Here is a 222627-nt window from a genome sequence, read left to right as displayed (position 1 = left end):
GGCATAGGCGACGGTGCTGTCGCCCGATACGCGTCCGGCCAATTGAGCGGCGCGCTCGATCGGTGCGCCTCGCATGAGCCCTTCTATCCCCTTGTGGGTATATCCAAGCCGTTGCTCCAGCCGGATCACGGTTTCCCCGCTGGCGGAAAAGCGGAAATGTCCGGGCTCAATGATGCCTGCATGCACGGGCCCGACTGCAATCTGATGCACGCCATCGCCTTCCACCGGCAGGAAACGGTAGGGCGCGGTGATCGATAGCGCGTCGATGCGATCTCCAAGCGGGAACCGTATGCCCCAATGGTTGTGATCGAGCCAGCCGCGGGGATCGGGCAAGTGTTCTGCAGACAATCCGAATAGATCGTTGGCGGTACGCTCCAATCGAAGCGCCGGCGGGTGGTGCTTGCTGACCGAGGGATAAACGCGATTGGGGCAATCGATGCTGACGACCGCGATTTCCGTTGTGTCGCGGTCGATGATCGCCATGTGTGCCGTCGAAGGCTCACCCCAGAGGCCGAGAAGGCTCCAGCGCCCCTGTGCCAACTCGTTGGCGGCAAACGCCCAAACGGAAGCATCGACCACGGAGCGTGGCCAAGGCATGTGCTGCCGGCTCGTGCGGCCTTCCAGCACCAGATCGATCAGCGACGGCATATCCCGTTCATCCCTCAATTATCCAAGAAGACGAGCCACGTGCTGGAACCAGACGACGAGCGGTGCGGGAAGATAGGTTCCTGCACACAGAACCAATGCGAGATGCGCGAGCATCGGTACGTAGGAGGCTTCCGCAGACGCCTTGCTGCCGCGAGGTTCGCCGAATGCGACGCTCGTCAGACGCAACGTCAACGCGCCAAAGGCAAGTAGAAGCCCGAACACCAGCGCGACCGCGAGCAGTGGCTGCCGTGCGAAGGTCGAACTCACGATGAGGAATTCGCTCATGAAGATGCCGAGCGGTGGCAATCCGGCGATTGCGACAACGCCCACCACGAAACCCCAGCCAAGCGCCGGATGGGTCACCGTCAAGCCCCGGATCCGGTTAATCCTCTGCGTGCCCTTGATCTGCGAGATATGGCCGACGGCGTAGAAGATCGCCGACTTGGTCAGGCTGTGCATTACCATGTGCAACAGCCCGGCAAAATTGGCAAGCGGGCCGCCCATTCCGAACGCAAAGACGATGATGCCCATGTGCTCGATCGAGGAGTAGGCGAACAGTCGTTTGATGTCCCGCCGGCGGTACAGCATGAATGCTGCGAAGATCAACGAGACGAGACCCATGGTCACCATCAATGGGCCCGGAGCAATCGCGTGCGGATTGACGGCAAGCAATATCTTGAAGCGCAGCAGCGCATAAAGCGCGACGTTCAGGAGCAGGCCCGACAGCACGGCCGATATCGGGGTTGGACCCTCGGCGTGGGCGTCCGGCAACCACGCGTGCAGCGGTGCGAGGCCGACTTTGGTTCCGTAGCCGAGAAACAGGAAAATGAAAGCGACATTGAGAAGGGCCGGATCGAACGCCGCTGCATTCTGGATCAACAGCGTCCATATCATGCCGTCCTGGCCCTCGCCTACGATCGGACGCGCCGCCATGTAGACGAGGATCGTGCCAAACAGCGCGAACGCAATTCCGACGCTGCCGAGGATGAAATACTTCCACGCCGCTTCCAGGGCCGCGTGCGTGCGATAGATCCCGACCATCAGCACCGTGGTGAGCGTCGCGATTTCCACCGCGACCCACATCAGGCCGATATTGTTCGACACGAAAGCCAGGTTCATGCCGAACATCATGGTCTGGTACATGGCGTGGTAGAAGCGCAGGTACACCGGGGTTAACCGGCCGGCTTCGAGTTCGTGGGCGATGTAGCTCGCGCTGAAGATGCTGGTCGTGAAGCCGACGAAAGTGTTGAGCACGATGAAGACGATATTGAGATCGTCGACCAGCACGTATGGTCCTGGCTGGGGGCGTTCGATAACGAACAGCGAGAGCGCCGAAACAAAGGTCAACATGCTGGCGACAACGTTCAACCGCGCTGTCAGTCGGTAGCCGGGCAGCACGGCAAGCAGCGCAGCCGAAAGGATCGGGACCAGCAGGACCGCCGCCACGGGATCTAGGGAAGCCATGGTCATCTGCGCTCGCCCCGGTAATCGTCGAGGGCGGAGACGTCAACGGAATCGAAGCGCTCGCGGATCCGGAATAGGAAGATGCCGATGACGATGAAAGCGATCAGGATCGAGAAGGCGACGCTGATTTCGACGACCAGCGGCATCCCTTTGGCGCCGGTCGCCGCCAGCACCAGACCGTTCTCAAGCGACATGAATCCGACGACCTGACTGACGGCATTGCGTCGCGTCACCATGACCAGTAGTCCGAGAAGCACGACCGACAATGCGAATGCGAGATCTTCGCGGGCCAATGGATCGGCGTCGGCGGTTACTCGCAGCATCAGGACCATGGAGAGGGCGACCAATGCCATCCCGGCCAGCATGGTCAGGCCGATGCTCACGGCTGACTCGATGTCGCGATGAATGCCGAGCTGCTTGACAATACGGTGCAATGCCACCGGAATGACGATTGCCTTGAAGACGAGGGCGATGACCGCCGTGATGTAGAGATGAGGCGCGTCCTGGATGTAGGCCTGCCAGGCGACGGAAAGTGCAAGTACCACGGCGTGGAGTGCAAAGACGTTGAGCAGCGAATAAAGTCTATCCTGGTACAGCATCATGAAGCTGATCAGGACAAGGCCGCCGGCAAGCGTATGCGAGATGTCGAAGGCGAGGCTGTGCATCTGCATCAGAAACTCTTCGACACGAATAGGAGGAGCGTACCGAGCAAGCCCAGCATGAGCGCGGCCCCAAGAAATTGCGGAATACGGAAGACCCTCATTTTGGCGGTGGCGGTCTCGAACAGCGCAAGGAAAAAGCCGGCGGCCGCCAGTTTGACGACGTAGGCGCCGGCACCGGCGGCGTAGGCCAACGGGCCAGTGCCGAACAGGGCGATCTTCCAGGGCAAGAACACGCAAGCGATCAGTGAGATGTAGAGCAAGAGCTTGAGAAACGCGCCGAATTCGATCATGGCGAGATGGCGGCCCGAATATTCGAGCACCATTGCCTCATGCACCATGGTGAGCTCCAGATGAGTGGTAGGATTGTCGACCGGGATGCGCGCGTTTTCGGCCAGCGCCACCATGATGAGTGCGATGACCGCCATTCCAAGTGAGACCCGCAGTCCGACGTAGGACGAGGCCATGAAATTGGCGACGGTCGAAAGTTGGGTCGAGCCGGCAACCAGCGCAATGCAAAAGAAAACCAGCAGCATCGCGGGCTCGGCGAGGGCAGCGATCATCACTTCGCGGCTGGAGCCGATGCCGCCAAAGCTGGTGCCTACGTCCATTCCGGCAAGAGCCAGAAAGAAGCGCGCGCTTCCGAGCAGCGCAACGATGGCGATCAGGTCGGCCGTCCAATTGAACAACAGGCCGGTCGCAAAGGTCGGCACCAAAGCGGCGGCAACCCAGATCGCGGCAAAGGTCACATAGGGTGTCACGCGGAACAGCCACGAGGTGTTCTCAGCCAGCACCACCTCCTTGCGAAGCAGGCGTAGCAGATCGCGATAGGGCTGAAAGACCGAGGCACCCTGGCGGCGCACCAGCCTTGCCTTGATCTTGCGCACGAAGCCGGTAAGGAGCGGCGCAAGCAGCAGCACCAGCAACATCTGCACACCCTGCACGATGATGTCCGAGATCACGACCATATCGCAAGCACCAGAAGCAGGGTGACGAGGGTTGCAAAGACGAGACTGAGATATCGCCGGATGGTCAGGAATTGCAGGCGGTTGAGCCGGTCGGAAGAAAAGCCGACCGCCCCCACGATCGGTAGATAAACCCCCTCCCAGACCAGATCGTGCAATTCGATCCTGAGCCGTGCCGGCCTGACATCTCCGGGTGCGGGCATATCGACATGGTCGCGGGCGCGGAACACGAGTGTGCCGAAAACGCGGCGGATCGGCTGCGCGAAGCTTTCAGCCGAATACTGGGCTGCAGGAGTGGGATCGGAAAAACCGCAACCCCAGGCGGGCCCCCGCCGGAGCGCATGCGAGGCGAAGCGATGGATCACGAAGACGGAAAGGGAAGCGGATACCGTGATGAATATCATCACCAGCAATCCGTTGTATGAACTGCGGCTCTCTGCAATCGGTGCGATTGAAAGCCAGGGTTCATCGGCCTGGATCGGCATGCGGCCACCCAGGATGTCGATCGTGATCGGCGCAAGCGCATCGATCACCAGCCCCGGCAGGACGCCGGCGAGCAGGCAAAGTGCGGCAAGGATAAACATAGCTGACAACGAGTAGCGATCGACCTCGTGGGCGGCTTCTGCTGCCGTACTGCGCGGCCGCCCGAGAAATGTCACGCCGAACGCCTTGACGAAGCATGCCGCGGCCAACGCAGCCGCCAGGGCCAATAGCGCGCCGACCGCCGGCACCATGATCTTTAGTGCCCATTGCGGCAACTCCGGGCTTTGCAGCACGGCCTGGAACATCAACCATTCCGAAACGAAACCGTTGAAAGGCGGCAGAGCCGAGATCGCGACGCAGCCAACGAGAACGACGAAGCTGGTGAATGGCATGCGATGGATGAGACCACCGAGCTTGTCCATATCCCGCTCGCCAGTCGCAGTCAGGACGGCGCCGGCTCCAAAAAACAGCAGGCTCTTGAAGAAGGAGTGGTTGAGCACGTGAAACAGCGCGGCGGTGAAGGCCAGCGCTGCTGCCAGCTTCTGCCCATTGGCCTGAAAGGCCAGGGCAAGGCCGAGGCCCGCAAAAATGACGCCAATATTCTCAATTGTGCTATAGGCCAACAGGCGCTTCAGATCCTTTTCCATCAAGGCGTAGAGAATCCCCATGACGGCGGTGGTGCCGCCGAGGAAAAGCACGACGACGCTTGCCGGCCAGATTGGCTGCCCCAGCAGATCGAATGTGACGCGAATGAAGCCGTAGATCGCCACCTTGGTCATGACGCCGCTCATCAGCGCTGAAACGTGACTTGGCGCTGCGGGATGTGCGAGCGGCAGCCACACGTGCAACGGTACAAGGCCAGCCTTTGAGCCTGCTCCGAGCAACATCAGGATCAATACCAGCGCGGCCACGTAAGGCGTGTGGCGGGCCGCGCGAATGGCCGCAAATCCATAGTCTCCAGTCGGTCCTGCCAACAGACCGAAGGCCAATAGCAACGCCAGCGTACCGAAGCTCGCCATGACCAGATAGACGTAACTTGCCTTCGCATTGTCTGGCTCGCGGTGATGCGCCATGACCAGCGCCCATGACGCCAGCGACATAAACTCCCAACAGAGCAGATAGGAAAACGCATCGTCCGCCAGCACCACAAGATTCATGCCGGCCAGAAAGGCAGGAAAGAAAGGCAGCACGCGATGCGGCGCTGGATCATGGTGGCCATAGCCCAGACCATAAAGGCTTGCTGACGCCCCACCCAGATTGACCACAACGAGAAAGAACGACGCCAGCGCATCCAGGCGGAAATGGGCGCCAAGCCACGGGAGCCCGACCGGCAAGACCAGGCCGGAGGCATTCGGGGCCTCGCCGACCAGAAAGCGGATCGATCCGAACAATGCGACAAGGGAAACTGCCGTGGTGGCGCAGTATATGATTGTCGTGGAGGTCTTTGCGCGACTGAGCACGATCGCGAGCACGGCGATCCCCAACAATCCCGCGACGCATGACATTTGCAGAACGAGGGAAGACATCAGGCAGAGCCCCTCGTTCCGTTCGATGATTCTTGTTCGGACTGATTGTGCGGGTAGGTTTTTGCCGAACCCGAATTCATCTTCAGTCGCACTCCGCGTCCTTGAGAGTCGCTGACGGCGCCTTCGTCGATTATCTCGATCCCGGCTTCGTCGAATGCGGCGATCAGCTTGACCAGCGAGCCGACATTGCCTCGAACTATCGTTTCGCTCGCTTCCATTCGCTGGATTGTTGGGACCGACAGTCCGGAGAGTTCGGCAAGTCGGCGCTGATCGATGCCGAGAAGCAGCCTGGCAGCCCGCAATTGAGCTGCCGTGATCATCGATATCTGCTTCACCGTCGGGATTCCAGCCAATATTAAATCATTTTTGTATCCTAACTAATGAGGTAATTTTGTCAAGAAATGATATCTAGGATATCTATTCTAAGGGATCCGTTTTGGGCGCTGGTATACGCGCTTGCAGGGGGCCAGGCATAACGATTACCGCGCAGCAGCGCTCCAAATCTGACGTCGCAGTTTTTGTGGAACGGCGCCTCAGCGGTACTGCTGGTCCAATCCTCATTCGCAAATTTCGCGGCGCGCCACCGAGTCGACGGAGGTGCGAACTCCGACCGCACCGCGCTGAAAGCGGGAAGCCAACCCTTCCGCAGGAACCTTCGCGGCAAGCACGAGTTAGGCGGATCGGGGTGAAATGTCACGAGGCCAACCGTGCAAGAAGCTGTGCGCCTGCGCTCCACCGCGCAAATCGCCGGCCGTCCAATTCATCCGATGCTGGTGCCGGTTCCGATCGCGTGCTTCGTCGGCGCGTTGCTGACCGACATTGCCTATGTCGTCTCCGCCGAGATCATGTGGGCGGATTTTTCGGCCTGGCTTTTACTCGTCGGCGTGATCTTCGGCGTGCTGGCGGCCGTTGCAGGGCTGACCGATTTTCTCGGCAACCGGCTGGTGCGGGCGCAGACGCCGGCGTGGCCGCATCTGATCGGAAACGGGCTGGCGCTGATCCTGGCGATCGTCAATGCGTTGATCCACACGCGCGACGCCTGGACCTCGGTGTGGCCGACGGGGCTCATTCTTTCGGTGATCACTGTGCTGATCCTCCCCATCACCGGCTGGCTCGGCTGGGCCATGGTGTATCGCCACGGCGTGGGAGTTGCGCCATGAGATCGATGCTTGCCCGCGCGCTGCTGTGCTCTTCGCTGCTGTGTCTCGCCGGCTGCGATGACGGCAGCGGCGATCCCAAGGCGCAAGTCGGCCCCAACCCGACGCTGCCCGACATCCAGCAATATCTGCTGCCGCCGATCCACATCGCGCGCATTATCGGCTGGAAGAAGGACGAGACGCCGACAGTCGCGCAGGGCCTGCAGGCCAAGGCATTCGCAACGGGCTTGCAGCATCCGCGCTCCCTCTACGTGCTTCCCAATGGCGACGTGCTGGTGGTGGAATCCAAGGCGCCGAAGGGCGCACCGATCAAGCGGCCCAAGGAAATCGTGATGGGCTTCGTCGAATCCTGGGCGACATCCGGCGGCGATAGCGGTCCGAGCAACCGCATCACGCTGCTCCGCGACAGCAATGGCGACGGCGTGCCGGAGACGCAGAGCGTGTTCCTCGACCATCTCAACTCGCCATTCGGCGTCGCGCTGGTCGGCAACGATCTCTATCTCGCCAACACCGACGCGATCGTCAGATATCCCTATACCGAAGGCGACACCAAGATCACCGCGCCGGGCACGGTGCTGACGCAGCTGCCGGGCGAGCCGATTAACCATCACTGGACCAAGAGCCTGGTCGCGAGCCCCGACGGATCGAAGCTCTATGTCGGCGTCGGCTCCAACAGCAACATCACCGAGAACGGCATGGAAGCCGAGCACAATCGCGCCGCGATCCTCGAGGTCGATCGCGCCAGTGGCCGCTGGCGCATCTTTGCAAGCGGCTTGCGCAATCCAAACGGCCTCAGCTTCGAGCCGCAGACCGGGGCGCTGTGGACGGTGGTGAACGAGCGCGACGAACTCGGCCCCGATCTCGTGCCCGATTACATGACCTCAGTGAAGGACGGCGGCTTCTATGGCTGGCCCTACAGCTATTACGGCCAGCACGTCGATCCGCGCGTCAAGCCGGAGCGGCCGGATCTCGTCGCCAAGGCGATCGTGCCGGACTACGCGCTGAGCTCGCATGTCGCGCCGCTCGGGCTCGCCTTCAACACCAGCAACAGCCTGCCGAGCGCCTATCGTGGCGGCGCGTTCGTCGGCGAGCATGGCAGCTGGAATCGCCAGGTGCTGAACGGCTACAAGGTCGTGTTCGTGCCGTTCAGCGACGGCAAGCCGAGCGGACCGGCGCAGGACGTCATCACCGGCTTTCTGAACAACGACAATCAGGCGCGCGGGCGCCCCGTCGGTGTCGCCATCGACAAGACCGGCGCGCTGCTGGTCGCTGACGACAGTGGCAACACGGTGTGGCGGGTCACGGCAACGCATCCGCAGGTCACGCAACGATAGACCTTGAGAACGGGAGGAGTTGGACAATGGGTCTTGCTCAATACGCCATCGTTCCGGTCGAGGACGAATGGGGCGTGCTGCACGACGGTAACGTCAACGGCACATACGCCACCAAGGAATCGGCATTTGAATCGGCGGTGGCTGCTGCCTCCTTGGCGCTGCGCCAGGGGCATGAGGTTCACGTCAGCGCACCCGGCCGTGAGAAGGGCGAGACTGCACTCGGGAGCTAGCTCAGCCGGAAAGGACGAATGCTTCAACCATTGCTCCTGGTGTTGCCTTCGTAGAGCCGACCTGCGGCTGGCGCCGCGGTGCTATTCGGAACCGACGTTTCCTGATCGCGGCGCTTGCGGGTAAGACATTCCGCACAGGCGTGATCCGCGCCTGCCGGGTGGGTGACGATTGGAATGCGGTTCCTGAAATCTGACAGCAGGCTCATCGGCGTCCTGCTGGTGCTGGCGATCACCCAACTGGTCGGGTGGGGCACGATCGGGCTTCCCGCCATCGTCGGGCGCGAGATCGCGGCCGATCTCGGCATGAGCCTGCCGGCGGTGTTCGCCGGCACCTCGGTTCTCTATATCGCGATGGGGCTGTGCGCCCCTTGGCTGGCCGGCGTGTTTGCCCGGCATGGCGCGCGAAAGGTCATGATGACCGGCACGGTTCTGGCCGCACCCGGATTTATTCTCCTGTCCCTGGCGCGCGAGCCGGTGCTCTATTTCGCCGCCTGGATCGTCCTCGGCATGGCCGGCAGCGCCACGCTCTCGACCGGCGCCTACATCATGCTGAACGAGGTCGCCGGGCGGCAGGCCAAGAACGCCATCGGCGCGCTGATGCTGGTGACGGGGCTGTCGAGCAGCATCTTCTGGCCGGCCACGTCGTTCCTGAGCGCTCACCTCGGCTGGCGCTGGACCTGCCTCGTCTACGCGGCCGTGCTGATCCTCATCTCCGTTCCGCTCTATGCATTCGCCGCTCCGCGCCGCAGCGTCGCCAAGGGTGAGGGCGGTACGGCGGTCAAGCCTACGGATGCGCCTGCGATCCCCCGAAGCACGTTCGGCCTCGTCGTCGCTGCCATCACGCTCAATGCTTTCGTCAATTTCGGCCTCGGCGCCATCATGATCGAGCTGCTCCGGGCAGAGGGGCTGCCGCCGGCGCAGGCGCTCGCCTTCGGCTCGATGCTCGGCGTGATCCAGGTCAGCGCTCGTGGGCTCGACTTCCTCGGCGCCGGGCGATGGGACGGCATCACGACGGGCCTGGTCGCGGGCACGGCGCTGCCGGTCGCGATGCTGCTGCTGATGATGAGCGAGGGGACGACCTGGGCGGTCGCTGTCTTCATTCTCCTCTATGGCGCCGGCAGCGGCGCGATGGCGGTGGCGCGGGCAACGATCCCGCTGGTCTTCTACGACCAGGCCGCGTTCACCAGGGCAATGTCGATGATCGCGCTGCCGCTCAATCTGGCCTCCGCGCTTTCTCCACCCCTGCTTGTCGGCCTGCTCACCCAGTTCGGCAGCCGCGGTGCGCTCGGTCTCACCTTTGCCTGCTCCTGCGCAACGGTGCTGATCTTGCTCCTGCTCGGCCGGCGGCGACCACAGGTGGCTGCGGCCGGTGCGGTGTGATATTCGCGTCGCGGAATTCACCACCGGGCGGCCCGGCGGGCGGATGGCCGTATGCTCGGAGTGCAGTGCTCAGCGCCCCAAAATAGTGTATCCGCAGGAAGCGCAGGTCCGCTTCCAGCCGCCGCGCCAAGACCCAGTTCCCGGAGGACATCGACATGTCGGCCCTGCCGCTTTCAGGCATCAAGATCCTTGACCTCACGCGCGTGCTCGCGGGACCTTTGTCGGCCCAGATGCTGGGCGATCTCGGTGCGGAGGTGATCAAGATCGAGCGGCCGGGCACCGGCGACGACGCGCGCGCGTTCGGCCCGCCATACCTGGCCGACCCCGAGGGCAAGGCCAACAACAACAACTCGTTCTATCTCTGCGCCAACCGCAACAAGAAGTCGGTCACCGTCAATATCGCCAAGCCCGAAGGGCAGGCGATTATCCGTGAGCTTGCCAAAGACGTCGACGTCTTCATGGAGAACTACAAGGTCGGCGACCTCAAGCGCTACGGGCTCGATTACGAGTCGATCAAGGCGACCAACCCCGGCATCATCTATTGCTCGGTGACCGGCTTCGGCCAGACCGGCCCTTACGCGCCGCGCGCGGGCTATGATGCCATCCTGCAGGCAATGGGCGGCCTGATGAGCGTCACCGGCCATATGGACGGCGAGCCGGGCGAGGGCCCCATGAAAGTCGGTCCCTCCATCGTCGACTACATGACCGGCATGAATACCTCGATCGGGATTCTCTCGGCGCTTTACCATCGCGACGCCAATGATGGTGTGGGACAGCATCTCGACGTCTGCCTGCTCGACACGGTGATCGCCTCGCTCAGCCACTGGCTGCAGATCTACCTCGTCAACGGCACAACCCCGCCGCGGCGCGGCACCTGGGGCAATGGCGGCATGCCGGCCGGCGTGTTCCGCTGCACCGACGGCGAGCTGATGCTGGTGGTCGGCAATGACGGCCAGTTCCAGCGCACCTGCGCGGTGCTTGGGGAGCCCGAGCTCGCCAACGACAAGCGCTTCCTCAAGAACAACGACCGCGTCGTGCACGGCAAGGAGATCATGGCGATTTTCGCCGGCCTGTTCCTGAAAAAGCCGGTGGCCTACTGGCTCGATGAGCTCGAGAAGGCCGGCGTGCCCTCAGGCCCCATCAACGATTTCTCGCAAGTGTTTTCCGATCCGCACGTGCAGGAGCGTGGCATGCGGGTGAAGACGAAGCACAAGTTCGAGCCGGAGCTGTCGCTGATCCGCAACGCGCTGACCTTCTCGGAGACCCCGATCGAGACCTACCGCGCTCCGCCGCTGCTCGGGGAGCACACCCAGGAGGTGCTCGACGGCAAACTCGGCTATGATGCCGGTAAGATCGAGACGCTGAAGCAGCAGGGCGTGATCTGACGCTTTTGTCCCCTTGTGGGAGAGGATGGCTCGCCGCGGCGATGAAAAGCCTCGGCGCGTTCGTCGAGACCGCGCATGATGCTCGGGCTTGCCTGAGGCTTGCGCGCAATCCCCAGATAAACCCGGTCCGTACTTACACAGGCTTCCGCTCCGCGCGCGACTCTGATTCGATCCTCCTACTCAGTCCGGGGAGGGAACGAATGTCCTACACGATCGGGTTTCAAGCCAAGAACCAGAAGGCGATCCTGGCGACCGAGGCGGCAACGGCCAACCAGGCCGTCGCGATCATTGCCGCGCTGCGGCAAAGCGCCGACGAGATAAAGTTCATCCGCTCGCCGCAGGAAGGCGAGATGGGTATCGAGATGCTGCTGCTGCTCGCCAAGGAAGAGGCCGAGGAGATGCCGCAGCACGCCTAGAGCATGATCCGGATCTGAAGGGCCGCGTTAGCGCAAAGTGTGCAGCGGTTTTCCGAAAAGATCATGCTCAAACAATAAGCTAAAGCGCGATTCCATCGCGCTTTAGTCTGCGATCACACTTCGATTAGAAGCGAAGCATGCCGACTGCAAGATGGTGTAGTCAGGCGCTGTTCTCGCTCGAATCGAAGGTGGCCGCCCATGAAACGCGAAGCGCTCCGCGTCGAACCGATCTCGACATTTCTCGATCGCTGGAAGGCCCCGACCTCGCCGGTGACGCGGGCCGGCAACATGATCTTCGTCGCCGGCCTGCCGCCGTTCGACCCCGAGACGGGCGAGATCGCGGCGGCGCCGATCGAACGTCAGAGCGAGCTCATCATGGAACAGATGAAGCTGTGCCTTCAGACCGCGGGCGCCAGCCTCGACAACGTCATGAAGTGCAACGTTTACTGCACCTCCGTGAAGCATTTCGCCGCGTTCAACGCGGTCTATGCGCGCTACTTCCCGCACGATCCACCAGCGCGGATCTTCGTCTGCACGCCAGAATGGTTCGGCCCCTTCGACGTCGAGATCGACTGCATCGCGATGATGTGAGCGCGCACTAGCGCGCGTCTCTCGCCAGCGCGCGCGCCGGCGCCTTCGCCTCCATTCGTCCCGCCGTCAGCGCTATCGTCGCGACGCTGACCACGCGGGCGACCACATCCTCGACGTCGTCGAGATCGCATTTGCCTTCCGACAGCTTCGTCAGCCGCTCACTCTCGCGGATGGTGTGGTGCGCCATCGCGAGCGCAAAATTGAGGCCCCAATAGATCTCGACATCGCTGCGGTCGGGTAGGGAGCGTCGCATCGCGCCGACGAACTTTCGCAGATGGTCGATCTCGCGGTTCTTGATGCGGCGGATCGGCGGCACGGACTCGATCGAGGCGCGGATCATGAAGCGCGCTGCGGTCGAGCGCTGGTTCTGCGGGCCCAGGCAGCCGCGCAAGGTCGGGCCGACCAGGGCGCGCAAGATCACCTCGATCGGCGCGCGGCCGCCGCCTTGCTCTTCGGCCGTTTTCAATTCGTGCAGGCGCTCGCGGTTGGTCGCGATCGAGCGCGTGACGAATAGTTCCGCGATCAACTCGTCCTTCGAGCCGAAATGATAGTTCACCGCCGCCAGGTTGACATTGGCCTCGGCGACGATGTCGCGCAGCGTCACGTCGCCGAAACCGCGATCGGCATAGAGCCGCTCGGCGGCGGCGAGAATGGCAGACCTCGTATGATCGCTGGCCATGGATGCCCTCTTCGGAGGGAGTTGCAATTCAAACAGTTGTATGAAACTATCGTTTGAAGGTTGGAAATGTCAATCCGCAATCGGGACCCGTTCGCATCTCGCGACAGGACGTCCGGAGGGTTCGCAAGGTTCGCATTCGCGCTTGCGGACCGGCGCAAGCGGGAGGACAGTCCGGCGCAAAAGAGCGTTGCAAAAGAGAGAGACGAGGAGCGTCCCATGGATTTCGATCTGTCGCCCAAGCAGAAGGAATGGCTCGACCGCGTGCAGTCCTTCATGACCAAGCACGTGCGCCCTGCGGTGCCGATCTACAACGAGCAGGACAAGAGCGGCGATCGCTGGAAGGTGATCCCGGTCCTGGAAGATCTCAAGAAGAAGGCGAAGGCCGAAGGCCTCTGGAACATGTTCATGCCGCCAAACGAGCATGAGGACGATGAATTCCGCGGCGCGGGCCTGACCAATCTCGAATATGCGCTGCTCTCGGAGCAGATGGGCCACATCTCCTGGGCTTCGGAAGTGTTCAACTGTTCCGCGCCGGACACCGGCAATATGGAAGTGTTCATGCGCTACGGCTCCAAGGAGCAGAAGCGCAAATGGCTGCGTCCGCTGATGGATGGCGAGATCCGCTCTGCCTTCCTGATGACGGAACCGGCGGTGGCGTCGTCGGATGCGACCAACATCGAGACCAGCATCGAGAAGGACGGCGATCACTACGTCATCAACGGCCGCAAATGGTGGTCGTCCGGCGTCGGCGATCCCCGCTGCAAGATCGCGATCCTGATGGGTAAGACCGATTTCAAGGCGGCCAAGCATCAGCAGCAGTCGCAGATTTTGGTTCCGCTCGACACCCCCGGCATCAAGGTCGAGAAGATGCTGCCCGTGTTCGGCTTCGACGATGCGCCGCATGGCCACGCCCAGGTGCTGCTCGAGAACGTGCGGGTGCCGAAAGGGAACATCCTGCTCGGGGAGGGCCGCGGCTTCGAGATCGCGCAGGGCCGCCTCGGTCCGGGCCGCATCCATCACTGCATGCGCACCATCGGCAAGGCCGAGGAGGCGCTGGAGAAGATGGTGAAGCGGCTGATGTCGCGCACCGCCTTCGGCAAGAAGATCGTCGAGCATTCGGTGTGGGAGCAGCGCATCGGCGAGGCCCGCACCAACATCGAGATGACGCGTCTGCTCTGCCTCAAGGCCGCCGACATGATGGACAAGGTCGGCAACAAGACCGCGCAAGCTGAGATCGCCATGATCAAGGTCGCAGCGCCCAACATGGCGCTGAAGATCATCGACGAGGCGATCCAGGCTTTTGGCGGCGCAGGCGTCTCGGACGAGGCCGGCCTTGCCAAGGACTATGCGGGCATCCGCACGCTGCGTCTCGCTGACGGTCCGGACGAGGTGCACAATCGCGCCATTGCCAGACTTGAAGTTCGGAAGTATGCAAATTCTCCCAATCGTTAACAGGGAGAGCCTGCTGGCGCTCCCGACTTAAGAAACGACAGGGCATGATCCGTGATCAGCGCCGCTTGACGCAAGTGCGTCAGCGGTGACCGGGTCATGCTTCGACTGAAGAGGGAGCGTCATCGTGGCTGACGGCGTCAGGAAAGACGAAGAGTTCTCGGGCACCAAGCCGGTCGAGGAGCGTCATCGCTTCGACGAACTGCGGCTCGAAGCCTGGATGCGTGATCACGTTGAAGGCTATGAAGGGCCGCTGGTCGTGCTCCAGTTCAGGGGCGGCCAGTCCAACCCGACCTACCGGCTCAATACGCCGAAGCGTTCTTATGTGATGCGCCGAAAGCCGTTCGGCAAATTGCTGCCGTCGGCGCACGCAGTCGACCGCGAATACCGCGTGATCGCGGCGCTCGGCAAGCAGGGTTTTCCGGTCGCGCACGCCTACGCGTTGTGCCAGGACGACAGCGTCATCGGTGCCGCCTTCTACATCATGTCGATGGAGGAGGGCCGGGTATTCTGGGATCCGTCGCTGCCGAGCCAAACGCCGGAGGATCGCCGCAAGATCTTTACCAGCAAGATCGAGACGCTCGCCAAGCTGCACCTGTTCGATCCCACCGCGATTGGCCTTGGCGAGTTCGGCAAGCCCGGCAATTACTTCGCGCGCCAGATCGACCGCTGGACCAAGCAGTACCGGGCCTCAGAGACCCAGCACATTCCGGAGTTCGAGAAGGTCGCCGAATGGCTGCCGAGGACGGTGCCGGAGCAGGCGCGGGTCTCGATCGTCCATGGGGACTATCGCCTCGACAACATGATTTTCCACGCAACGGAACCGCGCGTGCAGGCCGTGCTGGACTGGGAGCTGTCGACCCTCGGCGATCCTATGGCCGACTTCACCTATCTGTTGATGCAGTGGGTGATGCCGGGATTGCAGGGCGTCGATCTCAAGGCGCTCAACATCCCCAGCGTCGAAGAGGCCGCGCAGATCTATTGCAACGTCACCAAGATGAGCGTGCCGGACCTCAACTGGTACTTCTCCTACAATCTGTTCCGCCTCGCCGGCATCACGCAAGGAATTGCCGGCCGCATCCGCGATGGCACCGCCGCCAACGCCAAGGCCCTCGAATCCGCCAAGCGCACCGTGCCGCTGTCGAAGGCGTCATGGGAGTACGCGCAGAAGGCGGGTGCGGTGTGAATGACGTAAAGGCGCGGTCCATTGGCCGCGCCTTTCTAATTGTGGTTCTCGCTGCTCCCACACACTCCGCGTCATTGTCCGCGAAAGCGGGCAATCCAGTATTCCAGAGGCCGCGCGAGGATACGGAGAAGCCGCCCCGGCCAAGCCGGTCATGCGGCCGTAGCCCGAGTGAGCGAAGCGATACCCGGGAGACCGTCCCGCATGTCGCTTACGCTCATGCGGGCTACGGGCATTCGCCGCACGCTCCGTCATTCCGAGCGAAGCGAAGCAATCCAGACTATCTCCGCGGCGGCAGCCTGGATTGCTTCGTCGCAAGAGCTCCTCGCAATGACGGGGAGGCACTCTACCCCTTCGCGCAATGCGCGATCAGCTTCTCCACGAAGCCCGCGCACTTATCGAGCTCCGACATCTCCACGAACTCGTCCGGCGTGTGCGCCTGCGCGATTCCGCCGGGACCGATGACGACCGACGGCACGCCGGCCATGCTGACGAACAGGCCGGCCTCGGTGCCGAAGGCGACCTTGGCGTGGTCGTTGCGGCCCGCGAGGCTTTTTGCGAGCGTGACGATCGCTGCGTCGGCGCCGGTGTCGAGCGCGGGGTAGTCGAGGATCTCCTCGAACGCGATGCCGCACTCGGGATTTTTCGCCTTCATCGCGGGCTCGATCTCGGCCTTTGCCCAGGCGATGATCGCGTCGGTCACCTGCCTGGACTCGGTGATGCCGATGCCGCGGCATTCGAACTCGACGGTGCACTGGTCCGGCACGATGTTGAGCGCGGCGCCGCCATGCACGATGCTGGTGAGCAGGGTGGTGTGGGGGACGTCGTAGAGCTCGTCACGCGCGCCTTCGCTCGCAAGAAGCACGGCACGGCGGCGGATCTCGGTAATGAGCTCGGCGGCATATTCGATGGCGTTGACGCCGTCGGGCGCGATCGAGGAATGGCGGGCGAGCCCCTTGAACGTGGCACGCACGCCGTGCTTGCCCTTGTGGCCGATGATGACTTGCATTTGCGTCGGTTCGCCGACGAAGCAGCCGAGCGGTTTGATCCGTTTCTTGGCGACCTCGCCGAGCATCGGCCGCACGCCGACGCAGCCGATCTCCTCGTCATAAGAGATCGCCAGATGAATCGGCGTCTTGAGTTTGGCTTCCAGCATCTCCGGCACCATCGCGAGGCACACCGCGACAAAGCCTTTCATGTCAGTGGTGCCGCGGCCGTAGAGCTTGCGGTCACGCTCGATCAGCTCGAACGGATCGTGGCTCCAGTGCTGGCCGACGACGGGCACCACGTCGGTGTGACCCGACAGCACCAGGCCGGGCTGGCCTTCCGGCCCGATCGTGACCCACAGCGACGCCTTCTGTCCGGTCTCGTCGACGATGCGCTCGCCCTTGACGCCGAGCGAGGCGAGATAGCTTTCGATATGGGCGATCAAGGGCAGATTGGAGCGATCGCTGACGGTATCGAAGGCGACGAGGTCGGCGAGCAGTTTGCGGATACGGTCGGGTCTTGAGTCCAGCATTTTCACGTTCTTGTTAGGGAGGAGGCTGAGGTGCCTGCACGAACCATACCAATATAGCTGCCGGTCGGGCAAATGAAGCCGCAGCTGTCATTCCGGGGCAGTGCGCAGCATTGAGCCGGAATCCATCGGGCGGCATCACGCGCGGTGAAATGGATTCTGGGTTCGCGACTTCGTCGCGCCCGGAATGACGTCGGAGGGCGACAAGTCTCTACGTTGCCCGTCGGGCGAAACGCGCCGCGAGGATGCGAAGCTGTGTCTGCGTTCTGAAATGCGAATTGAAGGAGCGATGTCCTTCCCCTCACACTCCGTCATTGCGAGCGCAGCGAAGCAATCCAGAACCGTTCCGCGGAGGGATTCTGGATTGCTTCGTCGCAAGGGCTCCTCGCAATGACGGTGTTGATGCAGGCGCGCGCGAAAACTCCAACCGGACGCAGCGCCGCAACGCTAACGCGTTGCAGCGCGTCCGGGACACGAGAGAGAGAGAGAGCTTACTAAACCGGCTTGCCCGTATACGGCATCGACGCGGTCAGCCCGCCATCCACCGGGAACGCCTGTCCGTTGACATACGACGCTTCGTCGCTCGCCAAAAACAATCCCATCGCGGCGAGCTCGTGCGGCTGGCCGGGGCGCTTGAGCGGATTGAGCTGGCCGATCTTGTCGGCGGTGCCGCGTTCCTTGGCGCGGTCGAAGATCGGCTTGGTCATGCCGGTTTCGATCAGGCCCGGGCACACCGCGTTGATGCGCACGCCGGTGCCGGTGAGCGAGTAGGCGGTGGTCTGCACCAGCGAGATCACGCCGGCCTTGCTTGCCGCATAGGGATGCCCGCTTGCGCCAGCCTTGAGGCCGGCGACGGACGCGGTCAGCACGATCGCGCCGGACTGCTGCTTCACCATGTGCGGCATCGCATACTTCACGGCGAGGAACGGCCCGATCAAATTGACGCGTAAAACCTCCTGCCAATGCTCCACGGTCTGCTCGGCGAGCGGAACGAGCCCGCCGGAGACACCGGCATTGGCCCAGATCACGTCGAGCCGGCCGTGCGTCGCCACCGCCTTGTCGATGACGGCGATGACATCTTTCTCGGAACCTGCGTCCGCGATCATCGCTTCGGCGACCCCGCCGGCCTTCTTCACCTCCTCGACAGTCTCCTTCACCGCCTCGGTGCGATCGACCGCGATCAGCCTTGCGCCTTCCCTGGTGAACAGCAGCGCGGCCGCGCGACCGATGCCGCTGCTGGCGCCGGTGATGATGACGGATTTGCCTTGCAGGCGGCCCATGCGCTTCTCCCTTTGGTTCGCGCGCGACGCTTGCCGCGCGGCGGAATTTCAAACAAGATTTCAAACGGTAAAGTGTCTTGAGGCACGTTCGCTACTGACGTACAGCGACATCACACGGGATGGAAGGGTTTCGATGGCAGGCGCAGACAAGCCGAACGTGGTCATGACACGATGGTGGTGGGTCCGTCATGCGCCGGTGCGCAATGACGGCGGGAACATCTACGGCCAGTCCGACATCGCCTGCGACACCAGCGACACCTACGTCTTCAATGCTGTTGCCAAGGTGTTGCCACGCAAGGCGGTCTGGTATTCGAGCAATCTGATGCGCACGCATCAAACGGCCGAAGCGATCTGGGCAGCCGGCTTCCCCCGGCCTGCATCAATGAAATGGGAAGCGGATCTCGCCGAACAGAACCTCGGCCGCTGGCAGGGCATGAACCGCGCCGCCTTCATCGCGAGCCGCCCCATCGGCACGAGTTGGTTCGCCGACATCAACGAGCCCGCGCCCGGTGGCGAAAGTTTCATGGATCTCTATAACCGCACGCGCCGCACCATCGAGCGGATCAATGCGGAGGCCGCGGGACAGGACGTGATCGCGGTCGCCCATGGCGGCACCATCAAGGCGGCGCTCGGACTCGCGCTCGACGGCCAACCGGAGCGCGGGCTCGCGTTCGATATCGACAACGTCTCGGTGACGCGACTTGATCATTTCGCCAGTCCCGAGCGCAGCGTCTGGCGGCTGCCGATGGTCAACCAGCAGCCATGGATCGCGGACGATGCGCACGCGGCGATGCATCAGCCGGCGGGACCGGAAGTCAAGAAGCTCGCGTGACGCAGTGATTGTGTCGTCGCGCAATCGCGGCGTAAGCTTGCGAAAATGAAATCGTCACTTTGGGAGAGAAACATGACCTTGTTCGACATGAAGGGAAAAGTCGCCGTCATCACCGGCTCGACGCGCGGCATCGGGCTTGCGATCGCCGAGCGCATGGCCGAGCACGGCGCCAAGGTGGTGATATCCTCGCGCAAGGCCGACGTCTGCGACGGGGTCGCAAATAGCATCAACGACAGGTTCGGCAAGGGCACCGCACTAGCGGTCGCCGCCAACATCTCGTCCAAGGAAAACCTGCAAAACCTCGTCGACGAGAGCAACCGTGCCTTCGGCAAGATCGACGTGCTCGTCTGCAACGCCGCCTCGAACCCGTATTACGGTCCGCTCGCCGGCATCTCCGACGATCAGTTTCGAAAAATTCTCGACAACAACATCGTTGCCAACAACTGGCTGATCTCGATGGTGGTGCCGCAGATGATCGAGCGCAAGGACGGCTCGATCATCATCGTCTCCTCAATCGGAGGCCTCAAAGGTTCGACAATCCTCGGTGCCTACGCGATCTCGAAGGCCGCCGACATGCAGCTCGCGCGCAACTTGGCTTGCGAATACGGCAAAGACAACATCCGCGTGAACTGCATCGCGCCCGGCCTGATCAAGACCGATTTCGCCAAGGCGTTGTGGGACAATCCGGAGAACCTGAAAGCCTCGACCGCGCGCTCGCCGCTCTTGCGCATCGGCATTCCCGACGAGATTGCCGGCGCGGCCGTGTTCCTGGGCTCGAAGGCCGGCGACTTCATGACCGGCCAGACGATGGTGATCGACGGCGGCGCGACGATTAGTTAACTGGCTGAGTTTACAGCATCGGGTCGAGATGTAGCTGCGACGCATGCTGCGCTCCCTCTCCCGCTCGCGGGAGAGGGCGAGGGTGTCTCCGCAGAGAGACTCCCAATGAGGAGAAAGCCCTCACCCGGCGCTTGCGCGCCGACCTCTCCCGCAAGCGGGAGAGGTTGCAGCGAGATCGGCGCTCGATGTCTATTCCACCGCCGCGTACACGAGGTCCCGCACCAGCGTGCGCGTATAGTCGCGCTGTCCCGGGCCTTGGCTCATGAACACCGCGAACAAATCCTCTTTCGGATCGATCCAGAAGAACGTTCCCGCAATGCCGCTCCAGAAATACTGGCCGACGCTGCCGGGGAACGGGGCGATGCCGGGCTCCCTGCGCACGGCGAAGCCGAGGCCAAAGCCGTGGCCTGGGGAGAGCAGAGTGCCGTTGGTCACAACACCTGGTCCGAGGTGATCGGAGGTCATCAACTCCAGCGTCTTGCGGCCGATGATCCGGTTGCCGTCGAGCGCGCCGCCGTTGCGCAACATCAGGCAGAAACGGGCATAATCCGCCGTGGTCGAGATCAGGCCGCCGCCGCCGGACTCCATCACCGGCTGTTCCAGCATGTTGAAGAGCGCGACCTTGTCGCCGGTCCAGGGATCGGCTGCAAAGGGCTCCGCAAGCCGGCCGGCATTGGCCTCAGCTGTCGAAAAGCCGGTCTCGGCCATCTGGAGCGGGGCGAGGATGCGCTCAGTGAGGTACGCGCCGAGGGATTTGCCGCTGACAACCTCGATGATGCGGCCGAGGATGTCGGTGGAGCGGCTGTAGTTGAACTCCTCGCCGGGGTGGCAGACCAGGGGGAAGCTTGCGACCAATGCGGCATGCTCGGCGTTGCTGATCTTGCGGCTGCGCACCCGCGAGTCCTGGTAGAGCTTGTGCACGGGGCCGTCGCCCTGGTGCTCATAGGTCAGGCCCGAGGTGTGGCGGAGCAGGTCCTGCACCGTCATCGGCCGTTTGGCTTGAACCAGTTCCAACTTGCCGCCGCTGACGACGCCGACCTTCTGGTTGGCGAACTCCGGAATGAATTTCGCAACCGCGTCGCTCAGGAGCAGGTGGCCGTCCTCGACCAGCGCCATGATACCGACCGACACGATCGGCTTGGTCATGGAGAAGATCCGAAAGATCGAATCACGCGCCATCGGCGCCGCGCCCGCCGGACTCTGGCGGCCAAGCGCCTCGAACCAGCCGACCTGACCGCGCCGCGCCACCAGCACGGTGACCCCGGGCACGGTTCCCTTGTCGATCTCGCGCTTGAACGCATCCGACATGGCCTGGAGGCGGAGGCGCGACAGGCCCAGCGTTTCCGGCTTGGCCTCGGGCAGGGACGGCGTTTTCGGGGCGATCGCGGTTTGAGGGACGGCTGTAGCGGTCATGGTCACTCCCGGCTGTTCATTATTGTCGGGATGAAGTGTGGCCCGGAAGCCGCGGCACAAACAAGCGAAGCCAGCGCGCTTCACCCTTGCAATCCGGCCTTGCAATCCGGCCGCCCCCTGTGCTTGAAAGCGCGCCTGACCCTAAGGCGACGCAGGGTTCGTAGGAGTGTAGCTCAATTGGTAGAGCACCGGTCTCCAAAACCGGGGGTCGCAGGTTCGAGCCCTGCCACTCCTGCCAGCTAATTCCCGACGCCTGAGATCAGAACGCCCGGAAGCTCGTGCCGCGGTTGATCGGGGCCGGGTAAGCTATTGATCCCGATCAGGTCCGTCAGCCGTGGCGCGCAAGCCGGCCAGCCGCCTCGACCTTGACCTTTGGCCCTATCCGCAGTATCTACCCCGCACTCGCAGCCGGCCCGTTAGACGCGGATCTCCGGCGCGGCTTTGAAATCCCCGAACAATCGAGCCCGGTTTCCGGCTCATCCTTCAAAAGAGGGCTGGGCCAACGGCGGCTGTTCGGATCCCTGAAATTCATTCGCGTCTATCAACGGACGTTGGACATCAAACGATGGCAGTCAGCCCATTCAAGTTCTTGCAGGAGGTCCGCTCGGAGACCGCGAAGGTCACCTGGCCGACCCGCCGCGAGACGACGATCACCACCATCATGGTGTTCGTCATGGTTGCGGTGGCGTCGATCTTCTTCTTCGCCGCCGACCAGATCATCCGCTACCTCATCACCTTCCTTTTGGGCATTCACTGATGGCAACAGCCGCCGCAACCCAATCGTCCGACAAGCGCTGGTATATCGTCCACGCCTATTCGAACTTCGAGAAGAAGGTCGCCGAATCGATCCGCGAGCAGGCCAAGCAACGCGGGCTCGAGGAGCTGTTCGAACTGGTGCTGGTTCCGACCGAAAAGGTCACGGAAGTGCGCCGCGGCCGCAAGATCGACGCCGAGCGCAAGTTTTTCCCGGGCTATGTGCTGGTGAAGATGAAGCTGACCGACGAGGCGTTTCATCTGATCAAGAACACGCCGAAGGTGACCGGCTTCCTCGGCGCGGAAAACAAGCCGATGCCGATTTCGGAAGCCGAGGCCATGCGCATCCTGCATCAGGTGCAGGAAGGCGTGGAACGGCCGAAGGCGTCGGTGTCCTTCGAGATCGGCGAGAACGTGCGCGTGGCCGACGGCCCGTTCGCCTCGTTCTCGGGTGTGGTCGAGGAAATCGACGAGGCGCGCTCGCGCGTGAAGGTCGCGGTGTCGATCTTCGGCCGCGCCACGCCGGTCGAACTGGAATTCGGTCAGGTCGAGAAGGTCTGATCGCGTACGCGGGAAGCCAAAGGCTTCGCGCGAAACTAGGCCGTGGGAGGGAGAGGGCGGTCGCCAACCGCACCCGACCCAGACCACGAACCTGAAACCGCTGGCGAATCCGCCAGCACAACAGGAGTGATACATGGCAAAGAAAGTGACCGGATACCTGAAGCTTCAGGTCCCGGCCGGTGCGGCGAATCCCTCGCCCCCGATCGGTCCCGCGCTTGGTCAGCGCGGTCTCAACATCATGGAGTTCTGCAAGGCGTTCAACGCTCAGACCCAGAAGGAAGAGAAGAACACCCCGATTCCGGTGGTGATCACGATCTACGCCGATCGTTCGTTCACCTTCGAGATGAAGACGCCCCCGATGTCGTTCTTCCTCAAGCAGGCTGCCAAGATCCAGTCCGGCTCGAAGGCGCCGGGCCGTGACAAGGCCGGCGCGGTGACCAAAGCGCAGGTGCGCGAGATCGCCGAGAAGAAGATGAAGGATCTCAATTGCGACTCGATCGAGTCGGCCATGAAGATGGTCGAGGGCTCTGCCCGTTCGATGGGCCTGGAAGTGGCGGGGTAAACGGTCATGGCAATCGGAAAGCGTTTGAACAAAGCCCGCGAAGGTGTTGACCGCGAAAAGCTTTATCCGCTCGCGGACGCCATCAAGATGGTCAAGGAGCGCGCGAAAGCGAAGTTCGACGAGACCATCGAGGTCGCGATCAATCTCGGCGTCGATCCCCGCCACGCCGACCAGATGGTCCGCGGCGTCGTCACCCTGCCGAACGGCACCGGCCGTACGCTTCGCGTCGGTGTGTTCGCCCGCGGCGCCAAGGCGGACGAAGCCAAGGCTGCAGGTGCCGACGTCGTCGGTGCTGAAGACCTGGTCGAGAAGGTGCAGAACGGCACGATCGAATTCGACCGCTGCATCGCCACCCCCGACATGATGCCGCTGGTCGGCCGTCTCGGTAAGGTGCTCGGCCCGCGCGGCCTGATGCCGAACCCGAAGATCGGCACCGTGACCATGGACGTCACCGGTGCGGTGAAGGGTGCCAAGGGCGGCTCGGTCGAGTTCCGCGTCGAGAAGGCCGGTATCTTGCAGGCCGGCGTCGGCAAGGCCTCGTTCTCCGAGGACAAGCTGGTCGAAAACATCAAGGCGCTCGCGGACGCGGTCTCCAAGGCGAAGCCGGCCGGCTCCAAGGGCACCTACATCCAGCGCGTTGCGGTGTCCTCGACGATGGGCCCCGGCGTGAAGGTCGAGCCGGGCACTATTCTCGGTTAAGGCTTGTCTGGGCTAAGGTTCGCCTCGGCTGAGGTTTGAAAATTGCATGAGATGAGGGGCGGAATTGGGCAACCGATTCCGCCCCTCGTCGTTTGTGGCGGCGTTCACTGGAAACAAGAACAATGGCTGACAAGGTCCTGATCTACTCGCGCTTTCCGAAGAGCATGCTGGCGCGTTTCGCCGAGCGCTTTGAGCTGCTCGACACCGGCGGCAAGCCGGCGCGGGAATTGTTCTCGTCCGACGAACTCGGCGGTATCCGCGCGATGCTGACCGCGGGCGGCACCCCGCTCGATGCGGAGGCGATGGACCTGTTTCCGAAGCTCGGCGCAATCGTCTGCTACGGCACAGGCTATGACGGCATCGATCTGAAGGCGGCGGCCGCGCGCAACATCGCGGTCGGCCACAGCCCCGGGGCCAATGCCGCCTCGGTCGCCGACATCGCGATGACCCTGATGCTGGCGACGACGCGGCGAATCCTGGCTGCAGACCACTATGTCCGCAGCGGCGATTGGGCGTCCTCAAAACAGTCGCCAATGATGCGGCCGCAGGCCGGCATGCCCGGCCGCCGCATCGGCATCTACGGCATGGGCGAGATCGGCCGCAAGATTGCCGCGCGCTGCGCGGCGTTCGAGAGCGAAGTCGGCTATTTCAGCCGCAGCCAGCGCGATGTGCCCTATCAATATTTCCCGACGCTGGAAATGCTCGCCGACTGGTGCAGCGTGCTGATGATCGCGGTCCGCGCCGGCCCCGAGACCCAGCATGCCGTCAACGCCGATATCCTCAAGCGCCTCGGCGCGGATGGCTATGTCGTCAACATCTCACGCGGCTCCGTCATCGACGAGAAGGCCCTCGTTGCGGCGCTGACCGACAGGAGCATTGCCGGCGCCGGCCTCGACGTCTACGAGACGGAGCCGCACTCTCCCGATGCGCTGACGGCGCTGCCCAATGTCGTGCTGGCCCCGCATATTGGCGGCCACACCCTCGAATCGCACGTCGCCATGCAGAATTGCGTGCTGGCGAACCTGAGCGCGTTTTTCGAGGGAAAGCCGCTGCCGCACGCGGTCAAAACGGCCTGAATTGGTCCTTTTCGGCCGCATCGGGTCCGGCCGGCGATCGATTGGAACTGGTGTGAATTTTGCTCTTGGCAAGCAGGCAGAGAGCGGTTAAAGAACCGCTTCCGGACGTGCTGGCCATGGCTAGCGCGTCCGTGCACGCATTCCGAAAACCCGACACGACAGGAGATCATTCCTTTTCAGGACGTCCGTAAGGATTTGCCGGGAAAGGGAGGAAAACCATCGGTTGGCGGGATGCGGGCAGAGGTCAGGCGGTTCGCCGGCTGACCTTGTCCTGTCCAAGACTGCAGGCGCCGGCGGGAAGTTTCGATTTCCCAATGGCTTAATCGCATGGCCTGCATAGACGGGTGAAGACCGGATTTCACATCGCATTCCGCTTTCGGGCAGGTGCGAAATGGGTTTGGTTCGGACCTCGACACCCCGTGGGCCCAAAAGGCTTCGGGAGGGCAGGCTTTAATCGTTGTCTCGCCCCGGCGTGTCCAAAGGGTTTTGGCCCAGAGGTTCAAGTTTGGGTGGGACGATGGGTGCAACCCGGCGGTCCCGCTTGTCGCGACGACTGCCAACCGGAAAGAGCTTGCTGTGGAACGAGCGGCAAAAAAAGAGGCGGTCGAACAGCTCAATGGGGTCTTCAAGGCCACGAGCGTCGCGGTCGTTGCTCAATATTCCGGCCTCACCGTTGCCCAGATGCAGAAGCTGCGGACGCAGATGAAGCTGGCGGGCGCCTCGGTGAAGGTCTCGAAGAACCGTCTCGCCAGAATTGCTCTTGAAGGCACTGACGTCGTTGCCATCGGCCCCATGCTGAAGGGGCCGACCGTGATCGCAACTTCCAACGATCCGGTAGCGGCGCCAAAGGTCGCCATCGAATTCGCCAAGGCGAACGAAAAGTTCGTCATCATCGGCGGCTCGATGGGGAAGACCGTCCTGAATGTCGACGGCGTGAAGGCTCTTGCCTCGCTGCCGTCGCTTGACGAACTGCGTGCCAAGATCGTCGGCCTCATCGTGGCCCCGGCGACCAAACTGGCCCAGCTCGCCAATGCGCCCGCCGGCAAGCTGGCGCGCGTCATTCAGGCTCATGCCTCAAAGGGCGAAGCGGCCTGACGCCCTTCGCAAAACTCAAACCCGAACCAGACTTACACGTAAGGAACCTGAACAATGGCTGACCTGCAGAAGATCGTTGACGACCTTTCGAGCCTCACCGTACTCGAAGCTGCCGAACTCGCGAAGCTCCTCGAAGAGAAGTGGGGCGTGTCCGCCGCTGCCGCCGTCGCGGTGGCCGGCCCAGCCGCTGCCGCCGCTGCTCCGGCCGAAGAGAAGACCGAGTTCTCGGTCGTTCTCGCCTCCGCCGGCGACAAGAAGATCGAAGTCATCAAGGAAGTCCGCGCCATCACCGGCCTGGGCCTGAAGGAAGCAAAGGACCTCGTCGAGGGTGCGCCGAAGCCTGTCAAGGAAGGCGTGAACAAGGACGAGGCCGACAAGATCAAGGCCCAGCTCGAGAAGGCTGGCGCGAAGGTCGAGCTCAAGTAAGCGGCGCTTGCTTGCGCGAGATCCCGGGCGAGCGACAGCAAGACCCGGGATCCCGACTCGTAGTTTCGGCCGCCGGCATCCGGCCCCGAAGAGGCGGGTTGAATGCAAAAGGCGTGCGACGGAACGTCCCGACGCAGGCCGAACACGAAAAAGTGTGGGGATTTGAGGGTTTACCCCTCGAATCTCCACTATTGTCGCCCCATATCGGGTCGACAGCACGAAAGCGCGGTGGCGGGGATAGCGCATTTCCCTGTAAGCCGTTGGGAGAGCAGGCTATTTCGGGCTTTTTCAGTCCGTGAAGACGATCGTTGTGACGGGCGGGCGCGCCACTGCGCCCCGCGCGTCGTTTTGCGTTTTGAAGGTCTGAAGAACAGATTCAGGACATGACGGCCTGAAACTGGACTTTCGATCCCCAAAACGGGTTCGAAAAATTCAACCCGGGGAGCGGCGGCAGCCGAGTCCTGGACGGCGCGCCCAAAGCGGGCGACGAAATGAGAGGCCACGATGGCGCAGCAGACATTCACCGGTCGCAAACGCGTTCGCAAGTTCTTCGGACACATCAAGGAAGTCGCCGAGATGCCGAACCTCATCGAGGTTCAGAAGGCGTCGTATGACCAGTTTTTGATGGTCGACGAACCCCAGGGCGGGCGGTCCGATGAAGGCTTGCAGGCGGTGTTCCGTTCGGTGTTCCCGATCTCGGACTTCTCCGGCACCTCGATGCTGGAATTCGTCCGCTACGAGTTCGAGCCGCCGAAATACGACGTTGATGAGTGCCGCCAGCGCGGCATGACGTTCGCGGCGCCCCTCAAGGTGACGCTGCGCCTCATCGTGTTCGATATCGACGAAGAAACCGGCGCCAAGTCGGTGAAGGACATCAAGGAGCAGGACGTCTACATGGGCGACATCCCGCTCATGACGATGAACGGCACCTTTATCGTCAACGGCACCGAGCGCGTCATCGTCTCGCAGATGCACCGTTCGCCCGGCGTGTTCTTCGACCACGACAAGGGCAAGACCCACTCCTCGGGCAAGCTGCTGTTCGCCGCCCGCGTGATCCCGTATCGCGGCTCCTGGCTCGACATCGAGTTCGACGCCAAGGACATCGTCTATGCGCGTATCGATCGCCGCCGCAAGCTGCCGGTGACGTCGCTGATGTTCGCGCTCGGCCTCGACGGCGAGGCGATCCTCAGCACGTTCTACAAGAAGATCCTCTACAAGCGGACCAAGGAAGGCTGGCGCGTTCCGTTCGACGCCAACCGGTTCCGTGGCTATTCGACCATCAACGACCTGATCGACGCCGACACGGGCAAGGTCGTGCTCGAGGCCGGCAAGAAGCTCACCGTTCGCGGTGCGCGTCAGATGCAGGAAAAGGGACTGAAGGCGCTGCGTCTGTCGGATGAGGAGCTCGTCGGCAATTACCTCGCCGAGGACCTCGTCAATCCCAAGACCGGCGAGATCCACGCGGAAGCCGGTGAAGAGATCACCGACAAGTCCATGAAGGCGCTCAATGAGCACGGCTACAAGGAGTTGCCGCTGCTCGACATCGACCACGTCAATGTCGGCGCCTACATCCGCAACACGCTGTCGGCCGACAAGAACATGACGCGCGAGGACGCGCTGTTCGACATCTACCGCGTGATGCGTCCGGGCGAGCCGCCGACGCTGGATTCGGCGCAGGCGATGTTCCAGTCGCTGTTCTTCGACGCCGAGCGCTACGACCTCTCCGCGGTCGGCCGCGTCAAGATGAACATGCGCCTCGACCTCGATGCGCCCGACACCCAGCGTACGCTGCGCAAGGAAGACATCCTCTCCGTCATCAAGACGCTGGTGGACCTGCGCGACGGCAAGGGCGAGATCGACGACATCGACCATCTCGGCAACCGCCGCGTGCGCTCGGTCGGCGAGCTCATGGAGAACCAGTACCGCATCGGCCTCCTGCGCATGGAGCGCGCGATCAAGGAGCGCATGTCCTCGGTCGACATCGACACGGTCATGCCGCAGGACCTGATCAACGCCAAGCCAGCGGCTGCCGCAGTGCGTGAGTTCTTCGGCTCCTCGCAGCTGTCGCAGTTCATGGACCAGACCAACCCGCTGTCGGAGATCACCCACAAGCGCCGTCTCTCGGCGCTTGGACCGGGCGGTCTGACCCGCGAGCGTGCCGGCTTCGAGGTGCGCGACGTGCATCCGACGCATTACGGCCGCATCTGCCCGATCGAGACGCCGGAAGGTCCGAACATCGGCCTGATCAACTCGCTCGCCACGTTCGCACGCGTGAACAAGTACGGCTTCGTCGAGACGCCGTATCGGAAGGTCAAGGACGGCCGCGTCACCGACGAGGTCGTGTACCTCTCGGCGATGGAAGAGGGCCGTTACACGGTCGCGCAGGCCAACGTGCCGCTCGATCCGAAGGGTCGCTTCACCGAAGACCTCGTGGTCTGCCGTCATGCCGGCGAAGTCTTGCCGGTGACGCCGGACAAGGTCGACTACATGGACGTGTCGCCGAAGCAGCTGGTTTCGGTCGCAGCCGCGCTGATCCCGTTCCTCGAGAACGACGACGCCAACCGCGCGCTGATGGGCTCGAACATGCAGCGCCAGGCGGTGCCGCTGGTTCGCGCCGAGGCGCCGTTCGTCGGCACCGGCATGGAAGGCGTGGTCGCCCGTGACTCGGGTGCTGCGATCGCCGCGCGCCGTTCGGGCGTGATCGACCAGATCGACGCCACCCGCGTCGTCATCCGCGCCACCGAAGATCTCGATCCGACCAAGTCGGGCGTCGATATCTACCGGCTGATGAAGTATCAGCGCTCCAACCAGTCGACTTGCATCAACCAGCGTCCGCTGGTGAAGGTCGGCGACATCGTCAAGAAGGGCGACATCATCGCCGACGGTCCGTCGACCGATCTCGGCGAGCTCGCGCTCGGCCGTAACGTGCTGGTCGCGTTCATGCCGTGGAACGGCTACAACTTCGAAGACTCGATCCTGCTCTCCGAGCGGATCGTGAAGGAAGACGTCTTCACCTCGATTCACATCGAGGAGTTCGAGGTGATGGCCCGTGACACCAAGCTCGGACCTGAGGAAATCACCCGCGACATTCCAAACGTCTCGGAAGAAGCGCTGAAGAACCTCGACGAAGCCGGCATCGTGTACATCGGCGCGGAAGTGCGCGCCGGCGACATCCTAGTCGGCAAGATCACGCCGAAGGGCGAAAGCCCGATGACGCCGGAAGAGAAGCTTCTGCGCGCCATCTTCGGCGAGAAGGCCTCCGACGTCCGCGACACTTCGCTGCGCGTGCCTCCGGGCGTGCAGGGCACCATCGTCGAAGTGCGCGTGTTCAACCGTCACGGCGTCGACAAGGACGAGCGTGCGCTGGCGATCGAACGGGAAGAGATCGAGCGTCTGGCCAAGGACCGCGACGACGAGCAGGCGATCCTCGACCGCAACGTCTACAACCGTCTCGCCGAGCTGCTCGAGGGTCGGCAGGGCATCGCGGGTCCGAAGGGCTTCAAGAAGGACACCAAGATCACCCGTGCGGTGCTCGAGGAGTATCCGAAGTCGCAGTGGTGGCTGTTCGCTTCGCCGAACGACAAGCTGATGGCCGAGATCGAGGCCATGCGGAAGCAGTACGACGAGTCGAAGAAGGGGCTCGAGCAGCGCTTCCTCGACAAGGTCGAGAAGCTTCAGCGCGGCGACGAGCTGCCGCCCGGCGTGATGAAGATGGTCAAGGTCTTCGTCGCGGTGAAGCGCAAGATCCAGCCCGGCGACAAGATGGCCGGCCGCCACGGCAACAAGGGCGTGGTGTCGAAGATCGTGCCGATCGAGGACATGCCGTTCCTGGAAGACGGTACGCATGCCGACATCGTGCTCAATCCGCTGGGCGTGCCTTCGCGCATGAACGTCGGACAGATCCTCGAGACGCATCTCGGCTGGGCTTGCGCCGGCCTCGGCAAGCGTATCGGCCAGACGGTCGATGCGTATCTGTCGAAGCAGGACATCAAGCCGCTGAAGGAGACCTTGAAGAAGGTCTACGGCGACGACGAGACGATCAAGTCGCTCAACGACGGCGAACTGATCGAACTCGGCCGCAACCTGAGCCACGGCGTGCCGATCGCGACGCCGGTGTTCGACGGCGCGAAGGAAGCCGACATCGAGGAGATGCTGAAGCTCGCCGGTCTCGACGCTTCGGGTCAGTCGACCGTCTATGACGGGCGCACCGGCGATGCGTTCGATCGCAAGGTGACGGTGGGCTACATCTACATGCTCAAGCTGCACCATCTGGTCGACGACAAGATCCACGCCCGTTCGATCGGCCCGTACTCGCTCGTCACCCAGCAGCCGCTGGGCGGCAAGGCGCAGTTCGGCGGCCAGCGCTTCGGCGAAATGGAGGTGTGGGCGCTCGAGGCTTACGGTGCGGCGTACACGCTCCAGGAGATGCTGACGGTGAAGTCGGACGACGTCGCCGGCCGTACCAAGGTGTACGAGGCGATCGTGCGCGGCGACGACACGTTCGAGGCCGGTATTCCGGAATCGTTCAACGTGCTGGTCAAGGAAATGCGCTCGCTCGGCCTCAACGTCGACCTGCACAATTCCAAGGTCGGGCCGGGAACGGCGGAAGCAGCCGAGTAACACAATCCATCATGCCCGGCCGTCTCGGCCGGGCAGCGGCGCTCCACCCTGGGACTTGAGGGCGGGGCGCCCCGCAGTGTGATTTTCGAATTTGCTGCCGAAGGCGACCGGCACGCGAGGAGAAGACGATGAACCAAGAAATTATGAATCTCTTTAATCCGACGACGCCGGCTCAGGTCTTCGACCAGATCCGGATCTCGATCGCGAGCCCCGAGAAGATTCTGTCCTGGTCGTACGGCGAGATCAAGAAGCCGGAGACCATTAACTACCGCACCTTCAAGCCCGAGCGCGACGGCCTGTTCTGCGCGCGCATCTTCGGGCCGATCAAGGATTACGAGTGCTTGTGCGGCAAGTACAAGCGCATGAAGTACAAGGGCATCATCTGCGAGAAGTGCTCGGTCGAGGTCACGCTGTCGCGCGTTCGGCGCGAGCGCATGGGCCATATTGAGCTCGCAGCCCCCGTCGCGCACATCTGGTTTCTGAAGTCGCTGCCCTCGCGCATCGGTCTGCTGCTCGACATGACGCTGAAGGATCTCGAGCGGATCCTGTATTTCGAATATTACGTTGTGCTGGAGCCGGGCCTCACCGCGCTGAAGGACCGTCAGTTGCTGTCGGAAGACGAGTATCTGAAGGCGCAGGACGAGTACGGCCAGGACTCCTTCACCGCCATGATCGGCGCGGAAGCGATCCGCGAGCTGCTCAAGGGCATGGACCTCGAGAAGCTCGAATTGTCCTTGCGTGCGGAGATGCACGAGACCGACTCCGACATCAAGCACAAGAAGCTCGCCAAGCGCCTGAAGATCGTCGAGGCGTTCCGCCACTCCGGCAACAAGCCGGAATGGATGATCCTGACCGTGGTTCCGGTGATTCCGCCGGATCTGCGTCCGCTGGTGCCGCTCGACGGCGGCCGCTTTGCGACCTCGGACCTCAACGACCTCTACCGCCGCGTCATCAACCGCAACAACCGCTTGAAGCGGCTGATGGAGCTGCGTGCGCCCGACATCATCATCCGCAACGAGAAGCGCATGCTTCAGGAAGCGGTCGATGCGCTGTTCGACAACGGCCGCCGCGGCCGCGTCATCACGGGTGCCAACAAGCGTCCGCTGAAGTCGCTCGCCGACATGCTCAAGGGCAAGCAGGGCCGGTTCCGTCAGAACCTGCTCGGCAAGCGCGTCGACTATTCGGGCCGTTCGGTGATCGTGGTCGGTCCCGAGCTGCGCCTGCATCAGTGCGGCCTGCCGAAGAAGATGGCGCTCGAGCTGTTCAAGCCGTTCATCTATTCGCGGCTTGACGCCAAGGGTCTGTCCACGACTGTGAAGCAGGCCAAGAAGCTGGTCGAGAAGGAGCGGCCCGAGGTCTGGGACATCCTGGACGAGGTGATCCGCGAGCATCCGGTGCTGCTCAACCGCGCGCCGACGCTGCATCGTCTCGGCATCCAGGCGTTCGAGCCCGTCCTGATCGAGGGCAAGGCGATCCAGCTTCACCCGCTGGTCTGCGCCGCGTTCAACGCCGACTTCGACGGCGACCAGATGGCCGTGCACGTTCCGCTGTCGCTCGAGGCGCAGCTGGAAGCGCGCGTCCTGATGATGTCGACCAACAACATCCTGCATCCGGCGAACGGCCAGCCGATCATCGTGCCGTCGCAGGACATCGTGCTCGGTCTGTATTACGTCTCGGTCATGCGGGAAGGTCTGCCTGGCGAGGGCAAGAGGTTCGGCGACATGGCCGAGCTCGAGCATGCCCTGCACGCCAAGGTCATCCACCTGCACACCAAGATCAAGTACCGGTGGCAGGGCATGGATGAGACCGGCAAGGTCTCGACGCGCTGGATCGAGACCACCGCGGGTCGCGTCATGCTCGGCAACCTCCTGCCGAAGAACCCGAGGATTTCGTACGAGATCATCAACAAGCTGATGACCAAGCGCGAGATCTCCGGCGTCATCGACCAGGTCTACCGCCACTGCGGCCAGAAGGAGACGGTGATCTTCTGCGACCGCATCATGGCGCTCGGCTTCTACAACGCGTTCAAGGCCGGCATTTCGTTCGGCAAGGACGACATGGTCGTGCCGCACTCCAAGTGGAAGATCGTCGACACCACCCGTACGCTGGCGAAGGATTTCGAGCAGCAGTACAACGACGGTCTGATCACCCATGGCGAGAAGTACAACAAGGTCGTCGACGCCTGGTCGAAGGCGACCGAGGAAATCGCCAAGGCGATGATGAAGGAGATCTCCTCCACCAAGAAGACCGCGAGTGGAGCGGATGCCGACATCAACTCGATCTACATGATGGCGCACTCCGGTGCGCGCGGTTCGCCGGCCCAGATGCGCCAGCTCGCCGGCATGCGCGGCCTGATGGCCAAGCCGTCGGGCGAGATCATCGAGACGCCGATCATCTCGAACTTCAAGGAAGGCCTCTCGGTGCTCGAGTACTTCAACTCGACCCACGGCGCCCGCAAGGGCCTCGCGGACACGGCGTTGAAGACCGCGAACTCCGGCTATTTGACCCGTCGTCTGGTCGACGTCGCGCAGGACTGCATCATCACGCAGGACGATTGCGGCACCAAGCTCGGCATCAAGATGCGCGCCATCGTCGATGCCGGCACCGTGGTCGCTTCGCTCGGCTCGCGCATCCTCGGACGCACGGCCTGCGAAGACGTGCGTGACAGCTCGGGCAAGGTCATCATCAAGCGTGGCACGCTGATGGAAGAGAGCCATCTGGATGCGATCCACCAGGGTGGCGTCCAGGAGGTGAAGATCCGCTCGGCGCTGACCTGCGAGCTCGTCAACGGCATCTGCGGCAAGTGCTACGGCCGCGACCTCGCCCGCGGCACGCCGGTCAACCACGGCGAAGCGGTCGGCGTGATCGCGGCGCAGTCGATCGGCGAGCCGGGCACCCAGCTCACCATGCGCACCTTCCACATCGGCGGTGCGGCGCAGCTCAACGAGCAATCGTTCGTCGAATCCAACTTCGACGGCAAGATCGTGATCAGGAACAAGGCCATCGCGCGTAACAGCGAAGGCCACCTGGTTGCGATGGTGCGCAACATGGTGGTGGCGATCGTCGATGCCGACGGCACCGAGCGTGCGACGCACCGTATCCAGTACGGTTCGCGCCTGCATGTCGACGAAGGCGACACGGTCAAGCGCGGCCAGCGCATCACCGAGTGGGATCCCTACACCCGTCCGCTTCTCACCGAGGTCGAAGGCACCATCGGCTTCGAGGATCTGGTCGAGGGGCAGTCGATCTCGGAAACGCTGGACGAAGCCACCGGTATCGCCAAGCGCGTGGTCATCGACTGGCGCTCGCAGCGCGGCGGCGCGGACCTGCGTCCGGCCATCGTGGTCAAGGGCAAGGACGGCAAGGTGCTCAAGCTCGCCCGTGGTGGCGATGCCCGCTACATGCTGTCGGTCGACGCCATTCTCTCGGTCGACGTCGGTGCCAAGGTCCAGGCGGGCGACATCCTCGCCCGTGTCTCGACCGAAAGCGCCAAGACGCGTGACATCACCGGCGGTCTGCCGCGGGTGGCGGAACTGTTCGAGGCACGGCGTCCGAAGGATGCGGCGATCATCGCCGAAATCGCGGGCACCATCCGGTTCGGGCGCGACTACAAGAACAAGCGTCGCATCTCGATCGAGCCGATGGACAAGACCGACGAGCCACGCGAGTACCTGATCCCGAAGGGCAAGCACATCCACCTTCAGGACGGCGACATCGTCGAAAAGGGCGACTTCATCGTCGAAGGCAACCCAGCACCGCACGACATCCTGGCGGTCAAGGGCATCGAGGAACTCGCGGCCTATCTGGTCAACGAGATCCAGGAGGTCTACCGGCTCCAGGGCGTGCTCATCAACGACAAGCACATCGAGGTGATTGTCCGTCAGATGCTCCAGAAGGTGGAAGTCACCGACCAGGGCGACACGGACATGATCTCGGGCGAGCAGGTCGACAAGATCGAGTTCGACCAGCTCAACGAGAAGGCCAAGGAAGAGGGCAAGAAGATCGCCACGGGAACGCCGGTTCTGCTCGGCATCACCAAGGCGAGCCTCCAGACCCGCTCCTTCTTCTCGGCGGCCTCGTTCCAGGAGACCACCCGCGTCCTCACCGAAGCGGCGGTCAACGGCAAGGTCGATCCGCTCGAGGGCCTCAAGGAGAACGTCATCGTCGGCCGGCTGATCCCGGCAGGCACCGGCGCCTCCATGGCCAAGATCCGCGAAGTCGCCGTGAAGCGCGACAAGATGATTCTCGACGAGCGCGAGAAGCAGGCGGCCGTCGTGCCGCCGGCGCCTGAAGTTGAGCCGATGGCACTGCCGCCGGCGGAATAATGGTTCATCCGTAGGAATACCGAGGACAATGAAAAGGCCGGCGCAAGCCGGCCTTTTTGCTGCTTTGTTTGCTTGTTGCGATGCAGGATCAATCTTTGTTCATCTTTCCTTCAGGCTGGAAAGGGCTTCTGCTAAGGGAGCTTAGACCGGTGGTCCCGTGGCAGGGGCAGGGCCGGAGACCACGGAACTTACATGCTTGATCTTGCAATCGTAGGCGGCGGCCCCGGCGGGCTGATGAGCGCATGGTACCTGAAGCGCAAACTCGGCGACCTCTGCCGCGTCACCATCTATGAGGCGTCCGACCGGCTCGGCGGCAAGATCGTCACGCGCAAATTCGATTCCGCGCCCGCCATGTATGAGGCCGGCGTCGCCGAGATCTACGACTACTCGATGACCGGACCCGACCCGCTGCGCGAGCTGATCCAGCATTTCGGTTTGCAGACGATTCCGATGGACGCGGAACAGGTTCAGTTCGGTGGCGAGCTGCTCGACGACGTGGCCGGCATGCGCCGCAAATACGGTGCCAAGACCGCGGCTGCGATCGAGGCGTTCCGCAAGCGCTGCGCCGAGCAGATGTCGCCGATCGAATACTACGAAGGCGTCGGCGCGCACGACAACGAGAACCCCTGGGCCTACAAGACCGCCGAGCAGGTGCTCGACGAGGAGGTCGAGGACGAGACCGCAAAACGCTTCTTCAAAGTGATGGCACGTTCCGACATCGCCACCGAGAGCCACAACACCAACGGACTCAACGCGCTCAAGAATTACCTGATGGATGTCGAGGGCTATATCGGCCTCTATTCCATCCAGAACGGCAATGAGCAGATCATCGAGTGCCTCCAGTCGGAGGTCAACGCCGACATCCAGCTCGATCACCGCGTGCTCACCGTGGGCAAGGCGCCGAGCGGCCGCTATCAGCTTAAGATGATGAACGGCAAGGGGCCGGAGACGCGCGACTTCGACCTCGTGCTGGTCTGCCTGCCGCATTCGTGGCTTGGGACCGTCGGCTGGGAGGGCGAGCAGCTCCGCAAGTCGATGGTCAAGCACGTGTCCTATTTCGATCGTCCCGCGCACTATCTGCGCGTCTCGATCCTGTTCGAAACGCCGTTCTGGGGTGACAGGATTTCCGGCGCCTGGTGCATGTCGGAAGCCTTCGGCGGCTGCTGCATCTATAACGAGGGCGCGCGCCACGACGTCGGCAAGCACGGCGTTCTGAACTGGCTCATTCCCGGCTCCGATGCGCTGGCCTTCGCTAACCTGTCGGACCAGGAGCTGATCGATGCCGCGCTGAAATCGCTGCCGGCTTCGCTCGGTGATGCGCGCGCGCATTTCATGGAAGGCAAGATCCACCGCTGGCTGTCGTCGGTGAACGCGATTCCGGGCGGTTTGCCCGTGCGCGACGTCATGACCAATCATCGGCCCGAGCCGAAGGAGCACCCCGGCATCGTGCTGGTCGGCGACTATCTGTTCGACTCCACGCTGAACGGCCTGCTCGACTCCTCGGATGCGGCGACTGACATCATCCTGAGCGAGATGATGCGGCTGCGCCGCGCGCGTTCGCAGGGCGACGAGCCTATCTCCGACAAGATCGACCGCGACTATTTCGAAAACTATCGCGGCCTCGGCCCCTATAGCGAGGCATGGCGCGAATTCACCGATCCCGACTACCTGATGAATCTCATTGGCATCGTCTGGGGCAAGGCCACGGGCGCCAAGCTGCTGGTCGCGGGCTCGGCCAGTGGCGAGCTGGTTGGCGCGCTGCGGGAGCGCGGCATCGACGCCTGGGGCATCGAAAACAACCGGGCTATCCACGCCAAGACGCCGAAAGCGCTCAAGAGATACAACAAGCTCGGCTCGATCCTCGACATGCCGTTCAAGGACGATGCGTTCGATTTCGTGTTCGAGACCAGCCTCTGCCATGTTTCCCCGAAACAGGTGGTTCGCGCGATCCGGGAGTTGAACCGCGTGGTCAAGACCGGACTCGTGTTCGGCTCGATCACCTCCGACATGGCGCCTGCGCTGATCGACCGCTACGACCTTTTGCGCGGGGTCAAGAAGCTCGGCACCTGGTGGGAATGGTCGGAACTTTTCTTCGGCAACGGCTTCGATCTGTCGATGCACCGCAAGGACTGCACCGATGCGCTCTGGGAGGCGACGCTCGCCGCCAACAAGGGCCCGGGCCAGTGGTATGCCGACGCAGACAGCCTGCGTTATTCCTTCTTCGACAAGGTCGATGACGAGGACGACGACTAGCCGCAGGATCGGATGGATTCGCCAATTGCTTTGCCGAATTGATCCCGATCGCATAGAATCGGTGCGATAGCGGCTCTGCGCTATTTCCCTGCTTTCTCTGCGGTCATGCCGGCCGTCAGCATCGGTTGGTTTCATGGCGTCCAAGCCTCTTTCGCCCGATAAACAGAAGCTCGCTGCGGAAGAGGCGGCCGAGCTCAAGGATAAGCTCGCGGCCGGAGACAAGCCCGAGCTGGAGGACGACGAGGACGGCGAGGGCGAGGACGACGAGCTGGAGCTCGACGACGACGATGAGGACGAAGACCTCGTCGTCTTTACCGCGCGCGAAGCCGCCGGCGCGCTTGCAACCATCCTGGGTTTCGTCAAACCGTACCTGACGAACTACAAGCGAATGCTGGCATTCGTGGGGTTCGGCGTCGTTATCGAGACGCTGTTCAACGTCATCATGCCGCTCAGCCTGAAATACCTGATCGACGACGCACTGGGTGAGGAAGACTTCCAGGCCCTGTACAAGATCCTCGGCGTGCTCGCGGCCGCCGGCATCTTCACATCGATCGTGGCGGTCTGGTACGAGCGCTGGGACGCGCGGTTAGCTGCCTGCATCATTTCCGACGTGCGCAAGCGCCTGTTCGAGCACGTTCAGGACCTGCCGGCGGCCTATTTCGGCCGCACCAAGCGCGGCGAGATCCTGTCGCGTTTCTCGGTCGACCTCTCGGCCTTCGAAGGCTCGGTCAAGACGTTTGCCAACAGTGCGGCGCTGCCGTTCCTGGAATTGATCGCCGGCATCGTCCTGATGTTCTTTTTGAACTGGCAGCTCGCGGTGGTCGCACTGCTGGTGTTTCCGATCACGTTGATCGGGCCGCGGATGCTCACGCCGAAGGCGGTGCAGGCGAACTACGAGCAGAAACTCAACGAGTCCGCGCTCCTCGGGATGGTGCAGGAGAACGTGGCGGCGCAGGCCGTGATCAAGGCGTTCAGCCTGCAACGCAGGATGTTCGGCTTCTTCAACTTCCGCAACGACGAGACGCGCAGGAAGATCGCCTCGGCCGCGTTCCTGTCGACCATGGTGGAGCGGACGGTCACCATCTCGGTGCTGCTGCTGCACCTCGTCGTGCTCGCGATCGGCGCCTATCTCGCAACCAAGGGCCAGATCACCATCGGCACCTTCGTTACCTTCGAGAGCGCGTTCTGGGAGGTCTCCTACAACATCGCCCACGTGATGCATTTCGTTCCGATATCGATTTCCTCGGCCGCCGCGATCCGTCACATCCAGGAGCTGCTCGACGAGCCGACTCGCGGCGCCGATCGCGCCGGCGCGCCGGATTTGCCGCGCGTCACCCACGACATCACCTTCGACCGCGTGACGTTCCAGTACGAAGGCAGCCAGACTCCAGTGCTGGACAATCTCAGCCTCAAGCTCGATGTCGGCAAGCGGATCGCCATCGTCGGTCCGAGCGGCTCCGGCAAGAGCACGCTTCTCAACCTGATCCTGCGGCTCTACGTGCCGGACGAGGGGCGCGTCACCATCGACGGCGTCGATGTCCGCAAGGTGACGCTGGACTCGCTGCGTCGGAGCATGGCGGTCGTGTTCCAGGAGAACATGCTGTTCAACATGTCGATCCGCGAGAACATCCGCCTCGGCAAGGAGGGCGCCACCGACGAAGAGGTGGAGGAGGCCGCCAAGAAAGCCGAGATCCACCGCTACATCATGAGTCTGCCGCAGCGATACGACACGCCGGTCGGCGAGCGCGGCGAGACCCTGTCGGGCGGCCAGCGCCAGCGCATCGCGATCGCGCGCGCGATCATCCGCAATCCCTCCGTGCTGCTCCTGGACGAGGCGACCTCGGCGCTGGACCAGACCACGGAGGCCGCGATCAACCGAACATTGCTGAAGGTCGCCAAGGGCCGCACCATGATCTGGTCGACCCACCGCCTGAGCTCGGTAGTCGAGATGGACGAGATCATCGTGATTTCAGGGGGCAGGGCGATCGAGCGCGGCTCGCATGCCGAGCTGTTGGCGAAGAACGGCACCTATCGCAAGCTGTGGGACGACCAGACGCACCAGCCGCATGGCGCCGCCGCTCATGCCGACGACGACAGCGACGATGACGATGAAGACGACGATATCGAGGATGATGAGGACGAGGACGAGGACGAGGAGGAATGACCGAGGAAGTTCGGCTCGATATGCAACGCTCCTCCAAGCGGCCGCAGCAGCCCCTGAGCCGACCAGGCGATGAAGCGCGCCCAGCGCTGCGCCGTCCAGTACAGGCTTGTCGCTGTCGAAACTGAGCGGAAGTCGAACGCCTTCGCCGCCGACCATTCATCGCAGGCCCGCTTGACCGGATCGTCGTAGAAGGCGGCAATCTTGTGCGCATCCATTCCGTCGGAAGCCAGCCATTCCGGGATATGGACGTTGCAGAGCCGCTCGACGTCGGTGAAGACCTTGTCACAGCCGCTGCCGGCGACGGGGCAGGAGGTCGAAAAGGCGTCGCCCACCAGCACGAGGCCGGGCTGGCCGCGGGCCTCGTTCACATAGAGATCGACGGGGCGGATCTTCATTTCGCCGGAGATGTCGAAGTCGCCGGTGATGCGCTTCAGCCGCGGCAGCGCGGCGTCAAGCGTCGCGGCCGGCGCCCGGCGCAGCTCGCGCAGCCAGGGATCGTCGAAGGCGCGGTAGACGAACAGGTTGGCGCGCATCCTTGCGCCGACTGGAAACAGGCTGATGTAGGGGATGCGGTCGCTTGGCCGCTCCGAGAAATAGGTCAGCGCCGGGAAATCGAACGACGTCCGTCCCGCAGGCACGATGTCGAACCCGATCGAGATCGAATGGCAGGCGCTGATGATCTTGCGTCGGATGCCGAGTTGGTGGCGCAGGCCGACATTCAAGCCGTTGGCGAGCACGATGAGGCGGGCCGAGATCGTCTCGTCGTTGCCGAGCAAGACCTTCTGACGCTCCGGACTCGTCTCGACCGATACCGCCTTGACCCAGACGCGTTCGACCGTCTCGGGGATCTCGTCACGTACGGCGTTGACCAGCGAATCATAGAGGATGTTGAACTGCCGACTCGGTGCCTTGTCGAGCAGGCGGCCGAATCGCGCGATCCAGTTCTCGCCGGCAAACGTCGCGCGGCGCAGCACCGATTCTCCGATCCCGGTCTTCAAGAATCGCTCGACCTGCACCTGGCCGCTAAGTTTTTCGACGCGAAAATCGGCCGGATAGATCTCATGCGGGTCGATTAGCACGGTCGAAATACCGGAACGGCCGAGCATCGCGGCGGCGGTCGAGCCGGAAAGGCCCCCGCCGATGATGGCAATGTCGGTGTACCGCATGGCGCTAAACTCTGCCCAAAAGGGCAGTTTGACGCATCAGCAGGAAAAAAAGCCTTAGCGTTGGTTATAAAAGTATATTTCTCCCGGGTATAAATCGCTCAGCCGTTGGCGGAGCAGGCGCTTCGTTCCCATATCCGGAAGACACGGAGAGGCGCCCAAGCGGCGATTTTCTCCAGGCGCGGGAAGCGCTTTGTGCGCGTCGTTTCGCCTTGACTTGATCGACTCCCACTTATAGAAAGCGCCTCACTTAACGACAGGCGGTGAGCATCGCCAGCGTCGGAACGGGCCACCCGTTTGATCCTCTAGGGATCGCAGGACGGGCACCAACCTCGACGAATGCCGCTCAAACGCTGTCGCTCATAGCTAGGCAATGCCAGGCGATTTTAGTTCTCTTGAGCACTTTCTCTTGAGATCGAACTCGGATGCATGACCTCGGTACGCGGACTGCGGCGTTTTCGCCGATCGGTCCAAAGGCTGCGGTCCTCTGTGCGTCGAAACGCTTTCCGCCCGGTGATGGGGCGGTAGGCGCAATTTCGCTTTGTGCGGATTGCTCCGTGCAGGGCGGCCCCTCGGACGGGTAGTCCGGAACGAATTTGCGGACCCGGCGACGGGCCGCGGCAGAAAAAGGGTGAAGGCCAGGATGCCGACGATCAACCAGCTGATCGCACAACCGCGGGAAGTGCAGAAGTCGCGCAAGAAGGTGCCGGCGCTGCAGCAGTCGCCGCAAAAGCGCGGCGTTTGCACGCGCGTCTACACCACGACGCCGAAGAAGCCGAACTCGGCGCTTCGTAAGGTCGCCAAGGTGCGCCTGACCAACGGCTTCGAGGTGATCGGTTACATCCCCGGCGAGGGCCATAACCTCCAGGAGCACTCGGTGGTCATGATCCGCGGCGGTCGCGTCAAGGATTTGCCGGGCGTGCGCTACCACATCCTCCGCGGCGTTCTGGATACCCAGGGCGTCAAGAACCGTAAGCAGCGCCGTTCGAAGTACGGCGCCAAGCGTCCGAAGTAAGCGGGAACCACCTCCATGTCTCGTCGCCACTCAGCGGAAAAGCGCGAAGTCCTTCCCGATCCGAAGTTCGGGAACATCATCATCACGAAGTTCATGAACTCGGTGATGTATGCCGGCAAGAAGTCGGTTGCCGAAGGCATCGTGTACGGTGCGCTCGGCCTCATCGAATCCAAGACCAAGCAGAACCCGCTCGGCGTGTTCGAGCAGGCACTCGAGAACGTCATGCCGACGATCGAGGTGCGCTCCCGCCGCGTCGGTGGCGCGACCTACCAGGTTCCGGTCGAAGTTCGCTCCGTGCGTCGTCAGGCGCTGGGCATTCGCTGGCTGATCTCGGCTGCGCGCGAGCGCAACGAGAAGACGATGACCGAGCGGCTCTCTGCGGAGCTCCTGGACGCGTCGAACAACCGGGGTAACGCCGTCAAGAAGCGTGAAGACGTGCACCGCATGGCGGAAGCCAACCGCGCCTTCTCGCATTATCGCTGGTAACAGCGAAGCCAACGGACTCGCAAGGAACGCCCATGCCCCGCCAACATGCCATCGAGGACTACCGCAACTTCGGTATCATGGCGCATATCGACGCCGGCAAGACCACGACGACCGAGCGCATCCTCTATTACACCGGCAAGAGCCACAAGATCGGCGAAGTGCACGAAGGTGCCGCGACGATGGACTGGATGGAGCAGGAGCAGGAGCGTGGCATCACGATCACCTCGGCTGCGACCACTGCGTTCTGGGCCGGCAAGCGCCTGAACATCATCGACACTCCCGGCCACGTCGACTTCACCATCGAAGTCGAGCGTTCGCTGCGCGTGCTCGACGGCGCCGTCTGCGTGCTCGATAGCAACCAGGGCGTCGAGCCGCAGACCGAGACGGTCTGGCGCCAGGGCGACAAGTACAAGGTTCCGCGCATCGTCTTCGCCAACAAGATGGACAAGACCGGCGCCGATTTCTTCAAGTGCCTGGCCGACATAGTCGACCGCCTCGGTGCCAAGCCGATCGCGATCCAGCTTCCGATCGGCGCCGAGAACAACTTCAAGGGTCTCGTCGACCTCGTGAAGATGAAGGGCATCGTCTGGAACGATGAATCGCTCGGCGCGAAGTTCGACTATGTCGACATCCCGGAAGATCTCGTCGATCAGGCCAAGGAATACCGCGAGAAGATGGTGGAAGCCGCCGTCGAGCTCGACGACGATGCGCTCGCCGCTTTCCTCGACGGCAACGAGCCGGACGAAGCGACGCTTAAGCGCCTGATCCGCAAGGCGGTGCTGACCGGTGCGTTCTATCCCGTGCTGTGCGGCTCGGCCTTCAAGAACAAGGGTGTGCAGCCGCTGCTCGACGCCGTCGTCGACTATCTGCCTTCGCCGATCGACGTGCCCGCGATCAAGGGCACCGATGACCGCGGCAACGAGGTCGTGCGCAAGGCCGACGACAAGGAGCCGCTTGCGCTGCTCGCGTTCAAGATCATGGACGATCCGTTCGTCGGCACCATCACCTTCTGCCGCATCTATTCGGGTGTCCTGCAGAGCGGCACCGGCGTCGTGAACTCGACGCGCGAGAAGAAGGAGCGCATCGGGCGCATGCTGCTGATGCATGCGAACAACCGCGAAGACATCAAGGAAGCCTATGCCGGCGACATCGTCGCGCTGGCCGGCCTGAAGGAAGCGCGCACCGGTGACACGCTGTGCGATCCCGACAAGCAGGTGATCCTCGAAAAGATGGAATTCCCCGAGCCGGTCATCGAGATCGCGATCGAGCCGAAGTCGAAGGCCGACCAGGAGAAGCTGGGCGTGGCGCTGGCGAAGCTCGCCGCGGAGGATCCGTCCTTCCGCGTGTCGACCGACCAGGAGTCCGGCCAGACCATCCTCAAGGGCATGGGCGAACTCCACCTCGACATCAAGGTCGACATCCTCAGGCGCACCTACAAGGTCGATGCGAACATCGGTGCGCCGCAGGTGGCGTTCCGCGAGCGCGTGACCAAGAAGGCCGAAGTCAAGTACACCCACAAGAAGCAGACCGGCGGTACCGGTCAGTTCGCGGAAGTGACGATCATTGTGGAGCCGAACGAGCCCGGCAAGGGCTATGAGTTCGAGTCCAAGATCGTCGGCGGCGCGGTGCCGAAGGAATACATCCCCGGCGTCGAAAAGGGTCTCAACAGCGTGATGGGCTCCGGTGTCGTCGCGGGCTTCCCCGTGGTCGACGTCAAGGTGCAGCTCGTCGACGGCAAATATCACGACGTCGACTCGTCGGCGCTCGCCTTCGAAATCGCTTCGCGTGCTGCATTCCGCGAAGCCTTGCAGAAGGGCAAGTCCGTCCTGCTCGAGCCGATCATGAAGGTCGAAGTGGTGACCCCGGAAGACTACACCGGCTCGGTCATCGGCGACCTGAATTCCCGGCGCGGTCAGATCCAGGGTCAAGACATGCGCGGCAACGCCAACGTCATCAACGCGATGGTGCCGCTCATGAACATGTTCGGTTACGTGAATAACTTGCGCTCGATGAGCCAGGGTCGCGCAACCTTTACCATGCAATTCGACCACTACGCAGAAGCGCCGGCGAACGTGTCGGCAGAAGTCCAGAAGAAGTTTGCCTGATTGTCGTCGGTCTCGAACTGACGATTGAACGGAGAGTCAAATGGCCAAAGCAAAGTTTGAACGTAACAAACCGCACTGCAACATCGGCACCATCGGTCACGTCGACCATGGCAAGACGTCGCTGACCGCGGCGATCACCAAGATCCTCGCCGAGACCGGCGGTGCGACGTTCACGGCGTACGACCAGATCGACAAGGCGCCGGAAGAGAAGGCGCGCGGTATCACGATCTCGACGGCGCACGTCGAGTACGAGACCAAGAACCGCCACTACGCCCACGTCGACTGCCCCGGCCACGCCGACTACGTGAAGAACATGATCACCGGCGCCGCCCAGATGGACGGCGCGATCCTGGTCGTGTCGGCGGCTGACGGCCCGATGCCGCAGACCCGTGAGCACATCCTGCTCGCCCGCCAGGTCGGCGTTCCCGCGCTCGTCGTGTTCCTCAACAAGTGCGACATGGTCGACGATCCGGAGCTGCTCGAGCTCGTCGAGCTCGAAGTCCGCGAGCTGCTCTCGAAGTACGAATTCCCGGGCGACAAGATCCCGATCATCAAGGGCTCGGCGCTCGCCGCTCTCGAAGATTCCGACAAGAAGCTCGGCCACGACGCCATCCTTGAGCTGATGAAGAACGTCGACGAGTACATCCCGCAGCCGGAGCGTCCGATCGACCAGCCGTTCCTGATGCCGGTTGAAGACGTGTTCTCGATCTCGGGCCGCGGCACCGTCGTGACCGGCCGCGTCGAGCGCGGCATCGTCAAGGTCGGCGAGGAAATCGAGATCGTCGGTCTGCGTGCGACCCAGAAGACCACGGTCACCGGCGTCGAAATGTTCCGCAAGCTGCTCGACCAGGGCCAGGCGGGCGACAACATCGGCGCACTGCTCCGCGGTACCAAGCGTGAGGACGTCGAGCGCGGCCAGGTGCTGGCGAAGCCGGGTTCGGTCAAGCCGCACACCAAGTTCAAGGCCGAGGCCTACATCCTCACCAAGGAAGAGGGCGGTCGTCACACCCCGTTCTTCACCAACTACCGTCCGCAGTTCTACTTCCGCACCACCGACGTGACTGGTGTCGTGCATCTGCCGGAAGGCACCGAGATGGTGATGCCGGGCGACAACATCGCGATGGAAGTGCACCTGATCGTGCCGATCGCGATGGAAGAGAAGCTCCGCTTCGCGATCCGCGAAGGCGGCCGTACCGTCGGCGCCGGCGTCGTCGCCTCGATCATCGAGTAATCAAGCGAATAGGGAATGGCGAGTGGCGAGTGGATGAAATCTATTCGCTATTCGCTACTCGCCACTCACTAAGAAAGACACGGCAATGAACGGCCAAAATATTCGTATCCGTCTCAAGGCGTTCGACCATCGTATTCTCGATACGTCGACCCGCGAGATCGTGAACACGGCGAAACGCACCGGCGCGCAGGTTCGCGGACCCATTCCGCTGCCCACCCGCATCGAGAAGTTCACCGTCAACCGTTCGCCTCACGTCGACAAGAAGAGCCGCGAGCAGTTCGAGATGCGCACTCACAAGCGCCTGCTCGACATCGTCGATCCGACCCCGCAGACCGTCGATGCTTTGATGAAGCTCGATCTGGCCGCCGGTGTCGACGTCGAGATCAAGCTCTAAGATTTTTGGATCACGTTCGCGACTTGCGGACAGAAAGAACAGGAAGCACGCCGATGCGCTCCGGAGTGATCGCACAAAAGGTCGGGATGACGCGGGTCTTTACAGAGGCCGGCGAACATATCCCCGTGACCGTGCTGAAGCTCGGCAATTGCCAGGTCGTAGGCCACCGCACCGAAGAGAAGAACGGTTACGTCGCGCTCCAGCTTGGTTCTGGCAGCCGCAAGACCGTCTACATGCCCAAGGCTGAGCGGGGCCAGTTCGCGGTCGCCAAGGTCGAGCCGAAGCGGCAGGTCGAGGAGTTCCGCGTCTCTGCGGATGCCATGATCCCCGTCGGCGCCGAGATCCTCGCGGATCACTTCGTCGTCGGCCAGTTCGTCGACGTCACCGGCACCTCGGTCGGTAAGGGCTTTGCCGGCGGCATGAAGCGCTGGAACTTCGGCGGTCTGCGCGCCACCCACGGCGTGTCGGTCTCGCACCGTTCGATCGGTTCGACCGGTGGCCGTCAGGATCCCGGCAAGACCTGGAAGAACAAGAAGATGCCCGGCCACATGGGTGTCGATCGCATCACCACGCTCAACCTTCGCGTCGTCCAGACCGATGTCGAGCGCGGCCTGATCCTCGTCGAAGGCGCCGTTCCCGGCTCCAAGGGCGGCTGGATCCGCGTGCGCGACGCCGTCAAGAAGCCGCTGCCGAAGGAAGCTCCGAAGCCCGGCAAGTTCAAGGTTGCGGGTGGCGAAGCCGAGGCTGCGGCCCAGCAGGAGGGTGCGTGAGATGGAACTGAAGGTCACGACCCTCGAGGGCAAGGAAGCCGGCTCGGTCCAGCTTTCCGACGCCATTTTCGGCCTTGAGCCGCGCCAGGACATCATTGCGCGTTGCGTGCAGTGGCAGCTCAACAAGCGCCAGGCCGGTACCCACAAGGCCAAGGGCCGCGCCGAGATCTGGCGCACCGGCAAGAAGATGTACAAGCAGAAGGGCACCGGCGGTGCTCGTCACGGCTCGGCCCGCGTGCCGCAGTTCCGGGGCGGTGGCCGTGCCTTCGGTCCGGTGGTGCGTTCGCACGCCACCGACCTGCCGAAGAAGGTCCGCGCGCTTGCTCTCAAGCACGCGCTGTCGGCCAAGGCCAAGGACGGCGATCTCCTGGTGATCGACAAGGCCGCGCTGGAAGCCGCCAAGACCAAGGCGCTGCTCGGTCACTTCTCCGGCCTCGGGCTCACCAACGCGCTGATCATCGACGGCGCGGAGCTCAACAACGGCTTTGCTGCCGCGGCCCGCAACATCCCGAACATGGACGTGCTGCCGATCCAGGGCATCAACGTCTATGACATCCTGCGCCGTCAGAAGCTCGTTCTGACCAAGGCCGCCATCGATGCGCTGGAGGCGCGCTTCAAATGACGAAGAACATCGAGCCTCGCCACTACGACGTGATCGTAGCTCCCGTCGTCACCGAAAAGGCGACGCTGGCGTCCGAGCACAACAAGGTCATGTTCAAGGTGGCCTCGAAGGCGACCAAGCCGCAGATCAAGGAAGCGATCGAGAAGCTGTTTGACGTCAAGGTCAAGAGCGTCAACACGCTGGTCCGCAAGGGCAAGACCAAGATCTTCCGCGGCAATCTCGGCTCGCAGTCGAACACCAAGCGCGCGATCGTGACCCTCGAAGAGGGTCATCGGATCGACGTGACCACCGGTCTGTAAGGTCCTACGACGATGGCACTGAAGACATTCAATCCCACGACGCCTGGCCAGCGCCAGCTGGTCATGGTCGATCGTTCGGCGCTCTACAAGGGCAAGCCGGTCAAGGCGCTCACCGAAGGCAAGCACTCCTCGGGCGGTCGCAACAACACCGGCCGCATCACCGTGCGCTTTCGCGGTGGCGGTCACAAGCGGACGCTGCGCACCGTCGACTTCAAGCGTGAGAAGGTCGACGTTCCCGCGACCGTCGAGCGGCTGGAATACGATCCGAACCGCACCGGCTTCATCGCGCTGATCAAGTACGAGGACGGCGAGCAGGCCTACATCCTGGCGCCGCAGCGCCTGGCGGTGGGTGACACCATCATCGCCGGCAACTACGTCGACGTGAAGCCGGGCAATGTCATGCCGCTCGGCAACATGCCGGTCGGCACGATCATCCACAACATCGAGACCAAGATCGGCAAGGGCGGTCAGCTCGCCCGTTCGGCGGGGACTTACGCCCAGCTCGTCGGTCGCGACCATGACTACGTGATCATCCGCCTGAACTCGGGTGAGCAGCGCCTGGTGCACGGCCGTTGCCGCGGCACGATCGGCGCGGTGTCGAACCCGGATCACATGAACACCTCGATTGGTAAGGCTGGCCGCACGCGTTGGTTGGGCCGTCGCCCGCACAACCGCGGCGTCTCGATGAACCCGATCGACCATCCGCACGGCGGTGGTGAAGGTCGTACCTCGGGCGGTCGCCACCCGGTCACCCCGTGGGGCAAGCCGACCAAGGGCAAGAAGACCCGCACCAACAAGTCGACCAACAAATTCATTCTCCTAAGCCGCCACAAGCGGAAGAAGTAAGGAACGCCGGACATGGTTCGTTCAGTCTGGAAAGGCCCGTTCGTCGAAGGCTCTCTGCTCAAGAAAGCAGATGCCGCGCGCGCGTCCGGCCGTCACGATGTCATCAAGATCTGGAGCCGTCGCTCGACCATCCTGCCGCAGTTCGTCGGCCTGACCTTCGGCGTCTACAACGGTCAGAAGCACGTGCCGGTGGCGGTCAACGAGGAAATGGTCGGTCACAAGTTCGGCGAGTTCTCGCCGACCCGGACCTTCCATGGCCACTCCGGCGACAAGAAAGCCAAGAAGGCTTGAGGATTATACGATGAGCAAACCTAAGCGCGAACGGAGCCTCGCCGACAACGAGGCCAAGGCGGTCGCCCGGATGTTGCGGGTGAGCCCGCAGAAGCTCAATCTGGTCGCCCAGCTCATTCGCGGCCGGAAGGCATCTGCCGCGCTCGCCGACCTGCAGTTCTCGCGCAAGCGGATCGCGGCCGACGTCAAGAAGTGCCTGGAATCGGCGATCGCCAACGCCGAGAACAACCACGACCTGGACGTCGACGATCTCGTCGTGACCCAGGCTTTCGTCGGCAACGGCCTTGTGATGAAGCGATTTGCGCCGCGCGGCCGTGGCCGTTCGGGCCGTGTCTACAAACCATTTTCGCAGCTGACGATCATTGTTCGTCAGGTCGAAGCCGAAGCAGCGGCTTAAGGGACGCAGGAGCAAACGATGGGTCAAAAGATCAATCCGATCGGTCTGCGTCTGGGCATCAACCGGACTTGGGATTCCCGCTGGTTCGCCGGCAAGCAGGAATACGGCAAGCTTCTGCACGAGGACGTCAAGATCCGCGAGATCCTGCACAAGGAGCTCAAGCAGGCGGCCGTCGCCCGTATCGTGATCGAGCGTCCGCACAAGAAGTGCCGCGTCACCATCCACTCGGCCCGTCCGGGCGTGGTGATCGGCAAGAAGGGCGCGGACATCGACAAGCTGCGCAAGAAGGTGTCGGACATCACCTCGTCCGACGTCGTCATCAACATCGTCGAGATCCGCAAGCCGGAGCTCGACGCGACGCTGGTGGCCGAGTCGATCGCGCAGCAGCTCGAGCGCCGCGTGGCGTTCCGCCGTGCCATGAAGCGCGCCGTGCAGTCGGCGATGCGTCTGGGCGCCGAAGGCATCCGCATCAACTGCTCGGGTCGTCTGGGCGGTGCGGAAATCGCGCGCATGGAGTGGTACCGCGAAGGTCGCGTGCCGCTGCACACGCTGCGCGCGGACATCGATTACGGCGTTGCGACCGCGTTCACGACTTTCGGCACCTGCGGCGTCAAGGTCTGGATCTTCAAGGGCGAGATCCTCGAGCACGATCCGATGGCCCAGGACAAGAGAATGGCCGAAGGTGACACCGGCGGCGGTGGTGGCGGCCGGCAGCGCCGTGACACCGCTGCGGCCTGACGCCAGCACAGAGAATTTGAGGGCTTGAAGCCATGATGCAACCTAAGAAAACGAAGTTCCGGAAGGCGCATAAGGGCCGTATCCACGGCGTGGCGACTTCGGGCGCGACGTTGGCGTTCGGCCAGTTCGGCCTGAAGGCGACCGAGCCTGAGCGCGTCACCGCGCGCCAGATCGAGGCCGCCCGCCGCGCGCTGACCCGCCACATGAAGCGTGCCGGCCGCGTCTGGATCCGCGTGTTCCCCGACGTTCCCGTGTCGAAGAAGCCTGCCGAAGTCCGCATGGGCTCCGGCAAGGGCTCGCCGGAGCTGTGGGTCGCGCGCGTCAAGCCGGGCCGGGTGCTGTTCGAGATCGACGGCGTCAACACCCAGACGGCGCGTGAAGCGCTGACCCTGGCGGCCGCCAAGCTGCCGATCAAGACGCGCTTCGTCGAGCGCATTGCGGAGTAATGGCCATGGCCCAGATGAAGATCGAAGACATCCGCGCGTTGAGCCCCGACCAGCAGGATGACGCCATCCTGAACCTGAAGAAGGAGCGCTTCAACCTGCGCTTCCAGCGCGCCACCGGGCAGCTCGAGAATACCTCGCGCCTGCGCGAGGCTCGCCGCGACATCGCCCGGATCAAGACCATCGCCGCGCAGCAGCGCGCGAAGAAGAAGTAAGAGGCTTACGAAGATGCCGAAACGTACTTTGCAGGGCGTGGTCGTCAGCGACAAGACAGCCAAGACGGTCGTTGTGCGCGTCGATCGCCGCTTCACGCACCCGATCTACAAGAAGACGATCCGTCGCTCGAAGAACTACCACGCGCACGACGAGAGCAACGAGTTCAAGCCGGGCGATATGGTGTGGATCGAGGAATCGAAGCCGATTTCGAAGTTGAAGCGCTGGGTCGTGATCCGGGGCGAACACAAGAAAAGCGCCTGATCTGTTGGCCCTGGCCGACTGACTTCGGGAAAATGTTGAGCGCCGGCTAGGCTGGCGCAAATAGAAGAGGACGAGGTGCATCAATGATTCAGATGCAGACCAACCTCGACGTGGCCGATAATTCTGGCGCACGCCGTGTCATGTGTATCAAGGTGCTCGGGGGCTCCAAGCGCCGCTACGCCACGATCGGCGACATCATCGTCGTCTCGATCAAGGAAGCGATTCCGCGTGGCAAGGTGAAGAAGGGCGACGTGATGAAGGCCGTCGTGGTGCGTGTCCGCAAGGACATCCGTCGCGCCGACGGTTCGGTCATCCGTTTCGACCGCAACGCCGCCGTCCTGATCAACAACCAGGCAGAGCCGGTCGGTACCCGCATCTTCGGGCCCGTGCCGCGCGAGCTGCGCGCCAAGAACCACATGAAGATCATCTCTCTCGCGCCGGAGGTGCTGTGATGGCTGCGAAGATCCGCAAGGGCGACAAGGTCATCGTGCTGACCGGCCGCGACAAGGGCCGCACCGGCGAGGTGTTCGAGGTGCGCCCGGACGCCGGCACGGCACTCGTGCGCGGCATCAACATGGTCAAGCGTCACCAGAAGCAGACGCAGGCCCAGGAGGGCGGCATCATCTCGAAAGAGGCGCCGATCCAATTGTCCAACGTCGCCTATGTCGGCAAGGACGGAAAGCCGACGCGCGTCGGATTCAAGATTCTGGCGGACGGCAAGAAAGTTCGCATCGCCAAGAGCTCGGGAGCTGAGATCGATGGCTGAGACCGCTTACACGCCGCGCTTGCGCGCGGAATATGACGCGAAGATCCGGACGGAGATGACCGAGAAGTTCGGTTATGAGAACGTGATGCAGGTTCCGCGGCTGGACAAAGTCGTGCTGAACATGGGCGTTGGCGACTCCGTCAACGACCGTAAGAAGGCCGAGAACGCCGCTGCCGAACTGACCCAGATCGCCGGCCAGAAGGCGATCGTGACCTATTCGCGCATCGCGATCGCGACCTTCAAGCTGCGTGAGAACCAGCCGATCGGCTGCAAGGTCACGCTGCGCAAGGCCCGCATGTACGAGTTCATCGATCGCCTGGTGACGGTCGCGCTGCCGCGCGTCCGCGACTTCCGCGGCCTGAACCCGAAGAGCTTCGACGGCCGCGGCAACTATTCGCTCGGCATCAAGGAACACATCATTTTCCCCGAGATCGACTTCGACAAGGTCACCGAGGCCCGCGGTATGGACATCACTGTCTGCACCACGGCCAAGACCGACGACGAGGCGAGGGCCTTGTTGACCGCTTTCAATTTCCCGTTCCGGCAGTGAGACGCTGACCTAAAGCCTCTCAAACGCGGATACCCAGGAGCCAAGCATGGCAAAGAAGAGTTCAATCGAGAAGAACAACCGGCGCAAGCGGATGGCGAAGAACGCCGCCCCGAAGCGCGAACGGTTGAAGGCAATCATCGCCGACAAGACGCTGCCGATGGAGGAGCGGTTCGCCGCGACCCTGAAGCTCGCCGAGATGCCGCGCAATTCGTCGGCGACCCGCATTCGTCTGCGCTGCGAGCTGTCGGGCCGTCCGCGCTCGAACTACCGCAAGAACAAGCTGTCCCGTATCGCGCTGCGCGAACTTGGCTCCAAGGGCATGGTCCCGGGCCTCGTGAAGTCGAGCTGGTAAGGAGGGTCGTTTAGATGTCTACGCACGATCCAATCAGCGATCTGATCACCCGCATCCGCAACGCGCAGATGCGCTCCAAGAACAAGGTCTCCACGCCTGGCTCGAGGATGCGCGAGAACGTGCTCGAGGTGCTGAAGTCCGAGGGCTATATCCGTGGTTACGCCACGCTCGAGCATTCCTCGGGGCGCAGCGAGATCGAGATCGAGCTGAAGTATTTCGACGGCGAGCCTGTCATCCGCGAGATCGAGCGGGTCTCCAAGCCCGGGCGCCGCGTTTACGCCTCGGTGAAGAACCTGCCGCGGGTCAATAACGGACTCGGTATTTCGGTGTTGTCGACGCCGAAGGGGATCATGGCCGACCACAGTGCGCGCGAAGCGAACGTGGGCGGTGAAGTCCTCTTCACGGTGTTCTGAGAAGGATTTTTGATCCATGTCACGTGTTGGCAAAAGGCCGGTAGCGGTGCCGTCGGGTGTGACCGCGACCGTCGACGGGCAGACCGTCAAGATGAAGGGGCCGAAGGGCCAGCTTCAGTTCGTCGTCCATGACGACGTCGAGGTGAAGCTCGATAGCGGCCAGGTCAAGGTCAAGCCGCGGTACGAGACCAATCGCGCGCGAGCGCTGTACGGTACCGCTCGCGCCCAGGTCGCGAATCTGGTCGAAGGCGTCACCAAGGGCTTCGAGAAGAGACTCGAAATCACCGGCGTCGGTTACCGCGCCGCGATGCAGGGCAAGAACCTGCAGCTCGCGCTCGGCTACAGCCACGATGTGGTCTACGCGATCCCGGAAGGGATCACGATCACCGTGCCGAAGCCGACCGAGATCACGGTGACCGGCAGCGACATCCAGCGCGTCGGCCAGGTCGCCGCCGAGATTCGCTCCTATCGTCCGCCGGAGCCCTACAAGGGCAAGGGCGTGAAGTATGTTGGCGAATTCATCTTCCGCAAGGAAGGCAAGAAGAAGTAACGGAGCCGGTCATGTCGAAAGCCAAGGTTACGAATGCCCGGCGCAAGCGGAGTGTGCGGCTCAAGCTGCGCCGCTCCGGTGGCGGCCGCCCGCGCCTGTCGGTGTTCCGCTCGTCCAAGCACATCTACGCCCAGGTCATCGACGACCTCAAGGGCGAGACGCTGGCCTCTGCCTCCTCGCTCGAGAAGTCGATGCGCGACGGCGGCAAGACTGGCGCCGACATCGATGCGGCGAAGGCGGTCGGCAAGCTGCTGGCCGAGCGCGCTGCGGAGAAGGGTGTCAAGGAAGTCGTGTTCGATCGCGGCAGCTACCTCTATCACGGGCGCGTCAAGGCACTGGCCGACGCGGCGCGTGAGAGCGGGCTGAGCTTCTAACGGAATTTGAGGATTGAGGCGTAAGCCTTTGAAGGATTGGAAAAACCATGGCAGCTGAACGCGAACAACGTGGTGGACGCGATCAACGCGGCGGACGTGACCGCCAGCAGCGCGAGGAGCGCGACAGCGAGTTCGTCGACAAGCTGGTCCACATCAACCGCGTGGCCAAGGTCGTCAAGGGCGGCAAGCGCTTCGGCTTCGCCGCGCTGGTCGTGATCGGCGACCAGAAGGGCCGCGCCGGTTTCGGTCACGGCAAGGCGCGCGAAGTGCCCGAGGCGATCCGCAAGGCAACCGAATCCGCCAAGCGCAACCTGACCCGCGTGTCGCTGCGCGAGGGCCGTACGCTGCACCACGACATCGCCGGCCGTCATGGCGCGGGCCGTGTCTACCTGCGTGCCGCCCCGGCCGGTACCGGCATCATCGCGGGCGGCCCGATGCGCGCCGTGTTCGAGACGCTCGGCGTCCAGGACGTGGTGGCGAAGTCGATCGGCTCGTCGAACCCCTACAACATGGTGCGCGCGACCTTCGATGCGCTCAAGCACCAGGATTCGCCGCGTTCGGTCGCAGCCCGCCGCAACATCAAGGTGTCCACCCTGCAGGCCCGCCGCATCGGCGGCGACGCCGAGGCGGCTGCCGACTAACGGAAGCTTTTGGAGTAGACCACCATGGCCAAGAGTGCCGCTAAGACGATCAAGCTTGAGCAGACCGGCAGCGCGATCCGCCGCCATCATTCGCAGCGTTCGACGCTGATCGGGCTCAAGCTCAACAAGATCGGCCGCGTCAGCGAACTGCCGGACACCCCGGCGGTTCGCGGCATGATCGAGAAGGTTCACCATCTCGTCCGCATCGTCGACGAGAAGTAAGACAGAGCGCGTGATCCCGAAAAGCGGGTACCGGTTTTCGGCCGAGATCATGCGCAAGAAACAAGGAGAAGGGCGATGAAGCTCAGCGATATCGCCGACAACGCCGGCTCGCGCAAGAAGCGTATGCGCGTCGGCCGCGGCATCGGTTCGGGCAAGGGCAAGCAGGCCGGCCGCGGTGGCAAGGGCCAGACCGCGCGTTCGGGCGTGCGCATCAAGGGTTTCGAAGGCGGCCAGATGCCGATGCATCGCCGTCTGCCCAAGCGCGGCTTCAACAACATCTTCCGCATCGAGTTCGCCGAGATCAATCTCGACCGGCTCCAGGAAGCGGTCGATGCCAAGAAGATCGACACCGGCAGCGTCGTGAATGTCGAGGCCCTGGTCAAGGCCGGCGTGCTGCGGCGCGCCAAGGGCGGCCTGCGGCTGCTCGGCCGCGGCGAACTCAAGGCCAAGCTCAACATCGAAGTGCACGGCGCCTCGAAGACCGCGATTGAGGCGGTTGAGAAGGCCGGCGGCTCGGTGAAGATCCTCGCGCCCGCCAAGGAAGAAGGCGAGGCGGCGTAACAACTGCGTCATTGGCCCGCGGCTCGCGGGCCTTTACGCATGCGGGACGATGGACTTATCGAAGCCGAGCACCAGATAATGTCCGGCGTCCGCTAAAGTACGCCCGGCCGCGGGTATGACGGCGTAAAAGGCGGCGGGAGAAAGTCCAAGATGGCCTCAGCAGCGGAACAACTGGCAGCCAACCTCAATTTCGGCGCGTTCGCCAAAGCCGACGAACTGAAGAAGCGCATCTGGTTCACCCTGGGCGCGCTGCTGGTCTATCGGCTCGGCACCTACATCCCGCTGCCCGGCATCGATCCCAACATCTGGGAGCAGGTGTTCCGCTCGCAGGCGGGCGGCATCCTTGGCATGTTCAACATGTTCGCCGGCGGCGGCATCCACCGCATGGCGATCTTCGCGCTGAACATCATGCCGTATATTTCGGCCTCGATCATCATTCAGCTCCTGACCACAGTCTCGCCGCAGCTCGAGGCGCTGAAGAAGGAAGGCGAGTCCGGCCGCAAGACGCTGAACCAGTACACCCGCTACCTCACCGTGATCCTGGCAGCATTCCAGTCCTATGGCATCGCGGTCGGCCTCGAGGGGGCGGGCAACGTCGTCAGCGACCCCGGCCTGTTCTTCCGCCTCTCCACCGCGATCACGCTGACCGGCGGCACCATGTTCCTGATGTGGCTGGGCGAGCAGATCACCTCGCGCGGCATCGGCAACGGCATCTCGCTAATCATTCTCTCTGGCATCGTCGCGGAGCTGCCGGCGGCGCTCGCCAACATGCTCGAGCTCGGCCGCCAGGGCGCAATGTCGACAGGCCTGATCCTGGTCGTCATTATCATGGCGGTCGCCGTGATCGCCTTCATCGTGTTCATGGAGCGCGCGCAGCGCCGGCTGCTGATCCAGTATCCGAAGCGCCAGGTCGGCAACAAGATGTTCGAGGGCCAGTCCTCGCATCTGCCGCTCAAGCTCAACACATCCGGCGTGATCCCGCCGATCTTCGCGTCCTCGCTGTTGCTGTTGCCGACCACGGTCGCAAATTTCAACGCGGGCAGTGGGCCGGAGTGGTTCCAGTGGATCAACACCCAGCTCAGCCACGGCCGTCCGCTGTTCCTGATTCTTTATCTGGCGCTGATCGTGTTCTTCGCGTTCTTCTACACTGCGATCGTGTTCAACCCGACTGAGACCGCCGACAATCTGAAGAAGCACGGCGGCTTCATTCCGGGCATCCGTCCGGGCGAGCGTACCGCCGAATATATCGACTACGTACTCTCACGCGTCACCGTGCTCGGCGCGATCTATCTCGCGATCGTCTGTCTGATTCCGGAAATCCTGATCTCCTACGCCTCGGTGCCGTTCTATTTCGGCGGCACCTCGCTGCTGATCGTCGTCAGCGTCACCATGGATACGGTGGCGCAGGTGCAGGGCTATCTGCTTGCCCATCAGTACGAAGGCCTGATCCGGAAATCCAAGTTGAGAGGCCGCCGCCGCTAAGGCGCGGCGGTCTCTCGGGCTTCCCGACTCAACGTCGCCGATTCGCCGCGCGCAGATGCGCGGCTTCTGCGATGTCCAGGATCGACCGTTCGGTCGCATCGACAGAGCAGCCCACACTGCGACGCAATCGCTGATTTCAAGGGCCTTCTTGGCGTCCGGGCACTTGCTCCCTTATGATATGGGTGGCAGTGCGCGGCCGATTGTGGTTTGCACTGTTGTCGAACTTCAAACACAGGTGCGCGACGTCTCGCTCACCAATCGGGGGGGCGTACGCCGATGAGAATTATACTTCTGGGACCGCCGGGGTCGGGCAAGGGGACCCAGGCGCAGCTGCTGGTGCAGCGCTATGACATCGTCCAGCTCTCCACCGGTGAGATGTTGCGCGCAGCCGTTGCGGCCGGAACGCCAGTCGGGCTGAAGGCCAAGGAGATCATGGCCAGCGGCGGCCTCGTGCCCGACGAGATCGTGGTCGGAATCATCTCCGATCGGATCGACCAGCCCGACGCGAGGCACGGTTTCATCCTCGACGGCTTTCCGCGCACCGTGCCGCAGGCCGAGGCCCTGGACGAACTCCTCAAGCATAAGCACCTCAAGCTCGACGCCGTGATCGAGCTCCGTGTCAACGAGAGCGCGCTGCTGAACCGCGTCGAGACCCGCGTCGCCCAGATGCGGGAGCGCGGCGAGGAGGTTCGGGTCGACGACACGCCGGAGGTCCTCTCCAAACGACTCGCCAGCTACCGCAGCCAGACGGAACCGCTGATTCACTATTATTCCGAGCGGCGGAAGCTTTCGACCATTGATGGCATGATGGCCATCGACGAGGTCACGCGCGCCATCCACCGCCAACTCCTGGCGCTCGGGGCGGTCGAGCCCAAGACGCACGCCAGAAGCGCAGCCAAGTCGGCGCCTGCCAAGACCGGGGCCAAGAAGACCAAAGCGGCCAAAAAGCCGGCCACAACGGCCAAAAAAGCCGCCAAATCGACCAAAAAGGCGGCCAAGAAGACGACCAAGCAAGCCGTGAAGGCTGCCAAGAAGCCGGCGAAGAGGGCAGCCAAGAAGGTCGTCAAAAAGGCGGCCAAAAAGCCGGCCAAGAAGGCAGTCAAAAAGGGTGCCAAAAAGGCCGCAAAAAAGGTCACGAAAAGGCGAGCCAAGCGCTAGCGGCGGTTGACGAAAGCCCCCTGAATCCCTTAATAAGCCCCGCATCCAAGTCGGATAGTTTCAGACGATGCCGGGCCCCAGGAAGACCGGGGGTGGGCGTCGTGTTCGCGTTTGTGAACACCTGCCCGAGAAAGCAAGCACTTAAAGCCTGATTCCTGACGAGGGATCGGCAACAGGAGAGAAGGCCGTGGCCCGTATTGCCGGCGTGAACATTCCCACCAACAAGCGCGTGCTGATCGCGCTCCAGTACATCCATGGCATCGGCGAGAAGATCGCCGGCGAGATCATCGAAAAGGTGAAGATCTCCGCGGATCGTCGCGTCAATCAGCTCAGCGACGCCGAAGTGCTTCAGATCCGCGAAGTGATCGACCGCGACTATCTCGTCGAGGGCGACCTGCGTCGCGAAGTCGGCATCAACATCAAGCGTCTGATGGACCTCGGCTGCTATCGCGGCCTGCGTCACCGTCGCGGTCTGCCGGTGCGCGGCCAGCGCACCCACACCAATGCGCGTACGCGCAAGGGCCCGGCCAAGGCCATCGCCGGCAAGAAGAAGTAAACTGGCGAATAGGGAATGGCGAATGGCGGGTAGGGTGCGTCCCTATTCGCCGTTCGCCACTCACCATTCGCTTCCACAGGTGTAGCCGCTGGCATTACGGCGGCGTTTGAGATCTCCAGGAAAGGTATTCAATGGGCAAGGAAGCCACCCGCGTTCGTCGTCGTGAGCGCAAGAACATCGCCTCCGGCGTCGCGCACGTCAACTCGTCGTTCAACAACACGACCATCACCATCACCGACGCGCAGGGCAACACGATTGCCTGGTCCTCCGCCGGCACGATGGGCTTCAAGGGCTCGCGCAAGTCGACCCCGTATGCCGCGCAGGTTGCCGCCGAAGACGTGTCCAAGAAGGCACAGGAACACGGCATGCGCACGCTGGAAGTCGAAGTCGCCGGTCCCGGTTCGGGCCGCGAGTCGGCGCTCCGCGCGCTCCAGGCCGCGGGCTTCACCGTCACCTCGATCCGCGATGTGACCACGATCCCGCACAACGGTTGCCGTCCCCGCAAGCGTCGGCGCGTTTGATACGAGGTCGCGGGCGCATCGTCGTCCGCGATGACTTTTTTAAGAAGCCGCAGGTGCGACCTGCGGCCTTTCTCCAACGCCAGTATCTGCAACGGCAGTTTGACTGGCCTGTATGGGTGAAACAGTGACGATCCAGAAAAATTGGCAAGAACTGATTCGGCCGAACAAGCTCCAGGTAGCCCCCGGCAGCGATCCGGCCCGCTTTGCGACCATCGTTGCCGAGCCGCTCGAGCGCGGCTTCGGCCAGACCCTCGGCAATGCGCTCCGCCGCATCCTGCTGTCCTCGCTGCAGGGCGCAGCGGTGCAGTCGGTGCACATCGACGGCGTGCTGCACGAGTTCTCCTCGATCGCGGGCGTGCGTGAAGACGTCACCGACATCGTGCTCAACATCAAGGACATCTCGATCAAGATGCAGGGCGAAGGCCCCAAGCGCATGGTCGTGAAGAAGTCCGGTCCGGGCGTCGTCACCGCCGGCGACATCCAGACCGTGGGCGACGTCGTGGTGCTCAATCCGGACCTGCAGATCTGCACGCTGGACGAGGGCGCGGAGATCCGCATGGAGTTCACGGTGGCGACCGGCAAGGGCTACGTGCCCGCCGAGCGCAACCGCCCCGAGGATGCGCCGATCGGCCTGATCCCGGTCGACAGCCTGTACTCGCCGGTCCGCAAGGTCTCCTACAAGGTCGAGAACACCCGCGAGGGCCAGATCCTCGACTACGACAAGCTGACCATGACGATCGAGACCAACGGCGCGCTGACGCCGGATGATTCGGTGGCCTATGCCGCGCGCATCCTCCAGGACCAGCTCAACGTGTTCGTCAACTTCGAAGAGCCGCGCAAGGAAGTCGCCCAGGAGATCATCCCGGACCTCGCCTTCAACCCGGCCTTCCTCAAGAAGGTGGACGAGCTCGAGCTCTCGGTGCGTTCGGCAAACTGCTTGAAGAATGACAACATCGTCTACATCGGCGATCTCGTGCAGAAGAGCGAAGCGGAAATGCTCCGCACCCCGAACTTCGGCCGCAAGTCGCTGAACGAAATCAAGGAAGTGCTGGCCCAGATGGGTCTGCACCTCGGCATGGAAGTGCCGGGCTGGCCGCCGGAGAACATCGACGAGCTCGCCAAGCGCTTCGAGGATCACTACTGATCCAGACTTACGACAAGCTGAAGCGCGAATTCATCGCGCTTCAGCGGGCGAACGCAGGCAGCCCACCTGAGCAACATGTCCGACGAACCGTCGCGGCAATTTTTACGTAAGGAATAGACACATGCGTCACGGCAAGGTTCATCGGAAGCTCAACCGCACCGCCGAGCACCGCAGAGCGATGTTCGCCAACATGGCAGCCGCGCTGATCAAGCACGAGCAGATCGTCACCACGCTGCCGAAGGCCAAGGAGCTGCGCCCGATCGTCGAGAAGCTCGTCACCCTCGGCAAGAAGGGCGGGCTGGCCATGCGCCGCCAGGCGATCTCCGAGATGCGCGACAAGGATCAGGTCAGGAAGCTATTCGACGTGCTGGCCACCCGTTACAAGGATCGCCAGGGCGGCTACACCCGGATCATCAAGGCCGGCTTCCGCTACGGCGACAACGCGCCGATGGCCGTGATCGAGTTCGTCGATCGCGATGTGGACGCCAAGGGCCAGGACTCCGGCCCGGTGCAGGCCAAGGAAGCCGAGGCGGCGTAAGCCGGTCGGTATCAGGTTTCGAGAAAGCGGCGCCCTCGGCGCCGCTTTTTTATTGGGGCGCTGTATCTCCAAGGTATCGCCCCGGCGAAGGCCGGGACGATAATGTGCGTCTCCCCTCACGCGTCGGTGAGCGCCGATTGCGGTGCGAACGGCCGTGCCCGATATCTCCATCAGCATTGATGGAGATACTACATGAACATCGACCTTTCCGGGAAAACCGCCCTCGTGACCGGCTCGACCGCCGGCATCGGCCACGCCATTGCCAAGGGGCTTGCGGCCTCCGGCGCGAGCGTCGTGATCAACGGCCGCGGCCAGGACAAGGTCGATGCGGCCGTGCGCAAGCTGGAGGGCATCGGCGGCAAGGTCCGCGGCATCGCCGCCGACGTTTCGACCACGGTGGGCTGCAAGGCGCTGATCGCAGCGCTGCCTGAAGTCGACATCCTCATCAACAATGCCGGCATCTTCGAGCCGAAGGACTTTTTCGAGATCCCGGACGAGGATTGGACCCGCTTCTTCGAGGTCAACGTGATGAGCGGCGTGCGGCTGTCGCGCGCTTACCTGATGGACATGCTCGAACGCAACTGGGGCCGCATCGTCTTTATCTCCTCGGAGTCCGCACTCAACATACCCGTCGAGATGATCCACTACGGCATGACCAAGACCGCGCAGCTTTCTGTCGCGCGGGGCCTTGCACAGTTCACCCGCGGCACCGGCGTCACCGTCAATTCCGTCTTGCCGGGACCGACGATGTCCGAGGGCGTCGAGACCTTCGTGAAGGATCTCGCCAGGCAGAACGGACAGTCCGTGGATGAGGCCGCAGCCAACTTCGTCAAGCAGCACCGCCCGAGCTCTTTGTTGCAACGCTTCGCCAGCGTCGACGAGATCGCCAATATGGTCGTCTATGTCGCCTCGAAGGAGGCATCCGCAACCAATGGCGCGGCGCTGCGGGCCGAAGGCGGCATCGTCAACACCGTCGCCTAGCTAAAACATGATCAGGAAAAGCGTGTAGCGGTCTTCCGACAAGATCATGCTCAAATAAAAAGGTACGGGCATGCGACTTGCCGCTCTCCTGAAGCGCATGCGCGCGCTTGAGGTTGGTGGCGTTGATGGTGCCGAAGGTCTGGTCGAGGAGGGCGGGTGCTGCATTTTCGGTGTCGTCCCGGCGAAGGCCGGGATCCATAGCCACAGGAAGAACTTGTGGCGCGAGCTGGCAGCTCCGAGCCTTCGCCAAACTCAATCCTGTGGTTATGGTCCCGGGCTCGCGCTACGTGCGGCCCGGGACGACGACTGAGAACTAGAACGCGAACTGCGTGCGCATCGCGACGGCGTCGAACTTCGAGCCGACATCGGCGGTCGAGACCGGCGAGGCCTGCCGCGAGACGGTGCCGTGCAGGTAGTCGAGCATGAAGCGGACGTTGCCGTTGACATACCAGTTGAGCGCGGCGGTGTAGACGGTTTGCCGTCCGCCGGCGATGCCGTTGGCGGTCGCGAGCTGATCGTTGAGGTCGATCTGGCTCACGCGTCCCGCGATCTCCCATGCGCCCCAGCCGCCGCCATCGAGCGAGAACGGATGCGCCGGCTTGACGCCGTTATAGGCGGCGTTTGCGGCGTTATAGGTATGGGTCTCGCCCGTCAGCACGTAGCCGGCCTGCGCGTAACCGCCCTGGAATTTGAGGCTCGGCGCGCCGACCAGCGGCACGCCGGTATTCGCACTGCGATCGACATTGTACCAGAAATACTCGCCCTGAAGAATGAGCGGTCCGTAGGTCGCGGCAGCTTCGACGCTGTAGACCTGTGCTCCGGAGGCATTGGCGATCGCACCCGTCGATACCAGCGTCGTCGGGTCGAGACGCAATTCCGGACGATCGCTGAGCGTGACCGTCTGCGTGTTCGCGATCAGATTGCGCGGCGGCTGGATCAGCCATTGTGCGTCGGCGCCGATATGCACCGAGTAGTCCTTGCCGCTGATCGGGTTGCCTGCCACGCGCGCCACCGCGCCGTATTGTTCGCTGGTGCCCGCCGGCGCCGCGCTCGAGGCGGAGTGGAGCGCGCCGGTCGAAGGTCCGGTGACATAGCCGCCGAACCAGAGCTGGTCGTTGAACCAGCGTGCGCCGGCGGCGGAGCGGAAGTCGCCGGCGGCGATGTTGGTCGCGACCACGCCGGGCGAGGCGCGCTCCATGAACATGATGTCGTTCGAACTCGTGGCTTCGTCCAGCGTGTAGGGCAGGTCCATAATGCCGGCTTCGATCGCCATCCTGCCGCCGAACGGTTTCAGGCCGGTGTAGCTGAGATAGGCGTTCTCGACGCCGGAGACGCCGCCGCCCGGCAGTGAGCCTGGAGCTGCGCCGCCAAACCCGTCGGACGAGCCGCCGAAGTCGTAGATCAGCGCGAAATTCCAGTCGTTGAAGAATTTACCGGTGACACCGATGCGCGCGCGGCGGACGTTCTCGCCGCTGTCGAGCTTCTGCGGCACGGTGCCTGCCGTGTTGGGACGATAGTCGTAGCCGCCGACATCCCAGTGTACGCGGCTCGTGATGCCGACGCAGTTCGCCCCATCGGCGGTGCAGATGGTCGGGCGGTTGTTCGGCATCGTCACCACGACCCCGGAGGCGGGCGCCGGACCCTTGACAGGGATCGCAGCGTTGGCATTGGCGACGACGGCCTTCGCTTCCGAGCGCGCTTCCGCCTTGGCTTCGGCCTTGGTCTTCGCATTGGCTGCCGCGTTCGCGGCGGTCTGGCTTTGGAGCCTGTCGAGCTTCTGCTCGAGCATCTTCAACTGCTGTTTCAGGAGCGCGATCTCCTGATCGCTGCTGCCTGCCGATTGGGCCTGGGCCTGCGAGGCCGCCAGCGCACCGGCGAGACCAATCGCAGTCGCTGCAATTCTTGTCCTGCTCACGTCATCACTCCATCGGTTGGACCAACTTCCCCAAGTCGCGAACGGAGAGTCTAAGAATGATTGATGACTACCCCGCGACGGCGCGCCCGGTTGCGTGGTTCCCACTGATGCAAATTCGCCGCAACCGAATCCGCCGTAAGCCACAATGCGGGATGATGGATGTCATGCCAATACGTGCGCTCGCGCAGAATGTCCGCGATGCGCGCAGGGCTTGCATGCCGGGCGGCCAGACGGAGGTCCGAATATTGCAGTCCGCCGGCCTTCTATTAGAGAACGAAGGCGCCTATATTCCGGCGTCTTTTCCAAGAGGTAGGAATGTTTCGATCGATCCGTGCCGCCGTCATCACGGCCTTGTGCATAGCCTTTTCGGCCCACTTCCATCCAGCCGCCGCGCAGGACCGTCGCGTTCCGTCGTCGCCGGCCGAGTTGCGGCTGTCCTATGCGCCGATCGTGCAGCGGGTGCAGCCGGCCGTGGTCAACGTCTATGCCGCCAAGATGGTACAGAACCGCAACCCGTTGCTCGACGATCCGATCTTCCGGCGCTTTTTCGGCGTGCCGGGTCAGCAGCCCGAGCAGATGCAGCGCTCGCTGGGCTCCGGCGTCATCGTCGATGCCTCCGGTCTCGTCGTCACCAACGTCCACGTCATCGAGGGTGCCGACCAGGTCAAGGTGTCGCTGTCGGACAAGCGCGAGTTCGAGGCCGAGATCCTGCTGAAGGATTCGCGCACCGATCTCGCAGTGCTGCGTCTGAAGGACTCCAAGGAGAAATTCCCGACGCTCGACTTCACCAATTCCGACGAGTTGCTGGTCGGCGACGTCGTGCTCGCGATCGGCAATCCCTTCGGCGTCGGCCAGACCGTGACCCACGGCATCATTTCGGCACTCGCGCGCACGCAGGTCGGCATCACCGACTATCAGTTCTTCATCCAGACCGACGCGGCGATCAACCCCGGCAATTCCGGCGGCGCGCTGGTCGACATGAGCGGCAAGCTCGCCGGCATCAACACGGCGATCTATTCGCGTTCCGGCGGCTCGCAGGGCATCGGCTTTGCCATCCCGGCGAACATGGTGCGCGTCGTCGTCGCCTCGGCCAAGGGCGGCGGCAAAGCCGTGAAGCGGCCGTGGCTGGGGGCGCGGCTCCAGGCAGTCACGCCCGACATCGCCGATAGCCTCGGCCTGCGCTCGCCGACCGGTGCGCTCGTCGCAAGCGTGGTCGCGAACGGACCCGCCGCAAAGGCCGGCCTGAAATCGTCCGACCTGATCGTTGCGATCGACGGCCAGACCGTGGACGATCCCAATGCCTTCGACTACCGTTTCGCCACGCGTCCGCTCGGCGGCACGGCGCAGATTGATGTGCAGCGCGGCGGCAAGCCGGCCAGGCTGGCCGTGGCGCTGGAGACGGCGCCCGATACCGGCCGCAATGAGCTCGTCATCACCGCGCGCTCGCCGTTTCAGGGCGCGAAGGTTTCGACCATCACGCCGGCGGTCGCCGACGAACTGCATCTCGACGCCGACACCGAGGGTGTGGTGATCACCGATATCGGCGGCGATACCGCGGCCGCGGGTGTCGGTTTCCAGAAGGGCGATATCATTCTGTCGGTCAACAACCAGAAGATCAGCAAGACCGGCGATATCGAGAAGGCGGCCGCTGAACGCCAGCGGATCTGGCGCATCACGCTGGTGCGTGGCGGCCAGCAGATCAACGTCACGCTGGGCGGATGAGTCCGAAGCGACCACAGGAGACGCCGACTCTCTTCGCCGCGGCGGGGCTCGATCACGACGCGCCGCATCCGCTGCCGGACCGCCTGCGTCCGCGGGCGCTGTCGGAGGTCGTCGGCCAAGACCATATCCTCGGCCCCGATGGCGCGCTGACGCGCATGCTGGAGACGCGCACGCTGGGCTCGCTGGTGTTTTGGGGCCCGCCCGGCACCGGCAAGACCACGGTGGCGCGGCTGCTCGCGGACGCCACCGACCTGCATTTCGAGCAGATCTCCGCGGTGTTCTCCGGCGTCGCCGATCTCAAGAAGGCCTTTGATGCGGCGCGTGCCCGCCGCGAGATGGGCAAGGGCACGCTGCTGTTCGTCGACGAGGTCCATCGCTTCAACCGCGCCCAGCAGGATTCGTTTCTCCCCGTGATGGAAGACGGCACGGTGGTGATGGTCGGCGCCACCACCGAAAATCCGTCCTTCGAGCTCAACGCGGCGCTTCTGTCGCGCGCCCGCGTGCTGGTGTTCCGCTCGCTCGATGCTGCTGCGATCGAAAAGCTGTTCGCGCATGCCGAGGCGGTCGAGGGCCGCAAGCTGCCGCTCGATGCGGAGGCGCGTGCGGTGCTGGTGCGCATGGCCGACGGCGATGGCCGCGCCGCCCTGACGCTCGCCGAGGAAGTCTGGCGCGCCGCGCGCAAGGATGAACTCTTCGATGCCGCGCAGTTGCAGGAGATTTTGCAACGCCGTGCGCCGATCTACGACAAGTCGGCGGACGGGCACTATAACTTGATCTCGGCGCTGCATAAGTCGGTGCGCGGCTCCGATCCCGATGCGGCGCTCTATTACCTCGCGCGCATGCTCGACGCCGGCGAGGACCCGCTGTTCCTGGCCCGCCGCGTTGTGCGCATGGCGGTGGAGGACATCGGTCTTGCCGATCCACAGGCGCTTGTCATCGCCAACGCCGCCAAGGACGCCTTCGACTTCCTCGGCCACCCCGAAGGCGAGCTCGCGATCGCGCAGGCCGTGGTCTATCTCGCCACCGCGCCGAAATCGAACGCCGTCTACACGGCCTTCGGCGCGGCGATGCAAGTCGCAAAGCAGGGCGGCTCGCTGCTGCCGCCAAAGCACATTCTCAATTCCCCGACCAAACTGATGAAGTCGGAAGGCTACGGCGCAGCCTACGAATACGACCACGACGCCCCCGACGCCTTCTCCGGCCAGGACTACTTTCCGGAAGCCCTGGGCCGCCAGACCTTCTACGACCCGCCCGAGCGCGGTTTTGAGCGCGAGATCCGGAAGCGGCTGGATTACTGGGCGAAGCTGCGGAAGGAGCGGGGCGGAGACTAGGCTTTTGGAGCTTGCCAAGGGGTGGATTTACGGTTTACGTAACGCGTAATTCCCAGTAGTAAGGCCAAGAAATACTATGCCTCGCGAGCCCACTCACCCCGGCGAGCATCTTGCCGAAGAACTGCGAGAGCTCGGCATCACGGCTGCAGAACTGGCGCGTCAGATTGACGTCCCCGTCAATCGTGTGACTGGTATCATCAACGGTCAGCGCGGCATCACTGCCGATACGGCGCTGCGGCTTGGTCATTGGTTCGGCATGAGTCCGCAGTTCTGGATGAATCTTCAACAACAATATGAGCTGCGGCTCGCGGAGAAAGAGGTGGGGGCGCGGGTTGCTTCGCTGCCGCGCCGCGCGACCGCGATACGAAAGTTTGGAAAAACCGCATGAGCCGCCGCATCAAGAGAATGAACCCAAAGCCCCGTTCGCGTGACGAGCGCGATGAAGCGCGTCCGCATCAGGCGCGTAGCGCAAAGAAGGCTGGGCCGCGGCCGGGCGGCAAGCCTGGCGCGAAGCCGCCGCGGTTTGCCTCCGAGCGCGCCGAGCGGCGCCTGCCCAAGTCTGCGCTGGGCAAGTCTGCGCTGGGCAAGTCTGCTCTGGGCAGGTCTGCTCTGGGAAAGCCCGCGCTGGAAAGGTCCGAGCCCGCTAAACCCGTCGAGGCGCTGCTGCCGACCAAGGTGCAGACCGTCACCGTGACCGCCGACGAGAACAACATGCGCGTCGATCGCTTTCTGGAGGCGCGCTTTCCCGGGCTTTCGTTCTCCCACATCCAGCGCGTGGTGCGCAAAGGCGAGTTGCGCGTCGATGGCAAGCGCGTCGACAGCAAGGACCGCCTCGAGGAGGGGCAGAGCGTCCGCATTCCGCCGCTCAAGCTGGATGCGCCGAAGGCGGCGGCAGGCTCGCTGTCGGAAGCTGCTCAGAAGACGCTTCAGGCGCTGAAGGAGATGACCATCTACGAGGACGACGACGTCCTCGTGCTGAACAAGCCGGCCGGCCTCGCCGTGCAGGGCGGCTCGGGCATGACGCGGCACATCGACCAGATGCTGGAGGTGATGCGCGACGCCAAGGGCCAGAAGCCGCGCCTGGTGCACCGGATCGACAGGGAGACCTCGGGCTGCCTGCTCGTCGCCAAGACGCGCTTTGCCGCAAGCCATCTGACCGGTGCGTTCCGCTCGCGGTCGGCGCGAAAGACCTATTGGGCGCTGGTGCCGGGCCTGCCGAAGCCGAAGCAGGGCCGCATCTCGACGTTTCTTGCGAAGGAAGAAAGCGAGGACGACACCATCATGCGCATCGCCCAGCATGGCGACGAAGGCGCGAGCCATGCGGTGACCTATTACGCGGTGGTCGAGACCGCCGGCAACAAGCTTACCTGGGTGTCGTTGAAGCCGGTGACCGGCCGCACGCATCAGCTCCGCGCGCACATGGAGCATATCGGCCATCCCATCGTCGGCGATCCCAAATACTTCAATATCGAGAACTGGCAACTGCCGGGTGGCCTGCAAAACCGGCTGCATCTTTTGGCGCGCCGGATCGTGATCCCGCATCCGCGCGGCGGTGTGATCGATGCTACCGCGCCGCTGCCGCCGCACATGCAGCAGTCGTGGAATTTGCTCGGCCTCGATGCAACCAGATTTGATCCGATCGAGAACGCGCCGGAAGAGTAGGGCTGAACCCCGCGGTTGCGATTAAGGTCCGTCATTGCGAGGAGCCCTTGCGACGAAGCAATCCAGACTGCGTCCGCGGAGAGGCTCTGGATTGCTTCGCTGCGCTCGCAATGACGAATACCTCAATTCCGGAACTGCTCCAAAAACACCCGCAAGCTGTCATGCGGGCTCTCGACGTCCGCGATCAGCCAGCCTTCGGGACCGTTGACCAGGATGAAGTTCAGCGTGACGCGCCGGCCGCGATTGTCGAAGTTGGCCGCGACATAGGTCTTGTCATATTGCTTGCGGAGGACCGCGATTGCGACCGGGCCGAGCTTCCAGGTCGGGCTCTGCACCAGGAAATCATAGTGTTCGGCCCTTGGCGTGCTCCAGGCCTTGCGCAGGCTGGAATCGAAGAATTGCCGGGCGGTCGCGGCATCGCGCGGCAGGCCTTTTGACAGCTCCGGCGCGCCCTCGCCGTAATAGGCGTAGACGTTGCGCACGGCCGATTCCGGGGTACGGAAGCCGGCTTGCGCCGTGGCCAGCCAGAACCCGGCGAACAGGGCCACAATGCCCGCAAGTTCCCTCATGCCTGCCGCTCGCTTTATCGGCCGCCGGTCTTAGCTTAAAAGCCTAGCATTGTGCGGCGGAGACCGAAAACTCAAGATGCGCGAATTGTTCGATGAGGCCGCGGGGCAATCCCCGCTCGATCCGCAGGAGGCGGTGCGTAGGGCCACGCGCGTGCCGCAGCGCAAGCGCTTCTACAAGGAGGCTGGCATAGCTGAGGCCGAGGACGGCTTCGCCATCACGCTCGACGGCAAGCCGATCCGCACGCCCTCCGGTCGCCAGGTGGTGATCCCGTCGCGCGCGCTCGCCGATGCGGTGGCCGCGGAATGGGCGGCTCAGGTGGAAACGATCGATCCCCTGACCATGCCGCTGACGTGTATCGCCAACAGCGTGGTCGAGGGCGTCGTGGACCGCGTCGAACTCGTTAGCGAAGACCTCGCAAAATACTTGCAGTCCGACCTGCTATTCTACCGCGCCGGCCATCCGGAGGGGCTGGTGGCCCGCGAGGCGGCGCATTGGGATCCCGTGCTGTTCTGGGCCGCGGAGAGCTTGGGCGCGCATTTCATGCTGTCCGAGGGCATCATGCATGTGAAACAGCCGGACGAGGCGATCCAGGCCGCGCGCGCCGCGCTGCCGCAGGATGCGTGGTCCGTGGCTGCGCTCCACGTGATCACGACCCTGACCGGCTCGGCGCTGCTGGCGCTGGCACTGGCCCACGGGGTGCGCGATGCCGACCAGGTCTGGGCGGCAGCCTATGTCGATGAGGACTGGAATGCCGAGAAGTGGGGGGTGGACGAGGAAACAGCCGCCCGCCGCGCCGCGCGGCTGAGGGATTTTCAGGCTGCTGTGACGGTTCTGGTGACAGTCAAGCCGGCCGCGGCCAGAGGTCCTTAACGAGAGGTTTACGACGCCGGCGTTAGGGTGGCCCGTGCTCCTGGGCTCCTGAGATGGCGATGCCGATAAGCTCGATCCTTCCCGTCGGCGCTGCCAGCCCCGTGGCTGATGCGGCGACGCCTGACCTTGTCCTTCAGGCCGGCAGCGTCGTCGACGCCAAGGTCGTCAGCGTGCTCGCCGACAATCTGGTGCGGATCGCGATTGCCAACCTCTCCCTGGACGTGATGTCCGAGGTGGCGCTGTCGCCCGGACAAAATCTCGAACTCGCGGTGTCGCAGAACGACGGCACGATCCGGCTCGCCATCGTCAACGGGGCGAACGAGGCGGCTGATCAGGTCACACTGACGCCGACAGCGGCGTCGCTGCTGGACAGCCCGCCGCTCGCGCCCTCCGCGACGACCGCGCGCAGTCTCCTGACGCCGTCCGAGCAGGTCGCAGTCACCTCGGCTTCGGCCGAGGCTGTGACCAAGCAGGGCAGCCAGGCGCCGCTGTTCACCGATCTTGCTTCGGCCGTGACCGGCAGCAATCTGCCGGCAGGACTGAAGCAGGCGATGCTGGACGTGCTGGCCCAGCAGACGCCGCTCAACGCGGGGCTCGATGGCGGCGATGTTGAGTCCGCCTTCCAGAGGTCGGGGCTCTTTCTCGAAGCGTCTCTTGGGACGGGCGCGCCACCGTCTTCCGGCACTGTACCGGACCTCAAGGCGGCGCTGCTGGTGCTGCGCCAGACGCTGGTCGCGACCTCAGTTGCGCTCGAAACCGGCGTGCCGCAGGCACCGGTGCAAGGCGCCGCGCTGCCGATGAGCGCCATGGCCACGCCGCAGACCGCAGCGTCGGCACTTCAGGCGGCGGGCGAGGCTGCGCATGCGGCGTTGCGGTCGACCGGTGCGGAGATCGCCCAACCGGCCCAACTGCCACGCAGTGCTGCGCTCGCAGCAGCCGTGCTGGGAGACGTGGCGGGTGAAACGCCGCAGGCCGCAGGGCCGCGAACCATCTCCGCCGGCCTCGCCGCGAGCCTGCTGCAGGAAGTCAGGCAAAACCTGCCGCGCATGACCGGCAACGTGCCGGGCTTCAACAAGGCGGTGCCTGACAGCCACATCTTCGAGGCAGCCGCGCGCGCGACCACGCCGCCGCCGTTCCGCGGCGCGCTGCCGTCGCCGCAATCCATCGCCTCGCCGTCGCTCGCGCCGGATATGCCGCTGGCTGCAACCGTGCACCGACTGCTCGACGACACCGACGCCGCGATCGCGCGGCAGACCTTGCTGCAGGTCGCCTCGCTGCCCGATCGCGTCGATGCTAGCGGTCACCGCATCGATCCGACCGCCCCGCAGTGGAATTTCGAGATTCCGTTCTTGACGCCGCGAGGCACCGCGATGGCGCAGTTCGAGATCTCGCGCGACGGCGGCAACGAGTCGGCTGATCCCGCCACGCGTGCCTGGCGCGCGCGCTTCTCGCTCAACGTCGAGCCGGCCGGCCCCGTGCATGCACTGATCACGCTGAGCGGCGACAAGACCTTCGTGCGGATGTGGGCGGAGCGCCCGGCGACCGCGCAGCAGCTTCGTGCCGGCATCGGCGAGCTCAACCAGGCGATGACCAGGGCCGAGCTCAAGCCCGGCGACATTGTGGTCCGCGACGGCACGCCGCCGCAGCCGGCACCGGCCCGTGCCGGGCACTTCCTGGATCGCGCTACATGAGCGACCCATCCAAGCTCGCGATCGCACTGCTCTACGAGAAGGGCAGCAACGCGCCGGTGGTCGTCGCCAAGGGCAAGGGCACGATCGGTGCAAAGATCATCGAGGTCGCCAAGGCCCACGACATCCCTATCGAGGAGAACGAGATTTTGGCCGGCGCGCTTTCCAAGGTCGAGCTCGGCGAGGAGATTCCGCCGGATCTCTACAAGGCCGTCGCCGAAGTGCTGGTCTTCGTGCTGCGGCTGTCGGGCCGAGGGCGGTAGAGCATGATCCGGACGCGAAGGGCCGCGTTAGCGCAAAGCGCGTAGCGGTTTTCCGATAAGATCATGCTCTAACAAGTGCGCTTTAACGCTGTCATCGTTTCACCACGATATCGGCTGCATGGTCGCGCCAACTGTCATCACCCAACGGACACTGCCCTTGCTGACGCGCCGTTCCACCCTCGGTCTCCTCGCCGCAGCCGCCACCCTGCCATCCCGCGCGCTTGCTGTTGTCGCGCCGCCGCGCAACGAGATCCGCGAGAGTCTTGCAAAGCGCTTTACTGATCTGGGCACGGCCGGCACCTTCGTCGGCTACAAGGTCGAGGACTATTTGATCGTCGCGAGTGACCGCGAGCGCTCGGGCGAGGGCAAGCTGCCGGCCTCGACCTTCAAGATTCCGAACTCGCTGATTGCGCTGGAAACCGGCGTCGTCGCCGATCCCGACAAGGACGTCTTTCCCTGGGACGGCGTCAAACGTCCAATCGAGGCCTGGAACAAGGATCACACGCTGCGCAGCGCGATTCTCGTCAGCGCCGTGCCGGTCTATCAGGAGATTGCGCGCCGCATCGGGCAGGAGCGCATGCAGAAATATGTCGACTTGCTCGACTACGGCAATCGCGACATCGGCGGCGGCATCGACCAGTTTTGGCTCACTGGTGCCTTACGCATTGACCCTATCGAGCAGATCGATTTCGTCGACCGGCTGCGCCGCCGCGCATTGCCGATCTCCAAGCGCAGCCAGGACCTGGTCGCCGACATCCTGCCGGTGACCAAGGTCGGCGATAGCGTCATCCGCGCAAAGTCCGGGTTGCTGGGCGCCGAGCGCGGCGCGCCGTCGCTCGGCTGGATGGTCGGCTGGGCCGAGAAGGGCGACGCGCATACGGTGTTCGCGCTCAACATGGATTGCGGCGAGCCGCGTCTCGTCGGCGAGCGCATTGCGCTGACGCAAGCCTGCCTTGCCGATATCGGCGCGATCTAACGTAGCAACGGCAGCGGCGGACTAACGCCGTTGCAGGGCCAGCGAAACGTTCGTGACGTTGGTGCCTTGCGGACGAATCGATACCGTCTGCCGTCCGCCGCGCGTCGTCAGGGACAGATTGGCGGAGAAGTTGTCGCCACGCGCAGCCGCATCGACATGATCGCCGCTCGCACGGCCCGAGATCGTGCCGGATGCGTTGCGGGTAGCTTCGCGCCACGACCCGGAAACGGCGCCGCCCTGATACTCGACGTCACCGGCGAGATCGAAATTGTAGCTCTCGCTCGCGCATTTCAGATTGAGGTCAAGCTGAGCGCTGCCGTTGCCGACATTGTAGGTCGCGCGGCAACGCAGCCGCTCCTGCCCGCCATCCGCCGTGCTCAATACGCCACCGCCAGACCACGAGCCGGCCATGGCGGTAAAGGGGGATGCGGCGCTCACCGTGCCGCAGGGAAGGCAGAGCGTCACCACGAGCAATCCTGTTCGTGCGATAATGGACCCAGGCATCGCAGGATCTCCTCTCTCAATTGGATCATCGTTTCAACGCGCGGAACTCGAAGCGGTTTCTTGGAGTTCCGCGGAGGGCTGGCGCGACGGCGAGACGGATTCTTCGACCGCATGGTCGATGCCCGGCTTATCCGAGCTTGAACAGCGCCTGGAGGAAATCGACCACCGCCTAATCGCACATGACGTCGGAGCTTGGGACGTGGACGTTCCTACAGCATCATACCAAAGAACGTGGATGCCCGGGACAAGCCTGGACAAGCCCGGGCATGACGACCCCTCGTGAATGTCCTTGCCCTAGCCTCAGGCGGGACCGGCCGTCTTCTTTGCCGTCAGCGCCTGGTCGATCGCAAAGCCGCCGATCTCGCTCATGGCTTGCGAGACCACGTCGCCCTTGCGGGCAAAGCTGCCTGAGAGAAATTCGAACTGCGTGCGCGCCAGCCGCAGCGCCTCGATCGGCACGGAGACCACGGTTTCGCTAAAACTGTCGACGGAGGCGCGCAACGTCTCGAGCTCGGTTGTGAGCTTGCCGATGTGAGTCTCCGCATCCTGCATCAGGCAGGAGAGCTTGCCGCGCTCCGCATTGAATGAGGTGCGCTCGGCGGCGGCGGCAGCGGTCACCTCAGCGAGCTGCGCCAGCAACTCGTCGTTCTGCCTGGCCCAGGCGTCGGAGGCGAGTTCGGCCGCCTCGCGCAGCTCGGTGCCGCGGGTGTTTTCTTCCTGCTGCCGGTGATAGAGCCGCTCGGCCGTCATTGCCCGCTGCGCCAGCGACTCGATCAGCGCGGCGGCACGCAACAGCATCTCGCCGTTGCGACCCGACACCATGCTGGCCATCCGCCGCAGGAAGGCGATGGTCTCGGACGATGAGCTCGGCGGCAGGGGGACGACCGTGGCGGACATGTGTGATGCTTGCAGCCAGACGTGGTGGACCGCCGCCGTACCAACTGAGCTCACGCAACATTCGGCGCCTGATCGTGAAGGCGAAGCAAGCCTGAATCGGCTGGCCCGGTCAACCGGCGAGGGAGATAAAAATGGCGGCAGTCCGCCGCCAAGGCGCGCGGGCTCAGGCGTCCTTCTGCCGCCCGATCCGGCCGAGATGAGTGAAGCTGAAGCCGGCCGAATATTTCAGGCCATAGCCGAGCGCCCGGTCGATCCCGATATGGGCGAACCAGATCAAGGCGATGGACAGGGTCAAGGGGGAGGCAAGGCCGAAGCCCAGCGTCAGCAGCGTCACCGGCGCCATGTAGCTGTGGGCGGCGTTGTAGACCAGCGCGCCGAACCGTGCGTCCGAGAGGTAGGCCAGAAAACTCAGATCGGGGACGAAGAACAGCAGGGCGAAGACCAACCAGGAGCCGTCCCAGGCCGCGTAGAGCGTCACCATCCCTGCGAACAGGGTCAAGCCCTCGAGCCGCAGCAGGATCTTGACCCCGCCGGTCACCGTGCCGGCTGCAGCCGCTGCTTCGTCCATCGTCGTCTCTCCCTGCAAGGCCTTGCAATCTCTCACGGTTTCCGCAGCCACAGGGCAGACCTGCGAGGCCGAAAGCCGCTTCCCGGCCCGCAAAATGCCGTGTTAGAACCCAGCATCACTTACGACCTGGCGGGAGCAAATGAAACATATCCTGGACGCCCTTGAAGACCGTCGTGCCGGCGCCAAGCTCGGCGGCGGGGAGAAGCGCATCGAGGCGCAGCACGCCCGCGGCAAGCTGACCGCACGCGAGCGCATCGAGCTGCTGCTCGACAAGGGATCGTTCGAGGAATTCGACATGTTCGTCGAGCACCGCTCCACCGAGTTCGGCATGGAGAAGAACAAGATCCCCGGCGACGGCGTCGTCACCGGCTGGGGCACCGTCAACGGCCGCAAGACTTTCGTGTTCGCCAAGGATTTTACCGTGTTCGGCGGCTCGCTGTCGGAGACCCACGCGCTGAAGATCACCAAGCTTCAGGACATGGCGATGAAGGCGAGGGCGCCCATCATCGGCCTCTATGACGCGGGCGGCGCCCGCATCCAGGAAGGCGTCGCGGCGCTCGCCGGCTATTCCTACGTGTTCCGCCGCAACGTGCTCGCCTCCGGCGTGATCCCGCAGATCTCCGTCATCATGGGCCCCTGCGCCGGCGGCGACGTCTACTCGCCGGCGATGACAGACTTCATCTTCATGGTGAAGCACACCAGCTACATGTTCGTCACCGGCCCCGACGTGGTGAAGACGGTGACCAACGAGGTCGTCACGGCGGAAGAACTCGGCGGCGCCTCCGTGCACGCCACGCGCTCCTCGATCGCCGACGGCGCGTTCGAGAACGACGTCGAGACGCTGCTGCAGATGCGGCGCCTGATCGACTTCCTGCCCTCCAACAACATCGACGGCGTGCCGGAATGGCCGAGCTTTGACGACATCGAGCGCGTGGACATGTCGCTCGACACGCTGATCCCCGACAATCCGAACAAGCCCTACGATATGAAGGAGCTGATCCTGAAGGTCGTGGACGAGGGCGACTTCTTCGAGATCGCGGATGCTTTTGCAAAGAACATCGTCACCGGCTTCGGCCGCATCGCCGGCCGCACCGTCGGCTTCGTCGCCAACCAGCCGATGGTGCTGGCGGGCGTGCTCGACAGCGATGCCTCGCGCAAGGCCGCGCGCTTCGTTCGTTTTTGCGATGCCTTCAACATCCCGATCGTCACTTTCGTCGACGTGCCCGGCTTCCTGCCCGGCACCGCGCAGGAATATGGCGGCCTGATCAAGCACGGCGCCAAGCTGCTGTTCGCCTACTCGCAGTGCACGGTGCCGCTGGTGACCATCATCACCCGCAAGGCCTATGGCGGCGCCTTCGACGTCATGGCCTCCAAGGAGATCGGCGCCGACATGAACTACGCCTGGCCGACCGCCCAGATCGCGGTGATGGGCGCCAAGGGCGCGGTCGAGATCATCTTCCGCTCCGACATCGGCGACCCCGACAAGATCGCGGCGCGAACGAAGGAATACGAAGACCGCTTCCTGTCCCCCTTCATCGCCGCCGAGCGCGGCTACATCGACGACGTCATCATGCCGCACTCGACGAGGAAGCGGATCGCAAGGGCGCTGTCGATGCTGAAGGACAAGAAGGTCGAGACGCCGGCGAAGAAGCACGACAATTTGCCGTTGTGAGGAAGTAGCGTGGGCTAGCGAAAGCGAACCCCATCAGCTTCTTTTGATGAATTTTCGATGACCGAAGACAACGCGACCGACGAGATTTCCGACATTGAAGCGCGGATCGAGGCGCTGGCCGAGATCGCCGAGCGATGTCGGAAGTACATTCTGGCTTCCAAGATTGCCATCGGCGGTGGTGCTGTGTTGCTGCTGGTGACGATTCTCGGCGTGTTCGGCTTCGGTCAAACGGCGGCGCTCGGATCGATCGCACTGGTGCTGGGCGGAATCGTTTCGCTTGGATCGAACGTCAGCACGTTGCGGCAAACCGAAAGCGCCATCGGTGCTGCGGAGGCGCTTCGGTCTCAACTGATCAGCAGGATCGACCTGCGTGTGGTCGCGGACGCGCCGATGAAGTTGATATGACGCGCCGCTCGGTGAGGCGCCGGCAACGCCTCACGCCGCAGCCCTGCGCGTCAGGACCTGTAACTCCGCGCGGCATTCGGCCGCGAAGGCCTGAAGCCGCTCCACGGTTTGCTGGTCGAGGATGGCTTTCGCCAGGCGCTCGGCGCGGGCTAGTTGCTCTCTAAGGAATTCGATGCGGGCCATGTGTCACCTTCCGCCGCGATAATTTGAAGCCAGTTGCTCTCGTTCCGGCGGCTGTGACCCTATGGTTATCGCCGGATTAATTATGTGCGGCGCGTCACGCTCCGGTGCGCGCCGCATCCGCCGCGGCGAAATGCGCCATCTGGGCGGCGTGGGCCTTGACAAAGGCCGGGCGGGCCGTGGCGCGCGCGACGTAGTCGCGGCAAGCCGGATGGTCTGCCAGCCCGTCGAAACGATCGACCGGGCGCAGCACATCCGACATCAGGATGTCGGCGACGGAGAAGGACCCCGCCAGCCATTCGCGGCTGGCCAGTACCGGCTCGAGATGCTTGAGGCGGAGCTTGAGGAACTCGTCCACAAATTTCCATGCCGGCGTGTCGCCGGGATCGCCGATGAACTTCAGCATCGACCAGGGCAGGCTCGGCATCTCCACCGAATTGAGCGCCGCGAACACCCATTTCATCGCCTCGCTGCGGCCGCGCCGATCGGTCGGCATCAGCGCCGCGCTGCGCTCGCCCAGATAGAGTAGGATCGCGCCGCTCTCGAAGATCGAGATGTCGCCGTCGGTCAGCCACGGCACCTGGCCGAACGGCTGGTGCGCGAAATGGGCCGCGCTGCGGTCGCCGAACGGCACGCTCGCAACGCGATAGGGCAGGGCGGCTTCTTCGAGCGCCCAGCGCACGCGAAGGTCGCGCACGAAGCCGCGCGGCATCTCGGGAACCCAATCGAAGGTGGTGAGCGTGAGGTTGGCCATGTGGCATCTCCGTGCTGTTCGAATCCGAGGACGTGCGAACGGCGCGCGTTCCGACACCGGTGCCAACTCTTTTTGTCGCGGCGGCGCGATTCAGCTTTGGTTCATGTCGTCACCGCGACACTCCACGCGCATCACGGGCACGACCATCCTAGAGGTAAGACGTCATGGAGCGCCGGAACTTTTTGAAATTTGCATTTGGTGTGACGGCAGGCGCCGCCGCCTTCGCCGCGACGGCGCAGGCTGCGCCGCTGTCGCCGCAGCCGGTCGCTGGTTCGGCCGCGATGCCGAACGCCGATGCACATCCGGCAGTCACCAGCAGCGAGGAAGCCGCGCAGATGAAACCGGAGCAGGTGCGCTGGCACGGCCACTGGCATCGCCGCCACTGGGGCTGGCGCCGCCGCCATTGGGGCTGGCGTCACCGCCGCTGGCATCGCCGCTACTGGTAGGCGGTGCCGGATTGTCTCGCGAGCTTCGGACGCGGATCGCAGGCTCGGTCTGCGTTCACAGCTCTCAGGACAGGGCCGGCGCGAAGTCGAACTCGTCAAAACGAAAATGGCCGCGCAGGCTTTCGCCGCGCGGCCACTTCGTAAGTGCAAGAGATCAGAACGGGCGGCAGCGGCCGGCGTACCAGCGGAAACCATAGGGGCAGACGCGCGCACGCGGCACGACGACGACGGGGGCCGGCGCGACCACCACCGGGCCCGGGCGCACGACGACGGCACCGCGCATCGGGCGACAGTTGCCGTAGCGGCCACGGTACCAGCCCGGGCCGCAGCCCTCGGCGGCGCTGGCCGCCTCGCTGAAACCAACGACCGCGCTGGCAAGCATCACGGCGGCGAACAGATATTTCATTTCATCTTCCTTCTTGTTCTTGGGGGCAAGTCTTTGGGGGCAAGTCTTTGGGGGCAAGTCTTCTCAACGGGGGCAAGTCTTCACAACGGGAGCAAGTCTTCGGGGCTTGGCGCTCGCGGCGCACAATGAATCAAAAGCCACGATTCGACACGTTAAATTTGGCAGACAAACGTGCCGATACGTCGCGATCCAAACCTGCCAATCATGACCTGAATGCGGCATGAACACTCGCCACGTGCTGCCTGAGGCGACACGCAGGCGGCGTCAGCGGCCGAGAAAGCCCAGCACCAATTCCCTGTACTTGTCCGGCGCCTCCAGGAAGACGAGATGGCCAGTGTCCGGGATCACCTCGGCGCGCGCATTCGGCATCTTCGCGGCAAGGGCCTTCGCGAGCTCGGCGTTCTCTCCCATTTTTGCGCGCAGCGCCTCCGGCGCGTTTGGCCGGCCCGGCGCGTTGTGGTCGTCGGCGCCCATGATGAACAGCGTCGGCCCGGTGATGAGCGGGATCTCGTGCGCGACCGGCTCGCGATAGATCATCTGGCCGGAGCTGACGAAGGCGCGAAGCCAGCGCGGATAATCCGGGCTGCCCTTGATGTTGAAGCGGGCATCGATGAACGGCGTGATCGCCTCGCTCGGCAGCTTGATCGCGTAGTTGGTCTGGAGCTGCTTGCGATAGCCGTCGGCGGTGAGCTTGTCTTCGGTCTCGATGATCTTCTCGGTCGGCGTCGGCGGCACGTAAAGCCGGTAGTCCTCGAGCCCGATCGGTGCAGTCAGCACCAGGTGCCCAACGCGATCCGGATAGGCGCGCGCGATGCGCACCCCCAGCATGCCGCCGAGCGAATGGGCGACGATCTCGGCCTTGTCGATCTTGAGATGATCGAGCAGCGCGATGGTGTTGCGCGCCAGCGTGTCGAAATGCAATTCGCCTGCCGGTTTGGAAGATTTGCCGAAGCCGACCTGGTCTGGCACCACGACGCGGTAGCCGGCTTCGCTCAGCATCTTGATCACGGGCGCCCAATAGCTCGACGGAAAATTGCGCCCGTGCAGCAGCACCACGGTGCGGCCGTTCGGCTGGACTGGGGCCACGTCCATATAGGCCATGCCGAGCTGCTCGCCGTCATTGACGATCGGCAGCAGCTGCACGGGGTTGGGATAGGCAAAGCCCTCGAGCGCGATGCCGTAGGGCTCGCGCTGCGGGCTGTCGGCGGCGTGGGATGCGAGAGGCGCGGCGAGGAGGGCGGCGGCGAGCGCGGCCGTGAGGATGCGGTTCATGGGAAGGGCTCTGACTGGAACTGCCGCTGCGAGACAAAGTCTCATTCACGTGCGAGCCGCAATAAAGACGTGGATAGCCGCGTCAAGTCCGCCCATGACGAGAAGGGTCGCTCACACGCGATTGTGTGGTCTCACACAATTTGCGTGGCTAGTCCTTCCCATTCCCGAACAGCGCGGCAAACTGCTTCTCGCCGGTGCGGGTGAAATTCACTACGCGGCTGCCGGGCGTGGCGTCGCGGGCGGCCCATTTCAGTTCGGTGAAGCGATTCATCATCGCCGCACCCAGCATGCCGGCGAGATGGTGGCGCCGCTCGCTCCAGTCGAGGCAGGCCTTGCAGACGGGACGGCGCGGATGGGTCAGCATCCCCGATGAAATCTGCAAATGCTCGCTCAGGAAGCGCTGGCCGTCCGGCGTCAGCTCGATCTCCTGCTTCTTCTGCTTGATCAGGCGCCGTTCGCGCAAGGAGTCGAGCATCTGCACGCCGAGATCGCCGGCGAGATGGTCGTAGCAGATCCGCGCACGCCGCAGCGCCGGATCCTTCGGCCCGGTGCGCACGCGCATGTGGCCGGTGCGCGCGGCAAGCCCGGCGAGCCCTTCGAGCACGCCGGCAACATCGGGATCGGTGAGGCGGTAGTAACGGTGGCGGCCCTGCTTCTCGGGCTCAATGAGGCCACCGGCCTCGAGCTTGGACAGATGCGAGCTCGCGGTCTGCGGCGTGATGCCGGCCTCCTGCGCCAGCTCGCTCGCGGTCAGGGCGCGGCCGTTCATCAGCGCCGTGAGCATGTTGGCACGGGCGGGGTCGCCGACCAGCGAAGCGACCATGGCGATGTCGGGTCCTGATTTCATGCTTCGATGATAGCCGAAGCATTGAGGCCGGGCAAGCGCGTATTCTCTCACCAGTTCGTCATTGCGAGGAGCGAAGCGACGAAGCAATCCAGACTGTCTCCGCAGAGGTATACCGGATTGCTTCGCTGCGCTCGCAAATGACGGAGAAGAAAACAGGAGCCCACCATGTCCATCACCGTCTTCATCCGCTACCAGCTCGATCCGTTCAAGCGCGCGCAGTTCGAGGAATATTCGAAGCGCTGGCTCACCATCATTCCGAAATGCGGCGGCGAGCTGATCGGCTATTTCATGCCGCACGAGGGCACCAACAACATCGCCTTTGCGCTGATCAGTTTCGAGAGTCTCGCCGCCTACGAGGCCTATCGCGCGCGGCTGCGGCAGGATGCCGAAGGCATGGCGAATTTCCGCTTTGCGGAGGAGCACAAATTCATCCTCGCAGAGGAGCGCACCTTCCTGCGCAAAGTGGTATTATAGGCGAACCACGCATAGCGGGAGACGCCTAATGATCGCCGTGATCTTCGAGGTCTGGCCTAAGCCGGAACACCGCCAGAATTATTTCGACATCGCAGCCGACCTGAAGCCGATCCTGCAAACCATCGATGGCTTCATCTCGGTCGAGCGCTTCGAAAGCCTGACCGAGAAGGGCAAGATCCTGTCGGTGTCGTTCTGGCGCGACGAGGCGGCGGTCGAGACCTGGCGCAACACGATGGAGCATCGTCGCAGCCAGGCCAAGGGCCGCAGCCAGATCTTCGCCGACTACCGCCTGCGCATCGCCAGCGTCATCCGCGACTACGGCATGAACGATCGCGAGCAGGCGCCAAAGGACAGCCGCGCCGTGCACGACGCGCACTAGCGCTGCCGGGGGCGCACTGGCGCTGCCCCGCGAGCGTGCCTATGTCTGCGCCGCCAACAATCAGGGAGAGAAACATGCAGGTCACGACCGCGGACAAGCGCGCGACGTTCAGGAAGATGCACGACAGCGGCTGCTTCATCCTGCCCAATCCGTTCGACGTCGGCAGCGCCAAGGCGTTGCAGCATCTCGGCTTCAAGGCGCTTGCGTCGTCCAGCGCCGGCTTTGCCTGGACCATCGGCAAGGCCGACAACCACGTCACCGTCGAAGACGTTTGTCAGCATCTGGCAGCATTGTGCTCGGCCGTCGACATCCCCGTGAACGCCGATTTCGAGGGCGGCTTTGCCGTCGAGCCCGATCGGGTCGGGGAAAATGTCGAGCGCGGGGTGCGCACCGGCGTCGCCGGCCTCTCGATCGAGGATTCCACCGGCGACAAGGACAAGCCGATCTACGACCGCGCGCTTGCGATCGAGCGCATCAAGGCGGCGCGCAAGGCGATCGGCGACAGCGGCACGCTGCTGGTCGGCCGCTGCGAGGCGTATCTCTGGGGCGTCGCCGACCTCAATCTCGTGATTGACCGGCTCACCGCCTATGCGGACGCCGGCGCCGACTGTCTCTACGCGCCTGGCCTGAAGAGCCGCGAGGATATCGCCGCGGTGGTGAAGGCGGTGCATCCAAAGCCGTTCAATCTCTTGATCGGCGGCTCCGGGCTGTCGTTGCAGGAAGCCGCCGATCTCGGCGTGCGCCGGATCAGCGTCGGCGGTTCGCTCGCGCGCGTCGCCTGGGGCGGCTTCATGCGTGCGGCGAAGGAGATGGCGGAGAAGGGGACTTTCGCCGAACTCGGCAGCGGCTATTCCGGCGGCGAGCTCAACAAGATGTTCAGCTAGCGGCAAATGAAAGCGGCGGGAGTTTCATCCCGCCGCTCTATTTCGCTCTCCACGTCATGGCTCGCCGCCGGGTCTCGCCCTCGACGAGCCCATGACAGGCTCCGGCGGGGCATCCAGTACGCGGCGTCCACTCGACATAATTTCGACCGCCTCGGAATACTGGATCGTCCGGTCAAGCCAGGTCAAGCCAGGTCAAGCCGGACGATGACCGTCGTCGCGTTACTTGGCGCCGTCAGACGGCGTCTGCGTATCCGGGGCCGGCTTGCTCGGCGCAGCACCCGTGGTCACGCCCGGCCCGGTGTTGCTACGCATGCCGGGAGGCGCGGCCGGATTGGCAGAGGGCGCCTGCTGCGAGGTCTGCGTCGCTGGCGTATTGCTCGCCTGGTTACTGGTGGTCGTATTGTTCAAGCCATAGAACACGGCGCCCAGCACCAAGGCGATAGCCACGGCAAACAGCGCGACCTTGCCACTCGAAGCGGGGCCTTCGCCCAGTTCCGGGTCGGCCTGAAGGTTCGCATCCCGCCGTGCCGCACGGAGATACTCATCGTCGGCGAAGTTCGGGCGATACGGATCGTTGGGAAAACGGTCGTCAGCCATCGATTGGTCTCCTCGCTTATGAGACAAGGACAACCCGTGGATGCGAGATTCAGTTCCGCGGCCTTTATGCTTTCGTCGCATGTTGCTCTCGGGCCGGGAATCGGGAACCTGTTCGTCGGGGAACCGCGGACGTAAGTTCCACGGGATGGGGAATAGATCGATGTGGAGCGTGCCGCCGAGCGATAGCGTGCTGCATGTCTTGGCGCTGGTTGCCTTGACGGCGCAAGGCATGACGGCCGCGTTGGCGGCGGGGCGCCGCAGCATGGACTATGTCGGCGTCTGTCTTCTCGCCTGTGTCACGGCGCTCGGGGGCGGCACGCTGCGCGATCTGTTTCTCGGGCACTATCCGCTGGCCTGGGTCGCGAACCCGATCTATCTCGCTCTGCCGGGTGGGGCGGCGCTGCTGACGATCGTGATGGCGCGGCTGGTGCATCGGCTGAGCCTCGCCTTCATCGTGCTCGATGCCATCGGCCTCGTCGTCTTCACGATGACCGGCTGCGATATCGCCTGGCAGATGGATGCCACACTGCCGATCGTCATTGTGTCCGGCATGGTAACGGGCTGCGCCGGCGGCGTGCTGCGCGACGTGCTTTGCAACGACGTGCCGCTGCTGTTTCGCGCCGAGCTCTACGCCAGCGTCTCGGTGGTGACCGGGCTGTTCTACGCCACCGCGTTCGGACTTAATCTGAACGCCGAACTCTGGACCATCCTGACCTTCATCCTCGGCATTAGCTTCCGCTTGCTCGCAGTCCGCTACAAATGGGAGATGCCGAAATTCGTGTTCACGGAGGATAAGCGGTAGCGTTTCTTTCGCCTCTCCCCGCCTGCGGCAAGGCTATCGCACATGAAGAAAAGCGTGGCGGGCAGCTTGCTTGCGGCCCATCCTTCGAGACGCCCGCCTACGGCAGGCCCTCAGGATGAGGTCGCGTTTTGCGGCGAGATATTAGACCCTCATGGTGAGGAGCCCGCCAAAGCGGGCGTCTCGAACCATGCAGGCCGAGCTCATCCGGCAGCCTCCCGCTGTCATATGCGGTAGCCCTGCCGCCTGCGGGGAGAGGCCGGAATTTACGTGAGCAAATTCCGGGGGAGGGGGGTCTCTGCGAGTCGAACTGGTCGACACTCGCACAGCTTTATCCACTCGTCATTGCGAGCGCAGCGAAGCAATCCAGCATCTTTCCGCGGATGGACTCTGGATTGCTTCGCTGCGCTCGCAATGACGAAGAGGAGGCGGCAGGGGCCCTAGCTACGGCTCTTGCTTACGCGCCTTCGCCACCTGCGCCGGCGTCACCAGCGGCGCCGCATTGCCCCAGGAATTGCGCATGTAGTTCGTCACCGCCGCGACCTGCTCGTCGGACAATTGCTTGGCATAGGCCGGCATCTCGCCGGTGTTGGGTGCGCGGGGCGTCGTCACGGTCTTGGCGCCGTCGAGAATGATGCGCAAGGTCGAGGATGGGTTGATCGATTGCAGCAGCGCGTTGGCGGGGAGCGGCGGATAGATCCGCGGCGCCCCCGAGCCATCGGCTTCATGGCAGGCGATGCAAAGCCGCGCATAGACGGCCTGGCCGGCTCTCATCTCGGCATCGTCGGGCGGCGTCACTGTCGGCTCGCGCCGCGCCGGCGGCAGGCTTTTCAGGTACACGGCGATCGCTTGCACATCGGCATCGCTCATCTTCGAGGTCGAGCCCACGACCACCTCTGCCATCGGCCCGTCGGCATGGCTTTTGGCATTGCGTCCGCTTTGCAGATACTCAGTGATGTCCGCGGCGCTCCAGGATTTCAGCCCGCTGCGCGCAGCACCGTCGAGCCGTGGTGCGAACCAGCCGCCGATCTCGCTGCCCGCTAACGCCTGCGCGTCCTTGTCCGCACCAAAATAGTTCTTCGGCGTGTGGCAGGCGCCGCAATGGCCGAGCCCGGTGACGAGATAGGCACCTCTGTTCCACGCCGCGCTCTTTTCCTGATCCGGCTCAAACAGGCCGGGCTTGAAGAACAGATAATTCCAGACCCGCATCAGGCGGCGATAACCGAACGGCCAGCGCAGCTCCGGCGGCTTGTTGCGGCTGGCGACGGGCGCGAGCGTTCCGAGATAGGCGCGGATCGCCAGCGTGTCGTCCTTCGTCATCCTGGTGAAGTAGGGATAGGGAAAGGCTGGGTAATAGTTCGAGCCATCAGGCGCAACGCCGTAGCGCAAGGCGCGGGTGAAATCGGCATCCGTCCACGCACCGATTCCGGTCTCTCGGTCCGGCGTCAGGTTCGGCGCATAGATCGCGCCGAAGGGCGTGTCGATGCGCTTCCCGCCCGCGAAGGGTTTGGCGGGATCGGCGGTGTGGCAGCCCGCGCAGTCTCCTGCTTCGACCAGCGCCTTGCCGTAGGCGATCAATTCAGGCGACGGGTCGCTCGCCGAAGCGGCCTTCGCAACCGCACCGGACAACAGCACGGCAGCCAGAATCGTCCGCATCATCGACCTTCTCCTGCGGCCAAGCGCCCCCAGCCGCACGACGGAGGCGTCACGTCGTTTCGCGGTGGCGGGGGTATGGTGACACAAATTGAAAATGGCCGGCACCTTCCGGGCACTAAATTGCGATTTTTACCCGGCGCCGCAGAAGCGGCAGATTTGTGATGCGGACTGTGAAATATCCGACATAGAGTGGCGAAGATGGTCGGCGCGCCCCAGCTAAAAGCAACGGGCGGGCAGCGGCTTAAGTGGCCAAGCGGCAAAAAGGGCGGAAGAGGACATAATGGGCATCAACCAGGGTCCGATCAGTCTCGACCAGAAATACACCCAGGACACCGGACACGTCTTCACCACGGGCATCCAGGCGCTGGTTCGTTTGCCGATGGCCCAGATCCGGCGCGATCGCGCCAACGGCCTTAACACTGCCGGCTTCATCTCCGGCTATCGCGGCTCGCCGCTCGGCGGCTACGACCAGCAGCTGTTCGCGGCGCGCAAGCATCTCGAGCAGTACAACATCAAGTTCCAGCCCGGCGTGAACGAGGACCTGGCGGCCACCGCGGTCTGGGGCTCGCAGCAGCTCAACCTCTCGCCCGGCGCCAAATATGACGGCGTGGTCGGCATCTGGTACGGCAAGGGCCCCGGCGTCGACCGCTGCGGCGACGTCTTCCGTCACGGCAATGCCGCAGGCTCCGCCAAGAACGGCGGCGTGCTGTGCCTTGCCGGCGACGACCACGGCGCAAAATCCTCCACCGTCCCGCATCAGTCCGACCACGCCTTCATGTCGGCGCTGATGCCCTATCTCTACCCGTCCAGCATCCACGAGATGATCGAGATGGGCCTGCTCGGCATCGCGATGTCGCGATACTCCGGCTGCTGGGTCGGCATGAAGGTGATCACGGAGACGGTGGAAACGACCGCCGAGATCGATCTCACCGACGAGATGAAGCCCTTGATCATTCCCCCTGATTTCGAGCTGCCGCCCGGCGGCCTCAATCTGCGCTGGCCGGACGACCGCTTCGACCAGGACCGGCGCCTGCAGGACTACAAGGGCTTTGCCGCGATCGCCTTTGCGCGCGCCAACAAGGTCAACCGCATCACGATGGATTCGCCGAACGCCCGCTTCGGCATCATGGCGTCCGGCAAGAGCTATGAGGACGTCCGCCAGGCGCTGCGCGAGCTCGGCATCACCGAGGAGGTCGCCGCCAAGATCGGGCTTCGGCTTTACAAGATCGGCATGCCCTGGCCGCTGGAGCCGGAAGGCGTACGCCAGTTCGCCGTCGGCCTCGAGGAAATTTTCATCATCGAGGAACGGCGCGAGATCGTCGAGAACCAGGTCAAGCAGGAGCTGTTCAACTGGCGCGACGACGTCCGCCCGCGCATCGTCGGCAAGATGGACGAGCACGACAAGCGCTTCCTGACCTTCTCGGCCGAGCTCAGCGTCGCCTCGCTTGCGACCTCGCTTACCGAGCGACTTCTCCGGCTTAATCTCAACCCCGAGATCGCCGAGATGCTCCGCGTCAAGGCCGACTGGTTCAACGGCCGCCAGGCGACCCAGATGCAGGCGGTCGCACCCGTGTCCCGCATTCCATATTTCTGCTCCGGCTGCCCCCACAACACCTCGACCAAGGTCCCCGAAGGCAGCCGCGCGCTCGCCGGCATCGGCTGCCACTTCATGGCGCTGTGGATGGACCGTTCGACCGAGACCTTCACCCATATGGGCGGCGAGGGCGTGCCGTGGGTCGGCATCGCGCCCTTCACCGACGAGAAGCACATTTTCGCCAATCTCGGCGACGGCACATATTTCCATTCCGGGCTTCTGGCTATCCGCCAGGCGGTCGCCTCCAAGACCAACATCACCTACAAGATCCTCTACAACGATGCGGTCGCCATGACCGGCGGCCAGCGCCATGACGGCGATCTCTCGCCCCAGCAGATCACCTACCAGCTCCATGCCGAGGGCATTCGCGAGATCTACCTGGTCTCGGAGGCGCCCGACGCTTATCCCGCCGACACCATCGCGCCCGGCGTGAAGAAGTATCACCGCGACGAACTCGACAGCGTCATGAAGATGTGCCGCGAGTTCAAGGGCACGTCCGCGATCGTCTTCGTGCAGACCTGCGCCGCCGAAAAGCGCCGCCGCCGCAAGCGCGGCCTGATGGAGGATCCGGCGCGCCGCGTCATGATCAACCCGGCCGTCTGCGAAGGCTGCGGCGACTGCTCTGTGCAGTCGAACTGCATCTCGGTCGAGCCGCTGGAGACCGAGTTCGGACGCAAACGCGCCATCAACCAGTCGTCCTGCAACAAGGATTATTCCTGCGTGAAGGGCTTCTGCCCGTCCTTCGTCACCGTCGACGGCGGCAAGCCGCGCCACCGCGCGCCGGCCGATCTCAGTGACATCGGCACGCTGCCGGAGCCTGCCTCGCGCCCGACGCTGGACAAGCCCTACAACATCGCAGTCGGCGGTGTCGGTGGCACCGGCGTGCTGACCATCGGCGCGCTGCTCGGCATGGCCGCGCATATCGAGGGCAAGGCCTCGATGATCCTCGACATGTCCGGTCTGGCACAGAAGGGCGGGGCAGTGCTGAGCCACGTCCGCCTGTCCGATCATCCGGCCGAGGTGACCTGCTCGCGCATCGTCACCGGTACGGCCGACGTCGTGCTCGCCGCCGACGAGGTGGTTGCGGTCGCCAAGGACACCATCTCGCTCTGCGACACCAGCCGCACCCGCGGCATCATCAACAGCCACGTCATTCCCACCGCCGACTTCGTCCTCAACCGCGACTTCAACTTCCAGACCCGCAAGCTGAATGGGCTCTTGGAAACCGCGCTGCACAAGGACTCGGTGTTCTTCGATTTCACCAAGCCGGCCGAGCAGCTGCTCGGCGACAGCATCGCCACCAACATGATGATGATGGGCTACGCCTATCAGAAGGGTCTCTTGCCGCTGTCCGCCGACGCGATCGAGCAGGCGATCGAGGTCAACGGCGTCTCGATCAAGATGAACAAGGAAGCTTTCGGCCTCGGCCGTCTCGCGGTCGCCGACCCCGCGCGCCTTGCGGAGATGCTGAAGGGGACGGACGAGGTCGTCGCGCCCAAGTCCTTGGATGCAATGACGCTGGACGAGGTCATCGAGCATCGCACCAGGCATCTGACCGCTTATCAGAACGGCCGTCTCGCCAGGCGCTATCGCAAGCTGGTCGACCAGGTTCGCGATGCGGCGCTGAAGGGCGGCTACGACGATGCGCTGCCGCGTGCGGTCGCGATCAACTACGCAAAGCTGCTGGCCTACAAGGACGAATACGAGGTCGCGCGGCTCTTCACCGACGGCGCCTTCGAAAAACAGCTCCGCGACCAGTTCGAGGGCGACTTCACGTTCAACTTCAACCTCGCCCCGCCGATTTTGGCCTCTGGCGTCGATGCGCTGGGACGCCCGAAGAAGCGCGCCTTCGGCCCATGGATGCTCGGTGTGTTCCGCACGCTGGCAAAGTTCAAGTTCCTTCGCGGCACGCCGCTCGACATCTTCGGCTATAGCGCCGACCGCAAGCTCGAGCGCGACCTGATCGCCGGCTACGAAAAGGACGTCGCCACCGTGCTCGGGCTGTTGTCGCCGCTCACGATCGACACCGCGGTCGAACTGCTCTCGTTGCCCGACCGCATCCGCGGCTACGGCCCGGTGAAGGAGAAAGCAGTCGCGGACGCCAAGACCCGCTACGCCCAACTCGCCGCCGACCTCGCCAGCCCGCCGCCCGCGCCAAGGCAGATCGCGGCCGAGTAGACTTCATCTCCTCATGGTGAGGAGCGCGAAGCGCGTCTCGAACCATGAAGGCCCCGCTCTCGCCCGGCGCCATCCTTCGAGACGCTTGCTTCGCAGGCTCCTCAGGATGAGGGCTGTGCGCCCGGCGGCGTAGGGTGGGCAAAGGCGCGAAGCGCCGTGCCCACCATCTCACCGGGATCGTAAGAAGGTGGGCACGCTTCGCTTTGCCCACCCTACGAATTCCTGTTTAAAATCAAACACCATTCTACTGTGCATGGGGTTGTTTTCGTAAAAAAGAAAGCCCGCTTGTGTCGTGGGGCAAAACACCTTTACGACTTTGCCCGTCGTTCCCGTCATTGCGAGCGAAGCGAAGCAATCTAGAAATGCACCCGCGGAAAGACTCCTGGATTGCTTCGCTACGCTCGCAATGACGAGGCAGGTGGTAATCCCTGACAGAAATTGCGCCAACCTGCTGCCTCTCGCCCGACGGAATATTTCCGCGCTTGCCAACAGGACAGCGGCGGTTCAGAAAAAACCGGAAACGAGAAACGCCAGCGGAGACCTTATTTGACCATCAAGGGCAAGGCCTACATTGCCGGGATCTACGAGCACCCGACCCGGCATGCGCCGGACAAATCCACCGCCCAGCTCCACGCCGAGGTCGCCAAGGGCGCGATCGAGGATGCCGGGATCAGCAAGGACGATGTCGACGGCTACTTCTGCGCGGGCGATGCTCCCGGCGGCGCCTGGCCGATGGTGGATTATCTCGGCCTGAACACCAAAAAGCTCCGCCACGTCGATTCCACCGAAACCGGCGGCTGCTCCTACATCATCCATCTCGGCCATGCCGCGGAAGCAATTGCCGCGGGAAAATGCTCGATCGCGCTGATCACGCTCGCCGGCAAGCCGCGCACCGGGGCGATGCCGCCACGCGCGGCCGGCGCGGAAGCCGACTTCGAGTCCGCTTACGGTGCAACCACGCATAATGCCTATGGCATGTGTGCCATGCGCCACATGCACGACTACGGCACCACCTCGGAGCAACTGGCCTGGATCAAGGTCGCGGCCTCGCATCACGCGCAATACAACCCGCATGCGATGCTCAAGGACGTCGTCACCGTCGAGGACGTGCTGAACTCGCCGATGATCTCCGATCCCCTGCATCGCATGGATTGCTGCGTCGTCTCCGACGGCGGCGGCGCGCTGATCGTGACCACGCCGGAGATTGCCAAGAGCCTGAAGAAGCCGCTGGTCAAACTGATCGGCCACGGCGAGGCGATGAAGGGCCCGCGCGGCGGCAAGGATCTCGACCTCACTTACTCCGCCGGAATCTGGTCCGGCCCGCGCGCCTTCGAGGAAGCCGGCATCACGCCGCAGGACATCAAATACGCCTCGATCTACGACAGCTTCACCATCACGGTGCTGATGCAGCTCGAAGACCTCGGCTTCTGCAAGAAAGGGGACGGCGGCAAGTTCGTCGCCGACGGCAACCTCATCTCGGGCATCGGCAAGCTGCCGTTCAACACCGACGGCGGCGGCCTGTGCAGCAACCATCCCGTCAACCGCGGCGGCATGACCAAAATCCTCGAGGCCGTCCGGCAGCTGCGCGGCGAGGCGCATCCGAAGGTGCAGGTCAAGAACTGCGACCTCGCCATCGCCCACGGCACCGGCGGCCTTCTGGGCGTCCGCCACGCCGCCTCGACCGCCATTCTGGAGCGCGTGTGATGAGTGAAGCCAAGAAATATCCGGCCCCGGTGACCAACCCCGAGACCGCCGCGTTCTGGGATGCGGCCAGCCGCGGCAAGTTCATGATCAAGCGTTGCACCGCCTGCGGCGAGGCGCACTACTTCCCGCGTGCGATCTGCCCGTTCTGCTATTCGGACAAAACGGTGTGGGAGGAAAGTTCGGGCGAGGGCACGATCTACACCTGGAGCCTAATGCGGAAGGCGCCGACCGGTCCCTACGCCATCGGCTACGTCACGCTGAAAGAGGGCCCGTCGCTTCAGACCAATTTCGTCGATTGCGATCTGACGACGCTGAAGATCGGACAGAAGGTGAAGGTGGTGTTCAAGCCGACCGATGGCGCGCCGCTGCCATTCTTCACGCCGGTCTGACTTCTTCCTTGTCTCCTTGTGGGAGAAGGTGGCGCGAAGCGCCGGATGAGGGGTCTGTCTCCGCGGAGAGACCGTCTGTCTCGAGCCAACCCCTCACCCAAACGAGTTTGTTGCTGATGCCGGTGCAGCCCTCTCCCACAAGGGGAGAGGGCACAGTAACGGGCAGCGGTGCAGAAGAAATCCGGGGAGGTAACCAAGAAAATGTCCGCCAGATACGACGAACTCAAAGCCCTGAAAAACCTGGGCCAGAAATACGCCTACAGCGACCGCGAGGTCATGCTCTACGCCTATGGCATCGGGCTCGGCGCCGATCCGATGGACGAGAACGAGCTCGCTTTCGTTAACGAAGGCACGCTGACGCCGCGGCCGCTGAAGGTGGTGCCGACGTTTGCGTCGGTCGCGGCCTGGGGCGCAGGGCCGGGCGAGATGAATCTCAACCGCGTCATGGTGGTCGACGGCGAGCGCGACATCACATTCCATCAGCCGTTGCCGGCCGCAGCCCACATCACCGCCGACTCCTCGGTGATCGAGGTCTATGACAAGGGCAAGGACAAGGGCGTGGTGATCAAGCACCAGACCGTGCTCAAGAACGAGAAGGGCGAGAAGCTTGCGACCCTGGTCGCCTCGCGCTTCGCCCGCGGCGATGGCGGCTTTGGCGGGCCGAACCTGACCCAGCCCGATCCGCACACGATCCCGTCGCGCGAACCCGACAAGACCATCGACATCACCACGCGCCCCGACCAGGCGTTGGTCTATCGCCTCTGCGGCGACCGCAACCCGCTGCATTCCGACCCCGAGTTTGCGAAAAAGGCCGGCTTCCCGCGCCCGATCCTGCACGGCATGTGCACCTACGGCATCACCTGCCGCGGCGTGCTCCAGACCTATGCCGATTACGACCCGTCCGCCTTCCGCCAGCACGTGGCGCGGTTCTCCTCGCCGGTCTATCCCGGCGAGACCGTGACCATGGACCTCTGGAAGGACGGCAACGTGATCTCGTTCGAAGCCAAGGTGAAGTCGCGCGGCGTCACCGTGATCAAGAACGGCAAGACGGTGTTGGGGTGATGACGCCGCACGGCGCGCTCTGAGTTATCTCGTCATGCCCGGGCTTGTCCCGGGCATCCACGTTCTTTTCCGCAGTTGGCGACCAAGTCCGTGGATGGCCGGGACAAGCCCGGCCATGACGGAGAATGAAACAACAAACATGGAGAGGCCACCATGGGACTACTCGACGGCAAGGTCGCGCTGATCACCGGCGCGGGCGGGGGGCTCGGTGAGGCCTACGCAAGGCTGTTCGCGCGGGAAGGGGCATCCGTCGTCGTCAACGATCTCGGGGGGCCCCGCGACGGCTCCGGCGCCGACACCTCGATGGCGCAGCACGTGGTCGATGCGATCAAGGCCGAGGGCGGCAAGGCGGTCGCCAACGGCGCCGACATCTCCACCATGGAAGGCGGCCAGTCGGTGTTCGACGACGCCATCAGGCATTTTGGTCGCGCCGACATCCTGGTCAACAATGCCGGCATCTTGCGCGACCAGACCTTTGCCAAGGCGACCGAGTCGGATTGGGACAAGGTGATCAAGGTGCATCTCAAAGGCACCTTTTGTTGCACCCTGCCGGTGTTTCGCTGGATGCGGGAAAACGGTGGCGGTGTCATCGTCAACACCTCCTCGACCTCGGGCCTGATCGGCAATTTCGGCCAGACCAATTACGGCGCGGCCAAGGGCGGCATCTGGGGGCTGTCCAACGTGCTGGCGATCGAGGGCCGCAAATACAACATCCGGATCTGGACCCTGGCCCCGGGCGCGCTGACCCGCATGACTGCAGACCTGCCCCGCTATAAGGAGAACCCCGGCGCGGCGCTGGGGCCGGACGGCATCGCGCCGGCCGTGCTATACATGGTCAGCGACTTGTCGGGCGACCAGACCGGCAAGGTGCTGGGCGTGTCCGGGCCCCGTGGCGTGCGCGAAATGCGGATGATGGAAATGGAAGGCTGGAAACCGCCGCACGCGGGCTGGAAGGCCCAGGATATCGCCGATCATGCCAAGGAGATCTTCTTCTCCGAGGAGCAGATCAAGATGGGCGCGCGGCGGTTTTAGGCCACACTGTCATTTCCGGGCACGACGAACTCGCGAGCCCGGAATGACGAAAGACGACAGGACAGAGAGACCCAATGAAGCTTACCGCCGACGCCAAGGGCACCTTCGCAATCGCGCCGACGCCGTTCCACGACGACGGCCGGATCGACGAGCGCTCGATCGACCGCCTGACCGATTTCTACGAGGAGGTCGGCTGCGACGGCGTGACTGTGCTAGGCATCCTCGGCGAGGCGCCGAAGCTCGACGCCGCGGAGGCCGAGCAGGTCGCAGTGCGCTTCGTCAAGCGCGCCAAGAAGATGCAGGTGATCGTCGGCGTCTCGGCGCCGGGCTTTGCCACTATGCGCTCGCTGGCGCGCGCCTCGTTGGATGCGGGTGCTGCCGGCGTGATGATCGCGCCGCCGCCGTCGCTTCGCACCGACGACCAGATCGTCGGCTATTACAAACAGGCGGCCGAGGCCATTGGCGCCGACGTGCCCTGGGTGCTTCAGGACTATCCGCTGACACTGTCGGTGGTGTTTACGCCTGCAGTGATCCGCAAGATCGTCATGGACAATGCGAACTGCGTGATGCTCAAGCACGAGGACTGGCCGGGCCTGGAGAAAATCTCCACGCTGCGCAATTTCCAGAAGGACGGCTCGCTCCGGCCGCTTTCGATCCTCTGCGGCAATGGCGGCCTGTTCCTGGATTTCGAGATGGAGCGTGGCGCCGACGGTGCCATGACCGGCTACGCCTTCCCCGAGCTTCTGATCGACGTCGTGCGCCTGTCAAAGGAGGGCAAGCGCGATGCCGCGCATGATCTGTTCGACGCGCATCTGCCGCTGATCCGTTACGAGCAGCAGCCCGGCGCCGGCCTCGCCGTGCGCAAATACGTGCTGCAAAAGCGCGGCATCATCGCCTCCAGCGCGCAGCGCAAGCCGGGCGCGACCATCACGCCGGCGGCGAAGGCCGAGGTCGAGTATCTGCTGTCGCGCGTGGCCCGCGTCGACAAGCGTGCCAATCTTGGTCTGCAATCCAGCGCCGCAGGTTAGTTGCATGGCCGAGACATCAGCATCGCGCCCCGCTTCGACCATCCTTCTGCTGCGTGACGGCGCGGGTGTCGACGGCAAGAGCCGCGACGAAATTGAAGTCTTCATGATGGTTCGTCACCATCAGATCGAGTTCAATTCGGGCGCGCTGGTGTTTCCCGGCGGCAGCGTCGATGCCGGCGACAAGGAGATCGTCGCCCGGTCCGATCTGTATTCGGGCGGCGAGGGGCTAAGCGATGCGGACCGCGGTTTTCGGATCGCCGCGATCCGCGAGACCTTCGAGGAAAGCGGCATCCTGCTGGCACGGCCGAAGGGCTCGTCATCGCCGGTCGATGCCAGGCGCGCCGGCGAGATCGCGGAGGCGCATCGGGTCGCGCTCAACGAGCACAAGATCAGCTTCCTCAGCATTTTGGCCGACAACGGCCTCCAGCTCGCGCTCGACACGCTCGTGCCCTACGCGCACTGGATCACGCCCGAGGGCATGCCGAAGCGGTTCGACACCTGGTTCTTCCTCGCCGCCGCACCGCCCGACCAACTCGGCGCCCATGACGGCAGGGAATCGACCGACTCGATCTGGGTATCGCCGCGCGAGGCGGTGGAGGGCGGCGAGAGCGGCCGCTTCAAGCTGCCATTTCCGACCACGCGCAATTTGATCCGGCTTGCCAAGCAGGGCAGCGTCAAGGCCGCGCTCGATCATGCCCGCGGCATGTCCATCGTCACGGTGATGCCGGTTATGACCAAGACCGAAAGCGGCCGCCAGCTCCGCATTCCCCGCGACGCCGGCTATGACGGCGAGGTGTTCGAGGTCGGCGCGCTCGGCTAGCACACTTCGATACGCAACGAACTGTAGCGTCCCTGGCCGCTGTATGTTCCGTCCCCTGACAGAGGGACGGGCCATGGACAATCGGCAGGACACCAACATCGCCGCCGAGCTCGCGCTGCTGGTCGCGCTCGCAACGCTCTGGGGCGGCTCCTATACCTTCATCAAGCTCGGTGTTGCCACCATTCCGCCGATCACGCTGATCGCGGCGCGCACCGCGATTGCGGGCCTCTTGCTGCTCGCGGTGATGCGGGCGCGCGGCATCAACATGCCGACGGACTCGGCGACCTGGCAGCGCTTTGCGTTCCAGGCCGTGCTCAACAGCGTCATCCCCTGGACGCTGATCGCCTGGGGCGAGCGCCATGTCGATGCCGCGCTCGCCACCATCCTCAACTCGGCCGGGCCGATCTTCACCTTCCTGCTCACGGCAATGGTCACCCGCCACGAGGCGACGACGCCGCGCAAGCTCGTCGGCGTTGTCGCCGGCATGGCCGGCATCTTGCTGATCGTCGGCGTCGACGCTTTCCATGACATCGGAAGCGGCCTTGTCGCGGAGGCCGCCATCGTCGCTGCCACCATCTGCTATGCCTTCGCTGCGATCTTCGGCCGCAGCTTTAGGGGGCTCGACCCGATGGCACCCGCCGCCGGCTCGCTGCTTGCGGGCGCGGCGGTCTTGATCCCGGCTTCGCTCGTGTTCGAACAGCCCTGGACACTGGCGCCCTCCCTGAGTTCGATCCTGGCGCTCCTCGCGCTGGCGGTGTTCTCGACCGCGGCGGCCTTTGCGATCTACTTCCGCCTGATCCAGACCCTCGGCTCGGTCGGCACCACCGCGCAGGCCTATCTGCGTGTGCCGATCGGGGTCGCCATCAGCGTCGCCTTCCTCGGCGAAAGCCTGAGCCAGACCGCGTGGATTGGGCTGACCTGCGTCGTCATCGGCGTTGCCGCCATGACGATCCCGGCCCGCGGGCCCGCCAGCGTTAGAACCTCGTAAATCCGGCAGAAGGGGCCAGCCGAGGACCGCAATTTTAAGGATTTGCGGCGGCCGAAGCCATGTTCCCCCGAGGCCGCAATACGTCGTATATTGGGCTTCCAGTAGCCCGGTCCTCAAAGCCCCAATGTCCGCCGAATTGTCGCCGCCCCCCGAGAAAAAGCGAATATTTTCGCTCTCCATCGGCCAGCTCACGTTCGGCAGCTTCCTTCTGGTGCTGGCGGTGATCATCGTCACCTCGACCGCGAGTGTGATCGCGATCAGGCACATCGATACCACCTTCGCCGAGCTGCAGCGGCTCCAGAGCGTCGGCGACCTCGCCGAGGACATCGACCGCCGCATGAACGAGCTGCGCCTCGCCGCGCGCGACTTCGTCACCGATCCCGGCGCCGGCATCCAGTTCAAGCAGGTCGGCGAGGCGGCCTCGACGCTCAGCGACATCCTGAAGAAGACCCGCATCGAGCTTGCGCCCGAGCAGCAGGACATGATCGACGGAGTCACCGAGCGGCTTGCGACCTATCGCAGCGGCCTGGAGCGGATCTCAACGCTGATCGACCGGCGTGCCCAACTGCTCGCCGGCCTGCCGCCGCTGCGCGACCAGTTCGATGCGGCCGTCTCCGGCACCGCCGACCGCGAGCTCGCCTCCCGCCTGTCGGAAGCGCAGAGCCGGATCGCGCTCGGACTGCTCGCGCGCAACCCGTCCGCGGCCGAGCAGGCAGCGCAGGGCGTGCGGGCGCTGGACATCGGGGATCGCGGGCTGAAATCGGCCGTGAACGACTACGCCGAGGCCATCATCGCGGTGGCCGTCCGGGAGCGGCAGATCGCCGACATTGATCGCGAAGTCTTGGGAACCGAGGGCCGGCTGATCGGACGCGTCACCGAATTGCTGCGCGAGGTCAGCGCACGGCGCGGCCACGTGCTGTCGCGCGACTTCGCGCGCACGCTGACCGAGGCAAGGTGGCAGAGCATCGTGCTCGGCACGATCGGCGTGCTGATCGGCATTGCCGCGGCGTTGTTCGTGGTGCGCAGGACGGTGCGACCCCTCGCCCAGATCGCGCGATCCATTCGCGCGCTTGCGGCCGGCGAGAAGGACACCTCGATCCCGTCGGCCGACCTCGACAACGAGATCGGCGACATCGCGCGAGCGGCCGAAGTATTCCGCCGCGCTCTGGAGGAGGCCGACACGGCGCGCGAGGCGGCGGTGCGCGCGCTCACCGAGCAGAGGCTGGCCGAAGAGAGCTACCGCAAGCTGTTCGAAGGCTCGGTCGACGGCATCTATGTGACCACGCCGGCCGGCGACCTCCTCAACGCCAACCCGGCGCTGGCGCGGATGATGGGCTATGACAGCCCGCAGCAGCTGATCGACAGCATCAACGACATCGCTCACACGATCTACGTCCATCCCGAGGCGCGCGCCGAATATCAGCGCCTGATGGCGCGCGACGGCATGGTGCGCGAGTTCGAGTACCAGGTGCGCCAGCGCAGTGGCGATATCCTGTGGCTCTCCGACAGCGCGACCGGCGTGCGGGATGAGGCGGGCAACATCGTCCGTTACGAGGGCACGCTGCGCGACATCACCGACCAGAAGCGCGCCGAAGACGCCATCGCCGAAGGCCGCCGCCTGCTCCAGCAGGTTATCGACACGGTGCCCGCGGTCATCAACGTCAAGGACCGCAATCTGCGCTATGTGCTGATGAACCGCTATATGGCCGGCATCTTCGGTATCGAGCCCGGCGACGCGCTCGGCCGCACCACCGCCGACCTGATGTCGCGCTATGGTGCGGCCAAGAGCGACGAGAACGACAAGCGTGTGCTCAGTTTCCGCAAGGGCCTCGGCTTCTATGAGGAGGAATACAAGGACGCCTCCGGCAACATGCGGCAATGGCTAGTCAACAAGCTGCCGCTGCTCGATGCCGAGGGCGAGATCGAGCGGATCGTCACCGTGGCGCTGGATATCGGCGAGCGCAAGCGCGGCGAGCAGGAGATGCGGAAAGCGAAGGAAGCCGCCGAGACCGCCCTGCGTAATCTGCGCGAGACCCAGGCCTCGCTGATCGAGGCCGAGAAGCTCGCCGCGCTCGGGCGGCTCGTCGCCGGCGTCGCGCACGAGGTCAACAATCCCGTCGGCATCAGCCTCACGGTCGCCTCCGCGCTCGAGCGCAAGACCGCGATCTTCACCGCGGAGCTCGAACGTGGCGAACTGCGCCGCTCCACGCTCAACGACTATCTCTACACCAGCCGCGATGCATCCTCGCAGCTCGTCGCCAATCTCAACCGAGCCGCCGAGCTGATCCAGTCGTTCAAGCAAGTCGCAGCCGACCGCAACTATTCGGATCAGCGCAGCTTCGATCTCGCCGACCTCACCGAACAGGTGGTGATGAGCCTGCGGCCGGGCTTGCGTAAGCACAACCTGACCCTCAACGTCGAATGCCAGCCCAATCTGATCATGAACAGCTATCCCGGCCCGTACGGGCAGGTGCTGACCAATCTGTTCCTCAACGCGGTGGCGCACGCCTTCCCCGACGGACGTCCGGGACTGATCGATATCCAGGTGCGCGAGTCCGGAAAAGACAATGTCGAGATCATCTTCTCCGACAATGGCTGCGGCATGTCGCTCGACGTGCGCCGACGCGCCTTCGACCCGTTCTTCACGACACGGCGCGACCAGGGCGGCACCGGTCTCGGACTGCACATCGTCTACAGCATCGTGACCAACCGGCTCGGTGGGCGGCTCGATCTCGATTCCGAGCCGGGCAGCGGCACGCGCATCCAGATCATTTTGCCGCGCACGGCGCCGCTCGAGCAGGCTGCAGAATAGCTAATCGACGTCGGCGAGCTTGTGCAGTGTGGCACCGAAGATCTGGCTGGCCTTGCCGACCAGAGCGGTGCCCGTCATCTCCGCGCGCGTGTCGGTGAAAGTGCCGCTGACGCCGATGCCGACCGGGGCAGGCCCGCCGAACAGCGGATTGTCGTCGGCCCGCGGAGAGGTGTGCCGCTGCACCAGCACCTCGCCCTTGAAGGTGTTGTCCTTCACGCTGTAGCTGCCGGTGTAATAGAGATAGGCATCACCGCCAAGGATCTTGCCGTCGCGAAAAAGAATCACGCCGCTGCCCTTGCCGGCTCGACCATCGAGCAGCGTCACGTGAATCGAGTAGAGGCCGTTCTTCATAACGTCCCGCAGGTCGGTGACCGTCGCCCGAGGCACACCGGTGAAGCTTTTATGCCAAAGCCCACCCCCTGGCGCAACGCGGCAGTTTGCCGTTTGGCTGCCGGTCGGGACCGTAATTGTCCCGGCTTGTTTGTGACGGCGTTATGACGGTCTCATCAAGAGGCGAGGCCGGTCGTTGCGAATCAGAGTTGGCCCGCGAAATGCATAACCATTGTTGCACTGGCCGCGGGGTGCTGGAGCAAGACCAACGTGAGCAACTGGATCGATTCCGGCGGCGATGAGCCGCGTCTGTACAGTGTGCGTCCCACGAATTGCAAAGTAGAACATCGGCGAATTGGTTGTGCGACACGCTGGCGAAGCGTTGCGAGGCTGGGCTGCGCATTAGCCCTGATTGCCGTCGCTGCGCCGTTCGGTCACGCGCGCGACCGCGGCCAGTTCGTCAAGACCAATGCCGAATTGAAGGCCTGGTTCGACGGCCTGCGAAGCGGCAAGGGGCCATGTTGTTCCGATGCCGACGGGTCGGCGCTCTCGGACTCCGACTGGGACAGCAAGGACGGGCATTATCGCGTCCGCGTCCCGCGCCTTGGCTATGTGCTCGAAGGCCAGAAGCAGGAACTGGTCTGGGTCGATGTGCCCGAAGAGGCTGTCATCTCGGAGCCGAACCGGGTCGGGCGGACCATGGTGTGGCCGATCTACGGCTACACGGGCGTCACCATCCGCTGCTTCATGCCGGGCAGCATGACGTAACTGCGCCAGGCGCCCGTTCGCCCGGCTGACGCCCGATGCGGTTCGCGCCGCATCAGGCATATTTTTTGTCGCGCTCGAGCAGCTCGATGGAGATGCCTTCGGGGCCGCGGAGGAAGCAGATGCGAACGCCTGGCCGGATCGTGGTCGGCTCGCGCGTGAACGTGACACCTTTGGCCTTGAGCTCCGCAGCAACCGCGTCGATGTCTTTCACGGTGAGGCCAAAATGGTCGAGGCCCTGATGCGGGTGCGGTGGTGGTGGGCTGACGGCGTTGTCGCCCTCCAGCGGAGCGATGAAGATCCTGGCGCCGCCAAGATTCACGTCGATTCGTCCCGGCGCGCGGACGATCTCGCCACCGAGGATGTCCCGCAGCCAGGCTGCGGTGGCCTCCGGATCGGGGCTGCGCAGATGGACGTGATCCCAAGTGACGACTGGCATTTCATTTTCCTCCCGGCGGGGTCTTTGCGATGGTGCAGCGCATGGTAGCGAGCCCGACCGGTGATCGCCACCGTTGTTGCCGGATTCGCATGCGCGCGGGAACCATAGTTCGTCTGCTGGATTAAAATAAGCTGTGGTCGACTCCGTTGTAGGATGGCCGCATCGGTGTCGGACGGATGCGCAGGCACGTGCCTCGGTCGCTGTCGGTGATGCATGCATGAACGCAGGGGTTGACCGCATCGGGTGGGAACGCTTCGCGGGGATCGGCGAGCGTCTGACGCGCGCGATGATCGCGAGCGTCTCATCTGGCCGAAGTCTGCTGTGGCTGCTGGCGGCCTTCATCGTCGGCTGCGGCGTCTGGATGCTGTTACCTCTCTCAAAGGGAAATTCCGCCCGGGGCGAGCCAATATACGCGGAGTTGCCCTCGGTCGAGGAGGCGGCTGCTTCGGCCAAACCAGCGGCGGAATTGCCGCCCTCCACGACCCAGGCAGCGGCAGAGCTCGATCGCCTCAGGATTTCATCGCAGACATGGCGTCGCGGCGGCCTCGGCTCGAAGGCGCTGGTAACGTTCACCCTGCGAAACGACAATGATTATGCCATAAGAGATGTCGAAATCGTCTGCGCCTTTACGCGGCGCGATGGCAGCCGTCTGACCGAGCGCACCCGCGTGCTGGCCGACATCGTCAGCATGAAGAGTCGTAAGACTTTTGCGCACGTTCCTGTCGGCTTCGTCAACGTCAATGCCGATCAGGCGAAATGTTCGTTGGTTACGGCGCGGCGAGCGTAAAGGGCGGCCCAATCCGATAGCGGAAAAGTGACCATCCCGGGCCCTTGGGCCAAAAACTTGGCGTTGCCATTTGAACCGAACAGCCGGTGCCGGAACCAATTGATAGAGCGCCGGTTAAGGCGGAGTGCCCGCGCGGGGTTGCGGGGGCGGAGCGTGGCCAATGCCCATCTTTCGGTATTTCATTTTTGTCGGTGGAGCGTTGCTCGCGCTGCTGTTCGCGGCGAACCTCGTCCTGCCGGCCTCTCCCGTGGCGCAAGCGGTTGCGACCGCAAGCAACGAACAGCCGATGATCCGGATCCGGTCCGATCGCCACCTGCCTGAACGCGTCGTGCTCGACACCACTCAGCCGACGATCGCTGCGCCGGTGGTGAATACGGCCGCTGTGGTTGCGCCCCAGCAGCCGGTCCAGGCCGACGTCCTGGCCGAGATGTCGGCAAAGGCACGGGTGCGCGAGACCTTCGCGCAGTTCACGCCGACGGTCCCGAAGGCCGATGCCGCCTCAGCCAAGAAAACGGACGCCAGGCCGCAGGCTCTGGCTCAGGCTCCGCAGGCCCAGCCCCGGCGCAGGGTCGCCAGGATGCATCCGGCGCCGCAGCCCGGCAGGCCGATGATGCTGGTGGCGCAGCAGCCGCACTTCGGCCTGTTCGACACCACCTGGTGAGCGCTACGTTCTGCCCCGGGAGGGGGCGAGTAGGGCTTTTTATTGTCGCGCCTCTCTGCTAATTCGAACGCATCGGAACGCTCCCCGCTGCTGGCTGCCCAGCACGGTCGGATGCCGTGCGATGGCGGCCCGTCATCCGGGCCAAGGCGCTCGTAGCTCAGCTGGATAGAGCATCGGATTTCGATTCCGAGGGTCGGGAGTTCGAATCTCTCCGAGCGCGCCATTTTACGATTGTAAGATATCGTCGCCGGGCGCCGGAACATGCCGCTGACAGCCGCGTGAATCTTGCGGTCGGTCGCCTGGACTAGAAGCCGCTAATCCGCGAGCCCCATGACAAACGCCAAGGCAATTCCGAGCCGAGCCATGTCCTGGTCGCCGATACGCCCGATCCTCTGCCCGATCCGTTCGCGTCTTACGGTGACCGGCTTATCGGCCATCACCTGCGACGTGAGCCGCAATCCGTTTTCAGGCTTGGGCTCAACGGTGACGCGAAAATCCAGAGCGTCCACCAGATCGGAAGTCAACTGGCAAAGCACTACAGAGGCATGGCTCTGCGGAAAGGCGTCAGTCTGCACGATGACCGCTGGGCGGGGCTTGCCATAGTCACCGGCCGCGGCAACAACTACCACGTCACCGCGTTGCATCTGCATCAAACTCTGAGACCGACTCGATCCACTCCAGCGCGTCGCGTTCGCTATCAGGATCGAGACGGGCAACCTGCTTCGCCACCCGTCGTCGCACCGCCCGCGAGCGGGGGTCGGCGACTACGAGACGCAGCTCACGCAGGCCCCGTGCGCGCCGCCGCTGCCGCATCATCTTCATCCTCTCGGCTGCCGCCGCCATTGGACTTCTCCATCCGTAACGCGTTACGGATGGAGAAGGCAAGGGTCGGGACTCAATTCGAGGCCCCGGGGCGTCTCCGCGGGGCGAAGCGCAAGATCGCAGTCCGTCGCAGGTTATCCGGCCGGATCGCCTGCTCGGCCGCATGGCGCGCCACCGTAATTCCGAAATTCCCTTGCACCAGATTGGCGCTTGCGGTTATCTCACGGTAGTCAGCGGCTGTCATTCTTCGGGCAATCCGGCCTTCCTAAGTCCTTCGACGATCCGCTGATACTGGGCGACAAAGACCGGATTGTCCGAATAACCTTCATTCGCCCATTTTTTTACTGTGTAATTTGGTACTAGCTTATTCAGCTCGGCTATTGCGGCCCGTGCGTTATCCTTCTGCCCTTTCCAGCCATAGGCAGAGATCAGGTCAATGTAGACATACCAAAGCGGATTAGTTGCGATCGACTTGCTACACCAGTCGATCGCTTCGTCATCGTGACCGAGATGTGTATGTGCGTGACAGATCCAGTATAGCCAAACGCTCAGGAGCGGGTCGCGCGGACTCAGCCGAATAGCGGTTTCGACTGGCGTGAACAACTGCTCCGCGCGCCCTGCAAAGAGCTTGGTAAGGCCACTCGCACCATAGGCGTTCGCGAGATTGCGGTCGAGATTGATAGCCGTCTCGTACTCAGCGATCGACTGCTCAAACTGTTTTCGCGCCCGCAAAATGTGGCCCTTGGTATCGTGTGCCAGCGCATCGTCGGGCCAGCTCCGGAGGACCCGCCCCACCGCTTCATCGGCGCGCATAAGGTCATCAGCCGGCGCGTTGCTAAAGCGGCTTGTTACCGCCCAGGCAAGCGTGCGCGCCAGACCGTGCAGTGCCTGCGGAGATTGAGGATTGATACGTAATGCTCGCTCGAACAGCATCCGCGCCTCGGCCAACTGCTGAGCGGACAGCGGTCGGTAATAGGCGGCCCAGCCCCGCATGGCGAGATCGACCGCGTCGGGATTGTCCGCATGCTCACGCTCTGCGCGCTGGCTTTCCGCCCTGATCAGTTCCAGGTTCAAAGTCCCGGCAATGCGAGCGGTGACCTCGTTCTGCACTTTGAAGATATCTGCCCGATCTTTATCGAACCGATCAGCCCAAACGTGTGCGCCGGTTTCGGCGTTAATGAGCTGCGTATTTACTCGGACTTGGTCTCCGTCCCGCCGTACGCTGCCCTCCAAGACATACCGCACATTCAACTCGCGGCCGACCTGTTTGATGTCCACCGGCTTCCCCTTGAAGGTAAACGCAGTGTTGCGGGCGATCACGAAGCTACCTGAGATGCGTGACAAGTCGGTAGTCAGATCATCGGTGATCCCGTCCGCGAAGTATTCCTGATCCGGATCGCTGCTCAAGTTCGCGAAGGGCAACACGACAATCGAGAAGCGTGGTGGGGAGCTTGCGTGAGAAATCGCGGCAATGCTTTTGGTGGCGTTGTTCGTAGCAACAGAAGCCGATGAGGCGGTGTTAGAACTCGGTCGAAACCACCAAGCGGCTGCTACTGTGATGCCGACGACAAGCGCCACGGCAATTGCGGCGCTAGCCCAAAGATATCCGCGTGGCCGTGACCTCACGGGAGTAGGATTCTCGGACGGTGCCGGAAGACCAGCCAGAGCATCGGTCTGCAAGGCAAAGACGTGCACAGGTCGGGCGATGTTCTTGACAGAATGCTCACCCAGATCGGCGAACTCAACCCGGACCTTGTCTCTGATTTGATCGTAGGCTGCTGAGGAGATGCAGATGCCGCCAGGTTCGGCGATGCCCTCAAGCCGCGCCGCAATGTTGACGCCATCTCCAAAAATATCATGCGGCTCAACAATGACGTCGCCGATATTGACGCCCACGCGGAAAGCAATACGCCTGTCCTCAACCTCGCCAATTGTAAGCTCCTTGATGCGGGTTTGGAATTCTGTCGCAGCTCGAACCGCCTCGACCGCGCTTGGAAACTCCACCAAGAATCCGTCACCGGTGTTCTTCACGAGGTGCCCGCCGTGCTCGGCGATTGCCGGGTAGACAGCGTCGGTCAGGAGTGCGGTTAGCCTGGCGTGTGTAGCTTCTTCGTCGCGATGCATTAGCCGCGAATAGCCCGCCACATCGGCAGCCAATATCGCCGACAACCTACGCTCGACCCGGACTGGCCGCTCTTGCACCATGGCCCGCAATCCAACTCGGCACACTTGTACGACGGATCACGCCGCGGCGCCAAGGCGCTTTGACGGGGTGCCCCCCAGGGCTCATGCCGGTCGTTGCCGTTAGCTTGAAATGTCAGCCGCACTGACCGATGCCTGCCTGGATAGTGAACAAACATTTGGAAGACGTGCTGCTGGTGTCGCCGAATGGCTCATCGCGAATCCGCGATTTGGAATCCGCGATTTGATGGAAAAGGCCCGCTATCAAGGGTAACCGGACTGCCTGCGATATCGGGAAGTCGGGCGGCCCCCAATCGGTGTAGTGCAAGATCGCAGTGCGTCGCAGTTTTGCCGATTGGAGCGCCCAGCGGGCCACGGCATCATAGCGCCACGGCGAACGAGTAGTGCCCATCTTCATCGGCCGCGGCGCGCCGTTTTACGATTTTGCACGATCGCCGAAATTGCCGCATCCAGCCGTCGGCGCCGCGATGCCGGCACGATCGCGAGCATGTAGCCAACGTCATGGCATTTCCGCTTCGTTTTGCTATGCCGCCAATCAATTGCGGCCATTGCGGCGCTTCCCGCGGCTTACCGGATCCTTGCCACGACGTTGGGCCGATTTTTCTCGAGCCAGGCGACCGCCTCGGGTCCATCGATGACACACTCGAAGGTTTCCCAGGTTGGGTCCTCCAGGGATTCCGATTGCAGTCGCTTCGCCGCATACTCAACGAGGTCGTGCAAGCCTTCGTATCCTCGTCGGCGCTCGAGGGAATCCGCAATCGCCGTACTGGTCCATCCTCGTTGGGCCAGATCGATAATGCTCGGAGCATCAGCTTCGCTGAACCACGGTGTGGCATCGAACTCGATGCAGCGGGCGTTGTCGGCGGTATGGCAAGTGGCGTGGATCATTGGATTCCTCCGTTCGGGCCTGCAACCTGCGCGGGCATTGAACTTCTTAGATCACTGCCTCGCACGCTCTCAGGCTTTGACCAAGTCCCCCAGCAGGTTCGCCGCCACCGTCAGCTTGGCGAGCGTCAGGCCGCTGGCAGCAATCTCCTCGACCGAGCGGCGGATACGCGTCGCTTCGGGGTGAGCCGCGAGCCATCTCGCGACGGCCGCATGGCCGGACTGGCCGGTTGCCAGCATATCCGCGGCCAGCCTTCTTTCGGCGCCAGCGATCTGCTCAACGGCGCGATCGATGGCCATACGTTCGAAATAGTCGTTTGCCGGCACGCCGCGCGCGGCGGCGATGATGCGGTCGAGACGGAAATTCGCCTCGGCGGCGAAGAAGGTCGCGGCAGCGTCGCCGATGGGGCGCGTGGTGCGCTCGGCAACCGTCACGATGTCGGGTGCCGAGACCAGAGCGTCGAGATCGGCGAGCTCGCCGGCGAGGCCGGCCGGGACACCGGCCTCAGTGAGTTCTTGCCGCCGCTTGCCGCGCCCGGCCTGCAAGTCCGGCGGCAGAGCGGTGTCGAGCCCGGCGACGATCTGGCGGATAGCCGGGCCGAAGCGCGCGACGACGGCCTCCAGCCCGTCCTTGAAATCGACATGGCGCACGTACCAGACCATGCGGGAGAGCAGGAGGTCCTGCACAGAAGCATAGAGGGACAGCTGCAGCTGCCCGTCGATGCAGGTGTCGAGCGCATCGATCGCGTCATTGAGCGATTTCAGTCCGTAGCATTCATCGACCGCCACATAGGCCATGACGATGGTCGGGATATCGACGTCCGTCTCGTCGATCAGGCGCACGACACAGGCCGGGCCGCCGCGGTTGATCACCGCATTGGCGAGACTGGTCGCGATGATCTCCCGCCGCAGGCGATGCAATTCGGCCGCTCTCGGGAATTTGTCCTGAACCTCGCGCGGAAAATATTGCGATAGTTCGCGGGCAAGATAGGGATCATCGGGCACGCTGGTGGCGAGCACGTCATCGTAGAGGGTCAGCTTGGCGTAGGCGAGCAACACGGCAAGCTCCGGCCGCGTCAGGAACTGGCGGCGCCGTGTGCGCTCGGTGAGCGCTGCGTCGTCAGGCAAATACTCCACCGCGCGGCTGAGCAAGCCGCGCTGCTCGAGCGACTGCATCAGGCGGGCGAGGAAGCCGGTCTCGGCCACGCCCTTGCGTTCGGCGAGCGAGAGCGCCAGCGTCTGCAGATAGTTGTTGCGCAGCACCAGCGTGCCGACCTCGTCGGTCATCGCGGCGAGCAGGCTGTTGCGGTCAGCGGGGCTGAGGCGTCCCTCGCGCTCGGGGCGCGCCAGCGCGATCTTGATATTGACCTCGACGTCGGACGTGTTCACGCCGGCCGAATTGTCGATAGCGTCGGTGTTGAGCTTGACGCCCTTCTGCGCCGCTTCAATGCGGCCGCGCTGGGTGACGCCGAGGTTGGCGCCTTCGCCGATCACCCGGGCGCGGACGTCGGCGCCGGTGATCCGAATCGGATCATTGGCGCGGTCCCCGACCTGATCGTCGCTTTCCGCCGACGCGCGAATATAGGTGCCGATGCCGCCAAACCACAGCAAGTCCGCGCGAGCCTTCAGGATCGCCGTCATCACCTCGAACGGCGTGGCTTGCGGCTTGTCGAGATCGAGCAGAGTGCGCACTTCCGGAGCGAGCGGGATCGCCTTGAGCTGGCGCGAGAACACGCCGCCGCCCTGCGAGATCAGCGACTTGTTGTAGTCCTGCCAGCTCGATCGCGGCAGATCGAACAGCCGCTTGCGCTCGGCGATGCTGGTCGAAAGGTCGGGCGAAGGATCGATGAAGATGTCGCGATGATCGAAAGCCGCGACCAGCTTTGTCGCCGGCGAGAGCAGCATGCCGTTGCCGAAGACGTCGCCGGACATGTCGCCCACGCCGACCGCGGTGAACGGCATGGTCTGAATATCGGTGCCGAGCTCGCGGAAGTGGCGCTTGACCGCCTCCCAGGCGCCGCGCGCTGTGATCCCCATCTTCTTATGGTCGTAGCCCTGGCTGCCACCGGATGCGAAGGCATCGCCGAGCCAATGGTTCTTCTCGGCCGAGATTGCGTTGGCGAGGTCGGAGAAGGTGGCGGTGCCCTTGTCGGCGGCCACGACGAGGTAGGGGTCGTCGCCGTCGTGACGCACGGTGGATTCGGGCGGCACGACGATGTCGCCGTCGAGGTTGTCGGTGAGCTCGAGTAGCGAGCGCACGAAGATGCGATAGGCTTCGGTGCCTTCCGCGAGCCAGGCGTCGCGACTGGAAGGCGGCGGCAGGCGCTTGGGCACGAAGCCGCCCTTGGCGCCGACCGGCACGATCACGGCGTTCTTGACCTGCTGCGCTTTCACCAGGCCGAGGATCTCGGTGCGGAAATCCTGCGGCCGATCGGACCAGCGCAAGCCACCGCGCGCAACCTTGCCGAAGCGCAGGTGAATACCTTCGACACGAGGTGAATAGACGAAGATCTCGTAGAGAGGCCGGGGAGCGGGCAAGTCGTCGATCCGGCGCGCCTCGAACTTGAAGGAGATCACCGGACGCGGATGTCCATCCTCGCCGATCTGCCACAGATTGGTGCGAACGGTTGCCTGCACCAGGTTGGTGAAGCGGCGCACGATGCGGTCTTCATCGAGCGAGGCGACGGATTTGAGCTGCTCCTCGATCTCGGCAAGCAGAGCCGTCTCGCGCGTCGAGCGCTCGGCATCGGTCGAGGCAAGGCGCGGATCGAGGCGGGCCTGGAACAGCGCGACCAGGGTGGCCGTGATCGCGGCGTTCTTGCGCAGGGTCTCCCACATGTAATCCTGGGTGAACGGCGCGCGGATCTGGTGCAAATAGCGCGACAGCGCCCGGATGGTCGAGACTTCCCGCCAGCCCAGGGCGGTGCGCAGGATCAGGGCATTGTATCCGTCGGATTCGGCGCGATCGGTGACCACCGCCATGATCGAGGCCTCAAGGCGATGGCTGAATTCCGGGTTGATCTCGATGGGCTGGCTGTCACTGGTCTCGATCATCATGTCGTGCAGCCAAACTGGCTCCGGCCTGTTACCGGGCACGATCTGATAGGTGCGTTCGTTGACCACGCGCAGGCCGTGATTTTCGATCACCGGCACGCGGTAAGACAGCGACAGCGGTGCGGCGTCCGAAAACACCTTCAGGCCGAAGCGCCTGGGATCGTGCTCGTCTTCGACGCGGTGAACCGAAATCGTCACCGGGCGGGCTGGCGTGAGCTTTTCGACCGTTGTGATATCGGTGATCGCCTGTTCCGCGCCGAACACCTCGGTATAGCCGCCGCTAAAGGCCCGGGCATATCGGTTGGTGAGCATGCGCGCCCGCATGCCATCGGTTGACGCAGTGAGTGCGGCCTTCAGCTTGTCGGCCCAGGTCGCAGCAATGGCGCCTATCCCGGCTTCGAGCGTGGTGCGCTCGACGACGGGAGTTTTGCCTTCATAGCGCCCGATGATGTAGTGGACGCGCGCAAGCGCCCCTTCAGGGAATGATACGTAGGAGGCGGCCAGCGTCCCGTTGTAGGTCTGCGCCAGGAAGGCAGCGACACGCGTTCGGACGTCGGTGTCGAATTTCTCGCGTGGAATAAAGGTGAGGATGGAGACGAAGCGGTCGAACTTGTCGACCCGCGCCAGCGCCCGGACGCGCGGGCGCTCGTAGAGGATCAGGATTTCCATGACGAAATTGTAGAGAGTGTCAACATCGACCTGGAACAGTTCGTCACGCGGATATTCCTCGAGAATATGCATGAGCGCCTTGCCGGAATGGCTGTTCGGGTCGAAGCCGGCGCGCTGCAGCACTCGCGAAACCTTATGACGGACATAAGGGATCTGTCGTACCGAGCGGGTATAGGCGCCTGAGGTGAACAGGCCGACGACGCGCAACTCGCCCTCAAGCCGGCCGTCGGGCGTATAGAGCTTGATGCCCACATAGTCCATCCGGATGCGGCGATGGACGCGGCTGGAGACATTGGCCTTGATGACAATCAGCAGGGTCGGCTCGCGCATGAACTCGCGAATTTCCGTCGTCATCACCACCATTTCGCTGCCGCGGCGCAGCACCTTGACGTCGGGATCGCGTAGGATGCCGAGGCCTTCGCCGGTTGTAATGTCGTCGGACGCATCGCTGTCGGGCGAGAAGCGATATTCGCGCACGCCGAGGAAGGTGAAATTGTCCGCGCAGAGCCATTGCAGGAACTGGTTTGCTTCGGCGACCTCGTCGATCGGCAGCGGCGGTGGATTGGAAGAGTAAGTCTTGATCGCTTCCTCGACGCGGTCGCGCATGGCGCGCCAGTCGGTGACGCAGGCGCGGACGTCGTTCAACGTCCTGGTGAGGCCGTCGACCAGCTTCTGGCGATCGGCATCGGCGTCCAGGCGAGTGATGTGGAGATGAATCAGGCTTTCGCGCGTGCCCTTTGCTCCTTCCGGCAGTGCTTCGCCGTAGAAGCGCAGCAGCTTGCCCTGATCATCGCGCTCCACGGCGATGATCGGGTGTGCGACAAGGGTGACTTCGATGCCCTGCTCGGCGAGCTCCGCCATGGTGGAATCGAACAGGAAGGGCATGTTGTCGTTGAGAATTTCGAGCACGGAAATCTCGCGTCCGTCGGGCAGCATCGGATTGACGACGCGGATATCGGCGCGGCCAGCCGTGCGCCGCTGCACGTGTTCCCAGGCTTGCTCCGCCAGGAGGGCAAGCGAAACTGCATCGTAAGTGGCGAGGTCCTCGTTATTGGTGTAGCCGAACAAAGGTTCGGCAAAGGCCCGGGGGCTCCTGCCCGGCTGCACGTTGCCCGCTGCATCGCGGATCAGAGTTGCCCGTGCCTTGTCGTCACGCCACGCCATAATGTCCTCCATTTGCCGCGCCGTCCGACCGCAGTAGCGATCATCAGCTTGATTCTGGAGTGCATCTCTTCGAGCGCCGCGATCGAGTGTTAGACGAAATCCTCGGTCTCGAAGCTTCGACGGCTTCGGACGACAATACTACGATCCCGGATCGAACGACGCACGCTGTCGTGAGACGTGCGAAAATCCCCTGCGACAGCGGACGAGGCCGAACTCGGCGGCCGACGGCCGTCGAACCATTGGGCAGGAAAAATCACAAGCAATTTCAATTATGTATGAGCGCGTGGTTTTGTTCTGAATGGCGCGCCACTCTACGATTTTGCAGGATGCGGCGGGATTTCGCCGCCGTTTGCCACCCCAGGCGCCAATTTGGGTGCGATGCGGACATTACGAAGTCGCATGTCCTTGGTGCCGATTCGGCGATAGTTTTCGAATCCCTGCTGCATCATCTGCTTCAGGTGCTCGTCATTCTGACCGACACTGACGCCCGCCGGAGACGCAGCGACGAACTTGGCGGTGTATGAAGATGCCACCTTGTCCATGTCCACTTCGCCCGTGAGCGCCATTCGGAACAGCTTCTCGTAGCGCTCGAGCAATTGCTTTACGTTATTCTCCATATGGCGCCTCCCGAAGATCGCTGGCGGCAAGCCAGCGCATCAAGATCACGAAAGGAGAAAGCACATGCTAAAGGACGCGAAAGTGGCAACCCGGCTTCCAGCCAAAGACCTGAATCGCGCGCGGGCGTTCTATTCGGAGAAACTCGGGCTCGAACCGGTCGAACAGCGCGCGGGCGGGCTGCGCTACGTCTGCAGGGCCGGCGAGTTTGCGATCTTCGTCTCGGCGGGAGTGCAATCTGGCTCGCACACCCAAATGGGCTGGGAAGTCGACGACATCGAGGCGACGGTGCGCGAGCTTCGCGCGCGGGGAGTCGAGTTCGAGGAGTATGATCTGCCCGGCCTGAGTACCGTCGATGGGATTGCGGAGATCAGAGGCAACTACCCCAGCAAAGGCACCGGTGAGCGGGGTGCGTGGTTCCGCGACAGTGAAGGAAACCTCCTGGGAATCGGGCAACCGGTTCGGTCTTGATGGTTCGGTTCGGCGGCGCTTGCCCGGCCGCGGCATCCTAGCGCCACGGTGAAGCAATCGTGCCCATCTTCATCGGCCGTGGCGCGCCAATCCAATGTTCCGTTTCTGTCCGACGGGCTGTGGGGCGTGTTTTGGCCTAAACGGTTGAAAGCATGAGCAGCCGGCCGCGCGCCAGCGTCTCCGACGGTGTTTCATTGAAAGTCGCGCGGTAGAGCGCGGCGAATTCACCCATGTGATGGAAGCCCTGCGCGCGGGCGCAGGTGGCAACCGTCAGGCCGCCGCCACCCTTCAGGAGCCTCGCACGCGTCGTCCACAGCTTCTTCAACCGGATGTACTGGTGCAGGCTCATGCCGCGGATCTTCGCCACCGCGCCGCCCAGCGTCCGCATCGAGACGCCGAGCTCGCCCGCGAGGCCGGCCGTGTAGATCGGCGAGATCGGATGAGCCGCAACGTAGTCGTCGATCTGCTGCACGAGCTTCGCCGACCGCGCATGTGCGGCCCGGCCGCCGCCGACCGAGAGAGGACCGACGCGAAACATCTCGTCGATCGCGAGCAGCAAGCCCTCCTGAAGATTTGCGGCAATTTCCGCGATCGCGAACAGCCCCGGCTCGGCGCTCGCGGTTCGCAGGATGTCGAGCACGAGCTGGCGCACATGCGTCAGGGCAGCGCGGTCTGGGGCATAGGCCCGCAGTGCGTCGGCGCGATCGAACCAGCCGCGATCCTTCAGGCCGGGCGAGAGGATGATCATCGCATGCAGGTTGGTTCTGGGCTCGACGAAATGGCAAGCGTCGTTGCCGCGCAGGGCCACGAAGAAGCGCGAGTCCAGATCCACGCCGTTCAAATTGGCCCGCAGGTCATCGGCCATCGAGAGGATCACCATGCCGCCCGGCGCGCGATAGGCCGTGTCGAGGATGCGCGCAAACGATCGCATCAGGATGATCCGGCACGCCGGCAAGCAGACCACCGCGCGCGCCGCCGCAAAGCGCGCAACGTCGAGCGGGATGCTCCTGGCATCCTCCATCAGCTCCGCCGGCTTGAACGCATCGATATCGGCGAAGATCGCCAGTTGAAGTGCGGAGGAAGGTGTCAGGGCACTGAACAACATTTCGTCAAGCCCGCAGCCGCCGCAATGATGGAGATCATATCAATGGTGAAAAGTCTTGATTCCGTAAATCATGAAGCAGGCCGTAAGATTACGGCCATCATGCGACGTGGCCTGGACTTGAGGCTGTTCGAACGGCCTCGAACACATGGAGCTGGATATGACGGAGACCTCGTGCGTCAACGGTCTCCGACCATCGGCCGGCCCAAGGCCAGATCGATGAAATGGACCCGCGTGCACGCAGGGCAGCTGAACGCTTCGAAAGGTCGGCCTTCGAGTTTCGGCTGTCTTTCCAAGTGGGTTTGAACATTCATACCCGTCTGAGGGCATCGAAAAACGATGAGGTCCGCCATCGGCAGAGAATGCCCGACGGCGGATTCTTTTCTTTGATCTAGATCAGTTTCTTTGATCTAGATCAGTTTTTGGAATCGGTCTCAGCGGTCGCGGCCGAATGCGCATCTCGCACATGCGAAAGGGGCCCGAGGGCCCCTCCAGATTTCACCAGCGGCGGTAGCGCGGCCCATAATAGCGTGGCCCATAATATCTCGGGCCGTAATAGCGCGGCGGCCCATAATATCCCGGGCCGTAGCCGTAACCATAGGCGTAGTTCGGCCGCCACCAGCAACGCCCCCATTCATTGCAGACCATGCGGACCTGCTCGACGTCCGAGACCTGCGACGTAGCAGGTGCAGGCGCGACGGGCATGGCGGACGCCGCCGACGATGCCAAGACCGCACCGAACATAGCCACGGCGACGAGGCCAAACTTGAACTTCATGATGTCTTCCTCCGCTTACGCTGTGCAGGATATCGAAGATGTTCTGCTCAAATTGTGGCGGAACCGAAATGTAATGCTGATGAACAAATCTTCAGCCAGTTCGTCTCAGGCCTGGGCCGGCTTGTCGCAAGCTACCTCAGCTTCGGCCATGGCCAACATCGCCACCATCCTTGATCCTGCGCAATTCGCACGCTTGGCTTCGTCCCTAGTCTTGTCGCCGTGGGCAGTTCTCTCGAGGCATTCGAGGGAAGGCATCTCCGGCGGTTGCTTCGCCTCCGTCGGAGGGCTGTGTCCGCGGATCGTTTGGAGCAGCCAATGAACAAGATGAGAATCGATAAGGGCGACTGGCTGGTGGTGTGTGATGGCCGCAAGGCGTTGATTCTGGAGAATCTCGGCGACGAGATTTTTCCGAACCTTCACACAAGGGAGGTGCATCAGCAGTCCAACCCTGCCACCGCCGCGCAGGGGACCGACGCGCCCGGCCGGTTGCATGCCGCGGTTGGCGGTGCGCGCATTTCGGCCGAGCAGACCGATTGGCACGACGAGGCCGAGCGCGCGTTCCTGCGAAGCCTCGCCGGACGGCTCGATACCGCCGTCAGTTCTGGCGAGACCACCGCTTTGACCATGGTGGCCTCGCCGCGCGCCCTCGGAATGATCCGCGCGGACTATTCGGACACCGTGCGCAAGGCGCTCCAGGGCGAAGTCGGCAAGGACCTCGTGAAGTTGCCGGTCTACGAGATCGAGAAGCAATTGCTGCTGTCGGGAGCTGCCAGTTAAGGCTTCCCCCGGGAGACGACGCCGCCGGTACCCCTCAGTTGCAGGGATGTCGGCGGCCGTCCTGGCCGATATAGGCAGCCGCGCTCTGGTAGCAGTGGTTGGTCGACGGGCCGTCGTAATAGGCGAAGGTGCCGGGGGTGACGCCGGGCCCGTAATTGTGCAAATAGCTGATCGGGTAGGGCAGCGGGCTGGTGGAAGAGCGGTGATGCCGGTGATGCCGCGCCTCCGCAAGGCTGGGGGCGAGGGTCACGGCCGAAAGGGCCGCAACCATGGCAACAAGCTTCAACTTGCTCATCTCGATTCTCCGAAACCACACTTAGAGGTCAGCTCGTTATAGCGATTTTCGGCGGGCTGGGCACCCAAGCGGCGGGAAAACCCGGCGATTTTCCGTGGATTCCCGGGCGGTGTGACCGAAATGCCGGTCCGCCCTGCGGCCTGCCCATTTTTGGCCTTTTCGGGATGCTTAACGAATTCCCCACACAAGTATGACCAAAGAGAATCCGGTTAAAGATTCCTGCCGGCCCCTTGGGGGTCCTTCGAGGCCGGTCCATTCATGCAAGGTTTTCACCGTCCCTTTGCCATGCGCATCACGCTCCTGAGCCTGCTGTTGCTCTCCGTTGCTGTCGCCACGCCGGCGCGGGCGGATCTGCACATCACGCGCGACCACGGCGGCTATGTCGAGGAGTACAAGGCCAAGTACGCGCGCGTCCGCGACAAGCGCGAGCGCGTCATCATCGACGGCATCTGCAACTCGGCCTGCACGCTGGTGCTGGGCATCGTGCCGATGAACAAGATCTGCGTGACGCCGCGCGCGAGCCTCGGCTTCCACCAAGCCTATTACGACAAGGCCTTTACCTTTGGCATCAAGGTCACCAGCTCGGAAGGGACATCGGATCTGATGTCCTACTATCCCGACACGGTGAAGGACTGGATCCGCCGCAATGGCGGGCTCACGACCGACATGAAGAAGATCAAGAACGGGGTCGAGCTCTGGAAGATCATCAATCCCTGTCCGGAAGAGTGGTGAGCGGCTGATCTGAGCTGCCGTTTCCTCTGTCCGTCGTGCGGCGCAACATCTGAGCGCCGCAAATTCGCGTTGCCGCATCGCCTTTGGTCGGGCAATGAAGACGGCAATGAATCATAATCAAGAAAACATGGCCGCACGCGCGGCGCCGATCCTGTTCGTCGTGCTCTGGAGCACCGGCTTCATCGGCACCAAATACGTCATCAACAATGCCGATCCCTTGACCTATCTCGCGATCCGCATGGCGATCGTGGTCGGCCTGATGGCGGTGATCGTGGCGATTGCGCGCCCGAAATGGCCCGACCGCATCGGCATCGCGCACAGCGCGGTCGCCGGCATCCTCGTTCATGGTTTCTATCTCGGCGGCACCGCGATTGCGATCGCGCATTCGATTCCCGCAGGGCTCTCGGCGCTGATTCCGGGCCTGCAGCCGATCCTGACCTCGACCATCGCCAACCGCTGGCTGGGCGAACGGGTGACGCCGGTGCAATGGGCCGGGCTCGTGCTCGGCCTCGGCGGTGTGGTGCTGATCCTGCACAACCGCCCCCTGACCGGCGAAGCCGGGCTCGGCTGGCTCGCCTCAGTGGTCGCCCTGATCAGCATCACGCTCGGCACGCTTTATCAGCGCCGCTACTGCAGCCGCATCGACTGGCGCTCCGGCAATCTGGTCCAATATGTCGCGGTCACCATCTTCTTCGCGGCCGGTGCCTTCCTGTTCGAAGACCGCGAGGTGCACTGGACGCGGGAGTTCCTGCTCGCGCTGGCTTGGCTCGCCGTGGCGCTCTCGATCGGATCCATCGGGCTGCTCTACTGGCTGATCCGCCATGCTGCGGCGACCTCGGTCGCGAGCCTGTTCTACCTGGTGCCCGCGGTCACGGCACTGATGGCTTACGTGCTATTCGGAGAGAAGCTCGACGCGCTTGCGATCGCCGGCATTGCGATGTGCGCGGCCGCGGTGTTCGTGGTCAACCGGCGCCTTTAGCTTTTTCGGCGGACACATCCCTGACGTGTATCGGCACGTTTCGTGCTAGACTGGGACCATTCAATCCCATTTCCTTTTCAACACGGTGATGTCCATGAAGAAGGCGAGACAGGCACTGCTCGGCAGGTCCATGAAGCCGGTTCGGATTGCCTGCATCAACTACGCGGAGCCAACGATCAGCGGTCGCAAGATGAGCACGCTCACTGCAGCGCTTCAGAAGTGCTACGACAAGCATTTCCTCCCCGTGTGGGGCTACCCGGTCGATCTCTATGTCACGCAAAAGCCGAAGCCGACCGATTGGCAGCTGGTCTATTTCGATGACGCTTCCCACAAGAACATGCTCGGCCGCCATGAGCTGACGCATCGCCGCCAGCCGATCTCGAAGATCTTCGTCAAGGCCCTGGGCGAAGAGCCCATCAGCGTGGCGGCCTCACACGAGCTGTTCGAGATGGTGCTCGACCCAATGGCCAATCTCTGGGCGGATAAGAACCGGAACACCCAATATGCCTACGAGGTCTGCGACGCCGTGGAGGAGGACTCTTTCCCGGTCAACGGTCTCCCGATGTCGAACTTTGTCTATCCGGCCTGGTTCGAGCCGTTCCAGCATCCCCGCGGCACCAAGTTCGACCACATGGGATCGCTGAAAGCGCCGTTCTCGATGACCGAGGGCGGCTACGTCATCAAGAAGGTCAATGGCAGACGGGTGATCAAGGCGTTCGGCTCGCCCGAGAAGCGGCGAAAGTTCGCGAAGGAGGACCGGCGCGGCCATCGCAGCGAATTCCGCGATCCGCGGGGCGAGCATCATCCAGGCCGGCGCGCATCCAAGCGGCGAGGGTAGACACTTCGCCGCAAAGCCTCCGGGTGCGCCCGCACCCAGAGACTTGCTCTGCCTATCCTTGGGCTGCGATCAGCGCTTGGCCTTTTTCTTCTTGGCGGCTTTCTTCGGAGCTTTCTTGGCAGCCTTCTTGCCCGCCTTCTTCGCGGTCTTCTTGGCCGCCTTCTTCGACGATTTCTTTGCGGCCTTCTTCGAAGTCTTCTTGGCAGCCTTCTTCTTGGAGGCCTTCTTCGGCGCTACTTTCTTTGCGACCTTCTTGGCGGCCTTCCTGACCTTCTTGACGGCGGTGACTGCGGCGTCCTTGGTCGCTTCCATGGCGGTGGTGATCGTCTCCATCGCCTGCTCGGTTACGGGTTTATCGTCGTCCATATCGTCCCCCTCGGTTTGAATGCAGCAACGACGATAGCGGGATTCGAAATTGTGTCAAAGCAACGCTCAACCTTTGCGGATCTTTGCGTAGGCACCTAACGCCCATTCGCGTGGTTTCGCATGATCGACGATCAGCCCCGGATAGGGCTTGGCGGGTTCGACGCCGACGCTCGCCAGTACGATCAGTGTCGCCCGCCAGGACAGTGGATCCGCTCTGCCGGCAGCGCTTGACGCGAGGCCTGGGGCGATCCCGTTCCAGTCGACGGCACCGGCGCTGCTGTCGCGCGCCACGCCCGGGATCACCCTTGCCCCGCCGCCCCTGGAAAGGGTCGGCGATCCCCGATCTTGGCAAGGACGGCATCGAGCACCCGCAGCGACCGCGCCAGCCATCAGCGCGCTGCGCCGCCCGGTGCCCCTCGTTTACAATTTGTAAAGCATTCCGCGTGCGGCGGTGGGAACCCTCGTTAATGCGGCCGTAAGCCGATTGCACGAATATGCAGGAATTACGGGGGTGATTCCATTCATGTCTAAACTTTCGACGGCGAAACTCCTGCCGCAATTCAAGCTGGGTACCAAGGCCGTCCTGTGCGCCGTGCTGCTGATCGCGGTGAATACGGCGCTGGTAGTCGGCGCCGGCTATTGGTCGCTCACCACGGCTATCAATGATCGCGCGTTGCGCGACATCGAGGTCAATTTGCGCACGCTGGCGCTCGCCTTTGCCGAGACCGCTCCCGACGCCAGGATCATCATGAAGGATGGCGCCGTGGCGCGCGCCGAGATTCCCAAAATGCCCGACTTCAGGGATCACGCCATCGTTGATCGCGCGGTGTCCTATGTCGGCGGTAACGCGACCCTTTTCGCGTTCGACGATGCGAGCGGGCAGTTCGTCCGCCGCTCGACCAACGTGAAGAAGGAAAATGGCGAGCGCGCCGTCGGCACCCAGCTTGCCGCCGACCATCCGGCGCAAGCCCTGCTGCGCCGTGGCGAGGCCTACAAGGGGCCGGCCACGCTGTTCGGCAAATCGTTCATGACCGCTTATTTCCCGGTCGCAGATGCAACCGGCAAGGTCGCCGGCATCCTCTACGTCGGTATCCCGATGGCGCAGTTCGAGAGCATGCTGGCCCAGGCGATCGAGAGCATGGGGGCCGCAGCCGGCATCGCCGCGCTGCTGGTCCTGGTCCTCACCATGCTGGTCGTCCGTCGCATCACCCGGCCGCTCACCTCGGTCACGCGCTCGCTGACCGCGCTCGCCGACGGCCAGAACGACGTCGCGAACAATTGCGAGGAGCGCGCCGACGAGATCGGCGAGATCGCCCGCACGGTCGCGGTGTTCAAGAGCAATTCGCTGGAGCGGGCGCGCTTGCGCAGCGAGCAGGCAGCAGCCTCCGCTGCCGCAGCTGAGCAGCGCAAATCCGAGCTGCGTAATTTCGTCGAGGAGTTCCGCGGCAGCGTCGGCGGTATCCTCGACAAGGTCCTGAACTCATCCGGCGAATTCGAGCGCGTGGCCCGGCAACTGACCGACACGGCACGTTCCACCGCCGATCTGTCGGCGCAGTCGGCGGGGGCGTCCGAGAACGCCTCCGAGCACGTGCGTTCGGCGGCGACGGCTTCGGACGAACTGAGCCAATCGATCTCCGAGATCACGCGCAGGGTGCAGGAATCGAGTGAGATCTCCGCCGAGGCGGTGCGCCAGGCCGAGGCCACCGACCAGCGCATCGCGCAGCTCTCCGAGGCGGGCGCGCGCATCGGAGACGTCGTCAAGCTGATCACCTCGATCGCCGAGCAGACCAATCTCCTGGCGCTGAATGCCACGATCGAGGCCGCGCGCGCGGGCGATGCTGGCCGCGGCTTCGCGGTCGTCGCCCAGGAGGTCAAGACGCTCGCCGGCCAGACGGCCAAGGCGACCGATGAGATTTCGAACCAGATCGCCAGCATGCAACTTGCGACCGAGGAGTCGGTCACAGCCATCAAGGCGATCGGCCAGACCATCGAGCGCATCAGCGGCATCGCCGGCTCGATCTCGGCCGCGGTGGAGCAGCAGCGCAGCGCCACCCACAACATCGCCGCCAGCGTCCGCGCCGCGGCCTCCGGCACCGCCGACGTCGCGGTCAATGTCCGTCATGCCGCCAAGGGCGCCAGCGAGACCGGCGAAACCTCGAGCCGGATGTTTGCCTCCGCCCAGGCGCTGTCGGGTGAGAGCGTGCATCTGAAGGCCGAGGTCGACAGCTTCCTCGACCGCGTGGGCGCAGCTTGAAGGCCGGACGTGTGGTCTGACGTCGTCAAGATGGACTGAAGGACCGGTCCCAATGCGCAACGCGCATTGGGGATCTCGACATCCCGGGTTCGTGCTTCGCGCGCCCCAGGATCACTTTGGCGGCTGCCAGAGGCAACTGCCAGACGTCACTTCGGCTGTGGCACGATCCGGATGTAGGGCTTCGGCTCCTTCCAGCCCTGCGGATAGATCGTCTTGGCCTCGTCGTTGGAGACCGAGCCCGCGATGATGACGTCCTCGCCCTGCGACCAGTCGGCCGGCGTTGCGACGCGATGCTTGGCGGTGAGCTGGAGCGAGTCGATGGCGCGCAGGATTTCCTGAAAATTCCGGCCCGTGGTCATCGGATAGACCAGCACCAGCTTGATCTTCTTGTCCGGCCCGATGACGAAGACGTTGCGGACGGTCTGGTTGTCGGCCGGCGTGCGGGTGAGGGGATCGCCCGAGGTCGAGGCCGGCAGCATCTCGTAGAGCTTCGAGACGTTGAAGTCGGTATCGCCGATCATCGGATAATTCGGGGCGGCACCTTGCGTCTCCTTGATGTCCTCCGACCATTTGGAATGGCGGTCAACCGGATCGACCGAGAGGCCCATCAGCTTGACGCCGCGCTTGTCGAATTCAGGCTTCAGCTTGGCAAGCGCGCCGAGTTCCGTCGTACAAACCGGCGTGAAGTCCTTCGGATGCGAGAAGAGAAGCGCCCAGCTGTTGCCGATCCAGTCATGGAACTTGATCTTCCCTTCGGTGGTCTCAGCTTCGAAGTCGGGGGCGGTGGCGCCAATCGGGAGTGTCATGGTTCTGCCTCATCACATTGAATTTGCTTATGAATTCACATTTTACCGTCACGGGTAGTATAGGGTGTCGTCGCGCTCAAGTGAACCGCTTCAAGTAAAATGTGAATTCCTTCCCTGAAAGACCGATTCTCTAGCACCTTTCTGTTGCAGGGGCGCGTGCGGCGAAACATCCCCCACCGGAGCCACACGGTCTCGATTGCCCCGATAAAGCCTTTTATGACCCGCATCACGCTCGCCCGGCGTTTGATGGAACCCAAATGGTCCTGATAGCGACCAATTGGCAACCATTGGAAAAAGTCGCGATCCCCGTATCGAATCGTTAACCACCCCTTTACGCCCGCATGAAAATGCTGGTCGATCAGAAGAAATCTGGAAGTGAACTATGTCTGCCGCAGTGCCGAAGTCCCAAGACTCGCCCGCCCAGTCGCCGTCCCTCGAACCGTCCTGCCGTGATACCGCGGCCCATGCACTCACCATCGTGCGCGACGGCGTGATCACGGGCGAGGGCCCGACCACCAAGGGCCGGGTGCACTTTTCCCGTTCGCTCGATGCCGACGATACCGCCTGGTGCGCCCGCATCCTGACGGCCACAGCCGTCAACGATCAGCCGGTCAGCCGCGCCGAAGCCGAGACGCTGTTCGAGATCAACGAGGCCGCGACCGAGCGTACCGATGGCGGCCGGTTCGACGATTTGCTGACCAAGGCGGTCGCCCACTATGCCGCGAGCGCGTCGGGCCTGAAGGTGCCGCCGCGCAGCGTCGCGCTGTCGGCAGAGTCCGATATCGAGAGTTGGGCGCCGGCCTATGCCTCCAAGGTCAACACCGAGATGCTGGAGTGGATCGCGGGCCAGATGCGCGGCAAGCGCCAGAACAACCGTCGCCTGATGGCGATGGTGGCGACCTTCCTCGGCGCCACCGCGCTGCCTCTGGCGGGCCAATTGCCGAACGTGTTCGACATTGGAATGTGAGATTATCTCGTCTCTTTTGAGGGCGCGAGAAAGCGGCGGGGTTATTTCCCCGCCGTTTTTTGTTTGCCTGCGTCCGGCTCGAGCCCGAGCGTGCGTCCGGGAAAGCCGGCGGCGTCGAAATAGCGCTGGCTGCCGACGCGCTGGACGTTGAGCACGGTCTGAAGACCGTTCTCGGACATCCTCGACTTCTCCACGGCCTTGTACGCCTTCGGCAGGATGCCGTTGGGCAGGGCCTCCGACATCACCCGGCCGACGAGGCTGCCGTTGTGTGAGGCGCGCAGACCCATCAGCTGAGCGGCGGTCATGCCGACGTCGGCATTGCTGACCGGCAACTCGTCGACGAAGCCGGCTTTGAAGTCCGGTCCGATCGCGGCCATGAAGTTCATGGTGTCGCCGCGGCTGAAGCTGCCATGCATGCCCTGGCCCTGTCGCAGCACGGTGTCGGCGACTTGCACCGAGCAGTTGGTCGGCGCCTCGCCGCAGTCGCTGGCATAGGAGCGGAAGTTGACGACGATCGCCGGCGTCGGCGTCGCCGCCTTGCCGCGCAAATTGATGCTCGACAGCGGCAGGGTGCCGGAAAAGCGGCCGAGCTGGTCGTCGACGAACAGGCCGGAGACGTAGTCCTGCTCGAGCAACGCCCTGATGGTCCTGGCCGCTAGCTTCTTGTCCTTGTTGGCCAGGTAGATCAGATCCGAGCCGCCATTGGTGGCGACAACGAGGTCGGGCTTGGTCGGATCCTTGCCGAGCACGCCGTTGCCGGCCTTGGGGTGCTTGTTGCCTTCAATCTTCGCGTTCTTGTCGTTGGGGTCGAACAGCGGCAGGTCGAGCGCCTTGGCCAGATCAAGCGCCAGGAAGCCCATCGGCAGAAAATCGTTCGGCGTGTCGTCATAGCTGACCTTGGCCGAGGGGCTGGTCTTGCTCTCCTTGGAGATGGTCGAGAAGCCGTGGTCAGCCTGGATCATGATGTTCGTGCTCGCCGCAAGGCCGAGCTCGTCCAAGGCCTTGCGCAGCTGGGCAAGATTGTCGTCGGCGTTCTTGATACTCGCCATCGTGCTCGGACCGTTGATGCCCGGCTTGATCTGGTTGAGGCTGTCGCCCTGGTTATGCTGGGTGCCATCAGGGTCGCGCGACCAGAACACCAGCACGAATGGCTTGTTGCGTGCCTTGAACATCGGCAGCACCACCTTGGTGGCGACATCGGCGAAATAGGCCTGCTGCGCGACGTTGGCGACCGTGGTGCCGGGCGTCTTGGCGTCGCCCGCCTTGCTGTTGTCGCCGCGCGGCGGGGTGGCGAGGGGAAGGCCGGCCTTGGTCAGGGCTGCCTTCACCTCGTCCGACAGCGCGACGCCGTTCTTGCCGCCGGTGGCATCGTCGAACACGAGCGAATGCAGGCCGGCCTTTTCAGGCTTGTCGGTGTGGTCGAACTGATAGGTCGGGCCATGTTTGCCCAGCGCGGCGGTGCTGAATCCCTTGTCGCGAGCCAGCTTCAGGATGGTTTCCTCGTTGAGATAGTCGCCTTTGAAATGCTCGTCGATGTCGCCGAGCACGGCGTCGTTCTCGATGAAGGGGACGACGGTGTCGCCGGCGGGGACGGAGGTGTAATTGGTCCAGATCGTGTTGGAGAACACGCCGGTGTCGCCGAGATAGTGTCCGGTCGACATCGCCGAGCCGTTGGCCATGGTGAAGGTAGGGAACAGCGAATGCGGGTTCTTGAAATTGACCCCCTTGTCGCGGACCTCGGCCATCGCCGGCGCCGCCTCGGGGGTGACCTTCAGGGCGCGCAGCCCGTCTGGGATGAACAGGATCAGGTTACGGGGCGTGTTGTTCTGGGCGGAGGCAAGTCCTGCGCAAAGTCCGGTGGACAGCACTGTCAGTCCGGCGGACAGCAACACCAGTGAACGGCGCATTAAATCTCTCCCTGCGGTGAGGCGGCTCGGCGGCCAACCGCGGCCCCCGCCATCGTTTAGTTTTGCTGCATGACAGTCTTGTTACAGGGGCGGGTCGTCATGCAAGAGCGGCTGGGGAGAGAACCCGCCGTTCTTTGGAGCGGCGGGTCCTGTCAGTTCAGTCGAACCTCTACCAGTTGCGGTAGATGCCGGTCAGCGTACCATTGTTGTTGCCTTCAGGGCCGACATCGCCCCGCGTCGAGCTAGGCGTGGGATGATTGGCGCACGTGCGGCTGCATGGACTCATAGCGGGGACCGCTCCGTTCCGCATTCTCTCGTGACCGCTAGAGAAGCCTGCCTGTCGCAGGTCGCGTTAAGACTGGGTCTTAACCAATAATTAATTATATGTTTGCCGGGCCCTGACGGCCCGGCCTAGCGTGCCCTCGGGGAGCTTGCCTTGTAGCCAACGAGTTGGTGCGTATCATGACTTATAGAATGCATGGGGCGTTACTCGCCTCGCTCAGCGTGGTCGTGCTGCTTCTTGCCGCTAGCGACAGTTTTGCAAGACCGGGCGCAGCCGCCCCGCATGGGGTTGTATCCGCTGCCGCACCGCCGGCCGCGGCACGCCCAGCGATCGCGCCGGGCAGCCGGTTCCACCGGCGGAACAATCCGTGGGTGTATTGGCCGGGCGGCGGCGGGTTCTTCTACGACGCTGCGGGCTACAGCCAGCCCTTCGCCGATGCAGGGCAGCCGCTCTCCAACGACGTGCGCTACACCTATACCTACGACGTTCCCTGGGACTGGACGCATCGCTTCCCGCCGAACGTCGTACCGTCCGATCGTCCCTATGTGCCGACCTGTCCCACCGAGTCTGTGACGGTGCCCGGCCGCGGCGGCGGTGAGCACACCGTCAACATCATGCGCTGCTACTGAGCGGCGTATTCGCTAGCCCAGCTCAAAGCTGGTCACGCCGAAGACGCGGTCGATCCGCAGCGGCGGGGCCGCTGCGGTGTACATCCGTGCCGTCTCGAACACCGGCTTCAGTCCGAACGACTCCGCAAGTGCGATTGCCTCGCGGTTGACGGCGGGGACATCGAGGAAGATCTCGCCGCTGCCCGCGCTTGCCAGCAAGGCCTGCACGACCGGCTCTGCTGCCGCGCGGTCGTCGGCGACGAGCGGGCCGATCTTGTGGCCTGTCCGGCACTGGCGGATCACGCCCCATCCAGCGAGCTTGCCGTCGCGCAGCAGCGCACGGCCGTGATGGCCGGGCGCATTGATCCAGGCACGTAGGAAGGCGATGCGCGGGGCCGGGAAGACGGTCGCGTCATCCGTCTCCACCATGGCGAACGGTATTTTGTCCAGCGCGACGATGTCGGTAGGCGGCGGTAGAGATGGTGCCGCAATGGCGCCGCCATAGCGGATATTAGCGTAAGCAAGCTGGAAGCCGGATTTCCTGTAATTGTCCTGCTGCGCCACGACGCCGTCGAGCCCGATCACGCGGGACCCCGCATGCGCAATCGCCGCGTTCCAGATGCGCACGCCGTGACCCGCGCCGCGAAACGCTGTGCGCACGATGTAGAAGCCGAGGAAGGCGAAGCGATCATCGTAGTTGACGCAGGAGACGGTCGCCACCGCCTCGCCGTCGATCTCACCGACGAAGAAGCCCTGCGCATCGGGGATCGCGAAGCAGGCCGCATCCGCAAGGCCCGGATTCCAGCCTTCGGCGGCAGCCCAGTCGACGGCGAGGGAAATCTCCTCTGGGCGAAGGTTGCGGATCTGCAAATCACTCATGACGGATGCCTTCGACGGTGGACCTGCCGACAAGCCTGGCTGTAGAAGGCCTCATGATAGGCCGGGCCTGCGGCTCGCCTCAACTCCATCGCAAGGGATCATCGGTCATGGCAACAGAGAAAGTCGCACTCATCACCGCAGGCGGCAGCGGCATGGGAGCGGGGGTTGCGCGGCGGCTCGCGGCCGACGGCTTTCGCGTCGCGATCCTGTCGTCATCCGGCAAGGGCGAGGCGCTGGCCACCGAGCTTGGCGGGATCGGCGTCACCGGCTCCAACAAGTCGAATGACGATCTGAAGCGCCTCGTCGACGGTGCGCTGGCGAAGTGGGGTCATATCGACGTGCTCGTCAACAGCGCCGGTCACGGCCCGCGCGCACCGATCACCGAGATCACCGACGAGCAGTGGCACACCGGGCTCGACACCTATCTGCTCAACGTGATTCGTCCGACGCGGCTGGTGACGCCGGTGATGCAGACGCAAAAGGCCGGGGCAATCATCAACATCTCGACCGCCTGGGCGTTCGAGCCGAGCGCGATGTTTCCGACCTCGGCGGTGTTCCGGGCAGGGCTGGCCGCGTTCACGAAGATCTTCACGGACAATTATGCCGCCGACAACGTCCGCATGAACAACGTGCTGCCGGGTTGGATCGACAGCCTGCCGCAGACAGAGGCCCGCCGCGACAGCGTGCCGATGAGGCGCTACGGCAAGGTCGAGGAGATCGCGGCGACGGTCGCGTTCCTCGCCTCGGATGGCGCGGCCTACATCACCGGCCAGAACATCCGCGTCGACGGCGGACTGACGCGTTCGGTCTGAGCGCCGTTGGGAAGATTTGATCCTCCATGCTCACGCGCTTGTTGTGGCGCGATACGAACGTGCGTTGTGCGCCGCTGCCCCGTGCTGCGGCGAGCGGGATGCGTGGCGCTTGGGTCACACTTGATACCTTTCGCAGCCGGTGGACCGCATACTGCATCACAGTCCCTACGAACTTCGCCGCAGTCCAAGACGGGAGGCGGTGCGCCGCCTATCCCCAGTCTGCGCCGGATGGTTCCCACCCGCGGGCATTCGAAAACGCGAGATCGATCGCGTAGGGCTTGGAGATTGGAATGAAGAAGTTTTTGCTGGCGGTCGCATCGGTTGTCCTGGGCACGGCGTCCGTGTCCGCTGCGGATTTGGCGGCGCGCTACACCAAGGCGCCGATGATGGCGCCGGCCTACAACTGGACCGGCTTCTATGTCGGCGCCAATGTCGGCGGACAATGGGGCAGCGCAGACCCGACCACGTCGACCGTGTTCGATCCCGCCGGCTATTTCGCGACCTCCAGCGTTCCTGCCATTGCGGCGGTCGGCGCCCAGCGCATCAACAGCTCCAGCGCGACCGGCGGCTTCACCGCCGGCTACAACTGGCAACTCAACAACGCCGTGCTCGGCCTCGAAGGCGACATCAATTATTTCGGCTTCAAGGGCAGCGCGACGGGCTCGGGCGTCTATCCCTGCTGTGCGCCCACCGGTTTCACGGTGTCCTCGCAGGTCTCGGCCGACTGGCTCGCCACCATCCGCGGCCGCATCGGCTTCCTCGCGGCTCCGACCTGGCTGGTCTACGCCACGGGTGGCGTGGCAATCGCCGAGGTGAGGGGCAATTTCAACTTCACCGACACGTTCTCCGCGGCGACGGAATCGGCCGCGATCCGCGATACGCGCCTCGGCTGGACCGCAGGTGTCGGCACCGAATATGCGTTCGGCGGCGGCTGGTCGCTCAAGGCCGAATACCTCTATGTGGATCTCGGCCGCACCACGGCGACCAGCACCAATCTCATGACGTTCGCGGGTGCTGTGCCATCTCCGAGCAACGTCTACACCCACTCGGTCGATCTCAGGTCGAACATCGTGCGCGTCGGCGTGAACTACAAGTTCGGCGGACCGGTCGTCGCAAGATACTGATCGCCATCCCGTTTCGTCCTGGCGCGGAAAGCCCTGGCTCAGCCAGGGCTTTCCGTCTTGAAGAGGCCTTCTGTTTTGAACTCATCCTGCGTGTGACGCCACAAGATGCGCCAGTGCGGGCAGGATCTTGTAGCGCGCGATCTCGTGCGGATATTCGCCGCGATTGGCGAGCAGCACGATGCCGATCCGCCGTGCCGGCACGAGGCCGAGATACCCTGTGGCGTTGTTCAGCCCGCCCGGCTTGTCGACAACTGTGACGCCGGGAAGATGCACGGTCTCGAAGGCCATGCCTTGTCCGAATTTCTCGTCGACGCGGAAGGCCTCGTGCTGCGTCATCCGCAGCGCCTCGCGCAAATGCGGCTCGACCGATCGGCCGTCGACGCAGGCCGCCACGAATGTTGCGAGATCCCGCGCACATGAAAACATCTGGCCGGTGCCGGGGAAATCGAAATAGCTCTGCTGGTTGCCGCGCGGACCGGTCGCGGTACCCTGGCCGGAATAGCCCTGGACGACACGCTGCATCCAGGCTTCGTCCATCACTGCGCGGTCGTCCGCACCGCGCTCGGGGACGTAAGTCGCAGTCATGTCGAGCGGCCGGAGGATACGTTGCTCGATCAGCGATGCGATCGGCGCGCGGTAGCAGCGTTCGAGCACGAGCTGGAGCAGCACGTAGCCGGCATGTGTGTAGATGCGCTGCTTGCCGGGCGCGACGCCTGCAGGCGGCGTCCAGGCATTGAGCATATCGATGAATTGCGCGCGGGTGAACGCATCGTTCGGCCAGGGCGGATAGTCGGTCGGCAGCAGCAGTCCTGATGTGTGTGTGGCGAGCTCGCCGATTGTGACGCGGCGGATATGGTCGCCCGTGAGTTCGGGTAGGTGTTTCGGCAGGGGATCGTCCAGCCGCAGCTCGCCGCGCAGCGTGCCGAGCGCCACCAGCGTCGCCTCGAACGGCTTTCGCAAGGAGGCGAGGTTGAACAGCGTGTCCGGCGTCACCGGCCGTTTGCTGGCGTCGTCAGCGAATCCGTAATTGAAGAATTCGACATGGCGGCCGGCATAAAGCGCGGCGGAGAGGCCGCCCGGATGGGCCGACGTCGCCGTCGGCGCCAGTTCCGCGGCGACGATGTCGCGCATCTGCGCGATCATGTCGGAATCCGCCGATGCGCGGTGCGGCCGGGCAAGCGCGATTGCGAACGGAATGAGCGCGGCCCGGGCAAGTGTCCGGCGGCTGATTTGCGATGAGATGACAATTGGCGGCACGTGCTCTGACGATCGATGCGACGCCCCCGGGGAGGATTTTAGCGAGAAGAGCGCGGTCTCCCAATTCACGATTGCGCGTTCTGGTTCCGCACACCGGCTGATGAAAATTACTTAGCCTACAAGCTAATGATTATTGACGCCCATCGCGACGAGTGTATAGTTAGCTTCATGGCTAACCAATTATCCGGACTCGACCAGATCTTTTCCGCGCTCGCCGACCCTACGCGGCGGGCGATCGTGATGCGGCTGTGCGCGGGCGAGGCGTCGGTCGGCGAGCTTGCCGATCCCTTCGAGATGGCGCTGCCGAGCTTCATGAAACACATCCACGTACTGGAGACGAGCGGGCTCGTCCAGTCGGAGAAGTCCGGCCGCGTCCGCACTTGCCGTCTCAGTCCGGACGCCCTTGTCGGCGCAGAAGACTGGTTCCAGCAACAGCGCGCGACCTGGGAGGCGCGGCTCGACCGATTCGAGGCTTACGTGATGAAGCTGAAGAAGGAAAAGGAGGGGGCGGCCGCCAAACGGCCGTCCCGAGCCAGCAAACGGAAAGGTGCCAAATGATGACGAGTTCTGCCAACCCGGCTTTGTCCCAATGGTCGCTCGACCGCGAGATCGTGATGTCGCGCGTGATCGACGCGCCGCGCGAACTGGTGTTCGAGGCCTGGTCGGACCCGAAACATCTGCCGCAATGGTTCGGGCCGAAGGGATTCAAGATCGAGACTCTCGAGATCGACGTGCGGGTCGGCGGCGTCTGGCGCTTCAACATGATCGGGCCCGACGGCACGGTCTATCCGAACCGCATGCGCTTCCGCCGCATCGAGCGGCCGTCACTGATGGAAATGGATCACGGCGCCGACCAGGACGATGATCCCGGCCTGTTTCGCTTCACCGTCACGTTCGCCGAGCAGAGCAACGGCAAGACCGTGCTGATGATGCGGCAGTTGGCCTCCACCACGGCTCAGCGCGACGGCATGATCGGTTTTGGAGCCGTCGAATACGGCTATGAGACGTTGGACAAGCTCGCTGCGTATGTTAGCGGGATGAAAAGATGACCCACGCTCTCCGCCGCCATGCCCGGGCTTGTCCCGGGCATCCACGTTTCTCACGCCGCGCGTTCACACTTCTTCTTCACTCCCCCTTGAGGCCCGCCTCCCGGATCAGCCCGGTCCATTTGCGTGTCTCGTTGTCGATGAACTGGCCGAATTCGGCGGCGGTGCCGGCGCGCACCTCGAGGCCCTGGGCGGTCAGCTTGTCCTTGACCGCGGGATTGGCGAGGGCGCGCAAAACTTCGGCCTCCAGCTTGTCGATGATCGCGCGCGGCGTCGTGGAGGGCGCCATGAAGCCGTACCAACCGGCGGCGGCCACGTTGGGAAAGCCTTGTTCGCGCAGGGTCGGCGCCTGCGGATAGAGCGCGCTCCGCTCTGGCGAGGCGACGCCGAGCACGATGAACTTGCCGCTCTGGATGTAGGGCAGCGCGGTCGGCAGCGCCGTCAGCGTGGCGTCGACGCGGTCGGCGAGCAGCTCGGTGTAGGAGGCGGCGTCGCCGCGGAAGGGAATGTTGAGGCCCTTGACGCCAGCGTCCCTGAACAGGAGCTCGCCGGCCAGATGCGGCTGCGAGCCCGCCCCGGGCGAGGCGAAGGTCAGCCCGTCCGGCTTGGACTTGCCATAGGCGATCAACTCCGCAAGCGTCTTGAATGGTGCGTCCGCGCTGATGATCAGGAACAGCGGTGCGATCACCGTCATGGCAACGGGCTGAAGATCCTTGCGGTCGTAGGTCAGCTTGCCGAACAGCGCTTCGGCGGTGGCGTAGGGCGCTGCGACATAGAGAATGGTGTAGCCGTCGCCCGGCGCATGCGCGGCCAGATCGTTGGCAATGCGCGTGCCGGCGCCTGGCTTGTTCTCGACGATGAATTGCTGGTGCAGGCTGCGGCCGAACTCTTCGGCGAGAAGGCGCAGCGAGATGTCGTTGGATCCGCCGGGCCCGTAAGGCGAGATCAGCCGTACCATGCGCGACGGCCAGGCCTCCTCAGCGCGTGCCGAGAATGGCAGTCCGGAAAAGGAAAAGGCGAGGGTGCCCAGCAATATTCGGCGCGTAATGGTCATGATGGCCTCCCAGGCGCGGGGTGCCGAACTTCTTGTTCATGTCCTGGCTCCCTTCTTGTTTTGCTTGCGTGTCCCGATCGCAGGCTCCGCCGCACTGACGATGGCGCGGATGCCGTCGGCAAGGGCCGCGATGCGCGGGCCGATCTCGCCCTCCAACTGTCCGGGCTGAAGCCGGAACGCAGGGATGCCGCAATTGATCGAGAATGACTGCCTGGTTCCGCCCGCGTGAAACAGCGGTGCGGCGACGGCGTGGATCGAGGCCATGTATTCGCCCCAGCAGGTGCAGAACCCGCGGCTTGCGCATTGCGCGAGTCCAGCGCGGTATTTGTCACGGAAGGCCGACCACAGCTCGGCGTCCTCGGCCTCGATGCGCTGTTCGAGCGATGCGGCATCAGCCGGCGGCAAGGTCGCCGCGGCGGCGCGGCCCATCGCAGTGATCACGACGGGAATGGGCATGCCGATGTCGGGCACGTGTGGGCCGACGTCGCCGGAGCGCGCGGTCTCGACATAGATCATTGATGTGCCGTCGAGCAGGCCGATCGAGACCGTGCCCCGCACGCTCTGCGCCAGCTCCTGCATCATGGGCCGCGCAACCTGGCGAAATTGCATGTCGGCGAGCAGCGGATGCGCCATCCGCAAAGCTCGCGCGCCGACGCGGTATTTCGAGCGTTCGGCGTCGTAGCGGAGATAGCCGAGCTCGGCCAGCGTGTGCGTCAGCCGCGCCACCGTCGGCCGCGGAATCCCCGTCAGCCTCGACAGCTCCATGTTGCCGAGCAGCGTCGTCCCGGCCTTGAAGGCTTCGAGCACCACGAGGCCTTTTGCCAGCGTCGTCGCGAAAGCGGCGTTATCGGCACTCGCGGCCAGCACCGCGGCGGCGGACGAGGAGGCGTGGAGCAAGTTGGGGGCGGTTTGAGCCATGCGGACTTCATGAACCCGGCTGGGCTTCTTGTCCAATAGATTCACATAATATGTAGTTTCGTCCACTATGCGGACGAAGCGGGAGGCCTCGCACGCACAGGAGCCCATGAGGAGCCCGCCGCACACAAATTTTTGTCGTGATTCCCTAGCGGCCTGTGACAGGATTGTTACGACGACGTGTCAAATCGATTACAGCGGAGCTAATCATGTTGCAGTGGCAGGCGCGGTCAAATCCCCTCGCGTGGTGGTGGGGGTCCCTGACGCTTGTCAGCAACGTCAATATCCTTGTCTGGTTCATGCTGTACCGGGAGTTCTATCAGCCCGTCAGCGGCAGCCTCGGTGCGGCGCCCGCGATGGGTGTGATGCTGCTGCTCTGCGCCGGCTATGTGTTCGGCTGCGCCTTCCGTTCGTTCCTGCCGCGCGCCGATGTGCAGCGCATCTGCCTGTTCGACACCTGGCTATCGAGCGTGTTCGTCGGCCGCTCCGTCGCGACGGTCGCCGAAGTGTGCTTCGCCGCGCAATGGGCCATCATCCTACATCAGCTCGGCACCATGGCCGGTGCCGAAACCACGGTGAACATCGCCCTCGTCATCGTGCCCGTGATCATCATCGCGGAGTGCTTCTCCTGGTACGCGGTGCTGACCACCAATTATCTCTTCAACGCGATCGAGAATTCGCTGTGGGCGGTGACCTTCTTCCTGGTCGGAATTGCGCTGTGCCGTCTGATGCCGGAATTTCAGGGACCGGTGCGCTGGGCGCTCAGCGCCGGCATCGTCGGCATCGCCTGCTTCCTCGCCTTTCTCGTCACCGTCGACGTGCCGATGTATCTCGGCCGCTGGCGGGCAGGGCATGCCGAGGGCAACAGGCTGCTCGGCTTCCTCGAAGGGCTTCACGACGTCAGCACGCGCTGGGTGGTGACCCACGACGTCGCGCACTGGAAGGGCGAACTGACCTGGATGTTCCTGTATTTCAGCGCCGCGGTGTGGTCGAGCCTGGCGCTGTGCGCGCTCTACGCGATGGAAGGCTATCTCACGCGCTATCTGGCCTGACCCGTGCGCTTCAGGCCTCGCCCAGATCGACCTGGGTCAGGAGACCCTGGCGCAGTGCGAGCCGGACCAGCTCGATGTCCGAACCGACGCCGAGCTTGTCCTTGATCAGCGAGTGCAGGTTGGCGACGGTCTTCGGGCTGACGTGAAGCGTTTCGGCGATCTCGTCGGTGCTCCGTTCGGCGAGCAATAGGCGCAGCACTTCGAACTCGCGTGCGGTAAGCACGTCGGCGGCGGAGCTTTCGCCGCTGAGCCGGCTCAGCGCCAACTCATGGTCGATGTCGGGACTGATGGCGATCTTGCCCGCGAGCACGTCCATGACCGCGCGCACCAGCGTTTCCGGCGGGCTGGTCTTGGTGACATAGCCCCTGGCGCCGGCGCGGATCGCCTGCACGGCAAAGCCGGCGTTCTGGTGCATGGTGAAGACCAGGATCTTCGCGGCCTTGTCCCACTGCCGGATCCGCCTGACCGCCTCGATCCCGCCGATGCCGGGCATGCTCAGATCCATGATCACGAGATCGGGTTTGGCCGATTTGAACAGGCGGTAGGCCTCGGCTCCGTCGCAGGCCTCGGCCACGACGCGCAGGCCGGGCTGCTTCTGCAACACCGAGCGATAGCCTTCGCGGACGACGGCGTGATCGTCGACCAGCATGATCGCGCAATCGGTGCCATTCATGCGGCTCGCTCCATGACGGTGGGATGGACCGATGCGGGAATGACGACGTGCAGCGTCGCCCCCCGGTCCGCCCCGGTCTCGAAGCTGAGCCGGCCACCAAGCGCGGCGACACGCTCGCGCATCCCGAGCAGGCCCATCCCCGCCGTCACGGCCGTATCGCCCGGCCGGCCGTCATCGGCGATGTAAAGCTCGATGGTACGATCGCCCTGGGCTGCAGCATCGCGGGCGGTCAGCTCCAGCGTGACCCGCGTGGCGCAGGCATGCTTGGCTGCGTTGGTGAGGGCCTCCTGCACGATGCGGTAGAGCCCGGCGCCGACCGCGGCGGGCAGGCTCTCGAGCGCGCAGTCAAACCGGCACTCGAAGCGGGGCTGGCCGCGGCTGCGGCCGTTCCAGCCCGCAACCAGGCCTTCGAGGCTCGCGACCAGGCCAAGCTCGTCGACGTCGGGCGGCCGCAGCCTGAACAGGGCGCCGCGCAGCGTCTCCATCATGCCGGTCGCGGTCCGCGAGATGCCGTCGCATTCCGGTAGCAGGGCGGGACAGTCCTGCGCTGCGGTCTGGTGCGCCGATGCGGCGAGGGCGCGGATGGCGGCAAGAGATTGTCCGAACTCGTCGTGCAGTTCGCGCGCCAGATGCCGCCGCTCCTCGTCCTGCACCACGATCAGCCGGCGGGTGAGCTCGCTGCGTTCGGCAAGCGTAGTGGAGAGACGTTCGGCGAGATGGTTGAAGACCTCGCCGATGGCCGAGAGCTCAGCGAGTTCGAATGGCGGCAGCCGCGCCGTGAGATCGTCGGTGGCCATCCGTTCGAGGCCGTCGCGGATGATCCGGGTCGGACGCAGCGCACGCGCCAGCGCCGCATAGACGAGCACGCACAACAGCGGCAGGACGATTGCAAGCGCCGCAATCAGGCGGCCGGCGTCGTGCCAAGCCTCGGCTGTCTGCACGGCCGGATCGATCCAGGCGACGGCCTCGCCGATCATGGTGCCGCGGACAGTCACGGCATGTGTGGCTTCGCGGCCAGGATCAAACAGTTTGCGATAGAGCGTGACGAAGGCTTGCGGCGGATGGCCGGTGGTGCCGGATGCGCCGCCGCAGAATCGCTGGACGGTGTCGCCGTTGCCGGCGCGAAACGCAAGACAAAGACCCGGCGCCATGACCGAGGCTGCGACGTTGTCCAGGTCTGGAAATTCGGCGCGGGGATGGTTCACCCACTGAATCTTGTTTTGTTGCAGCTCCAGCGTTCGCGCGGCGAGACCGGCGATCGCGTCGATCCGGGTGTGCACGGATCGATCGGCCTCGACCAGGAAATAGGCCGAGATCGCCGCGAAGCAGAGGGTGGAAATGGCCGCAACGCGCAACGTCAGGCGGAGCTTCAGGTCGGGCTTCAGGTGGTTCCACATCGGCGGGCCTCCTGCGCGGATGATCTTGGTCCGCGGCGACATTAAACGGCAGAACGGCACGGCCGGAAAGCGCCGCCGGCGCTCAGGGAGCAAGATCGTGAAATTTTCCCGGCGGTTGCCGGGACGCGAGAAGCTGCACGCCGCGCATCGCCAGCCTAGCGTCGGGGTCCTTCCACCCGCGAGGCCGCACATGTGTCGATCCCTTCTTGTCCCTGTTGCAATTCTCCTGCTCGTCGTCCCCGCGGCTCGTTGGCCGGCGGCGGCCGACGCCAGTGTCGGCGTTGTCATCGACGATTTCAGCTATACCGACACGTCGGCAGAGCCCACCAACCAGACCGGCGCCCACGAGCGGCGGCTGGCCGCATTCATGGCCGCGTTGCGCCGGCACATCGCTGCCGACGGGCGCTATCGGCTTGCACCGTCCGTGCAGGACCGGACGGCGTTCAAGATCATCGGCGGCATCCAGAAGACGAGCACACTGGTGCAATGGGCCAAGGTTGCGGTGATCGACGCCGGGGCCAAAAAGGTCGTGATGGATAAGCTCTATACCTTCCGCGGCGATAGCGACGAAGCATGGGAACGCGCGGAGATCTTCGTGTCCCGCGAGGTCTTGGCAGCGCTCGCCGCACCAGCGCCGGTCGCGCTTGCGGTGTTCGATTTCGAGCTCGACGACAACACCGCGGCGCCTGCATCCGGTCTCGCAGCCGCCGATGTGTCCTATCTGGACGAAGCGACGGCGGGCGTGCGCGCCGCCCTCGCGCAATCCGGCCGTTACCGCATCGTCGACGTCAGCGGCGCAGGCGAGGGCGCCGCAAGGAGCCGCAGCCTGCGCGATTGCGGCGGGTGCGATGCGGCCATCGCCGGAAAGCTCGGTGCTGATCAATCGCTGATCGGCGTGGTGCGACGGGTCAGCCGGACGGAGTATACGGTGGGTTTTCAGGTGCGCGACGCGCGGACCGGCGCAGTCGTCGCGCGCGGCGACAGTGGCTTGCGCATGGGCGCCGACTATTCCTGGAAGCGCGGCGCGGTGGGATTGGTCAGGGATCGCCTGATCGAGAACCAATAACGCTGGCCGACGCTCAGAACGTCAACTGCACCTTCATCGATTGGGTGCGGTCGCTGGCGAGCTCGAACGCTGCGACCGCATTCTCGAACGGCATGGTGGCCGTGATCAGCGGCTTGACGTCGATCAGGCCTTCGCCCATCAGCCGCACCGCGAGCTCGAATTCGGGGTCGAAGCGGAAGGTTCCGCGGAGCTGCAATTCCTTAGCGACGATGGAATTGATCGGCAGCGTCATCTCGCCGCCGAGGCCGAGCTGCACCAGCGTCGCGCCGGGGCGGAGCACGTCGAGCGCGGCGCGTAGCGCAGCCTGGTTGCCGGAGGCTTCAAACAGCGTGTCGAACACGCCCTTGCCGGCGCGCCAGGGATCGAGCGCGGCGGCATTGGTCGCGACGTTGATGGCGTGCGTGGCGCCGAGCCTTTTGGCGACCGCGAGCGGCGCTTCAGCGACATCGGTTACCACAATCTCGGCGGCGCCGCCGAAGCGCGAGACCAGGATCATCAGTGCGCCGATCGGGCCGCAGCCGGTGATCAGCACGCGCTTGCCGAGCAGGGGACCGGCCTGCTTGCCGGCATGCAGGCACACCGCGAGCGGCTCGGCGACCGCGGCCTCCGCCAGCGTCAGTTTGTCGGCGATCGGCACGGCCTGCGTGGCGTCGACCGTGAGGAATTCGCGAAAGCCGCCTTGCACATGCGGAAGGCGCATTGCGCTGCCGAGGAAGCGCATGTCCAGGCACTGGTTGCGCATGCCCTCCTGGCAATGCAGGCACTGGCCGCATGGCTTGCTCGGATTGACTGCGACGCGGGTGCCCGGCTTCACGTTCGTGACGCCGTCACCGACGGCGGCGACCACGCCGGCGATCTCATGCCCCAGTGCCATCGGCTGCTGGATGCGCACGACGCCGAAACCGCCGTGATGGTAGTAATGCAGGTCGGAGCCGCAGATGCCGCCATTGGCGATCTTGACGCGGACCTCGCCCGATGCGGGCGCCGCATCGGGATAGCTGTCGATGCGCAGGTCTTTCGGTGCGTGGATAACGACGGCGCGCATGGCTTGCTCCGTTTGGTCTTCGCGATTACATCGCGGCGATCATGCCGCCGTCGACATAGATGATCTGGCCGTTGACATAGGTCGAGGCATCGGACGCCAGGAAGATCGCGGCGCCCACCAGCTCGTCCGGCCGGCCCCAGCGCTTGGACGGGATGCGGCCCATCAGCCAGTTGTTGAAATCGGTGTTGTTAACCAGCGCCTCGTTCATGTCGGTCAGCATATAGCCCGGTCCGATCGCATTGGCCGTGATGCCGTGCTGGGCCCATTCCACTGCCATCGAGCGGGTCAGGTTCTTGATGCCGCCTTTGGCGGCCGTGTAGGGCGCGATGGTGGGACGCGCAAGCTCGCTGCCAAGCGAGCCGATGTTGATGATCTTGCCGTGCTTGCGCGGGATCATGCGCTTGGCCGCTTCGCGGCCGATGACAAAGGCACTCGTGAGGTTGGTCTCGATCACCTTGCGCCATTCGTCGGTGGTGAACTCCACCAGCGGCTTGCGGTGCTGGATGCCGGCGTTGTTGACGACGATATCGACCGCCACGCCTTGTCTGTCGAAATTCTCGAAGGCAGCGACGATCGCGGGCTCGTCGGTCACGTTGAACGCGGCACCTTCGGCTTGATGCCCGGCGGCGCGAAATTCGGCGACGGCCTGCTCGACGCGCTTGGGATCGACGCCGTTGATGATCAGCTTGGCGCCGGCCTTGGCCATGCCCTCGGCGATCGCGCGTCCGAGGCCGCGGGAGGAGCCGGTCACGAGTGCGGTGCGGCCGGAAAGGTCGAAGAGGGCGGTGCTCATCTCGAGATCCTCAGACGTTGGAGCGGCGCACGGTGAGATCGCTGCGGTCGAACAGCGCGGGAAGGAGGTCGATGCCGAGGCCAGGGCCTTCCATCGGGAAGACATAGCCGTCCTTGATCACAGGCATGGTGGTGACGAGTTCATTGTACCAGCCATTGTAGAAGGCGCGCACCGATTCCTGGATCAGCGTGTTGGGCTGGCTGAACGACATGTGGATGGCGGCGACGAAGCCGATCGGACCGATGCAATCGTGCGGCGCAAAGGGACGGTGATAGGTCTCGGCCATCGCCGCGATCTTGCGGCCTTCGGTGAGGCCGCCGGTCCAGCACAAATCCGCCATCACCACATGCATGGCGTCGCGGTCGAGCATGTCCTTGTAGGGGAAGCGCGATCCCAGCGTCTCGCTGGCGCAGACCCAGACGTCGGTCGAGCGGGCATATTCGGCGAGCGCCTGCGGCGAATTCATCCGAATCGGGTCTTCGTACCAGGTCGGCTTGTACGGCTCGAGCGCGCGCGCGATCTGCTTGGCGGTCGGCAAATTCCACAGCGAATGGAGCTCGACCATGATCTCCATCTTGTCGCCGACGGCTTTGCGGATCTTCTCGAACGGCTCGATGGCCTGCTTCATCTGCGCGGCGGTGATGTACAGGCCCTTGTTCTCCTGTGCCGCGGGATCGAACGGCCAGATCTTCATCGCGGAGATGCCGCTTTCCAGCAGGCTCTCGGCGAGCGCATCGGCGCGGGTCATGAAGGCATCGAGATCCTCGTAGGGGCCTTCGGCGGCGCCGATGTTCCAGTTCGAGACCGGGCTGATGTTGGTGGAGCGAACATATTTGGTGCCGGCGCAGGTGTTGTAGATGCGCTGCTTGTCGCGGCAGAGGCCGCCGAGCATCTGATGCACCGGCTGATTGCAGACCTTGCCGAACAGATCCCATAGCGCGATGTCGATCGCGGAGGCCGCGCGGTATTCGACGCCGGTGGAGGACTGCGCCATCGGCAGGTTCAGCATGTCGCGATGGATGGCCTCGATGTGCAGGGGATTGCGGCCGAGCAGGCGGCCGGCAAAGGTGTCATGGATCTGCGCCTCGACTGCGCCCGCGCCATAGAAGGTCTCGCCAAGTCCGACCACGCCTGCATCAGTGTGGACGCGCACCCAGATGACGTTGGAGAATTCCTCGGTGCGCAGGGTCTCGATCGACGTGATCTTCACGGCAATAGTCCTCCCGTCACAGGCGCGTGGCGCCCGTCTTGCTATCATTGCGCGCCTAGGTGTGGCGAACAGGCGGACGTCTTACGCCTGCTTGTAATATATCACAACATGTTTTAAGGCTGTCACCAACAAGGTGCCGCCGCTGCAACGCGAGAGCGCAGGCCGACGGGAGGACTTCATGGCACGGCGCAAACGCGCGCTCGAGGTGGTGAGAGCGGAGGACGACGGCGACGGCAAGCCCAGCCGGTGCAACCGGCTCAATTTCTTCGAGCTTGCCTATCAGAGGATCGAAGAGCTCCTCGTCCACTGCGAGCTCAAGCCCGGCCAGTTCATGACGATGCTGGAGCTGCAGCACATGACCGGTTTCGGCCGCACGCCGGTGCATCACGCCGTCAATCGTCTCTCCAACGATACGCTGATCATCATCCGCCCGCGCCATGGCCTGCACATCGCGCCGATCGATCTGACGCGCGAGCGCATGCTGCTTGGCCTGCGCCGCGACATGGAGCGTTTCGTGGTCCGGCTCGCGGCCGATCGCGCCAGCCTCTCGCATCGCAATCAGGCGCTCCATATCGAGCGGCTGCTGCGCGAGCGCCGCGCCAGCCTGACCCTCGACGAGTTCAACAGCATCGACCGCCGTATTGACGCACTGGTGCTGGATGCGGTGGGCGAACCGTTTCTGGTGCATACGCTGCGGCCGCTGCACACGCTCTATCGCCGCATCGGCTACATCCACCACCGATTCATGCCGGGACAGGCCGATCTGTCAGGCACCATCGATCGTCATCTGGCCATTCTCAATGCGGTCGCCAATCGCCGCGTCGAGGATGCGGTCAAGGCGAGCGATGCACTGATCGACTACATGGGCGAGATGTTCACGGGCATGGAGACCGGGATCGACCCGCGCCTGCTCGATTGCAGCATCGAACCGCTGCTCGGCGCGTAAAGAGATTCGAAAAGAGGACCAAAGATGTCAACGATGGCCATGCCACAACCGGCCGCGAGCGAAGCTGCGGTGCGCTACCTCATCACGAATTACAGTCCAAAAGGTAACAAGGTCGGCTGGCTGATGATGGCCTCGATCCTGGTCGAGGCATGGGATCTCTATTCGATCGCCTTCGTGCTGATCTTCATCAAGGAGCAGTACAATCCCGATCCCTTGATGCTCGGTCTTGCGGCGGCCGGCACGCAGGGCGGCGCCCTGATCGGCGCGCTGCTCGGGGGCTGGCTGTCCGACAAAATCGGCCGCCGCGTCATGTTCCTGATCACCATGGTGATGTTCATCGTGCTCGCATTGGCGCAGGCTTTCGTGCCGAGCGTCGGCTGGCTCGTGGTGATCCGCTTCCTGCTCGGCATCCCGCTCGGCTCCGACATCTCGACCGGCTACACCTACATTATGGAATCCATGGCCAAGGGTGAGCGCGAAGTCATGGGCAACCGCTGGCAGTTCATGTTCGCAGTCGGCGAGGTCCTCACCATCGGCGTCATCGTGATCTTCCTGTTGCTCGACATTCATCACGAGACGCTGTGGCGCGTGACTCTCGGCCTCGGCGCTTTGCCGGCGCTGATCATCCTGATTATGCGGCATGATGTTCCGGAGACGGCGGTGTGGCTGGTGCAGAAGGGGCGCTTCCGCGAGGCCAAGAAGGTCGCGCGCGAGATGTTCAACGACGATCTTGCCATGCTGCCGGACCAGGACGTGGTGATGCCGAAGGTCCGCACCAGCGCATTCCTCGCCGATCTCAAGAAGGACCCGATCCGCTGGCGCGCCACGATCTATGGCTGGATCGCCTGCTTTGCCCAGGCGAGCGAGTTCTCGACCTTCGCGTTTTACCTGCCGGTGCTGTTCGCGATGGTCGGCGTGTCGAGCATCCTCGGCAACAATTTGGTGACGATGGGGCTGTTCTGCCTCGCCGCCGTATCCGGGTGGGTCGGCCCGCTCTTGACGCCGAAGATCGGCCATCGCGGCATCGCGATCGCTGGCTTCTCCATCGTGCTGGTGTCGCTGCTGGTTGCCGCCTTCGCGCTCTACACCGACAACAAGATCCTGCTGCCATTCGCGGCGGCGGCCATGCTGTGGGGCCATTATTGGGACGCGTCGAACTGCATGACGATCCCGACCATGGTCGCCAAGCCGAAATACCGCGGCACCGCGAGCGGCTTCGCTTACATGTTCGTGAAACTGCCGTCGTTCCTAGCGATCTTCCTGTTCCCATCGCTGTTCGCGGCGATCGGCCAGGCCAATGCCACACTGTTCGTCGCGATTTTCCCGGTGATCGGGCTGCTCGCTGCGGTCTTCATCCTGCCGGAAGTCTACGGCTACGAGAACGACTGACGATGCACGACCCGGTCCCGGCCGTCATGGCCGCGGTCGGGGACCTTCTACTGGATGAGCCGCGAGCAGTTATGGGCTCAAGAAGATCGGATCGATCCCGGTCCCATGGCCGAGCAGGCCGATCGCCTGAAGCTGAGCCGCGTGGAGGTCGATCTCTACGATGGCGAACAGAGCCAGCAGCACCACTACGGTCAAGACCGGCAGGGGGTGGGACGTCTCGGCCCGGCCTTCGACCGGTGCAGCGAAGCTCTGAATTGAACGACGCAGGGAAAAGCTCTGCGGAAGTGCCTTGGATTGGATCTGCATGGTGACCTTCCTTGTCGCGTCATGTTTCGGACCGCGCGACAGGCGAACTCTAGCTGCGGCATCGCCGCCGGCATTGATGCACCGCAAATACTTCTCTCAATTCGGGCTCGCCGTTACCTGATCGCGGCAGCCAATGCCGCGATCAGGGCGGGCGGCGTCACCAGCATGCCGAGCTTGAGAAACCGCCAGGCGCCGACCTCGATCTTTTCGCGGCGGAGCGCGACCAGCCACAGGAGGGTGGCGAGCGAGCCGGTCACCGATAGATTAGGCCCGAGATCAACGCCGATCAGGATGGCGCTGACGACAGGTGCGGGCAAATGATCGTTGGCGGCGACCGAGCCGGCGACGAGGCCGACGGGAAGGTTGTTGGCGATATTGTCGGCGATCGCGGTGGCGACGCCGACGCTCCAGGCGGCTTTTGCAACGGATTGTCCCACCGCTTGGTGCAGCAATGCGCTGAGCTGGCCGATCACGCCGGTCTTCACCAGCGTCTCCACCATCACGAAGAGCCCGCCGACCAGCGGCAGCACGCTCCAAGATACCCCTTTCAGCACGGGAAGAGGCGATTGGCGGTTGAGCAGCAACACTGCGGCGGCGGTCGCAGTGCCGCAGATGAAGGTCGGCAGGCCAAGTTGCAAGTCGAGCGCAGAGGCCCAGATCAGCGTGATCCCGACGGCGCCGATGCCGTAAGCGGTCAACTTGCCACCACGCCCGAGTTTCGGGTGAGGGACGCGCGCTGCTATCGTTTCTTCCTTCAACTCGCGGTACAGCGCAAGGCGCAGTGCAAGGTAGGTGAGGATGATCGAGGCGATCGATGGCAGTGTAAACTGGCGCAGCCATGCACCAAGATGCGGCATGTGCTTGCCGAAGACCACGAGATTGGCTGGATTGGAGATCGGCAGCACGAAGCTCGCGGCGTTGGCAATGAACGCGCAGACGAACAGATAGGGTAGCGGCTTGGCGCCGGCGGCGCGCGTGGCGGCGTAGACGGCGGGTGTCAGCACGATTGCGGTGGCGTCGTTGGACAAGAGTACCGTGACCAGCGTGCCGACCATATAGATCAGGAGAAACAATCGCTGCGGCGAGCCACGCGCATGTTCAACCGCAAACGCCGCCAGATAGTCGAACAGTCCTTCGAGTCGCGAGAGCTCGGCGATCAGCATCATGCCGATCAGGAAGAGATAGACGTCGATGCCTTTCTCGATGCCGAGAAGCGCATCCTGCCAGGACAGCAAGCCGAGCAGCACAAGGGTGCCGGCGCCGATGACGGCCCAGATCGCCTCGGGCAGGCGAAAGGGCCGGATGATGACGCCTGCGGTGGCGGCGAAGATGATGCTCCAGGCCCAGAAGGCGTCATGCGGCGCAGTCGGCACGTTCAGTCCTTGATACGGGAGTGGTTCATTCGGCAGCGATAGCCGAACCAGGAGCCGCTGTCTTCCCCCGCGACGTCACCGGACTTGCCGTCAGCGCATCGCGAGGGCTGGCAGCGGCCGAGCATTCCACCTTCGCCGAGACGACACTGGCGTTGCCTTCACCGCCCCCCTGACAGCTTCTGGCCGATCGCCTTGCGCAGGATGCGCGAGAGCGACTCGACCGAATAGGGCTTCTGGATCAGCTCGAAGCCGCGATGCGCGTTCTCGGCGAGCACGTCGCTGTAGCCGCTGGTGAGCACGACCGGGAGGCCCGGATAGCGCTCGCGGATGATGCCGGCGAGCTCGACGCCGTTCATGCCGGGCATGATGACGTCGGAGAAGACGAGATCGACGGCGAACTCGTTCTCGCCGAGGATCGCCAACGCGGCATCGGCGTTGGCGACGCGGCGGACGATGTAGCCGAGGTCCTCCAGCAACGCCGTCGAGAACTGACCGACGTCGTCGTTGTCCTCGACCACGAGCATGCGATAGCCGCGTCCGGTCGTTGCCGCCTCGCTGGTCAATGCCGCGGCTTCCTTATCGCTGGCAGGGCTCGGCGCCCGCGGCAGATAGATGGTGAAGGTGGCGCCTTGTCCTGGCGCGCTCATCACCGCGATGTCGCCCTCGGACTGTTTGGCGAAGCCAAATGCCTGGCTCAAGCCGAGGCCGGTGCCCTTGCCGACCTCCTTGGTGGTGAAGAACGGCTCGAAGATGGCGTCGATGTTCTCCGGCGCGATGCCGCTGCCGGTGTCGGCGACGGAGATCGCGACATAGTCGCCGCCGCGCGCCGATTGCGTGCGCCGGCTCGGAATGCCCTGAACTTTCCGTACGGCGATGGTCAGTCGTCCTTCATCGTTCATCGCGTCGCGGGCGTTGACGGCGAGGTTGATCAGCGCGGTCTCGAACTGGGCGATGTCGGCCACCGTGAAGCAGTCGGCATCGTGCACCTGCACCGCGATCTCGATGAGGCCGCCGACCAGCGGCCGGACCAGTTGGGCGACGCCCTCGACCTGGCTGCCGACGTTGAAGATCTGCGGCTTCAGCGGCTGCCGGCGCGCGAAGGCCAGCAGCTGCGCCGTCAGCTTGGAAGCGCGCTCGACGGTCTCTGAGATTGCGTCGACGTAGCGGCGGCGCCGCTCCTCCGGCAGTTCGCGCCGGCGCAGGAAGTCGGTGGCCGAGCGGATGATGGTGAGGAGGTTGTTGAAGTCGTGCGCGACGCCGCCGGTGAGCTGGCCGATCGCCTCCATCTTCTGCGACTGCCGCAGCGCTTCCTCGCCTTGCCGGCGCTCCGTGATGTCGACGGCCTCCGGGACGGCGCCGGTGATGTTGCCGTGCCGGTCGAGCACGGGGCGCATGCCGAAGTCGAAGTCGCGCTCGCCGATCGGCAGGTGCAGGCGCATCTCCATCCGTACCGCTTCGCCCCTCAGCACGGTGTCGAAGGCCTCGCGCACCACGGCGCTCATGCCTTCGGTGGTGCTGAACCAAGGCGTGTCCCAGAATGGCCTGCCGATGACGTCGCGTGCTTCGGTGCGGATGCCGTCGAGCGCGGTCTTGTTGGCGTAGAGCAGCTCACCCCTCAGATTGACCAGCCCCTGATACTGGTTGCTGGTCTCCAGGATCGCGCGCAGCCGCGTCTCGTTGGATTCGAGCTCGGCGGTGCGCTCGGCGATGCGCTCTTCCAGCGTCTCGTTGAGCTGCCTGAGCTCGATCTCGGCCTGCTTGGCGACCGTGATGTCGTGGGCAACGCCGATGAAGCCGATATGCTTGCCGATCGGATCCCAGCGCGGCTGCGACTCCGAGCGCAGCCAGCGCCATTCGCCTCTGGCGTTCCTGTAGCGGGCTTCCAGCGCGAAGGGTTTCAGCGACGCTTCGCCCTGAACCGACTGCTGCAGCACATGCGGCAGGTCGTCCGGATGCAGCACCTTGCGCCAGTCGAAATCGATGGCCTGATCGTAGGGCAGCCCGACGAAGTCGACATAGGCCTGGTTGGCGAAGGAGCGCTTGCGGTCGAGCTTAGTCACCCAGATCGGGACCGGCGCGCTGTCGGCGATCAGACGGAAGCGCTCCTCGCTCTCGCGCAGCGTCTCGCGCACGAGCATCTGGTCCGTGATGTCGATGTGGGCGCCAACGAAGCGAATGGCGCGGCCGTTCTTGTCGCGCTCGATCTTGGCCACGACGCGGATCCAGCGGGTCTCGGCGTCACTGGGGCGGATGATGCGGTATTCGGCGGTGTAGTCTTCGCTGGTCCCGGACAGCGCATCGAAGAAGTGCTTCACCGTGTCGTCGCGGTCGTCGGGATGGATGCGGTTGACCCAGTCCTCGTGCGTCTCGTCGGAGGCTTCGGGTGGAAGCCCATGGAGCATCAGATATTCGGGCGAACGGCGGTTCTTGAATCCTTCGCGGAAGTTGACCTCGAACCCGCCGACCTTGCCAATGCGCTGGATGCGCGCGAGCTCGGCCTCGCGATCCTGGAGCGCACGATAGGCATTGTCGCGCTCGCGCGCGATCTCTTCGAGGTGCTGGCGCAGCCTTTCGGCGGCGATGGTCTCGGGCAAAGGAGGGTTCAAGACGTCGGCCGTTGTCATGCGGGGGCGCACGTGCCGGACCGATATTCACACAGACGAAGCGTGATGGCCATTGCTTAGAACGGAATAGGCAGGGAAAGGCGCCGGTGGCGGATATGAACGAACGCCGGGTCCGGCTATTTGTTCCGAACGTTGGAACGATGAGCCTGTGGACGCGTCTTTGCGAGGCGCCACGGCTCCTGATCACCGGACTCCCTTTCCGAAGAGGCTAAATCTTGAAGCTCTTTGTCTGCCAGGCCTGCGGCAATGTCCTCTATTTCGAGAACCGCGCCTGCGAACGCTGCGGTCATCGGGTCGCCTTCCTGCCGGAAAAGGAGATGATGTCGGCGATCGAGCCCGACGGCGAGGTCTGGAAGACGCCGGCCGACGAGGGCGCAAGCCGGATGCTGTGCCGCAATGCCGCGTTCGATGCCTGCAATTGGCTGACGGAGGCAGGCGACACCACCGGTTATTGTCGCGCCTGCCGCCACAACGGCATCGTGCCCGATCTGTCCGACCCGGCGCAGCTCGCCGGCTGGCGCGAGCTGGAGGTGGCGAAGCACCGGCTGTTCTATTCCCTGATCCACTGGAAGCTGCCGCTCCAGACCCGGCAGGACAATCCCGAGCATGGCCTGATCTTCAACTTCCTCGCTGACGATCCGAACGGCGGGCAGAGGATCATGACCGGCCATGACAACGGCCTGATCACGATCGCGCTCACCGAAGCCGACGACATCGAGCGCGAGCGGCGTAGGCTCGAGATGGGCGAGCCGTACCGCACGCTGCTCGGGCATTTCCGCCATGAGGTCGGGCACTACTTCTGGGACGTGCTGGTGAGCGAAGGCGGCAGGCTGGAAGAATGCCGTGCGGTGTTCGGTGACGATTCTGCTGACTACGGCCAGGCCTTGCAGCTCCATTACGCAGAAGGTGCCCCGCCGGACTGGCAACAGAACTACGTCTCGGCTTACGCCACCACGCACCCGTGGGAGGACTTTGCCGAGACCTGGGCGCACTATCTCCATATCGTCGACACTCTGGAGATGGCCTCCGAGTTCGGCATGGAGGTGCGCCCCAAGGTTGACCGCGATGGAGAGTTGTCGACCTGCATCCGTTTCAACCCCTACGAGGCTCGCGACGTCGAGGCGCTGGTCAATGCATGGCTGCCCTTCACCTTCGCCATGAACAGCGTCAACCGCGCGATGGGGCTGCGCGACCTCTATCCCTTCATCCTGTCGCCCGCGGTGGTAGCGAAACTGGGCTTCATTCACGGCCTGGTCCGGGACGCGGCCCAAGCCGAGTCAAAGGCCGAGACCAAGGCCGAGACCAAGGGCCAGTCCGAGGTCAGGGGGCAGTAGAAGGCTCGCGGGCGCCGCGAGGCTCGAATTTGGCCCTGTCTGGTACGCCAGCGGCGCGGATTTAGACCGTTGCCTCCAGCTTATTTTGATGTACCACGGGAGCCACACGGCCCGTCCCGTAGGCCCCAACGGCCAGGGAAGGGTCCCGCCCAAGGTCGAGACTCAAGAAAAGCATGTTCAAACGCATTCTGATCGCCAATCGCGGCGAAATCGCCTGTCGGGTCATCAAGACCGCTCGCCGCATGGGAGTTCAGACGGTTGCGGTCTATTCCGAGGCCGACCGCGACGCCCTCCATGTCGAGATGGCCGACGAGGCCGTCCTGATCGGTCCGCCCGCGGCGGCCGAAAGCTACCTGGCGATGGAGAAGATCGTCGACGCCTGCCGCAAGACTGGCGCAGAGGCCGTCCATCCCGGCTACGGCTTCCTGTCCGAACGCGAAGCATTTCCGCGCGCGTTGGAAGCTGCCGGCATCGTCTTTATCGGCCCCAATCCAGGTGCGATCGCGGCGATGGGCGACAAGATCGAATCCAAGAAAGCTGCGGCCAAGGCAAAGGTCTCGACCGTGCCCGGCCATCTCGGCGTCATCGAGGACGACAAGCATGCGGTGAGGATCTCCGACGAGATCGGCTATCCCGTGATGATCAAGGCCTCTGCCGGCGGCGGCGGCAAGGGCATGCGCATCGCGCATTCGAGGGCAGAGGTCGCCGAGGGGTTCAAGCTCGCCAAGGCCGAGGCCAAGGCCTCGTTCGGCGACGACCGCGTCTTCGTCGAAAAGTTCATCGTCGATCCCCGCCATATCGAGATCCAGGTGCTGGGCGACAAGCACGGCAACGTCATCCATCTCGGCGAGCGCGAATGCTCGATCCAGCGCCGCAACCAGAAGATCATCGAGGAGGCGCCGTCGCCGCTGCTCGATGAGGCCACGCGCCGCACGATGGGCGAGCAGGCGGTCGCGCTGGCCAAGGCCGTGAACTACGACTCCGCCGGCACCGTCGAATTCGTCGCCGGCCAGGACAAGAGTTTCTACTTTCTGGAGATGAACACGCGCCTCCAGGTCGAGCATCCCGTCACCGAGCTCGTCACCGGCGTTGACCTCGTCGAGCAGATGATCCGCGTTGCCGCCGGCGAGAAGCTCGGCATCACGCAAAAGGACGTCACGCTCACGGGCTGGGCGGTGGAGTCGCGGCTCTACGCCGAAGATCCGTTCCGCAATTTCCTGCCTTCGATCGGGCGTCTCGTGAAGTATCGCCCGCCCGCTGAAGCCAGCAAGGACGGTATCACCGTGCGCAACGATACCGGCGTGCAGGAGGGCGGTGAAATCTCGATCCATTACGATCCGATGCTCGCCAAGCTGGTCACGCATGCGCCGTCGCGCGCTGCGGCAATCGAGGCGCAGGCGACAGCGCTGGATTCGTTCTATGTCGACGGTATCCGCCACAACATCCCGTTCCTCTCGGCCTTGATGCATCATCCGCGCTGGCGCGAGGGCCGGCTCTCGACCGGGTTCATCGCCGAGGAATTTCCCAAGGGATTTGCTGTGCGCGCGCCGGAAGGCGAGGTCGCGCGGCGGATCGCTGCGGTCGGCGCCGCCGTCGATCACGTGCTCGGGGAGCGCAAGCGGCAGATCTCCGGACAGATGGGCGGCCGCGTCGTGCAGCGCGAGCGCCGCCGCGCGGTCTGGCTCGATCGCCAGGAGATCCTGCTCGAGGTCGCACGCGAGGGCGAGGCCATCACGGTGCGCTTCATCGATACCGATGGCAAACCCGGCAATGCGCATCTGTTGCAATCGGCCTGGAAGCCGGGCGATCCGGTCTGGCAGGGCACCATCGATGACCAGTTGGTCGCGGTGCAGGCGCGCCCGATTGCCAACGGCATCCGTCTCGCGCACCAGGGCGTTGAGCTGCCGGTCTACGTCTGGACCGAAGCGGAAGCGGCCTCGGCCCGGCTGATGCCGGTAACCGCGGCCTCGGACACCGGCAAGAAGCTGCTCTGCCCGATGCCGGGCCTCGTGGTGTCGATCGCGGTGATCGTAGGGCAGGAGGTCAAGGCCGGCGAGACCCTGGCTGTGGTCGAAGCCATGAAGATGCAGAACGTGCTGCGCGCCGAGCAGGACGGCACGGTGAAGAAGATCCACGCCATCGCAGGCGCAACGCTTGCGGTGGATGCGTTGATTTTGGAGTTTGCGTAAGGTGTGAATCGGGCGTGCAGTTTGTCCGCAAGCGCCACCGTCATTGCGAGGAGCCCTTAGCGGCAAAGCAATCCAGTCTGTCTCCGCGGTTGCATTTCTGGATTGCTTGGCTTCGCTCGCAATGACGGAGTTTGGGGCAGCCGCCTTAAGTCCCAGAGAGAAACAGCCCATGGCCTTCCGTTCCCGCCGCGAAAAACTGCGATCGATCCTGTCGGGCTCGGCCTGCATCCGCCCCGGCTCGGCGTACGATGCCATCTCGATCCGCATCGCCGAGGATCTCGGCTTTCCGCTCTGCATGTTCGGCGGCTCGGTGGCTTCGCTCGCGGTGCTCGGCGATCCCGATATCACCCTGATCACGCTCACCGAGCTTGCCGAGCAGATGCGGCGGATGTCGCGCGCCGCGAAATTGCCGGTGCTGGTCGATGCCGACCACGGCTATGGCAATGCGCTCAACGTGCGCCGCACGGTGCAGGAGTTGGAGACGGCGGGCGCGGCCGGCCTCACCATCGAGGACACGCTCCTGCCGGCCGGCTTCGGCGAGCCGAAGACGCAACTGATCTCGCTCGAGGAAGGCGTCGGCAAGATGAAGGCGGCGCTCGACGGCCGCAGCGATCCCTCGCTCGTCATCATGGGCCGCACCGGTGCGGCGTCGATCACCTCGATCGAGGATGCGATCCGCCGTGCCCAAGCCTATGAGGCCTGCGGCGTCGACGCGCTGTTCCTCACAGGCATCGCGTCGCGTGCCGAACTCGCGGCGATCACAGCGGCAACGCGCCTGCCGATCGTGCTCGGCGGCGCACCGGACGAATTGAACGCGCTCGACTATCTCGCCGGCCAGCGCGTGCGCATCGCGCTCCAGGGCCATGCACCCATCGCCGCCGCGACGCAGGCCGTCTACGAGACGCTAAAAGCGCTGCGCGAGGGTACGGCGCCGAAGGCGCTCAAGGGCCTCGCATCGCCCGATCTGACCAGCCGTATCATGCGTGAGGCCGACGTGAAAGCACGCAGCGCCGGCTTGCTCGGATTGAAAAAGTGACCCGGGTGATCCTCCAGGTCACGATCCGCGGCCGCGTGCAGGGCGTCGGCTACCGGGCCTGGGTCGAATACCAGGCCACCACGTGCGGGCTCGAAGGCTGGGTCCGCAACCGCCGTGACGGCAGCGTCGAGGCGCTGTTCGCGGGCGCGCCGAAGCATGTCGCCGACATGGTCGCGCTGTGCCGCCACGGCCCGCCGTCCTCGCGCGTCGACAGCGTCACCAGCGAAATCGCCGGGGCCGATGAATTGAACTTGCGCCGGGCAGGGGAAGTGTTTTCGGTGCTGCCGACGGTGTAGGTGCGCTCTCTCGCCCCGTTCTTACGAGGAGCAGAAGTAGGCAAGCTTCACCGCGGCAACTTTGCGATCGCCTCGCTCAGCTCGTGGATCTCGTAGGGTTTGCGCAGGATCGGGAAATCGCCGCGGACATGTGCGGCGACCTCGCTGTAGCCGGTGGCGAGCAGGATCGGCAGGCCGGGCCGGGTCTCGCGCAGACGATGGGCGAGGCTGAGCCCGTCCATCTTGCCGGGCATCACGATGTCGGTGAACACGAAGTCGACGCCGTTCTTCTCGATCTCGCGCAATGCCGCCTCGGCATCGGCGACCCGGCGCACCTGATAGCCGAGCTGCTCCAAAAGGCCGATGCTGACGACGGCGACGTCCGGATTGTCCTCCACCAGCAGCACCGTGCCGCTGCCCTGGAAGGATCGCGCCTCCGCCGTTTCGCGCGATGGCGCGGTCTCTCCGCGGGGCAGGAGGATGGTGAAGGTGGTGCCCTTGCCGAGCTTGCTTGCGACCTTCACGGTGCCGCCGGCCTGATGGGCGAAGCCGTGCACCTGGGACAGGCCGAGGCCAGTGCCCTTGCCGATCGGCTTGGTCGTGAAGAACGGCTCGAAGATCTTGTCGAGCACGTCTGTGGGAATGCCGAGCCCGGTATCGGCGACTTCTATCCCGACGAATTCGCCGGCGTGCGGCGGCTCGGTCTGCACGACGTTGCGCGCGCGGATCGTCACCGTGCCGCCGTCGGGAATGGCATCGCGGGCGTTGATGACGAGGTTGAGCAGGGCGGTTTCGAGCTCGGTGACGTCGGCCTTGATCGACCAGACATCGCGGTCGATCTCGTAAGCAAGACGCACCGAGCTGCCGACGCCGGCGTCGAGTACCTCGCGGATCGCCGCGATGCGGGATGCAAAGTCGATTGCCTGCGGATTGACGCTCTGCCGCCTTGCGAAAGTGAGAAGCTGGCTGGTCAGCGCGGCGCCGCGCTTGGTCGCTGTCTCGATTGCGGAGATCGCGCGCCGAAGCTTGGCATCGTCCTCGGTTCCTTTCTTCAGGATGTGAAGACTACCGCTGATGATCATCAGGAGGTTGTTGAAATCGTGAGCGACGCCGCCGGTAAGCTGGCCGAGCGCATCGAACTTCAGCGCCTCGGCGAGCTGCTTGTGCATCGCCTCGAGCTCGAGCTGCGTATTGCGACGCTCGGTGATGTCGCGTGTGATCTTTGCGAAGCCGACCAGTTCGCCGTCCTCATAGATCGGATCGATCACCACGCTTGCCCAGAAGAAGGTACCGTCCTTGCGGACGCGCCAGCCTTCTTCCTCATAACGGCCCTTTTCCCGCGCAATGCCGAGCGCGCGCGCGGGCTTGCCGTTTGCACGGTCAGTTTCGGTGTAGAACCGGGAAAAGTGCTGGCCGAGGATCTCTTCGGGCAAATAGCCCTTGATGCGCTCTCCGCCGATGTTCCAGCTCGTGATGATCCCAGAGGGATCGAGCATGTACAGCGCGTAGTCGGCAACCCCCTCAACCAACAGGCGGAAACTGCGTTCGCTCTCGAACAAGTCTCGCTGCTGATTGGACTTTCTCACCATTCCCGGGCCCCGCCTCGACCCGTGCAAACGCGGCAAAATAGAGATTGTTCCCGCGTTCTGGGGCATTTTTAGGCAAATCTCACGGACGGTATGCAGCCGCAAGAAGGTCGCGAGACGGCTCGAGCTCGCTGTGAGCGCTAAGCCATGCTCCGAAATGTCGCCGCCACGGTACGCAGTGCCGCCAGCTTGGCGGGATCGCTGACTTTCGAATGCAGCATCACCTTCGAGCTCCCGAGTTTTGGCAGCTTCTGCGCCGGTCCGATGTCGATCAGTCCCGCGGGTGCGATCCGCCGCGCCAGGGGCGCAACCGCGAGTCCGGCAAGTGCAGCCGCAACCACCGCGGTGACGCCGCCGCCGACAAAGCGTTCGCGCCAGGCGACGCCGGCCTTGTCGAGCGCGCGCACGGCAATCGCACGAACGCCGCAGGGCGGGGCGAGGGTCGCGAGCGGCAGCGCCTCGCCCTTCGGCAGGGCGAAGCGTCTTGCGGCGAACCAGCAAAACTCATCTTCGGCAAGCTTCTCGCCGCCGCGGCGGCTGCCTTCCTGGCGGACGATCACCGCATCGAGGCGGCCGGCGTCGTAGGCGTCCTGCATCTCGCGCGAAAAGCCGATGGTGACGGCGAGTGTGAGCTGCGAGGACATTGCATGCAGGCGCTCGAGCAGCGGCACGAGTTCGGCGCCGGCGGCGTGATCGGAAATGCCGAGCGAGAGCGACTGCGCGGCTGATGCCCCGCCCGACAGCGCGCGGTCGTGTGCCTCCATCAGGGCCTGGGCGCGATCAAGGAAATTTGCGCCGTCGGAGGTGAGCCGGACCGCGCGCGGCGAGCGCTCGACGAGCCGTTTTTTCAACAGCGCCTCCAGCCGTTGCAGCTTCAGGCTGACGGCCGCCTGCGTCGTGCCAAGCGCCTCGGCGGCGCGCGTAAAACTCCGGAGGTCGGCAACCAGCAGGAAGGCCTGGACGGTGGCGATGTCGAGCGTGGCAGTCATTATAATTGGTTATCACTGGTACCAATATAGATAAGGTACCAAAATGAAAGGTGGAGGTCTAGCTTTCCTGAAGACGCCGCGCAAATAAGCCCGCGACGTTCCGAGGAGAACGACCATGCCCCTGATCACCGTGTCCTACACCACCTCCCGCCAATCCCCCGTGCTGAAGGCCGAGATTGCCAGCGCCGTGTCCGAGCTCACCGCAAAAATCCTGCACAAGGATCCGAAGGTCACCGCCATCATCGTCAAGCCGGTCGACGCCGGCGACTGGTTCGCAGGCGGTACGTCCCTCGCCGAGCAGAAGCTCGCGAGCTACTGGATCGACATCCACGTCAGCGAAGGCACCAACACCAAGGACGAGAAGGCGGCCTATCTCGCCGCCATGTTCAAGCGCATGGCCGAGATTTTGGGCCCGCTCCACCCCGAGACCTATCTGCATGTCGACGAGGTCAAGGGCGACGCCTACGGTTTTGGCGGGCTGACCCAGGAGCGCCGTTACATCGCTGGCAAGCTCGAGGTCGCGCCGGACCGTGCCGCCTAAAGCGCGCGCTCCGGCACCAGCGCGCGGGTCGGCCCGAACAGCCCTTCAAAGGCCTGCCGGAGCGCGACGTCGACATCGGCCATCGTGACGAGCTGGCCGAGATCGACCAGCGAGGTGACGCCGTAGCGGGCGTCAGTGACGCCGCAGGGCACGATGCCGGCGAAATGGGAAAGCTCTGGCTCGACGTTGATGGCGATGCCGTGGAACGAGACCCAGCGCTTCAGCCGCACGCCGATGGCTGCGATCTTGTCCTCGTGCTCTGGTCCCTTGTCGGGCCGTTTCACCCAGACGCCGACCCGGTCCTCGCGCCGCTCGCCGCTCACGTTGAAGGCAGCGAGCGTGCGCAGGATCAATTCCTCCAGGCTCGCGACATAGGCCCGCACATCCGGCCGGCGGCGCTTCAGGTCGAGCATGACATAGGCCACCCGCTGGCCCGGGCCGTGATAGGTGAGCTGTCCGCCGCGACCGGTGGTAAAGACCGGAAAGCGGGAATCGAGCAGGTCCGAGGCTTTGCCGGAGGTGCCGGAGGTATAGAGCGCAGGGTGCTCCAGCAGCCAGACCAGCTCCGGGGCCTCGCCCGCCGCAATCGCCGCGACGCGCGCCTCCATCGCGGCCACGGCGTCCGGGTAGGGCACCGGAGCGTCGGAAATCCACCACTCCACAGGCGCACCAGTGGAGGCGGAAAACGACGTCAAATCGAGGTGTTGCCGGGGATCTTGAGGCGAATTAACCATTGGCTAACCATAACGTGGTGATGATCGCAGGTGCAAATGCATAGTCCCAGTTGCGGTGGTGCTGAAGTGCCTACTCTCGATAAAGTCACCGTGGATCTCATGGTCGTCCTCGGGACGACCACCATGCCGATCCATCAGGTATTACGTCTTTCCCGCGGCGCCATCATCGAGCTTGACGCAACCGAGGCCGACGAGGTCAAGGTTTTGGCGAACAATCTCCCGGTGGCCTCTGGCGTCGTGCTGGTCGACCGCAATCGGATCGCCGTCGAGGTCAAGCAGATGCTGCCGCGCACGCCGGGCACGCGGTAGGGGCCGGGGCACGCGGTAGCGGCCGGAGCACGCGGTAGCGGCCCGGGCTCCGGGAGCTCGGCCACGAGGAGCGGAACTTTCTTCCCAAGCTTGTGGAATTCGGGGCCTTTCCAGGCTTGTACCCCTCTGATGGATTTGTTAGATCGGCGCCGTTGATCCGGTCGGCCTTCAAGCCTCAGGCCGGCATCCCCAAAAGCGCTCGTGGCGGAATTGGTAGACGCGCTGCCTTGAGGTGGCAGTGAGTAAAATCGTGGGGGTTCGAGTCCCTCCGAGCGCACCAATCGTATAGGTCGTTGACGCGAAAGAAGACTTCGCGATCCTTCAACGTTGTCACTCCGGATTCGATCAAGACCGGCGCCTGCGCGCGGCTTTGCGTAGATCGGCGACCGCCTGGCGCCAAACGTCGCCGTTGCGTCCACCGAAGCGGCGGACGTAGGCCGGGTGGAGGATGATGCGGAGCGGGTAGCCTTCAAATTCGAGCTTTGCCTTGCGCGTTAGGCGGATCGATTGCGATTCGCCAAACAGGCGAGACGCCGTGCTGCCAAGAGCAACGATCACACCCGGCCTAGAACGCCGGATGTCACTCAGCACTGCTGCTCCATAATGATTCACTTCCTCAATTGTTGGGCTGCGATTACGTGGTCTGCGGTCTTTGGAATACGCGATCGGTCGGAAAGGGATGGCGTTTGCCAAACGCACCTGTCGGGGGGCGATCCCGGCCTCATTTAGCATCTCGCGCAATGCCCTGCCGGCCGGCCCGACAAAGGGCCTAGCCTGCGCGACTTCCTCGGCGCCAGGTGCTTCGCCAACCACGTATAGCCGCGGTCGTCGGAACGGGCCCTCAGGTGCGACGCGACGATGATCGGGTCCTGGCGACGCTTTCCTTAGCCATCGGTTCTTAGCCATCGGTTCCTGCGTCTGGTTTAGCCTGAGGATGCAAAGTTCAGGCTCTATCAAACCGCCATCCCGTCACTGATTTCCAGAAAGCGCGCGGCATATCACGTCTCGCCTGGCGGTCGCCGGGGGCGTTAGGAACAACCAATGCCTGGGGATGTTTGGCGCTTCGCGGGTCGAAGAGTGCGGGCCCGCCGGCCCGGGGCTGTTGCGCCGACAGCCTTTGCGCCTGCCAAGGGTCCGGACAGCCGCATGAGTTCGGCGATCGGCTGAGCTGCCGGCGCATAAACCCTAAGTTTGCCCATGGAACAAGACGGCCTTCGCAATTTCACCATTAATTTCGGACCGCAGCATCCGGCGGCCCATGGTGTTCTTCGGCTGGTATTGGAACTTGACGGTGAGGTTGTCCGGCGGGTCGATCCTCATATAGGGCTGCTTCACCGCGGAACCGAAAAGTTGATCGAAAACAAGACCTATCTGCAGGCGATCGGGTATTTCGATCGCCTCGACTATGTCGCACCGATGAACCAGGAGCATGCGTTCTGCCTCGCCGCGGAGAGATTGCTTGGCCTCGAAGTGCCGCGTCGCGGCCAACTGATCCGCGTGCTGTTCTGCGAAATCGGACGCCTGCTTTCGCATCTTCTCAACATCACGACCCAAGCTATGGATGTCGGCGCCCTCACGCCGCCGCTGTGGGGATTTGAAGAGCGTGAGAAACTCATGGTGTTTTACGAACGAGCGTCTGGCGCGCGCATGCACGCAAATTACTTCCGGATCGGCGGCGTGCATCAGGATCTTCCCCCGAAGCTGATTGACGACATTGAAGCCTTTTGTGATCCGTTCCTTCGCGTAGTGGACGACCTGGATCGGCTGTTGACGCCAAACCGCATCTTCAAGCAGCGCAATGTGGACGTCGGGAAAGTGACGCTGAAGGAAGCTTGGGAGTGGGGCTTTTCCGGCGTCATGGTGCGTGGTTCCGGCGCCGCTTGGGACCTGCGCAAGGCGCAGCCCTATGAGTGCTACCCGGAAATGGAATTCGACATTCCGATCGGCAAAAATGGTGACTGCTACGACCGTTATCTGATCCGCATGGAAGAAATGCGCCAGTCGGTGCGCATCATGCGACAGTGCATCACAAAGCTGCGCGCTTCCGACGGACAGGGTCCGGTTGCGGTGCAGGACAATAAGGTCTTTCCCCCGCGGCGCGGCGAGATGAAGCGCTCGATGGAGGCCCTGATCCATCACTTCAAGCTTTATACAGAGGGGTTTCGCGTGCCGGCCGGCGAGATCTATGCGGCAGTGGAAGCCCCCAAGGGCGAGTTCGGCGTCTACCTGGTCTCCGATGGCACGAACCAACCCTATAAGTGCAAGATCCGCGCCCCCTCGTTCGCGCACCTGCAGGCGATGGATTTGCTCAGCCGCGGCCATTTGTTGGCGGACGTCTCGGCAATCATCGGTTCGCTGGACATCGTGTTTGGTGAAATCGATCGATGAAATTGCGAATGGGAGGCCGCCATGCAGCCGATCCGGATCGACGACCCGCCAATTATCTTTCCAGTTGCAATCGTCGAGCCCGAACCCGAAAAGCAGCCCGAGAATGGAGTGGAACTAGCCTTCAGACAGATCGTTGCGTTCACGATTGCCGAGGGATGACTGCAGGGAGCGCCGGACGCTCCATAAAAGCGCCGACGCCCATAAACGATCGATATCCACAAACGCGTAAGCTTGTACGCAACAAAACTGCGGTTCGAGCAGAAGCCGCAATCAAAGCCGGCAAGCAGTGGAAGGGAAGCGGAAATGACTCATACGAAACGACCTTTCAGCTGCCGTCGGGCGTCCATGATTGGCGGCGCGATCGCGTCCACGATCTTGTCGGTTGCGACTAGCGAGGCGGCACTGGCCATCAATCCCGCACAACAGGCCCTATCCCTGGGCGTGCCCGTGAACTTCATACGCCAGATTGCGGATCGTGGGAGCAATGTTGGACCGGGTAACTTCGCAGATCTCGCCGAAAAAGTTGTACCGGCCGTGGTAGCGGTCAGCTCCAAAGCTCCGACGTCCAGTTTCTTGCCCGATCAATCGTTCGAATTCGGTCGGCCCGACGAGGAGTCGCCGCCGGATGCCCGTGGTACCGCTCCAAAAGCGAGACGCACGGTCTCGATTGGATCTGGCTTTTTCATCTCTCCTGACGGTTATGCCGTAACCAACAGTCACCTCGTGGAAGCCAGTGATACGGCGGAGATCCGTACCAATGACAAGAAGACCTATTCCGCGAAAGTGGTGGGAAAGGATTCTTTGAGCGACATCGCTTTGATCAAGGTCGACGGTCGCAACGACTTCAGCTACGTGCAACTCGCCGATCAACCGCCGCGCGCCGGCGACTGGGTGCTGACCGCCGGCAATACGTTCGGGCTCGGAGGCTCGGTCACGGCCGGCATTGTTTCGGCGCGCGAGCGCAATATCGAGACTGGTTCTGCGCAGGAATTCATCCAGATCGATGCGCCGATCAACCAGGGCGATTCTGGCGGTCCGACCTTTGACACAAGCGGCAAAGTCATCGGCGTCAACAGCATGATCATTTCGCCTTCCGGCGGCTCAGTAGGCGTTGCGTTCGCGATTCCCGCCGAGGCCGTTAAGACGGTGATACCGCAACTGAAAGACAAGGGCACGGTAACGCGCGGGTGGATGGGCGTTGAGGTTCAATCGGTCACTGCGGAGCTTGCCGACAGCCTGGGCGGAAGCGATCTCCACGGCGCGATCGTGGCAGGCGTTCAAGAGAATGGTCCCGCGGCGAAGGCAGGATTAAGGACCGGGGACGTGATTACGTCGGTAAATGGTGAGCAAATCAAGAACGCGAGTGAATTGACCAAGAAGGTCCATGCGACGGCGCCGGGCTCTCGGATTCAGATTGCTAGGCTTAGACAAGGACAAGTGAACTCATTGAGCGTGACCGTGGGCCAGCTGTCCAATGAACCCAAGGTCTTCCCGAGCATCCCAAGATAGCGGGATTGCAGTCCGACGCCACTCACATGATCCGCGCGGTCCAATAGCGAAGGAATGCCCGCCGCGAGCCGAGGTGGCAAGCAGGGGAAGTGCTTCGCCGCGCAAGTGATCGACGGCGCAAATATCAGGCGGTGCAAGTATTCAGGCGGTGCAAGTATCAAGTATCAGGCAGTGCAAGTATCAGGAGAACGCAGATGACGTTCAGCTTGAAAAGCTCGGCATTCGGCGACGGCGGCCGAATTCCCGCGAAATACACGCCGGATGAAGATGACCTGTCACCCCCGCTGGAGTGGTCGGATCCGCCGGTGGGAACCAAAAGCTTTGCCCTTGTTGTTGAGGATCCGGACGCGCCATCCGGCACTTTTCATCATTGGGGTCTTTACAACATCATGGGCGAACGCACGTTGCTCCCGGAGGGAATCGGCCACGGCGCCAAGACCAATGCCAAGACCAATGCCAAGACCAGCGCCAAGACCAAAACGGAGAGGCTCGGAAAAGGCATCAATGATTTCGGCGAGCCGCGATACCACGGGCCCGCCCCGCCGAAGGGACACGGAACCCATCACTACCACTTCAAGCTGGCGGCGCTGGATGTCGAATCGCTTTCGCGGGCTCCCGAGATGTCCGTAGCCGATATCTGGAAGTCGGCTGAAAAGCACATGCTCGGGCAGGCCGAACTCATCGGCATCTATAGTCGGTGAGGCAAACGGCGGCGGTTTCCGGCCACTAAGAGCGGCCACCAGAAGATGCAGCCGCGCCATCATCGCGCATTAATCGCAGATAGTGATCCGCGTGTTGAAAGTAATTCTCCGCGGCAATCCGGTCGCCCTTCAACGCCTCGGCGCGGGCTAGCGCCAGATAGCGTTCGTAGTGTCTTTGTGCATTTCGGGACGAACTGGTCCCGACGCTGTTGCGGGCGTGCTTGGCCTTCCGCATTTGGGGATTGCGAGGCATTTTGATATTGAGGCGCGGCTCAACCGCCACCCCCCTGCGTTCAGAAGCTATCATGTCCATCCATAAGTCGCCCGGCGCAAGCCGCACGACGCTCTTCCAAAGGTGATTGGGTGCAGTCGTGGATTTTAGGGCGATCGAACATCGTCGTCGCCGAAGCTTGCCCTCGCGAGGGCCGAAGCGATCCAAATCAACTGCCAACCTCATATAGGAAACTGAGCCGGCAATTCAAGTTGCGTCCAGCTCGAGGGACCGCTTCGTGTTCGCGAGAAATAGCGCACACGAAACGAACGGTGCTGCTGCCTGCGCGTTGGTTGAACGGAGCCATACAGGAGAGGGCATGGACCGTCCGTTGATCGTGCCCGCCGGCAGAGGGGTCCTGGACCCCGGAACCGGCAAACCAATGAGCGATGAGTTTTTCGGCGCCGTCAGGGGTGATCTCGCCGACAAGGGCTTCTTCGTCACCGCGGCCGACGACCTCATCACCTGGGCGCGAAGCGGCTCGTTGATGTGGATGACGTTTGGGCTCGCCTGCTGCGCGATCGAAATGATGCAAATGGCGATGCCGCACTATGACGCAGAGCGCTTCGGATTTGCGCCGCGTGCCAGCCCAAGGCAGTCGGATGTCATGATCGTGGCCGGCACGTTGTGCAACAAAATGGCGCCTGCGCTGCGCAAGGTCTATGACCAGATGCCGGAACCTCGATATGTGATCTCGATGGGATCATGCGCCAATGGAGGAGGGTACTATCACTACTCCTATTCGGTGACCCGCGGATGCGACCGCATTGTTCCCGTGGATATCTACGTGCCCGGTTGTCCTCCGACTGCAGAAGCGCTCCTTTACGGTGTGATGCTCCTGCAAAAGAAGATCCGCCGGACCGGAACAATCGAGCGTTGAGCTCGAGCAAGATGCAAGCGGAGACCAGTCGGCTGCGCTCAGCTCAAGGCGAATACGATGCCCAGCGCGATGAGGCCGAGCGCCATCGCCGCGAGGGGTAACAACATGTCGATGGCAGCATCACTGTTTTTGAGCCTGCTTTGCCAGACTTGGGTCGACCCCTCCATCCATTTCCCGAAGCCCTTGTTGGTCCTCAGCGTCGGTGGTCGTGCCTGACCTGTGCGCCATACCCTCCAAAGAAGGTAGGGAAGCAACACCGCAACGAGCATCAGCACGCTCACTATACCGAGGGGAAGTTCGATATCGCTTCGCCGATCGAAGGCCAGCCAGGCTGCTATGACGAAAAGAGCCACAAATCCGATTGCAGCTTTGTAGACTAACGGATGGAGTCCCGAGGGGTTTTCCGGCGAGCGTTCGCCGCGCTGCGCGAGATGCTTATTCATTTCCGTTCTCCAGTTCAATATTGAGAACAGATGCCGCCGGCGCAACGGCGCATCGGCATGTGTGTTAATGGACCTCATCGTGCAGAGGTTTCATGAAAGATGGCTGGCCTCATTAAAGATGAGTAATGAACCCTCGCGCCGATGGAACTGACTGGGCGGCAATCGTGTCGGACTCACTCGGGTCCGCGCGGGGACCTGAAGAACCCGCCAGCGTTACCGCACGCGCTATCAATCGCCCAACAATCGAGAACCGATGATCGCGAACGACGTTGTTCGTCTAGCTACCGTCAAGCCAAAGGACGCTATCATGAGTGCGACAGGTCTCGATGTATTCGACAGAACGATCCACCTTACAAACACCTGGCTGGATGAGATGATGACAACGTTGCCGCATGACAAACAGCTTGCATGGCATGCGTTGGGAACGGTGCTTCGAACCATTCGTGATCGGATCCCGGTCAATCTTGCCGCACACCTGGGTGCCCAACTTCCGTTGCTAATCCGTGGCCTCTACTACGATCAGTGGCGGCCGAGTGAAGTCCCGAAAGACTGGCGTTCTGCCGCCGAGTTTCTCGGGATCATTTCGGCAGAATTGAGTTCGTTGCGGCCAATCGGCGCGGGCGATGCGGCGCAAGCAACGTTCCGGGTCTTGAATCATCATCTTGATCCAAATCAGGTCGAGAAGGTCCGCCATGCGTTGCCTGAAGAGGTGCGGGCTCTCTGGGTAGTCGATCATCAGCAAGGACGATCTGCTGCGTGATCGCAACGATATCATTCGGTGAATGTGCTTTGCCGACTGCTGCAGCGCCGCCTTACGAAAGATGACAGCGCTGCCGGCGCGATGCGCTCAGCGCTCCAGCGTCCGAGCGGATTGATCTCCGGCGAGAAGTTCCCGCAGGCGGCCCGCCGAGTTCTCAAGTCTGGCTCGGCGGTGCCGGTCCGTTGAATGGCCGCATCAAGCGACGACTACCAGTCTGGGCCGATTCCAAAGCTGAAGCCCGGCCCATGAACACCGATACCTGGCCGGTGATAGTAACGATCGTAGTAATCGTATCTCCGCGGTCCGTAATAGTAGTCGTCTCCAATAATCACGCGGCGATCGCCTCTGGTGTGCCAGCATCGACCGGTGTCATCACAAACAAGCCGTGCCTGATGAAGCAGAGGCGAACTGTTTCCGATTTGAAAGTCGTCAGCAGCATAGGCGCTCGATGTGATGAGCGCACCCGCGCCGGCGAGCAGTATCAGGATCAGCTTTCTCATCTCTGTCTCCTCTGACTGCAAGCCCCAACAGACGAACGCCTCAGCCAAATCACCGTTCCATGAAGTGGCGATCGGAACTGACGCTTGTCTTGGCCAACTCTTCTCTTGGCCAACTCTTCGCAAGGATTGCCTCGTCCAGGGATCGGATCTTGCCATGAATGGTTATCCTTTTAGGTCTTACGACAGACGCCAAGACGCGAGCCTCGTATCGAAGGAAGTGCTTGAGGTTCCGTGCTGGAACATCTTGCAACGGTTGGTGCAGATGCTTGATACGCAGAATACGACGCATTCGCGTGCAAATGAGGGTACCCGAAGCTATCCCGCCGAGAAGGCGCGGCAGGGCGAGATCATCCTGCGCAAGCCGTGGATGCGTGTGGTTTTCATTGCCGGACTTGTGGGCTGCCTGCTTCTGGTTCTGGGCATTCGCATCGCAGCGGGGCTCTGATGCATACGCCGGTGATCTTCGGTTGTGAGGCCAGCCGTCCCGAAGCGGAAAGAATCGCCGGATGCCTGGGTACCAGCTTGGCTGAACATGAAGAAAGGGCATTTGAGGACGGCGAGCGCAGGATGAGGCCGCTGGCAGACACACGCGGGCGGGATGCACTCATTATCCAGTCGTTACATGACGGGCCATCGCGCAGCGTGCACGACAAGCTCTGCGATGTCTTGCTCTTGGCGGGCGCTCTGAAGGATTCAGGCGCGGCGCGCGTGATCTTGATCGCGCCCTATCTTTGCTACGCGCGGCAGGACCGGCGCACGAAACCGGGAGAGGCACTGTCGTTGCGGTATATTGCTCAACTCATCGAAGCCGCCGGGGTCGACGCTATCGTGACGCTGGACGTGCACAATCCCGCCGCGTTCGAGAACGCATTTCGGATACCGGCGGTGAACATAGAATGTGCCCAGCTCTTCGCCACGCATTTCGGCAAAGCTCTCGCCGACCAGGATATCGAAGTCATTTCGCCTGATATTGGTGGGGTGAAGCGCGCCGAACAGTTTCGCGATGCCCTCAGCACGACCATGAATGAAGATGTCGAATTGGGCGCGCTGGGCAAACGGCGACTGGATCACATCGTCAGCGCCGAAGGGATTCCAAGCGGCGTGCGCGAACGGACCGTGGTCATCTTTGACGATATGATCGCCAGCGGCTCGACCATGCTGCGCGCCGTGAAAGCCTGCCGCCGGGGCGGCGCCGCCTATGTCATCCTGGCGGCCACACATGGCCTGTTCCTTCCCGGCGCGCAGAAGCTCGTTGCGAGCGGCTCGGTCGATCGGATCATTGTCTCGGATACGATACCACCGTTCCGTCTCGACGCCGGCTTGGTAGCGGAGAAGATCACGATCCTGTCCGCGAGCCAATCGATCGCAGATGGTATTCGCAGCATAGTCGCCGCGTAGGCGTCCTGGCCTCCGTCCCATGGTTGGCGCTTGCAGTGCTATTGCGCATTGCCGTGGCAAGTCCGCGCTCGTTCGAGCGAGTCCAACGCGGCGTCGATCTGTTCGAGCAGGCGCTGAATTTCGTCCCGCTCGCTCGGGCCGGGATTGTCCTGCAGCCGCTCCAATAGCTGTTGCTTTCGGGCAAGCAGGGTCGCAACCGTCGTCATCGGATGATATCCTCCAGCTGCACGTTGGGGGTCGTCGCATCGCGAACTTTCATTGAGTCCTCCTTTCGTTCCCCCTGCTGGAGCTACATTTGGGTTTTGCGTACCTGCCAAACGGCGAGACGCGCTTATCGTCCATTGCGCTTCGGCGACCTCATAGAGGCGGGAATCGAGTTCGCCAGTCAGATGTCCGAACTGATTCACGGCCTTGCGAAATTCCGGGAAGACATCATGGGCCCTCGTGCAAATGGCTGCTCACTCTCGAACGGCGCAACAGTTCGACCACTTCCTGATCTGAAGTCTGGCCGAAATCCCGGTAATTCAAGCCGACGGCATAGAATGGATCAGGGGTGACCAGGCAAATGATTTCGTCGGCATCAGAATTGAGATCGGCGAGGGACTCTTTTGGTGCGACCGGCACCGCCAGCACCAGGCGGCTTGGCTTTGCTTTGGCGAGCGCCTTCAGGACCGCTTTCACAGTTCCACCAGTCGCGATCCCGTCATCGACCACGATGGCTGTCCGTCCGGCAACGTCGAGCGGCGGCTCTCCATCCCGGTAGAGGTTGCGGCGGCGCTCGATCTCAGCCAACTGACGGGATGTCTCCGCCTCTAGATAGGCTTTGCCCGGCTGGACTATGCGAACGATCTCGTCATTCAAGACGACTTGCGCGTGGTCGCCGTCGACCACAGCGCCAAGTCCAAGCTCCTTGTGGCCGGGCGCACCGATCTTGCGCACCAGGGCGACGTCGAGCGGCGCGTTCAAGGCCTGCGCCACCTCGAAAGCGACGGGTACGCCGCCGCGCGGCAGCGCGAGTATCACCGGGTGTTGGTCCTTGTATTTCATGAGAAGCGGCGCGAGCCGTTGCCCAGCCTCGCGCCGATCCGCGAACACCGTATCGTCCGGCGCGCTCTGCAATGGCGAAGACAAGAATCGGCCGAACCATCGCTTGGCGTGTTGCATGACCTGCTCCAGAGTGCCGGGTTCTTCGAAGAGGTGGCTCGCTCCCGGCACAATGACGAGGTCTTTCTCGCACGAAAGCTGCTCGAAAGCGGACTGGTTGAGCGGAATCACCGGCCGGTCAGCCCCGCCCACGATCAACAGTGTCGGTGCGCTCACGGCCTGCAATGCCTCACCCGCAAGATCCGGGCGGCCGCCGCGTGAAACAACCGCTGCGACATTCTGCCCTTCGGCGGCCGCTACCAGGGCCGCGGCCGCACCCGTGCTTGCCCCGAAATAGCCGAGGGGAAGTGAACCCAATTCGGGTTGATTGCGGCTCCACTCGGCAGCTTCGGCCAGTCGGGATGCCAGCAGGCTGATGTTGAAAACATTGCGACGGTCCCGCTCTTCCTCGACCGTGAGAAGATCCAGCAAGAGGGTGGCCAGACCGGCCTGGCGAAGTCCCGCCGCCACCTGATTGTTGCGCGGGCTCATCCGGCCGCTGCCGCTGCCATGGGCGAAGATTACGATGCCGGTTGCGTTGTTGGGCACACCAAGAATGCCCGCAAGGCGGTGCTGCCCGATCGAGGCTTCGCTGAGTTGGTCTTCTCCGGTCATCATCGTCAGAACCCGAACGGATAAGTTTCTGCGGCGTCCTTGGCCGGAGCGCAACTCACCCCGCTCTTGAACGTTCCTTCGCATGAGCCGGAGGCGCTGCAGCGGGACGAAAGACCAGGGTAAAGTTCCGGCAGTCGCGGCTTGCGCGCCGCAAGCACGGTGATGCCTGAGCCCGGGCGAACAAGTCAGAGCGGCCCTCACACTTTGGCGCCTCCATCTGGAACTGAGGCACGCCCTGAACATTGGGTTCAATGGAGTTTCCGGCTGCTCACAGTTTGAGTGGGTCAGGTACGATGAGCCTTGGCTATGTGTTTCCGGCTGGAACGTTGGTACGTGGTGTTCCTCGCATGCGCCGTCGTTGTGCTGACCGCAGCGGCGGAAGCTAGGTCCGAGCAGCTTCGCGTGAGGCAATCGATTGCTGGAGACGGCCATCACATCGACCCCGGCGGTTTGTTATTCCATGGAAATTACTGTGGCCCGGGCAGCCGACCCGGAACTCGGCCCGTTGATGCTCTGGATGCTGCTTGTATGCGCCACGATGCCTGCGCGCGTTCGAATGCCCTTCCGAGCTGCGCTTGCAACGCAAGACTTCAATACGAAGCAGCATCAATCGCGCGCAATCCTGCACAACCGCCGGATATTCAGTTCTTGGCCTCCTTTACGGCAGCCGGAGCGGGCTTATTGCTGTGCCAGCCGCCTTCACAAGTTTATCGAGATCCGTTCAGCCGATCGGCGCGCGGCAATCGCTTGACAAACGGCTTCCGGACGACTGATCCATTTCGGGTAGGTGGTGACCCGAAAGATCATTATTCGATACGCTGAATCGGCGGTACGCGCGGGCCACGATCTTGCTGTCGTGTCCGTGGGACGCCTAGCCGCATCACCCTGCTGGAACCAAGTGCCATTTGGCGACTTCAGCATCCATCTGCGACATCGGCGGAGGCGAGAGGATCATGGCGACATGTGAAACCTGCGGCAATGATTATGACAAGACCTTTCAGGTCTCGATGAACGGCAAAGCGCATACGTTCGATAGCTTCGAATGCGCCATTCACGCGCTCGCGCCGACCTGCGATCATTGTGGAATCCGTATCGTCGGACACGGCCTGGAGAAGGCGGGTACCTTTTTCTGTTGCGAGCATTGCGCCCAAGGCGAGGGTGTCAAAGGCCTGCGTGATCGAATCTAGCCCGCGCCAGTGGTTGAATCGGGATCTCTGATTTTCCGGGACCGAGCGGTGGGCACCAGTGGTCGAAAAAAATCGCCCCGGACGGGAACGGTTACCAGCGCACGCCGTTGGTTAGTCAGTGAGCGGTCGACGGAATGACAAGCCAAACCGAGAGGAATGGCAAATCAAACCAAAGATCGTTTCACAAGCCCCGTCAGCTTACTTCGGTAACTGGCGGGGTTGTTTGTTTTTGCGAGACTTCAAATCACGCTGTAGTTTCCTGCACACACGTGGATCCCGCCGAGGGCTCTCGCGGGACCGTCGAGCGCGATGCAATGGCGTCTCGCGGCGAGCCACGCAGCAGAGTGGCGGACCGATTGGCGGACGCGCGGAATGGCGGGGCGGCCTGAAAGATGGGGGCGGCTCGTGGCAGCCGCCTCGCGCGGTGATGGATGTTTGCGCACGCGTCCATCACCCCGGCCGTTCGCAGCCAAGGATTTCGTCAGTCGTTGTTGACCGCGGATTTTGGAGAGGGAGTGTGACCCGAAGCTTGGCTTTCTCGGCCGGGACCATCATCCACTGGCCCAATGACCTCAGCGACCGGTGGGAATATGCTGTCGTAGATCGCGCGAGCCTCGCGAATCAGGCGCTCCCGCTCAAGCTCGGATTTCGGAACGTATCGAATGATATTGTCCATGTGCGCTCCTGCCTACGCGGCTTCATCCGCGCGTCGCCAGATCGGAAACGGGTCTGCGAGCTTGGCCCAATCCGCGACGTTCATGGCGGGTTTCCCCGGTACGAGGCACGCGTCTAGGCGATCGCGGAGCGCTTCCTCATCCATGCCAGTGCCGATGAACACAATTTCCTGGCGGCGATCGCCATAGATGTCGTTCCAGTTCTCGCGCAGCCGCGTCCGCCAGATCGGATCTTCCGGCCATCGTTCAGCCGGCACGCTCGCCCACCACGCACCAAGGGCCTGGGTGCGCGTGATCGAACCAGCCTGACTGATCTCGCCAAGCCAATGCGGGCGTGTCGCCAGCCAGAAATGTCCCTTGGCGCGAATGACGCCAGGCCAGGGCTCCTTGATGAACTTGTCGAACTTGGCGGGGTCGAACGGACGGCGGGCGCGATAGACAAAGTTCTTCACGCCGTATTCTTCGGCCTCCGGCACATGATCCGCGAAGCCGTAAAGCTCCTTGTACCAGAGCGGATGTTGCTGTGCCCTTTCGAAGTCGAACCGGCCGGTGTCAAGAATGCGATCGAAAGCCACCCGGCTGTGGTTGGCTTCGACGAGGTCCGCCTCCGGATTGAGCGCACGGATGATTTGTCGTGCCGCCTCGCGCTGCGCCGGCGATGCGTCATCGACCTTGTTGAGAACGATCACATCGGCGAACTCGATCTGCTCGACGAGCAGATCGACCAGCGTGCGGTTGTCGTTCTCCAGCGCCTCGCCACGTTGCGCGAGAAAATCGGTCGACGCGTAATCCTTGAGCAAGTTCACGGCATCGACCACGGTGACCATGGTGTCGAGGCGTGCCACGTCGGCGAGGCTCTCGCCGTCCTCGGAGCGGAAATCGAAAGTCGCCGCGACCGGGAGCGGTTCGGAAATGCCGGTCGATTCGATCAGCAGATAATCGAAACGACCATTTTCGGCGAGAGCGCGCACCTCCTTCAAGAGATCATCACGCAACGTGCAGCAGATGCAGCCGTTGGTCATCTCGACGAGCTTCTCATCGGTCCGGGACAGGTTCGCACCGCCAGCGTGAATCAGATCCGCATCGATGTTCACTTCGCTCATGTCGTTGACGATCACCGCCACCTTCAGGCCGTGCCGGTTGTTGAGGACGTGGTTCAGCAAAGTGGTCTTTCCAGCCCCGAGGAAGCCGGACAAGACGGTGACGGGGAGTTTTTGCATGGAGATTGAAGAGCCTTTTCAGGGGGATACGGCGACGAGGTGTGGGATCGGGCATTTGAACCAGTAATGTAATGTAATGTTATAACATTACATTACGTGCGTGAGCCTTCGTCAAGCCGTTTTGCGGCTCAGCTAAAATTCGTACGAATATTCACGTGATTTGCCCCGCAAGGAGCGGTCGGGGCAGGCAGCCGGACGGCAGCACGCCCGCAGCAACGCGGTCCCACAAGCTGGCGTCCGGCCGCTCGGTGTGTGCCTTCAGATGGCTTTCACTCGACCTTGGCCGAATAGAGATCGGCAAAGCGCTCGCGCAGCAGGTTCTTCTGGATCTTGCCCATGGCGTTCCGGGGCAGCGCATCCACGAAGATGATGCGTTTGGGCTGCTTGAATTTTGCCAGTCGTCCGGAAAGCGCCGCCAGGATGGCGCGTTCGTCCACCGATGAGCCGGCCTTTCGGACGACGGCAGCGGTGACGCCTTCACCAAAGTCGGCGTGCGGCACGCCGACGACCGCGCTTTCAAACACGCCTGGGATGGCGTCGATTTCCGTCTCGATCTCCTTCGGGTAGACATTGAAGCCGCCGGTGATGATGAGATCCTTGCCCCGCCCAACGATGTACAGATAGCCGTTCGCATCGAGCTTGCCGAGGTCGCCGGTGATGAAGAAGCCGTCAGCGCGAAATTCGGCAGCGGTCTTGTCCGGCATATTCCAGTAGCCTGCAAAGACGTTTGGTCCCTTAACTTCGATCATGCCGACCTCGTTCGTCGGCAGCACGGCACCGCTCTCGGGATCTGTGATGCGGACGTCGATGGCGGGCAGCGGGCGCCCGACCGACTCCGGAATACGCGGACCGTCGTAGGGATTGGAGGCGATCATGCCCGTCTCGGTCATGCCGTAGCGTTCGAGGATCTCGTGACCGGTCCTGTCGTTCCAGGCGCGGTGGGTCTCGGCCAATAGCGGCGCGGAGCCGGCGACGAACAGCCTCATATGCGCGGCCGTGCGCTCGCTCAAATTCTGGCTCTGCAGCAGGCGGACATAGAAGGTCGGCACGCCCATCAGGACGGTCGATCGCGCCATCGCCGCCACAATCCGCTCTGCGTCGAACTTCTGCATGAAGATCATTCGCGCACGTGCGGCGAATGTCACGTTGCCGGCCACGAACAGCCCGTGAATATGATAGATCGGCAGCGCGTGGATCAGCACGTCGCGTTGCGTGTAGCGCCATTGCTCGACCAGCGTCAGTGCGTTCGAGACCAGATTGCCATGCGTCAGCATCGCGCCCTTTGATCGGCCGGTCGTGCCCGATGTGTAGAGAATCGCAGCCAGATCCTCCTTCGCGCGTGGCACCGTGTCGAAATCCGCCGGAAGGCCGGCTGCGGCATCGACCAGGGATCCGTACCCGTCCTGATCGAGCGTCTCGACACGTCCGCCTGCTTTCGCGGCAATGGCGCGCAGGTCGGATGCTTCCTTGGGGTCGCACACGATCAGGCTCGGCTGCGCATCGCGGATGAAGTATTCGGTTTCGGCCGGCGTATAGGCGGTGTTGAGCGGCAGATAGACGGCACCGGAGCGGAGCGTCGCAAGATAGAGCGCGACAGCCTCGACGGATTTCTCCGCCTTGGCCGCGACACGGTGGTTCGGACCGATGCCGTGGCTTGCGAGCAAATTCGCGAACCTGCCGGTAAGCGCGGCGAGCTCCGCGTAGGTCAAGGTGGCGCCGTCGTCCTTCTCGATGCAGATGGACTGATCCGCGTGCGCGGAGCCAAGCAGGCGGTCATACAAGTTCCAGGTCATGACGAGATCTTCCGCTGAGAGTTGGTCTGTGAGCTCGGCACAAGGTCGCGCGACGACAGCTTGGCGCGGAGCGCCTTCTTTACCTTGTCGGAGGCCACGACAGCGCCGTGCTCCGCGAACGCTTCATGGTTCGCTTCGATATGGTCGAGTGCGTAGAGATAATTGACCATCAGGCCGTAGGACTGCTTGATGCCCTTGGGCGAAGCATCGCCGAGGAAATTCAGCCGCTCCAGGCGCGCGCCGTTGCCGAGATGAAAGCGGGCGACCGGATCGACCGGCTTGCCTGTCGGCAGTTTCGCCTTGAGGAAGTAATAGGCGGCGAGGGCGGTGATGGCCTCTTTTGCCTGCGCGATGTCGCCGCCGTCATCGAGCGTGGTCAGTGCACGCCTCGTGTCCTCGTCGATCGCGCTGGAGGCCTCGGTCTTGAGCTCGCGCCGGACCCAGCCGGCAAAGCCGGGAACGGGCGACAGGGTGACGAAGGTCTTCAGGTTCGGAAGCTCGCGGGCGAGGTCCTGGACCACTTGCTTGATCAGAAAATTGCCGAAGGAGACGCCGGCGAGGCCCTTTTGCGTATTCGAGATCGAGTAGAATACGGCGGTCGTGGCGTCGCGTGCCGCGATCGCCTGGCGCGATTTGTCGAGCAGCGGATTGATCGCGCCGGGAATCTCCTTCGTGAGTGCGACCTCCACAAAGATCAGCGGCTCGTCGACCAGCTGGGGATGAAAGAACGCGTAGCAGCGGCGGTCGGGCGGCTCGAGCCGGCTGCGCAGATCATCCCAGTCCTGGATGGCATGGACGGCTTCATACTTGATGATCTTTTCGAGGATGTTGGCCGACGTCGTCCAGTCGATCGGCCGCAGCACGAGGAAACCCCTGTTGAACCAGGACGAAAATAGATGGACGAAATCGTCGTCGACGGGCTGGAGTTCGGGATGCTCGCGCAGGAGCGCAAGCAGCACCTCTCGCATGCGCACGAGCGAGGCCGTCCCGCCGGGTGCCAGATTGAGGCGGCGGATGAGCTCCTGCCGGCGCGGCTCCGCCGCGGCGTGAAGCGCCTCGAGCTTGCCGCCGTCGCCGTCCTCCTTGCGCTGGTAGGCGGCGATCGCCAGCTCGATCGCGCGGCGGTCCGGCCCGAACCGGTCGGCGAGAGAGGAGAGAAACTTCAGCCGCTGCGGCGCGCCCGCCTGCTCGAAAGCCGCAAGCAGCGATTGCGCGATCGCGACGCCGGAGGCTTCGCCGCGTCGAGACAGCAGCGCCTCGCCCAGAAGCTCGAGATCACGATCCTCGCCGTCATTGCGTTCGGGCTTGATGCCAAGGACCGCACGGCCGCGTTGCGTCAAGGTGTCGATGAGCCCTTGCAGGAATTCGGGCGCCGTGATGCGTCCGGACCTTGTCTCGTTCAGCATGGTTCAGGCCTCCTCGGTTAACGCGTTGGTGCGCCCATCACCAGGTTGGGCAACGAGGTTGAGATCGAGGGCACCAGGCAAAGCAGCACTACGGCGAACGCCATCAGGAGCACGAACGGCAGCGTTCCCCAGATCACGTCCCGCAAGGGGATGTCGGGCGCGATGTTCCTGATGACGAAGATGTTGAGTCCGACGGGCGGATGGATGAGACCCATCTCCATCACGATCGTCATCACCACCCCGAACCAGATCAGGTCGAAGCCTGCGTCCTTGAGTGGGGGCAGGATGATCGGCGCGGTCATCAGGATGATCGAGACCGGCGGCAGGAAGAAGCCGAGCACGACCACCAGCACCAGGATCGCTGCCAGCAGCACCCATCGCGAGAGCTGCATGGCGACGATGGCTTGAGCCGCCCCCTGGCTGATGTGGAGATAGCTCATCACGTAGGAGTAGAGCAGCGACATGCCGATGATCAGCATCAGCATGGTCGACTCCTTCAGCGTCGATTCCAGGATCGGACCGAGATCCCGCGGGCGCCACACGCCGTAGATGGAGGCGATCAGGACCAGCGCCAGGATGCCGCCGAGGCCTGCTGTCTCCGAAGGCGTGGCATAGCCGCCATACAGCGCAACCATGACGCCGCTGAGGAGCACCACGAAGGGCAGGACCCGCGGCAGCGCGCCGAACCGCATTGCCATGGTGAAGCGCTCGTTCGAAAGAATCGGATGCTGCGCAGGGTCCGCCGCATAGGCCCGCTGCGCCGCCTTGTATTCGGCTTTGAATCTCAGCACCGCGTAGGTTGCAAACAGCACCACCAGGAGAAGGCCCGGCCCGATGCCCGCGAGGAACAGACGCCCGAGCGACTGCTCCGCCGCGACCGCATACAGGATCATCGTGATCGAGGGCGGCAGCAGGATTCCGAGCGTGCCGCCGGCTGCGATCACGCCTGCGGCAAAGCCGCCGGAATATCCCCGCTTGCGCATCTCGGGAATCCCTGCCGAGCCAATCGCCGAGCAGGTCGCCGGAGACGACCCGGCCATGGCCGCGAAGAGCGCGCAGGCAAAGACATTGGCAATGCCGAGCCCACCCGGGATGCGGCCCATCCAGACATGCAGCGCGCTGTACAGATCCTGTCCCGCCTTCGACTTGCCGATCGCAGCGCCCTTGAGAATGAAGAGCGGGATGGCCAGCAGCGTGATCGAAGCCATCTCCTCGTAGACGTTCTGCGTCACCGTATCGAGCGATGCGGAGGGCATGAAGAAGTACATGAAGATGACGGCTACGGCACCGAGCGCCAGCGCGATCGGCATGCCGGATGCCATGACGGCAAGCGTGGCGCCGCCATACATCAGTCCAACGGCAAGCGTGCTCATTTGCTGCTCCATCCATCGATCGCTGCAGCGAGTTGAAGCGCGATCTGCAGCGTCAGCAGCGTCATGCCGAGCGCCATCATGCTGTAGGGAATCCACAGAGGCGGGGCCCAGGTCGATCCCGACACCTGTCCGTCGACCCACGCCTCGTGGAACAGCGTCCACGACTTCCAGGAGAAGAAGCAGCAGAACAGCAAGCTTGTCGCGTCGACCACGAGGATGCGGATCGCGTTGCCGCGCTTGGACAGGTAACCGGTGAGGGCTTCGATGCCGATATGACCGCGGCCGGCCTGCACGAAGGCGGTGGACAGGAACGTTGCGGCGACCAGCAGGAAGACGGCCGCTTCGTCCTGCCAATAGGTTGCGGCGTTGAAGAAGTAACGCGCGGCCACGCTGTAGCTCAGAATCACGCTCGCGACGATCAGGGCAATCGAGCAGACGACGACGATGGTCTTGTTGAGCAGGGCCATAGCACGGTTGATCCGGGCCATGGCGGAACCCGGGCGCGCTGCCGTCACCACGACAGGATGGCCGAGATCGACGCCGTGCGCGCTCATGAGCCGGCCTCCATGGCAAGCTTGATCAAGCGGGCGCAGTTCTCGTTCTTGTTGGCATAATCCTTCCAGGCTGTATCGCGCGCGAGGTCCCGCCATGCCGTGACGAGCTTGGCGTCGAGATCGTGGACGGTCGCGCCGGCGGCCTGGTAGACCTTCGCTACGCGGACATCGTCCTCCACCGCCGCAGCGCGGCCGAACTCCTCGAGCTCGGCGCCGACCGACACAATGATCTCGCGCTCCTCGTTCGAAAGCCGGTCGAACACCGCCTTCGACATGACGAGGGGCTCGAGCATGAACCAGTAGCTCTTGGCCCGCCCGGTCGTGAGATGCTTGGCGAGCTCTTCCAGCCGGAACGAGGTCAGACTGGTGGACGAGGTGAGGGCGGCATCGCAAGCGCCGGTCTGCATGGCCGCGTAAAGTTCGTTGGACGGAAGCGAGAGGACCGAGGCACCGGCAGCCTGAAGCACGAGATCCATCTCGCGCGAGCCGCCGCGGATCTTCATGCCCTTGGCATCGGCGACCTCGACCAATGGACGCGCGCGGCTGGCGGCACCACCAGCCTGCCAGATCCAGGTGACGATGACGACGCCTTTGGCTGCAAGGAATTTGCTGAACTCCTGGCCGATCGGCTTGTTCTTCCAGCCGAGTCCCTCGTCGTAGCCGGTGACGAGGCCCGGCATCAGGCCGATGTTGAGTTCGGGAAGATCGCCGCCGGCGTAGGAGATCGGGATCAGGCTCATGTCGAGCGCGCCTTTGCGCATCGCCGAGAACTGCGCATTGGTCTTCATGAGCGAGGAGCCCGGATAGATCTCGGCGCTCATCGCTCCCTTGCTGCGTTCCTGGATCAGGGCCGCAAAGCGCCGGCAGAGGCGGTCGCGGAAATCGCCCTCGCTTGGGGTGCCGCCCGGAAACTGGTGCGAGATCTTCAGCGCTGTGGCCGCGTGCGCGGGTCCAAGCCGAAATAGCGCCGGTGCGGCGATCCCGAGGGCGAGGGCTTGGCGTCTTGAAACCTTCATTCCATACCTCCCGTGTTGTATTGCATTTTTTAATCTTGATATTGCATACAATCTCAACATGAACCGCATGTTGTATGGTTTGTCAAGCATGTGATATGGAATTGTAGCATCAGGTGTATACAATGAGCCAAGCCTTCAGACTGAAGCAGTCGATCGAAGACGCTGTGATGGCTGGGGAATTTCGACCGGGCGATCGCCTGGATGAGGCTTCTCTGGCCGAGCGATTCGGGGTGTCGCGGACACCGATCCGGGAGGCGCTGCTTCAGCTCGGCGCCGAGGGCTTCATCGATGTCCGCCCGCGGCGCGGGGCGATCGTCAGCGTTCCTTCACCCACCCGGCTTTTCGAAATGTTCGAGACCATGGCCGAGATCGAAAGCGCCTGCGGCCGCTTGGCCGCGCGCCGGCTCACACCGGAGAACGACGCCGCAATGGAGGCGGCGCACCGCGCGTGCGAGTTGGACGTGCGGCAAGGCGACAGCGAGCAGTACTACGCGGACAACCGCAATTTTCACGAAGCGATCTACCGCGCGAGCCGCAACAGCTTCCTGGCCGATCAAGCCTTCGCCCTGCATAAGCGCTTGAGCGCCTATCGGCGCATCCAGCTTCGCGCGCGCAACCGTCTGCTGCAATCGCTACAAGAGCACGCCGGGATTCTCGAAGCGATCCGCGCCGGCGACGAGCAGCTCGCCGCGAGCCGTCTTCACAGCCATGTATTGGTCCAGGGTGAGCGCTTCTCGGACATGGTGCTGGGGCTCACGCAGGACCGATCTGCGCCGGCAGGCACCAGGAGTGGAGCAGGCAGGTAAGAGGGGATGCCTGTGCGCGAGTTGGCGCGTCGCCCAAACAGGCAGGTCGCTCGCAGGACGTAGCGCTTGGTATCGGGAACCGATATTGCCGCCAAGCGTTCCCGCCTCTTGGCGTGAGCCCGCCCGGTCGGGACGATCGTGGGATCATGATCCGACATCCGGCAGTCGGCGCTCCGGCACTGACAGGGACGAACCCAGAGACGAAGCGTGACGATGACGTCGGCTGATACTCCGCGCCAACAGTTCAGGATGGACCTTCCGTGCGTCGTGGGCATCGGATCTTGGTCTGTCGATGGGCCGACGGCGGGGTAGGACGTCATGGCCAGATCGCACCTCTCGATCGGATCGTCGCCCGCCTTCACCTTCGTGCTGACAATGGGGATGGTGAATCTGTTCGGCGACATGACTTATGAGGGCGGCGGGGCCATGAACGGCCAGTTCATGGCGACGCTCGGAGCCAGCGCTGCCGTCGTCAGCATCACCGCGGGTGTCGGTGAATTTCTCGGCTACGGCTTGCGCTCGGTCGCCGGCTATTTAGCCGACAAGACCGGGCGATACTGGCTTGTCACCTTCATCGGCTACGCCATCAACCTTCTTGCCGTACCCGCGATGGCCTTGGCCGCAAACTGGCAGGTTGCCGCTCTCCTGGTTTTGGCCGAGCGCATTGGCCGCGCCATGCGCAAACCCACCGTCGAGGCAATGCTCTCCTATACGACCGGCAAGCATGGAAGAGGTTGGGTGTATGCCGTCAACACGGCTCTCGATGAGACCGGAGCCACGCTCGGGCCCTTGATCGTTGCGCTCGTCCTGTTTCTGAATGGCGATTATCGGACCGGTTATGCGCTGCTCTTGATCTCGGCCCTGCTGGCGTTCGGCGCGCTCGCCATCGCGCGCATCAACTTTCCTGTCCCCGCGCGTCTCGAACAGGGCAGAACGGCGCCCGCGCGCGGATTGAGCCGATCATATTGGCTCTACATGGCTGCGGCGGCATGCGTCGCAGCCGGCCTGATGAGCTATGAGTTGATCGCCTATCATCTGGCAACCGCCAAGATCGTCGCCGAGCACTGGATACCGGTCTTCCTGGCGTTTTCGACCGGATGCGGCGTCATCGCCAGTCTCGTTCTCGGCAAGCTCTACGACAGAGCTGCGCTTCCAACGCTGCTGGTCGCCGTCCTGTTGTCCGCCCTGTTCTCGCCATTTGCGTTCCTGGGCGGTTTTACAGCGGTCCTCATCGGCATGGTGTTCTGGGGCATCGGATATGCGATCCAGGACACACTGTTCAAGGCCGTGGTCGCAAGCGTGCTGCCGGAGGGCGAACGCAATCTGGCATTCGGTCTGTTCTATGCGGGTTACGGAGTTGGCTGGCTGATCGGCAGCGTCGCGACCGGGTTGCTCTATGATCATTCGCGTGTCGGCCTTGTCGCTTTCGCGGTGCTCGCCCAGCTGCTGTCCTTGCCGCTGTTCGTGCTCGCCAAACGACAAGAATCATCGGCGCGCTGACGGCGCGGTGCATGACCACCCCGCTCACGTCTAAACCTACTGCTGCACGCAGCGCTTCGTGCGGGCGTCGTTTGGACAACCCCAGCCCGGCCGATAGATCGCCGCGCCTCAGCCATATTCCTCGCCGATGCCGTACTCCCGGTAGATCTCCAGCGGATCAATGTCCGGGAACAGGCGGCATTTGGCTTGGGCGAGGTGCAGGCTCACGGCCGCCGGCTCCTTGCCGTTCGACAGTATTTTCCGGATGTCGTCCATATGCGCGCGGGGCTGGTGCTTTGCCTCGAGCTGCTCCAGCGCGACCAGCGCGGTGGCGAGGGCCTCAGTGAGGACCCATTCGTCGTGGCCCGTGATTCCCTTCTTCGGCATCGGCAGACCCCCCATGCGAGTGGCGGCGACAGTCTATCGCGGCTTGCGCCGAATCTCCATTGAGCCGTTGCGCGCGCGGCTGGAACAGTTGGCTCGCCGTGGTTGTTTGCATTGTGGCCGGGCATGGCTAAAAGGCAGCCGGCGGGCGGCGATCTTATCTTAGTTGCAACAAAGTTGGCGTAGAGGGGCCTGCGCGGCATTCGGGCCGGCCTTGCGGCCCTGCACGCCGGCGCCGGCGAAATTCGCAATATTTGTCCGGTTGCGCGCCTTCTCTCGGGTGGAGCCAGCATGGTCTTTCTAAGCATCGCCTACCGCTTCCTGACCAATTTCGCGTTCCTGGCGATGGTATATTTCAGCCTGAACTTCATGGAGAAATATCCGAACCGGGCGATGCTCGCGATCCTGGTGCTGATCTACAGCGCCATGCGCGCAGCCTCGACGCTGCGCTCGTTCTATTTCTTCCAGAAGATCGAGAAGCTCGAGACCGAGACGCGGCGGTTGCAGGGCCCCATCAATGACGGCAGCGGCGGAACGAGTGCGCGCAAGCAGGTCGTGATGGACGTTGCCCGGCTGCGCCGCGACGGCGAGCTGAAGTCCTATATGGACCTGCTCTTCCTGGCGCTGATCGTGCTGCTCTGCGTCGCCAACATCATGCGGCAGTAGGATAGCGCTTACTGGGCCGGGTCGGACGCGGCGTGGCGCTGTTGGGCTGGGCTACGTGCTTCGGCGTGGCCGGCGTCGCATGCGAGGTGTGCCGGGCTTGCGGCTTGGCGGCCTTTCCCTTGGGAGCGCGGGTCGTTTCGGCCGCCATGGCGAGCCGCGTCGCGGCGCGCCGTGACAATGTCGTGGACAGCAGCACCTCGAGCGAGCCCTCGGGAATCGCGAAGAGATCGCGGCCTGGCGCGGGCAGGATGGCGGCGACATTCGCCTGCGCCATGGTCCGGCGCGGCAACAGCGGCTGATGCGCCGGTTGCGCGTTGAGATCGGCCAGGTCAGGCGCCGGAAGCGTTTGGGTCTGCGTGTAGACAAAATTGGGCACGGCCGGCCAGCGCGCGATCGGCGTCGTCTCCGACGGCGGATGCAGCAGCCATTCCACCGGCGCGGTCGGTGTCGCCGGACGGTCGGCGGTCGCCGGCACCACATGCACTATGCGATAGCCGCGCGCCTTGAGGTCGCGGATGATCTTTGGCAGCGCCGCGACGGTGCGGGCCTGGATGTCGTGCAGCAGCAAGATGCCCTTGCCCTTGGCCTCAAGCCGTTGGATCGCGAGCTGGTAGACGCGATCAGGCGACACGTGCCGCCAGTCGTCGGCCGGGAAGTCCGCGCTCCAGACCTGGATGCCGCGCGAGATCAGAAGGTTCTCGACGCCTTCGGCCCGCATCAGGCCGGGGATCCGGAAGAACGGCGCCAGTGCGGACGGATCGGTCATCGCGGCCGATGTCCACTCGATGCCACCATTGATTTCGGCGTTGGCTTTCTCGATCGGCATCCTGTCGAATGTCAGGGGATGGGTCATGCTGTGGGTGCCGACAGTGTGGCCCGCCGTCACCAGCTTGCGCACGCCTTCCGGGTTGGCCTTGGCCTGGCCGCCGATGATGAAGAAGGTTGCCTTGACGCATTCATCGGCCAGGATCTGCAGCACCTGGTTGGAATATTTCGGCAGCGGGCCGTCGTCGAAGGTCAGGACCACTTCGTGGTCTTTCAACGGCAGCGTCTCGCGGTACTGCATGGTGCCGATCCGCGGATGCTCGTGCGGGTCGACTACGAGGGTGCGCGAGGTGCCGAGCGCGTCCGGATGGCCGGGGCAATCGGCCGCAAGCGCCGCCGGCGAGCCGAGGGTCAGAAATCCGAGACCGAGGACGACCCACGATCGCGTCCGGAAAGCAACGCTACTGCCGATCATCAACCCGGTCTGCCCTCATGCGCGATTGCCGCCATAGTAGGTCGCGGGCGCCCGGAAACGGTTCAGGCGCGAGTCCCTTCCTATCAAACAGTCCCCATCATGTTTGCATGGCGTAGCATGAACAGACTGTTAACAGACGCCAAATCCCCCATTTTGCGCCGGCGTGACATTCCGGCATCAATGCGCGTCGGCATTCTTCTGCACCGCGCCCGCCGGCACGACGTGAACGACGCGGTAGCCGTTCTCCCGCAAATAGCGCAGGAAGGCAGGCATGATCGCGGCCGTTCGCGCCTTGGGGTCGTGGAAGAGAATGATACCCTTGCCGGCCGCGGCGAGGCGCTCGGTGACGAGCTTCAACTCCTGCTCCGGCGTCATGTCTTCCCAGTCGCTGGCCCACAGATCGGCCCCGAACACGACGATGCCGCGCGACTGGAGCAGGTCGAGCTCGGCTGGCGTCGCCTCGAAATAGGGGAAGCGGAAGAACGGCGTCGATGGCGTCATCGTCGAGGTGCCGTGCAGCGCCATTTCGTTGGCTGCGATGCCGCGGTCGATCTCGCTCCTCGCCTTGTCGAACGGGATCCGCGCCATGAACGCATGCGACCAGGTGTGGTGGCCGATCGTGTGGCCCTCGCGGGCGATGCGCTTGACCATGTCGGGATGCTCGGAGGCGGGCAGGCCGATCAGGAAGAAGGTCGCGTGCACGCATTCCTGCGCCAGCGCGGCCAGCACCTTCGAGGTGGTCGGCGGATGCGGGCCATCGTCGAAGGTCAGCACGACCTCGTGATCGGCGAGAGGCAGCGTCTGGGGAAAGCTCTTCAATCCGACCCGTGGCGTCGTCTTGGCATCGACGCTCAGCACCCGTGAGGTGCCGAGCGCTCCCTTGCGCGGACAGTTGGCGGCATCAGCACAGGCGATGCCGATCAGGGCGGCGAGCAGCGCGCCCGCCGGCATTGAGGTCCACCTCGGTTGATGCATCTTTGCCATTGCGCTCGCTAATGCCTTGTGGGTATTGCCTGAACGATCAGCTGAGACCACCTGACCCGACCTGTCAAACGGAGAGGCGCGCCATGGACGAACATATGGACGTTGCCACCTCCGCCGAGGCCTCGGTACTCGACCACGTTCCGATGCGCAATGAAGACGGCGAAATTCGTCACGAATTCGTCGAGGAGATTGCGCACGCGATCGAAGGCGGCGACAGCGCGCTGTTGCGTGCCATCGTTGCCGAGCTGCACGAGGCCGATCTCGGCGATCTGATCGGGGCTCTCGAGCCCGGCGACCGCGTCCGCCTGGTCGAGCTCACCGGGCGCGACTTCGACTTCTCGGCGCTGAACGAGCTCGACGAGGGCGTGCGCGAGGAGATCCTCGAGGAGCTGCCGCCGGAGACGGTGGCCGAGGGTGTCCGCGAGCTCGAATCCGACGACGCCGTCGAGCTGCTCGAAGCCCTCGACCACGCCGATCAGGAGGAGATCCTCGAGAAGCTGCCGCTGCAAGAGCGCGTCGCGCTCGAGCGCAGCCTTCTTTATCCGGAAAATTCCGCCGGCCGGCGCATGCAGACCGAGTTCATCGCGGTGCCGCAGGATTTCACCGTCGGCCAGGCGATCGACTACATGCGCGAGACGCCGGATCTGCCCGACCGCTTCTACGAGATCTACGTCGTCGACAAGGACCAGCACTGGCAGGGCGCGATCCCCCTCGACGTCCTGCTCCGCGCCCGCCGCCCGATCGCGCTCGCCGAATTGACCGACGAGGATCGCCGCCGCGTCTCCGTCCTGGAGGACCAGGAAGAGGTGGCGCGCATGTTCGGCAAGTACAATCTGGTCGCGGCGCCCGTGCTCGACACTCAGGACCGCCTCGTCGGTGTCATCACCGTCGACGACGTCGTCGACGTGATCGAGGAAGAGGCGGACGAGGACCTCAAGGCACTGGGCGGCGTCAACAGCGACGAAGAGCTCTCCGACACCGTGTTCACCATTGCGCGGGCGCGGTTCAACTGGCTGCTGGTCAATCTGGCCACCGCCTTCCTGGCATCCTCAGTGCTCGGCCTGTTCGAGGGCCAGCTCGAGAAGATGGTGGCGCTCGCCGTGTTGGCGCCGATCGTCGCAAGCCAGGGCGGCAACGCCGCGACCCAGACCATGACGGTCGCGGTGCGTGCGCTGGCCACCCGCGAGCTCGGCTCTTTCAATGCCTTTCGCGTGGTGATGCGCGAGGGTCTGGTTGGCCTCGTCAACGGTCTTGCCTTCGCCGTGATCACGGGGATCGCGGCGGTCGTCTGGTTCAAGATCCCGGGCCTCGGTATCGTCATTGGGCTCGCGATCATCTGCAATCTGTTGGCAGGTGCGCTCGGCGGCATCCTGATCCCGATGGCACTGGACCGGGTGCGGGCCGACCCGGCCGTGGCCTCCGGCACCTTCGTCACGACCGTGACCGACGTTGTCGGCTTCTTCTCCTTCCTCGGCATCGCCACCCTGTGGTTCGGGCTGAAGTAGGGCGGGCGCATACTCTCTCCTCGTCATTGCGAGCGCAGCGAAGCAATCCAGACTCCCTCCACGGGCGGCAGTCTGGATTGCTTCGTCGCAAGAGCTCCTCGCAATGACGGGGGCGGGTAGCGGGAGTGCCCTCACTCTCGTGTCCCGGGGCGCGCTCTGCCACGTCCGGGGCACGAGTCTGCTATCTTTAATCCGAACTTAAGCGGCCTGCCGCATCATAGCCCGTGCCTGGGGGAATGAGCATGCGGTTGCGGCTGAAGGCGGACGGAAGGATCGTTGAAATGCGGGACGGGCAGGAGTTTCCGGTCCAGCCCGCGATGCCAAGCCCGGCCGCCGAAGCCAGTCCGCTTGCGGTGCGCGATTTGCGCCGCCGCGCCTGCCTCACCCAGATGGAGTTTGCCGCCAAATTGGGGGTGCCCGTCGAGACCATCCGCAACTGGGAGCAGGGCAAGCGCGCCCCGCGGGGACCCGCCCGCGCGCTGCTCGCCGTGATCGCGCATGCGCCGGAGACGGTGTTCCAGGCGCTCGCCAAAGCCTGACGCCAATGTCCCGTTAGGGTTGCGCTGAATAACCGCCTCGCGTGCTGCAGCCTCCGTTGGCACTGTCACCGGCGGGGTCCATAATGCGACCTGGGGGCGACTTCGACAGAGAGGATTCCTCATGCTGTTCGTCGAGGCCAATGGCGCAAAAATCCCGGCGATCGGGCTGGGGACCTGGGAGCTGAGCGGGCGGACCTGCGCGCGCGTGGTCGAGCAGGCACTCCGGCTCGGCTACCGCCACATCGACACCGCGCAGGCCTATGATAATGAGCGCGAGGTCGGCGATGGAATGCGGTCCTCGGGCGTGCGGCGTGATGACGTCTTCCTCACCACCAAGGTCTGGACCAACCATTTCGCGCCCCACGATCTCGAGCGCTCGGTCAAGGAGAGCCTGGCGCGGCTGCGGCTTCCGTCCGTCGACCTGTTGCTGCTGCACTGGCCCAATCCGCATGTGCCGCTGGCGGAGACGCTGGGCGCGCTGGCGCATGCCAAGCGGATGGGCCTGACGCACCACATCGGCGTGTCTAATTTCACGGTAACCCTGATCGAAGAGGCGGTCGCGCTGTGTACGGAGCCGCTCGTCTGCAACCAAGTCGAATATCACCCCTATCTCGACCAGGCCAAGGTGAGGGCGGCTTGCGACCGGCACGGCCTGGCGCTGGTTGCCTACAGCCCGATCGCCAAGGGTCGCATCAAGTTCGACCAGACGCTTGCGGCAATCGGGCGCGCCCATCGCAAGACGCCGGCGCAAATCTGCCTGCGCTGGCTGGTGCAGCAGAATATTTCCGCGATCCCGCGCACTTCGCGCGTCGAGCGGCTGTCGGAAAACATCGAGATCTTCGATTTCGCGCTGATGGACGACGAGATGGCGCAGGTCGCGGCGCTGGCCAGCCCGAAGGGGCGCCTGACCGATTTCGGCTTCGCGCCGAAATGGGATTGAGAGGGCGATCCGGTATGCTAGGACCAGCGCGGCAACCCAAGACCGGTCGATGGAATCGCGGAAGATCATACGGACGGACATTGCAGCGTCGGCGATCGCGCATCTGACGCTGGTGGGGCTGATCATCCTGATCAGCGAGGTCCATCCGTTTCACCCCGCGGCGCCCGAAACGGTGTCGGTCGACATGGTTACGCCGGAGCAGGTGAAGCAGGAGGAGGAGAAGGCCAAGGAAGAGGTCAAGCAAGACCTCAAGCAAGACGTCAAGCAAGAGGTCAAGCAAGAGGCGAAGGAGAAACCGCCGGAGCCGCCGCCCGATCTGAAGCTGCCGAAGCTGGATTTCACCGACAAGGAGAAGGCGGACGCAGCGGCGAAGCCTGCGACCAAGCAGCAAGCCGCGTCGCAAGCGTCGCAGCAGCAGGCCTTGCCCGAGCAGCCAGCGCAGCAGAAACAGCCTCAGCCATCGCCGCCACAACAGCCGTTGCCGCGGCTGCAGTCTCAGCCGGCACCGCAGCCACAAGCGATGCCGCAGCCCCAGGCCGCGCTGCCGGCCTATCAGGCCCCCGAGCCTGACGTCACCGTCAAGTACGGTATCATGCTGGGCCTGCCGCCGGAATTGCCGCCCGAGCCGAAGGACGCGCCCAAGGACGACGGCGGCGATGCCAAGGATTCGATCAGTGCGAAGCTTCCGCCCGAGGTGATCGCCGAGCTTCGCCGGCACTTGAGGAGTTGCGCAAAACTACCGGCCGGGGTCGAGCCGACCGACAATTTGCACATCAAGCTGCGCACGGTGCTCGCCACCGACGGCACGCTGGCGCGTGAGCCGATCCTGATCGAAGCCCCGCCATCCGCAAAGGGCGTCGCCCTCGTGAAATCCGCGATGAGCGCGCTGCAAGCCTGCCAGCCCTACAAGATGCTGCCGGCAGACAAATACGGGGAATGGAAGGTGATGGACCTGCCATTCTCGCCGCGGGATTTTGGCGGGTCTTGAGTAGCGTCTCGCGATGTCCGCGGAACAGCAGGTGGGGCGAGGCCAGAAGTCTGCAATTCAAAATGCAAGCTGGAAGCGCGGACCTGCCGCCTCATACTCCATCATTGCGAGCGCAGCGAAGCAATCCAGAATCCCTCCGCGGCGGCAGTCTGGATTGCTTCGCTTCGCTAGGAATGACGATGTGGTGAGAGCGGTGTGACACTCCATCGCCTCATCCTTGGAACCGACTCTTCCGCATCTCCCCGCCATCCATGACAACCTCAGGCGCCATTGCCTCCCACGCGCTCGACGCGAACTGGCGCCGCCAGGTCACGATCACCACGGCGGCCGTGGTCACAAACAGCAGCCACGGGCTGACGAACCAGCCGAGATAGCCGAGCGCGAAGAAGAAGGCGCGCTGGCCGCGGTTGAAATGGCGGCCGGCGGATTCGAACAGGCGCGAGGTGCGGATCACGTGCGCCTCGGCCTCTGGCGTGTCGCGCTGCGAGGCCGGCGGCATGCCGCCGAACAGGATCGCGACGTAGTTGAACAGGCGATAGGCCCAGGCGAACTTGAAAAAGGCGTAGACGCAGATCAGCACCAGGCCGACGCATTTCAATTCCCACAGCGCCGGCGAGGGGCTGAGATCGATCGGCAGCTTACTCAGGATGGTGATGGCGTCGTTGGTGGCGTGCAGCAGCGCCAGCGCGCCGCCGAGCGCGAACAGGCTGGTCGAGGCGAAGAAGGCGGTGCCGTTCTGGAGCGAGGCCATGATCTGCATGTCGACCATGCGGGTGTCACGGTCGAGCAGGCGGCGGACCCAGACCTCGCGATAGCGGTTCATGCGCGCCGACAGGCTGTCGCGGCCGTAGGCCGAGTGCTCCAGCGTCAGGGCATAGACCGTCCATTCGATGATGAAGAAGCCGACGGCGGTGATGTCGACCCAATGCCTGCTCATGTCGCTCTCCTCGCGAGGATCGCCACGATTGCCACGCATGGCCCAATGCGGCAACGATTGATTGGCGGCAGACGATGGCGCTAAAAGCAGCCGCATCCATAAGACTTGGGAAGGACTGGTGACATGGCAGCGTTGAAGCTTGCGATCGGCAACAAGAACTACTCGTCATGGTCGATGCGGCCCTGGCTCGCGCTGCGCGCCAATGGCATTGCGTTCGAGGAGACCGTCATCCCGCTCTACACCGACAATCCGGCGGACAAGCAACAGATCCTGAGCTTCAGCCGCGCCGGCAAGGTGCCGGTGCTGGTCGACGGTGACATCACAGTGTGGGATTCGCTGAGCATCATCGAATACATCGCCGAGCGCTATCCGGACGCGAAGCTGTGGCCCGCTGACGTTGCCGCTCGCGCGCATGCCCGTTCGGTCTGCGCGGAGATGCATTCCGGCTTCATGGCCTTGCGCAACGAATGCGGCATGAACCTGCATCGTCCCGTGCGTCCGGTGGCATTGTCGGCGGATGCGCTCTCCAACATCGCGCGCATCCAGGAGATCTGGCGCGAGTGCAGGGCGCGCCACGGTGCCAACGGACCGTTCCTGTTCGGCGGATTCGGCGCGGCGGATGCAATGTACGCGCCGGTCGTGCACCGCTTCCGCACCTATGCGATCGACGTCGGGCCCGAGGCCAAAGCCTATATGGACACGATGATGGCGCTGCCGGCGTTCCAGGAATGGACTCGCGACGGACTCGCCGAAACGCTCGTCATCGCAAGGTTCGAGACCGTGTAGCCAGGATGGTGATTTGAACGCCGCCAGCTGGCCGCCCGCGACGGCTTCCCGGTCGACCAGCTGAGCCGGATTCTGGCCCAGGAACTGCCCAAGGCCGCGGATCCCGCGAGCCCGGCCGGCAGCCTGCCCGACACCGCATGACGGACCGCTTCCGGCGGGTTCGGCGACCGGGCGGCATCACTCTGAAATAACTGCAAAATTGGCACGTTCATGCTCGCATATTGCTGGCCAAATCGGCGGGCCGCGTGCTATAGACAGGCCGGGTTTTCGGCCGGCCGTCGCAGTGGGACCCTGGGCACGGCAGGCGCTGTTTGAGTCATGGAGAGGGCGTTGAAGCATAAATTTCCGATCGGCACGCGCGTATTGTTCACGGCCAGCAATGTCGCGCGTCCGGCTGCCACCGGCACGTATGAGGTCATCCGCCTGCTGCCGACCGATGGCGACGACTGCCAGTACCGCATCAAAAGCTCGACCGAAGCCTTCGAACGCGTCGCCAAGGAAAGCCAGCTCGCACCCTCCTGACGGAGGCGGATGCCGAGCATTGACGTCGCGGACGAATTTGCTCGTCCGCTGTCGCCTGCTTGCCGTGAAAAGGCCGCTTCGCCTCGACAAACTGAACCCGGGGGCAGCTGCCGGTTCGCGGTGCTCGCTTTGACCATTCGCTCTTTGCTCGCGTGAGGGGACGTCGCGCATGAACTGGGCATGGGCTACTTCGCTCGACCAAATCTGGCTCTCGCCGGCCTTTCCGATGTGGATGACGCTGGCGGCCGCCGGCTTCTTCGGACTGATTCTCCTGATCACGTTGCTGCGCGCCGAAAGGTCGGTCGCTAACGGCGCGCCGACAGTGATCACGCTGCTCGCCATCGCCATCGCGGGGGCTGCCACCGTGCGGGTCTACGGGACGGCGAGGCCGGAAGCGCCAATCGACGCGCGCGCGCAAGCTGCGGTGACTGCGAGCCTGCCGGCGCTGTCCTGCCTCGACGGTCTTGCCGGTGACATGGTCGCCGCCGGCTGCGAGAAGGCGTTGTTCGGCTCGCCCGATGCGGCGGCTGCGGCCGTCTCCTACACCGCAGCGAGGATCGACCGGCTGACCGCGCTCGGCGATGCCGCGATCGCCGACAAGAGCCTGACGCTGGACCTGAAGGTGCTGCGCAAGTCGCTGGAGCGCGATCGCTACGGTCTCGTCGCGCAGGTGCTGGTCACGCGCGACGGATGCACGCAGTTCGATTGCGCCGCCTTCCGCTCGCTGACCGATCAGCAGCAGGTCGCTACCAACATGGATGCCCATCTCTACGATACGCTGGTCGCGCGCTACGCGCCGGGCTGGAACGCGCCCGCCGCAGCGCCGGCGATGCCGGCCTCCGCGGCGCTTGCGGGGTTGCCGCCATCGATGCCGACGGGCAAGCCGACCAGTGCCGAGTTCCCGAGCGCCTCGTCGACGCCTCCTGTGAGCATCATGAATCCGGAGCCGCCCACATCGGCGACGCGTCAGGCCCCCACCGCCAACGCCGCGCCGGCTGCTCCGCGCGCGCCGGCTGCGGCCTCGGCACAGGCTGCCGTGCCGGCGGCTCCGGCCGCGAAGAAGCCGCCGGCTCCGAAGGCTGCACGCGCGCCGGTCGCACCGGTTCCGCTGGCGCCGCCGCCGGCCTCGGCCCCCGCGGCTGCGGATAACGAATAGTTCGGCTTTGAAAACCCGTGGCCGGCCCGCTAATGCTTGGGCATGCCACTACATCTGATCAAGCTCGCCGTCGGCTGCGACTCCGTCAAGGAATTGAAGGGGTGGATCGCCGAACGGATGCAGACGGCCAAGAAAAAAGGCCTGCCGCAACACCACATCCACGTCACCCGCATGGTGCCCAAGCGCGACGCCGAGATTCTCGCGGGCGGCTCGCTCTATTGGGTGATCAAGGGCGAGATCGCCGCGCGCGAAAAGATCATCGGCATCGAGCCGTTCCGCGACAAGGACGGCATCGGCCGCTGCAGGATCGTGATGCAGCCCAAGGTGATCTCGGTATCGCCGCGCCCGATGCGCCCGTTCCAGGGCTGGCGCTATCTCGCCGACGACGTGGTTCCGCCCGACCTCGGCAAGTCTGCCGCGGGCACGATCGCGGCAATGCCGGAGCCGATGCGGCGCGAGCTGCGCGACCTCGGACTGCTCTAAACCGCGATATTGTCGATCAGCCGCGTCGAGCCGAGCTTCGCTGCGACCAGGATCCGCAACGGCCCGTCCTTGAGCGAGGTGACGGGCGCAAGCGTCCGGGCGTGACGCACGTCGAAATAGTCGAGCGCAAAGCCGGCCGCCTCGATCATCTCGGTGCCGCGCGCCACCGCAGACCCGATTGCCTCGCCGGCGCGGATCCGCCCGGCACTGTCCTTCATGGCACGGTAGAGCGTGGTCGCGGTCTGGCGCTCCTCCGGCGACAGATAGACGTTGCGCGAGGACATCGCGAGGCCGTCGCGCTCGCGCACCGTGCGGGAGCCGATCACGTTGACGCCGAGGTCGAGATCCCCGGCCATGCGCGTCACCACCCGCAATTGCTGAAAGTCCTTCTCGCCGAAAATCGCGATATCCGGCCGGCACTGTGTGAACAGCTTGCCGACGACGGTGGCGACGCCACCGAAAAAGTGTGGGCGGAAGCGATCCTCGAGACCCGCGAGCGCCGGCCCCTCCGGCACGATGCGGGTGGCAAAGCCCTCCGGATACATCGCCGCGACGTCGGGGTGCCAAACGACGTCCACGCCCTCGGCCGCGAGCTTGGCGATGTCGGCCTTCCAGGTTCGCGGATAGGCGCCGAAATCCTCGGTTGGCGCAAACTGGGTCGGGTTCACGAAAATCGAGACGACGACCCGGCTGGCGCGCCGCTTGGCCAGGCGCACCAGCGACACATGTCCGTCATGGAGCGCCCCCATGGTTGGCACCAGCGCGATCGTGGACTTTCGCTTGCGAAGATTGTCGACCGCGCGTCGCAAGCTTGGGACCGTGCGGGCGATCAAGGGGCTTGGTGGCATCAGGACTCAACGGGGTTGGGAGCGGAGGCGGGCGCGTCCCGGCGCCCGAGCGGCTAACCTTAACAAGCCGCGGTCGTGGACGCCATGCATCCGGATGCGGCACAGCATCCCGCGCAAGCCCGCACAGGATGTGCGCGACATTGTGGGTTGGATCACAGACGAGAGACGGCGCAGCGATTCATCATGAAGAATGGCGCGATGCGATTTGCATTGCCTGTCACGCATTTCACTTGACCGCAGACGCAGCCAACTCGAAGATATTCGGCAGGGGTGTTGAGGATTGCTATGCTTGTGCAGGCTAGCCAAGGCCAATCCGGTTCGGCGCATGTTGTCGTGCTCGGCAACGAGAAAGGCGGCTCCGGCAAGTCGACCACCGCCCTGCACATCGCTGTTGCGCTTCTGAAGGCCGGCCAGCGCGTCGCCAGCATCGATCTCGACTGCCGTCAGCAAAGCTTCACCCACTACATCGCCAACCGTTCCGCCTGGGCGCGCCGCACCAGGCTCGACCTCGAACTGCCGGTGCATCGCTGCATCAAGCTCGGCGAGACCATGCAGATCGCCGAGAACGAGAATTCCGAGTTCCAGCAATTCATGGAGGCGGTTTCGGCGATCGAGAGCAGTTTCGACTTCATCGTCATCGATACGCCCGGCACCGACAGCTACCTGATGCGGCTCGCCCATTCGATGGCCGATACGCTGGTCACGCCGATCAACGACAGCTTTCTCGATTTCGACGTGCTCGGCACCGTCGACCCCGCCAACTATGCGGTGACTGGCGAGAGCCACTACGCCGAGATGGTGCGCGACACCCGCCGCAAGCGTCGCCAGCTTGACGGTTCGACCACCGACTGGATCGTGGTGCGCAACCGCCTGTCCATGCTTGGCTCCCGCAACAAGCAGCTCGTGGCCGACAGCCTGAAGGATTTGTCGCTGCGGCTGGGCTTCCGCTATGTCGACGGCTTTGCCGAGCGCGTCGTCTACCGCGAGTTCTTCCCGCGCGGCCTGACCGCCCTCGACGAGATCGACGAAGCCACGCTCGGGATGCGGCCCAATCTTGGCCACCTCACTGCGCGCGAAGAGGTGACGAGCCTGCTCCGCCAGCTCAAGCTTCCGCTCGACGAGCGCGGCCGCCGCCGTGCGGCCAATCGGGCCGAGTGGTTCAGTCAGGTCGACAAGCCGCTCGAGGTCCACGACATCCTCGGCGCCTGACCCACGGTATCTTGCTACTTCCGGTCGCTCGGTATTGTCGGTTCCCGCGGGAACTGAATCCGCGCAAGATCGTTCTCATCTTACATTTACTGCGAAATTGAACCCCATCGACATGGGTTGCGTCAGATAGTGACTTGCAGCCTGACGTAGTCGTATGAGGAGGGATGCTTAAGAAGCGTGTGCGTCGCACAATGAAAGGGCTGCCAGTTCACAAAATTTAGCCTTCCTGTCACGCGGCTGTGACATATATTAGGGAATAGGCGCGAGGGGGCCAAAGAGCTCCCCGAACAAGCACGGTTTCGACAGGGACTTCAGGTGAAACAAGCCTGAGGCTGAGGACGAAAATGAAGCGTGGAATTGCCGTTCTGGTTTCGGTCACTGCCCTCTGTGGCATCGCCTACTTCACGGCGAGCAAGTGGGCCATCAGGCACGAGACCATCACCTTCTACGATGCCTCGCGCGACAACCGTCCGGTGCCTGTCGATATCGCGATCCGTCGTGACAAGGAAATGCAGGCCAATGCCGGCATGATCACAATGCCGGTGGCCGTGATCAATCACGGCAACACTGTCAAGAACACCGAATACGGTTTCCTCGCCAACATCTTCGCGGCGCGCGGCTATCTCGTCGTCAGCCCGCAGCACGATCTGCCGACCGATCCTCCAATGGTGACCAAGCCCGGCGAGCTCTATGTCGGCCGGCTACCGCAGATCCTGCGCGGCGTCGCCAACATCCATCTCGCGATGCAGGAGATGAAGAAGGTCCAGCCTAACGCCGATTACGCCAGGGTGACGATGGTCGGCCACTCCATGGGCGGCGACATCACGATGTACTTCGCCAAGCAGTATCCGGATGAGGTCAAGAAGGTCGTCACGCTCGACAATTTGCGTGTGCCGTTCGTCACCGCGGGCAAGTTCAAGATCCTGTCGTTCCGCTCCAAGGATCCGCAGTTCAAAACCGATCCGGGCGTGATCCCGACGGACGAGGAGTGCGAGCAGGCCGGGATCCAGGTCGTGAAGACCGAATACCAGCATAACGACATGCGCGACACCGGTCCGGATGACGCGAAGAACTCGATCCAGGGCATGCTGGACAAGTTCCTGAGCGCGACTGACAGCGAGGTGCGACCGGTCGACACCAGTTCGTCCCCGCCCAAGATTCTCGAGCCTGGCCCGGTCGCCTTGATGGCGCCGGCCAAGAGCTGACGTTTCGCTCCTCGGCAGCAATTGGATTTTCGAAGCCTCCGTCGGTGCCCGCCTGCGGAGGCTTTGCACATTGACCGAGCAGTGCGCGCTAACCACATTAGCCGTTCACGCCAGGTGTGAGCAGGAATGTCGGGCGAACCTATCAAACCGCGCGGCGGCGATGCCGTCTCGACGCAAGCAGGCGGCGCGCTGCCCCACGCCACGACGTCGACCTCGGAGGATATCGCTGCCTTCGTCACCAAGGCGCGTGCGCTGTCGCCGCACGCACCCGGCGCGAAGGGGCGCCTGATCTTCGCGCTGGACGCGACGATGAGCCGACAACCGACCTGGGATATGGCCTGCGCACTCCAGGCAGACATGTTCCGCGAAGCGGCGGCAATCGGCACCCTTGACATCCGGCTGGTCTATTATCGCGGGTTCAACGAGTGCCGCGCCACGGGCTGGATTTCCGAGAGCGCCAAACTTGCGACGCTGATGAGCAAGATCGACTGCCGCGGCGGCGACACCCAGATCGGCAAGGTGCTGAGCGAGGCACGGCGCGAAGCGGTCGCATCTGGCGTGCGTGCGGTGGTCTTTGTTGGCGATGCGATGGAGGAGAAAGTTGACGAGCTCTGCGCCAAGGCCGGTGAGCTTGGCATGCTCAAAGTGCCCGTATTCATGTTTCAGGAAGGCCATGACAACGTGGCTGAGCAGGCATTTCGCGAGATTGCGCGCCTGACCGGCGGTGCCTGGTGCCGGTTCGATCCTGGCGCAGCAGCGCAGTTGCGCGACCTCTTGCGCTCCGCTGCGGCCTATGCGGCGGGTGGCCGCGAGGCGCTGCTTAAATTGTCGAAGACGACAGATGGCGCGGCGAAGCTGATCGGCCAGATGAAGTGAGACACATTTGCCTGGCACGCGGTGCCCGCATGCATTTTGTGTTCGAGGCGACTATATACGGCCCATGACTCTGATTGCCGGCGTTGTCGCCGTTATCACGCTCTATCTGCTGCTCCAGATGTTCCGCTCCGCCAATCCGGCGGTGCTGGCGCGCACCATCAAGTTCGGTGGGGGCGTGGTGGCGCTGGCGGTTGCGGCGTTCACGGGCTTGCGGGGCGAACTGGCAGTTGCGATCCCGCTCGGGATCTTCGGCGCCGGCCTGCTCGGCTGGGCGCCGCTGGCAAATTCGGGCTTCGGCAATATCGGCGCGCTGTTCGGCGGCGCGGCGCGCTCAACCGGGCAGGCGTCGCGCGTACGCTCGCAATTCCTCGACATGCGGCTCGACCACGATTCTGGTCAGCTTGCGGGCCAGATCGTCGCCGGGCCTCATGCCGGGCGCAATCTCGACGAGTTCGATCTCGCTGGCCTGCTGGCGATGGTCCCGGCCTTCGACGCCGAGAGCGTGGCCCTACTTGAAAGCTATCTGGACCGCCGGTTTCCCGCTTGGCGTCAGAACGCGCAAGGCGACGCGGCAGGGCGGCAGCGCCGCACGGTGGCGAGCGGCAAAATGACGGCGGAGGAAGCCTATCAGATCCTTGGCTTGCAGCCTGGGGCGGGGCGAGACGACATCAGCCGGGCCCATAAGTCCCTGATGAAGAAACTGCATCCCGACCAGGGGGGCTCGACGTACCTCGCTGCCCGTGTAAACGAGGCCAAGGATACTCTGCTTCGTACGCATAACGGCTAACTCCGGCACCACGCTACAAACGCCCGTACCGCGTGAGCTCCGCTTGCTCTGTTTGCCGTCGCCCCGATGCCCGCCATTGTCGGCGTGGTCGATCCCTAGAGCAAAGTCTTAACCGTAAAGTCTTGACGAGAGGTTGTCGCGAAACGGCCTTCGCATCATCTCATCCCCAAACGAAAATGCCCGCGCCGAAAGGCGCGGGCATTTTGACGGAAGGGGATGATGACGATCAGTTGCGGACGGTGATGCAGGAGATATCGGCGCGTTTCAAGGCGCGGCAGACGGCTTCGGCCTGGTCCCGCTCAAGCCCGGCGAAGCGGGCGCGGTAGAGCTTGCGATTGTCCTTGGCGAGCACGGGCTCGGTGAACGGATCGGCCTTGCTGAGCAGACCGTGGGCCGAACTGCGCGCGGCGTCGATGCGCTGCTGGGCTTCGCCCTCGCTCTCGAGCGCACCGACCTGGACGATCCAGCCGCTGTGGGTGAGGACCGGCCGGGCGGTGGCGCCCATCTGGACCGGCTGGGGTGCCGGATCGGCGGAGGCGAGCTTCGGAGCAGCTGGGGCGGGAGCGGCGGCGGTTGCGGCCGGCAGCACGCCGAGAATGCCATTGCCAGTGCCGAATCCCGCGGGCTGCCGCGGCAGCTCCGTACGGGCGACTTCGGCCTTCGGCGCCTCGGGCTGGCTGACGATCTCGGGCTTGTTGATGAGATCGGCCCGGGCGACGACGGCGCCGGAGGTCTCGGCAATTTCGGCTCGCGCCGGAATGGTGCTGGTGATCGGCGGTGCCGCTTGCGTCGGGGCGGCGGAAGCGAGCTTCACGGCGCCCGCCTTGACCTGAACCGTCTTGACGCGGACCGGCTTCATCGGCTCGGACGAGCCCGGGATGATGGAGAGTGGCTGGCTGGCGATGACGCCGTTGGTGAGCGGGGCGGGCTCGACCTTTGCCTCGGCGGCTGACCTGGTGTCAGGCTTGGGCTGCGCCGGCGGCATCGCGGCGGTCGCCGCCGCAAGCGCCGATAGGCGCGAAGGACGCGGCAGGGCCGGTTCGGGAGCAGGAGCCGCCGCAGCAGTCTGGACCTGCGGCACCGGGCGGGCCGGAGCATTCGAAGCATCGGCGACATCTGTGTTGGCGTCCGAGCCGTTGCGCTCGGTGATCGCAGCGACGGTGCGGCTCGACGCGCCCTTCTCGAGATTCTCTGCGAGCAAATTGCGCATGATGGCGTCGCGCGAACCGCCGCTGCGGCCGCCCAGCACCACCCCGATCAAATGTCGGTTGCCGCGGCGCATCGACGTCACGAGGTTGAAGCCGGAGGCGCGGGTGTAGCCGGTCTTGATGCCGTCGACGCCCTCGACGCTGCCAAGCAGGTGATTGTGGTTGCGGATCGACTGTCCACGGAAATTGAACGAGGCGGTCGAGAAGTAGCGGTAATAGCGCGGGAAGCGCTCCTGGATGGCGCGACCGAGCGTGGCCTGGTCGCGCGCCGTCGTCACCTGCTCGTCGTTCGGCAGACCCGATGCGTTGCGATACACGGTCTTGGACATGCCGAGCGCGCGCGCCTTGCGCGTCATCATCTGGGCGAAATCGTCCTCTTCGCCGCCGATCGCTTCCGCGATCACCACGGCCGCGTCGTTGGCGGAACGGGTGACGAGACCCTTGATCGCGTCCTCGACGCGGATGGTCTGGCCGGGGCGCAAATTGAGCTTGGTCGGATCCTGTTCGGCGGCGTGCTGAGACACTGGCATTTCGGTGTCGAGCTTCATCTTGCCAGACTCGAGGCGCTCGAACAGCAGATAGAGCGTCATGATCTTGGTGAGCGAGGCGGGGTGGCGCAGTCCGTCCGGGCTCGTCGCCTGAAGCACCGCGCCGGAATTCCCGTCGACGATGATGGACGCGAATTTCGAGCTGGAGTTCTCGGAAACATCGCGCTGCACCCGGTGGTGCGCGTAATGGCGGCGATGGCGCCGGGCCTCGGCGGCGTCGGTCGTAAAGATGACCGCGGCCGTGACCGTAAGAAGCCCGAAAACGCCAACCCGCGCCAAGCGCGAGGAAGCCAAGTTTTTACGAAGCATGGAACCCCGTCCCCGTTTCTGACTTAATCACCGGCTCGTGAGGCGAAATTGTGCCCTGCGGACCCGGGATCATTACCTGCTCAGGCTGTCCCTCCGCTGGTGGTCGCCGCGGGGGAAGTTCGGCCTGAGCCGCTATTCTGGCTAAGGCGATGTTCTCAAACGGCTTTGGCCGCCTGCGGTAGATGAACACGTCCAGGGAATCAGGGTAGGGGGCTGCGGTTTCCAAAAGCTTAAGGAACTCTTGCGGAAAATCCCGGGAATCTCCGTAACTTGGGCGCCCTTTTTGTTTGTGCGTCGCACAAAATTCTTGACTTTTTTGTGCGTTGCACTAATTATGGGCAGCGTCAGGGAGCCGGGGCTTCCCGACAAAGTCAGGGAAAAGGATTCCAAGATGTTCAAGGTTGAAGACTTTCAGAACTACGGGAAAGAGCACTTCGAGCAGTACGTCGCCTCCGCGACCACGGTGCAGCACGGCCTCCAGGCGATCGCCAGTGCTTATGGCGACTACACCAAGAAGTCGTTCGAAGACACCAAGTCCTTCGTCGAGAAGCTTTCCGGCGTGAAGTCGCTGGACAAGGCTCTGGAAGCGCAAACCGATTTCGCCCGTTCCTCCTACGAGACCTTCGTCGCGGAATCGCAGAAGATCGCCGGCCTCTACAACGACCTCGCCAAGCAGGCCTTCAAGCCGGTCGAGACCATCGTGTCGAAGTTCACCCCGGCCGCTCACTGATCTTCCGGACTCCTGGAATCAAAAAGCCCGGCTGAACCAGCCGGGCTTTTTTTGCTTGCGTGCGTGGGATTCGTCAGCGCGCCGCGCGCGGCTTGTCGGTATTGCCAGCGCAATATTGCAGCACTGGAAGTCGCGTCGCCGCGGCAGGTATTCACCCGGGCTGTGAGCCGTTGCTGCTGTACCAGCGGTTCTGCGGAATGATACCGCCCAAGATCGCGCCACGACATCGAACGGCCTGCAGTTCGCCCCGTAGAAAGCCGGAGCTGCGCCGCGCGAAACCGTCGCAGCCGCGTGAGCGCCGGGTTCCTGGTCAAACACGTTCTAAGCGGCCGGGCTGGAAGTTTTTGTCAAATCGATCCGGATTGATTAACCTTGCCGAGGATTGCCCGGACCGGGAATCGGGATTGCCGTGGGCGCGTCGGTCGAGCCCTTGCCTTGCGGCGAGCCCGGGGCAGGCCCATATTGCCGGAAGCCGATCCGGCTTGGACCGGAACGGTTGGAAGCGGCGGTCCAACAAGGCGGTGCGCCTGCGCGAAGCTCCGAAGGGAGGAGCAGCGCAGCGCTCCGTCATACGCTTCCGTGGGGAATTTGAACGCCTGAGCCATGCCGCAACTGTCTTCAAGCCTCGACCTTCCTGCGGCCGCCGCCGCCTACGCTCCCCGGATGAGCAATGACGAGAACCGTTCCGGCGGCCCCTCCGCTCCGAACACGTCCGTCATCACCAAGGTCAAGCCGAAGACCAAGCGGCCAAACCTGTATCGCGTGCTGATCCTGAACGACGACTACACACCGATGGAATTCGTCGTTCACGTGCTGGAGAAGTTCTTTCAGAAGGACATCGAGGCTGCGACCAAGATCATGCTGCACGTCCACCACCACGGCATCGGAGAGTGCGGCGTGTTCACCTACGAAATCGCCGAGACCAAGGTGACGCAGGTGATGGATTTCGCCCGCAAGCACCAGCATCCGCTGCAATGCGTGATGGAAAAGAAGTAAGCCTCGTTACGGCGCGTGCGAAGCCGGTTGTTGCGTATGCCGCAGTGATAGTCGCGTGACGTCTCCGCGATCCTGCTCGGCCAGGAAGCTTGCGAAAATCTGCCTCGGCGCCGATCCCGTCCAAACCGGAACGGGTTTTGCATCGAAATTAACGCAGGTGTGTCGCCGCCGAGTCGCGGAACCGGTCTTTCGCCGCGATCTTGTATAACTATATGTGACAAAGGTTGTTGTTGCCTGACCGGGCGATGGCGATCATGATGGTGGGGGCCATAGAGGACGCGAATGCCGACTTTTTCCCAAAGCCTTGAACAATCCCTGCATCGTGCGCTGGCGATCGCAAACGAGCGTCATCACCAATACGCGACGCTCGAGCATCTCTTGCTCTCTTTGATCGACGACTCCGATGCAGCCGCCGTCATGCGCGCCTGTAGCGTCGATCTCGACAAGCTCCGTACGAGCTTGGTCAATTATCTTGAAACCGAATTCGAGAATCTGGTGACGGATGGCGCCGACGATGCCAAGCCGACCGCCGGTTTCCAGCGCGTGATCCAGCGCGCGGTAATCCACGTACAATCCTCCGGTCGCGAAGAGGTGACCGGCGCCAACGTGTTGATTGCGATCTTCGCCGAACGCGAGAGCCATGCCGCGTATTTCCTGCAGGAGCAGGACATGACACGCTACGACGCGGTCAACTACATCAGCCACGGCATCGCCAAGCGGCCGGGCGTCTCCGAGGCGCGCCCTGTGCGCGGCGTCGACGAAGAGACCGAGGCCAAGGGCAGCGAAGACGCCAAAAAGAAGGGCGAGGCGCTCGAGACCTATTGCGTCAACCTCAACAAGAAGGCGCGTGACGGCAAGATCGATCCGGTGATCGGACGCAATTCCGAGATCAACCGTGCGATCCAGGTGCTGTGCCGCCGGCAGAAGAACAATCCGCTGTTCGTGGGCGAGGCCGGTGTCGGCAAGACCGCGATCGCGGAGGGGCTCGCCAAGCGCATCGTTGACAGCGAAGTGCCGGAAGTTCTCGCGGCGGCCACGGTATTCTCGCTCGACATGGGCACGCTGCTCGCGGGCACGCGCTATCGCGGCGACTTCGAGGAGCGCCTGAAACAGGTGCTGAAGGAGCTCGAAGCGCACCCCAACGCCATCCTGTTCATCGATGAGATTCACACCGTGATCGGTGCGGGCGCGACCTCAGGCGGGGCGATGGATGCCTCGAATCTGCTCAAGCCCGCGCTCGCCTCCGGCACCATCCGCTGCATGGGCTCGACGACCTACAAGGAGTATCGCCAGCACTTCGAAAAGGACCGCGCGCTGGTGCGGCGCTTCCAGAAGATCGACATCAACGAGCCGACGGTCGAGGACGCGATCGCCATCCTCAAGGGCCTCAAGCCGTATTTCGAGGACTATCACCGGCTGAAGTACACCAACGAGGCGATCGAGGCCGCGGTGCAGCTCTCCTCGCGCTACATCCACGACCGCAAGTTGCCGGACAAGGCAATCGACGTGATCGACGAGTCCGGCGCGGCGCAGATGCTGGTCGCCGAGAACAAGCGCAAGAAGACCATCGGCATCAAGGAGATCGAGACCACGATCGCCTCGATGGCGCGGATTCCGCCGAAGAGCGTGTCGAAGGACGATGCCGAGGTGCTGAAGCATCTCGAACAGACCCTGAAACGCACGGTGTTCGGCCAGGACAAGGCAATCGAGTCACTTGCGGCATCGATCAAGCTGGCGCGTGCGGGCTTGCGCGAGCCGGAGAAGCCGATCGGCTGCTACCTGTTCTCGGGGCCCACCGGCGTCGGCAAGACGGAAGTGGCAAAGCAGCTTGCGGCGAGCCTCGGCGTCGAGTTGCTGCGCTTCGACATGTCCGAATACATGGAGCGGCACACCGTGTCGCGCCTGATCGGCGCGCCTCCGGGCTATGTCGGCTTCGACCAGGGCGGTCTGCTCACCGACGGCGTCGATCAGCATCCGCATTGCGTGGTGCTGCTCGACGAAATCGAGAAGGCGCATCCCGACCTCTACAACGTGCTGCTCCAGATCATGGATCACGGCCGGCTCACCGACCATAACGGCAAGCAGGTCAACTTCCGCAACGTGATCCTGATCATGACCACGAATGCGGGTGCTTCGGATCTCGCCAAGCAGGCGTTCGGCTTCACGCGGTCCAAGCGCGAAGGTGACGACCACGAGGCGATCAACCGGCAGTTCGCGCCGGAATTCCGCAACCGCCTCGATGCCGTCGTCTCGTTCAGCCATCTCAGTGTCGAGGTGATCGGCACGGTGGTGGAGAAGTTCGTGCTCCAGCTCGAGGCCCAGCTCGGCGACCGCGATGTCACCATCGAGCTGTCCGAGCCCGCCAAGGCGTGGCTGGTCCAGCACGGCTATGACGAGCAGATGGGCGCGCGGCCGATGGCCCGCGTGATTCAGGAGCACATCAAGAAGCCGCTCGCCGACGAGGTGCTGTTCGGCAAGCTCAAGGGCGGCGGTCACGTCCGCGTCGTCCTGGTCAAGGACGAAGCCGACGAGACCAAGGACAAGATCGGCTTCGAGTTCGTCGAGGGTCCCGTGACGCCGAAGCAGGAGAAACTGCCCGCCCGCAAGCGTCCGCCGGGCAAGTCCAAGCCGGGCGGCCCCGGCGGCTCGAAGGGGCCGACCTCAAAGGGGCCGCTGGTCAAGGTCTAATCGCGAGCGTCACGAGTTGAAAAAGCCGGCTACAAGGCCGGCTTTTTCTGTGCGTTGTGGAGTCGGGAACTTGTGGTCGAGACAACACATAGTAACCTTTGGTCGCACTCACGCGATCTCATCAAGGAATTGGAAAGTGCCGGCTGGCGATATGTTGGAGCGACAGGGCATCCCACGAAACCGGGTAAGGTAACCATACCGCACCCGAAGCGGGACTTGCATCCGAAGACCGTCCGCTCGATTTACAAGCAGGCGGGTATGAAGGAGCCGAAGTGAGCACGAGCGCGAGTTACATCGCCTTGGTCCATAAGGACGACGACACGAGCTACGGGGTCAGTTTCCCTGATGTTCCGGGCTGCATCTCGGCTGGCGATACCTTCACGGATGCCATCAGGAACGCTGCGGGGGCACTTGCCGGCCATCTAGCACTGATGGAGGCGGATGGCGATGCCATTCCGGTCGCCAGGACGCTGGAAGAGCTGAGGAAAGATAGATACTTTCTGGAGGATGCCGAGGACGCCGTTGTTGCCTTGGTCATGCCTGAGACGAATCGGGTGACGACCGTTCGGCCTCAAGGGCAGGCCACTATCATCAAAGAGTTCGCCTACGAAAGCAGCCGACGCGAACTGTTGATCACGTTCTCCTCCGGCAAACGATACGTGTACGACAACGTCCCACCTGAAGTGGTTGAGGCGTTCAAGACTTCCGGCTCGAAGCCGCCTTTTTTCGACCGGGAGATTCGCGAAAGATTTCCTCATCGCGAGTTCGATGAGCAGTTTCTCGTTGCTGCGAATGGAACATAGCTAGCGCTAATCTCCACGCAGGCGCTGATCGTCCTGCACGCGGACGTGCTCGGCGCCGCGCGCGCCCGCAGGCGACAGCCGCAACATGCTCAGCATGGCGCCGCATAAGGCGAAGCCGACGGCGGTGAGCAGGGCGATCCGGGTTCCCTCCACTGGATAGCGGCCGAGGAACAGCGCCACCAGCGCCGCGCCGGTGGTCTGGCCGAGCAGCCGCGCCGTGCCCAGCATGCCGCTGGCACCGCCGGCGCGCTCGCGCGGGGCGGCCGCGATCATGGTGCGGTTGTTGGGCGTCTGGAACAGACCGAAGCCGGCGCCGGCCAGCGCCATGCGCCAGACCACGTCGAGCGGCGTCGGAGCCGCAGGCAGCAAGGCGAGCGCGGCGAGGCCGCAGGCAAACAGCGTGAGCCCGATGCCGCCGAGCAGGCCGGCCGGGTAATGCTCGACCAGACGGCCGGCGAGAGGGGCTGCGAAGGCCACTGCGATCGGCCATGGCGTGATCAGCAGTCCCATGTGCACGGCCGAATAGCCGAAGCGGCTCTGCAGATAGAAGGGGATCGCGACGAAGGCCAGCATCTGTCCGCAGAACGAGGCGATCGAGGTCGCAATCGACAGCGCGAAGACGGGGATGCGCAAGAGATCGATCGGCAGCAGCGGCGATGCGATGTGGGTTTCCCGCCAGATCAGCAGCGCACCGGCGACGACGGCGATTGCGAATTGAACGAGGCAGGTCACGAGCGCCTCGCCGTGGCCGACGCTGTCGATTGCGGCGATACCGACGCCGAAGGTGATCGCGGATAGCGCGGCGCTCTGCCAGTCGAAGGAACGGCCCGCAGGCTTGGTGTGGGGCAGGCTGCGCAGGCCCAGCACCAGCGTCGCCGCGCCGAGCGGCACGTTGATGGCGAACAGCCAGGGCCAGCTTCCCACCGCGAGGATGCCGGCGGCAAGCGTCGGTCCGATCGCGGCGGAGAATGCGACGACGAGCGCGTTGAGCCCGATGCCGCGGCCGAGCTGGCTGCGAGGATAGGTGAAGCGCACCAGCGCCGCGTTGACGCTCATGATCCCGGCTGCGCCGAACCCCTGCACGATGCGCGCGATCGTGAGCATCGGCAGCGTATGCGCCAGCGCGCAGAACGCGGATGCGAGCGTAAACAGGACGAGCCCGGCCAGATAGACGCGGCGATAACCGACGATCTCGCCGAGCGACGCCAGCGGCAGCAGGGAGATGGTGATCGCGAGCTGATAGCCGTTGACGATCCAGATCGAGAAGGCGGGGCTCGCGTCGAGGTCGGCCGCGATCGTGGGCAGCGCCACGTTGGCGATGGCACTGTCGACCACGGCCATGATGATGCCGAGCGCAATGGTCAGGACCGCCCGGTTGCGCTGAGGCTGCGGCAGGCCGTCGGCGTGCTCGATCGGGGCGATCGACCTCATGGAGGCGAGCTTGATTCGAGCCGTGATTCATCTCCAGGCTAGGAAATTGCAGGATTGATCGCAACCCGGCAGGACACGGACTGTTCCCGTCCCGGAAGGCAGGCCTTCCGGCGCGGCAAGCGTTGGTCAGGATGGTTTTCGCAAGCTCCGAATTGATGCAGCGCAAGGACAAGCTCGCCGAGCGTTTCGAGACGAGATACCTACACCGGTGGCGGATTGCGGTCGGTGAAGGTCGTGCGCTGATGCCAGTAGGGATAAGGCAGCGTCACCTTGCTTGCGGCGTCGAGCTTCTCGATCTGCTCCTTGGTCAACGACCAGCCGACCGAGCCGAGATTTTCGCGCAACTGCGTCTCGTTGCGCGCGCCGATGATCAGCGTCGAGACCGTTGGACGCTGCAACAACCAGTTCAACGCAATCTGCGAGACGCTCTTGCCATTTTCCTTGGCGATCTCATCGATCGCATCGACGACACGATAGACGTGCTCATCGGGCACAGGCGGCCCGATATCGGCGGTCTTGTGCAGGCGGCTGACCTCGGGCTTGGGTTGGCCGCGGCGGATTTTTCCGGTGAGGCGTCCCCATCCGAGCGGCGACCACACCACCGCGCCGAGCCCCTGGTCGAGGCCCAGCGGCATCAGCTCCCATTCGTAGTCGCGCCCGATCAACGAATAATAGGTCTGATTGGCAACATAGCGCGGAAAGCCGTGCTTGTCGGCGACGGCGAGCGATTTCATCAGGTGCCAGCCCGAAAAATTCGAAACGCCGATGTAGCGGATCTTGCCGGCGCGCACGAGCATGTCGAGGGTCGCAAGCACCTCCTCGGGCGGGGTAAATGCGTCGAAGCCGTGGAGTTGGAACAGGTCGATGTAATCGGTCCCGAGCCGACTCAGCGAAGCGTCGATGGCCGTGAGCAAATGTTGCCGCGACGAGCCGATATCATTGGGCCGTCGCCGAAGCGAAAGGTCGCCTTGGTCGAGACCAAAACCTTGTCGCGGCGGCCCTTGATGGCTTCACCGAGAACGCGCTCGGATTCGCCGAGCGAATAGACGTCGGCGGTGTCGAACATCGAGACCCCGGCATCGAGGCAGATATCCAGAAGGCGCCGCGCTTCAGTCGCGTCGGTCGTACCCCATGCAGCAAGGCGGCCGACGCCGCCGAAAGTGCCCGTTCCAAGGCTCAAAGCGGGCACCATGAGGCCCGACCGGCCCAAGCGTCGGTGTTCCATTGATATGCTCCTCGGCTAGCCGCTGATTGATGCACGCGGTACCTTTGCCGTGATGGTAGCGCAGGCCAGTGCCTCGTACCATCACGCGCGCACATGGCGGCCTTGCTCAAGAACGGCTCTAGTCGTGCATAAGCATGTCATCGTAGGTGGGATCGCCGACGTGCGAGCTGATCATCTTCGTTGGAGTCGGGGCCTTGATGCTTGCTGCCTGCAAGGGAACGCAGCCAAGGTCGCTGTCACGGCCCTGCCGAGGCAGCAGAGCCAGGCTCCAGCCTGCCAGCACCAGCACCGCGAGCCGGATCGCGATCACACTCAGCAACAGCTCCGATCCGCCTGTCGTTGAATTGGTTCTCATGCGCACCAGCCTGATGCACGCCGGTGGACGAGACAATCTGGAATTCCCGAGTGCTGCCTTCGTCCAAATCGAAGGCTGGGGCTGGAGGCGGCCGGCGCCGGCCGATCTTAATGCCGCAGCTGGCTCTGCCGGAACTCGCGCGGCGACATCTCGAAATGTTCGCGGAAGACGCGGCCGAAATGCGAAAGGTCGTTAAAACCCCAGGCGAAGGCGATCTCGCTAACGTGGCGGTGGGCGAGCATGGGCGTGGCGAGGTCGCGCCTGCACTGGGCGAGACGTTCGGCCAGGACGTAGCGCTGGAACGAGGTATCCTCGTCGGCGAGAAGGTCGTTCACGTAGCGCGGCGAGATGCCGAGCGCAGCCGCGGTCTCCGACAGCGAGAGATCGGGATCGGCGAGGTGCGCACGGATATGCGCCTTCAGCCGGTAGAGCAGCGCGGAGCGATGGGTCGACGACGGCAGCGACCTCTTGCCGAGCCGTTCGCTCAGCGCCATCGCCAGGAGATCGACCGCCTGCTCCGACAGCGCGGCGGCGTGATCCGTCGCGAGTTGGTCCGCGTTTTGGCAGAGCCTGACGATGAAATCGTAGGCAAGCCGTTCGAGCGGCGCGCCGGCGCCGAATGACAACGCAGTGAGAGCTTCGGTGCGGCCGAGCCGCCGCTGCAGCATCTCGCGCGGCACCTTGAAGATGGTCTGCGTGAAAGCGTCCTTGAACTTCAGCTCATAGGGCCGCGTGGTGTCGTAGAGTGCGAACTCACCCGGATGGATCACGGTCTCGCGGCCGTCCTGCACGACCCCGCCGTCGCCGTGATTGCCAAGCGCGACGAGGACGAAGTCCTGGTCCGAGCGCGCGATGCGCGAGGGCGTGCGGAAGACGCGCTGGCGGTCGGAGCAGACTTCGGAGCACACCGCCTTGCCAAGGGTGGCCTGTGTCACCGAGCCGCGAAAGGCGCTGCCGAGGTCCGATTTGCAGTCCAGGCCGACGAAGACGTCGCAAACGATGTCCTGCCAGAGGGCCAGACGCCGGTGCCCGGGGCTGTCGTCGGTGGTGAACTGGATGGACATGGACAGACCTCCCTTTCACGTCGCGGAGTTCGCATGCAATCACTGGCCCACCAGAGCTCGAGGCAAATTCCGTACCGCCATTCCAGTCGAATTTTCGTGCCGTGGCGGTCGAGCGAACCTCGTCCGGCTCTGGCCCAATAGACTGCATCGGGGGCGCGCCGCGATCAACCGGAAAGCCACCCTGTCCCAGCGGAGCACGAGGAGACGGTAATGGGAATCGAACATCCGAAATACAAGGTAGCGGTGGTGCAGGCGGCGCCCGCCTGGCTCGATTTAGATGCCTCGATTGACAAGTCGATCGGGCTGATCAGGGAGGCGGCAGAACGTGGCGCCAAACTGATCGCCTTTCCGGAGGCCTTCATTCCCGGCTACCCCTGGCACATCTGGATGGACTCGCCGGCCTGGGCGATCGGCCGCGGCTTTGTGCAGCGCTATTTCGACAATTCGTTGTCCTATGACAGCCCGCAGGCCGGGAAGCTGCGCGACGCGGTGCGGAAGGCAAACCTCACCGCCGTGATCGGCCTGTCCGAGCGCGACGGCGGCAGCCTCTATCTCGCGCAATGGCTGATCGCTCCGGATGGTGAGACCATCGCCAAGCGCCGCAAGCTGCGGCCGACCCATGCCGAGCGCACCGTCTATGGCGAGGGCGACGGCAGCGATCTTGCCGTCCACGCCCGCGCGGACATCGGCCGCATCGGCGCGCTGTGCTGCTGGGAGCATCTCCAGCCGTTGTCGAAATACGCGATGTATGCCCAGAACGAGCAGGTCCACGTCGCGGCCTGGCCGAGCTTTTCGCTCTACGATCCCTTTGCGCCGGCGCTGGGCGCAGAGGTAAACAACGCCGCCTCGCGCGTCTATGCTGTCGAAGGCTCCTGCTTCGTGCTCGCACCTTGCGCAACTGTGTCGCAGGCCATGATCGACGAGCTCTGTGACCGGCCCGACAAGAACGCGCTGCTGCATGCAGGTGGTGGATTCGCTGCGATCTACGGCCCGGACGGCAGCCAGATTGGCGACAAGCTCGCGCCGGACCAGGAGGGGCTGCTGATTGCCGAAATCGATCTTGGCGCGATCGGTGTTGCCAAGAATGCGGCGGACCCCGCCGGGCACTATTCGCGGCCCGACGTCACGCGGCTCCTCCTCAACAAGAAGCGGTACCAGCGCGTCGAGCAGTTTGCGCTGCCGGTCGATACCGTCGAGCCAGCGGACATCGCCGCGGCGGCAAGCTGAGCCTGCAGGGAGGCCTGATCATGGAATCCGCTATTCCTCAGAACCTGGAAATGAAGCGCTCGCGCCACAAGCGGGTGCCCGACGATTACCAGCCGCCATATCCGTCGTTCGTCGCGCGCTACAAGCCCACGGTCAGCCGTGTCGCGATGGCCTATTTCGGCGTGCAGTACCGCGGCACGGCGCCAACGGTCGCGACAGCTGCGCTCGCAGAAATCGCCGGAACCTTTGCGAAAGAAAGCGGCCCATCGCACTGGGACCGCGCGCGCTACATCGATCAGGTCGGCCATGAGAACGTGGTCTCCGTCGCCTATTGGGACGACATCGCGCGCTTCGACGCCTGGTTTGCGCCGGCGCGCGAGGCGTGGACGGGAAAGGCACGCGATGGGATCGGGACTTTCATCGAGGTGCTGCGTCCCTCGCTCGCGCGGCACGAGACGTTGTTCTCCTCGAGCGACCGACCCGAGGGTGTCGCCGCCATTGCCGGCCGCATGAGCGGCGAGGTCCAGGAGCACGCCTATTGGGGCGGCATGCGCGACCGTATTCCGCTGTCGCAGACCGACGCGATGGCGCCCGGCGGCAATCCCGAGCTGATCCGCGACGGCACGCGGCTGCGCGTTGAAGCGCACGACAATCTCTGCCTGATCCGTTCCGGACAGGACTGGAGCGACACCGAGGCGTCGGAGCGCAAACTCTATCTCGATGAGGTCGAGCCGGTGCTTCGCGAAGGCATGGAGTTTCTACGGGATCACGGCCTCGGCATCGACTGCTATGGCAACCGCTATATGCGCGTGCTCGCGGCAGATGGCAGCGTCAGCGAAAAATCCTACGGCCAGAGCTGGTGGAAGAGCCTTGCGGCGCTGGAGCGCTGGGCGGAGTCGCATCCAACCCACGTCAAGATCTTTGGGGCGGCGATGAAATATCTCTCGACGCTGGGGCCCTCAGCAAAACTCCGGCTCTATCACGAGGTCACGGTGGCGGCGGCGGATGAGCAGTTCTTTGAATATCTGAACTGCCATCCGAAAACGGGCATGCTGGCCGCGGTCGAGACCGCCAGCGCGTGAGGGTTACACGACGCAATAGCCGAGCAGTTCGGGATGCGCGGCGCAGATGTGGTGGGCGCCGGCCTCCTTGAGCTCCGCCTCGCTGCCATATCCATAGAGTACGCCGATAGCGGTCATGCCGTTAGTCCGGGCGCCGACCACGTCATGGCGACGGTCGCCGATCATGATGGCGGTGCGCGGATCGACCCTGGCCTCATCGAGCGCGTAGCGGAGCAGGTCGCGCTTGTCGACGCGCGTGCCGTCGAGCTCGGAGCCGAACACGCGCTCGAAATACGGTTTCAGCCCGAAATGATCGACGATGCGGGCGGCATAGACCACGGGCTTGCTGGTGGCGACGAACATGCGCTGGCCTGTCGCTGCCAGTGATGACAACGTGTCTGTAATTCCGCTGTAGGCCTCGTTCTCGAACAGGCCGACATCGCTGAAGCGCTCGCGATAGAGCAGCAGGGCGCGGTCGGCGAGCTCGTCCGATCCGGTGAGCTTTTCCAGGCTGGCATGCAGCGGCGGGCCGATGCACCAGGTCAGCTCGTCCTCGCTCGGCACGGCGACGCCTAGCCGCTCAAGTGCGTACTGAATTGAGCGCGTGATTCCGGGTTTCGGATTGGTCAGCGTGCCGTCGAGATCAAAATAGATGGTCACCATTGTCGCCGCGCCCACGTTCATGCTGCTGTCTATTGCCTGACCTAGACGAGGCTGCAGGCCGAGGCAACTCGCGCCGTCGTGATACCGCAATCTTCTCGTTGATCTCGCGTCCCGTTTTAAAGCTCGCTATTCGCAAAACGTAGGCGTAGACTCGCGCCATCACCGCCCTTCCCACGGCTTCCATCGGTGACTGAGGGTCACGAGCACTCCCGCCGACAGTGGAGGAGGGTGCATGTCTCGATTTCATCTGGCCGATTGGATCGTGCCGCCGGTGATGGTCCCGCTATTTCTTCTGCTGCTGGTGGCCGCAGCGGCTTTCCTGCATGGATAAGACGCAGCAACTGCAATACCTCGTCAGCGGCGATCATCAAGGCGGCCGCGTCAGCCTTGGCCGTGCCACGACCGCCGCCGCCTTGAAGAAGGCGAGAGAGCTGGTGCAGGAAGGCTATCTCGACGTACGCATATGCACGCCGCAGGGCCGACTTCTGCTGCCTGACGAGTTCGATCAATTCGAAGATTGAAGAGACGCCAGCAGCTCGTCAAAGGGCTGCGTCCCGTATCCATCCGCAGAAGCAGCCGGCCGGCGTAACGATCGGCGCGCATCGGCAGACATCACAGGACCTTCGACATGATTGCCGCCCGGAACCGCGTCCGCATGAAAACGCTTCTTGTCACATTGCTGGTCGGCACGTTCGCGCAAGGCGCGATCGCCGGCGAATCCGATTGCCGCGCGATCGAAAGCACCAGCGGGCGGCTCGCCTGTTATGACGCCGCGTTCCCTCCGAAAGTTAAGAAGCCTGCCGCTGTAGAGGGCGACGTATCCCGGGCTGCTCCATACAAAGACCCGTTCGTTGCGGAAGAGGCTCTAACCGCGGCGAAGCTGAAGAATATCTGTCGCGGTTGTTGAGATCCTTAACAAACCGGGTGCGGGAGCCTGAGGGCAGGCGGCCAACGGGCGTCGGCCTTCGACTGAGATCTCGATCGAGATCGTGAAGATATATGCAGAGGAGCCTACATGAGTGAGCGACTTGAGACACTGAAGAAAGCCCGTGATCGCATGATCGAGGACCGGGACGCGCACGCAAAAGTTCTGGCGGCCCCTTTTGAGCGCGACACGGCCGAGCGAGCGCGCAACAAATTCGTCGAATTTCAGACGCTGATCGACGCGCTTGATCGCGCCATCAGCGGTGAAAGCCTGGTTCCGGTCAAAAACTAAGGTGGCGCCGCCGCCGCGGCCTTCATTGCTGCTTGGTCCATTCGACGATCGCAGCGGCATCCGCGCCGGCCTGCGTCTGCCACGCGGTGACCGTGGCCGTCGCCGCCTTCCGGAGCGCGGCGAGGAGCGACGCCGGCGCTGGCTCGGCGATGCGGACTCCGTTGTCGCGCATGCGCGCATAGTTTTCGGAGGTGCGATGAGCGAGCAGTGCGAACTGGCTTTGCTCGGTCTCGGCCGCCGCCGCCAGAACCTCGCGTTGCACCGGCTCGGACAGCTCCGCAAACGCGTCGTTGCGGACGAAGGCGATGGAGACCGGCATCGCGTAATTGATTGCCGTGAAATGCGGCAAAAAGTCCCAGAGCTTGCGTCCCGCGCCTCCGTCGCCAGAAGTGAGGACCGCATTCAACCGGTGCTCCCTGAGCCCGGCGAGCGCCGCGTCCATCGGCAGAAACTGCGCATTTGCGCCGGCCGCGCGCATGACGTCGCTGGAGTTGGCGTCATAAGCCCGCAAGTTCAGCTTCGGCAGGTCGCCGTCGCCTTCGAGCTGATGGTCGGACCAGAGGCCTGTGGCGGGCCAGATCGTCACATAAAGCAGTTTGAGGCCGCGCGCCGCCAGCGCCTTCTCGTAGAGCGGGCGTGCCCGCAGATTGGCGTCGCGGGCGACGTCGACGGATTGCACCAGGAAGGGCAGGGTCGACAAGCCGAGCACCGGGTCGAGGCCGGACAGCGCGCCTGCAAACGCGTCGCCACCGGCGATCCGGCCGTCCAGGGCGGCGCGCGGCATCTCGCCCGAGCTGATCTTGAGTTCGTTATCGAAGGCATTGCTCACCGTCACGAACCCGTTGGTGCGCTCGGCCAGGCGCTTGGCAAAGGTCGTGAGCCCGATTCCGGAAATGTTGTTCTGCGGGTACTCGGTCGTCATCCGCCAGATGACCTGTGTGGCGACTTGCGCCATGGCCGGCGCGGCCATCACCGCGAGGGCGGCCCAGGCGAGGACAAGGATGGTGTGGATCCGTTTGGCGGGGTAACGCATTGAGGGAAGCAGGTCAGGCAGCATATTGGCAACTCTTTGAACGATGGCACGATGCCACAACATGGCAGATCACCTTGTGGCACGCCGTGCCGGCGCGCGCCACAGACGTGGTCGCGCGCGGGCGGGACGGATCGCACCGGCCATCATCGCCGCGCTGCTTCTGTCGGTCACGCGGGTGTTCGCATCGGATAGTTCTCCGCCAGAGACCGATGTCGCGGTGCCGAGCGTCGAGGAGCTTGCGACGAAGCCGCAAAAGCCTGCGGATGCACGCGAAAGCGACACGCGCGAATCGATCTGCCTGATCATCGAGGCTGCGGCGCGCGATGCCAATTTGCCCCTGGAATTCTTTGCCCGTGTGATCTGGCAGGAGAGCCGCTTCCAGACCGATGCCGTCGGACCGGTGACCCGCAACGGCGACCGCGCGCAGGGGATCGCGCAGTTCATGCCGGGCACGGCGAGCGAGCGCGGGCTGCTCAATCCCTTCAATCCGGTGCAGGCGCTGCCGAAGTCGGCGGAGTTTTTGAACGAGCTGCGCAACCAGTTCGGCAATCTCGGCCTTGCGGCCGCCGCCTACAATGCCGGGCCGCGCCGGGTCCAGGAATGGCTTGCCGGTAGCGGCCCCATGCCGGAGCAGACCCGCAGCTACGTCCTCGCCATCACCGGCGCGACGGTGGAGGCCTGGGCCAAGGCGGGTGCGACCGGTGAGGGGCCGCCAAGCGCGCCGCCCACGAGCTGCCACGATCTGATGGCGCTCTTGAAGCGCGCGCCGAATCCCTTCGTCGCCGAGCTCGAGCAGCATGTGGAGCTCGCCGCCGCAAAGACCTGGGGCGTGCAGCTCGCCGCGGGCTTCGACCGCAACAGGGCGCTGGCGATGTACTCCCGCGCAGTGACGCGGCTGAGCGCGGTGATCGGCGACCGCGATCCGAGCCTGCTCTCGTCGGTGATGCGCAGCCGCGGCACGCGCGCCTTCTATCAGGTGCGCATCGGCGCCGATACGCGTAGTGAGGCGGATGACCTGTGCAACCGCATCCGCAAAGCCGGTGGGGCCTGCTTTGTGCTGAAGAACCGGGGTGTGAGCGGATAGCGCGACCGCGGTCCTGGCCGGCGTCGTCGTGTTCCTGCTGACGCGCCGCTCGATCTTTGCCGGTGTCGTCGCCGGCGAGGTCTTCATGCTGGCCGGCAAGTGGTGGTTGGGCTAAAACCGCTTCCGAATAGCAAGGAACTGGAAATATGGTTCGCCAAAACGAGCTCCGCGACGGCGAGGTCGCCATCGAGCTGCCGTCGACGCAGGATGCCGGGCTGGTCTTCATCGGCCGCATCCGCACGCCCTGGACGTCTCGACTGGAGACGCCGCGGCAGGGACGTCACGACGGCCCTATCTGCCGGCTCGAGATCTTCGAGCCGTTCGTGCCGGCGATCAAGGGCGTCGATTTCTACAGCAATCTCGAAGTGCTCTACTGGCTCGACAAGTCGCGCCGCGACATCGTCTTGCAGAGCCCGAAGAACAACGAGAAGACCCGCGGCACCTTTTCGCTGCGTTCGCCGGTGCGGCCCAATCCGATCGGCACCTCGATCGTCAAGCTGGTCGGCATCGAGGGCAATGCGATCCTGGTGCGCGGCCTCGACTGCATCGACAACACGCCGCTGATCGACCTCAAGCCCGATCGCTGCGAGTTCACCCCGCTCGCCGCGCCGCAGGCCGGGGATTTTCAGACGGAGTGAGATCTCTCTCGACGGCGTCATTCCGGGGCGCGCCTCTTGCTTGGCGCGAGCCCGGAATCCATCGGGCGGCGGAGATGGTGGTGGAATGGATTCCGGGTTCGCGACGTCGTCGCGCCCCGGAATGACGGCAAAGTCACTCCGCCTTCAGCGCCGCGATCAGCTTGGCTGCGTTCTCTTCCAGCACCTTGGCGTCTTCCTTGCGGCTCGCGGGCGGCAGCATGGCTACGCCGTCGTGGCGCGGCATGACGTGCATGTGGAGATGAAACACCACCTGTCCGCCGGCGGGCTCGTTGAACTGCTGCACGGTGATGCCATCGGCCTTGAACGCCTTCATCGCGGCAGCTGCGATTTTGTGCGCGCCGCGGGCGACGTGGGCGTAGTCCTCAGCCGTGACGTCGAGGATGTTGCGGGCAGGGACTTTCGGGATCACCAGCGTATGGCCGGTTACGCGTGGCATCATGTCGAGGAAGGCGAAGACGTGCTCGTCCTCGTAGACCTTGTAGCAGGGAAATTCGCCACGCAGGATCTTTGCAAAGATGTTGTTGGGATCGTAGGCGGTCATGGCGGCGGCTCCTCGAAACTTTGCGCTTACTGTCACCAGCCAAGTGGGGGCGTCAAGGCGCCTCGTCGGCGTCCTTTCGGAACGGTCCCATGTCGGCCAGCTCACGTCCGGCTTCCGCAACGTAGGCGCGTTCGCGCTTGAGGTAATCGTCGATGGCGCGGCGCAGGCCCGGGTCGGCGATGAAGTGGGCGGAGTAGGTGGTGCGCGGCAGGTAGCCGCGCGCGATCTTGTGCTCGCCTTGCGCGCCGGCCTCGACATGCCTCAGGCCACGTTTGATCGCGAAATCGATCGCCTGATAATAACAGACCTCGAAATGCAGGAACGGATGATGCTCGACCGCGCCCCAGTTGCGGCCGAACAGCGTCTCCGAGCCGATGAAGTTGATCGCGCCCGCGATCCAGCGGCCGTTGCGACGGGCCATGACGAGCAGCACGTCCTGGCTCATGGTTTCGCCGATCAGCGAGAAGAATTCGCGCGTCAGATACGGTCGGCCCCATTTGCGCGAACCGGTCTCCATGTAGAAGCCGAAGAAGGCGTCCCAGGCATCTTCAGTGATGTCGCTTCCCGTGAGCCAGTGGATGGTGACGTCGGCGGCCAGCGCCTCGCGCCGCTCGCGTTTGATCGATTTGCGATGGCGTGAGTTCAGGGTGGCGAGGAAGTCATCGAAGGTCGCAAAGCCCTCGTTGTGCCAGTGGAACTGCTGGTCGGTGCGCTGGAGGAAGCCGTGCTTGGCGAGCAGTTTCCATTCGGCCTCAAGCGCGAACGTCACGTGGACGGAGGAGGCCTTGCTGACCCCGCACAGCGCCACCAGCCCGCTTGCCAGCGCCTCCGCGATGCGCTCACGATCGACGCCGTCGCGGATCAGGAGCCGCGGCCCGGTCGCCGGCGTGAAGGGAACCGAGACTTGCAGCTTTGGATAATAGCGTCCGCCGGCCCGCTCATAGGCATCCGCCCAGCCGCGGTCGAAGACGTATTCGCCTTGCGAATGCGATTTCAGATAGCAGGGCACGATTCCGACGACGCGCCCGCCGAGCTTGGCCACGAGGTGCCGCGGCCCCCAGCCGGTGCGGATGGTCGCCGAACCCGACTTCTCGGCAGCAGAGAGAAATGCGTGCGAGACGAAGGGGTTATAGGCAATTTTTGAGAGACCAGCGGAATCGCCTGGGAGCCCGGATGAGGTTCCCTTGCCGCGCCCGTTGCAAGCCTTGCCGGGATTTGCGCAGGCGTCCCAGTCCTCAGCGGATACTTCGCCAATGGATGGTACGGCCTCAAGCGTGATTTCGGATGATGCCATCGTAGCCAAGATCGTGCATTGCAGCAGCGACTTCAAGAGTGAGGAACATCAAGCCTACGGCACGAATCCCTCGAAGATCATTTGATCCGCGTACTGCCCGACCCGCGTCCGCTGCTCCGGCGTGCGCACGGTCCAGCCGAGCAGGGCGCAGCCGAACACATTGCGGGCGATCCAGGGCGCAGGCGCCGGGAGGTGGTCGACCTTGAAGGCGACGAAATGCGGCTGGGTCTGCAAGCCGTGGCGGAGGTACAGCATGCTGTCGCGTTGCGCCTGCGTCAGCTTTGCCCAATACTCGTCCTCATAGGTCCGCTGCGCGACGATGCCGCGTGGGCGCGATGGCAGCAATTCGCGCAAGGCCAGCACCTGGTCGGGATCGAAGGACATGCCCACGGCGGGGCCATCGTAGGACGCCAGGACCTCGGCCATCCGCGTCACCAGCTTGCGGTCTCCGTCAAAACGGCTCTTCACCTCGATCACCAGCGGCACGCGGCCGGCAACCACGGCGCAGAGGTCGCTGAGCGACATCATCCGCTCGGCGGTGTCCTTGAATGTGAGGGCCCTCAATTCGGCGGCGGTTTTCTCGATCAGCTCGCCAGTGGCGTCGGTGAGGCGGCCGAGCGCATGGTCGTGGTGCACCATCGCCTCGCCGTCGGCGGAGAGCTGGATGTCGACCTCGATCGAGAAATTGCCCGCGATCGCAGCCTGCACCGCGCCCGGCATGTTCTCCACGATACCGCGTGAGATGTCATGCAGGCCGCGATGGGCAACCGGCCGGGATGTCAGCCAATCAGGAGCGCGCAAGGCCGTTCGCTCCGCGTCAGGCGACCTCGAACACGGCTTCGACCTCGACCGCCGCATCGGCGGGCAGCGAGGCGACACCGACGGTGGTGCGGGCGTGGCGGCCCTTGTCGCCGAAGGCGGCAACCATGAGGTCGGAGGCGCCGTTGAGGACCTTCGGTCCGTCCAGGAAGTCGGGCGCCGAGTTGATGAAGCCGCCAAGGCGCACCACGCGCACGACCTTGTCGAGGTCGCCGAGCGCAGCCTTGACCTGGGCCAGCAGGTTGACGGCACAGCCGCGCGCGGCCGCCGCGCCCTGTTCGATCGACACGTCCGCGCCAAGCTTGCCCTTGGCGATCAGCGTGCCGGCGGGATCGAAGCAGACCTGGCCGGAGACGAACAGCAAATTGCCAGTGCGCACGAACGGCACGTAGTTGGCCACGGGACTAGGGGCCTCGTGCAGCTTGATGCCCTGTTCCGCCAGTTTCTGCTCGACCGTGCCCACCATGTCTCGACCTCGATATCCCAAAATTCATTTCGCCCCGGTGCCACTTTTCGCGGCCGGGTGCGCCCTCTTTCGCCCATCATGCCGCCACATGCAAGCAAGCCGGTGCCGGCGGTGGGAGGCCAGGCCGGGGCCGCATTTTCTTGAGGCAAGACAGGGGTTCAACGCCGCGCCGCAATTATACGTGAAACCGCCGCAGTTGCGACGCATTGGAACGGTCATTAAAGTGTCGAATCTGCGCTTCCCAAGGGACAGACATGGTGCACCTTTTCCGGACTTCGCTCGGTGTGATGGCGCTCGCGGCGGCCGCTTTCGGGGCCGGCGGCGGCGCTGACGCAGCCAACGGTCCGTTCCTCGCGCACCAGGCGCTCTACGATCTGAGCCTCGTGAAATCGCGCTCGAATTCAATCAGCAGCGCGCGCGGTCGCATCCTCTACAATTTCGGTGGAAGCTCTTGCGAGGGCTACACGTCCGAATTCCGCCAGGTCTCCGAGCTTGACAGCGGCGAGGGCAAGGTCACGCTCAGCGACCTGCGCTCCAATTCCTGGGAGGACGCCGCAGGAAAGAGCTACCGCTTCAAGATCGAGACGCGGATGAACGAGGCCGATGCCGGCCGGGTCGACGGCTCGGCTGAACGCGACGGCGACCACATCAACGTCAAGCTGAAGCTGCCGGCGCCGAAAAGCTTTACGCTCGACGGCAACGTCGTATTCCCGACCGAGCAGATCCAGCGCATCATCGCCGCCGCCAAGGACGGCAAGTCGCTGCTGGAACTCTCCGTCTATGACGGCTCCGATGACGGCCAGAAGGTCTACAACACGCTGACCGTGATCGGCCAGCCGATTGCCGACGACCGCGCCGCGTCCTCGCCTGATCCGTCAACCTCGGACGAGCACATGAAATCGCTGAAGCGCTGGCCCGTCACCGTCAGCTATTTCGACCGTGACGTCCAGCAGAAGGAGGGCGAGCAGACCCCGGTCTATGCGATGGCGTTCGAGCTCTACGAAAATGGCGTCTCCCGCCAGCTCGTGCTCGACTACAATGATTTCGTCATCTCAGGCGCGATGGGCAAATTCGACGTCAAGGACAGCAAGCCCTGCAATTGAGGGGCGAGACGTCGCGGCTAGGCAGTTCACAATCTGTCACGATCAGGTGTGCGATCGGCGGCGCAATCGCGCCGCGCGCGATGCGTTCGCACCGCAGGCTTCGCACCTCAGAATGACGGAACGCATCATGACGCCGATGCCGCCCCTCATTGTGAATTGTGCCCGCGCCGCAGACCGGTACCATGCACTTGCTGCCGTGGAACACGTGAGCCAGCATAGCGACCGGGAGGCGACATGAGCGGGCAGGAGCGCAAGGCTAAGGGATCGGACTTGTTTGTCGCGGCACTGGAGAATGAAGGTGTCGATCGCATCTTCGGCGTTCCCGGCGAGGAAAATCTCGATTTCGTGGAATCGCTCCGCACCTCCAGGATCGAGCTGGTTCTGACACGGCACGAACAGGCCGCCGCTTTCATGGCCGCCACGCACGGCCGGCTGACCGGCAAGCCCGGCGTCTGCCTGTCGACGCTCGGCCCGGGTGCGCTCAACCTGTCCACCGGAGCTGCCTATGCGCATCTCGGCGCGATGCCGATGATTCTGATCACCGGCCAGAAGCCGATCATGAGCAGCCGGCAGGCGCGCTTCCAGATCGTCGACGTGGTCGCGACCATGAAGCCGCTGACGAAGCTGTCGCGGCAGATCATCAGCGCCTCCAGCATCCCGACCGTGGTCCGCGACGCCTTTCGCGTGGCGATGGAGGAGCGGCCGGGTCCGGTGCATCTCGAATTGCCGGAGGACATCGCAGGCGATGAAGTGCCGTCAGTCCCGGTGATCCCGGTTCATCCGATCGAAATCCCGGTCGCCCATCGCGCCGCGCTCGACCGCGCCGCCGAGATGATCTTGGCCGCAAAGCATCCGTTGGTGATGATGGGCGCTGCGACCAGCCGGCCGCGCGCGACCCACGGCATCGCAAGCTTCGTGCGGCGCACCGGCATTCCGTTCTTCACCACGCAGATGGGCAAGGGCACGGTGCCCGGCGGCACCAATCTCTACATGGGCACCGCCGCGCTGTCCGAGCGCGACTATGTTCACGAGGCCATCGATGCCGCCGACCTGATCGTGGCGATCGGTCACGATCCGATCGAGAAGCCGCCCTTCATTATGGGGCCGTCGGGGCCCAAGGTTATTCACGTCAGCTACACCTCGGCCAGCGTCGAGCAGGTTTATTTCCCGGATGCCGAGCTCGTCGGCGACGTCGGCCCGAGCCTGGAGCTGCTCGCCGATCGCGTCGAAGGCAGGCTGCCGCAGGCCGCGGCGCTGTTGCCGCTGCGCGAAAAAATCCTCTCTCACATTGCCGATCGTGCCACCGAGGCGCGCTGGCCGCCGACGCCGCAGCGCATCGTGCACGACATCCGGCAGGTGATGCCGGAGAACGGCATCGTCGCGCTCGACAACGGCATGTACAAGATCTGGTTCGCGCGCAATTACCGCACCCGCGTCGCGAACACGCTGCTGCTCGACAATGCACTGGCGACGATGGGTGCCGGTCTGCCGTCGGCGATGATGGCCGCGATGCTCTATCCGGACCGCCGCGTGCTCGCGGTCGCCGGCGACGGCGGATTCATGATGAACAGCCAGGAGATGGAAACCGCCGTCCGCCTCAAGCTCAACCTGGTCGTGCTCGTGCTCGAGGACAACGCCTACGGCATGATCCGCTGGAAGCAGGCGGTCGATCATTTCGCCGATTTCGGCATGACTTTTGGCAATCCCGATTTCGTCCTGTATGCGAAAGCCTACGGCGCCAAGGGGCACCGCATCGAGAGCATCGATAGCTTTGCCCCGACGCTCGATGCGGCATTCAAGGAGGGCGGCGTGCACCTGGTCTCGATCCCGATCGACTATTCGGAGAACGTGCGGGTGCTCGTCGACGAGTTGCGGGCGCGGGAGACGTCGAAGGCGTGATTTTCGTGCGATGCTCCGGCCACCCTCGTCATTGCGAGCGAAGCGAAGCAATCCAGGCTGTCTGCGCGAAGGCAGTCTGGATTGCTTCGTCGCTTTGCTCCTCGCAATGACGGAGTATGACGACCGGACCGAGTACGATAACCAGTTGCGTCGATATCATCCAACCAACAACAGGAATATGAAATGACGCGTGTTCGCTGCATCACCGAGATGGGCATGGGCGTGGACGTCCACGGCAGGGACGCCACCAAGGCAGCGAAGCGTGCGGTGTCGGATGCGATCAGGCATTCGAGCCTCGGCTTCTTCCGGATGATCGGCAAGACCGCGAACGACATGTTCGTCGACGTCACGATCGCGGTGCCCAACCCTGAGGCGGTCGACAAGGAAGCCGTCGCGAAGGAGCTTCCTTACGGCACCGTGACCGTCAACGCGGTGAAGGGCGGGCTGGAGATTCCCTCGGCCACGGAACAGGCCAACGACCCCATCCTCATCGCCAATGCGGCCGTCATCGTCAGCTTCGACAAGGAATAGGCGGATGTCCGACAGCGATGAGACGCTGCTGGATCGCCCGATCTGGAGCGCGCTGACGACCAGCCAGAGGCATCTGGCCGAGGGCGGCCCGCGGGCGCTACGCTATCCCGTCGACATGACGCCCTTCGCCGACGTGCCCGACATGTCGGCGGCCAGCTTTGCCGCGCTCGGTGATCTGCTCTCGGGCACGCAGGTCGCCGCGCTGTTCACGCCGGAGGCCGTCGACGTTCCCGCCGGCTTCAAGCTCGTGCTCGCCGGGCCCTGCGAGCAGATGATCGGCTCTCCCGCCGACAGTCCGCTTGGCGATGCCGAGATCGTCGAATTGGGGGCCGCCGACGTTCCCGCGATGATGGCGCTGACGGATCTGACCAAGCCCGGGCCATTCGCGGCGCGGACGCACGAGCTCGGTACGTTCCTCGGGATCCGCGCCGGTGGCGCATTGGTCGCGATGGCCGGCGAGCGGATGAAGCCGGGCAAGTTCACCGAGATGACGGCGGTCTGCGTGCATCCCGATCATCGCGGCCGCGGCTATGCGCAGGCGCTGCTCGCGGCCGTGGGGCGCCAGATCGAGGCGCGCGGCGAAATTCCGTTCCTGCACGTGTTCTCAAGCAACGCGTCGGCGATCGCGCTGTATCAGCGGCAGGGGATGACAATCCGGCGCCGCCTGTACGTGACCGCGCTGATGAAGCAGGAATGAGCGCTACTCGTCGGGCTTCATCCCCGGCGATTTCGCGCTATATCCATCTCAACACAATTTGGGGAGACACATGGACGCCAGGACGATCGATTTTTCCGCCGCACGGACGGCGATGCAGCGTTATGTCGACCAGGAGATCATCCCCGGCGTGTCCTGGGCGGTGCTGCGCGGGCGCGATGTCGTCGACCAGCAATGCGTCGGCTTTGCCGACCGCGAGGCCAACACCGGATTGCGGCCCGACCACATTTTTCGCGCGTTCTCCAACACCAAGATATTCGTCACCTGCGCGATCATGCTGCTGGTCGAGGAGGGGCGCATCGGGCTCGATGATGCAATCGAGAAATTCCTGCCGCAGCTCGGCAATCGCAAGGTCCTGAAGCAGGGCGCGGCGAGCCTCGCCGACGCCGAGCCGGCCAGGAGCCCGATCACGATCCGCCAGCTGCTGACCCACACCTCGGGTCTCAGCTATGGCATCTTCGATCCCGGCACGGTGCTGTTCAAGGGCTACAACGAGGCGCGGGTGCTCAATCCGTTGACGCCGCTGACCGACCTGATCGACAGGCTCGCCGATCTGCCGCTGTCCTATCATCCCGGCACGGGCTGGGAATATTCGGTGGCCACCGACGTGCTCGGCCGCGTCGTCGAGGTCGTCTCGGGCAAGTCGCTGGATGCCTTCCTCAAGACGCGCATCTTCGATCCACTTGGCATGGTCGATACCGGCTTCTACGTGCCGGAGGCGGAGCAGGGCAGGCTGGTCGCACTCTACACCGGCGCCGACGTGCTCGATCCGATGAAGCCCGGCCTCACGCGTGCCGACAATCTGCCCTTTCCGCAGGCCTATCGGCGTCAATTCCCGCGGCTGTCGGGCGGCGGCGGCCTGGTCTCAACCTTGCCCGACATGCTCGCGCTGCTGCGCGCGCTGTTGCCGGGCTCGGACGCGCTCCTCAAGCCGGATACGCTGCGGCAGATGATGACGAACCAGTTGCCTGTAGGGCAGACCATTTGCTTCGCCAATCTCGGCCCGATCCCCGGCAAGGGTTTTGGCCTCGGCGGCGCCGTCACCTTCGCGCCGACGCCGTTCGATCCCGCAAATTCGACCGGCGAATTCCAGTGGGGCGGGCTCGCCGGCACCCATTGGTGGATCTGCCCTGAAGCCAATACCGCCGGGGTGCTGATGGCCCAGCGCTACATGGGCTTCTGGAATCCGTTCTTCTTCGAGTTCAAGCGGCTGGCCTACCAGGCGGCCGGGAGCTGATCGCGAAAGAATTGTTGGCCCCCGCGAATCCTTTCCGGCCTTCGCACCCTCTTGTCTGTCGAGGCATTTCGCCTCGGCTCATGCCGGAGGATGTGATGGGATTCTACAGGAAGAATATCGGCGGTCTGCATCAGGCGTTGCGGGTTGCGCTCGGAATTGCGGTTACGATTGGCGCATTGGTGTATCTCACCGGCATCGCGGCGTGGCTGGTCGCACTCGGTGGCGCAAGCTTCGCCCTGACCGGCCTCGTCGGCTATTGCCCGATGTGTGCGATGGCCGGCGTCGGAAAAGGAGGCGTATCGTGAGCGCGGCCGCGATCTCGCCAAACCTGTTCGAGGCGGCCCGGCTGGGCGATCCCCAGGCGATCGCGTCTCTGCTCGAGACGGCGCAGCCGGACATCCGCCGCTACGCGCGCGCCACCTGCCGCAGCTCTGCTGATGTCGAAGATGCAACGCAGGAAGCGATGTGGATCTTGTTCCGCCATGTCGGCACGATCCGCTCGCTGTTGGCGTTCTCAGCCTGGCTGTTCAGCGTGGTTCGTCGAGAGTGCTTGCGGCTCGCCCGCAAGGCAGGCCTCGCGGCGGCGATCGACGACGGGGAGTCGGAGGCGCTGCTGCTGTCGCGCCCGGAGGCCGATCTGCGGCTCGACGTGGCCGCTGCATTCGAGGCGCTGCCGGCGCACTATCGCGATGTCGTGCTGATGCGGGACGTCAAGGAAATGACCATCGACGAAATTGCCGTCGCACTCGGAACGACCAGGCAAGCCGTCAAGGCACGGCTGCATCGCGCCCGCGCGCTGATGCGCGAATATCTGACGAGATGACAATGACAAATTATCAAACCCCTGCGGCTGTTCGAGCAACATCGACGTGAGAGCACGGGATGAACGAGCATCGGTAGGGCGGGATCGTACTTGTGAAAACCTATCTGGGTCTCGACGGATTTCGCTTCGGCTGGGTCGCGGCCTGGATCGATGATCGCGGCGATCACGGCTTCGATTATTCACCAGGCCTCACGCGTCTCCTCGCAATGCCGCATGCGCGCGCGATGATCGACATGCCGATCGGATTGAACACCGGCGGCTACCGGACCTGCGACTTGCGTGCTCGCGAGCTGGTCGGCGCTGCCGTGTTTCTCGGCGCGCGCCGGGACCTCTGGATGTTTGCCGATGTGGCGACAGCCAATCGGCACTACTGGGAGCGCGAAGGCAAGGGCAGGGGAGTATCCGTGCAGCTCTGGAACATCAGGGACAAGATCAGGGACGTCGACGAGGTCATGACGCCAGCACGGCAAGCGATCGTCGGCGAGGCGCATCCGGAATTGATCTTCTGGAATCTCGCAGGCCGCGTGCGTCTCGACAGCAAGAGGTCCGCGTCCGGGCGTGGGCAGCGCAGCGCGCTCCTGGAGCAATGCGGCTTCACGCGCCTGCCGAAATGGCTGACGCAACGTCACGGCACCGGAATCGGCCGCGACGATCTCATCGACGCTTGTGCCTGCGCAATTGCGGCACGCGACAGCAGGCAGCGTGTCGGCGGGGACGAGATCGATCCGCGGGGACTTCGGATGGAGATCAATTATTGAGCCCGCTGGCCGTCGAGTGGCGATGCGGGAAAAAGCGGCAATTTGCCTCGAATATGCAGGAACTGTCGATGGTCGCCCGCGTTTCCCGTGCGAACGACTACAGAGAACTCTCGCGATGAATGATGCCAGTCAATTCGCGACCGCGATGCTCGCGCTCGTATTCATCGGAGCACTGCTCGTCACGGGGCACCTCTTCATCGAGCAACGCGCGCAACGCGATACCGCATACGTCACGAGTCAACTGCTGCGGCCGTTGTGACTCGAATTTGGCGCCGGAAGATCGTGTGACGGCTGCGCGGCCTTGCGTCGTTCGCAGGCCGGCCTAGATTAGGCCGCGTCTCACGCACAGGCCGGGGTCTCGATGTCCGATCTTTCCACCTATCCGATCGCCGGGCGCTGGCCGGCCAGGCATCCCGAATTGCTTCAGCTCTATTCGCTGCCGACGCCGAACGGCGTCAAGGTGTCGATCATGCTGGAGGAGATCGGGCTGCCCTACGAGGTGCATCTCGTTGACTTCGGCAAGGACGACCAGAAAACCCCGGAGTTCCTCTCGCTTAGTCCGAACGGCAAGATTCCGGCGATCCTCGATCCCAACGGCCCGGGCGGCAGGCCGCTGCCACTGTTCGAGTCCGGTGCGATCCTGCAATACCTCGCGGAGAAGACCGGCAAGTTTCTGCCGCAGGATGCCGCGCGCCGCTACCAGACCATCCAATGGGTGCATTTCCAGATGGGCGGCATCGGGCCGATGTTCGGCCAGGTCGGCTTCTTCCACAATTTTGCCGGCAAGGAGTTTGAGGACAAGCGGCCGCTGCAGCGCTACGTGGACGAGTCCAAGCGCCTGCTCGGCGTGATGGAGACGCATCTGTCCGGCCGGCAATGGTTCATGGACGACGACTACACCATCGCCGACATCTCCACGCTCGGCTGGGTGCGCAACCTAATCGGATTTTACGGTGCGGGTGACCTCGTCGAATTCGGCCAGTTCAAGTCGGTTGCTGCCTGGCTCGAACGCGGGCTGGCGCGTCCGGCCGTACAGCGCGGGCTGAACATTCCCAAGCGGCCGTGAAAACTAGGGTTCAGACTCAATT

General features: G+C 63.7%; 231 protein-coding genes, 3 tRNA genes and 2 pseudogenes (1 of these 236 only partly in view). 153 read left to right on the top strand and 83 right to left on the bottom strand.

Annotation, left to right across the window (positions count from 1 at the left end; translation table 11 throughout):
- The 6 genes in view from FXV83_RS03950 to FXV83_RS03925 are tightly spaced (at most 18 nt apart) and all read right to left on the bottom strand, a layout consistent with a single transcriptional unit that may run on beyond the window.
- Positions 1–648 carry the beginning of a hydrogenase large subunit gene (locus FXV83_RS03950; RefSeq protein ID WP_148737880.1) on the bottom strand. 864 nt of this gene lie to the left of the window's left edge, so only the first 648 of its 1512 coding nucleotides appear in the window; it begins with the start codon at positions 646–648; its stop codon lies beyond the left edge, outside the window.
- A gap of 18 nt (positions 649–666) precedes the next feature.
- A complete protein-coding gene (locus tag FXV83_RS03945) occupies positions 667–2118 on the bottom strand; it encodes a hydrogenase 4 subunit F (RefSeq protein ID WP_148737879.1) in 1452 nt (483 codons plus the stop codon).
- On the bottom strand, positions 2115–2777 hold the full coding sequence (locus FXV83_RS03940; RefSeq protein ID WP_167770753.1) for a hydrogenase-4 component E: 663 nt from the start codon (positions 2775–2777) through the stop codon (positions 2115–2117). Before FXV83_RS03940 ends, FXV83_RS03945 begins: the two co-directional genes overlap by 4 nt.
- Positions 2778–2782: 5 nt before the next feature.
- Complete coding sequence (locus FXV83_RS03935) at positions 2783–3739, bottom strand: respiratory chain complex I subunit 1 family protein (protein ID WP_148737878.1); 957 nt, start codon at positions 3737–3739, stop codon at positions 2783–2785.
- Positions 3730–5745 (bottom strand): hydrogenase 4 subunit B, encoded by a 2016-nt coding sequence (gene hyfB, locus FXV83_RS03930; RefSeq protein WP_148737877.1) that lies wholly within the window; start codon positions 5743–5745, stop codon positions 3730–3732. The genes FXV83_RS03935 and hyfB overlap by 10 nt, the downstream gene beginning before the upstream one ends.
- Positions 5745–6065: a helix-turn-helix domain-containing protein gene (locus tag FXV83_RS03925; RefSeq protein ID WP_148737994.1), complete on the bottom strand. Its 321-nt coding sequence runs from the start codon at positions 6063–6065 to the stop codon at positions 5745–5747. Before FXV83_RS03925 ends, hyfB begins: the two co-directional genes overlap by 1 nt.
- A gap of 447 nt (positions 6066–6512) precedes the next feature.
- Between FXV83_RS03925 and FXV83_RS03920 the strand changes: the two genes are divergently transcribed.
- The 7 genes from FXV83_RS03920 to FXV83_RS03890 all read left to right on the top strand — a co-directional run bounded on the left by FXV83_RS03920 (position 6513) and on the right by FXV83_RS03890 (position 12238).
- Positions 6513–6905 (top strand): DUF2231 domain-containing protein, encoded by a 393-nt coding sequence (locus tag FXV83_RS03920; RefSeq protein WP_430648926.1) that lies wholly within the window; start codon positions 6513–6515, stop codon positions 6903–6905.
- Entirely contained in the window at positions 6902–8236 is a 1335-nt protein-coding gene (locus tag FXV83_RS03915; protein WP_148737875.1) for a PQQ-dependent sugar dehydrogenase, read from the top strand. Before FXV83_RS03920 ends, FXV83_RS03915 begins: the two co-directional genes overlap by 4 nt.
- Positions 8237–8262: 26 nt before the next feature.
- Entirely contained in the window at positions 8263–8466 is a 204-nt protein-coding gene (locus tag FXV83_RS03910; RefSeq protein ID WP_148737874.1) for a hypothetical protein, read from the top strand.
- Between the two features lie 174 nt (positions 8467–8640).
- Positions 8641–9846 (top strand): MFS transporter, encoded by a 1206-nt coding sequence (locus tag FXV83_RS03905; RefSeq protein ID WP_148737873.1) that lies wholly within the window; start codon positions 8641–8643, stop codon positions 9844–9846.
- A gap of 155 nt (positions 9847–10001) precedes the next feature.
- A complete protein-coding gene (locus FXV83_RS03900; RefSeq protein ID WP_148737872.1) occupies positions 10002–11231 on the top strand; it encodes a CaiB/BaiF CoA transferase family protein in 1230 nt (409 codons plus the stop codon).
- A 200-nt stretch (positions 11232–11431) separates the two neighbouring features.
- Complete coding sequence (locus FXV83_RS03895) at positions 11432–11647, top strand: hypothetical protein (protein ID WP_148737871.1); 216 nt, start codon at positions 11432–11434, stop codon at positions 11645–11647.
- 198 nt (positions 11648–11845) lie between these two features.
- Positions 11846–12238, top strand: coding sequence for a RidA family protein (locus tag FXV83_RS03890; protein ID WP_148737870.1), 393 nt, complete (start codon positions 11846–11848; stop codon positions 12236–12238).
- A gap of 7 nt (positions 12239–12245) precedes the next feature.
- Here the strand turns inward: FXV83_RS03890 and FXV83_RS03885 are convergent, their stop codons facing one another.
- Entirely contained in the window at positions 12246–12917 is a 672-nt protein-coding gene (locus tag FXV83_RS03885) for a TetR/AcrR family transcriptional regulator (protein WP_148737869.1), read from the bottom strand.
- A gap of 216 nt (positions 12918–13133) precedes the next feature.
- Here FXV83_RS03885 and FXV83_RS03880 point away from each other — a divergent pair, with 216 nt between their 5' ends.
- Both FXV83_RS03880 and FXV83_RS03875 read left to right on the top strand, forming a co-directional pair.
- Positions 13134–14369, top strand: coding sequence for an acyl-CoA dehydrogenase family protein (locus FXV83_RS03880; protein WP_148737868.1), 1236 nt, complete (start codon positions 13134–13136; stop codon positions 14367–14369).
- Positions 14370–14493: 124 nt separating this feature from the next.
- On the top strand, positions 14494–15552 hold the full coding sequence (locus tag FXV83_RS03875; RefSeq protein ID WP_148737867.1) for a phosphotransferase family protein: 1059 nt from the start codon (positions 14494–14496) through the stop codon (positions 15550–15552).
- A gap of 343 nt (positions 15553–15895) precedes the next feature.
- Here FXV83_RS03875 and argE read toward each other — a convergent pair whose 3' ends face one another.
- On the bottom strand, positions 15896–17068 hold the full coding sequence (argE, locus tag FXV83_RS03870; protein WP_148737866.1) for an acetylornithine deacetylase: 1173 nt from the start codon (positions 17066–17068) through the stop codon (positions 15896–15898).
- A gap of 491 nt (positions 17069–17559) precedes the next feature.
- A complete protein-coding gene (locus FXV83_RS03865; protein WP_148737865.1) occupies positions 17560–18345 on the bottom strand; it encodes an SDR family NAD(P)-dependent oxidoreductase in 786 nt (261 codons plus the stop codon).
- A 133-nt stretch (positions 18346–18478) separates the two neighbouring features.
- On the opposite strand from FXV83_RS03865, the gene FXV83_RS03860 reads away from it, so the two are divergent.
- Positions 18479–19177 carry a histidine phosphatase family protein gene (locus FXV83_RS03860; protein WP_187435635.1) on the top strand — a complete coding sequence of 233 codons (699 nt, stop codon included), beginning with the start codon at positions 18479–18481 and terminating at the stop codon, positions 19175–19177.
- Positions 19178–19249: 72 nt separating this feature from the next.
- Positions 19250–20017 carry an SDR family NAD(P)-dependent oxidoreductase gene (locus FXV83_RS03855; RefSeq protein WP_148737863.1) on the top strand — a complete coding sequence of 256 codons (768 nt, stop codon included), beginning with the start codon at positions 19250–19252 and terminating at the stop codon, positions 20015–20017.
- Positions 20018–20206: 189 nt separating this feature from the next.
- On the opposite strand, the gene FXV83_RS03850 is transcribed toward FXV83_RS03855, so the two are convergent.
- Positions 20207–21430 carry a serine hydrolase domain-containing protein gene (locus tag FXV83_RS03850; RefSeq protein ID WP_148737862.1) on the bottom strand — a complete coding sequence of 408 codons (1224 nt, stop codon included), beginning with the start codon at positions 21428–21430 and terminating at the stop codon, positions 20207–20209.
- A gap of 162 nt (positions 21431–21592) precedes the next feature.
- Here FXV83_RS03850 and FXV83_RS03845 point away from each other — a divergent pair.
- From FXV83_RS03845 to FXV83_RS03790, 12 genes are all read left to right on the top strand, one after another.
- Positions 21593–21668, top strand: a tRNA-Trp gene (locus FXV83_RS03845).
- Positions 21669–21995: 327 nt separating this feature from the next.
- The gene (secE, locus tag FXV83_RS03840) at positions 21996–22187 is read left to right on the top strand and encodes a preprotein translocase subunit SecE (protein ID WP_007611620.1); all 192 of its coding nucleotides are present in this window, start codon (positions 21996–21998) and stop codon (positions 22185–22187) included.
- Entirely contained in the window at positions 22187–22744 is a 558-nt protein-coding gene (gene nusG, locus FXV83_RS03835) for a transcription termination/antitermination protein NusG (protein ID WP_038942315.1), read from the top strand. Before secE ends, nusG begins: the two co-directional genes overlap by 1 nt.
- 133 nt (positions 22745–22877) lie before the next feature.
- Positions 22878–23306 (top strand): 50S ribosomal protein L11, encoded by a 429-nt coding sequence (rplK, locus tag FXV83_RS03830; RefSeq protein ID WP_007602986.1) that lies wholly within the window; start codon positions 22878–22880, stop codon positions 23304–23306.
- Positions 23307–23312: 6 nt separating this feature from the next.
- Entirely contained in the window at positions 23313–24005 is a 693-nt protein-coding gene (gene rplA, locus FXV83_RS03825) for a 50S ribosomal protein L1 (protein ID WP_148737861.1), read from the top strand.
- Positions 24006–24127: 122 nt separating this feature from the next.
- A complete protein-coding gene (locus FXV83_RS03820; protein ID WP_148737860.1) occupies positions 24128–25081 on the top strand; it encodes a 2-hydroxyacid dehydrogenase in 954 nt (317 codons plus the stop codon).
- A gap of 576 nt (positions 25082–25657) precedes the next feature.
- A complete protein-coding gene (gene rplJ / locus FXV83_RS03815) occupies positions 25658–26176 on the top strand; it encodes a 50S ribosomal protein L10 (protein ID WP_148737859.1) in 519 nt (172 codons plus the stop codon).
- Between the two features lie 54 nt (positions 26177–26230).
- Positions 26231–26602, top strand: coding sequence for a 50S ribosomal protein L7/L12 (gene rplL, locus FXV83_RS03810; protein WP_148737858.1), 372 nt, complete (start codon positions 26231–26233; stop codon positions 26600–26602).
- Between the two features lie 504 nt (positions 26603–27106).
- The gene (rpoB, locus tag FXV83_RS03805; RefSeq protein ID WP_148737857.1) at positions 27107–31222 is read left to right on the top strand and encodes a DNA-directed RNA polymerase subunit beta; all 4116 of its coding nucleotides are present in this window, start codon (positions 27107–27109) and stop codon (positions 31220–31222) included.
- Positions 31223–31350: 128 nt separating this feature from the next.
- A complete protein-coding gene (gene rpoC, locus FXV83_RS03800; protein WP_148737856.1) occupies positions 31351–35547 on the top strand; it encodes a DNA-directed RNA polymerase subunit beta' in 4197 nt (1398 codons plus the stop codon).
- Between the two features lie 192 nt (positions 35548–35739).
- Positions 35740–37800, top strand: coding sequence for an FAD-dependent oxidoreductase (locus tag FXV83_RS03795; RefSeq protein ID WP_148737855.1), 2061 nt, complete (start codon positions 35740–35742; stop codon positions 37798–37800).
- Between the two features lie 133 nt (positions 37801–37933).
- Positions 37934–39964, top strand: coding sequence for an ABC transporter ATP-binding protein (locus FXV83_RS03790; RefSeq protein WP_148737854.1), 2031 nt, complete (start codon positions 37934–37936; stop codon positions 39962–39964).
- On the opposite strand, the gene FXV83_RS03785 is transcribed toward FXV83_RS03790, so the two are convergent.
- Complete coding sequence (locus FXV83_RS03785) at positions 39880–41130, bottom strand: FAD-dependent monooxygenase (RefSeq protein WP_148737853.1); 1251 nt, start codon at positions 41128–41130, stop codon at positions 39880–39882. The genes FXV83_RS03790 and FXV83_RS03785 overlap by 85 nt on opposite strands.
- A 640-nt stretch (positions 41131–41770) precedes the next feature.
- Here FXV83_RS03785 and rpsL point away from each other — a divergent pair.
- The 32 genes from rpsL (at position 41771) to FXV83_RS03625 (ending at position 62050) form a co-directional block, all read left to right on the top strand.
- Positions 41771–42142 (top strand): 30S ribosomal protein S12, encoded by a 372-nt coding sequence (gene rpsL, locus FXV83_RS03780; protein WP_007603006.1) that lies wholly within the window; start codon positions 41771–41773, stop codon positions 42140–42142.
- Positions 42143–42157: 15 nt separating this feature from the next.
- A complete protein-coding gene (rpsG, locus tag FXV83_RS03775; protein ID WP_148737852.1) occupies positions 42158–42628 on the top strand; it encodes a 30S ribosomal protein S7 in 471 nt (156 codons plus the stop codon).
- Between the two features lie 32 nt (positions 42629–42660).
- A complete protein-coding gene (gene fusA, locus FXV83_RS03770) occupies positions 42661–44733 on the top strand; it encodes an elongation factor G (RefSeq protein ID WP_148737851.1) in 2073 nt (690 codons plus the stop codon).
- A gap of 40 nt (positions 44734–44773) precedes the next feature.
- Complete coding sequence (gene tuf, locus FXV83_RS03765) at positions 44774–45964, top strand: elongation factor Tu (RefSeq protein WP_129268061.1); 1191 nt, start codon at positions 44774–44776, stop codon at positions 45962–45964.
- An 85-nt stretch (positions 45965–46049) separates the two neighbouring features.
- Positions 46050–46358 (top strand): 30S ribosomal protein S10, encoded by a 309-nt coding sequence (gene rpsJ, locus FXV83_RS03760; RefSeq protein WP_002712302.1) that lies wholly within the window; start codon positions 46050–46052, stop codon positions 46356–46358.
- Between the two features lie 53 nt (positions 46359–46411).
- Positions 46412–47128 carry a 50S ribosomal protein L3 gene (rplC, locus tag FXV83_RS03755; protein ID WP_092294142.1) on the top strand — a complete coding sequence of 239 codons (717 nt, stop codon included), beginning with the start codon at positions 46412–46414 and terminating at the stop codon, positions 47126–47128.
- A gap of 1 nt (position 47129) precedes the next feature.
- Entirely contained in the window at positions 47130–47750 is a 621-nt protein-coding gene (rplD, locus tag FXV83_RS03750; protein WP_011088150.1) for a 50S ribosomal protein L4, read from the top strand.
- Positions 47747–48049 (top strand): 50S ribosomal protein L23, encoded by a 303-nt coding sequence (locus tag FXV83_RS03745; RefSeq protein ID WP_148737850.1) that lies wholly within the window; start codon positions 47747–47749, stop codon positions 48047–48049. Before rplD ends, FXV83_RS03745 begins: the two co-directional genes overlap by 4 nt.
- A 12-nt stretch (positions 48050–48061) precedes the next feature.
- The gene (rplB, locus tag FXV83_RS03740; RefSeq protein ID WP_148737849.1) at positions 48062–48895 is read left to right on the top strand and encodes a 50S ribosomal protein L2; all 834 of its coding nucleotides are present in this window, start codon (positions 48062–48064) and stop codon (positions 48893–48895) included.
- 12 nt (positions 48896–48907) lie between these two features.
- The gene (rpsS, locus tag FXV83_RS03735; protein ID WP_008136357.1) at positions 48908–49186 is read left to right on the top strand and encodes a 30S ribosomal protein S19; all 279 of its coding nucleotides are present in this window, start codon (positions 48908–48910) and stop codon (positions 49184–49186) included.
- A 10-nt stretch (positions 49187–49196) separates the two neighbouring features.
- Positions 49197–49583 (top strand): 50S ribosomal protein L22, encoded by a 387-nt coding sequence (gene rplV / locus FXV83_RS03730; protein ID WP_148737848.1) that lies wholly within the window; start codon positions 49197–49199, stop codon positions 49581–49583.
- An 18-nt stretch (positions 49584–49601) separates the two neighbouring features.
- Positions 49602–50321 carry a 30S ribosomal protein S3 gene (gene rpsC, locus FXV83_RS03725; protein ID WP_148737847.1) on the top strand — a complete coding sequence of 240 codons (720 nt, stop codon included), beginning with the start codon at positions 49602–49604 and terminating at the stop codon, positions 50319–50321.
- Positions 50322–50353: 32 nt separating this feature from the next.
- On the top strand, positions 50354–50767 hold the full coding sequence (gene rplP, locus FXV83_RS03720) for a 50S ribosomal protein L16 (protein ID WP_027535296.1): 414 nt from the start codon (positions 50354–50356) through the stop codon (positions 50765–50767).
- A 5-nt stretch (positions 50768–50772) separates the two neighbouring features.
- The gene (rpmC, locus tag FXV83_RS03715) at positions 50773–50979 is read left to right on the top strand and encodes a 50S ribosomal protein L29 (protein WP_148737846.1); all 207 of its coding nucleotides are present in this window, start codon (positions 50773–50775) and stop codon (positions 50977–50979) included.
- A gap of 13 nt (positions 50980–50992) precedes the next feature.
- The gene (gene rpsQ / locus FXV83_RS03710) at positions 50993–51241 is read left to right on the top strand and encodes a 30S ribosomal protein S17 (protein ID WP_145660379.1); all 249 of its coding nucleotides are present in this window, start codon (positions 50993–50995) and stop codon (positions 51239–51241) included.
- 83 nt (positions 51242–51324) lie between these two features.
- Positions 51325–51693: a 50S ribosomal protein L14 gene (gene rplN / locus FXV83_RS03705; protein ID WP_008549246.1), complete on the top strand. Its 369-nt coding sequence runs from the start codon at positions 51325–51327 to the stop codon at positions 51691–51693.
- Positions 51693–52007 (top strand): 50S ribosomal protein L24, encoded by a 315-nt coding sequence (gene rplX / locus FXV83_RS03700; RefSeq protein ID WP_148737845.1) that lies wholly within the window; start codon positions 51693–51695, stop codon positions 52005–52007. The genes rplN and rplX overlap by 1 nt, the downstream gene beginning before the upstream one ends.
- Entirely contained in the window at positions 52000–52557 is a 558-nt protein-coding gene (gene rplE, locus FXV83_RS03695) for a 50S ribosomal protein L5 (protein WP_148737844.1), read from the top strand. Before rplX ends, rplE begins: the two co-directional genes overlap by 8 nt.
- Before the next feature lie 46 nt (positions 52558–52603).
- Complete coding sequence (gene rpsN / locus FXV83_RS03690) at positions 52604–52909, top strand: 30S ribosomal protein S14 (protein WP_148737843.1); 306 nt, start codon at positions 52604–52606, stop codon at positions 52907–52909.
- Between the two features lie 14 nt (positions 52910–52923).
- A complete protein-coding gene (gene rpsH / locus FXV83_RS03685; protein ID WP_148737842.1) occupies positions 52924–53322 on the top strand; it encodes a 30S ribosomal protein S8 in 399 nt (132 codons plus the stop codon).
- 16 nt (positions 53323–53338) lie between these two features.
- Complete coding sequence (rplF, locus tag FXV83_RS03680) at positions 53339–53872, top strand: 50S ribosomal protein L6 (RefSeq protein ID WP_148737841.1); 534 nt, start codon at positions 53339–53341, stop codon at positions 53870–53872.
- A gap of 11 nt (positions 53873–53883) precedes the next feature.
- Entirely contained in the window at positions 53884–54246 is a 363-nt protein-coding gene (rplR, locus tag FXV83_RS03675; RefSeq protein WP_007603036.1) for a 50S ribosomal protein L18, read from the top strand.
- 47 nt (positions 54247–54293) lie between these two features.
- Positions 54294–54887, top strand: a complete 594-nt coding sequence (gene rpsE, locus FXV83_RS03670) for a 30S ribosomal protein S5 (protein ID WP_148737840.1) — start codon at positions 54294–54296, stop codon at positions 54885–54887.
- Between the two features lie 24 nt (positions 54888–54911).
- Entirely contained in the window at positions 54912–55109 is a 198-nt protein-coding gene (gene rpmD, locus FXV83_RS03665; RefSeq protein WP_148737839.1) for a 50S ribosomal protein L30, read from the top strand.
- 75 nt (positions 55110–55184) lie between these two features.
- Positions 55185–55670 carry a 50S ribosomal protein L15 gene (rplO, locus tag FXV83_RS03660; RefSeq protein ID WP_148737838.1) on the top strand — a complete coding sequence of 162 codons (486 nt, stop codon included), beginning with the start codon at positions 55185–55187 and terminating at the stop codon, positions 55668–55670.
- 150 nt (positions 55671–55820) lie between these two features.
- The gene (secY, locus tag FXV83_RS03655; RefSeq protein ID WP_148737837.1) at positions 55821–57152 is read left to right on the top strand and encodes a preprotein translocase subunit SecY; all 1332 of its coding nucleotides are present in this window, start codon (positions 55821–55823) and stop codon (positions 57150–57152) included.
- 276 nt (positions 57153–57428) lie between these two features.
- Positions 57429–58310 (top strand): adenylate kinase, encoded by an 882-nt coding sequence (locus tag FXV83_RS03650; protein ID WP_148737836.1) that lies wholly within the window; start codon positions 57429–57431, stop codon positions 58308–58310.
- A gap of 187 nt (positions 58311–58497) precedes the next feature.
- Positions 58498–58866: a 30S ribosomal protein S13 gene (gene rpsM, locus FXV83_RS03645; RefSeq protein WP_148737835.1), complete on the top strand. Its 369-nt coding sequence runs from the start codon at positions 58498–58500 to the stop codon at positions 58864–58866.
- 131 nt (positions 58867–58997) lie between these two features.
- Positions 58998–59387: a 30S ribosomal protein S11 gene (gene rpsK, locus FXV83_RS03640; protein WP_007603045.1), complete on the top strand. Its 390-nt coding sequence runs from the start codon at positions 58998–59000 to the stop codon at positions 59385–59387.
- A 112-nt stretch (positions 59388–59499) separates the two neighbouring features.
- Positions 59500–60531 carry a DNA-directed RNA polymerase subunit alpha gene (locus tag FXV83_RS03635; protein WP_148737834.1) on the top strand — a complete coding sequence of 344 codons (1032 nt, stop codon included), beginning with the start codon at positions 59500–59502 and terminating at the stop codon, positions 60529–60531.
- 121 nt (positions 60532–60652) lie between these two features.
- The gene (rplQ, locus tag FXV83_RS03630; protein WP_148737833.1) at positions 60653–61069 is read left to right on the top strand and encodes a 50S ribosomal protein L17; all 417 of its coding nucleotides are present in this window, start codon (positions 60653–60655) and stop codon (positions 61067–61069) included.
- A gap of 192 nt (positions 61070–61261) precedes the next feature.
- Positions 61262–62050: an SDR family NAD(P)-dependent oxidoreductase gene (locus FXV83_RS03625; protein ID WP_148737832.1), complete on the top strand. Its 789-nt coding sequence runs from the start codon at positions 61262–61264 to the stop codon at positions 62048–62050.
- A gap of 313 nt (positions 62051–62363) precedes the next feature.
- Here the strand turns inward: FXV83_RS03625 and FXV83_RS03615 are convergent, their stop codons facing one another.
- Positions 62364–63965 carry an OprO/OprP family phosphate-selective porin gene (locus tag FXV83_RS03615; RefSeq protein WP_148737830.1) on the bottom strand — a complete coding sequence of 534 codons (1602 nt, stop codon included), beginning with the start codon at positions 63963–63965 and terminating at the stop codon, positions 62364–62366.
- 315 nt (positions 63966–64280) lie between these two features.
- Between FXV83_RS03615 and FXV83_RS03610 the strand changes: the two genes are divergently transcribed.
- The 4 genes from FXV83_RS03610 to FXV83_RS03595 all read left to right on the top strand — a co-directional run bounded on the left by FXV83_RS03610 (position 64281) and on the right by FXV83_RS03595 (position 68680).
- Positions 64281–65687, top strand: a complete 1407-nt coding sequence (locus FXV83_RS03610) for a DegQ family serine endoprotease (protein WP_187435634.1) — start codon at positions 64281–64283, stop codon at positions 65685–65687.
- Entirely contained in the window at positions 65684–67018 is a 1335-nt protein-coding gene (locus FXV83_RS03605) for a replication-associated recombination protein A (RefSeq protein WP_148737829.1), read from the top strand. The genes FXV83_RS03610 and FXV83_RS03605 overlap by 4 nt, the downstream gene beginning before the upstream one ends.
- 76 nt (positions 67019–67094) lie before the next feature.
- Positions 67095–67406 carry a HigA family addiction module antitoxin gene (locus tag FXV83_RS03600; protein ID WP_148737828.1) on the top strand — a complete coding sequence of 104 codons (312 nt, stop codon included), beginning with the start codon at positions 67095–67097 and terminating at the stop codon, positions 67404–67406.
- The gene (locus FXV83_RS03595; RefSeq protein WP_148737827.1) at positions 67403–68680 is read left to right on the top strand and encodes an RluA family pseudouridine synthase; all 1278 of its coding nucleotides are present in this window, start codon (positions 67403–67405) and stop codon (positions 68678–68680) included. The genes FXV83_RS03600 and FXV83_RS03595 overlap by 4 nt, the downstream gene beginning before the upstream one ends.
- A 122-nt stretch (positions 68681–68802) precedes the next feature.
- Here the strand turns inward: FXV83_RS03595 and FXV83_RS03590 are convergent, their stop codons facing one another.
- Positions 68803–69249 carry a hypothetical protein gene (locus FXV83_RS03590; RefSeq protein ID WP_148737826.1) on the bottom strand — a complete coding sequence of 149 codons (447 nt, stop codon included), beginning with the start codon at positions 69247–69249 and terminating at the stop codon, positions 68803–68805.
- Between the two features lie 76 nt (positions 69250–69325).
- Between FXV83_RS03590 and FXV83_RS03585 the strand changes: the two genes are divergently transcribed.
- From FXV83_RS03585 to FXV83_RS03570, 4 genes are all read left to right on the top strand, one after another.
- Positions 69326–70120: an ATP12 family chaperone protein gene (locus FXV83_RS03585; protein WP_148737825.1), complete on the top strand. Its 795-nt coding sequence runs from the start codon at positions 69326–69328 to the stop codon at positions 70118–70120.
- Between the two features lie 53 nt (positions 70121–70173).
- On the top strand, positions 70174–71811 hold the full coding sequence (gene fliK, locus FXV83_RS03580; protein WP_187435633.1) for a flagellar hook-length control protein FliK: 1638 nt from the start codon (positions 70174–70176) through the stop codon (positions 71809–71811).
- Positions 71808–72071, top strand: coding sequence for an EscU/YscU/HrcU family type III secretion system export apparatus switch protein (locus FXV83_RS03575; protein WP_148737824.1), 264 nt, complete (start codon positions 71808–71810; stop codon positions 72069–72071). The genes fliK and FXV83_RS03575 overlap by 4 nt, the downstream gene beginning before the upstream one ends.
- 118 nt (positions 72072–72189) lie before the next feature.
- On the top strand, positions 72190–73047 hold the full coding sequence (locus tag FXV83_RS03570) for a penicillin-binding transpeptidase domain-containing protein (protein ID WP_430648925.1): 858 nt from the start codon (positions 72190–72192) through the stop codon (positions 73045–73047).
- A gap of 21 nt (positions 73048–73068) precedes the next feature.
- On the opposite strand, the gene FXV83_RS03565 is transcribed toward FXV83_RS03570, so the two are convergent.
- The 3 genes from FXV83_RS03565 to FXV83_RS03555 all read right to left on the bottom strand — a co-directional run bounded on the left by FXV83_RS03565 (position 73069) and on the right by FXV83_RS03555 (position 75016).
- Positions 73069–73551, bottom strand: coding sequence for a hypothetical protein (locus FXV83_RS03565; protein ID WP_148737823.1), 483 nt, complete (start codon positions 73549–73551; stop codon positions 73069–73071).
- 300 nt (positions 73552–73851) lie between these two features.
- Positions 73852–74448 (bottom strand): hypothetical protein, encoded by a 597-nt coding sequence (locus FXV83_RS03560; RefSeq protein WP_148737821.1) that lies wholly within the window; start codon positions 74446–74448, stop codon positions 73852–73854.
- 163 nt (positions 74449–74611) lie between these two features.
- Positions 74612–75016: a DUF4260 domain-containing protein gene (locus FXV83_RS03555; protein WP_148737819.1), complete on the bottom strand. Its 405-nt coding sequence runs from the start codon at positions 75014–75016 to the stop codon at positions 74612–74614.
- A gap of 139 nt (positions 75017–75155) precedes the next feature.
- Between FXV83_RS03555 and FXV83_RS03550 the strand changes: the two genes are divergently transcribed.
- A complete protein-coding gene (locus tag FXV83_RS03550) occupies positions 75156–76688 on the top strand; it encodes an acyl-CoA carboxylase subunit beta (RefSeq protein WP_148737817.1) in 1533 nt (510 codons plus the stop codon).
- Between the two features lie 57 nt (positions 76689–76745).
- Positions 76746–77093 (top strand): hypothetical protein, encoded by a 348-nt coding sequence (locus tag FXV83_RS03545; RefSeq protein WP_148737815.1) that lies wholly within the window; start codon positions 76746–76748, stop codon positions 77091–77093.
- A gap of 30 nt (positions 77094–77123) precedes the next feature.
- Here FXV83_RS03545 and FXV83_RS42400 read toward each other — a convergent pair whose 3' ends face one another.
- Positions 77124–77276, bottom strand: coding sequence for a hypothetical protein (locus tag FXV83_RS42400; protein WP_187435632.1), 153 nt, complete (start codon positions 77274–77276; stop codon positions 77124–77126).
- Between the two features lie 94 nt (positions 77277–77370).
- Positions 77371–78027 (bottom strand): glutathione S-transferase family protein, encoded by a 657-nt coding sequence (locus FXV83_RS03540; RefSeq protein WP_148737813.1) that lies wholly within the window; start codon positions 78025–78027, stop codon positions 77371–77373.
- Between the two features lie 164 nt (positions 78028–78191).
- Between FXV83_RS03540 and FXV83_RS03535 the strand changes: the two genes are divergently transcribed.
- A complete protein-coding gene (locus FXV83_RS03535) occupies positions 78192–78473 on the top strand; it encodes a twin-arginine translocation signal domain-containing protein (protein ID WP_148737811.1) in 282 nt (93 codons plus the stop codon).
- Between the two features lie 154 nt (positions 78474–78627).
- Here the strand turns inward: FXV83_RS03535 and FXV83_RS03530 are convergent, their stop codons facing one another.
- The 3 genes from FXV83_RS03530 to FXV83_RS03520 form a co-directional block, all read right to left on the bottom strand.
- Complete coding sequence (locus FXV83_RS03530) at positions 78628–78879, bottom strand: GCG_CRPN prefix-to-repeats domain-containing protein (RefSeq protein WP_148737809.1); 252 nt, start codon at positions 78877–78879, stop codon at positions 78628–78630.
- Positions 78880–79143: 264 nt separating this feature from the next.
- Positions 79144–80151, bottom strand: a complete 1008-nt coding sequence (locus FXV83_RS03525; protein ID WP_148737807.1) for an alpha/beta fold hydrolase — start codon at positions 80149–80151, stop codon at positions 79144–79146.
- A 148-nt stretch (positions 80152–80299) separates the two neighbouring features.
- Positions 80300–80998 (bottom strand): ArsR family transcriptional regulator, encoded by a 699-nt coding sequence (locus tag FXV83_RS03520; protein WP_187435631.1) that lies wholly within the window; start codon positions 80996–80998, stop codon positions 80300–80302.
- Positions 80999–81163: 165 nt separating this feature from the next.
- Here FXV83_RS03520 and FXV83_RS03515 point away from each other — a divergent pair, with 165 nt between their 5' ends.
- From FXV83_RS03515 to FXV83_RS03505, 3 genes are all read left to right on the top strand, one after another.
- A complete protein-coding gene (locus tag FXV83_RS03515) occupies positions 81164–81472 on the top strand; it encodes an NIPSNAP family protein (RefSeq protein ID WP_148737805.1) in 309 nt (102 codons plus the stop codon).
- A 28-nt stretch (positions 81473–81500) separates the two neighbouring features.
- Complete coding sequence (locus FXV83_RS03510) at positions 81501–81851, top strand: antibiotic biosynthesis monooxygenase family protein (protein ID WP_148737803.1); 351 nt, start codon at positions 81501–81503, stop codon at positions 81849–81851.
- 74 nt (positions 81852–81925) lie between these two features.
- Positions 81926–82735: an isocitrate lyase/PEP mutase family protein gene (locus FXV83_RS03505; protein WP_148737801.1), complete on the top strand. Its 810-nt coding sequence runs from the start codon at positions 81926–81928 to the stop codon at positions 82733–82735.
- A gap of 219 nt (positions 82736–82954) precedes the next feature.
- Here the strand turns inward: FXV83_RS03505 and FXV83_RS03500 are convergent, their stop codons facing one another.
- Positions 82955–83332 (bottom strand): hypothetical protein, encoded by a 378-nt coding sequence (locus FXV83_RS03500; RefSeq protein WP_148737799.1) that lies wholly within the window; start codon positions 83330–83332, stop codon positions 82955–82957.
- A 160-nt stretch (positions 83333–83492) separates the two neighbouring features.
- On the opposite strand from FXV83_RS03500, the gene FXV83_RS03495 reads away from it, so the two are divergent.
- Complete coding sequence (locus FXV83_RS03495; protein WP_148737797.1) at positions 83493–84134, top strand: trimeric intracellular cation channel family protein; 642 nt, start codon at positions 83493–83495, stop codon at positions 84132–84134.
- A 441-nt stretch (positions 84135–84575) separates the two neighbouring features.
- On the opposite strand, the gene FXV83_RS03490 is transcribed toward FXV83_RS03495, so the two are convergent.
- Positions 84576–85787, bottom strand: a complete 1212-nt coding sequence (locus FXV83_RS03490; RefSeq protein WP_148737989.1) for a c-type cytochrome — start codon at positions 85785–85787, stop codon at positions 84576–84578.
- A gap of 280 nt (positions 85788–86067) precedes the next feature.
- On the opposite strand from FXV83_RS03490, the gene FXV83_RS03485 reads away from it, so the two are divergent.
- The 9 genes from FXV83_RS03485 (at position 86068) to FXV83_RS03445 (ending at position 99394) form a co-directional block, all read left to right on the top strand.
- Positions 86068–89559: an indolepyruvate ferredoxin oxidoreductase family protein gene (locus FXV83_RS03485; protein WP_148737795.1), complete on the top strand. Its 3492-nt coding sequence runs from the start codon at positions 86068–86070 to the stop codon at positions 89557–89559.
- A gap of 546 nt (positions 89560–90105) precedes the next feature.
- Positions 90106–91263: a thiolase domain-containing protein gene (locus tag FXV83_RS03480; protein WP_148737793.1), complete on the top strand. Its 1158-nt coding sequence runs from the start codon at positions 90106–90108 to the stop codon at positions 91261–91263.
- Positions 91263–91652 carry a Zn-ribbon domain-containing OB-fold protein gene (locus FXV83_RS03475; RefSeq protein WP_148737792.1) on the top strand — a complete coding sequence of 130 codons (390 nt, stop codon included), beginning with the start codon at positions 91263–91265 and terminating at the stop codon, positions 91650–91652. The genes FXV83_RS03480 and FXV83_RS03475 overlap by 1 nt, the downstream gene beginning before the upstream one ends.
- A 201-nt stretch (positions 91653–91853) precedes the next feature.
- Entirely contained in the window at positions 91854–92714 is an 861-nt protein-coding gene (locus FXV83_RS03470) for a MaoC family dehydratase (protein ID WP_148737790.1), read from the top strand.
- Between the two features lie 153 nt (positions 92715–92867).
- Positions 92868–93746, top strand: a complete 879-nt coding sequence (locus tag FXV83_RS03465) for an SDR family oxidoreductase (RefSeq protein WP_148737788.1) — start codon at positions 92868–92870, stop codon at positions 93744–93746.
- Between the two features lie 74 nt (positions 93747–93820).
- A complete protein-coding gene (locus FXV83_RS03460) occupies positions 93821–94774 on the top strand; it encodes a dihydrodipicolinate synthase family protein (protein ID WP_148737786.1) in 954 nt (317 codons plus the stop codon).
- 4 nt (positions 94775–94778) lie between these two features.
- Positions 94779–95594: an NUDIX hydrolase gene (locus FXV83_RS03455; RefSeq protein ID WP_148737784.1), complete on the top strand. Its 816-nt coding sequence runs from the start codon at positions 94779–94781 to the stop codon at positions 95592–95594.
- 73 nt (positions 95595–95667) lie between these two features.
- Positions 95668–96582, top strand: coding sequence for a DMT family transporter (locus FXV83_RS03450; RefSeq protein WP_148737782.1), 915 nt, complete (start codon positions 95668–95670; stop codon positions 96580–96582).
- 124 nt (positions 96583–96706) lie between these two features.
- On the top strand, positions 96707–99394 hold the full coding sequence (locus tag FXV83_RS03445) for a PAS domain S-box protein (RefSeq protein WP_148737780.1): 2688 nt from the start codon (positions 96707–96709) through the stop codon (positions 99392–99394).
- On the opposite strand, the gene FXV83_RS03440 is transcribed toward FXV83_RS03445, so the two are convergent.
- Positions 99395–99745: a GrlR family regulatory protein gene (locus FXV83_RS03440; protein WP_148737778.1), complete on the bottom strand. Its 351-nt coding sequence runs from the start codon at positions 99743–99745 to the stop codon at positions 99395–99397.
- 249 nt (positions 99746–99994) lie between these two features.
- Between FXV83_RS03440 and FXV83_RS03435 the strand changes: the two genes are divergently transcribed.
- Entirely contained in the window at positions 99995–100492 is a 498-nt protein-coding gene (locus tag FXV83_RS03435; RefSeq protein ID WP_148737776.1) for a hypothetical protein, read from the top strand.
- 52 nt (positions 100493–100544) lie between these two features.
- On the opposite strand, the gene FXV83_RS03430 is transcribed toward FXV83_RS03435, so the two are convergent.
- Positions 100545–100928, bottom strand: coding sequence for a VOC family protein (locus FXV83_RS03430; RefSeq protein WP_148737774.1), 384 nt, complete (start codon positions 100926–100928; stop codon positions 100545–100547).
- Between the two features lie 217 nt (positions 100929–101145).
- Here FXV83_RS03430 and FXV83_RS03425 point away from each other — a divergent pair, with 217 nt between their 5' ends.
- From FXV83_RS03425 to FXV83_RS03415, 3 genes are all read left to right on the top strand, one after another.
- Positions 101146–101715 (top strand): hypothetical protein, encoded by a 570-nt coding sequence (locus FXV83_RS03425; RefSeq protein ID WP_148737772.1) that lies wholly within the window; start codon positions 101146–101148, stop codon positions 101713–101715.
- A gap of 160 nt (positions 101716–101875) precedes the next feature.
- Complete coding sequence (locus FXV83_RS03420) at positions 101876–102376, top strand: hypothetical protein (RefSeq protein WP_148737770.1); 501 nt, start codon at positions 101876–101878, stop codon at positions 102374–102376.
- Positions 102377–102522: 146 nt separating this feature from the next.
- Positions 102523–102599, top strand: a tRNA-Arg gene (locus tag FXV83_RS03415).
- Between the two features lie 91 nt (positions 102600–102690).
- Here the strand turns inward: FXV83_RS03415 and FXV83_RS03410 are convergent.
- The 7 genes from FXV83_RS03410 to FXV83_RS03385 form a co-directional block, all read right to left on the bottom strand.
- Positions 102691–103026 carry a type II toxin-antitoxin system PemK/MazF family toxin gene (locus FXV83_RS03410; RefSeq protein WP_347341028.1) on the bottom strand — a complete coding sequence of 112 codons (336 nt, stop codon included), beginning with the start codon at positions 103024–103026 and terminating at the stop codon, positions 102691–102693.
- The gene (locus FXV83_RS03405) at positions 103007–103219 is read right to left on the bottom strand and encodes an antitoxin MazE-like protein (RefSeq protein WP_235939300.1); all 213 of its coding nucleotides are present in this window, start codon (positions 103217–103219) and stop codon (positions 103007–103009) included. The genes FXV83_RS03410 and FXV83_RS03405 overlap by 20 nt, the downstream gene beginning before the upstream one ends.
- 219 nt (positions 103220–103438) lie before the next feature.
- Positions 103439–105367: an adenylate/guanylate cyclase domain-containing protein gene (locus FXV83_RS03400; RefSeq protein WP_347341027.1), complete on the bottom strand. Its 1929-nt coding sequence runs from the start codon at positions 105365–105367 to the stop codon at positions 103439–103441.
- Positions 105368–105793: 426 nt separating this feature from the next.
- Positions 105794–105949 carry a hypothetical protein gene (locus tag FXV83_RS42395; RefSeq protein ID WP_187435630.1) on the bottom strand — a complete coding sequence of 52 codons (156 nt, stop codon included), beginning with the start codon at positions 105947–105949 and terminating at the stop codon, positions 105794–105796.
- An 18-nt stretch (positions 105950–105967) separates the two neighbouring features.
- Positions 105968–106288 (bottom strand): hypothetical protein, encoded by a 321-nt coding sequence (locus FXV83_RS03395; protein ID WP_148737766.1) that lies wholly within the window; start codon positions 106286–106288, stop codon positions 105968–105970.
- Positions 106289–106357: 69 nt separating this feature from the next.
- Positions 106358–111184, bottom strand: coding sequence for an NAD-glutamate dehydrogenase (locus FXV83_RS03390; protein ID WP_148737764.1), 4827 nt, complete (start codon positions 111182–111184; stop codon positions 106358–106360).
- Positions 111185–111483: 299 nt separating this feature from the next.
- A complete protein-coding gene (locus FXV83_RS03385; RefSeq protein ID WP_148737762.1) occupies positions 111484–111768 on the bottom strand; it encodes a DUF6841 family protein in 285 nt (94 codons plus the stop codon).
- Between the two features lie 85 nt (positions 111769–111853).
- On the opposite strand from FXV83_RS03385, the gene FXV83_RS03380 reads away from it, so the two are divergent.
- A complete protein-coding gene (locus tag FXV83_RS03380; RefSeq protein WP_148737760.1) occupies positions 111854–112258 on the top strand; it encodes a VOC family protein in 405 nt (134 codons plus the stop codon).
- Between the two features lie 136 nt (positions 112259–112394).
- Here FXV83_RS03380 and FXV83_RS03375 read toward each other — a convergent pair whose 3' ends face one another.
- Positions 112395–113363 (bottom strand): AraC family transcriptional regulator, encoded by a 969-nt coding sequence (locus FXV83_RS03375; protein WP_187435629.1) that lies wholly within the window; start codon positions 113361–113363, stop codon positions 112395–112397.
- 495 nt (positions 113364–113858) lie between these two features.
- Entirely contained in the window at positions 113859–114137 is a 279-nt protein-coding gene (locus FXV83_RS03365; protein WP_148737756.1) for a hypothetical protein, read from the bottom strand.
- 315 nt (positions 114138–114452) lie between these two features.
- On the opposite strand from FXV83_RS03365, the gene FXV83_RS03360 reads away from it, so the two are divergent.
- Positions 114453–114914 carry a host attachment protein gene (locus FXV83_RS03360; RefSeq protein WP_148737754.1) on the top strand — a complete coding sequence of 154 codons (462 nt, stop codon included), beginning with the start codon at positions 114453–114455 and terminating at the stop codon, positions 114912–114914.
- 34 nt (positions 114915–114948) lie between these two features.
- Here the strand turns inward: FXV83_RS03360 and FXV83_RS03355 are convergent, their stop codons facing one another.
- Complete coding sequence (locus FXV83_RS03355) at positions 114949–115209, bottom strand: hypothetical protein (RefSeq protein WP_148737752.1); 261 nt, start codon at positions 115207–115209, stop codon at positions 114949–114951.
- A 285-nt stretch (positions 115210–115494) separates the two neighbouring features.
- Here FXV83_RS03355 and FXV83_RS03350 point away from each other — a divergent pair, with 285 nt between their 5' ends.
- From FXV83_RS03350 to FXV83_RS03340, 3 genes are all read left to right on the top strand, one after another.
- Positions 115495–115941 (top strand): hypothetical protein, encoded by a 447-nt coding sequence (locus FXV83_RS03350; RefSeq protein ID WP_148737985.1) that lies wholly within the window; start codon positions 115495–115497, stop codon positions 115939–115941.
- A gap of 106 nt (positions 115942–116047) precedes the next feature.
- Positions 116048–116920, top strand: coding sequence for a DMT family transporter (locus FXV83_RS03345; protein ID WP_148737750.1), 873 nt, complete (start codon positions 116048–116050; stop codon positions 116918–116920).
- A gap of 94 nt (positions 116921–117014) precedes the next feature.
- Positions 117015–117758, top strand: coding sequence for a hypothetical protein (locus FXV83_RS03340; protein ID WP_187435628.1), 744 nt, complete (start codon positions 117015–117017; stop codon positions 117756–117758).
- Positions 117759–117827: 69 nt separating this feature from the next.
- Here the strand turns inward: FXV83_RS03340 and FXV83_RS03335 are convergent, their stop codons facing one another.
- Complete coding sequence (locus FXV83_RS03335; RefSeq protein WP_148737746.1) at positions 117828–118124, bottom strand: histone; 297 nt, start codon at positions 118122–118124, stop codon at positions 117828–117830.
- Between the two features lie 66 nt (positions 118125–118190).
- Positions 118191–118427 (bottom strand): hypothetical protein, encoded by a 237-nt coding sequence (locus FXV83_RS03330; protein ID WP_148737744.1) that lies wholly within the window; start codon positions 118425–118427, stop codon positions 118191–118193.
- 220 nt (positions 118428–118647) lie between these two features.
- On the opposite strand from FXV83_RS03330, the gene FXV83_RS03325 reads away from it, so the two are divergent.
- Positions 118648–120378 (top strand): methyl-accepting chemotaxis protein, encoded by a 1731-nt coding sequence (locus tag FXV83_RS03325; protein ID WP_148737742.1) that lies wholly within the window; start codon positions 118648–118650, stop codon positions 120376–120378.
- 146 nt (positions 120379–120524) lie between these two features.
- On the opposite strand, the gene FXV83_RS03320 is transcribed toward FXV83_RS03325, so the two are convergent.
- Positions 120525–121184: a peroxiredoxin gene (locus FXV83_RS03320; protein ID WP_148737740.1), complete on the bottom strand. Its 660-nt coding sequence runs from the start codon at positions 121182–121184 to the stop codon at positions 120525–120527.
- Between the two features lie 382 nt (positions 121185–121566).
- On the opposite strand from FXV83_RS03320, the gene FXV83_RS03315 reads away from it, so the two are divergent.
- Positions 121567–122151: a hypothetical protein gene (locus FXV83_RS03315; protein ID WP_187435626.1), complete on the top strand. Its 585-nt coding sequence runs from the start codon at positions 121567–121569 to the stop codon at positions 122149–122151.
- Between the two features lie 41 nt (positions 122152–122192).
- Here FXV83_RS03315 and FXV83_RS03310 read toward each other — a convergent pair whose 3' ends face one another.
- Positions 122193–124058: an alkaline phosphatase family protein gene (locus tag FXV83_RS03310; protein ID WP_148737737.1), complete on the bottom strand. Its 1866-nt coding sequence runs from the start codon at positions 124056–124058 to the stop codon at positions 122193–122195.
- Positions 124059–124520: 462 nt separating this feature from the next.
- Here FXV83_RS03310 and FXV83_RS03305 point away from each other — a divergent pair, with 462 nt between their 5' ends.
- On the top strand, positions 124521–124970 hold the full coding sequence (locus FXV83_RS03305; RefSeq protein ID WP_187435625.1) for a hypothetical protein: 450 nt from the start codon (positions 124521–124523) through the stop codon (positions 124968–124970).
- 12 nt (positions 124971–124982) lie between these two features.
- Here FXV83_RS03305 and FXV83_RS03300 read toward each other — a convergent pair whose 3' ends face one another.
- Entirely contained in the window at positions 124983–125828 is an 846-nt protein-coding gene (locus FXV83_RS03300) for a GNAT family N-acetyltransferase (protein WP_148737733.1), read from the bottom strand.
- A gap of 107 nt (positions 125829–125935) precedes the next feature.
- On the opposite strand from FXV83_RS03300, the gene FXV83_RS03295 reads away from it, so the two are divergent.
- Both FXV83_RS03295 and FXV83_RS03290 read left to right on the top strand, forming a co-directional pair.
- Positions 125936–126640 carry an SDR family oxidoreductase gene (locus tag FXV83_RS03295; RefSeq protein ID WP_148737731.1) on the top strand — a complete coding sequence of 235 codons (705 nt, stop codon included), beginning with the start codon at positions 125936–125938 and terminating at the stop codon, positions 126638–126640.
- A 290-nt stretch (positions 126641–126930) separates the two neighbouring features.
- Positions 126931–127764, top strand: a complete 834-nt coding sequence (locus tag FXV83_RS03290) for an outer membrane protein (RefSeq protein WP_148737729.1) — start codon at positions 126931–126933, stop codon at positions 127762–127764.
- 81 nt (positions 127765–127845) lie between these two features.
- Here FXV83_RS03290 and FXV83_RS03285 read toward each other — a convergent pair whose 3' ends face one another.
- Complete coding sequence (locus FXV83_RS03285; RefSeq protein ID WP_187435624.1) at positions 127846–128907, bottom strand: serine hydrolase; 1062 nt, start codon at positions 128905–128907, stop codon at positions 127846–127848.
- 282 nt (positions 128908–129189) lie between these two features.
- Here FXV83_RS03285 and FXV83_RS03280 point away from each other — a divergent pair, with 282 nt between their 5' ends.
- Both FXV83_RS03280 and FXV83_RS03275 read left to right on the top strand, forming a co-directional pair.
- Positions 129190–129579: an ArsR/SmtB family transcription factor gene (locus FXV83_RS03280; RefSeq protein WP_148737725.1), complete on the top strand. Its 390-nt coding sequence runs from the start codon at positions 129190–129192 to the stop codon at positions 129577–129579.
- A complete protein-coding gene (locus FXV83_RS03275) occupies positions 129579–130070 on the top strand; it encodes an SRPBCC family protein (protein WP_187435652.1) in 492 nt (163 codons plus the stop codon). The genes FXV83_RS03280 and FXV83_RS03275 overlap by 1 nt, the downstream gene beginning before the upstream one ends.
- Positions 130071–130146: 76 nt before the next feature.
- On the opposite strand, the gene FXV83_RS03270 is transcribed toward FXV83_RS03275, so the two are convergent.
- Positions 130147–131121 carry a Bug family tripartite tricarboxylate transporter substrate binding protein gene (locus FXV83_RS03270; RefSeq protein ID WP_148737721.1) on the bottom strand — a complete coding sequence of 325 codons (975 nt, stop codon included), beginning with the start codon at positions 131119–131121 and terminating at the stop codon, positions 130147–130149.
- Between the two features lie 36 nt (positions 131122–131157).
- Positions 131158–132039 (bottom strand): IclR family transcriptional regulator, encoded by an 882-nt coding sequence (locus tag FXV83_RS03265; RefSeq protein WP_148737719.1) that lies wholly within the window; start codon positions 132037–132039, stop codon positions 131158–131160.
- 206 nt (positions 132040–132245) lie between these two features.
- Here FXV83_RS03265 and FXV83_RS03260 point away from each other — a divergent pair, with 206 nt between their 5' ends.
- Positions 132246–133088 carry a hypothetical protein gene (locus FXV83_RS03260; protein ID WP_148737717.1) on the top strand — a complete coding sequence of 281 codons (843 nt, stop codon included), beginning with the start codon at positions 132246–132248 and terminating at the stop codon, positions 133086–133088.
- Between the two features lie 10 nt (positions 133089–133098).
- Here FXV83_RS03260 and FXV83_RS03255 read toward each other — a convergent pair whose 3' ends face one another.
- Together FXV83_RS03255 and FXV83_RS03250 are read right to left on the bottom strand one after the other, a co-directional pair.
- Entirely contained in the window at positions 133099–133761 is a 663-nt protein-coding gene (locus tag FXV83_RS03255; RefSeq protein ID WP_148737715.1) for a response regulator, read from the bottom strand.
- Complete coding sequence (locus FXV83_RS03250) at positions 133758–135158, bottom strand: sensor histidine kinase (protein ID WP_148737713.1); 1401 nt, start codon at positions 135156–135158, stop codon at positions 133758–133760. Before FXV83_RS03250 ends, FXV83_RS03255 begins: the two co-directional genes overlap by 4 nt.
- Before the next feature lie 190 nt (positions 135159–135348).
- Between FXV83_RS03250 and FXV83_RS03245 the strand changes: the two genes are divergently transcribed.
- Complete coding sequence (locus FXV83_RS03245) at positions 135349–136224, top strand: DUF3280 domain-containing protein (RefSeq protein WP_187435623.1); 876 nt, start codon at positions 135349–135351, stop codon at positions 136222–136224.
- Positions 136225–136237: 13 nt separating this feature from the next.
- Here FXV83_RS03245 and FXV83_RS03240 read toward each other — a convergent pair whose 3' ends face one another.
- The 3 genes from FXV83_RS03240 to FXV83_RS03230 are packed head-to-tail and all read right to left on the bottom strand — an operon-like array spanning position 136238 to position 139272.
- A complete protein-coding gene (locus tag FXV83_RS03240; RefSeq protein WP_148737709.1) occupies positions 136238–137269 on the bottom strand; it encodes an L-idonate 5-dehydrogenase in 1032 nt (343 codons plus the stop codon).
- A gap of 25 nt (positions 137270–137294) precedes the next feature.
- Positions 137295–138062 carry an SDR family oxidoreductase gene (locus FXV83_RS03235; protein ID WP_148737707.1) on the bottom strand — a complete coding sequence of 256 codons (768 nt, stop codon included), beginning with the start codon at positions 138060–138062 and terminating at the stop codon, positions 137295–137297.
- 10 nt (positions 138063–138072) lie between these two features.
- On the bottom strand, positions 138073–139272 hold the full coding sequence (locus FXV83_RS03230) for a mandelate racemase/muconate lactonizing enzyme family protein (protein ID WP_187435622.1): 1200 nt from the start codon (positions 139270–139272) through the stop codon (positions 138073–138075).
- A 178-nt stretch (positions 139273–139450) separates the two neighbouring features.
- On the opposite strand from FXV83_RS03230, the gene FXV83_RS03225 reads away from it, so the two are divergent.
- Both FXV83_RS03225 and FXV83_RS03220 read left to right on the top strand, forming a co-directional pair.
- Complete coding sequence (locus FXV83_RS03225; RefSeq protein ID WP_148737703.1) at positions 139451–140218, top strand: GntR family transcriptional regulator; 768 nt, start codon at positions 139451–139453, stop codon at positions 140216–140218.
- Between the two features lie 24 nt (positions 140219–140242).
- Entirely contained in the window at positions 140243–141607 is a 1365-nt protein-coding gene (locus tag FXV83_RS03220) for an MFS transporter (protein ID WP_148737701.1), read from the top strand.
- A 69-nt stretch (positions 141608–141676) separates the two neighbouring features.
- Here the strand turns inward: FXV83_RS03220 and FXV83_RS03215 are convergent, their stop codons facing one another.
- The 3 genes from FXV83_RS03215 to FXV83_RS03205 all read right to left on the bottom strand — a co-directional run bounded on the left by FXV83_RS03215 (position 141677) and on the right by FXV83_RS03205 (position 145922).
- The gene (locus tag FXV83_RS03215) at positions 141677–141913 is read right to left on the bottom strand and encodes a hypothetical protein (protein WP_148737699.1); all 237 of its coding nucleotides are present in this window, start codon (positions 141911–141913) and stop codon (positions 141677–141679) included.
- Between the two features lie 113 nt (positions 141914–142026).
- Positions 142027–143286 carry an arsenic transporter gene (locus FXV83_RS03210; protein WP_187435621.1) on the bottom strand — a complete coding sequence of 420 codons (1260 nt, stop codon included), beginning with the start codon at positions 143284–143286 and terminating at the stop codon, positions 142027–142029.
- A gap of 158 nt (positions 143287–143444) precedes the next feature.
- Positions 143445–145922, bottom strand: a complete 2478-nt coding sequence (locus FXV83_RS03205; protein WP_148737695.1) for a PAS domain-containing hybrid sensor histidine kinase/response regulator — start codon at positions 145920–145922, stop codon at positions 143445–143447.
- Between the two features lie 203 nt (positions 145923–146125).
- Between FXV83_RS03205 and FXV83_RS03200 the strand changes: the two genes are divergently transcribed.
- From FXV83_RS03200 to FXV83_RS03185, 4 genes are all read left to right on the top strand, one after another.
- Positions 146126–147244, top strand: a complete 1119-nt coding sequence (locus FXV83_RS03200; RefSeq protein WP_148737693.1) for a zinc-binding metallopeptidase family protein — start codon at positions 146126–146128, stop codon at positions 147242–147244.
- 173 nt (positions 147245–147417) lie between these two features.
- Positions 147418–149433: an acetyl-CoA carboxylase biotin carboxylase subunit gene (locus FXV83_RS03195; RefSeq protein ID WP_148737691.1), complete on the top strand. Its 2016-nt coding sequence runs from the start codon at positions 147418–147420 to the stop codon at positions 149431–149433.
- A 169-nt stretch (positions 149434–149602) separates the two neighbouring features.
- Positions 149603–150469 (top strand): isocitrate lyase/PEP mutase family protein, encoded by an 867-nt coding sequence (locus tag FXV83_RS03190; RefSeq protein WP_148737689.1) that lies wholly within the window; start codon positions 149603–149605, stop codon positions 150467–150469.
- Positions 150466–150765: an acylphosphatase gene (locus FXV83_RS03185; protein WP_148737687.1), complete on the top strand. Its 300-nt coding sequence runs from the start codon at positions 150466–150468 to the stop codon at positions 150763–150765. Before FXV83_RS03190 ends, FXV83_RS03185 begins: the two co-directional genes overlap by 4 nt.
- Positions 150766–150812: 47 nt before the next feature.
- Here the strand turns inward: FXV83_RS03185 and FXV83_RS03180 are convergent, their stop codons facing one another.
- Together FXV83_RS03180 and FXV83_RS03175 are read right to left on the bottom strand one after the other, a co-directional pair.
- Positions 150813–152333 carry a PAS domain-containing sensor histidine kinase gene (locus tag FXV83_RS03180; RefSeq protein ID WP_148737685.1) on the bottom strand — a complete coding sequence of 507 codons (1521 nt, stop codon included), beginning with the start codon at positions 152331–152333 and terminating at the stop codon, positions 150813–150815.
- Between the two features lie 137 nt (positions 152334–152470).
- A complete protein-coding gene (locus FXV83_RS03175) occupies positions 152471–153319 on the bottom strand; it encodes a LysR family transcriptional regulator (RefSeq protein ID WP_148737683.1) in 849 nt (282 codons plus the stop codon).
- A 115-nt stretch (positions 153320–153434) separates the two neighbouring features.
- Between FXV83_RS03175 and FXV83_RS03170 the strand changes: the two genes are divergently transcribed.
- Complete coding sequence (locus FXV83_RS03170) at positions 153435–153860, top strand: tautomerase family protein (RefSeq protein ID WP_148737681.1); 426 nt, start codon at positions 153435–153437, stop codon at positions 153858–153860.
- Here FXV83_RS03170 and lipB read toward each other — a convergent pair.
- Positions 153857–154594, bottom strand: a complete 738-nt coding sequence (gene lipB / locus FXV83_RS03165; RefSeq protein WP_148737679.1) for a lipoyl(octanoyl) transferase LipB — start codon at positions 154592–154594, stop codon at positions 153857–153859. The genes FXV83_RS03170 and lipB overlap by 4 nt on opposite strands.
- 66 nt (positions 154595–154660) lie before the next feature.
- Between lipB and FXV83_RS03160 the strand changes: the two genes are divergently transcribed.
- Together FXV83_RS03160 and FXV83_RS03155 are read left to right on the top strand one after the other, a co-directional pair.
- Positions 154661–154903: a FliM/FliN family flagellar motor switch protein gene (locus FXV83_RS03160; protein ID WP_011088012.1), complete on the top strand. Its 243-nt coding sequence runs from the start codon at positions 154661–154663 to the stop codon at positions 154901–154903.
- 195 nt (positions 154904–155098) lie between these two features.
- Positions 155099–155183: transfer RNA gene (locus FXV83_RS03155), tRNA-Leu, on the top strand.
- A 65-nt stretch (positions 155184–155248) separates the two neighbouring features.
- Here the strand turns inward: FXV83_RS03155 and FXV83_RS03150 are convergent.
- Entirely contained in the window at positions 155249–155809 is a 561-nt protein-coding gene (locus tag FXV83_RS03150; RefSeq protein WP_148737677.1) for a uracil-DNA glycosylase, read from the bottom strand.
- A 291-nt stretch (positions 155810–156100) separates the two neighbouring features.
- Here FXV83_RS03150 and FXV83_RS03145 point away from each other — a divergent pair, with 291 nt between their 5' ends.
- From FXV83_RS03145 to FXV83_RS03135, 4 genes are all read left to right on the top strand, one after another.
- Entirely contained in the window at positions 156101–157291 is a 1191-nt protein-coding gene (locus tag FXV83_RS03145) for an NADH-quinone oxidoreductase subunit D (RefSeq protein ID WP_148737675.1), read from the top strand.
- 21 nt (positions 157292–157312) lie between these two features.
- Positions 157313–157450 (top strand): hypothetical protein, encoded by a 138-nt coding sequence (locus tag FXV83_RS42390; RefSeq protein WP_187435619.1) that lies wholly within the window; start codon positions 157313–157315, stop codon positions 157448–157450.
- A 144-nt stretch (positions 157451–157594) separates the two neighbouring features.
- Positions 157595–158800, top strand: a complete 1206-nt coding sequence (locus FXV83_RS03140) for a S1C family serine protease (protein ID WP_148737673.1) — start codon at positions 157595–157597, stop codon at positions 158798–158800.
- Between the two features lie 89 nt (positions 158801–158889).
- A complete protein-coding gene (locus tag FXV83_RS03135) occupies positions 158890–159501 on the top strand; it encodes a YbhB/YbcL family Raf kinase inhibitor-like protein (protein WP_347341026.1) in 612 nt (203 codons plus the stop codon).
- Between the two features lie 25 nt (positions 159502–159526).
- On the opposite strand, the gene FXV83_RS03130 is transcribed toward FXV83_RS03135, so the two are convergent.
- Positions 159527–159814: a DUF4167 domain-containing protein gene (locus FXV83_RS03130; RefSeq protein WP_148737671.1), complete on the bottom strand. Its 288-nt coding sequence runs from the start codon at positions 159812–159814 to the stop codon at positions 159527–159529.
- A gap of 277 nt (positions 159815–160091) precedes the next feature.
- Between FXV83_RS03130 and FXV83_RS03125 the strand changes: the two genes are divergently transcribed.
- The gene (locus FXV83_RS03125) at positions 160092–160652 is read left to right on the top strand and encodes a NuoB/complex I 20 kDa subunit family protein (protein WP_148737669.1); all 561 of its coding nucleotides are present in this window, start codon (positions 160092–160094) and stop codon (positions 160650–160652) included.
- Positions 160653–160690: 38 nt separating this feature from the next.
- On the opposite strand, the gene FXV83_RS03120 is transcribed toward FXV83_RS03125, so the two are convergent.
- The gene (locus tag FXV83_RS03120) at positions 160691–161095 is read right to left on the bottom strand and encodes a hypothetical protein (RefSeq protein WP_148737667.1); all 405 of its coding nucleotides are present in this window, start codon (positions 161093–161095) and stop codon (positions 160691–160693) included.
- 307 nt (positions 161096–161402) lie between these two features.
- Here FXV83_RS03120 and FXV83_RS03115 point away from each other — a divergent pair, with 307 nt between their 5' ends.
- Positions 161403–161855: a DUF2267 domain-containing protein gene (locus tag FXV83_RS03115; RefSeq protein ID WP_148737982.1), complete on the top strand. Its 453-nt coding sequence runs from the start codon at positions 161403–161405 to the stop codon at positions 161853–161855.
- A gap of 206 nt (positions 161856–162061) precedes the next feature.
- On the opposite strand, the gene FXV83_RS03110 is transcribed toward FXV83_RS03115, so the two are convergent.
- Positions 162062–162355: a hypothetical protein gene (locus FXV83_RS03110; RefSeq protein ID WP_148737665.1), complete on the bottom strand. Its 294-nt coding sequence runs from the start codon at positions 162353–162355 to the stop codon at positions 162062–162064.
- Positions 162356–162509: 154 nt separating this feature from the next.
- Here FXV83_RS03110 and FXV83_RS43850 point away from each other — a divergent pair, with 154 nt between their 5' ends.
- Together FXV83_RS43850 and FXV83_RS03100 are read left to right on the top strand one after the other, a co-directional pair.
- Complete coding sequence (locus FXV83_RS43850) at positions 162510–162800, top strand: hypothetical protein (RefSeq protein WP_235939298.1); 291 nt, start codon at positions 162510–162512, stop codon at positions 162798–162800.
- On the top strand, positions 162800–163753 hold the full coding sequence (locus FXV83_RS03100; protein WP_148737663.1) for a ribose-phosphate diphosphokinase: 954 nt from the start codon (positions 162800–162802) through the stop codon (positions 163751–163753). Before FXV83_RS43850 ends, FXV83_RS03100 begins: the two co-directional genes overlap by 1 nt.
- 38 nt (positions 163754–163791) lie before the next feature.
- Here the strand turns inward: FXV83_RS03100 and FXV83_RS42385 are convergent, their stop codons facing one another.
- Both FXV83_RS42385 and FXV83_RS45110 read right to left on the bottom strand, forming a co-directional pair.
- Positions 163792–163959: a hypothetical protein gene (locus FXV83_RS42385; protein WP_187435618.1), complete on the bottom strand. Its 168-nt coding sequence runs from the start codon at positions 163957–163959 to the stop codon at positions 163792–163794.
- Positions 163960–164185: 226 nt separating this feature from the next.
- The gene (locus tag FXV83_RS45110; protein WP_347341025.1) at positions 164186–165514 is read right to left on the bottom strand and encodes a phosphoribosyltransferase family protein; all 1329 of its coding nucleotides are present in this window, start codon (positions 165512–165514) and stop codon (positions 164186–164188) included.
- A gap of 902 nt (positions 165515–166416) precedes the next feature.
- Between FXV83_RS45110 and FXV83_RS03085 the strand changes: the two genes are divergently transcribed.
- Positions 166417–166698, top strand: a complete 282-nt coding sequence (locus tag FXV83_RS03085) for a hypothetical protein (protein ID WP_235939297.1) — start codon at positions 166417–166419, stop codon at positions 166696–166698.
- A 481-nt stretch (positions 166699–167179) separates the two neighbouring features.
- Here the strand turns inward: FXV83_RS03085 and FXV83_RS03080 are convergent, their stop codons facing one another.
- The 7 genes from FXV83_RS03080 to dctP all read right to left on the bottom strand — a co-directional run bounded on the left by FXV83_RS03080 (position 167180) and on the right by dctP (position 174734).
- Positions 167180–167374 (bottom strand): hypothetical protein, encoded by a 195-nt coding sequence (locus tag FXV83_RS03080; RefSeq protein WP_148737661.1) that lies wholly within the window; start codon positions 167372–167374, stop codon positions 167180–167182.
- 12 nt (positions 167375–167386) lie between these two features.
- Positions 167387–168592, bottom strand: coding sequence for a zinc metallochaperone GTPase ZigA (zigA, locus tag FXV83_RS03075; protein WP_148737659.1), 1206 nt, complete (start codon positions 168590–168592; stop codon positions 167387–167389).
- Positions 168593–168861: 269 nt separating this feature from the next.
- Positions 168862–170385, bottom strand: a complete 1524-nt coding sequence (locus FXV83_RS03070; protein WP_148737657.1) for a malonate--CoA ligase — start codon at positions 170383–170385, stop codon at positions 168862–168864.
- Positions 170382–171791 carry a malonyl-CoA decarboxylase gene (locus tag FXV83_RS03065; protein ID WP_148737655.1) on the bottom strand — a complete coding sequence of 470 codons (1410 nt, stop codon included), beginning with the start codon at positions 171789–171791 and terminating at the stop codon, positions 170382–170384. The genes FXV83_RS03070 and FXV83_RS03065 overlap by 4 nt, the downstream gene beginning before the upstream one ends.
- Positions 171792–171808: 17 nt before the next feature.
- Complete coding sequence (locus FXV83_RS03060; protein ID WP_148737653.1) at positions 171809–173164, bottom strand: TRAP transporter large permease; 1356 nt, start codon at positions 173162–173164, stop codon at positions 171809–171811.
- Positions 173161–173718, bottom strand: coding sequence for a TRAP transporter small permease (locus FXV83_RS03055; RefSeq protein ID WP_148737651.1), 558 nt, complete (start codon positions 173716–173718; stop codon positions 173161–173163). Before FXV83_RS03055 ends, FXV83_RS03060 begins: the two co-directional genes overlap by 4 nt.
- Positions 173715–174734: a TRAP transporter substrate-binding protein DctP gene (gene dctP / locus FXV83_RS03050; protein ID WP_148737649.1), complete on the bottom strand. Its 1020-nt coding sequence runs from the start codon at positions 174732–174734 to the stop codon at positions 173715–173717. The genes FXV83_RS03055 and dctP overlap by 4 nt, the downstream gene beginning before the upstream one ends.
- Before the next feature lie 122 nt (positions 174735–174856).
- Between dctP and FXV83_RS03045 the strand changes: the two genes are divergently transcribed.
- Positions 174857–175540 (top strand): GntR family transcriptional regulator, encoded by a 684-nt coding sequence (locus FXV83_RS03045; RefSeq protein ID WP_148737647.1) that lies wholly within the window; start codon positions 174857–174859, stop codon positions 175538–175540.
- Positions 175541–175858: 318 nt separating this feature from the next.
- Positions 175859–177040: an MFS transporter gene (locus FXV83_RS03040; RefSeq protein ID WP_148737645.1), complete on the top strand. Its 1182-nt coding sequence runs from the start codon at positions 175859–175861 to the stop codon at positions 177038–177040.
- Positions 177041–177148: 108 nt separating this feature from the next.
- Here FXV83_RS03040 and FXV83_RS03035 read toward each other — a convergent pair whose 3' ends face one another.
- Positions 177149–177406, bottom strand: coding sequence for a hypothetical protein (locus FXV83_RS03035; protein WP_187435617.1), 258 nt, complete (start codon positions 177404–177406; stop codon positions 177149–177151).
- Positions 177407–177694: 288 nt separating this feature from the next.
- Here FXV83_RS03035 and FXV83_RS03030 point away from each other — a divergent pair, with 288 nt between their 5' ends.
- The gene (locus tag FXV83_RS03030; protein ID WP_148737641.1) at positions 177695–178069 is read left to right on the top strand and encodes a hypothetical protein; all 375 of its coding nucleotides are present in this window, start codon (positions 177695–177697) and stop codon (positions 178067–178069) included.
- On the opposite strand, the gene FXV83_RS03025 is transcribed toward FXV83_RS03030, so the two are convergent.
- Both FXV83_RS03025 and FXV83_RS03020 read right to left on the bottom strand, forming a co-directional pair.
- On the bottom strand, positions 178056–179309 hold the full coding sequence (locus FXV83_RS03025) for a polysaccharide deacetylase family protein (protein ID WP_148737639.1): 1254 nt from the start codon (positions 179307–179309) through the stop codon (positions 178056–178058). The genes FXV83_RS03030 and FXV83_RS03025 overlap by 14 nt on opposite strands.
- A gap of 177 nt (positions 179310–179486) precedes the next feature.
- Positions 179487–180260, bottom strand: a complete 774-nt coding sequence (locus FXV83_RS03020) for a polysaccharide deacetylase family protein (RefSeq protein WP_187435616.1) — start codon at positions 180258–180260, stop codon at positions 179487–179489.
- 116 nt (positions 180261–180376) lie between these two features.
- Between FXV83_RS03020 and mgtE the strand changes: the two genes are divergently transcribed.
- The 4 genes from mgtE (at position 180377) to FXV83_RS03000 (ending at position 184265) form a co-directional block, all read left to right on the top strand.
- Positions 180377–181798 (top strand): magnesium transporter, encoded by a 1422-nt coding sequence (gene mgtE / locus FXV83_RS03015; protein WP_148737635.1) that lies wholly within the window; start codon positions 180377–180379, stop codon positions 181796–181798.
- A 236-nt stretch (positions 181799–182034) separates the two neighbouring features.
- Positions 182035–182337 (top strand): helix-turn-helix domain-containing protein, encoded by a 303-nt coding sequence (locus tag FXV83_RS03010; RefSeq protein WP_148737633.1) that lies wholly within the window; start codon positions 182035–182037, stop codon positions 182335–182337.
- Between the two features lie 121 nt (positions 182338–182458).
- Positions 182459–183277, top strand: coding sequence for an aldo/keto reductase (locus tag FXV83_RS03005; protein ID WP_148737631.1), 819 nt, complete (start codon positions 182459–182461; stop codon positions 183275–183277).
- 49 nt (positions 183278–183326) lie between these two features.
- Entirely contained in the window at positions 183327–184265 is a 939-nt protein-coding gene (locus tag FXV83_RS03000; RefSeq protein ID WP_148737629.1) for a hypothetical protein, read from the top strand.
- 211 nt (positions 184266–184476) lie between these two features.
- Here the strand turns inward: FXV83_RS03000 and FXV83_RS02995 are convergent, their stop codons facing one another.
- Positions 184477–185202 carry a DUF599 domain-containing protein gene (locus FXV83_RS02995; protein WP_148737627.1) on the bottom strand — a complete coding sequence of 242 codons (726 nt, stop codon included), beginning with the start codon at positions 185200–185202 and terminating at the stop codon, positions 184477–184479.
- A 123-nt stretch (positions 185203–185325) separates the two neighbouring features.
- Here FXV83_RS02995 and FXV83_RS02990 point away from each other — a divergent pair, with 123 nt between their 5' ends.
- The 4 genes from FXV83_RS02990 (at position 185326) to FXV83_RS02975 (ending at position 188149) form a co-directional block, all read left to right on the top strand.
- Positions 185326–185988, top strand: coding sequence for a glutathione S-transferase family protein (locus FXV83_RS02990; protein ID WP_148737625.1), 663 nt, complete (start codon positions 185326–185328; stop codon positions 185986–185988).
- A gap of 318 nt (positions 185989–186306) precedes the next feature.
- Positions 186307–186510: a hypothetical protein gene (locus FXV83_RS02985; RefSeq protein WP_148737623.1), complete on the top strand. Its 204-nt coding sequence runs from the start codon at positions 186307–186309 to the stop codon at positions 186508–186510.
- Positions 186511–186679: 169 nt separating this feature from the next.
- Positions 186680–187666, top strand: a complete 987-nt coding sequence (locus tag FXV83_RS02980; protein ID WP_148737621.1) for a hypothetical protein — start codon at positions 186680–186682, stop codon at positions 187664–187666.
- 42 nt (positions 187667–187708) lie between these two features.
- Positions 187709–188149, top strand: a complete 441-nt coding sequence (locus FXV83_RS02975) for a DUF1489 family protein (protein ID WP_148737619.1) — start codon at positions 187709–187711, stop codon at positions 188147–188149.
- Here the strand turns inward: FXV83_RS02975 and panC are convergent.
- A complete protein-coding gene (gene panC, locus FXV83_RS02970) occupies positions 188146–188997 on the bottom strand; it encodes a pantoate--beta-alanine ligase (protein WP_148737617.1) in 852 nt (283 codons plus the stop codon). The genes FXV83_RS02975 and panC overlap by 4 nt on opposite strands.
- Before the next feature lie 285 nt (positions 188998–189282).
- On the opposite strand from panC, the gene FXV83_RS02965 reads away from it, so the two are divergent.
- From FXV83_RS02965 to FXV83_RS02950, 4 genes are all read left to right on the top strand, one after another.
- The gene (locus tag FXV83_RS02965; protein ID WP_148737615.1) at positions 189283–190206 is read left to right on the top strand and encodes a division plane positioning ATPase MipZ; all 924 of its coding nucleotides are present in this window, start codon (positions 189283–189285) and stop codon (positions 190204–190206) included.
- Positions 190207–190550: 344 nt separating this feature from the next.
- A complete protein-coding gene (locus tag FXV83_RS02960) occupies positions 190551–191411 on the top strand; it encodes an alpha/beta fold hydrolase (protein ID WP_148737613.1) in 861 nt (286 codons plus the stop codon).
- Between the two features lie 126 nt (positions 191412–191537).
- On the top strand, positions 191538–192287 hold the full coding sequence (locus tag FXV83_RS02955) for a vWA domain-containing protein (protein ID WP_148737611.1): 750 nt from the start codon (positions 191538–191540) through the stop codon (positions 192285–192287).
- 64 nt (positions 192288–192351) lie between these two features.
- The gene (locus FXV83_RS02950) at positions 192352–193074 is read left to right on the top strand and encodes a DnaJ domain-containing protein (RefSeq protein WP_148737609.1); all 723 of its coding nucleotides are present in this window, start codon (positions 192352–192354) and stop codon (positions 193072–193074) included.
- Between the two features lie 226 nt (positions 193075–193300).
- Here FXV83_RS02950 and FXV83_RS02945 read toward each other — a convergent pair whose 3' ends face one another.
- Positions 193301–195139, bottom strand: a complete 1839-nt coding sequence (locus tag FXV83_RS02945) for a D-alanyl-D-alanine carboxypeptidase (RefSeq protein ID WP_148737607.1) — start codon at positions 195137–195139, stop codon at positions 193301–193303.
- 391 nt (positions 195140–195530) lie between these two features.
- Between FXV83_RS02945 and FXV83_RS02940 the strand changes: the two genes are divergently transcribed.
- The 5 genes from FXV83_RS02940 (at position 195531) to FXV83_RS43835 (ending at position 200356) form a co-directional block, all read left to right on the top strand.
- Positions 195531–195869 (top strand): phasin family protein, encoded by a 339-nt coding sequence (locus FXV83_RS02940; protein ID WP_148737605.1) that lies wholly within the window; start codon positions 195531–195533, stop codon positions 195867–195869.
- Between the two features lie 663 nt (positions 195870–196532).
- On the top strand, positions 196533–196865 hold the full coding sequence (clpS, locus tag FXV83_RS02935) for an ATP-dependent Clp protease adapter ClpS (protein WP_187435651.1): 333 nt from the start codon (positions 196533–196535) through the stop codon (positions 196863–196865).
- 282 nt (positions 196866–197147) lie between these two features.
- The gene (clpA, locus tag FXV83_RS02930) at positions 197148–199553 is read left to right on the top strand and encodes an ATP-dependent Clp protease ATP-binding subunit ClpA (protein ID WP_148737601.1); all 2406 of its coding nucleotides are present in this window, start codon (positions 197148–197150) and stop codon (positions 199551–199553) included.
- Positions 199554–199625: 72 nt separating this feature from the next.
- Positions 199626–199829, top strand: a complete 204-nt coding sequence (locus FXV83_RS02925) for a type II toxin-antitoxin system HicA family toxin (RefSeq protein WP_187435615.1) — start codon at positions 199626–199628, stop codon at positions 199827–199829.
- Positions 199826–200356 (top strand): type II toxin-antitoxin system HicB family antitoxin, encoded by a 531-nt coding sequence (locus FXV83_RS43835; RefSeq protein ID WP_235939296.1) that lies wholly within the window; start codon positions 199826–199828, stop codon positions 200354–200356. Before FXV83_RS02925 ends, FXV83_RS43835 begins: the two co-directional genes overlap by 4 nt.
- A gap of 6 nt (positions 200357–200362) precedes the next feature.
- Here the strand turns inward: FXV83_RS43835 and FXV83_RS02910 are convergent, their stop codons facing one another.
- The 4 genes and pseudogenes from FXV83_RS02910 to FXV83_RS02895 all read right to left on the bottom strand — a co-directional run bounded on the left by FXV83_RS02910 (position 200363) and on the right by FXV83_RS02895 (position 204431).
- Positions 200363–201787, bottom strand: a complete 1425-nt coding sequence (locus tag FXV83_RS02910) for an MFS transporter (protein WP_148737598.1) — start codon at positions 201785–201787, stop codon at positions 200363–200365.
- 200 nt (positions 201788–201987) lie between these two features.
- Positions 201988–203012, bottom strand: a pseudogene (locus tag FXV83_RS02905) (aldo/keto reductase).
- 118 nt (positions 203013–203130) lie between these two features.
- Positions 203131–203367, bottom strand: coding sequence for a hypothetical protein (locus tag FXV83_RS02900; protein ID WP_148737596.1), 237 nt, complete (start codon positions 203365–203367; stop codon positions 203131–203133).
- A 107-nt stretch (positions 203368–203474) separates the two neighbouring features.
- A complete protein-coding gene (locus tag FXV83_RS02895) occupies positions 203475–204431 on the bottom strand; it encodes an AraC-like ligand-binding domain-containing protein (protein ID WP_148737594.1) in 957 nt (318 codons plus the stop codon).
- 210 nt (positions 204432–204641) lie between these two features.
- On the opposite strand from FXV83_RS02895, the gene FXV83_RS02890 reads away from it, so the two are divergent.
- Together FXV83_RS02890 and FXV83_RS02885 are read left to right on the top strand one after the other, a co-directional pair.
- Positions 204642–205658 (top strand): carbon-nitrogen hydrolase family protein, encoded by a 1017-nt coding sequence (locus FXV83_RS02890; protein ID WP_148737592.1) that lies wholly within the window; start codon positions 204642–204644, stop codon positions 205656–205658.
- Positions 205659–205678: 20 nt separating this feature from the next.
- Complete coding sequence (locus tag FXV83_RS02885) at positions 205679–206719, top strand: phenylacetaldoxime dehydratase family protein (protein ID WP_148737590.1); 1041 nt, start codon at positions 205679–205681, stop codon at positions 206717–206719.
- 3 nt (positions 206720–206722) lie between these two features.
- Here FXV83_RS02885 and FXV83_RS02880 read toward each other — a convergent pair whose 3' ends face one another.
- Positions 206723–207361 (bottom strand): HAD family hydrolase, encoded by a 639-nt coding sequence (locus tag FXV83_RS02880; protein WP_148737976.1) that lies wholly within the window; start codon positions 207359–207361, stop codon positions 206723–206725.
- 323 nt (positions 207362–207684) lie between these two features.
- Between FXV83_RS02880 and FXV83_RS02875 the strand changes: the two genes are divergently transcribed.
- From FXV83_RS02875 to FXV83_RS02865, 3 genes are all read left to right on the top strand, one after another.
- On the top strand, positions 207685–207882 hold the full coding sequence (locus FXV83_RS02875; protein ID WP_148737588.1) for a hypothetical protein: 198 nt from the start codon (positions 207685–207687) through the stop codon (positions 207880–207882).
- Positions 207883–207989: 107 nt separating this feature from the next.
- Complete coding sequence (locus FXV83_RS02870) at positions 207990–208268, top strand: hypothetical protein (RefSeq protein WP_148737586.1); 279 nt, start codon at positions 207990–207992, stop codon at positions 208266–208268.
- Positions 208269–208376: 108 nt separating this feature from the next.
- A complete protein-coding gene (locus FXV83_RS02865) occupies positions 208377–208577 on the top strand; it encodes a hypothetical protein (protein WP_148737584.1) in 201 nt (66 codons plus the stop codon).
- 22 nt (positions 208578–208599) lie between these two features.
- Here FXV83_RS02865 and FXV83_RS02860 read toward each other — a convergent pair whose 3' ends face one another.
- On the bottom strand, positions 208600–209634 hold the full coding sequence (locus FXV83_RS02860) for a TRAP transporter substrate-binding protein (protein ID WP_148737582.1): 1035 nt from the start codon (positions 209632–209634) through the stop codon (positions 208600–208602).
- Between the two features lie 37 nt (positions 209635–209671).
- Here FXV83_RS02860 and FXV83_RS02855 point away from each other — a divergent pair, with 37 nt between their 5' ends.
- The 3 genes and pseudogenes from FXV83_RS02855 to tsaA all read left to right on the top strand — a co-directional run bounded on the left by FXV83_RS02855 (position 209672) and on the right by tsaA (position 211332).
- Positions 209672–210694, top strand: a complete 1023-nt coding sequence (locus FXV83_RS02855; protein ID WP_235939293.1) for a lytic transglycosylase domain-containing protein — start codon at positions 209672–209674, stop codon at positions 210692–210694.
- A gap of 7 nt (positions 210695–210701) precedes the next feature.
- Positions 210702–210809: pseudogene (locus tag FXV83_RS43830) on the top strand (AzlD domain-containing protein); the annotation flags it as partial.
- Between the two features lie 31 nt (positions 210810–210840).
- A complete protein-coding gene (gene tsaA / locus FXV83_RS02845) occupies positions 210841–211332 on the top strand; it encodes a tRNA (N6-threonylcarbamoyladenosine(37)-N6)-methyltransferase TrmO (RefSeq protein WP_148737578.1) in 492 nt (163 codons plus the stop codon).
- 133 nt (positions 211333–211465) lie between these two features.
- Here the strand turns inward: tsaA and FXV83_RS02840 are convergent, their stop codons facing one another.
- The 4 genes from FXV83_RS02840 to FXV83_RS02825 are packed head-to-tail and all read right to left on the bottom strand — an operon-like array spanning position 211466 to position 214473.
- Complete coding sequence (locus FXV83_RS02840; RefSeq protein WP_148737576.1) at positions 211466–211894, bottom strand: HIT domain-containing protein; 429 nt, start codon at positions 211892–211894, stop codon at positions 211466–211468.
- 52 nt (positions 211895–211946) lie between these two features.
- Entirely contained in the window at positions 211947–213188 is a 1242-nt protein-coding gene (locus FXV83_RS02835) for a GNAT family N-acetyltransferase (protein ID WP_148737574.1), read from the bottom strand.
- 54 nt (positions 213189–213242) lie between these two features.
- Entirely contained in the window at positions 213243–213989 is a 747-nt protein-coding gene (locus tag FXV83_RS02830) for a glycerophosphodiester phosphodiesterase (protein ID WP_148737572.1), read from the bottom strand.
- A gap of 16 nt (positions 213990–214005) precedes the next feature.
- On the bottom strand, positions 214006–214473 hold the full coding sequence (locus FXV83_RS02825) for a RidA family protein (protein ID WP_148737571.1): 468 nt from the start codon (positions 214471–214473) through the stop codon (positions 214006–214008).
- Between the two features lie 254 nt (positions 214474–214727).
- On the opposite strand from FXV83_RS02825, the gene FXV83_RS02820 reads away from it, so the two are divergent.
- The 10 genes from FXV83_RS02820 to FXV83_RS02780 all read left to right on the top strand — a co-directional run bounded on the left by FXV83_RS02820 (position 214728) and on the right by FXV83_RS02780 (position 222605).
- Complete coding sequence (locus tag FXV83_RS02820) at positions 214728–215576, top strand: cell envelope integrity EipB family protein (RefSeq protein WP_148737569.1); 849 nt, start codon at positions 214728–214730, stop codon at positions 215574–215576.
- Positions 215577–215810: 234 nt separating this feature from the next.
- Positions 215811–217475, top strand: a complete 1665-nt coding sequence (locus tag FXV83_RS02815) for an acetolactate synthase large subunit (protein WP_148737567.1) — start codon at positions 215811–215813, stop codon at positions 217473–217475.
- Positions 217476–217658: 183 nt separating this feature from the next.
- Positions 217659–218006, top strand: a complete 348-nt coding sequence (locus tag FXV83_RS02810; protein ID WP_148737565.1) for a Lin0512 family protein — start codon at positions 217659–217661, stop codon at positions 218004–218006.
- A 4-nt stretch (positions 218007–218010) separates the two neighbouring features.
- On the top strand, positions 218011–218703 hold the full coding sequence (locus FXV83_RS02805) for a GNAT family N-acetyltransferase (protein ID WP_187435614.1): 693 nt from the start codon (positions 218011–218013) through the stop codon (positions 218701–218703).
- A gap of 70 nt (positions 218704–218773) precedes the next feature.
- Complete coding sequence (locus FXV83_RS02800; protein WP_148737561.1) at positions 218774–219958, top strand: serine hydrolase domain-containing protein; 1185 nt, start codon at positions 218774–218776, stop codon at positions 219956–219958.
- A 95-nt stretch (positions 219959–220053) separates the two neighbouring features.
- The gene (locus FXV83_RS02795; RefSeq protein WP_187435613.1) at positions 220054–220263 is read left to right on the top strand and encodes a YgaP family membrane protein; all 210 of its coding nucleotides are present in this window, start codon (positions 220054–220056) and stop codon (positions 220261–220263) included.
- The gene (locus FXV83_RS02790; RefSeq protein WP_148737557.1) at positions 220260–220781 is read left to right on the top strand and encodes an RNA polymerase sigma factor; all 522 of its coding nucleotides are present in this window, start codon (positions 220260–220262) and stop codon (positions 220779–220781) included. The genes FXV83_RS02795 and FXV83_RS02790 overlap by 4 nt, the downstream gene beginning before the upstream one ends.
- A gap of 92 nt (positions 220782–220873) precedes the next feature.
- Positions 220874–221539 carry a DUF429 domain-containing protein gene (locus FXV83_RS02785; RefSeq protein ID WP_148737555.1) on the top strand — a complete coding sequence of 222 codons (666 nt, stop codon included), beginning with the start codon at positions 220874–220876 and terminating at the stop codon, positions 221537–221539.
- Between the two features lie 115 nt (positions 221540–221654).
- Positions 221655–221798, top strand: coding sequence for a hypothetical protein (locus FXV83_RS42380; protein WP_187435612.1), 144 nt, complete (start codon positions 221655–221657; stop codon positions 221796–221798).
- Positions 221799–221900: 102 nt separating this feature from the next.
- Positions 221901–222605, top strand: coding sequence for a glutathione S-transferase family protein (locus tag FXV83_RS02780; protein ID WP_148737553.1), 705 nt, complete (start codon positions 221901–221903; stop codon positions 222603–222605).
- Positions 222606–222627: the final 22 nt, after the last annotated feature.

Origin of the sequence: Bradyrhizobium hipponense (assembly GCF_008123965.1) — a bacterium.
Taxonomy (GTDB): Bacteria; Pseudomonadota; Alphaproteobacteria; order Rhizobiales; family Xanthobacteraceae; genus Bradyrhizobium; species Bradyrhizobium hipponense.
The sequence above is the reverse complement of the archived record's forward strand: the minus strand, read 5'-3'. Positions and strand labels throughout refer to the sequence as shown.

Coding starts and splice junctions, on each gene's coding strand:
- FXV83_RS03575 (WP_148737824.1), top strand. CDS start 71,808: ATGAGCGACCCATCCAAGCTCGCGATCGCACTGCTCTACGAGAAGGGC.
- FXV83_RS03390 (WP_148737764.1), bottom strand. CDS start 111,184: ATGGAGGACATTATGGCGTGGCGTGACGACAAGGCACGGGCAACTCTG.
- FXV83_RS02815 (WP_148737567.1), top strand. CDS start 215,811: ATGAGCGGGCAGGAGCGCAAGGCTAAGGGATCGGACTTGTTTGTCGCG.
- FXV83_RS03565 (WP_148737823.1), bottom strand. CDS start 73,551: ATGCCTGGGTCCATTATCGCACGAACAGGATTGCTCGTGGTGACGCTC.
- FXV83_RS02900 (WP_148737596.1), bottom strand. CDS start 203,367: ATGAGAACCAATTCAACGACAGGCGGATCGGAGCTGTTGCTGAGTGTG.
- FXV83_RS03425 (WP_148737772.1), top strand. CDS start 101,146: ATGAACGCAGGGGTTGACCGCATCGGGTGGGAACGCTTCGCGGGGATC.
- FXV83_RS02995 (WP_148737627.1), bottom strand. CDS start 185,202: ATGAGCAGGCATTGGGTCGACATCACCGCCGTCGGCTTCTTCATCATC.
- FXV83_RS03335 (WP_148737746.1), bottom strand. CDS start 118,124: ATGGACGACGATAAACCCGTAACCGAGCAGGCGATGGAGACGATCACC.
- FXV83_RS02990 (WP_148737625.1), top strand. CDS start 185,326: ATGGCAGCGTTGAAGCTTGCGATCGGCAACAAGAACTACTCGTCATGG.
- FXV83_RS03545 (WP_148737815.1), top strand. CDS start 76,746: ATGACCGAAGACAACGCGACCGACGAGATTTCCGACATTGAAGCGCGG.
- FXV83_RS02805 (WP_187435614.1), top strand. CDS start 218,011: ATGTCCGACAGCGATGAGACGCTGCTGGATCGCCCGATCTGGAGCGCG.
- FXV83_RS03060 (WP_148737653.1), bottom strand. CDS start 173,164: ATGAGCACGCTTGCCGTTGGACTGATGTATGGCGGCGCCACGCTTGCC.
- FXV83_RS02800 (WP_148737561.1), top strand. CDS start 218,774: ATGGACGCCAGGACGATCGATTTTTCCGCCGCACGGACGGCGATGCAG.
- FXV83_RS03650 (WP_148737836.1), top strand. CDS start 57,429: ATGAGAATTATACTTCTGGGACCGCCGGGGTCGGGCAAGGGGACCCAG.
- FXV83_RS03270 (WP_148737721.1), bottom strand. CDS start 131,121: ATGACCATTACGCGCCGAATATTGCTGGGCACCCTCGCCTTTTCCTTT.
- FXV83_RS03350 (WP_148737985.1), top strand. CDS start 115,495: ATGCGCATCACGCTCCTGAGCCTGCTGTTGCTCTCCGTTGCTGTCGCC.
- FXV83_RS02820 (WP_148737569.1), top strand. CDS start 214,728: ATGGTGCACCTTTTCCGGACTTCGCTCGGTGTGATGGCGCTCGCGGCG.
- FXV83_RS03380 (WP_148737760.1), top strand. CDS start 111,854: ATGCTAAAGGACGCGAAAGTGGCAACCCGGCTTCCAGCCAAAGACCTG.
- FXV83_RS03900 (WP_148737872.1), top strand. CDS start 10,002: ATGTCGGCCCTGCCGCTTTCAGGCATCAAGATCCTTGACCTCACGCGC.
- FXV83_RS03265 (WP_148737719.1), bottom strand. CDS start 132,039: ATGGCTCAAACCGCCCCCAACTTGCTCCACGCCTCCTCGTCCGCCGCC.
- FXV83_RS03560 (WP_148737821.1), bottom strand. CDS start 74,448: ATGTCCGCCACGGTCGTCCCCCTGCCGCCGAGCTCATCGTCCGAGACC.
- FXV83_RS03110 (WP_148737665.1), bottom strand. CDS start 162,355: ATGAGAAAGCTGATCCTGATACTGCTCGCCGGCGCGGGTGCGCTCATC.
- FXV83_RS02895 (WP_148737594.1), bottom strand. CDS start 204,431: ATGTCCATCCAGTTCACCACCGACGACAGCCCCGGGCACCGGCGTCTG.
- FXV83_RS03520 (WP_187435631.1), bottom strand. CDS start 80,998: ATGAAATCAGGACCCGACATCGCCATGGTCGCTTCGCTGGTCGGCGAC.
- rpoB (WP_148737857.1), top strand. CDS start 27,107: ATGGCGCAGCAGACATTCACCGGTCGCAAACGCGTTCGCAAGTTCTTC.
- FXV83_RS02890 (WP_148737592.1), top strand. CDS start 204,642: ATGGGAATCGAACATCCGAAATACAAGGTAGCGGTGGTGCAGGCGGCG.
- FXV83_RS03940 (WP_167770753.1), bottom strand. CDS start 2,777: ATGCACAGCCTCGCCTTCGACATCTCGCATACGCTTGCCGGCGGCCTT.
- FXV83_RS03395 (WP_148737766.1), bottom strand. CDS start 106,288: ATGATCCACGCCACTTGCCATACCGCCGACAACGCCCGCTGCATCGAG.
- FXV83_RS02955 (WP_148737611.1), top strand. CDS start 191,538: ATGTCGGGCGAACCTATCAAACCGCGCGGCGGCGATGCCGTCTCGACG.
- FXV83_RS02975 (WP_148737619.1), top strand. CDS start 187,709: ATGCCACTACATCTGATCAAGCTCGCCGTCGGCTGCGACTCCGTCAAG.
- rpoC (WP_148737856.1), top strand. CDS start 31,351: ATGAACCAAGAAATTATGAATCTCTTTAATCCGACGACGCCGGCTCAG.
- FXV83_RS02880 (WP_148737976.1), bottom strand. CDS start 207,361: ATGGTGACCATCTATTTTGATCTCGACGGCACGCTGACCAATCCGAAA.
- FXV83_RS03040 (WP_148737645.1), top strand. CDS start 175,859: ATGGCCAGATCGCACCTCTCGATCGGATCGTCGCCCGCCTTCACCTTC.
- FXV83_RS03610 (WP_187435634.1), top strand. CDS start 64,281: ATGTTTCGATCGATCCGTGCCGCCGTCATCACGGCCTTGTGCATAGCC.
- FXV83_RS03190 (WP_148737689.1), top strand. CDS start 149,603: ATGGCCTTCCGTTCCCGCCGCGAAAAACTGCGATCGATCCTGTCGGGC.
- FXV83_RS03170 (WP_148737681.1), top strand. CDS start 153,435: ATGCCCCTGATCACCGTGTCCTACACCACCTCCCGCCAATCCCCCGTG.
- FXV83_RS03905 (WP_148737873.1), top strand. CDS start 8,641: ATGCGGTTCCTGAAATCTGACAGCAGGCTCATCGGCGTCCTGCTGGTG.
- FXV83_RS03510 (WP_148737803.1), top strand. CDS start 81,501: ATGATCGCCGTGATCTTCGAGGTCTGGCCTAAGCCGGAACACCGCCAG.
- FXV83_RS03065 (WP_148737655.1), bottom strand. CDS start 171,791: ATGCTGAACGAGACAAGGTCCGGACGCATCACGGCGCCCGAATTCCTG.
- FXV83_RS42400 (WP_187435632.1), bottom strand. CDS start 77,276: ATGGCCCGCATCGAATTCCTTAGAGAGCAACTAGCCCGCGCCGAGCGC.
- nusG (WP_038942315.1), top strand. CDS start 22,187: ATGGCAACAGCCGCCGCAACCCAATCGTCCGACAAGCGCTGGTATATC.
- rplO (WP_148737838.1), top strand. CDS start 55,185: ATGAAGCTCAGCGATATCGCCGACAACGCCGGCTCGCGCAAGAAGCGT.
- FXV83_RS03235 (WP_148737707.1), bottom strand. CDS start 138,062: ATGAGCACCGCCCTCTTCGACCTTTCCGGCCGCACCGCACTCGTGACC.
- FXV83_RS03175 (WP_148737683.1), bottom strand. CDS start 153,319: ATGACTGCCACGCTCGACATCGCCACCGTCCAGGCCTTCCTGCTGGTT.
- FXV83_RS02950 (WP_148737609.1), top strand. CDS start 192,352: ATGACTCTGATTGCCGGCGTTGTCGCCGTTATCACGCTCTATCTGCTG.
- FXV83_RS03255 (WP_148737715.1), bottom strand. CDS start 133,761: ATGAATGGCACCGATTGCGCGATCATGCTGGTCGACGATCACGCCGTC.
- FXV83_RS03345 (WP_148737750.1), top strand. CDS start 116,048: ATGAATCATAATCAAGAAAACATGGCCGCACGCGCGGCGCCGATCCTG.
- FXV83_RS03100 (WP_148737663.1), top strand. CDS start 162,800: ATGCATACGCCGGTGATCTTCGGTTGTGAGGCCAGCCGTCCCGAAGCG.
- FXV83_RS03920 (WP_430648926.1), top strand. CDS start 6,513: ATGCTGGTGCCGGTTCCGATCGCGTGCTTCGTCGGCGCGTTGCTGACC.
- rplN (WP_008549246.1), top strand. CDS start 51,325: ATGATTCAGATGCAGACCAACCTCGACGTGGCCGATAATTCTGGCGCA.
- rplQ (WP_148737833.1), top strand. CDS start 60,653: ATGCGTCACGGCAAGGTTCATCGGAAGCTCAACCGCACCGCCGAGCAC.
- FXV83_RS03495 (WP_148737797.1), top strand. CDS start 83,493: ATGTGGAGCGTGCCGCCGAGCGATAGCGTGCTGCATGTCTTGGCGCTG.
- rplF (WP_148737841.1), top strand. CDS start 53,339: ATGTCACGTGTTGGCAAAAGGCCGGTAGCGGTGCCGTCGGGTGTGACC.
- rpsH (WP_148737842.1), top strand. CDS start 52,924: ATGTCTACGCACGATCCAATCAGCGATCTGATCACCCGCATCCGCAAC.
- rpsC (WP_148737847.1), top strand. CDS start 49,602: ATGGGTCAAAAGATCAATCCGATCGGTCTGCGTCTGGGCATCAACCGG.
- FXV83_RS42395 (WP_187435630.1), bottom strand. CDS start 105,949: ATGGCCGCAATTGATTGGCGGCATAGCAAAACGAAGCGGAAATGCCAT.
- FXV83_RS03315 (WP_187435626.1), top strand. CDS start 121,567: ATGTCTGCCGCAGTGCCGAAGTCCCAAGACTCGCCCGCCCAGTCGCCG.
- FXV83_RS03850 (WP_148737862.1), bottom strand. CDS start 21,430: ATGACCGCTACAGCCGTCCCTCAAACCGCGATCGCCCCGAAAACGCCG.
- FXV83_RS03450 (WP_148737782.1), top strand. CDS start 95,668: ATGGACAATCGGCAGGACACCAACATCGCCGCCGAGCTCGCGCTGCTG.
- FXV83_RS03430 (WP_148737774.1), bottom strand. CDS start 100,928: ATGCCAGTCGTCACTTGGGATCACGTCCATCTGCGCAGCCCCGATCCG.
- FXV83_RS03820 (WP_148737860.1), top strand. CDS start 24,128: ATGGCTGACAAGGTCCTGATCTACTCGCGCTTTCCGAAGAGCATGCTG.
- FXV83_RS03795 (WP_148737855.1), top strand. CDS start 35,740: ATGCTTGATCTTGCAATCGTAGGCGGCGGCCCCGGCGGGCTGATGAGC.
- FXV83_RS03180 (WP_148737685.1), bottom strand. CDS start 152,333: ATGGTGAGAAAGTCCAATCAGCAGCGAGACTTGTTCGAGAGCGAACGC.
- FXV83_RS03895 (WP_148737871.1), top strand. CDS start 11,432: ATGTCCTACACGATCGGGTTTCAAGCCAAGAACCAGAAGGCGATCCTG.
- tuf (WP_129268061.1), top strand. CDS start 44,774: ATGGCCAAAGCAAAGTTTGAACGTAACAAACCGCACTGCAACATCGGC.
- FXV83_RS03600 (WP_148737828.1), top strand. CDS start 67,095: ATGCCTCGCGAGCCCACTCACCCCGGCGAGCATCTTGCCGAAGAACTG.
- FXV83_RS02835 (WP_148737574.1), bottom strand. CDS start 213,188: ATGGCATCATCCGAAATCACGCTTGAGGCCGTACCATCCATTGGCGAA.
- FXV83_RS03445 (WP_148737780.1), top strand. CDS start 96,707: ATGTCCGCCGAATTGTCGCCGCCCCCCGAGAAAAAGCGAATATTTTCG.
- FXV83_RS03555 (WP_148737819.1), bottom strand. CDS start 75,016: ATGGACGAAGCAGCGGCTGCAGCCGGCACGGTGACCGGCGGGGTCAAG.
- FXV83_RS03120 (WP_148737667.1), bottom strand. CDS start 161,095: ATGAATAAGCATCTCGCGCAGCGCGGCGAACGCTCGCCGGAAAACCCC.
- FXV83_RS03245 (WP_187435623.1), top strand. CDS start 135,349: ATGTGTCGATCCCTTCTTGTCCCTGTTGCAATTCTCCTGCTCGTCGTC.
- FXV83_RS02985 (WP_148737623.1), top strand. CDS start 186,307: ATGGAGAGGGCGTTGAAGCATAAATTTCCGATCGGCACGCGCGTATTG.
- FXV83_RS03490 (WP_148737989.1), bottom strand. CDS start 85,787: ATGCGGACGATTCTGGCTGCCGTGCTGTTGTCCGGTGCGGTTGCGAAG.
- FXV83_RS03295 (WP_148737731.1), top strand. CDS start 125,936: ATGGCAACAGAGAAAGTCGCACTCATCACCGCAGGCGGCAGCGGCATG.
- fusA (WP_148737851.1), top strand. CDS start 42,661: ATGCCCCGCCAACATGCCATCGAGGACTACCGCAACTTCGGTATCATG.
- FXV83_RS03475 (WP_148737792.1), top strand. CDS start 91,263: ATGAGTGAAGCCAAGAAATATCCGGCCCCGGTGACCAACCCCGAGACC.
- FXV83_RS03360 (WP_148737754.1), top strand. CDS start 114,453: ATGAACAAGATGAGAATCGATAAGGGCGACTGGCTGGTGGTGTGTGAT.
- FXV83_RS03440 (WP_148737778.1), bottom strand. CDS start 99,745: ATGAAGAACGGCCTCTACTCGATTCACGTGACGCTGCTCGATGGTCGA.
- FXV83_RS03045 (WP_148737647.1), top strand. CDS start 174,857: ATGAGCCAAGCCTTCAGACTGAAGCAGTCGATCGAAGACGCTGTGATG.
- hyfB (WP_148737877.1), bottom strand. CDS start 5,745: ATGTCTTCCCTCGTTCTGCAAATGTCATGCGTCGCGGGATTGTTGGGG.
- FXV83_RS03020 (WP_187435616.1), bottom strand. CDS start 180,260: ATGCCGGCGGGCGCGCTGCTCGCCGCCCTGATCGGCATCGCCTGTGCT.
- FXV83_RS03355 (WP_148737752.1), bottom strand. CDS start 115,209: ATGAGCAAGTTGAAGCTTGTTGCCATGGTTGCGGCCCTTTCGGCCGTG.
- FXV83_RS03860 (WP_187435635.1), top strand. CDS start 18,479: ATGGCAGGCGCAGACAAGCCGAACGTGGTCATGACACGATGGTGGTGG.
- FXV83_RS03025 (WP_148737639.1), bottom strand. CDS start 179,309: ATGATCGGCAGTAGCGTTGCTTTCCGGACGCGATCGTGGGTCGTCCTC.
- FXV83_RS03150 (WP_148737677.1), bottom strand. CDS start 155,809: ATGGCTAAGAACCGATGGCTAAGGAAAGCGTCGCCAGGACCCGATCAT.
- FXV83_RS03320 (WP_148737740.1), bottom strand. CDS start 121,184: ATGACACTCCCGATTGGCGCCACCGCCCCCGACTTCGAAGCTGAGACC.
- FXV83_RS03005 (WP_148737631.1), top strand. CDS start 182,459: ATGCTGTTCGTCGAGGCCAATGGCGCAAAAATCCCGGCGATCGGGCTG.
- FXV83_RS03305 (WP_187435625.1), top strand. CDS start 124,521: ATGACTTATAGAATGCATGGGGCGTTACTCGCCTCGCTCAGCGTGGTC.
- FXV83_RS03220 (WP_148737701.1), top strand. CDS start 140,243: ATGTCAACGATGGCCATGCCACAACCGGCCGCGAGCGAAGCTGCGGTG.
- FXV83_RS02885 (WP_148737590.1), top strand. CDS start 205,679: ATGGAATCCGCTATTCCTCAGAACCTGGAAATGAAGCGCTCGCGCCAC.
- FXV83_RS03865 (WP_148737865.1), bottom strand. CDS start 18,345: ATGGGCCGCCTGCAAGGCAAATCCGTCATCATCACCGGCGCCAGCAGC.
- FXV83_RS02940 (WP_148737605.1), top strand. CDS start 195,531: ATGTTCAAGGTTGAAGACTTTCAGAACTACGGGAAAGAGCACTTCGAG.
- FXV83_RS02875 (WP_148737588.1), top strand. CDS start 207,685: ATGGATAAGACGCAGCAACTGCAATACCTCGTCAGCGGCGATCATCAA.
- FXV83_RS03240 (WP_148737709.1), bottom strand. CDS start 137,269: ATGCGCGCCGTCGTTATCCACGCACCGAAAGACCTGCGCATCGACAGC.
- FXV83_RS03500 (WP_148737799.1), bottom strand. CDS start 83,332: ATGGCTGACGACCGTTTTCCCAACGATCCGTATCGCCCGAACTTCGCC.
- FXV83_RS03130 (WP_148737671.1), bottom strand. CDS start 159,814: ATGGACATGATAGCTTCTGAACGCAGGGGGGTGGCGGTTGAGCCGCGC.
- rplA (WP_148737861.1), top strand. CDS start 23,313: ATGGCAATCGGAAAGCGTTTGAACAAAGCCCGCGAAGGTGTTGACCGC.
- FXV83_RS03570 (WP_430648925.1), top strand. CDS start 72,190: ATGGTCGCGCCAACTGTCATCACCCAACGGACACTGCCCTTGCTGACG.
- rplV (WP_148737848.1), top strand. CDS start 49,197: ATGAGCAAACCTAAGCGCGAACGGAGCCTCGCCGACAACGAGGCCAAG.
- FXV83_RS42390 (WP_187435619.1), top strand. CDS start 157,313: ATGCAGCCGATCCGGATCGACGACCCGCCAATTATCTTTCCAGTTGCA.
- FXV83_RS03515 (WP_148737805.1), top strand. CDS start 81,164: ATGTCCATCACCGTCTTCATCCGCTACCAGCTCGATCCGTTCAAGCGC.
- rpmC (WP_148737846.1), top strand. CDS start 50,773: ATGGCCCAGATGAAGATCGAAGACATCCGCGCGTTGAGCCCCGACCAG.
- FXV83_RS03290 (WP_148737729.1), top strand. CDS start 126,931: ATGAAGAAGTTTTTGCTGGCGGTCGCATCGGTTGTCCTGGGCACGGCG.
- FXV83_RS02960 (WP_148737613.1), top strand. CDS start 190,551: ATGAAGCGTGGAATTGCCGTTCTGGTTTCGGTCACTGCCCTCTGTGGC.
- FXV83_RS03460 (WP_148737786.1), top strand. CDS start 93,821: ATGAAGCTTACCGCCGACGCCAAGGGCACCTTCGCAATCGCGCCGACG.
- FXV83_RS03030 (WP_148737641.1), top strand. CDS start 177,695: ATGGTCTTTCTAAGCATCGCCTACCGCTTCCTGACCAATTTCGCGTTC.
- FXV83_RS03590 (WP_148737826.1), bottom strand. CDS start 69,249: ATGAGGGAACTTGCGGGCATTGTGGCCCTGTTCGCCGGGTTCTGGCTG.
- FXV83_RS03605 (WP_148737829.1), top strand. CDS start 65,684: ATGAGTCCGAAGCGACCACAGGAGACGCCGACTCTCTTCGCCGCGGCG.
- rplP (WP_027535296.1), top strand. CDS start 50,354: ATGATGCAACCTAAGAAAACGAAGTTCCGGAAGGCGCATAAGGGCCGT.
- FXV83_RS03585 (WP_148737825.1), top strand. CDS start 69,326: ATGCGCGAATTGTTCGATGAGGCCGCGGGGCAATCCCCGCTCGATCCG.
- FXV83_RS43850 (WP_235939298.1), top strand. CDS start 162,510: ATGAATGGTTATCCTTTTAGGTCTTACGACAGACGCCAAGACGCGAGC.
- rplR (WP_007603036.1), top strand. CDS start 53,884: ATGTCGAAAGCCAAGGTTACGAATGCCCGGCGCAAGCGGAGTGTGCGG.
- rpsL (WP_007603006.1), top strand. CDS start 41,771: ATGCCGACGATCAACCAGCTGATCGCACAACCGCGGGAAGTGCAGAAG.
- FXV83_RS03115 (WP_148737982.1), top strand. CDS start 161,403: ATGAGTGCGACAGGTCTCGATGTATTCGACAGAACGATCCACCTTACA.
- rpsE (WP_148737840.1), top strand. CDS start 54,294: ATGGCAGCTGAACGCGAACAACGTGGTGGACGCGATCAACGCGGCGGA.
- FXV83_RS03530 (WP_148737809.1), bottom strand. CDS start 78,879: ATGAAATATCTGTTCGCCGCCGTGATGCTTGCCAGCGCGGTCGTTGGT.
- FXV83_RS03910 (WP_148737874.1), top strand. CDS start 8,263: ATGGGTCTTGCTCAATACGCCATCGTTCCGGTCGAGGACGAATGGGGC.
- FXV83_RS03000 (WP_148737629.1), top strand. CDS start 183,327: ATGGAATCGCGGAAGATCATACGGACGGACATTGCAGCGTCGGCGATC.
- FXV83_RS03505 (WP_148737801.1), top strand. CDS start 81,926: ATGCAGGTCACGACCGCGGACAAGCGCGCGACGTTCAGGAAGATGCAC.
- rpsS (WP_008136357.1), top strand. CDS start 48,908: ATGGTTCGTTCAGTCTGGAAAGGCCCGTTCGTCGAAGGCTCTCTGCTC.
- FXV83_RS02865 (WP_148737584.1), top strand. CDS start 208,377: ATGAGTGAGCGACTTGAGACACTGAAGAAAGCCCGTGATCGCATGATC.
- FXV83_RS03470 (WP_148737790.1), top strand. CDS start 91,854: ATGTCCGCCAGATACGACGAACTCAAAGCCCTGAAAAACCTGGGCCAG.
- FXV83_RS03260 (WP_148737717.1), top strand. CDS start 132,246: ATGTTGCAGTGGCAGGCGCGGTCAAATCCCCTCGCGTGGTGGTGGGGG.
- FXV83_RS02910 (WP_148737598.1), bottom strand. CDS start 201,787: ATGAGGTCGATCGCCCCGATCGAGCACGCCGACGGCCTGCCGCAGCCT.
- FXV83_RS03125 (WP_148737669.1), top strand. CDS start 160,092: ATGGACCGTCCGTTGATCGTGCCCGCCGGCAGAGGGGTCCTGGACCCC.
- FXV83_RS03070 (WP_148737657.1), bottom strand. CDS start 170,385: ATGACCTGGAACTTGTATGACCGCCTGCTTGGCTCCGCGCACGCGGAT.
- secY (WP_148737837.1), top strand. CDS start 55,821: ATGGCCTCAGCAGCGGAACAACTGGCAGCCAACCTCAATTTCGGCGCG.
- FXV83_RS03285 (WP_187435624.1), bottom strand. CDS start 128,907: ATGATCGCGCAGATGCGCGACATCGTCGCCGCGGAACTGGCGCCGACG.
- FXV83_RS03885 (WP_148737869.1), bottom strand. CDS start 12,917: ATGGCCAGCGATCATACGAGGTCTGCCATTCTCGCCGCCGCCGAGCGG.
- FXV83_RS03535 (WP_148737811.1), top strand. CDS start 78,192: ATGGAGCGCCGGAACTTTTTGAAATTTGCATTTGGTGTGACGGCAGGC.
- FXV83_RS03790 (WP_148737854.1), top strand. CDS start 37,934: ATGGCGTCCAAGCCTCTTTCGCCCGATAAACAGAAGCTCGCTGCGGAA.
- FXV83_RS03525 (WP_148737807.1), bottom strand. CDS start 80,151: ATGAACCGCATCCTCACGGCCGCGCTCGCCGCCGCCCTCCTCGCCGCG.
- FXV83_RS03340 (WP_187435628.1), top strand. CDS start 117,015: ATGAAGAAGGCGAGACAGGCACTGCTCGGCAGGTCCATGAAGCCGGTT.
- fliK (WP_187435633.1), top strand. CDS start 70,174: ATGGCGATGCCGATAAGCTCGATCCTTCCCGTCGGCGCTGCCAGCCCC.
- FXV83_RS03625 (WP_148737832.1), top strand. CDS start 61,262: ATGAACATCGACCTTTCCGGGAAAACCGCCCTCGTGACCGGCTCGACC.
- dctP (WP_148737649.1), bottom strand. CDS start 174,734: ATGAAGGTTTCAAGACGCCAAGCCCTCGCCCTCGGGATCGCCGCACCG.
- rpsJ (WP_002712302.1), top strand. CDS start 46,050: ATGAACGGCCAAAATATTCGTATCCGTCTCAAGGCGTTCGACCATCGT.
- mgtE (WP_148737635.1), top strand. CDS start 180,377: ATGGACGAACATATGGACGTTGCCACCTCCGCCGAGGCCTCGGTACTC.
- FXV83_RS02965 (WP_148737615.1), top strand. CDS start 189,283: ATGCTTGTGCAGGCTAGCCAAGGCCAATCCGGTTCGGCGCATGTTGTC.
- FXV83_RS03925 (WP_148737994.1), bottom strand. CDS start 6,065: ATGATCACGGCAGCTCAATTGCGGGCTGCCAGGCTGCTTCTCGGCATC.
- FXV83_RS03010 (WP_148737633.1), top strand. CDS start 182,035: ATGAGCATGCGGTTGCGGCTGAAGGCGGACGGAAGGATCGTTGAAATG.
- FXV83_RS03855 (WP_148737863.1), top strand. CDS start 19,250: ATGACCTTGTTCGACATGAAGGGAAAAGTCGCCGTCATCACCGGCTCG.
- FXV83_RS03250 (WP_148737713.1), bottom strand. CDS start 135,158: ATGTGGAACCACCTGAAGCCCGACCTGAAGCTCCGCCTGACGTTGCGC.
- FXV83_RS03410 (WP_347341028.1), bottom strand. CDS start 103,026: ATGCAGATGCAACGCGGTGACGTGGTAGTTGTTGCCGCGGCCGGTGAC.
- FXV83_RS03225 (WP_148737703.1), top strand. CDS start 139,451: ATGGCACGGCGCAAACGCGCGCTCGAGGTGGTGAGAGCGGAGGACGAC.
- FXV83_RS03540 (WP_148737813.1), bottom strand. CDS start 78,027: ATGGCCAACCTCACGCTCACCACCTTCGATTGGGTTCCCGAGATGCCG.
- FXV83_RS02825 (WP_148737571.1), bottom strand. CDS start 214,473: ATGGTGGGCACGGTCGAGCAGAAACTGGCGGAACAGGGCATCAAGCTG.
- FXV83_RS42380 (WP_187435612.1), top strand. CDS start 221,655: ATGAATGATGCCAGTCAATTCGCGACCGCGATGCTCGCGCTCGTATTC.
- rplD (WP_011088150.1), top strand. CDS start 47,130: ATGGAACTGAAGGTCACGACCCTCGAGGGCAAGGAAGCCGGCTCGGTC.
- FXV83_RS03145 (WP_148737675.1), top strand. CDS start 156,101: ATGGAACAAGACGGCCTTCGCAATTTCACCATTAATTTCGGACCGCAG.
- FXV83_RS03365 (WP_148737756.1), bottom strand. CDS start 114,137: ATGAAGTTCAAGTTTGGCCTCGTCGCCGTGGCTATGTTCGGTGCGGTC.
- tsaA (WP_148737578.1), top strand. CDS start 210,841: ATGGTTCGCCAAAACGAGCTCCGCGACGGCGAGGTCGCCATCGAGCTG.
- rpmD (WP_148737839.1), top strand. CDS start 54,912: ATGGCCAAGAGTGCCGCTAAGACGATCAAGCTTGAGCAGACCGGCAGC.
- rplX (WP_148737845.1), top strand. CDS start 51,693: ATGGCTGCGAAGATCCGCAAGGGCGACAAGGTCATCGTGCTGACCGGC.
- FXV83_RS02860 (WP_148737582.1), bottom strand. CDS start 209,634: ATGCTGCCTGACCTGCTTCCCTCAATGCGTTACCCCGCCAAACGGATC.
- rplC (WP_092294142.1), top strand. CDS start 46,412: ATGCGCTCCGGAGTGATCGCACAAAAGGTCGGGATGACGCGGGTCTTT.
- FXV83_RS45110 (WP_347341025.1), bottom strand. CDS start 165,514: ATGATGACCGGAGAAGACCAACTCAGCGAAGCCTCGATCGGGCAGCAC.
- FXV83_RS03635 (WP_148737834.1), top strand. CDS start 59,500: ATGGGTGAAACAGTGACGATCCAGAAAAATTGGCAAGAACTGATTCGG.
- FXV83_RS03405 (WP_235939300.1), bottom strand. CDS start 103,219: ATGGCGGCGGCAGCCGAGAGGATGAAGATGATGCGGCAGCGGCGGCGC.
- FXV83_RS02780 (WP_148737553.1), top strand. CDS start 221,901: ATGTCCGATCTTTCCACCTATCCGATCGCCGGGCGCTGGCCGGCCAGG.
- clpS (WP_187435651.1), top strand. CDS start 196,533: ATGAGCAATGACGAGAACCGTTCCGGCGGCCCCTCCGCTCCGAACACG.
- FXV83_RS02855 (WP_235939293.1), top strand. CDS start 209,672: ATGGCAGATCACCTTGTGGCACGCCGTGCCGGCGCGCGCCACAGACGT.
- FXV83_RS03890 (WP_148737870.1), top strand. CDS start 11,846: ATGAAACGCGAAGCGCTCCGCGTCGAACCGATCTCGACATTTCTCGAT.
- FXV83_RS03880 (WP_148737868.1), top strand. CDS start 13,134: ATGGATTTCGATCTGTCGCCCAAGCAGAAGGAATGGCTCGACCGCGTG.
- FXV83_RS02980 (WP_148737621.1), top strand. CDS start 186,680: ATGAACTGGGCATGGGCTACTTCGCTCGACCAAATCTGGCTCTCGCCG.
- FXV83_RS03485 (WP_148737795.1), top strand. CDS start 86,068: ATGGGCATCAACCAGGGTCCGATCAGTCTCGACCAGAAATACACCCAG.
- FXV83_RS03915 (WP_148737875.1), top strand. CDS start 6,902: ATGAGATCGATGCTTGCCCGCGCGCTGCTGTGCTCTTCGCTGCTGTGT.
- FXV83_RS03310 (WP_148737737.1), bottom strand. CDS start 124,058: ATGCGCCGTTCACTGGTGTTGCTGTCCGCCGGACTGACAGTGCTGTCC.
- rplK (WP_007602986.1), top strand. CDS start 22,878: ATGGCAAAGAAAGTGACCGGATACCTGAAGCTTCAGGTCCCGGCCGGT.
- FXV83_RS02945 (WP_148737607.1), bottom strand. CDS start 195,139: ATGCTTCGTAAAAACTTGGCTTCCTCGCGCTTGGCGCGGGTTGGCGTT.
- rplL (WP_148737858.1), top strand. CDS start 26,231: ATGGCTGACCTGCAGAAGATCGTTGACGACCTTTCGAGCCTCACCGTA.
- FXV83_RS03325 (WP_148737742.1), top strand. CDS start 118,648: ATGTCTAAACTTTCGACGGCGAAACTCCTGCCGCAATTCAAGCTGGGT.
- clpA (WP_148737601.1), top strand. CDS start 197,148: ATGCCGACTTTTTCCCAAAGCCTTGAACAATCCCTGCATCGTGCGCTG.
- argE (WP_148737866.1), bottom strand. CDS start 17,068: ATGCTGGACTCAAGACCCGACCGTATCCGCAAACTGCTCGCCGACCTC.
- zigA (WP_148737659.1), bottom strand. CDS start 168,592: ATGCAAAAACTCCCCGTCACCGTCTTGTCCGGCTTCCTCGGGGCTGGA.
- FXV83_RS03595 (WP_148737827.1), top strand. CDS start 67,403: ATGAGCCGCCGCATCAAGAGAATGAACCCAAAGCCCCGTTCGCGTGAC.
- FXV83_RS03035 (WP_187435617.1), bottom strand. CDS start 177,406: ATGCCGAAGAAGGGAATCACGGGCCACGACGAATGGGTCCTCACTGAG.
- FXV83_RS03935 (WP_148737878.1), bottom strand. CDS start 3,739: ATGGTCGTGATCTCGGACATCATCGTGCAGGGTGTGCAGATGTTGCTG.
- rpsG (WP_148737852.1), top strand. CDS start 42,158: ATGTCTCGTCGCCACTCAGCGGAAAAGCGCGAAGTCCTTCCCGATCCG.
- FXV83_RS42385 (WP_187435618.1), bottom strand. CDS start 163,959: ATGACGACGGTTGCGACCCTGCTTGCCCGAAAGCAACAGCTATTGGAG.
- FXV83_RS02870 (WP_148737586.1), top strand. CDS start 207,990: ATGATTGCCGCCCGGAACCGCGTCCGCATGAAAACGCTTCTTGTCACA.
- FXV83_RS02840 (WP_148737576.1), bottom strand. CDS start 211,894: ATGACCGCCTACGATCCCAACAACATCTTTGCAAAGATCCTGCGTGGC.
- FXV83_RS03375 (WP_187435629.1), bottom strand. CDS start 113,363: ATGTTGTTCAGTGCCCTGACACCTTCCTCCGCACTTCAACTGGCGATC.
- rpsN (WP_148737843.1), top strand. CDS start 52,604: ATGGCAAAGAAGAGTTCAATCGAGAAGAACAACCGGCGCAAGCGGATG.
- FXV83_RS03420 (WP_148737770.1), top strand. CDS start 101,876: ATGCCCATCTTTCGGTATTTCATTTTTGTCGGTGGAGCGTTGCTCGCG.
- FXV83_RS03785 (WP_148737853.1), bottom strand. CDS start 41,130: ATGCGGTACACCGACATTGCCATCATCGGCGGGGGCCTTTCCGGCTCG.
- FXV83_RS03275 (WP_187435652.1), top strand. CDS start 129,579: ATGACGAGTTCTGCCAACCCGGCTTTGTCCCAATGGTCGCTCGACCGC.
- FXV83_RS03195 (WP_148737691.1), top strand. CDS start 147,418: ATGTTCAAACGCATTCTGATCGCCAATCGCGGCGAAATCGCCTGTCGG.
- rplB (WP_148737849.1), top strand. CDS start 48,062: ATGGCACTGAAGACATTCAATCCCACGACGCCTGGCCAGCGCCAGCTG.
- FXV83_RS03140 (WP_148737673.1), top strand. CDS start 157,595: ATGACTCATACGAAACGACCTTTCAGCTGCCGTCGGGCGTCCATGATT.
- FXV83_RS03945 (WP_148737879.1), bottom strand. CDS start 2,118: ATGACCATGGCTTCCCTAGATCCCGTGGCGGCGGTCCTGCTGGTCCCG.
- FXV83_RS03280 (WP_148737725.1), top strand. CDS start 129,190: ATGGCTAACCAATTATCCGGACTCGACCAGATCTTTTCCGCGCTCGCC.
- FXV83_RS02795 (WP_187435613.1), top strand. CDS start 220,054: ATGGGATTCTACAGGAAGAATATCGGCGGTCTGCATCAGGCGTTGCGG.
- FXV83_RS03455 (WP_148737784.1), top strand. CDS start 94,779: ATGGCCGAGACATCAGCATCGCGCCCCGCTTCGACCATCCTTCTGCTG.
- FXV83_RS03215 (WP_148737699.1), bottom strand. CDS start 141,913: ATGCAGATCCAATCCAAGGCACTTCCGCAGAGCTTTTCCCTGCGTCGT.
- panC (WP_148737617.1), bottom strand. CDS start 188,997: ATGCCACCAAGCCCCTTGATCGCCCGCACGGTCCCAAGCTTGCGACGC.
- FXV83_RS02810 (WP_148737565.1), top strand. CDS start 217,659: ATGACGCGTGTTCGCTGCATCACCGAGATGGGCATGGGCGTGGACGTC.
- rpsK (WP_007603045.1), top strand. CDS start 58,998: ATGGGCAAGGAAGCCACCCGCGTTCGTCGTCGTGAGCGCAAGAACATC.
- FXV83_RS03300 (WP_148737733.1), bottom strand. CDS start 125,828: ATGAGTGATTTGCAGATCCGCAACCTTCGCCCAGAGGAGATTTCCCTC.
- FXV83_RS03550 (WP_148737817.1), top strand. CDS start 75,156: ATGAAACATATCCTGGACGCCCTTGAAGACCGTCGTGCCGGCGCCAAG.
- FXV83_RS03055 (WP_148737651.1), bottom strand. CDS start 173,718: ATGAGCGCGCACGGCGTCGATCTCGGCCATCCTGTCGTGGTGACGGCA.
- rplE (WP_148737844.1), top strand. CDS start 52,000: ATGGCTGAGACCGCTTACACGCCGCGCTTGCGCGCGGAATATGACGCG.
- secE (WP_007611620.1), top strand. CDS start 21,996: ATGGCAGTCAGCCCATTCAAGTTCTTGCAGGAGGTCCGCTCGGAGACC.
- FXV83_RS03465 (WP_148737788.1), top strand. CDS start 92,868: ATGGGACTACTCGACGGCAAGGTCGCGCTGATCACCGGCGCGGGCGGG.
- FXV83_RS03745 (WP_148737850.1), top strand. CDS start 47,747: ATGACGAAGAACATCGAGCCTCGCCACTACGACGTGATCGTAGCTCCC.
- FXV83_RS03080 (WP_148737661.1), bottom strand. CDS start 167,374: ATGGACAATATCATTCGATACGTTCCGAAATCCGAGCTTGAGCGGGAG.
- rpsQ (WP_145660379.1), top strand. CDS start 50,993: ATGCCGAAACGTACTTTGCAGGGCGTGGTCGTCAGCGACAAGACAGCC.
- lipB (WP_148737679.1), bottom strand. CDS start 154,594: ATGGTTAATTCGCCTCAAGATCCCCGGCAACACCTCGATTTGACGTCG.